Source organism: Mariniphaga anaerophila (assembly GCF_900129025.1).
GTDB classification, from domain to species: domain Bacteria; phylum Bacteroidota; class Bacteroidia; order Bacteroidales; family Prolixibacteraceae; genus Mariniphaga; species Mariniphaga anaerophila.
In genome coordinates this window covers 1-230,686 of sequence record NZ_FQUM01000004.1, presented here as the reverse complement: position 1 = coordinate 230,686, position 230,686 = coordinate 1, and the positions used below count along the sequence as shown (strand labels likewise).

Annotated in this window: 164 protein-coding genes and 1 tRNA gene (1 of these 165 cut by a window edge); 96 read left to right on the top strand and 69 right to left on the bottom strand. The window is 42.7% G+C overall.

What is annotated here, in order from left to right:
* The 3 genes from BUB08_RS09535 to BUB08_RS09525 form a co-directional block, all read left to right on the top strand.
* A protein-coding gene (locus tag BUB08_RS09535; RefSeq protein ID WP_073001663.1) for a sigma-54-dependent transcriptional regulator crosses the window boundary here: on the top strand, window positions 1-327 show its 3' end. Its footprint begins 1,041 nt before the window's first position; the window shows 327 of its 1,368 coding nt (coding positions 1,042-1,368); its start codon lies beyond the left edge, outside the window; its stop codon occupies window positions 325-327.
* Window positions 328-579: 252 nt separating this feature from the next.
* Window positions 580-1,371: a sensor histidine kinase gene (locus BUB08_RS09530; RefSeq protein WP_073001183.1), complete on the top strand. Its 792-nt coding sequence runs from the start codon at window positions 580-582 to the stop codon at window positions 1,369-1,371.
* 4 nt (window positions 1,372-1,375) lie between these two features.
* The gene (locus BUB08_RS09525; RefSeq protein ID WP_073001181.1) at window positions 1,376-2,035 is read left to right on the top strand and encodes a response regulator transcription factor; all 660 of its coding nucleotides are present in this window, start codon (window positions 1,376-1,378) and stop codon (window positions 2,033-2,035) included.
* 368 nt (window positions 2,036-2,403) lie between these two features.
* Here the strand turns inward: BUB08_RS09525 and ppdK are convergent, their stop codons facing one another.
* The gene (ppdK, locus tag BUB08_RS09520) at window positions 2,404-5,106 is read right to left on the bottom strand and encodes a pyruvate, phosphate dikinase (protein WP_073001180.1); all 2,703 of its coding nucleotides are present in this window, start codon (window positions 5,104-5,106) and stop codon (window positions 2,404-2,406) included.
* Between the two features lie 584 nt (window positions 5,107-5,690).
* Here ppdK and BUB08_RS09515 point away from each other — a divergent pair.
* Both BUB08_RS09515 and BUB08_RS09510 read left to right on the top strand, forming a co-directional pair.
* Window positions 5,691-6,134, top strand: a complete 444-nt coding sequence (locus tag BUB08_RS09515; RefSeq protein WP_073001178.1) for a hypothetical protein — start codon at window positions 5,691-5,693, stop codon at window positions 6,132-6,134.
* 149 nt (window positions 6,135-6,283) lie between these two features.
* Window positions 6,284-7,411, top strand: coding sequence for an Sb-PDE family phosphodiesterase (locus BUB08_RS09510; protein ID WP_073001177.1), 1,128 nt, complete (start codon window positions 6,284-6,286; stop codon window positions 7,409-7,411).
* A gap of 91 nt (window positions 7,412-7,502) precedes the next feature.
* Here BUB08_RS09510 and BUB08_RS09505 read toward each other — a convergent pair whose 3' ends face one another.
* Both BUB08_RS09505 and BUB08_RS09500 read right to left on the bottom strand, forming a co-directional pair.
* The gene (locus BUB08_RS09505) at window positions 7,503-10,418 is read right to left on the bottom strand and encodes an FAD-binding and (Fe-S)-binding domain-containing protein (RefSeq protein WP_073001175.1); all 2,916 of its coding nucleotides are present in this window, start codon (window positions 10,416-10,418) and stop codon (window positions 7,503-7,505) included.
* A 151-nt stretch (window positions 10,419-10,569) separates the two neighbouring features.
* The gene (locus BUB08_RS09500) at window positions 10,570-11,295 is read right to left on the bottom strand and encodes a YdcF family protein (protein ID WP_073001173.1); all 726 of its coding nucleotides are present in this window, start codon (window positions 11,293-11,295) and stop codon (window positions 10,570-10,572) included.
* A 49-nt stretch (window positions 11,296-11,344) separates the two neighbouring features.
* On the opposite strand from BUB08_RS09500, the gene BUB08_RS09495 reads away from it, so the two are divergent.
* From BUB08_RS09495 to BUB08_RS09485, 3 genes are all read left to right on the top strand, one after another.
* Window positions 11,345-12,772 carry a RapZ C-terminal domain-containing protein gene (locus tag BUB08_RS09495; protein WP_073001170.1) on the top strand — a complete coding sequence of 476 codons (1,428 nt, stop codon included), beginning with the start codon at window positions 11,345-11,347 and terminating at the stop codon, window positions 12,770-12,772.
* A gap of 222 nt (window positions 12,773-12,994) precedes the next feature.
* Window positions 12,995-13,705: a YebC/PmpR family DNA-binding transcriptional regulator gene (locus BUB08_RS09490; RefSeq protein ID WP_073001168.1), complete on the top strand. Its 711-nt coding sequence runs from the start codon at window positions 12,995-12,997 to the stop codon at window positions 13,703-13,705.
* Window positions 13,706-13,852: 147 nt separating this feature from the next.
* The gene (locus BUB08_RS09485; RefSeq protein ID WP_139249664.1) at window positions 13,853-15,133 is read left to right on the top strand and encodes a hypothetical protein; all 1,281 of its coding nucleotides are present in this window, start codon (window positions 13,853-13,855) and stop codon (window positions 15,131-15,133) included.
* Window positions 15,134-15,178: 45 nt separating this feature from the next.
* Here BUB08_RS09485 and BUB08_RS09480 read toward each other — a convergent pair whose 3' ends face one another.
* From BUB08_RS09480 to nrfH, 6 genes are all read right to left on the bottom strand, one after another.
* Entirely contained in the window at window positions 15,179-15,469 is a 291-nt protein-coding gene (locus tag BUB08_RS09480; protein ID WP_073001164.1) for a type II toxin-antitoxin system RelE/ParE family toxin, read from the bottom strand.
* A complete protein-coding gene (locus tag BUB08_RS09475; RefSeq protein ID WP_073001162.1) occupies window positions 15,462-15,713 on the bottom strand; it encodes a type II toxin-antitoxin system ParD family antitoxin in 252 nt (83 codons plus the stop codon). The genes BUB08_RS09480 and BUB08_RS09475 overlap by 8 nt, the downstream gene beginning before the upstream one ends.
* Window positions 15,714-16,164: 451 nt before the next feature.
* Window positions 16,165-16,947 (bottom strand): hypothetical protein, encoded by a 783-nt coding sequence (locus BUB08_RS09470; protein WP_073001160.1) that lies wholly within the window; start codon window positions 16,945-16,947, stop codon window positions 16,165-16,167.
* Between the two features lie 25 nt (window positions 16,948-16,972).
* The gene (locus BUB08_RS09465; RefSeq protein WP_175549982.1) at window positions 16,973-18,196 is read right to left on the bottom strand and encodes an alginate export family protein; all 1,224 of its coding nucleotides are present in this window, start codon (window positions 18,194-18,196) and stop codon (window positions 16,973-16,975) included.
* A 34-nt stretch (window positions 18,197-18,230) separates the two neighbouring features.
* Complete coding sequence (gene nrfA / locus BUB08_RS09460; RefSeq protein WP_073001158.1) at window positions 18,231-19,736, bottom strand: ammonia-forming cytochrome c nitrite reductase; 1,506 nt, start codon at window positions 19,734-19,736, stop codon at window positions 18,231-18,233.
* A 23-nt stretch (window positions 19,737-19,759) separates the two neighbouring features.
* On the bottom strand, window positions 19,760-20,362 hold the full coding sequence (gene nrfH, locus BUB08_RS09455; protein WP_245820186.1) for a cytochrome c nitrite reductase small subunit: 603 nt from the start codon (window positions 20,360-20,362) through the stop codon (window positions 19,760-19,762).
* Window positions 20,363-20,705: 343 nt separating this feature from the next.
* Between nrfH and BUB08_RS09445 the strand changes: the two genes are divergently transcribed.
* From BUB08_RS09445 to BUB08_RS09395, 11 genes are all read left to right on the top strand, one after another.
* Window positions 20,706-21,137: a hypothetical protein gene (locus tag BUB08_RS09445; protein ID WP_073001154.1), complete on the top strand. Its 432-nt coding sequence runs from the start codon at window positions 20,706-20,708 to the stop codon at window positions 21,135-21,137.
* Window positions 21,138-21,196: 59 nt separating this feature from the next.
* Window positions 21,197-22,495, top strand: coding sequence for a phenylacetate--CoA ligase family protein (locus BUB08_RS09440; protein WP_073001152.1), 1,299 nt, complete (start codon window positions 21,197-21,199; stop codon window positions 22,493-22,495).
* 5 nt (window positions 22,496-22,500) lie between these two features.
* Window positions 22,501-22,914, top strand: a complete 414-nt coding sequence (locus BUB08_RS09435) for an ACT domain-containing protein (RefSeq protein ID WP_073001151.1) — start codon at window positions 22,501-22,503, stop codon at window positions 22,912-22,914.
* A 98-nt stretch (window positions 22,915-23,012) separates the two neighbouring features.
* Window positions 23,013-23,849, top strand: a complete 837-nt coding sequence (locus tag BUB08_RS09430; RefSeq protein WP_073001149.1) for a prephenate dehydratase — start codon at window positions 23,013-23,015, stop codon at window positions 23,847-23,849.
* Window positions 23,850-23,867: 18 nt separating this feature from the next.
* The gene (locus BUB08_RS09425; protein WP_073001148.1) at window positions 23,868-24,392 is read left to right on the top strand and encodes a flavodoxin; all 525 of its coding nucleotides are present in this window, start codon (window positions 23,868-23,870) and stop codon (window positions 24,390-24,392) included.
* A 95-nt stretch (window positions 24,393-24,487) separates the two neighbouring features.
* Window positions 24,488-25,807, top strand: a complete 1,320-nt coding sequence (locus tag BUB08_RS09420; RefSeq protein WP_073001145.1) for an aminotransferase class I/II-fold pyridoxal phosphate-dependent enzyme — start codon at window positions 24,488-24,490, stop codon at window positions 25,805-25,807.
* A gap of 11 nt (window positions 25,808-25,818) precedes the next feature.
* Window positions 25,819-26,385 carry a Crp/Fnr family transcriptional regulator gene (locus tag BUB08_RS09415; protein WP_073001143.1) on the top strand — a complete coding sequence of 189 codons (567 nt, stop codon included), beginning with the start codon at window positions 25,819-25,821 and terminating at the stop codon, window positions 26,383-26,385.
* 219 nt (window positions 26,386-26,604) lie between these two features.
* A complete protein-coding gene (locus BUB08_RS09410; protein WP_073001141.1) occupies window positions 26,605-26,829 on the top strand; it encodes a 4Fe-4S binding protein in 225 nt (74 codons plus the stop codon).
* 70 nt (window positions 26,830-26,899) lie between these two features.
* On the top strand, window positions 26,900-28,000 hold the full coding sequence (locus tag BUB08_RS09405; protein ID WP_073001139.1) for a 3-methyl-2-oxobutanoate dehydrogenase subunit VorB: 1,101 nt from the start codon (window positions 26,900-26,902) through the stop codon (window positions 27,998-28,000).
* Complete coding sequence (locus BUB08_RS09400) at window positions 27,997-28,788, top strand: thiamine pyrophosphate-dependent enzyme (RefSeq protein ID WP_245820185.1); 792 nt, start codon at window positions 27,997-27,999, stop codon at window positions 28,786-28,788. The genes BUB08_RS09405 and BUB08_RS09400 overlap by 4 nt, the downstream gene beginning before the upstream one ends.
* Window positions 28,789-28,800: 12 nt before the next feature.
* Window positions 28,801-29,352 carry a 2-oxoacid:acceptor oxidoreductase family protein gene (locus BUB08_RS09395; RefSeq protein WP_073001658.1) on the top strand — a complete coding sequence of 184 codons (552 nt, stop codon included), beginning with the start codon at window positions 28,801-28,803 and terminating at the stop codon, window positions 29,350-29,352.
* Window positions 29,353-29,424: 72 nt separating this feature from the next.
* Here the strand turns inward: BUB08_RS09395 and BUB08_RS09390 are convergent, their stop codons facing one another.
* From BUB08_RS09390 to BUB08_RS09365, 6 genes are all read right to left on the bottom strand, one after another.
* Window positions 29,425-31,758, bottom strand: coding sequence for a glycoside hydrolase family 95 protein (locus BUB08_RS09390; RefSeq protein WP_083570676.1), 2,334 nt, complete (start codon window positions 31,756-31,758; stop codon window positions 29,425-29,427).
* A gap of 38 nt (window positions 31,759-31,796) precedes the next feature.
* Window positions 31,797-32,480: a TonB-dependent receptor plug domain-containing protein gene (locus BUB08_RS09385; RefSeq protein WP_073001135.1), complete on the bottom strand. Its 684-nt coding sequence runs from the start codon at window positions 32,478-32,480 to the stop codon at window positions 31,797-31,799.
* Between the two features lie 97 nt (window positions 32,481-32,577).
* A complete protein-coding gene (locus BUB08_RS09380; RefSeq protein ID WP_073001654.1) occupies window positions 32,578-33,519 on the bottom strand; it encodes a glycosyltransferase family 2 protein in 942 nt (313 codons plus the stop codon).
* Between the two features lie 75 nt (window positions 33,520-33,594).
* Window positions 33,595-34,503, bottom strand: a complete 909-nt coding sequence (locus BUB08_RS09375) for a hypothetical protein (protein ID WP_073001133.1) — start codon at window positions 34,501-34,503, stop codon at window positions 33,595-33,597.
* Window positions 34,504-34,569: 66 nt separating this feature from the next.
* Window positions 34,570-35,784: a C1 family peptidase gene (locus tag BUB08_RS09370; RefSeq protein ID WP_073001131.1), complete on the bottom strand. Its 1,215-nt coding sequence runs from the start codon at window positions 35,782-35,784 to the stop codon at window positions 34,570-34,572.
* Window positions 35,785-35,885: 101 nt separating this feature from the next.
* Window positions 35,886-36,458 (bottom strand): DNA-3-methyladenine glycosylase I, encoded by a 573-nt coding sequence (locus BUB08_RS09365; protein WP_073001129.1) that lies wholly within the window; start codon window positions 36,456-36,458, stop codon window positions 35,886-35,888.
* A 94-nt stretch (window positions 36,459-36,552) separates the two neighbouring features.
* Here BUB08_RS09365 and BUB08_RS09360 point away from each other — a divergent pair, with 94 nt between their 5' ends.
* From BUB08_RS09360 to BUB08_RS09340, 5 genes are all read left to right on the top strand, one after another.
* Entirely contained in the window at window positions 36,553-38,511 is a 1,959-nt protein-coding gene (locus tag BUB08_RS09360) for a tetratricopeptide repeat protein (protein ID WP_073001127.1), read from the top strand.
* A 452-nt stretch (window positions 38,512-38,963) separates the two neighbouring features.
* The gene (locus BUB08_RS09355; protein ID WP_073001125.1) at window positions 38,964-40,184 is read left to right on the top strand and encodes a hypothetical protein; all 1,221 of its coding nucleotides are present in this window, start codon (window positions 38,964-38,966) and stop codon (window positions 40,182-40,184) included.
* A gap of 11 nt (window positions 40,185-40,195) precedes the next feature.
* On the top strand, window positions 40,196-41,446 hold the full coding sequence (locus BUB08_RS09350; RefSeq protein WP_073001124.1) for a quaternary amine ABC transporter ATP-binding protein: 1,251 nt from the start codon (window positions 40,196-40,198) through the stop codon (window positions 41,444-41,446).
* Between the two features lies 1 nt (window position 41,447).
* The gene (locus tag BUB08_RS09345) at window positions 41,448-42,311 is read left to right on the top strand and encodes an ABC transporter permease (protein WP_073001122.1); all 864 of its coding nucleotides are present in this window, start codon (window positions 41,448-41,450) and stop codon (window positions 42,309-42,311) included.
* A 21-nt stretch (window positions 42,312-42,332) separates the two neighbouring features.
* The gene (locus BUB08_RS09340; RefSeq protein WP_073001121.1) at window positions 42,333-43,193 is read left to right on the top strand and encodes a glycine betaine ABC transporter substrate-binding protein; all 861 of its coding nucleotides are present in this window, start codon (window positions 42,333-42,335) and stop codon (window positions 43,191-43,193) included.
* Window positions 43,194-43,352: 159 nt separating this feature from the next.
* Here the strand turns inward: BUB08_RS09340 and BUB08_RS09330 are convergent, their stop codons facing one another.
* The 3 genes from BUB08_RS09330 to BUB08_RS09320 are packed head-to-tail and all read right to left on the bottom strand — an operon-like array spanning window position 43,353 to window position 48,936.
* Window positions 43,353-45,494: a hypothetical protein gene (locus BUB08_RS09330; RefSeq protein WP_073001117.1), complete on the bottom strand. Its 2,142-nt coding sequence runs from the start codon at window positions 45,492-45,494 to the stop codon at window positions 43,353-43,355.
* A 2-nt stretch (window positions 45,495-45,496) separates the two neighbouring features.
* The gene (locus BUB08_RS09325) at window positions 45,497-47,722 is read right to left on the bottom strand and encodes a GH92 family glycosyl hydrolase (RefSeq protein ID WP_073001116.1); all 2,226 of its coding nucleotides are present in this window, start codon (window positions 47,720-47,722) and stop codon (window positions 45,497-45,499) included.
* Between the two features lie 20 nt (window positions 47,723-47,742).
* Window positions 47,743-48,936: a CPBP family intramembrane glutamic endopeptidase gene (locus tag BUB08_RS09320; protein ID WP_073001114.1), complete on the bottom strand. Its 1,194-nt coding sequence runs from the start codon at window positions 48,934-48,936 to the stop codon at window positions 47,743-47,745.
* A gap of 388 nt (window positions 48,937-49,324) precedes the next feature.
* Here BUB08_RS09320 and BUB08_RS09310 point away from each other — a divergent pair, with 388 nt between their 5' ends.
* From BUB08_RS09310 to BUB08_RS09260, 11 genes are all read left to right on the top strand, one after another.
* Window positions 49,325-50,221 (top strand): metallophosphoesterase family protein, encoded by an 897-nt coding sequence (locus tag BUB08_RS09310; protein ID WP_083570675.1) that lies wholly within the window; start codon window positions 49,325-49,327, stop codon window positions 50,219-50,221.
* A gap of 66 nt (window positions 50,222-50,287) precedes the next feature.
* On the top strand, window positions 50,288-51,310 hold the full coding sequence (locus BUB08_RS09305) for a LacI family DNA-binding transcriptional regulator (protein WP_073001109.1): 1,023 nt from the start codon (window positions 50,288-50,290) through the stop codon (window positions 51,308-51,310).
* 45 nt (window positions 51,311-51,355) lie between these two features.
* On the top strand, window positions 51,356-52,336 hold the full coding sequence (locus BUB08_RS09300; protein ID WP_073001107.1) for an ROK family protein: 981 nt from the start codon (window positions 51,356-51,358) through the stop codon (window positions 52,334-52,336).
* Between the two features lie 13 nt (window positions 52,337-52,349).
* A complete protein-coding gene (locus BUB08_RS09295; protein ID WP_073001106.1) occupies window positions 52,350-52,994 on the top strand; it encodes a D-sedoheptulose-7-phosphate isomerase in 645 nt (214 codons plus the stop codon).
* Between the two features lie 38 nt (window positions 52,995-53,032).
* A complete protein-coding gene (locus tag BUB08_RS09290; protein WP_083570674.1) occupies window positions 53,033-55,600 on the top strand; it encodes an alpha-mannosidase in 2,568 nt (855 codons plus the stop codon).
* Window positions 55,601-55,635: 35 nt separating this feature from the next.
* On the top strand, window positions 55,636-57,975 hold the full coding sequence (locus BUB08_RS09285) for a GH92 family glycosyl hydrolase (protein ID WP_217651583.1): 2,340 nt from the start codon (window positions 55,636-55,638) through the stop codon (window positions 57,973-57,975).
* Between the two features lie 25 nt (window positions 57,976-58,000).
* A complete protein-coding gene (locus BUB08_RS09280; protein ID WP_073001103.1) occupies window positions 58,001-59,905 on the top strand; it encodes a PfkB family carbohydrate kinase in 1,905 nt (634 codons plus the stop codon).
* Between the two features lie 4 nt (window positions 59,906-59,909).
* On the top strand, window positions 59,910-61,022 hold the full coding sequence (locus BUB08_RS09275; protein WP_073001102.1) for a GSU2086 family protein: 1,113 nt from the start codon (window positions 59,910-59,912) through the stop codon (window positions 61,020-61,022).
* 28 nt (window positions 61,023-61,050) lie between these two features.
* A complete protein-coding gene (locus BUB08_RS09270; RefSeq protein WP_073001101.1) occupies window positions 61,051-61,647 on the top strand; it encodes a 3-keto-disaccharide hydrolase in 597 nt (198 codons plus the stop codon).
* Between the two features lie 36 nt (window positions 61,648-61,683).
* Window positions 61,684-62,955, top strand: coding sequence for an AGE family epimerase/isomerase (locus tag BUB08_RS09265; RefSeq protein WP_073001100.1), 1,272 nt, complete (start codon window positions 61,684-61,686; stop codon window positions 62,953-62,955).
* 37 nt (window positions 62,956-62,992) lie between these two features.
* Window positions 62,993-64,606, top strand: coding sequence for an SLC5 family protein (locus BUB08_RS09260; RefSeq protein ID WP_073001099.1), 1,614 nt, complete (start codon window positions 62,993-62,995; stop codon window positions 64,604-64,606).
* Here the strand turns inward: BUB08_RS09260 and BUB08_RS09255 are convergent, their stop codons facing one another.
* Window positions 64,607-65,320 carry an MBL fold metallo-hydrolase gene (locus tag BUB08_RS09255; protein WP_073001097.1) on the bottom strand — a complete coding sequence of 238 codons (714 nt, stop codon included), beginning with the start codon at window positions 65,318-65,320 and terminating at the stop codon, window positions 64,607-64,609. It lies immediately after the preceding gene.
* A gap of 552 nt (window positions 65,321-65,872) precedes the next feature.
* On the opposite strand from BUB08_RS09255, the gene BUB08_RS09250 reads away from it, so the two are divergent.
* From BUB08_RS09250 to BUB08_RS09225, 6 genes are all read left to right on the top strand, one after another.
* On the top strand, window positions 65,873-69,337 hold the full coding sequence (locus tag BUB08_RS09250) for a SusC/RagA family TonB-linked outer membrane protein (RefSeq protein ID WP_073001095.1): 3,465 nt from the start codon (window positions 65,873-65,875) through the stop codon (window positions 69,335-69,337).
* 35 nt (window positions 69,338-69,372) lie between these two features.
* Window positions 69,373-71,103, top strand: a complete 1,731-nt coding sequence (locus BUB08_RS09245; protein ID WP_073001093.1) for a SusD/RagB family nutrient-binding outer membrane lipoprotein — start codon at window positions 69,373-69,375, stop codon at window positions 71,101-71,103.
* 75 nt (window positions 71,104-71,178) lie between these two features.
* The gene (locus BUB08_RS09240; RefSeq protein WP_073001091.1) at window positions 71,179-72,717 is read left to right on the top strand and encodes a calcineurin-like phosphoesterase C-terminal domain-containing protein; all 1,539 of its coding nucleotides are present in this window, start codon (window positions 71,179-71,181) and stop codon (window positions 72,715-72,717) included.
* A gap of 17 nt (window positions 72,718-72,734) precedes the next feature.
* The gene (locus BUB08_RS09235; protein WP_073001089.1) at window positions 72,735-74,951 is read left to right on the top strand and encodes a hypothetical protein; all 2,217 of its coding nucleotides are present in this window, start codon (window positions 72,735-72,737) and stop codon (window positions 74,949-74,951) included.
* A gap of 74 nt (window positions 74,952-75,025) precedes the next feature.
* Window positions 75,026-76,798: a purple acid phosphatase family protein gene (locus tag BUB08_RS09230; RefSeq protein ID WP_073001087.1), complete on the top strand. Its 1,773-nt coding sequence runs from the start codon at window positions 75,026-75,028 to the stop codon at window positions 76,796-76,798.
* Window positions 76,799-76,909: 111 nt separating this feature from the next.
* The gene (locus BUB08_RS09225; protein ID WP_073001085.1) at window positions 76,910-78,004 is read left to right on the top strand and encodes a PHP domain-containing protein; all 1,095 of its coding nucleotides are present in this window, start codon (window positions 76,910-76,912) and stop codon (window positions 78,002-78,004) included.
* Window positions 78,005-78,018: 14 nt separating this feature from the next.
* Here the strand turns inward: BUB08_RS09225 and BUB08_RS09220 are convergent, their stop codons facing one another.
* On the bottom strand, window positions 78,019-78,873 hold the full coding sequence (locus tag BUB08_RS09220) for an AraC family transcriptional regulator (protein ID WP_073001083.1): 855 nt from the start codon (window positions 78,871-78,873) through the stop codon (window positions 78,019-78,021).
* A gap of 179 nt (window positions 78,874-79,052) precedes the next feature.
* Between BUB08_RS09220 and BUB08_RS09215 the strand changes: the two genes are divergently transcribed.
* From BUB08_RS09215 to BUB08_RS09185, 7 genes are all read left to right on the top strand, one after another.
* Entirely contained in the window at window positions 79,053-79,976 is a 924-nt protein-coding gene (locus BUB08_RS09215) for a dihydrodipicolinate synthase family protein (RefSeq protein WP_073001081.1), read from the top strand.
* 18 nt (window positions 79,977-79,994) lie between these two features.
* The gene (locus tag BUB08_RS09210; RefSeq protein WP_073001079.1) at window positions 79,995-81,482 is read left to right on the top strand and encodes a sodium:solute symporter family protein; all 1,488 of its coding nucleotides are present in this window, start codon (window positions 79,995-79,997) and stop codon (window positions 81,480-81,482) included.
* A gap of 127 nt (window positions 81,483-81,609) precedes the next feature.
* Complete coding sequence (locus BUB08_RS09205) at window positions 81,610-82,695, top strand: sialidase family protein (protein WP_073001077.1); 1,086 nt, start codon at window positions 81,610-81,612, stop codon at window positions 82,693-82,695.
* A gap of 25 nt (window positions 82,696-82,720) precedes the next feature.
* Window positions 82,721-84,835 (top strand): exo-alpha-sialidase, encoded by a 2,115-nt coding sequence (locus BUB08_RS09200; RefSeq protein WP_073001074.1) that lies wholly within the window; start codon window positions 82,721-82,723, stop codon window positions 84,833-84,835.
* An 88-nt stretch (window positions 84,836-84,923) separates the two neighbouring features.
* Window positions 84,924-86,480, top strand: coding sequence for a neutral/alkaline non-lysosomal ceramidase N-terminal domain-containing protein (locus tag BUB08_RS09195; RefSeq protein ID WP_073001072.1), 1,557 nt, complete (start codon window positions 84,924-84,926; stop codon window positions 86,478-86,480).
* A 141-nt stretch (window positions 86,481-86,621) separates the two neighbouring features.
* A complete protein-coding gene (locus BUB08_RS09190; RefSeq protein WP_083570673.1) occupies window positions 86,622-87,608 on the top strand; it encodes an alpha/beta hydrolase in 987 nt (328 codons plus the stop codon).
* Between the two features lie 101 nt (window positions 87,609-87,709).
* On the top strand, window positions 87,710-88,063 hold the full coding sequence (locus BUB08_RS09185; protein WP_073001070.1) for a lipocalin-like domain-containing protein: 354 nt from the start codon (window positions 87,710-87,712) through the stop codon (window positions 88,061-88,063).
* Here the strand turns inward: BUB08_RS09185 and BUB08_RS09180 are convergent.
* From BUB08_RS09180 to BUB08_RS09145, 8 genes are all read right to left on the bottom strand, one after another.
* The gene (locus BUB08_RS09180) at window positions 88,060-89,328 is read right to left on the bottom strand and encodes a hypothetical protein (protein WP_073001068.1); all 1,269 of its coding nucleotides are present in this window, start codon (window positions 89,326-89,328) and stop codon (window positions 88,060-88,062) included. The genes BUB08_RS09185 and BUB08_RS09180 overlap by 4 nt on opposite strands.
* A gap of 144 nt (window positions 89,329-89,472) precedes the next feature.
* Window positions 89,473-91,140 (bottom strand): SusD/RagB family nutrient-binding outer membrane lipoprotein, encoded by a 1,668-nt coding sequence (locus BUB08_RS09175; RefSeq protein WP_073001067.1) that lies wholly within the window; start codon window positions 91,138-91,140, stop codon window positions 89,473-89,475.
* 42 nt (window positions 91,141-91,182) lie between these two features.
* Complete coding sequence (locus BUB08_RS09170; RefSeq protein ID WP_073001651.1) at window positions 91,183-94,620, bottom strand: SusC/RagA family TonB-linked outer membrane protein; 3,438 nt, start codon at window positions 94,618-94,620, stop codon at window positions 91,183-91,185.
* A gap of 22 nt (window positions 94,621-94,642) precedes the next feature.
* Window positions 94,643-95,608 (bottom strand): PKD domain-containing protein, encoded by a 966-nt coding sequence (locus BUB08_RS20680; protein WP_073001065.1) that lies wholly within the window; start codon window positions 95,606-95,608, stop codon window positions 94,643-94,645.
* A gap of 98 nt (window positions 95,609-95,706) precedes the next feature.
* On the bottom strand, window positions 95,707-97,059 hold the full coding sequence (locus tag BUB08_RS09160; protein ID WP_073001063.1) for a PhoPQ-activated pathogenicity-related family protein: 1,353 nt from the start codon (window positions 97,057-97,059) through the stop codon (window positions 95,707-95,709).
* Window positions 97,060-97,173: 114 nt separating this feature from the next.
* Window positions 97,174-97,953, bottom strand: a complete 780-nt coding sequence (locus BUB08_RS09155; protein WP_073001062.1) for a glutamine amidotransferase — start codon at window positions 97,951-97,953, stop codon at window positions 97,174-97,176.
* Between the two features lie 251 nt (window positions 97,954-98,204).
* Window positions 98,205-98,807: an aminotransferase class IV family protein gene (locus BUB08_RS09150; protein ID WP_073001060.1), complete on the bottom strand. Its 603-nt coding sequence runs from the start codon at window positions 98,805-98,807 to the stop codon at window positions 98,205-98,207.
* Window positions 98,791-99,762 carry an aminodeoxychorismate synthase component I gene (locus BUB08_RS09145; RefSeq protein ID WP_073001058.1) on the bottom strand — a complete coding sequence of 324 codons (972 nt, stop codon included), beginning with the start codon at window positions 99,760-99,762 and terminating at the stop codon, window positions 98,791-98,793. Before BUB08_RS09145 ends, BUB08_RS09150 begins: the two co-directional genes overlap by 17 nt.
* 146 nt (window positions 99,763-99,908) lie before the next feature.
* Here BUB08_RS09145 and BUB08_RS09140 point away from each other — a divergent pair, with 146 nt between their 5' ends.
* Genes BUB08_RS09140 through BUB08_RS20340 form a run of 4 tightly spaced genes read left to right on the top strand, consistent with a single transcriptional unit; the run spans window position 99,909 to window position 104,622 of the window.
* Window positions 99,909-100,571, top strand: a complete 663-nt coding sequence (locus BUB08_RS09140; protein WP_073001056.1) for a YggS family pyridoxal phosphate-dependent enzyme — start codon at window positions 99,909-99,911, stop codon at window positions 100,569-100,571.
* A gap of 57 nt (window positions 100,572-100,628) precedes the next feature.
* Window positions 100,629-101,621: a dihydroorotate dehydrogenase-like protein gene (locus BUB08_RS09135; RefSeq protein WP_073001055.1), complete on the top strand. Its 993-nt coding sequence runs from the start codon at window positions 100,629-100,631 to the stop codon at window positions 101,619-101,621.
* Between the two features lie 11 nt (window positions 101,622-101,632).
* Window positions 101,633-104,401: a PKD domain-containing protein gene (locus BUB08_RS09130; RefSeq protein WP_073001053.1), complete on the top strand. Its 2,769-nt coding sequence runs from the start codon at window positions 101,633-101,635 to the stop codon at window positions 104,399-104,401.
* A 47-nt stretch (window positions 104,402-104,448) separates the two neighbouring features.
* Window positions 104,449-104,622 carry a hypothetical protein gene (locus BUB08_RS20340; protein WP_175549981.1) on the top strand — a complete coding sequence of 58 codons (174 nt, stop codon included), beginning with the start codon at window positions 104,449-104,451 and terminating at the stop codon, window positions 104,620-104,622.
* Window positions 104,623-104,646: 24 nt separating this feature from the next.
* Here BUB08_RS20340 and BUB08_RS09125 read toward each other — a convergent pair whose 3' ends face one another.
* The 3 genes from BUB08_RS09125 to BUB08_RS09115 are packed head-to-tail and all read right to left on the bottom strand — an operon-like array spanning window position 104,647 to window position 107,171.
* Window positions 104,647-105,627: a PorP/SprF family type IX secretion system membrane protein gene (locus tag BUB08_RS09125; protein ID WP_073001051.1), complete on the bottom strand. Its 981-nt coding sequence runs from the start codon at window positions 105,625-105,627 to the stop codon at window positions 104,647-104,649.
* A 35-nt stretch (window positions 105,628-105,662) separates the two neighbouring features.
* Window positions 105,663-106,643, bottom strand: coding sequence for a PorP/SprF family type IX secretion system membrane protein (locus tag BUB08_RS09120; RefSeq protein WP_073001049.1), 981 nt, complete (start codon window positions 106,641-106,643; stop codon window positions 105,663-105,665).
* Between the two features lie 21 nt (window positions 106,644-106,664).
* Window positions 106,665-107,171 (bottom strand): HEAT repeat domain-containing protein, encoded by a 507-nt coding sequence (locus BUB08_RS09115; protein WP_073001047.1) that lies wholly within the window; start codon window positions 107,169-107,171, stop codon window positions 106,665-106,667.
* 102 nt (window positions 107,172-107,273) lie between these two features.
* On the opposite strand from BUB08_RS09115, the gene BUB08_RS09110 reads away from it, so the two are divergent.
* On the top strand, window positions 107,274-108,620 hold the full coding sequence (locus tag BUB08_RS09110) for an MATE family efflux transporter (RefSeq protein WP_073001045.1): 1,347 nt from the start codon (window positions 107,274-107,276) through the stop codon (window positions 108,618-108,620).
* A 49-nt stretch (window positions 108,621-108,669) separates the two neighbouring features.
* Here the strand turns inward: BUB08_RS09110 and BUB08_RS09105 are convergent, their stop codons facing one another.
* Entirely contained in the window at window positions 108,670-109,269 is a 600-nt protein-coding gene (locus BUB08_RS09105) for a type 1 glutamine amidotransferase (protein ID WP_073001043.1), read from the bottom strand.
* 94 nt (window positions 109,270-109,363) lie between these two features.
* Here BUB08_RS09105 and BUB08_RS09100 point away from each other — a divergent pair, with 94 nt between their 5' ends.
* Both BUB08_RS09100 and BUB08_RS09095 read left to right on the top strand, forming a co-directional pair.
* Window positions 109,364-110,458, top strand: a complete 1,095-nt coding sequence (locus tag BUB08_RS09100; protein ID WP_073001041.1) for a TlpA disulfide reductase family protein — start codon at window positions 109,364-109,366, stop codon at window positions 110,456-110,458.
* A 153-nt stretch (window positions 110,459-110,611) separates the two neighbouring features.
* Entirely contained in the window at window positions 110,612-111,523 is a 912-nt protein-coding gene (locus tag BUB08_RS09095; protein ID WP_073001039.1) for a DMT family transporter, read from the top strand.
* A gap of 81 nt (window positions 111,524-111,604) precedes the next feature.
* On the opposite strand, the gene BUB08_RS09090 is transcribed toward BUB08_RS09095, so the two are convergent.
* Window positions 111,605-112,000 carry a hypothetical protein gene (locus BUB08_RS09090; protein WP_073001038.1) on the bottom strand — a complete coding sequence of 132 codons (396 nt, stop codon included), beginning with the start codon at window positions 111,998-112,000 and terminating at the stop codon, window positions 111,605-111,607.
* Window positions 112,001-112,054: 54 nt separating this feature from the next.
* Between BUB08_RS09090 and BUB08_RS09085 the strand changes: the two genes are divergently transcribed.
* The 12 genes from BUB08_RS09085 to BUB08_RS09025 all read left to right on the top strand — a co-directional run bounded on the left by BUB08_RS09085 (window position 112,055) and on the right by BUB08_RS09025 (window position 121,979).
* Complete coding sequence (locus BUB08_RS09085) at window positions 112,055-112,261, top strand: C1orf53 family protein (RefSeq protein ID WP_073001036.1); 207 nt, start codon at window positions 112,055-112,057, stop codon at window positions 112,259-112,261.
* A gap of 101 nt (window positions 112,262-112,362) precedes the next feature.
* Window positions 112,363-113,334 carry a methionyl-tRNA formyltransferase gene (gene fmt, locus BUB08_RS09080; protein ID WP_073001034.1) on the top strand — a complete coding sequence of 324 codons (972 nt, stop codon included), beginning with the start codon at window positions 112,363-112,365 and terminating at the stop codon, window positions 113,332-113,334.
* A gap of 230 nt (window positions 113,335-113,564) precedes the next feature.
* The gene (locus BUB08_RS09070; RefSeq protein WP_073001030.1) at window positions 113,565-113,843 is read left to right on the top strand and encodes a co-chaperone GroES; all 279 of its coding nucleotides are present in this window, start codon (window positions 113,565-113,567) and stop codon (window positions 113,841-113,843) included.
* Between the two features lie 26 nt (window positions 113,844-113,869).
* Complete coding sequence (groL, locus tag BUB08_RS09065) at window positions 113,870-115,510, top strand: chaperonin GroEL (RefSeq protein WP_073001028.1); 1,641 nt, start codon at window positions 113,870-113,872, stop codon at window positions 115,508-115,510.
* 223 nt (window positions 115,511-115,733) lie between these two features.
* A complete protein-coding gene (gdhA, locus tag BUB08_RS09060) occupies window positions 115,734-117,077 on the top strand; it encodes an NADP-specific glutamate dehydrogenase (RefSeq protein WP_073001026.1) in 1,344 nt (447 codons plus the stop codon).
* A 124-nt stretch (window positions 117,078-117,201) separates the two neighbouring features.
* Entirely contained in the window at window positions 117,202-117,966 is a 765-nt protein-coding gene (locus BUB08_RS09055; RefSeq protein ID WP_073001650.1) for a TatD family hydrolase, read from the top strand.
* Between the two features lie 28 nt (window positions 117,967-117,994).
* Window positions 117,995-119,038 (top strand): asparaginase, encoded by a 1,044-nt coding sequence (locus BUB08_RS09050; RefSeq protein WP_073001024.1) that lies wholly within the window; start codon window positions 117,995-117,997, stop codon window positions 119,036-119,038.
* 62 nt (window positions 119,039-119,100) lie between these two features.
* Window positions 119,101-119,188: transfer RNA gene (locus tag BUB08_RS09045), tRNA-Ser, on the top strand.
* 449 nt (window positions 119,189-119,637) lie between these two features.
* Window positions 119,638-120,438 (top strand): MotA/TolQ/ExbB proton channel family protein, encoded by an 801-nt coding sequence (locus BUB08_RS09040; RefSeq protein WP_073001022.1) that lies wholly within the window; start codon window positions 119,638-119,640, stop codon window positions 120,436-120,438.
* 9 nt (window positions 120,439-120,447) lie between these two features.
* Window positions 120,448-120,906 (top strand): hypothetical protein, encoded by a 459-nt coding sequence (locus tag BUB08_RS09035; protein ID WP_073001020.1) that lies wholly within the window; start codon window positions 120,448-120,450, stop codon window positions 120,904-120,906.
* A gap of 33 nt (window positions 120,907-120,939) precedes the next feature.
* Window positions 120,940-121,515 carry a biopolymer transporter ExbD gene (locus tag BUB08_RS09030; RefSeq protein ID WP_073001018.1) on the top strand — a complete coding sequence of 192 codons (576 nt, stop codon included), beginning with the start codon at window positions 120,940-120,942 and terminating at the stop codon, window positions 121,513-121,515.
* Between the two features lie 2 nt (window positions 121,516-121,517).
* Window positions 121,518-121,979, top strand: a complete 462-nt coding sequence (locus tag BUB08_RS09025) for an ExbD/TolR family protein (RefSeq protein ID WP_073001016.1) — start codon at window positions 121,518-121,520, stop codon at window positions 121,977-121,979.
* Between the two features lie 61 nt (window positions 121,980-122,040).
* On the opposite strand, the gene BUB08_RS09020 is transcribed toward BUB08_RS09025, so the two are convergent.
* The 17 genes from BUB08_RS09020 to BUB08_RS08935 all read right to left on the bottom strand — a co-directional run bounded on the left by BUB08_RS09020 (window position 122,041) and on the right by BUB08_RS08935 (window position 165,022).
* Window positions 122,041-123,498 carry a sulfatase family protein gene (locus BUB08_RS09020; protein ID WP_073001014.1) on the bottom strand — a complete coding sequence of 486 codons (1,458 nt, stop codon included), beginning with the start codon at window positions 123,496-123,498 and terminating at the stop codon, window positions 122,041-122,043.
* Window positions 123,499-123,650: 152 nt separating this feature from the next.
* On the bottom strand, window positions 123,651-125,237 hold the full coding sequence (locus BUB08_RS09015) for a sulfatase family protein (protein ID WP_073001012.1): 1,587 nt from the start codon (window positions 125,235-125,237) through the stop codon (window positions 123,651-123,653).
* A gap of 477 nt (window positions 125,238-125,714) precedes the next feature.
* Window positions 125,715-127,256, bottom strand: coding sequence for a sulfatase family protein (locus BUB08_RS09010; protein WP_139249663.1), 1,542 nt, complete (start codon window positions 127,254-127,256; stop codon window positions 125,715-125,717).
* 223 nt (window positions 127,257-127,479) lie between these two features.
* Window positions 127,480-129,324 (bottom strand): DUF5060 domain-containing protein, encoded by a 1,845-nt coding sequence (locus tag BUB08_RS09005; protein ID WP_073001008.1) that lies wholly within the window; start codon window positions 129,322-129,324, stop codon window positions 127,480-127,482.
* Between the two features lie 52 nt (window positions 129,325-129,376).
* Complete coding sequence (locus BUB08_RS09000; RefSeq protein WP_073001006.1) at window positions 129,377-130,357, bottom strand: aldo/keto reductase; 981 nt, start codon at window positions 130,355-130,357, stop codon at window positions 129,377-129,379.
* 10 nt (window positions 130,358-130,367) lie between these two features.
* Entirely contained in the window at window positions 130,368-131,255 is an 888-nt protein-coding gene (locus tag BUB08_RS08995) for a VOC family protein (protein WP_073001004.1), read from the bottom strand.
* A 2-nt stretch (window positions 131,256-131,257) separates the two neighbouring features.
* Window positions 131,258-131,938: a DUF6250 domain-containing protein gene (locus tag BUB08_RS08990; RefSeq protein WP_073001002.1), complete on the bottom strand. Its 681-nt coding sequence runs from the start codon at window positions 131,936-131,938 to the stop codon at window positions 131,258-131,260.
* Between the two features lie 130 nt (window positions 131,939-132,068).
* Window positions 132,069-133,073 (bottom strand): hypothetical protein, encoded by a 1,005-nt coding sequence (locus BUB08_RS08985; RefSeq protein WP_139249662.1) that lies wholly within the window; start codon window positions 133,071-133,073, stop codon window positions 132,069-132,071.
* Window positions 133,074-133,278: 205 nt separating this feature from the next.
* Complete coding sequence (locus tag BUB08_RS08980) at window positions 133,279-134,835, bottom strand: RagB/SusD family nutrient uptake outer membrane protein (RefSeq protein WP_073000998.1); 1,557 nt, start codon at window positions 134,833-134,835, stop codon at window positions 133,279-133,281.
* Between the two features lie 20 nt (window positions 134,836-134,855).
* Complete coding sequence (locus tag BUB08_RS08975; protein WP_073000997.1) at window positions 134,856-138,101, bottom strand: SusC/RagA family TonB-linked outer membrane protein; 3,246 nt, start codon at window positions 138,099-138,101, stop codon at window positions 134,856-134,858.
* 473 nt (window positions 138,102-138,574) lie between these two features.
* Window positions 138,575-142,591: a hybrid sensor histidine kinase/response regulator transcription factor gene (locus tag BUB08_RS08970; RefSeq protein ID WP_073000995.1), complete on the bottom strand. Its 4,017-nt coding sequence runs from the start codon at window positions 142,589-142,591 to the stop codon at window positions 138,575-138,577.
* A gap of 435 nt (window positions 142,592-143,026) precedes the next feature.
* A complete protein-coding gene (locus tag BUB08_RS08965; protein WP_073000993.1) occupies window positions 143,027-144,190 on the bottom strand; it encodes an IS4 family transposase in 1,164 nt (387 codons plus the stop codon).
* A 234-nt stretch (window positions 144,191-144,424) separates the two neighbouring features.
* Entirely contained in the window at window positions 144,425-145,723 is a 1,299-nt protein-coding gene (locus BUB08_RS08960; RefSeq protein ID WP_073000991.1) for a TolB family protein, read from the bottom strand.
* A 250-nt stretch (window positions 145,724-145,973) separates the two neighbouring features.
* Window positions 145,974-148,028, bottom strand: a complete 2,055-nt coding sequence (locus tag BUB08_RS08955; RefSeq protein WP_073000990.1) for an OmpA family protein — start codon at window positions 148,026-148,028, stop codon at window positions 145,974-145,976.
* A gap of 36 nt (window positions 148,029-148,064) precedes the next feature.
* Window positions 148,065-149,141: a PorP/SprF family type IX secretion system membrane protein gene (locus tag BUB08_RS08950; RefSeq protein ID WP_139249660.1), complete on the bottom strand. Its 1,077-nt coding sequence runs from the start codon at window positions 149,139-149,141 to the stop codon at window positions 148,065-148,067.
* Between the two features lie 21 nt (window positions 149,142-149,162).
* Window positions 149,163-162,899: an HYR domain-containing protein gene (locus BUB08_RS08945; protein ID WP_073000987.1), complete on the bottom strand. Its 13,737-nt coding sequence runs from the start codon at window positions 162,897-162,899 to the stop codon at window positions 149,163-149,165.
* Between the two features lie 566 nt (window positions 162,900-163,465).
* Window positions 163,466-165,022: a tetratricopeptide repeat protein gene (locus BUB08_RS08935; protein WP_073000983.1), complete on the bottom strand. Its 1,557-nt coding sequence runs from the start codon at window positions 165,020-165,022 to the stop codon at window positions 163,466-163,468.
* 468 nt (window positions 165,023-165,490) lie between these two features.
* Between BUB08_RS08935 and BUB08_RS08930 the strand changes: the two genes are divergently transcribed.
* The 3 genes from BUB08_RS08930 to clpB all read left to right on the top strand — a co-directional run bounded on the left by BUB08_RS08930 (window position 165,491) and on the right by clpB (window position 171,215).
* Entirely contained in the window at window positions 165,491-167,929 is a 2,439-nt protein-coding gene (locus BUB08_RS08930) for a T9SS type A sorting domain-containing protein (protein WP_073000982.1), read from the top strand.
* A gap of 53 nt (window positions 167,930-167,982) precedes the next feature.
* Window positions 167,983-168,423: a carboxypeptidase-like regulatory domain-containing protein gene (locus BUB08_RS08925; protein ID WP_073000981.1), complete on the top strand. Its 441-nt coding sequence runs from the start codon at window positions 167,983-167,985 to the stop codon at window positions 168,421-168,423.
* A 203-nt stretch (window positions 168,424-168,626) separates the two neighbouring features.
* Entirely contained in the window at window positions 168,627-171,215 is a 2,589-nt protein-coding gene (clpB, locus tag BUB08_RS08920; protein WP_073000980.1) for an ATP-dependent chaperone ClpB, read from the top strand.
* Window positions 171,216-171,254: 39 nt separating this feature from the next.
* On the opposite strand, the gene BUB08_RS08915 is transcribed toward clpB, so the two are convergent.
* Window positions 171,255-172,664, bottom strand: a complete 1,410-nt coding sequence (locus BUB08_RS08915) for a type III PLP-dependent enzyme domain-containing protein (protein ID WP_073000979.1) — start codon at window positions 172,662-172,664, stop codon at window positions 171,255-171,257.
* Between the two features lie 386 nt (window positions 172,665-173,050).
* On the opposite strand from BUB08_RS08915, the gene BUB08_RS08910 reads away from it, so the two are divergent.
* From BUB08_RS08910 to BUB08_RS08820, 19 genes are all read left to right on the top strand, one after another.
* Window positions 173,051-173,638, top strand: coding sequence for an RNA polymerase sigma factor (locus tag BUB08_RS08910; RefSeq protein WP_073000977.1), 588 nt, complete (start codon window positions 173,051-173,053; stop codon window positions 173,636-173,638).
* A gap of 106 nt (window positions 173,639-173,744) precedes the next feature.
* Window positions 173,745-174,800 (top strand): FecR family protein, encoded by a 1,056-nt coding sequence (locus BUB08_RS08905; RefSeq protein ID WP_073000975.1) that lies wholly within the window; start codon window positions 173,745-173,747, stop codon window positions 174,798-174,800.
* Between the two features lie 91 nt (window positions 174,801-174,891).
* The gene (locus tag BUB08_RS08900) at window positions 174,892-178,359 is read left to right on the top strand and encodes a TonB-dependent receptor (RefSeq protein ID WP_139249659.1); all 3,468 of its coding nucleotides are present in this window, start codon (window positions 174,892-174,894) and stop codon (window positions 178,357-178,359) included.
* 17 nt (window positions 178,360-178,376) lie between these two features.
* Window positions 178,377-180,158 carry a RagB/SusD family nutrient uptake outer membrane protein gene (locus BUB08_RS08895; RefSeq protein ID WP_073000973.1) on the top strand — a complete coding sequence of 594 codons (1,782 nt, stop codon included), beginning with the start codon at window positions 178,377-178,379 and terminating at the stop codon, window positions 180,156-180,158.
* Between the two features lie 117 nt (window positions 180,159-180,275).
* The gene (locus BUB08_RS08890) at window positions 180,276-181,511 is read left to right on the top strand and encodes an alginate lyase family protein (protein ID WP_083570670.1); all 1,236 of its coding nucleotides are present in this window, start codon (window positions 180,276-180,278) and stop codon (window positions 181,509-181,511) included.
* A gap of 26 nt (window positions 181,512-181,537) precedes the next feature.
* Window positions 181,538-182,602: an MBL fold metallo-hydrolase gene (locus BUB08_RS08885; RefSeq protein ID WP_073000969.1), complete on the top strand. Its 1,065-nt coding sequence runs from the start codon at window positions 181,538-181,540 to the stop codon at window positions 182,600-182,602.
* Window positions 182,603-182,675: 73 nt separating this feature from the next.
* On the top strand, window positions 182,676-185,177 hold the full coding sequence (locus BUB08_RS08880; RefSeq protein WP_139249658.1) for a DUF4962 domain-containing protein: 2,502 nt from the start codon (window positions 182,676-182,678) through the stop codon (window positions 185,175-185,177).
* 89 nt (window positions 185,178-185,266) lie between these two features.
* Complete coding sequence (locus BUB08_RS08875) at window positions 185,267-187,000, top strand: DUF5060 domain-containing protein (RefSeq protein ID WP_217651582.1); 1,734 nt, start codon at window positions 185,267-185,269, stop codon at window positions 186,998-187,000.
* Between the two features lie 319 nt (window positions 187,001-187,319).
* Complete coding sequence (locus BUB08_RS08870) at window positions 187,320-188,555, top strand: alginate lyase family protein (RefSeq protein WP_073000965.1); 1,236 nt, start codon at window positions 187,320-187,322, stop codon at window positions 188,553-188,555.
* Window positions 188,556-188,625: 70 nt separating this feature from the next.
* On the top strand, window positions 188,626-190,023 hold the full coding sequence (locus BUB08_RS08865; RefSeq protein WP_073001648.1) for a Gfo/Idh/MocA family protein: 1,398 nt from the start codon (window positions 188,626-188,628) through the stop codon (window positions 190,021-190,023).
* A 5-nt stretch (window positions 190,024-190,028) separates the two neighbouring features.
* On the top strand, window positions 190,029-190,982 hold the full coding sequence (locus BUB08_RS08860; protein WP_073001647.1) for a sugar phosphate isomerase/epimerase family protein: 954 nt from the start codon (window positions 190,029-190,031) through the stop codon (window positions 190,980-190,982).
* 97 nt (window positions 190,983-191,079) lie between these two features.
* Entirely contained in the window at window positions 191,080-192,483 is a 1,404-nt protein-coding gene (locus BUB08_RS08855; RefSeq protein WP_073000963.1) for an enolase C-terminal domain-like protein, read from the top strand.
* 546 nt (window positions 192,484-193,029) lie between these two features.
* Complete coding sequence (gene ilvD, locus BUB08_RS08850; RefSeq protein ID WP_073000962.1) at window positions 193,030-194,862, top strand: dihydroxy-acid dehydratase; 1,833 nt, start codon at window positions 193,030-193,032, stop codon at window positions 194,860-194,862.
* A 29-nt stretch (window positions 194,863-194,891) separates the two neighbouring features.
* Entirely contained in the window at window positions 194,892-196,589 is a 1,698-nt protein-coding gene (gene ilvB / locus BUB08_RS08845) for a biosynthetic-type acetolactate synthase large subunit (protein WP_073000960.1), read from the top strand.
* Between the two features lie 147 nt (window positions 196,590-196,736).
* Window positions 196,737-197,279 (top strand): acetolactate synthase small subunit, encoded by a 543-nt coding sequence (gene ilvN, locus BUB08_RS08840; RefSeq protein WP_083570708.1) that lies wholly within the window; start codon window positions 196,737-196,739, stop codon window positions 197,277-197,279.
* 87 nt (window positions 197,280-197,366) lie between these two features.
* Window positions 197,367-198,413 (top strand): ketol-acid reductoisomerase, encoded by a 1,047-nt coding sequence (gene ilvC, locus BUB08_RS08835; RefSeq protein ID WP_073000956.1) that lies wholly within the window; start codon window positions 197,367-197,369, stop codon window positions 198,411-198,413.
* Between the two features lie 248 nt (window positions 198,414-198,661).
* Window positions 198,662-199,948, top strand: coding sequence for a glucosidase family protein (locus tag BUB08_RS08830; protein ID WP_073001646.1), 1,287 nt, complete (start codon window positions 198,662-198,664; stop codon window positions 199,946-199,948).
* A gap of 65 nt (window positions 199,949-200,013) precedes the next feature.
* On the top strand, window positions 200,014-200,625 hold the full coding sequence (locus BUB08_RS08825) for a NanQ anomerase/TabA/YiaL family protein (RefSeq protein ID WP_073000955.1): 612 nt from the start codon (window positions 200,014-200,016) through the stop codon (window positions 200,623-200,625).
* Between the two features lie 9 nt (window positions 200,626-200,634).
* The gene (locus BUB08_RS08820) at window positions 200,635-201,210 is read left to right on the top strand and encodes a DUF1349 domain-containing protein (protein ID WP_073000953.1); all 576 of its coding nucleotides are present in this window, start codon (window positions 200,635-200,637) and stop codon (window positions 201,208-201,210) included.
* A gap of 91 nt (window positions 201,211-201,301) precedes the next feature.
* On the opposite strand, the gene BUB08_RS08815 is transcribed toward BUB08_RS08820, so the two are convergent.
* From BUB08_RS08815 to BUB08_RS08805, 3 genes are all read right to left on the bottom strand, one after another.
* Window positions 201,302-201,733 (bottom strand): hypothetical protein, encoded by a 432-nt coding sequence (locus BUB08_RS08815; RefSeq protein ID WP_073000952.1) that lies wholly within the window; start codon window positions 201,731-201,733, stop codon window positions 201,302-201,304.
* Window positions 201,734-202,004: 271 nt separating this feature from the next.
* Window positions 202,005-203,372 (bottom strand): citrate synthase, encoded by a 1,368-nt coding sequence (locus tag BUB08_RS08810; RefSeq protein ID WP_073000950.1) that lies wholly within the window; start codon window positions 203,370-203,372, stop codon window positions 202,005-202,007.
* A gap of 297 nt (window positions 203,373-203,669) precedes the next feature.
* Window positions 203,670-204,260: a hypothetical protein gene (locus BUB08_RS08805; protein WP_139249657.1), complete on the bottom strand. Its 591-nt coding sequence runs from the start codon at window positions 204,258-204,260 to the stop codon at window positions 203,670-203,672.
* A 446-nt stretch (window positions 204,261-204,706) separates the two neighbouring features.
* Between BUB08_RS08805 and BUB08_RS08800 the strand changes: the two genes are divergently transcribed.
* Together BUB08_RS08800 and BUB08_RS08795 are read left to right on the top strand one after the other, a co-directional pair.
* A complete protein-coding gene (locus tag BUB08_RS08800) occupies window positions 204,707-205,327 on the top strand; it encodes a lactate utilization protein (RefSeq protein ID WP_175549979.1) in 621 nt (206 codons plus the stop codon).
* A gap of 218 nt (window positions 205,328-205,545) precedes the next feature.
* The gene (locus BUB08_RS08795; protein ID WP_073000944.1) at window positions 205,546-207,549 is read left to right on the top strand and encodes a DUF3078 domain-containing protein; all 2,004 of its coding nucleotides are present in this window, start codon (window positions 205,546-205,548) and stop codon (window positions 207,547-207,549) included.
* Window positions 207,550-207,708: 159 nt separating this feature from the next.
* Here BUB08_RS08795 and BUB08_RS08790 read toward each other — a convergent pair whose 3' ends face one another.
* From BUB08_RS08790 to BUB08_RS08780, 3 genes are all read right to left on the bottom strand, one after another.
* Window positions 207,709-208,461, bottom strand: a complete 753-nt coding sequence (locus BUB08_RS08790; RefSeq protein ID WP_073000942.1) for a hypothetical protein — start codon at window positions 208,459-208,461, stop codon at window positions 207,709-207,711.
* Between the two features lie 121 nt (window positions 208,462-208,582).
* Window positions 208,583-209,740, bottom strand: a complete 1,158-nt coding sequence (locus BUB08_RS08785) for an adenylyltransferase/cytidyltransferase family protein (protein ID WP_073000940.1) — start codon at window positions 209,738-209,740, stop codon at window positions 208,583-208,585.
* A gap of 122 nt (window positions 209,741-209,862) precedes the next feature.
* Window positions 209,863-210,474, bottom strand: a complete 612-nt coding sequence (locus tag BUB08_RS08780; protein ID WP_073000938.1) for a CatB-related O-acetyltransferase — start codon at window positions 210,472-210,474, stop codon at window positions 209,863-209,865.
* 143 nt (window positions 210,475-210,617) lie between these two features.
* On the opposite strand from BUB08_RS08780, the gene BUB08_RS08775 reads away from it, so the two are divergent.
* Window positions 210,618-212,030, top strand: coding sequence for a sodium:solute symporter family protein (locus BUB08_RS08775; RefSeq protein ID WP_073000937.1), 1,413 nt, complete (start codon window positions 210,618-210,620; stop codon window positions 212,028-212,030).
* Window positions 212,031-212,217: 187 nt separating this feature from the next.
* Here the strand turns inward: BUB08_RS08775 and BUB08_RS08770 are convergent, their stop codons facing one another.
* The 3 genes from BUB08_RS08770 to BUB08_RS08760 all read right to left on the bottom strand — a co-directional run bounded on the left by BUB08_RS08770 (window position 212,218) and on the right by BUB08_RS08760 (window position 214,515).
* On the bottom strand, window positions 212,218-212,919 hold the full coding sequence (locus BUB08_RS08770; protein ID WP_073000935.1) for a DUF4386 domain-containing protein: 702 nt from the start codon (window positions 212,917-212,919) through the stop codon (window positions 212,218-212,220).
* 407 nt (window positions 212,920-213,326) lie between these two features.
* Window positions 213,327-214,292 (bottom strand): alpha/beta hydrolase, encoded by a 966-nt coding sequence (locus tag BUB08_RS08765; protein WP_073000934.1) that lies wholly within the window; start codon window positions 214,290-214,292, stop codon window positions 213,327-213,329.
* Window positions 214,293-214,302: 10 nt separating this feature from the next.
* Window positions 214,303-214,515, bottom strand: a complete 213-nt coding sequence (locus tag BUB08_RS08760; RefSeq protein WP_083570668.1) for a DUF5808 domain-containing protein — start codon at window positions 214,513-214,515, stop codon at window positions 214,303-214,305.
* Window positions 214,516-214,958: 443 nt separating this feature from the next.
* Between BUB08_RS08760 and BUB08_RS08755 the strand changes: the two genes are divergently transcribed.
* Complete coding sequence (locus BUB08_RS08755; protein WP_073000932.1) at window positions 214,959-216,173, top strand: erythromycin esterase family protein; 1,215 nt, start codon at window positions 214,959-214,961, stop codon at window positions 216,171-216,173.
* A gap of 174 nt (window positions 216,174-216,347) precedes the next feature.
* On the opposite strand, the gene BUB08_RS08750 is transcribed toward BUB08_RS08755, so the two are convergent.
* From BUB08_RS08750 to BUB08_RS08725, 6 genes are all read right to left on the bottom strand, one after another.
* On the bottom strand, window positions 216,348-216,914 hold the full coding sequence (locus tag BUB08_RS08750; protein WP_073000930.1) for a YdeI/OmpD-associated family protein: 567 nt from the start codon (window positions 216,912-216,914) through the stop codon (window positions 216,348-216,350).
* A 140-nt stretch (window positions 216,915-217,054) separates the two neighbouring features.
* Window positions 217,055-217,507: a GNAT family N-acetyltransferase gene (locus BUB08_RS08745; protein ID WP_073000925.1), complete on the bottom strand. Its 453-nt coding sequence runs from the start codon at window positions 217,505-217,507 to the stop codon at window positions 217,055-217,057.
* Between the two features lie 91 nt (window positions 217,508-217,598).
* Window positions 217,599-217,952, bottom strand: a complete 354-nt coding sequence (locus BUB08_RS08740) for an MmcQ/YjbR family DNA-binding protein (protein ID WP_073000923.1) — start codon at window positions 217,950-217,952, stop codon at window positions 217,599-217,601.
* Between the two features lie 11 nt (window positions 217,953-217,963).
* Window positions 217,964-218,386 (bottom strand): VOC family protein, encoded by a 423-nt coding sequence (locus BUB08_RS08735; RefSeq protein WP_073000921.1) that lies wholly within the window; start codon window positions 218,384-218,386, stop codon window positions 217,964-217,966.
* 34 nt (window positions 218,387-218,420) lie between these two features.
* Window positions 218,421-219,167: a helix-turn-helix domain-containing protein gene (locus BUB08_RS08730; protein ID WP_073001643.1), complete on the bottom strand. Its 747-nt coding sequence runs from the start codon at window positions 219,165-219,167 to the stop codon at window positions 218,421-218,423.
* Window positions 219,168-219,202: 35 nt separating this feature from the next.
* Window positions 219,203-219,526: a MerR family transcriptional regulator gene (locus BUB08_RS08725; RefSeq protein WP_073000918.1), complete on the bottom strand. Its 324-nt coding sequence runs from the start codon at window positions 219,524-219,526 to the stop codon at window positions 219,203-219,205.
* Between the two features lie 102 nt (window positions 219,527-219,628).
* Between BUB08_RS08725 and BUB08_RS08720 the strand changes: the two genes are divergently transcribed.
* The 3 genes from BUB08_RS08720 to BUB08_RS08710 are packed head-to-tail and all read left to right on the top strand — an operon-like array spanning window position 219,629 to window position 221,133.
* Window positions 219,629-220,252, top strand: coding sequence for a hypothetical protein (locus BUB08_RS08720; protein WP_217651581.1), 624 nt, complete (start codon window positions 219,629-219,631; stop codon window positions 220,250-220,252).
* 25 nt (window positions 220,253-220,277) lie between these two features.
* Complete coding sequence (locus tag BUB08_RS08715) at window positions 220,278-220,931, top strand: cysteine hydrolase family protein (protein ID WP_073000917.1); 654 nt, start codon at window positions 220,278-220,280, stop codon at window positions 220,929-220,931.
* Window positions 220,924-221,133, top strand: coding sequence for a hypothetical protein (locus tag BUB08_RS08710; RefSeq protein WP_073000915.1), 210 nt, complete (start codon window positions 220,924-220,926; stop codon window positions 221,131-221,133). Before BUB08_RS08715 ends, BUB08_RS08710 begins: the two co-directional genes overlap by 8 nt.
* Window positions 221,134-221,651: 518 nt before the next feature.
* Here BUB08_RS08710 and BUB08_RS08705 read toward each other — a convergent pair.
* The 3 genes from BUB08_RS08705 to BUB08_RS20240 form a co-directional block, all read right to left on the bottom strand.
* Window positions 221,652-223,238, bottom strand: a complete 1,587-nt coding sequence (locus tag BUB08_RS08705) for an OmpA family protein (RefSeq protein ID WP_175549978.1) — start codon at window positions 223,236-223,238, stop codon at window positions 221,652-221,654.
* A gap of 23 nt (window positions 223,239-223,261) precedes the next feature.
* Complete coding sequence (locus BUB08_RS08700; RefSeq protein ID WP_073000912.1) at window positions 223,262-224,200, bottom strand: PorP/SprF family type IX secretion system membrane protein; 939 nt, start codon at window positions 224,198-224,200, stop codon at window positions 223,262-223,264.
* 31 nt (window positions 224,201-224,231) lie between these two features.
* Window positions 224,232-230,686, bottom strand: a 6,455-nt coding sequence (locus BUB08_RS20240) for an Ig-like domain-containing protein (protein ID WP_139249656.1), incomplete at its 5' end; no start/stop codon positions are given.

Here is a 230,686-nt window from a genome sequence, read left to right as displayed (position 1 = left end):
CCAAAGAATATTACCGACGAAACAAAGCAAATGTTGCGGACATATCATTATCCCGGAAATATTCGTGAGTTGAAGGCTGTTATGGAGTTGGCATGTGTAATGACAAACAGCGATTCCATTAAACCCTCGCATCTGAACATGAGTGTGGATGAGAATGTGCACAATTTATTGTCAAGCGAAAAATCGTTGGAAGAGTATAATTATGATATTGTCAAACACTTTTTGAACAAGTACAATCAGAATGTAAGGTTGGTTGCAAAGAAGCTTGGAATCGGCAAATCAACAATTTACAGGATGCTGCAAAAGAAGGAATTCGCAATGAATTAGGTTTTTTATCCTTTTTTTCTTTTTTCTATTGATTTTTTTTATCCTTTTTTTTGCGAACGCAATTAAATTTTTATTTTTGTAGCGCAATACGTTCTGTATTGCTTGTGTGTTTGGGGGTTAACTTTAAGGGCGGCTGTTGAGCTGCCCTTTCTTTTTGGTCTATTTAAATCATTATTGTAGAAAATTCATTTTTGTTGATTAATTTCGTAATTGCTTAAGTGTGTGTTTTAAGTTAAAAATAAAAATGGATTGATGGCAGCACAGGGAACCGCAGAGATTGTGCTTATATATTTTGCCGGCACCTTTGGAATGATTGTTCTGGCCGGTGCGATTTTTTTCTTTTTTATAACATACCAAAAAAGGATGTTAAGAAAGGAATTGGAAATCAATAGGATTAAGGCTGAACAACAGGAAGAAATTTTGAGGAATGCAATACTTGCTCAGGAAAAAGAAAGAAAGCGAATATCACAGGATTTGCATGATGAAGTTGGCGCCATGTTGTCAGTGGTAAAGCTAAATATATCCAGATTTGAGCGAAAAGCAGAAAATGCCTCATCAAAAGAGCTCGCAGTAGAAACAAAAGCTTATCTTGACGACGTTATTACCCAGGTGAGACGGATTTCAAGGGCGCTGATGCCGCCTTCGTTGGAGAAATTGGGGCTTGATTTTGCCATTAGCGAACTGGTAAATTGGGTGAACAAAACGGGACAGTTAAAAATTGACTATTGGAAAAATGGCACCCCTGTGCGGTTTAATCCCAAAAAGGAACTGGCTGTATTTCGAATTGTTCAGGAATTATTGAATAATGCTATAAAACACGCTCGGGCTTCTGTAATAACAATTAAAACACGTTACAGCTCAGGCGGAATAGCAGTTTCGGTATGTGACAACGGAGTGGGATTCGATTTGGAGCAGATGACCAGAACAGGGTTGGGCTTAAGAAATTTGGAGAGTCGAACACAAATTTTGGGCGCTCGTATAAAAATGAAGTCAAAGCCGGGGAAAGGAACTTCGGCTGTAATGTTTATTTATTCATTATCTTGAATGTATGGAAGATAAAAGTGTTGTAATTGTAGTTACCGATGATCATAAGTTATTTAGAAAAGGAATTCGTTCGTTGCTTGAAGAATTTCGTTTTGTGAAGAAAATTTATGAGGCAGGGAATGGATTAGAATTGCTCGAGCTTTTAAAATTACTGGATAATCCGCCACATGTTATTTTGCTTGATATTCAAATGCCTCTGATGGATGGCATTGAAGCACACAATAGAATCAGAAAACTTTATCCTTCTCAGAAAGTAATAATACTTACGATGGAAGATGAAGAGCAATTTATTATGCACATGATTTCTGAAGGGGTAAATGGTTATCTGCTGAAAAATGCAGAGCCTGAAGAACTGGAGGAGGCGATCGAAAAGGTAATGATCAACGATTTTTATTTCCCTCCGGAGATGTCAAAGCTGGTGATTCAAAGTGCCAGTAAAAAGAAAAGCGCTAAGCCGAGCCTTCCTGAGTTTTCAGAAAGAGAATTGGAAGTTCTGGGACTGATTTGTCGGGAATACACAGCAGCTCAGATTGCAGATAAGCTGGAAATTAGCCAGAGAACGGTGGAAGGGCATTGGAAAAAATTGCTTGAAAAATCTAAAGCAAAGAATGTTGCCGGATTGGTTGTTTTTGCAATGAAGAATAATCTGGTTTTTATAAAATAAAAAAGGGGTTCTGGCCAGAACCCCTTCTACGGACAAACCGTATAACCTACAATGCCATTGCTATTTCAGGAATAGTAAGAAAGTGTTGATAGGAGAATGAAACGCGGATGGCTTTCTTGAGGTTGTCAATCCATGTGTGTTCAAGTTAAAAGGATTGAGGTATGGGGTAGTATCGTTATTTCTTTCGAATAAAATCATCTGTCTTGTTTATTATATCCGTGGCAAATTTCAGAAAAGAATAAATTAAAAAAAAGAGTATTTATACCTGCGGTCAACACGTATAAATACGTGTGTGTTTTTGCGTATTAATGGGCAAAAAAAAACCATCCCGGAAAGGATGGCTTTTCTATATGTCAGAATATCAATCTTTATTCTATGTTTGCCTGGGCTGCAGCAACTCGTGCAATTGGCACGCGGTAGGGAGAACAACTTACGTAGTCCATTCCGACGCTGTCGCAGAACATAACGGATGATGGCTCGCCACCGTGTTCACCGCATATTCCTACTTTTAGTCCCGGTTTTGTTTTTCGTCCTTTTTCGGTTCCCATTTGTACCAATTGACCAACGCCTTCCTGGTCGAGTACCTGGAAGGGATCTTGTTTAAGGATACCGTTGTTCAGGTATATTGGTAAAAATTTGCCCGCATCGTCACGAGAATAACCAAGTGTCATTTGCGTAAGGTCGTTTGTGCCGAATGAGAAAAAGTCTGCTTCTGCAGCAATGAGGTCGGCAGTAAGAGCAGCACGTGGAATTTCAATCATCGTTCCTACCAAATACTCAACGCGGTCATTTCTTTCCGCAAAAACTTTTTCTGCTGTTGAGCGTATTACGTTTGCCTGATTTTTAAATTCGGCCACAGTACCTACGAGCGGAACCATAATTTCAGGTTGGGTTTCAATCCCTTTGGCTTTCAGATTAAGCGCTGCCTCAATAATCGCACGCGACTGCATTGCTGTAATTTCTGGATAAGTAATTCCAAGTCGGCATCCACGGTGTCCTAGCATTGGGTTGAATTCTTCGAGGTCGGCAATTTTAGATTTGACTTCATCAATGGTAATTCCCATTTTTTCTGCCAGTTCTTTTTGTGTTGCCTGCTGATGAGGAACAAATTCATGCAACGGAGGATCGAGCAACCGTACGGTCACTCCATATCCGGCCATGGCTTCAAAAATTCCTTCAAAGTCTTCGCGCTGGTACGGTAACAATTTAGCCAGTGCTTTTTCACGTCCTTCAACTGTTGATGCCAGAATCATTTCGCGCATAGCTCTGATTCGCTCTCCGTCGAAAAACATGTGCTCTGTACGGCAAAGGCCAATTCCCTGAGCTCCGAAGTTGCGTGCAGTTTTTGCATCATTCGGGGTGTCTGCATTGGTTCTCACGCTCATGCGGGAGAATTTGCTTGCCAGGTCCATTATTTTGCCGAAGTCGCCGCTCATATCCGGAGTTTTGGTGTTAACCTTTCCTTCGTACACTTTTCCGGTAGAGCCATTAAGAGAAATCCAGTCTCCTTCGGCGAATTCTTTTCCGTCGATGGTCATTATGCGGGTTTTGTAATTGATTTTTACAGAACCTGCTCCCGAAACACAACATTTTCCCATTCCGCGGGCAACAACCGCTGCGTGTGAAGTCATTCCTCCGCGTGCAGTTAAAATACCTTTTGCAACGTGCATCCCTTCAAGGTCTTCTGGTGAAGTTTCCACACGTACCAAAATCGAAGCATCGAATTTGTTTGCTTCGTCGGCAAAGAAAACAATCTGGCCGGTTGCTGCTCCCGGTGAAGCCGGTAGCCCTTTTGCAATTTCTGTGGCCGATTTCAATGCTGCTGCATCAAATACAGGGTGGAGAAGTTCGTCCAGCTTGTTGGCATCGATGCGTTTTAGTGCAGTTTTTTCGTCAATTACGCCCTGTTCCAGCAAATCAACGGCAATTTTTACCATTGCAGCACCTGTGCGTTTTCCGTTACGGGTTTGCAGTAACCACAATTTACCTTCCTGAATGGTAAATTCGAGGTCTTGCATATCTTTATAATGGTCTTCCAGTTTTTGCTGGGTTTCTTCGAGTTGCTTGTAGATTTCTGGCATTGCTTCTTCCAGCGACGGATATTTTGAAGCTCTTTCTTCTTCGCTTACCCCTTGCAATTCGGCCCATTTTTTTGAACCGGAAAGCGTAATTACCTGCGGTGTGCGAATACCGGCAACTACATCTTCGCCTTGTGCGTTAATAAGGTATTCACCGTTGAATACATCCTCGCCTGTGGCAGCATCGCGGGTAAATGCAACACCGGTTCCAGAAGTTTCGCCCATGTTTCCAAATACCATGGCCTGAACATTTACTGCTGTTCCCCATTCGTCAGGAATATGTTCCAGTCGGCGGTAAAGATTAGCACGTGGGTTATTCCAGCTGTTAAAAACCGCAGCAACAGATCCCCAAAGCTGTTCCCATGGATCTGCCGGGAAGTCTTTGCCGGTAACTTTTTTAACGGCTGCCTTGAATCGTTTTACCAATTCCTGAAGGTCTTCGGTTGAGAATTCTGTATCCAACTGAATGCCTTTTTCTTCTTTTAGCTTGTCGATAATTTCTTCAAACGGGTCGTGTTCTTCTTTGCTGGCGGGTTTCATTTCCATTACTACATCGCCATACATTTGAACGAAACGGCGGTATGAGTCCCAGGCAAATCGTGGATTGCCCGATTTTTTCGAAATTGCTTCCACTGCATCGTCGTTCATTCCCAGGTTAAGTACGGTGTCCATCATTCCCGGCATAGATGCGCGGGCACCTGAACGAACAGACAGCAGACACGGATTGTCTTTGTCTCCGAATTTGGTTTCGGTGAGTGTTTCAACCATAGAAACGGCAGCTTCAACTTCCTGCTTAATCGCCTCAAAAGTTTTTTCCTGCCCTTCTTCGTTGTACTTGGTGCAAACTTCTGTGGTAATGGTGAATCCCGGAGGAACAGGAACCCCAATCAGGTTCATTTCTGCCAGGTTAGCACCTTTGCCACCTAAAAGGTTCTTCATGTCAGCTTTACCTTCGGCTTTTCCAGCTCCAAAAGTATATACATGTTTTGCCATAAATAGTGTTTTATAATTATTAGTAAAAAGAAATCTTTAATTCTGGTTAGCAAAAATAACTCTATTTTTTAAGATTTGAAATAAATAAGACTTTTTAGGATTTTTATCGGGAAATGCATATGTGACTGAGGTTATGAGTGGTTAAAAAAGGAATGTTAATACAATATAAATTGCTCGTTGCCGAATATTTGAATTTTCTTTTTCTATATTCCATATTTTAATAATTCCGGTTTTTTTAGGATATGTAAATATATAAAAATGTAGTTAACTTCCTGTTTTTCTGATGTTGTTTATCTTTTTGATTATTAGAAGTTAACATTCTTTAACTTTGCTTGAATTTAGTTAACTGTTTTTGTGCTTACTTTTGTATTGAACAAAAAAGTAAAAGTGTTTTTTCATAGAGAATAGATTTGGTTAGTTAGGAGGAACAGGAGCGAAATGTCGTTCCTGTTTTTTTTGTACTATGAATTGCAGCTATGGCTTTTGGACAACCTGTTTTGAAAAATTGTAAGTTTTTGGAAAACAAAGTGTAGCTTTAAACTTTCTGCAGTTGTTGCTGTCAAATAAAAATTGCGACAAATGATATGCACATCAAAAATCAGTTTAGAAAGATAATTCAGTGGCTACAAACAACTGAAATGTTTGCCCGGCCATCGCAACATATTCCGGGCAAATGGCAGCTTTTTGAATATTATGCTGAAGTTGGGGGTGAATTGATGAATTTTAAGGAAGACCAATTGCAGGCAACTAGTAAGTTTTTGGAAATTGAATTCCATGCAAATGGAAATTTTATTCAGCATTCAGATTTAGAGTTGTTGCCTTTTTCTGAATTGAACGATTATAAATGGAGTTTGTCGCGGAACTTTGTTGTTTTAATTCATCCTGCCGATTTCAGGCAAAATATAGAATTACAATTTGCAATTGATAAAGGAACACTGAAAATACTGAAAAAGAATTCTTCCGGGAAAATTGAGTTTTTCGGTTTTTTCAAGAAGAAAAATAATGGGTATAATCAGGAAAGGAAATAGTACTTATTTTAGTTTGAAGTGCATGTTCTTGCTTCTTTTTCGTAATGTTTTAAGAAGCGAATTATTCCTTTTTTCATTAAATTGTAACTGAAATAAAAATCCAAAATGACTAATTTGGCGATTAATTATTAACTGTTAAAAAGAAACAAATGTCGAAACTAAAATTGTTCCTGCTGTTTTTCTTAGGGACAGCATTGCTGCTTCAGGCTCAGACCGATAACGGCGTTATGCGGATGGATGAATTCCGTAATCCTAAAAAACGTCAAATGATTTCAATTCCCAACATCGAAGGGTTCCAAACTTTAAAGTGCGATTTTCATATGCACACTGTGTTTTCTGACGGGCACGTTTGGCCAAATGTTCGGGTGCAGGAGGCCTGGCAGGAAGGGCTGGATGCAATGGCCATTACCGATCATATTGAATACACTCCGCACAAAGCCGATGTGTTAGTAAATCATAATCGTGCATGGGAATTGGCGAAAAATGCTGCGGCAGAAAATAACCTGGTATTTATAAAAGGGACTGAAATTACTAGGAATACACCTCCCGGACATTTTAACGCGCTGTTTATTGGCGATGCTTCCGGGTATATTGAAGATCGGTCCGGAGATTTGGACAGCCAGGCAGTTGCAAAGGCCGAAGAACAAGATGCATTTATTTTTTGGAATCATCCCGGGTGGAAAGCCACATCGGTGGAAGGTTCGTACGAATGGATTGATTTTGTTGGTGAGCTGAAAAAAGAAAACAAACTGGACGGAATTGAAGTTTTCAATGGTTTCGGGTTTCATAAAAAAGCATTGGACTGGGCTGTGGATAACGATTTAACGGTAATGGGAACATCTGATATTCACAATTTAGTGGCTCACGATTATAATTTGGGTGGTTGCGTGCATCGGTCAATGACTTTGGTTTTTGCGAAAGAACGCACTGCCGAATCAATTAGGGAAGCACTCGATGCAGGACGCACAGTTGCCTGGGCAAGTAAATACATTGCAGGGAAAGAGGAAAATGTAAGACCCCTCGTGGAAGCATGTGTAAAGCTGGGGGCGCAGTTTCATAACAAAGGCGACCGAAACTATTATGAAATTAGCAACAATAGCGATTTGTATTTCGAACTTGAACTGGAGTCTGGTAACGGAACAAAAAGCATTAAGTTGTTTCCGCGTTCTTCGCAGGTTATTACTGCCGAAGCCGGACAGAAAAGCCTAAAATATAAAGTACTTACTGCATTTATCAGAAGCAACCAGAACCTGGTTGTCGACTTTGTTTTAGATTAGCATTGAACAATTGGTTTTTGTAATCTAAACCCGAATGAAGAAGCCTGGCTTTTTCTTCAAACAAACCGGAAGTAATTTTTTTGCTTCCGGTTTATTTTAGTGCTTCGTACATTATTTCTACCGGATGTTTTGCCGTTTTTCCGGTACCGTCTTTTATCTGGTGGCGGCACGATGTTCCGGGAGCCGAAATAATAACTTTTTCATCGGCTTCGCGAACTGCCGGGAACAACACCATTTCCCCAATTTTCATGGATAAATCGTAATGTTCTTTTTCGTACCCGAAAGAGCCTGCCATGCCGCAGCACCCCGAAGGAATTTCTTTTACCGAATAATTTTTGGGCAATGCCAGCATTTTTTTTGTGGGGGCAGTGCTGGCTACCGATTTTTGCTGGCAATGGCCGTGCAGTAATATTTGCTTCTCTTCAGTGTCAAATTGGTCTTCCGTAATATTCCCTTTTTCAATTTCTTCGGAAAAGAACTCTTCAAACAGAAGTGCGTGTTTCCCTAATTCTGTTGCTGCTGGCTGTAACTCTTTTTCTACCAGCTCAGGATATTCGTCGCGAAACGCAAGAATTGCCGAAGGTTCAATTCCGATTAACGGCGTTTTTTCTGAAACAATCTCTTTTAATAGATTAACATTTTCTGTCGCAATTTTTTTCGATGTGCGCACCAATCCTTTCGACAGAAATGTGCGGCCGCTCTCTTTATGTGCCGGAATTCGTACTTCGTAGCCCAATTTTGTAAGCAACAGAATCGCTTTGATCCCGATGTCGCTTTCGTTGTAATTGGTAAATTCGTCGTTAAAAAGGTAAACCATCCCTTTGGGCGCGGTTTCCGGTGCCGGTATTGCTTTGTTTGTCCAGCGGTTAAGCGTAATTTTTGATAGTCTTGGAAGAGTTCTTTTTGATTCGAACCCAATTGCTTTTTTGAAAACTGAAGTTCCCATCATAAAATTGGAAATTGGCCGTACCAGTATGGCAAGCGGATTCAGCCGGGGCAGGTAGGCAATCAGTCGCGAGCGCAGCGGAATTCCATGGATATCATAATAATGCTGCATGAATTCGGCTTTCAGCTTGGCCATGTCCACATTCGAAGGGCACTCTGATTTACATGCCTTGCACGAAATACACAAGTCCAGAATATCATAAATTTCCCGGTGGTCAAACGGATTTTGTTTGTCGTCGGAGTAAAGAAATTCACGAAGAATATTTGCCCGTCCTCTGGTTGTTTTATCTTCATCGCGAGTTGCCATAAATGTGGGGCACATGGTTCCGCCAATCACTTCGCTTTTACGGCAGTCGCCTGTTCCATTACACTTTTCTATACTTCTGAAATATCCTCTGTATCTCGAGAAATCGAAAAAAGTATCGAATTCCGGCGTTGGTTTTCCCGGAATAACACGTAAACTTTCGGTAATGGGCGGGGTGTCTACAATTTTCCCGGGATTCAGAATATTTTCGGGATCCCATGCTTTTTTCAGACTTTTAAGTAGTCTGTAGTTGTGTTCGCCCAGCATAAAGGGAATAAACTTGCCGCGCACACGTCCGTCGCCATGCTCGCCGCTCATCGAACCGCGGTGCTTTTTTACAAGCGCTGCTACCTCGCTCATGAGGGAGTCAAAAAGTTTTACATCGTTGGGGTCTTTAAAATTGATGAGCGGCCGGAAATGGATTTCGCCGGTTGCAATGTGTGCGTAATACACACTGGTAAGCCCCAGTTTTTTCAAAACTTTTTTTAAATCTGCAATGTACGCAGGCAGGTATTCGGGCGCCACAGCAGTGTCTTCTATTCCGGGAACCCCTTTTCGGTCGCCGGGAATGTTGGCCAATAACCCGAGCCCGGAAGTACGCAAAGCCCACACGCGCTTTATTTTGTCGGCCCCGGTTACCAGCGGATAATGATATCCCAGCCCGGCTGCCCGTAAATCTTTTTCCAGGGCGACGGCTCTGGTATTTAGTTCTTCTTCGGTGGCACAGGCAAACTCAATCATCAGCAGAGCGCCCGGCTCACCTTTTACAAAAAAGCGATTTTTATTTTGTTCAATATTTTCTTTGGTGCATTGCAAAATAATGTCATCCATCAGCTCAATGGCCTGCGGATGATGCTTTAACGCAACGAGATTTCCTTCCAACGATTCTTCCAGCGTTTCAAAATGAGCACACACCAGCCCTTTGTGTTTTGGCGGGAGCGGTATTACATTTAATTTGATGCGGTACGAAAAAGCAAGAGTTCCTTCTGACCCGGCAAGAAGCTTACTGAAATTGAATGGCTCTCCTCCTTCTGAAAACATTTCTGAATTCAGCAAAGAATCGATAGCATATCCCATATTTCGACGGGTAAGTTTCGGGTCGGGAAATTTTGTGCGAATCTCTTTTTGGTTTTCCGGGTTGGAAAGAATATCGAAAACATTTTTGTAAATGGACTTTTCCAACTGGTTGGCGTTTCCATTTAATTTTTGTGCAAATTCCTCTTTCGACAGCGATTTAAAAGTGGTTGCAGAACCGTCGGAAAGAACGGCATCTACTTCTAAAATATGCTCGCGAACACTGCCGTAAACCAGTGAATGTAATCCGCAGGAATTGTTTCCCAGCATGCCCCCGATTACACAGCGGTTGGCCGTGGACGTTTCCGGTCCAAACTGCAATCCGTATTTCGACAGGAACAGATTCAATTCTGCCAGAACAACCCCCGGTTCAACAATTACATACTTTTCTGCTTCGTTCAGCTCAAGTATTCGGTTCATGTATTTCGACATGTCCACCACAATTCCGGGGCCCACAACCTGCCCGGCCAGCGAGGTTCCGGCTCCGCGTGGAATTACCGAAGTGCCGTTTTCACGGGCAAAAGCAATTATTTTCTGAATGTCTTCTTTGTTTTTCGGACGGGTTACCGCCAGCGGGAGCTCTTTGTATTGCGATGCATCAGTAGAATAGAGTACTCGCTGAACGTTGTCTGTGAATAAATCGCCCTCTAACTGGGATTTAAGCTGGTTAAAAGCGGATTGCATAAGGTTCGTTTTTAGTTCCGTAAAAATAGGAGTTTCGCTCAATTGGTGCAACTCAATTAATTGTTTCTTAATAATCTGATTACGTTGGTGCAGGCCTGTTTGTGTGAACAGAGATTTCAGGCTTTTGTTGCCAAGCAGAATTTGTTGGTGCTTAAATCCAGCCGCGTATTTTGTAGTACGCCAGCGCAGCTATTTCACGGGCAAACGTAATTTCATATTTTAAATGATTCCAGACCTGGTAGCGCACCTGGATGCTTTCTCCCACATCGGGGGCAACTGTTTTTTTCCCGCCGAGCGCATCGTCAGAAAAAGTGAGGTCGGCCTCTGTTGCATTTTCGAATGCCGGCAGGGCATTTACTTTTTCGAACCCGGCTTTACTGAAACTAAGCACAGCCCTGCGCATGTGGTCGGGCGATGTTACCAGCAGAATCGGTTGGGAGGTGCCGAGCAGTTTTTGGCAGTTCAACGCCTGGGAGCGCGTATTTGTGCCTTCGTTTTCAAAACGAATATTTTGTGTGGAAACACCGCGTAAAATCAGCTCTTTTTTCATGAGCTGCGGAGTGCTCGTACTGTCCGAAAGATTTCCGGGCATGGCAATAACAACGCTTGCATCCGGAAAACTTTTTGCAGCATTTCCTGTGTACCACGCCCTAATCAGGTTGCTTTCGCTGGGCATTCCGGCGCCACCCATTAAAATAATGGTTTGTGGTTCTGCTTTTATTTTCGATTTGCTGGTGCCCAGCCAGTGGATGCCCCAATAAGGCAGGGTGGTGAATGCAATTATTACAACCGTTAGCAAGAATATGCCCGACAACACGAAAAAAATTCGGAGTATCCTTAAAAAATAAATATTTTTGATTTTTGTTTTATTCATCATGCTTTGAATAGAGCATAAAAATACGTTTAATCTTTCAACAATCATAGCTTTGAAAAACGAAGAAAAGAATGAAATAATTCAGCTGTTTGAGCACCAGTTTCAGGAGAAAGTAGAAACCTTTTCAATGTTGCCTCCTTCGGGATCGTACCGCGAATATTGCCGCCTCGGAAACAGCAACCGTTCAGTATTGGGGGCATTTAATGCCGATGTGAAGGAGAACACAGCTTTCCTGTCGTTCTCAAACCATTTCAGGCTAAAAGGGCTGCCGGTTCCCGAAGTTTTTGCAGTAAGTTCTGACCTGAAAAAGTATTTGCTCGAAGACTTCGGAAATGTAACATTGTTCGACTACCTGTCGGAAGTCCGCGAATCGGAAGGATTTTCGGAGAATGTAGTGGCTGAGTACAGAAAAGTGCTGAAAGTATTGCCGAAAATTCAGATTGTTGCCGGAAAAGACGTGGACTATTCTGTTTGTTATCCGCGCGAAGCGTTTGATAAACAGTCGATGATGTGGGATTTGAATTATTTTAAATACTACTTTTTAAAACTGGCCAAAGTTTCGTTTGACGAACAGGCGCTGGAAGATGATTTTCTGACATTCAGTAATTACCTTCTTTCTGCACCTTCAGGTTATTTCCTTTACCGCGATTTCCAGTCACGCAACGTGATGCTGAAAGATGGCGGTGTGTATTTTATCGATTACCAGGGAGGACGGCGCGGCGCGCTACAATACGATTTGGCGTCGCTGTTGTACGATGGAAAAGCGGATATTCCGCAGGATGTCAGAGTACACTTGTACAATTATTACATTAACGAGCTGAAAGGATACATTCGGGTTAACGAACCTGAATTCGCTTCGTATTTCAATGGTTTTGTGCTTATCCGGATTATGCAGGCGATGGGCGCCTACGGGTTTCGCGGATTTTACGAAAAGAAGGAACACTTTCTGAAAAGCATTCCTTATGCAATTAATAACCTGCAAAACTTGCTGCCGGAGCTGAATTTCCCAGTTGCGCTTCCCGAGCTGGTAAATGTGCTGAATCAGTTAACTCATTCAGAAACATTAAAAGAAATAGGGCAGGTGAGTAGTAACCTGACGGTCAGAATTACCAGTTTTTCATATAAAAAAGGAATTCCTTCGGATCCTTCGGGAAATGGAGGCGGATTTGTTTTCGACTGCCGGGCGCTGAATAATCCGGGCAGGTATCCAGAGTACAAAACACTTACCGGACGAGATTTGAAGGTTCAGCAATTTATTGAACAAAATTCCGAAATGAAATTGTTTTTGAAACCTGTAAAAACGCTGGTAGAGCAATCAGTGAAAAAATATCTGGAGCGCGGCTTTTCCCATCTGTCTGTAGGTTTTGGCTGTACGGGAGGGCAACACCGCTCGGTTTATGCAGCTGAAAAATTGGCCGCCCATTTGCGAAACAATTTTCCTGTTCATGTTGTTCTTGTTCACCGTGAACAACAATTTTAAACAAAGAATGTCAAAAACAGCTTGTAAAAAGAAGGATTTTAAAAATAAAGAAAACCCAAAATTCGAATGTAAAAAGTGTGGCGCTAAAGTTACTAAGGAAGAAAAAGTGTGCAAACCCAAAAAAATTAAAAACTGAATAAATTTCCTGGGACATATCATCCGTATTTTCGGATACAAATTTATATTTTCGCGGAGTTTTTTTTAATTATATATTTTTAAGTCATGGGAAGAGCATTTGAATACCGCAGAGCGGCCAAAGAAAAGCGTTGGGATAAAATGTCGCGGACATTTCCGAAGCTGGCAAAGAAAATTACAATAGCAGCAAAAGCCGCCGGACCCGACCCTGACTTGAATGCAGCTCTTCGGACTGCTATTCTGAATGCCAAATCGCAGAACATGCCTAAAGCCAACATCGATGCAGCCATTAAACGCGCCAGCGGAAAAGATGCTGCCGATTTTGCCGAGGTGAACTACGAAGGAAAAGGACCTCACGGCGTGTTGGTATTTGTAGAATGTGCCACTGATAACAGCACGCGCACTGTTGCCAACGTAAAAAGCTATTTCAATAAAGCAGGGGGCGGATTGGTGCCAACCGGTTCGCTGGAATTCATGTTCTCCAGAAAAGCTGTTTTTGAATTCGAAATGAAGGAAGGAACGGATTTGGAGGAGCTGGAACTGGAACTTATTGATGCCGGTCTCGACGAAATTGAAGAGCACGATGGCATTGTGTATGCGCATTCAGATTACACCAGTTTTGGTGATTTGGCTCATGCTTTGGAAAACCTGGGTATTGATGTACAAAAAGCTACGTTAAAACGTTTCTCAAACGACCCGGTTGAATATTCCGATGAGCAGCAGGAAGAAATCGAAAAATTGCTCGACAAACTGGAAGACGACGACGATGTTCAGGCCGTTTACACGAATATTGCCTGAGTGTATTTGTTGGAAAAAGTAACGTTTTTTTTTGCTTCTGATTGAGCGAAAGGTTTCTCCGAACTCCATTTCGGTGTTTGGAATTTCCGATTGTTATCATTCATTTGTCGTGAAAATTCTGCCGGTTATCTAAAAAACTGCGCGGGAATGCGATTCTTGTTTAATTTTACTCATGTAAAAAAGAACAGGATTATGCTGGCCGTAGATTCGTATATTGAACATTTTGTCAGAATTTGGGAAGAGAGTCCGGAGACGTTGCCGGAACTGAAAATACGTTATTCAGAAGAGGGACAGGTAACAAGGGAACGTAAATTCAGCGAGTTTCAGGAAAAAGTAAAACGCTTTCAGTCGAAGAAAGAGAAGGTACGAGTTTTGAAAGATCGCGACCCCGGTCATGCCTTTTTTCCTGTATTCAGGGATTTTTTGGAGAACGTTTTCGATTTTGAAGCCGATCATCTTGAAATCATTCTTTCGGATGATTTCAAGAGTGTTTCCAAAGATTTCTTTTTTAAAGCCAGAACTTTTGGCCCGGAGCTTTCTCCGGAGAATATTTACCAGGGAATACGAAACGTTTGGATAATGAACGGGTTGCAACTGATGATGGGGCTTCCCGTTGAAATAACGCCTTCGGTTTTTTCGTACAGCATGATTTATCCGTACAGCGATAATCTGCTTGACGAGCCGTCTGTCTCCGGTAAAGAGAAACAGGAGTTCAGCAAAAGATTTAACCGGCGGTTGCACGGGGAAAATCCGCAGCCTGCCGGGCATACCGAATCGCAGTTGTTTCGTTTGGTCGGAATGTTTGAAACTCAGTTTCCTCGGAATGAATTTCCCGGAGTTTACAAAAGTCTTTATGCAATTCAGCAGGGGCAAACCAATAGCCTGAGCCTGATAAACTGCAACGGCCTCGAAAAATCTGCAATTCGAAAAATTTGTTTTGAAAAAGGAGGCGCTTCGGTGCTTGCAGATGGTTACCTGGTGGCCGGGCGCCTCACGCAGGAGCAGGAGCGTGCGCTGTTTGGTTACGGTGTTTATCTGCAATTGCTCGACGACATTCAGGATGTAAAGGAAGATACGGAGGCTAATACAAAAACAATGTTTTCGTGCGTCGAGGGAACTCCCGACTTGGGCGCGTTTGTTAACCGTACTATCCACTTTGGAAGAAAAGCGATGGAAGAGTTGCGGTGTTTCGAAGGCGCAAAAACTGAAACCATGCTGGCGCTGATGAACCGCAGCATTGAAACCATGATTGTTGAATCGGCCGGGTTGAATCCGGACGCATACTCAAGTGAGTATCTGGAGAAACTCGAAAAATATTCGCCGTTAAGGTTTGGGTTTATTCGGCAAAAACGTACCGAGTCCAAATCGCAAAGGTTTTCTCTTTTTAAAAAATATTTTGATCAGGTGCCGGTTAAAGCAACCCGGTGAGAATTGATACTTATTTTTAAATCAGCAATTTTTAGTTTTATTCAGCTATTCGGTTTTTAAATCAATTTGGTCGTGCAGAATCCTGGTGATTTCAACAAAATCGGGATCTATTCTTCTGAAAAAAATAATGTGCCGATTTATAGGCAGTCCAAACAGGTCTGGATATATTTTAACGTGTTTTTTCCCTAATTCAGAATTTGTTACTATTTTTTTACAGGCACGTAATAGTTCTTTGTAATATTTGTCAGCCTGCCTTTCCGGCCATTTTTGATAAGTGTAATCCCAGATTTGAGTTAAATCATCAACCGCTTTGTTGGTAAGATAATAGTTAGCCATTTGATCTTCTCTTTTCTTTTATTGATTTCAGATGTTTTTTTGGGGTAAAGTCATATGCAATTCCACTATCAATTCCTTCTTGAATTGCATTCTTCAAAGCAATCATTTTGCTCTCTTCTTCTTCTAAGAGCCGTAATCCAGCGTGAACAACCTCACTTGCACTTTTATATCGTCCGTTAGCAACACTCTCTTGAATAAACGTGTCAAAATAATTTTCGAGTGATATTGATGTGTTTCGGTCCATTTGCTTTATTTTTTCTCAAACATACCAATAATTAGCACGATTATAAAAATTCAACTTTCTGAACTTCGAAATCATTGTGTGTTAAGTGGCTTGTTTTTAGTCGTTTTTCGGTGTGTGTCTGGGGCTTAGACGCTACTTGTTGCTTTTCTTGATTCTGTATTTTACAGATGTGATAATTTTTTATGCCCGTGTGGTTGCAATGGCAAAAATTCCCTTTTCAAAATTGGATTTTTTACGCAATTTTTCACGTCAGTTTTTTGTCTGACAAACTCCAGAATAGCATATATTTTTCGAAGTAACGTGATGCTATCAACAAGCCGGGTGAATGCTGCGAAACGAATTTCGGGGAGTGTTCATATCCGGCAGGACTGAACTGCGATACGGGAATTTGTAGTTGGCGGACAACTATGTATGTATTATGCAATCTGTACTGTGTTGGCGGTAGTAATTTCTATTTTCTAACATTTTTATGGTTTGTCCATTCATCCTCGATTTGACTAAATTTTACGCCGTAGATTTTTTCGAATATTATTTTATTCTTGGCACTATTTGCGTTTGACAATGATTTAAATAACTCCAGAAATTTTTGCTTGCCAAATTCCTGAATTAAGAATTCGACAAAAGATGCTGATGTACAATATGCTAAAATGTTACCAACTTCATTATAAGAAAGTAGATCTGAGATATTTATGAATCCTTCTCTTTTGCTAAGCAATAAAAGAATTTCATTAATGCTTTTTGTTGGGTAGCCAATCATTTTTGAAAAGGCTTTGTTGCCGTATAGCTGAGATAGATAAACTGCTGTTCCCTCATCAATCAATGCTGGAGGTTTATTAAGTGTATAGCCAACTACATGCACCAACTCATGGTAGGGATCCATACGAAATGAATCATTAAATACTTCTACAATATTATTATCAAACCCCCATCCAATACCTTTGTGACCAGTTAGTGTATATTTTGTATGTTCATTCTTAAAAAGGAAAATATTGATTACTAATTTTTTTTCAATCTCAAAAAAATCCGAAATCTCCCGATAAGCTGATTCCCTTTTTTGTAGTATATCTAACTTTATTTTCTTGGTAAGATGACCATCTAAGGAATATAGATTAAAATGTTCAGAAGATATTGATGTAAAAATAGAATCTTTGTTCAGTAACCATTTCTCCTCTTGTCCATTACTGCTAAAAGGAATATAGATTAGAATGATTAATGTTGATATCCAAATTTTCATTGATTAGTTTATTATTGTCTTGCAACTACTTCAAAAACACAGGAGTAACAGAAAGCATGATATATCCCCAGTGTTGCCCTGTTTCGTGGTTGCCTTCTTTGAGCAGTTCCATGCTTTCTCCTGCAAACATTACCGACCAACCGGCACTGATAACCGCACCGGGATGAACTGCATAAGAAACGCCCAAATCCAGTTCGGTCCCCAGGTATTTTTTTGCGCTGTCCGATATTTTCCCCGCCGACGAAAAATAGTGTAAATGCCCTTCAAATCCAAGCTTGTCTTTTTTGTACTTGTACCTGATGTAAATGTCGTTCAATCCCACAGAATTAATGTGGTTTCCCACATAAAAATAGTCCATAAATCCGTTGAATTTGTGGTTGGTTCCGTAAAGTGGATTGAATGCGTACACTTTGTCGTATTTGTCGTGACTGTTTCCCGAAAGGTATTCGTACCCGCCCGAAATGCCATTTTTTAACGATGCCTCCAGTAGAAAATTTAAAGCGCTAATATCTGCCCCTGATGTGTGTTTCCCGGTTTGGTAGTACAGGTTTGCAGCAAAAGTTGCATTGCTGAGCATGTGGGTTACTCTTCCGCCAAGGGTTTGACTGTAGCGGGTTTCCTGTTTTTCGTCCGATATGTTTAACGGAACGCCGTTGTTCAGCAACAATAAACTCAGTCCTGTTTTCTCCCAGGTTTTATTGAACCACAAAAACTGCATGTTTTTGTATGCATCCGGCCCGTAGTAAAAGTTGTTGGTGATGTCCGGGCTTTCGTGGTGCGCTATTCCCAGGTGCAGTTTAATTTCGTTTTCAATTTTGAACAGGGCCAAATCGTGCGAACGCGCCTGGTGTGCCCAGCCCACATTGCCAAACATTCGGGAGTCGTCGTAAACCAGTTCCTGCCTGCCTGCTTTTACTGAAAAGTTTTTGGCAAGTTGAACCTCTGCCCATGCTTCGTGTATCGAAGTGGCAAAATCTTCGTTGGTAACCAGTTGTGGTTGCCCGCCCCAGTAGCGAACATCCTGCAGAACCAGCTTTGCTTTAATTGTTTCTGTATTGAAAATGGCGTTTAGCCGGGTTCGCTGCGCTGTTGTAACCGACATTTTCTGGTCTTCGGCTGCCAGTGATTTGTATCCCCGGCTAAATTCAGTCCGGGGCCTGAACTCGCCCGACAATACAAACTGCGCCCGGGCTTCAGAAAACATAAAAAGGGCAGCAGCGGCAAGAGGTAGAAAAATATTTCTGTTCATTCGTTTTTGGTTGTTTTTTAAGCGTTCAAAAAAATCAGTTTGTTGATGAAACATCCCACGAAGCTTCCCTTTTTTCGGCTTCTTCAAGCCATTGTGGGAGTAAGGTTTTTATGAACTCTTCTTTTTCCTCATTCAGTTTTTCTATGTCCAGCCCGATAAATTTCTGTGCTTTCTCTTTTGTTGAGATGTCGGGGTAGGGGAGTTCTTCATTCAGCCCGTATCTGAAAAGCAACCGTGCCAGTTTTATGCGGGCTTCCTGCGCAATGGTAATTCCGTTTGCAACTGTGCGGCTGATTTCCACCGGAGAATGGAACGAGCCGCCATGACTCGCCGCTGCGTAATCCCAACGCCACTGGGCATGCCGTATTCCCTGCAGAATTTCTTTCATTTGTTCTTCTGTCGCTCCCAGTTCCCATGCTTTTTGGGCTTCAACATGCGCCCTTACCAACAATCTCTCCAGCTCGTCCCGGTTTTCAATAATCCGATCCTGACGCTCGTAAACATCCTGAACCAGTTTTGCTGCTTCTTCGCGGTGGCAAACCTGGCATGAGTTTGCAATGTTGTTTAGTGGCGACTGCATTTTGTGGTCTGTGAATTTCTGTCCGCCTTCGCTCATGTAAGGCATGTGGCAGTCGGCGCACGATACGCCGCGTTTTGCATGAATGCCGGTCATGTAAACTTCGTACCCCGGGTGCTGTGCTTTTAGCATCGGCGCTTTGCTCATGGCATGTGTCCAGTCGCTGAATTCAATATTGTCGTAATATTCTTCCATCGCTTCGGCAGTAAATCCGTTGTCCCACGGAAAAGTCAGGTACTGTGCGCCTTCCACTACTTTTTTATTGAAATAGTATTCTACGTGGCACTGTGCGCAAACCAGGCTGCGCATCTCCTGGTAACTGGATTTGGTAATGTCTCTTCCCATCCGGTCGAAAGCTTCAATCAGCGCCGGCCTCGAAATCTGGAGGTTCATGGTTTTTTCGTCGTGGCAATCGGCACACCCAATGGGATTTACGATTTCGGATCCCAGTCGTGCCCACGAGCCGGAGTAAAATGCTGCCACACCGTCGCGGTTCATAATTCTCGGTACGTCGGGGCTTTTACATGTCCAGCAGGTTGCTGGCATCGGACCGTCGTTGGCATTTTTCGGGCCACCGGTTCTTAGGGTGTTGTGTATGTCGGTAACAGCATAATAGTGTCCGCGTCCCTGGTTGTAATTTTTTGCAAAACCGTATCCGGCCCAAAGTACAACAAGGCGAGGGTCTTCTTTCAGCATGTCAATCATGGTGTTGCCGTTGTATTTGCTTCGGAAAGTAGTGTCCGCTGTTCCGTAATACGACTGGAACTGGCGCGGGTAGTTTTCTCCCCACACCTCGTTTCGCGGCTCAAACGGCTGAATCTCCGTTTGCGGGGTGCTTACATAAACGGCTTCCATGCGTCGTTCTATAATAGACGAAGCTAAAAGTCCCAAAAGAAATACTGCTACAATGGTTGCAAAAAAGAGCATCCATGCCAGCCATGGGCGTTTTTCTGTTATTTTCATTTTGCTATTTGTTTTGTGTGATTTTAATTTTTCGAGTTCGTTTTTAACCAGTTGGGAACCGGGTTTTGTGGCAGTGGCACACGGGCGTCGGGCACGCTGGAAAGACTATTTACCCTTCCATGCGGAACTTCGCGGTGGCAGTCCCAGCACCTGCGGTTTGTTCGGGTAAAATGATGGTTTTCTACTGTGGCTTCAAGTTTGGGATCAACCAGAAGTTTCGAATGGCACCTGATGCAGTTTTTTTGTACAGCATCTGCGCCTTCTTCTTTAATAAATATTACCTGTGGCTCATCTCTGAGTGTGAAAACAGTAGCATGGCGCAACCCGTCTTTCGCCTTAAAATAGTACTTGTTTAGCACGTTGTTGTGCGGCACATGACAGTCGTTGCAATTGGTCCACTCTCGGTGCGAGCTGTGTCCCCATGTTGCGTATTGTGGCGCCATAATGTGGCAGTTGGTACATGTCTCCGGGTTGTCTGAAAGATAGGAATGAGCTTTGGACAGATAAATCGTCAGGAGACCCAGTCCGGTGAAAACAGCTAAAACTATTGTAACCGGGAGCTTCCATTTTGGTGGTGGCAGGTAGTTTTTTAGCATGGTTTGGAATAACTTAGTTGTGGTTTGCAATTTCAGTTTAATTTTACTCTAAACCTGTAACAGATGTTACAAGTAGATGAGAATATTGCCGTGAAAATGCGTTATTTAAAAAGAGAATAAATAGGGAGACGATTTTGGAAGTTATTCCCTCTGTTTTAAGCGTTTTTTTTGCTTCCACTGAATTTAGCAGCAACGTATTGGGAAAAGTCATTTTTACAAAACATAATTTTCGGGAGAATTGACAAATTTTATAAATATGGTGTTTGCTGCTTACAATTTTTAAATTTCCTTTTATTTTTGTTTGAAAATTGAAAAGTTTGCAGGGCTGTTTTATTATTAACAGTTTTGCATTAAAAACCAAAAATCAACTGTTATGGCATTTGAAATTGCTGTTTTTCTTAAAAACAAGATAGCTCATTTTGAGGGTGTCACTAATATTCTGAAGGCGGAAGAAATCAATATCCGGTCGCTGACTCTGAATAATATATTAAACGGATGGGGAGTATTAAACCTGTTGGTAGACCAGCCCGAGAAGGCTTACCGGGTGCTTGCCGAGAAGGGAAATTCAGTTGCGTTGCGCGAGGTGATTGCTTTGGAAATGAAAGATGAAGCAGGCGGACTGGATCATCTGCTAATGAGGATTTCCGGCGCGGGAATCCATATTGAGAATGCATACACCCGGCTTATTTCCCAAACCAACATGGCCATTCTTATACTCGATGTGCCGGACGTGCTGGAGGCCAAAAAATTGCTCTCGGATAACAATATCCCGGTTCTTGACGATAAAACGGTTTACGGAAAATAGAGAATAAAATTTCCATCAGCAAAGGAATTGCGGGTGTAAACAATTTGAAAAATATACGAATGATTTGGAACGAAAAAATAGAATGTGCGTCACGCGATGAAATGACTGCCATTCAGAGTGAAAGGTTGGTTCAGGCGGTACAGCGTATCTACCACAACATTCCCAGCTACCGGGCAAAAATGCAGGAAAAAGGGTTGCTTCCCGGAGACATTAAATCGGTTGAAGATTTAAGCAAACTTCCTTTTTCAATAAAAACTGATTTGCGCGATAATTACCCGTTTGGCATGTTTGCCGTGCCCATGAGCGAAATTGTTCGGGTTCACGCCAGCTCCGGAACCACCGGAAAACCAACGGTAGTAGGCTACACGCGAAACGATTTAAACATGTGGGCAGAGGTGGTAACCCGGGCACTTTGCATGGCCGGAGTCCACAAAAACGATATTGTACAGGTGGCTTACGGTTACGGTTTGTTTACCGGCGGTCTCGGATTGCATTACGGAACCGAAAACCTTGGAGCAACTGTAATTCCTATTTCCGGAGGGAACACAAAAAAGCAGATTCAGTTGATGCAGGATTTTGGAACATCCGTAGTTGCCTGCACGCCTTCGTATGCACTTTTTCTGGCAGAAGTTATGCAGGAAATGGGAATCGACCCCGCGGATTTAAAACTTCGGGTAGGTATATTCGGAGCCGAGCCGTGGAGTGAAAATATGAGGCGCGAAGTGGAATCGAAACTGAAGTTGCGGGCCATTGATATTTACGGGCTTAGTGAAGTAATTGGGCCTGGAGTTTCCTGCGAATGCGAGTGCCAGGCCGGAATGCACATTAACGAGGACCATTTTATTCCCGAAATAATTGACCCGGTAACATTGGAGCCGCTGCCTCCGGGCGAACTGGGCGAACTGGTTTTTTCCACCGTAACCAAAGAAGGAATCCCGATTTTGCGCTACCGTACGCGTGATCTGACGCGACTTGTTTACGAAAAATGCGAGTGCGGAAGAACACTGGTTCGTATGGAAAAATGCACCGGAAGGTCAGACGACATGCTTATTATCCGCGGCGTAAATGTATTCCCGTCGCAAATTGAAAGCGTGCTGCTCGAAATGAGCGAAACCGAACCACATTATTTGTTGATTGTGGAACGCGAAGGATCGCTGGACGTATTGAAACTGCTGGTGGAAGTTCAGGAACAGTTTTTCTCCGACGAAATTCGTGCACTGGAAGCATTGCGTAAGAAAATCACGGCTAACATTCAGGGCACGCTGGGCATTTCGGTAGATGTAAAACTGGTGGAACCAAAAACCATTGAGCGCACTGCAGGAAAATCTAAACGGGTAATCGACAATAGAAAAATCTGAAAATTATGAAAGCAAAACAAGTTTCTGTATTTCTTGAAAATAAATCGGGCAGGCTCAACGAAGTTGCCCAGATCCTTGGTGAGTCAGACATCAATATTTCTGCTTTTACCGTAGCCGATACTTCTGATTTCGGGGTGTTGCGACTCATCGTTTCAGATCCCGAAAAAGCTTGTGAAGTGTTAAAGGCGAAGCATTTTTCGGTACGTACAACCGACGTGGTTTTGGTAAAAAGCAACAACCGCCCGGGGGCTTTGTCACAAATGCTCAAAATTCTTAATGCGGAAGGTGTGTTTATCGAATACCTCTACGCTTTCTCCATGAATGAAGATGCAGCGGTTATTGTAATTCGGCCAACCAACATCGAAAGGTGCGTGGAAAAACTTCATAAACATAAAAACGAATTGCTGGATAACGACTAAATTTTTGGTGGTTAGGTTAAAATTGAAAAGAACCAAAAAGCCTGTGACCTGTTCTAAACTCAGAATGTGTATATTTGAAATCAATTTAAAAAGATTAGATGAAGCGTATAGCAGTACAGGGAATTGTGGGGTCTTTTCATGAGGATGCCGCGCAGAGATATTTTGCTGAAGATATTGAGGTGGTTGAGTGCAAATCTTTTACCAGTGTGTGTAAGCTGGTTGACACCGACCAGGTTGATTATGCGGTTTTGGCAATTGAGAACTCCATTGCAGGAAGTTTGCTGAAAAATTACCAGTTAATTCGCGATTATCATTTGCGGATTATCGGAGAAATTTACCTCCATATTCAGATGAACCTCATGGCAGTTCCGGGCGTAAAACCGGAGGATATTACAGACATTTATTCGCACCCTGTTGCGTTGCAGCAATGTGTGGAGTACCTCGAAGAATATTTTCCGAAGGCTGAACTGCACGAAGGAATGGATACTGCAAGTTCAGCCCGGTTTATTTCAGAAGAGCGGCCGACAAACGCCGCTGCTATCGGAAATCTCAGGTCTGCAGAATTGTACCAGCTCAACATACTTGATAAAGGAATTGAAACCAACAAGAAAAATTATACCCGTTTCCTGATTCTTGCCAAACATGGAAACCATTCAAAAGATGCAAATAAAGCTTCGTTGTGTTTCGAAGTGGGGCATTTTTACGGCGCGCTTGCAGGGGTGTTGAATGTTTTTACGGAGAAAGAAATTAACCTCGCAAAAATTCAGTCGGTGCCTGTTGTGGGGCGGCCAAATGAATACACCATTCATGTGGACGTGGAATGGGAGAATATGGAAAATTATGAAAAAGCAATTCATCAGGTGTTGAAAAGTGTTTCGAGTCTTGCTATTTTAGGCGAGTATAAACGCGGAGATATTAGTGTTCACGATCAATAAACAGATAAACATAACGATATGGACAAAATTGCGATTTTCTTTGGCCCGGAAGATGGAGCAGTCGACCGGGTAGCCCAAAAAGTAAAAAATGCCATCGGCGAAGAAAAAGTGGTGATGATACCCGTAAAAGGTGCCACCGTTGCCGACCTCGAAAAATACGATAAAATTATTTTTGGCATTTCAACCGTTGGAAAAGAAACCTGGCACACCACGTACAATAATGTGGACTGGGCCAATTTTTTGCCCGAAATCGCTAAAACCCGTTACGAAGGCAAAACAGTTGCTGTTTTCGGATTGGGCGATCATGTAACCTACGGAGCTACATTTGTCGATCACATCGGGCTGCTGGGGCGCGAGCTGATGAAAAACGGAGCAACTCTGGTGGGGCAGGTGCCAACTGACGGTTATGAGTTTGACGACTCGGAAGCAGTTGTTGACGGCAATTTTATCGGGTTGCCGGTTGACGAGGATTTTGAACCGGAATTAACCGATGAGCGGGTTAAAAACTGGGTGGAACAAATTCGTCCTGAATTCGAATTTTAAAATTTTATTATATAAAGAAAACTGAATTTGCACCGGAGTTTTATTGCGGTGCAAATTTCGTTTTAGTTTAACAGTTACGCTTTAACAATGTAGCAATGAATAATTCGCCTTTCAATAAAGAAATAATCGATAAAAAAATTAAAGAGCTTCGTATTGCCGACCCCGGCAAAGCTTCGATAAGGGTAATTGTGGCGTTGGTAAACCTCGTTGAAGAGGAAACCGGAGCTAAATATGTACGTATGGAAATGGGGGTTCCGGGATTGCCGCCGGCCCGCGTTGGCGTAGAAGCCGAAATAGAAGCGCTGAAAAAGGGAGTTGCTGCCATTTATCCGATGGTTGACGGCATTAAACCCCTTAAAGAAGAGGCTTCGCGCTTTGCAAAAAATTTTTTGAATATTGATGTCTCTGCCAAAGGCTGCATTCCAACGGTGGGTTCCATGCAGGGGACTTATGCTGCATTTATGGCTGCGGCCAATGTAAAAGAAGGAAAAGATACCACTTTGTTTATCGACCCCGGGTTTCCGGTGCAGAAACAACAAATGATGGTACTCGGGCAGAAATACGAAACATTTGATGTGTTTCATTTCAGGGGAGAAAAGCTGCGTCCAAAACTGGAAGAATATCTCTCAAAAGGGAACATTTGCTCCATTGTTTATTCCAGCCCCAACAATCCTTCCTGGATTTGTTTTAACGAAGAAGAGCTGCAGGTTATCGGAGAACTGGCCGATAAATACGATTTGATTATAATGGAAGATTTGGCCTATTTCGGGATGGATTTTCGGCAGGATTTTTCAAAACCCGGAGAACCGCCTTATCAGCCAACTGTGGCAAAGTACACTGATAATTATATTTTGTTTATTTCCAGCTCAAAAATATTTTCATACGCCGGCCAGCGTTGTGCTTTAATGATAATTTCCGATTCGCTGTATAAACGCGATTATCCCGCTTTGCAAAAACGGTTTGGCGGAACCGATTTCGGAAGCACTATCACATTGAGGCTGCTTTATGCGCTGTCGTCAGGCACTAGCCACTCTGGCCAGTATGCCATGGCTGCCATGCTGAAAGCCGCTAACGAAGGGCATTTCAATTTTATTGAAGACATAAAAGAATACGGCGAAAAAGCCCGCGAGATGAAACGGCTTTTCCTTGAAAACGGATTTGATATTGTTTATAAAAACGATTTGGGAAAACCCATTGCCGATGGTTTTTATTTCACCATTTTGTATCCGGGAATGACCGGAAACCAGTTGGTCGCAAATCTGCTGTACTACGGAGTCAGTGCTATTGCGCTCGACAATACCGGCAGTAACGAAGAAGGGATTCGGGCATGCGTTTCATTTGTACAACGGGAACAGTTTGGTGATTTGGAACACCGCCTGAAGCTGTTCAATGCTCATTTTTCCGGCAAAGACTGACACACAACCGGATGGATCCCAAAAAAGTAATTTCCCGTTACAACCTCACGCTTGAGTTACTTCAGAATCTGGAACTTAAAAATAAACCTGTTGTTCTGAAAAAAGGGGAATCTTTTATTGCATACGGCGAAAAAATACAGAAAATCGGCATTCTTATTAGCGGGTTGCTCTATTCAACTTACATTGCCGAGGGCGGAACAGAATGGGTTTCCCGTTTTTTCTTTCCGCCCAATAATTTTATTGTAAGCAACCACCGCGGGTTTTATCAGGGAAAGAGTTCCAGCGAATCCATCAGTGCGTACGAAGACTCAGAATTGATTTGCATTGAAAAGGAAGAGTTTAAACATTTGCTGGATAATCATCCCAAATTTGAACGAACCGTGCGTATTTTAGCAGAAGAAAGCTATGTTCAGGCGTTGGAGCGCATTCACTCCTTTCAATCGTTAAACGCAGAGCAGCGCATCCGAAAATTTTTTGAGGAGTATCCCGAGCTGGGGAAAAAACTTCAGCGGCAGCATATTGCTTCATATCTGGGTATTCATCGCAACATACTTACACGTTTCCTTTATAAAATTTGATATACGCAACATTAGTTGCATAATTTTTATTTTTTTTGAAATAGTTTTGTCAAACAGAACCGGATTTAAATCAGAATTACAGAAATAATAATAATTTGTTAGTAGTATATTCTATTGATTTACAAATCTTAACCCTCCTTCAAAATAGTAGAATAACCTGATTTTTATGGTGTTTTCAGGTAAAAAAGGTTTTTAAATTTAGCAGAAAATTGAATTAATATGGCAAAAGTAAGAGGAGCTGTCGTAGTCGACACAGAAGTTTGCAAAGGCTGTGAGTTATGTGTTGAATCCTGCCCTGAAGGTGTTTTAGCTTTGCACCTGGAGGTGAATAGCCGGGGGTACCACTATTCGTACATGAAAAACCCGGAAGCATGTATTGGCTGTGCCAATTGCGGTGTTGTTTGTCCCGACACCTGCATTACCGTTTACCGGGTGAAACTTTAGTGTTGAAATTCAACCGGCATTGTTTTGGTATAATTTTAAAAATGTGTTGAAATAAATAAAACGATATACAATGGGAGAACTTAGGTTAATGAAAGGAAATGAGGTGCTGGCCGAAGCTGTAATCCGCTGTGGTTGCGATGGCTATTTCGGCTATCCCATTACACCTCAGTCTGAAATAATGGAAAAGCTGATGGAACGCCAGCCCTGGACCGAAACCGGCATGGTTGTTTTGCAGGCTGAAAGTGAAGTGGCTGCAATTAATATGGTGTACGGCGCTGCGGGCACCGGTAAAAAAGTGATGACATCCTCGTCGAGCCCGGGGGTTAGCCTGATGGCAGAAGGAATATCCTACATTGCAGGAGCCGAGCTGCCCTGCCTGATAGTTAATGTACAGCGCGGAGGCCCGGGGCTTGGTACAATACAGCCCTCGCAGGCCGATTATTTTCAGTCTGTAAAAGGCGGAGGCCACGGCGATTATAAAATGCTTGTGCTGGCTCCTTCTTCCGTTCAGGAGATGAACGATTTTGTAGACCTTGCTTTCGAACTTGCTTTTAAATATCGTAATCCGGCAATGATTCTGACCGACGGAGCCATTGGCCAGATGATGGAAAAGGTAGAACTGTCGGACTACAAAAAACGCTGGACAGAAGAGGAAGTGGTAGAGAAAAACGGCAGTTGGGCAACAACCGGAAAACCTGCTTCCCGCCAGCGCAATGTAATTACTTCGCTGGAGCTCGATTCAGACAAAATGGAGCAAAATAACCTGAGGTTTCAGGCAAAATATCGCAGGATGGAAGCCGAAGAACAGCGTTACGAAGCCATTCAGTGCGACGATGCCGAATACATTTTTGTGGCTTACGGAACATCGGCACGCGTTTGCCAGAAAGCCATGGAAATTGCACGGGATAAAGGATTAAAAGTAGGACTGCTTCGTCCGATAACTCTTTTCCCGTTCCCCAAAAATATTGTTAAAGAACTTGCTCCAAAAGTAAAAGGTTTCTTATCGGTTGAAATGAATGCCGGCCAAATGGTGGAAGACATTAAACAAGCGGTTTATGAAACTCAGATATACCGGAAGGTTGAATTTTTCGGCAGAATGGGCGGAATTATTCCTTCTCCGGGTGAAGTGGTAGATGCGTTGGAACAAAAATTAATTGGGGAGGAAAAATGATGGACATCAAAGAAATAGTAAAACCTGAAAACCTGGTTTACGGAAAATCAGAATTGTTGATTGATACCATAATGCACTACTGCCCGGGGTGTACCCACGGCGTTGTTCATAAACTAATGGCAGAGCTGATTGACGAAATGGGGCTGCAGGAAAAATCTGTGGGTGTGGCGCCGGTTGGCTGCGCGGTTTTCGCGTACAACTACATTGATATCGACTGGCAGGAAGCGGCCCACGGAAGGGCTCCGGCAATTGCAACAGGCATTTCGCGGCTGAATCCCGAAAAGTTCGTGTTCACCTATCAGGGCGACGGCGACCTGGCGTCTATCGGGGCAGGAGAAATTATTCATGCCTGCAACCGAGGCGAAAATATACTGGTCGTTTTTATTAATAACGGAATTTACGGAATGACCGGTGGACAAATGGCGCCTACTACGCTCGAAGACATGGTAACTTCAACCACTCCCTGCGGAAGAGACGTTGATTTGAACGGATACCCGTTGAAAATGACAGAGCTGGTTGCCCAGCTTCCCGGAACATCGTATGTTACCCGGCAGTCGGCTCAAACTGCTCCTGCCGTGCGCAAATGTAAACGGGCGCTGAAAAAAGGTATCCGGAATGTTCTCGACCGGAAAGGAACTTCTTTTGTTGAAGTCGTTTCTACCTGCAACTCGGGGTGGAAAATGTCTCCGGCAAAAGCAAATAAATGGATGGAAGAAAATATGTTCCCGTATTATCCGCTGGGAGATTTGAAAGACGGCGAAAAAGGAAATCCTGTTTCAAACAATTAAATGCCAGAAATTATGACAGAAGAAATGATAATTGCCGGTTTTGGAGGACAAGGTGTACTTTCCATGGGGAAAATTATCGCCTACTCCGGAATTATGGAAGATAAAGAAGTTACCTGGTTTCCTTCGTACGGACCCGAAATGCGTGGAGGAACTGCCAATGTTACTGTTATCGTAAGTGATAAACGAATCAGCTCTCCGGTTTTGCATGAATACGATACTGCGATTATTCTGAACCAGCAGAGCCTCGATAAATTTGAAAAAGCAGTGAAACCGGGCGGAACCCTGTTGTACGATCCCAACGGAATTGTTAATCCTCCCACACGAACTGATATTCGGATTTTTAAGGTGGAAGGAACCCGGGAATCTGTAGAAATGGGAAATCCCAAGGTATTTAATATGATAATTTTGGGAGGTTTCTTGAAAGTAAAACCTATTTTGAAACTGGATAACGTAGAAAAAGGGCTGGAAAAATCGTTGCCCGAACGTTATCACAAACTAATTCCGCTTAACCTTGAAGCCATTAAAAGAGGGCAGGAGATAGTGGAAACAGTAAAAGAAGTTTAGCTTACATTTTTGAGGGAAATGAAATATTGTAAAAGCTATCTGGTTTTGGCCGGATAGCTTTTTTATTTTCTGTTAGTTTGCGGCTTTGGTAACTTCCAGCTTTTCGTTGAATGTGAAAATTTGCCCTGATTTTGTTTTTGTCTCGGCAGTTAGTTCTCCGTAAATTACTTTGCACGGATTGCCAAGCAGTGATTTTACGGTTGCTTCCGTGAGATTTCCGTTCTCCCATCTCAAATTCACTTCAAAACCTTCACGCGCCCTAAGCCCTTTAATTTGTCCGCTTTTCCAGGATGGAGGAAGAGCCGGTAAAAACTGGAGTACTCCGTTGTGGCTTTGCAGCAGCATTTCGGCAATGCCCGCAGTAGCGCCAAAGTTTCCGTCGATTTGAAATGGCGGGTGGTTGTCGAATAGATTCGGGTGGGTAGATTTGGCAAATAGAGCCTGAATATTTTCCTGCGCCGCCTGGCCGTCTTTTAACCGTGCAAAAAAGTTGATGATCCAGGCGCGGCTCCAGCCGGTGTGCCCGCCGCCGTGTTTTAGTCGTCCCTCAATCGATTTTCGCGAGGCTTCCATCCATTTGGGATCGTTGGGGTCAGTAAATTCTTCGCCCGGATACAACGCGTATAAATGTGACATGTGACGGTGCCCGGGTTCTGCCTCCGGCAGTTCTTCCGACCATTCCAGAATGCGCCCGTCAGATCCGATTTGCGAAGGGGTGAGTTTGGCAAGCAGCGTGCGCAGCGTGTCTGCAAACTGTTTGTCGGTGTTTAATATTTCTGTTGTTTTTATGCAGTTGGTAAAAAGCTCGCGAATAATTTGGTGATCCATAGCCGGCCCCATGCAAACAGCTGCTTTTTCTCCGTTAGGCGCAATAAACTTGTTCTCGGGCGACATGCTCGGTCCGGAAACAAGGAGGCCTGTTTTGGGATTTTCTACCAAAAAATCTACAAAGAAAAGAGCTGCATTTTTCAGCACCGGATATGCTTTCTCTTTAAGAAATTTCATGTCACCGGTGTAATCGTAGTGTTCCCAAAAATGGTCGGAACACCAGGCAGCACCCATTGGCCACATGCCGTAACCGGTCATTCCGATGGGATCGGTAAATTTCCAGATGTCGGTAGTGTGGTGTGCAACAAACCCGCGGCAACCGTATGTTTCCTTAGCTGTTTTTGCGCCTCGTTCCCGCAGTGCATCCACAAATTCAAAAAACGGCTGCTGCGTTTCGGCCAGGTTGGTGACCAATGCCGGCCAATAGTTCATCTGAATATTAATGTTGATGTGGTAGTCGGCATTCCAGGGTGGAGTCAGCGATCCGTCCCAAATTCCCTGGAGGTTGGCGGGCAACCCGCCCGGCCGCGACGAACTGATGAGCAGGTACCTTCCAAACTGAAAATAGAGTTCGGTGAGGTGAACGTCCTCGGCACCATTTTTTACTCGTTCCAGCCGTTTGTCGGTGGAAATGTTCAACGTGTCAGGGGCGTTTAGTTTTAAATCTACCCGGTTAAAAAGCGTCTGGTAGTCGGTAATATGATTTTTTTTGAGCTGCTCAAAATCGGTGGATGCTGTTTTCTGAATATCTTGTGCCGATTTCTCTTTTTCGTTTTCTCCATGGAAATCAGTCCTCCCGGAAATCAGCAGAACAACTTCGTCGGCGTTTGTTACTTTAATTTTTTTGCCATCAGAAATTACTTCTCCTCCGGTATTTTCGATGTTTACAACCGAGGCAAAATGTGTTCCGATGCCGTCGTTTTGGGCGAAACCATCCATCAGCAACTGGTTGTTGTTTGCTGTCACCAGTTCAGCGTCGCCGGGGCGTTCCATCCATGTTTCAAAATTTAATTTAGCTTTTTCCGAAGCCGAAAGTTTTACAACGATTACCTGATCGGGAGCCGACGCAAAAATTTCGCGGGTGAAAATTGTTCCGTTCGATTCAAAGTTTGTTCTGGTTATTGCGGTGCGCAGGTCCAGTTCTCTTTTGTAATTCGAAATTTCGTCCATTCCTTCAAAATGAAAAAACAGATCTCCCAGTGTTTGGTATGTGTGTTTGCCAGCATCAATGCGGGTTCCCATAATTTTTTCTTGTGCCAGTCGGTCGCCTTCTGCATATTTTCCCTCGAACAAAAGCTGGCGAACTTTATCCAGGTTTTCCAGCGCTTCGGGGTTTGCCCGTGTTATGGGGCCACCAGTCCACACCGATTCTTCGTTAAGTTGAATGCGTTCGGTTTGCGTTCCTCCAAAAACCATGGCCCCCAGCCTTCCGTTCCCGACAGGAAGAGCCTCTGTCCATTCGTCTGCCGGTTCGGTGTACCAAAGTTTTAGTTCTCTTTCCGGTGCTTGTTTTTGTTGGTTGCATCCCTGAAAAAATAATGCAATAAACAGGAAGGACAGAAAAAATTTTTGTGTCATTTTTTGTTGGTTTGATTTGTTAGAAAAATTGAATGGAGTTATTGGTCGTTTCCGCGTTTGGTTTCAATCAGAACTACTCCGTTGGCTCCACGGGAGCCGTATATGGCAGAGCTTCCGTCTTTTATTACGTTAATGCTTTTTACCTGCACCGGAGGAATGGAGCTGAGTGCGCTGCCGTCAACCGGAACTCCGTCGACAATAATTAGTGCGGCGCTGCTGCTGTTTATTGAATTTATTCCCCGAATGATGATTTCTCCGTTGGTGATTTGAACTCCGGCAAAGCGGCCTTTTATCAGGTCGTAAATATTACTGTACTGGCTAAAGTCCATGTCTTTGCTGTTCAACGATGCCAGTGCATTGAGTTTGTCCCTGTCGGAAACATGCCCGTACCCAATGGCATATTCTCTGTTCTTTTCGCCGGGTTTTAGTTTTAGGTTGATGGCGGCGATTTTGGTTTTTTCTTCAAGTTTAACCTTCTGTGTATAAAAACCGGAGGCACTTACTTTCAGCCTGTCGCCGGGATTTATGGCAACCGAAAATCTGCCAAGCGAATCTGTCAACACAACGTGTTTTGTGCTTCTCACCTGTACTTCTGCATCAATAAGCGGAATGCTGTCGAAAGTGGTTACAATTCCGTGAATGATTTTTTCCTGTGCTTCTGTTGCCAGAGCAAGGCAGAGTGCAGCAAGCAGAAGGAATGATTTAAAAAAAATGGTATTCATGGCTTGTTTTTTAGTTTGATGTATATCACAAATTTAGTTTAAAAATCAAACTTTTAACAGGCCGGCCACCAAAAAACATTTTCAGGGAAATGCTATTCTACTTTTTTGCTTTGACGATTCGTTTTATCCGGTACGGTGTTTTTTTCTGCGATTCGAAATAAGTTCGCATTTGCAGCTCGGCAATAATCCCGATAGTTACAAACTGGATTCCTCCCATCACCAAAAGAATGCCCAGTAAAAGCAGCGGTTTTCCCCAAATGTCGTAACCAATAATTTTCAGAATTAGCATATAAACATTGATGAGCGCTCCTACCAGAAAAGTTACAATTCCTATTCCTCCAAAGAGGTGCATTGGGCGTTGTAAGTATTTTTTTAGGAAGATCATCAGCAAAAGGTCGCTCATTACTTTTGTGGTTCGGCTGAGGTTGTATTTTGATGTGCCGAACGTGCGCGGACGGTGGTTTACATCAATTTGTGTAATCCGCGTTGCTCCTTCGAGGGTAGCCAGCACCGGGATAAAACGGTGAAGTTCTCCGTAAATATGAATGCTTTTTATGGTTTCTTTTGTGAAAATTTTGAGGGTGCAGCCCAGGTCTTTCATTTTTGTTCCGGTTGACCGGCGAATCATGTAGTTGGCAATTTTTGACGGTATTTTCCGCAGGAACATGCCGTCTTTGCGGTTGGCGCGAACACCGGCAACCATATCCCAGCCTTCGTTTTCAATCATGTTGAGCATTCCCGGAATATCTGCCGGGTCGTTTTGCAGGTCGCCGTCAATAAGTGCCACGTACTCTCCTTCGGCCTGGTCGATGCCGGCCTGCAGGGCAGAACTTTGTCCGTAGTTTCTTCTCAGCTCGACCAAAATAAAGCGGTCGTCATTTATGTTAAGAATCTCTGAACGGGTGCCGTCGGTTGAACCATCATCCACAAAAATGGCTTCAAAATCGATATCTTTTAAGGCTTGCTGAATTTGTTCCGAAAGGGGTTTTATGTTGGGCTCTTCGTTAAAAACGCAGATTACCAGTGAGAGTTTCTTCATTTTATGAAAGTATTTTGTTCCTGAACTTTTTGAAATTTTCGCAAAGGTAAACAAATCCGTTGCAAAAACGGCTTCTTATTTGTCTTGATTCAATTTCCAAATATATGATACCCTGATTGTTTTATATTCCCAGTGTTGCAGCCCGTGCTGGTACTGAAAACGAAGCGCTTTTTTATGAAAGTCTTTTCTTAGATCGAAGTTTAGCTGAACCGGCCTGTCGCGCTCGTTTTTGTACCCCGAGTAGCCCGAGCAGGACGCCGAAATCAACCAGTTGTTTTTGATGAAATCGGTGCCGATTCCGTAAAGCAGGGCATCGTTCTGGAGATTCAACTCGTCGTTGGTCTGCCAGGAGTAAAAGCCGATCATGGCAAACGGTTTTAACGCACCGGTTTCTGAATTTCCGAATTTCTTCGAAAAGCTGAGATCCAGAAAATAGGCCGGGCTGTCGATGTAGCGCGCTCCTTCCAGCATATTTCCCGAAGCCGTTTTAGTACCAAAGCGAAACAATGTATTGGGAAATTTTCTGCCTTTAATTATCTGAACCAGGGTACTGAAGTAGAAATCGCCAATGGCTGTTCCCTTGCCGTCTTTTATACGTGAATAGCGTTCGTTTCTTATTTCTTCTGAAAAAGCAAAGCGTTCGAAAGCAACGCCGTACATTTCTATTGCAACCGTATTTTTTGCAAAAGGAATGTAAATGTATCCCGAAATATCCTGGGTGGGATCGCCCTTGTGAAAATGGTTCGATGCTGTGAGTTCAATCTCGGCTGATTTAAACAATTCGCCTTTCTGAACGTGAGGGACCGGCAGTGCATTGGGACCAAAATACCCGGGGCTTATTATCATCCAGTTGCGCCAGCCCGGGTCGCCCACTTCCCAGCCATGCAGAATATTCCACCATGAAACATCGCCTTCTGCTGTTTGTGCCGTTCCCCGAAACGCACCCAGCCACACAATAAGAATAACTATAAATCGGAATTTCATTGCATTAAAAATACCGGGTAAAAATAAATAAAAAAGGACTGCAAAATATTACAGTCCTTGTTATGATTATAAATTCAGTTTTTCTCTGATTCCCGGTGGAATGGCATCTTTGTGTACCATAATACACATTGTCTTATATTTTACATAAGGTTTCGATGCGTAAAAATAACCATCGAATTTGTTGTATTCGCCCCACGAATTTTTCACTTTGTAAAAAGTGTTTCCGTCGCGGTCAACGGCAGTGCCGATAATATGCATCCCGTGGTCGTCGGTGGTCTGGAAATTATCAAAAGCAATTTGCCTCATTTCCTGATCCACTTTCAGTTCCGGAACCGGTTTGTCCAGTTTGTATAATTCGTTTTCGCGTTCTCTTTCCGGCAATGCTTCCCAACGTGAGATTTCAGCGTCTGACATATCGGTTTGCGGTGCTGCAGGCAAAACGGCAACTCCTTTGTTTCCCGAAACAAATCCTTTTTCACTAACGTCGGCTGCCCATGCAATGGTAAATCCGTTGTTCAGCGAATAATCGATGATTTCTTCAAATTCATCCAGCGGAACGTTGTACATTTCGTCCCACGACCAGTTGTCGGGGATTTCCAAAATAAATTTGGAATAAAACGGATGATGGGTGTACGATGTAATTTCCACGTAATCGTCCATGTTCAGCCCCATGTAGTTGTCGGCAAAGCTCATCGGCGTGTACGACTTTCCTTCGTATTCGAATTTTTGAGGCAGTTCACCTAAATAAGTATCCAGGATTTGAGTAAATGCATCGTGCCATGCGGTACTGAGTTTGCGGTTTTTGTTTTCGATTACTGCATCAACATATTCGCGCAATACCCGGTCCATCTCTCCATGTACGTGTTTATCCTCGCCATATTTTAGCCCGTCGTAAACCGATTCGGGAACTGCTCCGTACTTTGCAATCATGTTGGTAACATCGTGAAATGCACCGCCGGCTGAAAAATTCAGGTTGCCGTGAAGACGTACGTGTTTGGTTGCTTTTTCTGCATAAGTGTGCCAAACGGTGTACATTTCAGAAAGATTTACTTCGGGTTTACCCAACCGTATCATTTCAGACTCTAAAAATGAAAGCCCTGAAAATGACCAGCAGGTACCCGAACGGTGCTGATCTTCAACCGGTGTGGCAGGCAAAGAAATAACATCTTCAAATTTCCAAGCCTCCTTTTTCTCCTTTTTAACTTCATCTCCGGCAATTGCAGGGAGTGAAAAACTAACAACAAAGAACGCTGCCAGTATATTTATTGAACTAATCCTCATTAAAAAAAATCTTTATTACTTCTTATTTTTATTGATGCCAAAAGTAACAACAAAAAATTTCTTAACGAAAATTTTAACATTTAGAAACATTCTGAATACATTCAGTAGCTGTTGATGATTTTTTTAAATCTGAAACAGCTGGTCAAATGGTCGTTTATCATGCCGGTTGCCTGCATGTGCGCATATGCAACCGTTGATCCGATAAATTTAAATCCCCTGGATTTTAAGTCGGCTGAAATTTTATCCGACAGCAGTGTTTTTGCCGGAAGCTCGTCTAAGCAGGTGAAATTGTTTACAATTGGGGTGTTCCCGACAAATTTCCAGACGTACTTATCAAAACTCCCGAATTCCTGCTGAACCTTTAAAAAGCATTTCGCATTGTTTACGCAGGCATCAATTTTCTGCCTGTTCCGAATAATGGATTTATCCGTCATCAGTTGCGCTTTCTTTTTCTCATCGTAAGTTGCAACTTTTTCGGGGTCGAATTCATCAAATGCTTTTCTGAATGCTTCGCGTTTGTGGAGCACTGTCCTCCAGCTTAATCCGGCCTGAAAACTTTCGAGTGTCAGAAATTCGAACAACCGTTGGTCATCGTGTAAGGGAACTCCCCATTCCGTGTCGTGGTATTTAATCATCAGGTCGTCGGCAGTTGCCCAGTTGCATCGTTCACACATAATTCAGATAAATTTGCTGAAAAAGTTAAATAAAATTAATGAATCAGGCCCCTGTTTCCTTTTAATATTATTTTTGCTAATCATTAAAACAAGAATGAAAAAACTTACGACCATACTGTTCTTACTGCTTTCTACGTCGTTTATTGCCGAGGCGCAGTTAAATATTAATCATTACATCAGAGTTGGGCGCACACGTATTTCCATCGGCAACTATACCGGTGCAATAGAATATTTCAATATTGTAATAAAATTCAAACCATATCTTCCCGAAGCCTATTTCTACAGGGGAGTGGCCAAACATCAACTTGAAGATTTCAGGGGAGCCATTCTTGATTATGACAAAGCCATAGAAATAAAACCTTTTTATCCGCAGGCATTCATGAATCGCGGAATGGCGTATCATAATCTGGGGGATTACAAAAAGGCCATCGAAGATTATAACCGCGGGCTGGAGTTTGATCCTGAAAATGAATCGATATATAATAACCGCGGAATTGCAAAACTGGCGTTAAAGGATGTGGAAGGCGCTATTGGTGATTACAATAAGGCGTTGGAAATTAATCCGAAATCGACCAATGCGCTGATGAACCGGAGCAATGCGCATATTGTGGAAGGCGATGTAAAAGAGGCGATTCGTGATTTGAACCAGGTAATAATAATCAGGCCGCACTTTGGCGGGGCGTACCTCAATCGGGGACTGGCCCGTTTTGAAATGGACGATTTTGCTTCTGCCCTGCGCGATTATGATCAGTCAATCAGGCTGGAACCAGACAATGCACTGGCGTTTAACAACCGCGGAATTGTGAAACATAAACTGGGAGATTACGAGGGAGCTATAATGGATTACGATATGGCACTGAAACTGAATCCTGAAATGGCGAGTGCATATTTTAACAGAGCAATGGCACGCGAAATTTTGGGGCGTCCGGGATTCAGGAGCGATTACCAGATTGCAGCCCAGCTTAATCCGCAATTCGATTTGGAAAGCCGCCGAATTGACGCTGAGCAGCTCGCGCAGAACCAACAACAACAGCAACAACAGAGCCAGCAACAGCAATCTTCGTCTGCACAACAGGCGCAGCAAAGTTCGGCTTCGCAAAACAGCACGCAGCAAAATACTAACTCTGCAACCACCAAAACCGATTCCGATAAAGATAAAAAGGAAGACGATAAAAAGGAGGAGGACACAAAAAAACGGAGGCAGCGAATTAATCTTGTTGTGGAAGATTCGCGCGATTTGCCCACCGACGATGAGGAGGAAGTTGATGACGGTAGAATTCAGAACCGAAATATTGTAATCGACCTGCAGCCGATTTTTATTGTTTCAGCATTTGAGAAAAATGCCGTGGATTATGAGCGCTCGCAGTATTACAACCTGGCCATCGACGAATTAAACCAGGCCAATAATTATAATCCGCTGCTGACCATAACCAACAAACCGGTTTCTGAATACCAGGATGTTTTTGAAAATTTCATTCTATATTTTAATGCCCGGCTGAAAATTGATGAAAGCGCACACAATTACCTTAATCGTGGAATATTTTACAGCTTAACGGGAGATTTTAATGCCGGACTGGAAGATTTAGACCGGGCCGTTAACATGGACAAACGGCAGGCTATTGCTTTTTTCCTGCGGGGAAATACCCGGTATAAAATGCTGGAACAGATCGAGCTTTTAAACACTACTCCCGAAGAAAGAACAGTTTCGATAGGAAGTAATAATTTGCAACCCGGTGAAGAGACTTTGGTTGATTTGCCAGAGTACCAGAAAGTTTTAGACGACTACCAGACGTTGTTGTACCTCAAGCCCAAATTCTTTTTTGGCTACTATAATCGAGCATACATAAAATTACGACTGAAAGAATATAAAAGTGCCATTGAAGATCTAAATATGGCCATTGAACTGGAACCCGAATTTGCCGAAGCTTATTTTAATCGCGGTCTTACCAAAATTTTCCTCGACGATGTTGAAGGGGGAGCACTTGACCTGAGTAGGGCAGGTGAGCTTGGAATCCAAGGCGCGTACAACATTATAAAAAGGTATTGCAACTAGCCGTAAAAGCCGGTTCTTTTTGTACTAATTCATTTATTCTCATATGATAATATTTGATTGTTAAGATGTTGTTATCTTCTGTTAAACAATAAATTTTGAAAATAACTAAATGCTTTATTAGTAGTGTTTTAGTTGCTATTGTTTGTCGGGTTTTTTGACGGCCATTTTCTTAACCCATCCTTTTTTTGTTTCTTTGCAGTGCTTTATGCTAATTTTTCCAAAAGAAGCAAACGCAAATACCGCCAGTTTCATTAGTGAGTCAAAACATAATTCAGACTTAACTGGTATTGTAGACTTAAAATTCCGAATAAATATTCTGTTTAATCTTTCAGGCAAAAATGTTTGCTTGAAAAACTATTCTGGTGCATTTGCTCTCTGATTTTTGAGGGAGGGATTCACTGTCCTTTAAACAGCTCTGATTAAGGAAAATAATTGTTTTATATATATAGCTTATGGTTTTAAAAAGGAACTTTTTAATTATTTTTTTACTGCTTTTTTCATTTTCGACAATTGCTCAAACCGAAGAAAAAAAGGATGGCTTTAAGATCGGTGGCGCAGTTCGATATAATGTGTTATCAACCAATTACGAAAATAGTGTAGGCAAACTCAGTCCGCAAATTACCTGGGATACCTGGCGATTGAACGTGGACGGTTCCATGTCTGGAATTGATCTGAGTTTTGAATACCGTTTTTATCCTACTTACGGCACCCACTTCATCCATCACGGATACCTGGGGTACGCGTTCTCCGATAATGTTTATATGAAGTTAGGCGTTTCGCAGGTGCCTTTCGGAATAACAAAGTATGCCTCACACTCCTGGTGGTTTCAGGGGGCATACTATGTTGGCCTGGAAGACGATTACGACATGGGAATAAAATTCGATCTTACACCGGCTGAGAATATTGAATTGTCTCTGGCTTATTATCGTCAGGCAGAGCCGGAAGGGCCTAAGTTCGGTGGAGATGTGACTTTTGGAAATGCCGGTCCGGGAAGGTATTCTTACGACATTGTTCCCGGAAACGGAGCCTTTGTTAACAGCAACGGCGAAGCTGAAATGGCAGCCGCAAGTTTGCGCGAACTCAACCAGGTGAACGCACGGTTGGCCTGGCACTTCCACAAAAACTGGGAAATGGGTGTGTCAGCCCAGGTTGGCGGCATCTACAACTCAGTACTCGATGATTCGGAAACATCTACCGCTTTTGCCGGCCATCTGGTTGGCGACTTTGGGCGGTTTAATCTGAAAACGGAAATCATTCATTACAACTACCGGGCAAAATCAGACGATGGTCGGGATTTAGACGTGGTTCAGATGGGGGCTTATGGTTATGAGTACTTCAGTGGCGACGGATACACCGGTGGTGTTGCAGCAAAGGCAAATATTTATGTAGCCGGAATTGCATATACCATTCCCGTGGAATGGGGCCCGGTTTCCAGTATTCAGCCCTATGTAGATTACACGTTAATCGACAAAGCCGTTGATTCTTTTGCAGACACCCAGCATCTTGTCCCGGGGTTCTTAATCTCTGCCGGACCGGTTTACACTTACGTGGATTATGCAATGGGGAAAAACCAACCCTGGCTAACCAGCTCTTTCGGAAAAGGATTGGGCTCGGGGGTAGAAGATGCTGATTGGAATACCCGTTTTAACATTAACGTGGGGTACTATTTTTAATAAATGAATGTATGACAGAAAAATCAAAAAAGAATATAAAACTGAAAGTTGAGGATTTGACCCTCATTTTCGGAAAAAGAAAAAAAGAAGCTCTGGCCTTGCTCAATAAGGGAGTTTCCAAAGAAGAAATTCTGCGGAAAACAAAGTGCACCGTGGGTGTAAACAAAGCCAGTTTTGAAGTTCGTGAAGGAGAAATATTTGTGATAATGGGGCTTTCCGGAAGCGGAAAATCAACACTCATCAGATGTTTGAACAGGCTGAACGAACCCACCGCCGGAAAAGTGTTTTTTGACGGACACGACATTACACGCGAAGGGAATAAAGAATTGCTGGAAACTCGCCGGCACGAAATGAGTATGGTTTTTCAGAAGTTTGGACTGCTTCCACACAAAACCATTCTGGAAAATGCAGCGTTTGGTTTGGAACTGAGAGGAGAACCAAAGGCCGAACGCGAAAAAAAAGCACTGGATGCACTTGAAACAGTTGGCCTGAAAGGTTATGAAGACCAGTATCCGGCAGCAATGTCGGGAGGGATGCAGCAGCGCGTAGGACTGGCCCGGGCTTTGGCAAACGACCCCGCTGTGCTGTTAATGGATGAAGCATTTTCTGCACTCGACCCGCTAATTAAATCCGATATGCAGGATGAGCTTTTGCAAATTCAGGATAAGTTGCGCAAAACCATTGTGTTTATTACCCACGATTTGGACGAGGCCATTAAAATTGGCGACCGGATTGTAATTATGAAAGACGGGATAATTGAGCAAATTGGAACTGCCGAAGAGATTCTGACAAACCCGGCAAGTGAATATGTAGAGGCGTTTGTGGAGAAAGTGGATCGCAAAACCATTATCACCGCCGAAACTTTAATGTTTAATAAGCCAACGCTGATTCAACTTGCAAAAGATGGTCCCAAAGGGGCAATTCGTAAAATGCGCACCGCCGGGATGGACGCGCTGCCGGTTGAAGACGAAAACAGGAAATTTTTAGGATACGTTTGGCTGAAAGACACACTGAAACTTGCTGAAGCCAAAGAAACATCGGTAAGTAAAGCGCTGAGAACTGATGTTCCGAGTGTGTATAAAGATTATACGGTGGAAGAGATGCTTCCCCTGATTTCTAACCATAGATATCCACTTGCAGTGGTCGATGAAAAATCAGGCAAACTGCTCGGCCTGGTTGCCCAGACTTCTCTCATTATTGAAGCTACCCGCTACGGCGACGAGGAAGTGAATGAATTAATTGAAAAAGCTAACGATATTTAATATGGATAGAGTTATAGATTTAGGAAAATATATTGAAAAAGGGATTAATGCGCTGGAAGAAAATTTTTCTGTTATCTGGCGGGCAATCGACGACGGAATCTCGTGGACTGTGGAGGTGATGAACGACACGTTGTTGTCTGTTCCCTTTATTCTGTTTGTGCTGGTAATTGCAGGTTTGGCCTACTATGCCAAAACCGGCCGTAAAGTTTTCAAAAAAGAGGGATTGAAAAAAGGTCTGGGGCTGGCACTTTTTGTTATTCTTGGGTTCCTGCTAATATACGGAATGGGCTATTGGAAGGAAGCCATGCAGACGACAACTCTGGTGCTCGTGTCTACATTAATTGCCCTGATTTTGGGAATTCCCTTTGGAATTCTTTCGGCAAAAAACAAAACAGCAGATGCTATTATCCGGCCTATTCTGGATTTTATGCAAACCATGCCGGCTTTTGTTTACCTGATTCCGGCCATTTTCTTTTTTAGTGTGGGAAACACGCCCGGTGTTATTGCAACGGTTATTTTTTCGTTGCCGCCGGCAGTGCGGCTTACCAGCCTCGGAATAAAAAATGTACAGAAAGATGTAATCGAAGCGGGCCGTGCTTTTGGCGCAACCGAAAACCAGATTCTGTTTAAAATTCAGTTGCCGCTGGCGATGCCCACAATTCTGGCCGGAGTAAACCAGGTTATTTTGCTGGCATTGTCAATGGTGGTAATTGCGTCAATGGTTGGTGCAAAAGGACTGGGAAGTATCGTTTACCAGGGGATTCAGCAGAATAATATTGCCAAAGGGTTTGAATCGGGACTGGGAATTGTAATTCTGGCCATTGTGCTCGACCGCATTACGCAGTCATTTGCAAATAAAAAATAAGTAAAATTAAAAACAATAATTATGATGAAATTAAGAAATTTATTAAGTCTGTTTCTGGTAGTGGGGCTCGCTATTGCGTTTAGCTCATGCAGCAACAGCAAAAAAGGCGAACAAAAAGAAAAGGTGAATATTTTGTATCCGAACTGGGCCGAAGGTGTTGCTTACACACACTTGGCAAAAGTAGCCCTCGAAAACCACGGTTACGAAGTGGAGTTAACCAATCTGGAACCGGGTTTGATTTATGGCGAGTTGTCGAAGCCAAATTCAAAAGGCGATGTTTTTCTGGATGCATGGTTGCCTAACACCCACCGGCATTATTGGGACGATTACGGCGATAAACTGGTAAAACTGGGAGAATCGTTCAGTGGTGGAACAACCGGACTGGTGGTGCCTTCGTATGTTACCATAAATTCTATTGAAGAGCTGAATGCGAACAAAGATAAATTTGGCGGCGAAATTGTAGGGATTGGAAGTGGCGCCGGAATTCATACAAATACGGTGAAAGCAATTGAAGCGTACAACCTCGATTTTGAGCAGATTACTTCCAGCGGCCCGGCCATGGTTGCCAGCCTCGAAAAAGCAATAAAGAATAAAGAATGGATTGTGGTAACTGGTTGGAAGCCTCATTTCAAATGGGCCAACTTCGATTTGAAATTTCTCGAAGATCCAAAAGGTGTTTATCCTGAAGACGTGTGCGCAATTCTTTCAAGAAGAGGGTTTGAAGAGGACATGCCAAAAGTTGCCTCGTTCTTCAAAAAGTTTAACCTTAGTGAAGAACAACTGTATGGTTTACTGGCAACAATAAAAGCCGAAGGAGAAGAAGCCGGTGCCACAAAATGGTATGAAGAAAATAAAGCAACCGTTGATGGTTGGTTTGAATAGTCACTCCAAAGATTTTTTGATTATTAGTTTCCCGGGAAAAGTTTTTCCGGGATTTTTTTGGCTGAAAAGAAAAAAGCAGCCTTTTGAGCTGCTGAATTTCTGTCGGCGATTTCCCGTTTTTTTGCATTTGTCGTCGGCAGTTCGTATCCGAATGATTGATTATTTTATCAACTTATAGTATCGTGCCATGTAATACGGCAGCAAAAAGAAAGTTCCTTCCTGCTCTGCATTTACGCCGCCAACTTCCTTGAAATGAAGTGCAAATCCATCGCGATCCTGCCTTACATGACCACGCTCATCAACCGGAAGCGCAAACCCGTCTTTCCGCCAGCCAACGGTTGGATCTTGTCCGGGAGCCGGGTCTTGCACCACGTCCAATCGGTGCGTGTTGTCCATTTCGTAACCAATTAAATCGAGAGGAATTTGTTGCAACATCTCCTTAATGTGGTTTCCAAGGTCGGGGTATTCCGCCAGTGTCGAAACGGCTTTGTTGGTAAAACTTCCGGCTTCCGGAAAAACATTTTCGTTATTGAAATATCCTTCTGCAACCTGTTGCGCAAACTTTTGGGCCATAGCAGAGTAGAGTGCGTCCCAAAAAGCGTTTTTTTGCTTGCTGATGTGCAGCCACGAATTTTCGAGCGACATGCGGTACATGATTAACAGTTCCGGATCAGTTTCGTAGTTCATCAGTCCCAGCATGCTCATCAGGCAAAGGTTATTGTCCCAAGGAACTACATTGTCCGGCGGAAAAAATTCTTTCCCGTGCATGGCGTTGATGTGGTAGTTGTGTTCGTTCCGCAGCATTTGAGCTACTTTGTCGTACTTCGCATTGCCGGTTACGTGTTTGGCAACATTTAAAAACGAAAGCATCATCATTGAATTTAGTCCGCGTTGATCCCAGCCCCAGATGGAATTGCAAAATTCAGGAGAAAAATTTCCCCAGCGGGTGGCTTTTCCGTCGTGGTCGCGCAGGAAAAAACCGTTGCGGATGAGGTGGTCGGTTATGTCGGCAACAACCTCGCGTACCGGAGCTTTTTCTTCCTCTGTTTCAGCAACCAGGTCGTAATAAATTCCATAAAAGAAATAGTGCCCGGCCAGTTCGTCGGAACTGGTGTCGCATTTCCAAAGGTATTTGCCGTCTTTGCTTTTTACAAACCGGGGATTAATGTCTTTCCAAAACGGATCGTTCTGCTGGGTTCTGATGTTCATCTGATGGCTGTATTCGGGGTCAGCCAGCGGCTCCGGCCAGTCGTGAGGTACAATTACCCGTGCCGGAAATCTCGGTTCGTGGGTAATATCCACCAGCCATTTGCATGCTTCGAAACTTCTTCTGGCCAGCTTTTTTGCTTCCTGGCTGCCGGTTACTGCATACCTGAAAGCCTGTGCCGAGCCGTACATGGAAGTATATTTCCCGTCGTTGTCAGAAATGCCGTGCTTAAACGACGCCGTGTCGTAAGGAACTTCCAGTTCGTTTGGCGCAATAAAACCCATTCGCTGGTGGCGGGTTTCTGTTTGCCGGGTGAAATAATGCGCTTTCTGCTCAAATGTCATGGAGCGGGGTGCAATTTGCCCAACGCCTTTGTTTGTGGCAAACCATGCGGTTCCGTTTTTTTGAACAACCACGTCGTTCACAAAATCATCGGGGAGCCAGCGGAGGCTAAACCGATAATGAAACTGGCCGTTTTTGAAACGTATAGCACCTTTTTCTGTGCCAAACCAAACAATCCCGTCGGGACCGGCGGCAGCACAGGTAAAACGATTGTACGGCAATCCTTCGTCGCCCGCGTATAGTTTCCATGTGTTTTTTTGAAGGCAGCCCACTCCCTGCTCTGCGCCAAACCAAAGCCGGCCTTCACTATCTTCTGTTAAAACACTTACATCGGATGGTGCCCATCGGTATTTATCGTCGCCCGGCAGAACCGTTTCCCATTTATTTTTTCCGGATTCAGAACAATACAAACCATTTTCAGTCCCGGCAAAATTTTTTCCGTTGTAAGTGATAGAACACAAAACGGCACCCACTTTTTCGGGCAATCCGGAAAACAATGTGTTTCTTTTGCGATGTTGAACCGGAGCCGGAAGCCAGTTTTTTCCGTCCCACTTGTAGACCGAATTTTCAATAATGGCAACCGGCATGTTGTTTTCCAGAAATATGGCCTTTACTTTTTCGTCAGTAAATCCCTCCCGTTTGGTGTGGCGAATGGCAACATCCTGCTTTATTGTTTGATTTTCAATCGGCTGTCCTAAAATTGTAAAAGGAAGAATTAGCCCGATAAATAGAAAAAACTTTACTTGTTTCATCTTTAGTTGGTTATTTCAAGTTTAGATGGCGGAGCAGCGGATATTTCCGTGCCCCAGTTTTTGTTTGGTTTAGAGCCCATTTCCAGTTCAATGGTTGCTCCGTTCATTAAATCTTCGTGGGTAAACCAGGTTCGTTTTAGAGGTTTGCCGTTCAGTTTTGCCGATTGAATGTATTTGTTTCTTTCGGAGCAGTTGTATGCTTTGAGTGTGAAAACATTTCCGTTTTCGAGGTTAATTTTTATTTCTTCAAACTGAGGACTGCCAAGCGTATAAACCGGAATGCCCGGAGTTGCCGGGTAAAAACCCATTGCCGAGAAAACCACAAATGCAGTCATGGCTCCGCCGTCTTCATCGCCCGGAATGCCAAAAATGTTGTCTTTGAACCACACATCCAGCAAAAATCTGATTCGCTTTTGAGTTTTCCACGGCTCTCCGGCAAAATTGTACAAGTAGGGAATATGAAAACTGGGTTCGTTGCCCATTGAATACTGCCCGACAAGGCCGGTGGCATCGGGAAATTTTGCCCAGAACTGGTACTTTGTCCGCCCAAGGTTTTCCCGGAAAAGCTGGTCGAGAGTTTGTGAAAACGCTTTGCGGCCTCCCATGAGGTCAATCAGTCCGTGAATGTCGTGCTGAACATTCCACTGGTAGGTGTATCCGTTGTTTTCGTCGTAGTAATCGCGGCCACCGGAGCCTCCGTCAAATTTTGGGTCAATTTCAATCCAGTTCCCGTCAGCATCTTTGGGCATCATGAGCCTGGTTTCCGGCTGATACAAATTCCGGTAGTTGGCTGCTTCTTTGTTGAAGTAGTTGTAATCGATTTCCTTCCCAAGTTCTTTGGCCATTTGTCCCAGCGCCCAGTCGTCGTAACTATGCGCCAGTGTGATGGCCACGCTTTGTCGCTTTTCAAAACTATGCACTTCCGGTACTGTTTCCGCTTCGCTGGGTTTTAGCGCAGGGAAGAAACCATGCTCCCGGTAAAAGTCATCGAGTATGGTTTTCGGGCCATTTCTCCATGGCAACATAGTGGCTTCGGTGGCATTTTTTCTCATTCCCTCGTACGCTTTGTCAACATCAAAATTTCGAATGCTTTTTCGCCACGCATCCAAAAAAACAATGGAGGAATGAAATCCGTGCATGGCCGGATTATCTTTGAAGAGAAGCGGAAATTGCGGCATCCATCCACTTTGTTCGTACATTTTTACGTAGGAACTGAGCATGTCGGCTTCTTTTTTTGAGTCGATAATCATACGCAACGGGTGGTGAGTCAGATAAGAATCCCAGACCCAGTCATCTACATAAAAGTCGCGATCCGATTCATGAACTTTGTGGTCGTAAGCGCTGTAATACTTTCCATCCTCGTTAATGTTAATCATCCGTTCGTAGGTGCGGTAAAGCGATGTGTAGAACGTCCGTTTTTGTGCTTCAGTTCCGCCTGTTATCTGAATTTTTGAAAGCGCGTCCTCCCATATTTTTTTTCCGTTCTCCACCATTTTTTCAAAATCCCAACCGGCAATTTCATTGTCGAGGTTTTGTTTTGCCTGTTCAATACTTATAAACGATATGCCGTATTTGAAGAAGACTTCAGGATTTTCGTTCGGAAATTCAGCCCATAAAATTGCTTTTTGTCCCTCTTCTGTTAATTCTGTTTTTGCATCGAAATTGAATTCCCCAAAAACATAAGCTGTCATTCCCTCAAATTCTTCAATGCCCGAAATGGTTGTTTTTGAAAGAAGATTCCATTTACCTGTGTGGTTTGTATGAATTCTTAAACGCTTTTCTTCACCGGCAGGAAAAAAGAACCTGAACATTCCGGTTTTGTTTCCGGGAACAAATTCTGTTGTGATTTCCTCGTCGATTAAATATGTCGAGTAGAAAAAAGGCTTGACAATTTCCAGATCGTGGTCGTAAGTCTGGCGAGCGTTCCATGTTCCGGAACCCGGATTTCCGGTGCCGGGCAGTATCCCGAAAAGCGGGGGATGCCGGTGCGACGACATGGTTAGCGGGAAAAAATCAATCTGGTCATCCAGGTAATCGGTCCGGATTGGGTGCATCCTGATCATCTGGTTGGGCAGTTGTACATTGGGGCGTGTTGGCTGCAACAAATGACCGACTGTCCCAATGTGCGGGTCAACATAATCAACAATAGAAACCTGCTGTTTATCAGAGCTGCATCCGAAAAACAGGAAAATTATGGCAGTGGTTAAAAGAGAGAGAGTATTTTTCATTCTGTTCAACTTTTTAGATTTTATTTAAGCAGTTCCAGCCCGAAAACCAGTGCTGAAATTCCAACCAGTGCATGTACCAATGCAGCGTAAAATACATTTTTCGTTTTTATCCAGGTATAGCCATACGCCCAGCCGGCAATGCTGGCAAACCCAATATAAATAATAGAACCGGCATGGTAGTGTACCAGCCCGAAAAGTACTCCGGTTATGGCCAGGGAGGTATAATTTCCCGGGTTGATTTTCCCTGATTTTTCGATGAACCAGGCCGCCAGGAACATTGCGAGGGTGACTGCCGCGGGAAACCATTGCATGTTTCCTTTAATTGTATAACCCGCTAAAACAGATAGCGGAAGCAGAATAATGAGTCCCCATTTCCAAAAGGCAGACCAGGCGTTTGACTGGCGAATTCGTTTTTCAAGCATATTCTGCAACAATCCGCGGAAGAACAGCTCTTCGAACAGGGCTGTGTGCAGATATGCTTTTATAAAAGTGAGGCAGATTTTTTGGATAAGGTCAAAAGAATAGCTGTCGTGTCCTTTAATTTGAATGAATCCGGCAAAATATCCGATGATAAAAACGGAAACGTAGAAAACGGCCCAAACCCAAATTGCAAGCCACAGATGCCTGAGTTTGAATACGGGAAAAATGCCGGCGTCTTTCAATCCTCGCACGTGGATAAAAGCATAAACTGCCGTTAGCATAATTACAATGCGGTAAGCCGAGTCGAAACTGTTTCCGGCGACGGGCATGTGCCCGGCAGGTTTTGCGTTTATTAGTGTAACAGGGAGCAGAAACAGCGTATAAGTTGCAAAATCGAGCCAGTCCAGTTTTTTTTCATTTTTCCGGCGGGAGGCGAAAACCAAAACCGGGAAGAAAACCAGGAAAGGAACCATTGAAACAACTCCTTTTAACGGATTGTCGCCGCTTAAAAAGCAATATGCAAAGTAGAGCACAATCAGGAATGCCGGAAAAAGCACAATTTTTTTGATGTCAGCATTTATCCACGATTGTATCTTTTCCGAAACTTTTTCCCTACCGATAGAAAACAGCAGAAAATATAAAACCACAAAAAATGGTAAAGCTGTAAGCATGTTTGTTACAACACCTTTTTCATAGTTAGAGAAGATAAAAAAAACAGTTAGCAGCAGTGTCCAAGCGGCACTCTCCTTTAGCTCATGTTTCAGGCTGATTAATTTGTTTTGTTTATGTTCCATCGGTTTGCGGTATTTTTTTTATAGCGGATACTTTGTTTGAAGCACGAAATAATTTTTCTGTTTATTCCTGTTTGTAAAAATATGGTTTTGAACGATGATTTTCTGTTAGAATCTTGTCCTGTATTTCTGATTAATTGTCTTGTAAAAGAGATAATAGTAAATTTTATTGCACGAAACCCGGTTGAATTTGGGCAATAAATCAACAAATCAAAATAACATTAAAACAGGCGAACATAGTAGTGGAATTTATCAGTATTAAATGGTTTCTTGAATAAAATTTCAAATGTGCCCTTTTTTCAAAAATAAAATATGATGTGCTGCAGTTTGCGGCTTATTGAGGGTAGAATTTGGAGCGTAATACAGAATCGTCGTTAAAAAGGACTAAAATATGACCTGTAGGATTTTAGGAGTATTGTTGTTGGTTTTGTTTTTTGGGGAGACCGTTGTCGGGCAAGGGGAGTTCGAACAAATGGAAAACTCCTTCGAATTCGCTTTTCTTACCGATATTCATATCCGGCCTGATATGAACGCTCCAGAAGGTTTTCAAATGGCTATAGACAAAGTGAATCAGTTGAACCCTGATTTTGTGCTTACCGGAGGCGATTTGGTTTTTGATGCCCTGCGGGGAAATCAGTCGCGTAGCGATTCCCTGTTTTTGCTGAATAAAAAGATGTGCACCGGTTTTGAAATGCCGGTGTACAATTGTTTGGGAAATCACGATTTGTTTGCTGTTTACGAAGAAAGCCCCGAAGACGAAACTCATCCGGACTATAAATACGGCATGTTCGAACGACATTTTGGCGACACTTACTATTCTTTTAACCACAAAGGCTGGCATTTTATTGTGCTGAATTCGCTTGAAACTACCGAGAACAAGCGGTACAAAGGATACATTCATCAGGAACAACTGGAGTGGCTGAAATCTGATTTGAAAATGGTGGATCAGTCAACTCCGATAGTTGTGGTGTCGCATATCCCGTTAATTTCAACCTGGCAGTTTGTAAATGGAGGTGTCCGTACGGTGGAAAATTCTGCGGCAGTATTTGAATTGTTTAAAAACCGAAATTTGAAATTGCTTTTACAAGGGCACATTCACTGGAAAGAATATGGTTTTGTAAACGATCGTTTTCATTACATCACCGGTGGTTCCATTGCCGGGAACGGATGGAAAGGGAGGCGGCACAATACCAAAGAAGGTTTTGTTTATGTAAAAATAAACGATGAAGATATTTCCTGGGAATATGTCGATCATGGATGGGAGCAGGAGCGGTTGAAAAAGGAGTAACGGATTGAAAAGTTTATTTATTTGCAATAAGTCGTTAATTTTGACAAAAAAACAAAGTACAGCCGAATGAAGAAAACCTCATTGAATGATATTGCGGTGGAACTTGGTGTTTCGAAAACACTGGTGTCGTTGGTGCTGAATGGCAAAGGCCGGGAGCATCGAATCAGCGAGAAAGTGTGCAAGAAGGTGATTGCAAAGGCAAAAGAATTGAATTACCAGCCTAATCAGATTGCCAAAGGTTTGCGAACCGGAAAAACAAATACCATCGGGTTAATTATCGCTGATATTGCCAACCCGTTTTTTGGTAAGCTTGGCCGCGAAATTGAAAACGAAGCGTCTAAACACGGCTATCGCGTTATGTTTTGTAGCTCCGATGAAAAAGCAGAAAAGTCGAAACAGCAAATAGAAGTGTTGCAGCAGGGACTTGTGGACGGCTTTATTATTTCGCCTCCAACGGGCAGCGAAGAGCAAATACTGAAATTGGAAGAGGCCAAAATTCCTTATGTTTTGGTCGATAGGTTTTTCCCGGAAATCGATTCCAATTATATCGTAGTTGATAATTTCCTGGCCGCGTACGATGCTACCCAACATCTGATAAAAGAGGGGTACAAAAAAATTGCATGTGTTACCATTAACGATAAACTGGTAAATATGTCACAGCGGCTCGAAGGGTATAAAAAAGCGCTGGCAGATGCAAATATTGAGGTGGCGGAAAGCCGGATTAAAACACTGCCGTTTTCACACGAAAAAGATGATGTGCTGTTGGCTGTTACAGAACTGGCTGGCGGAGCTGAAAAAGCGGATGCCGTTTTGTTTACTACCAGCAAAGTAGGGGTGATGGGGCTGGAGTGTATTCATTCTCTCGGTTTGCAAGTGCCCGGCAATTTGGCCGTTGTTAGTTTTGATGATCCGGATGCTTATCGAATCAGCAATCCTCCAGTTACTGCCATTGCCCAGCCGTTGAAAGAAATTGGAAGCCGGTCGGTTAAAATTTTGATGGATTTAATGAATAAACGAAAAGGCAAAAAGAACCCTCAACAAGTAATGCTGAAAACAAATTTTGTAGAAAGAAGCTCAAGTAAAAAATAATTTGTTAGCTTTGCTAAACCGATTTAACAAAGTCATCCTGAAACTATGAAGAACGATGAAGAAGCCTATTTTTTAGGTATTGATATTGGCGGAACCAAATGCGCGGTAGTTGTTGGCGATGGAAATTTCAATGTTTTCCGGCGCATTCAGTTCGAAACTCGCGTAGAGCGGGGCTACAAAGAAATTCTTGAAGAGTTTGATCTGCACATCAACGAGCTGTTCAGCGAGTTTCCTCAGCAAAGGCTTGCCGGTATCGGCATCAGTTGTGGAGGTCCGCTCGATTCCCAAAAAGGTGTTATCTATTCTCCACCCAATCTTCCCGGCTGGGATAACGTGCATATTGTAGAAAATTTCACTGAGAAATACGGAGTTCCGGTAGCTATTCAAAACGATGCCAATGCTTGTGCGCTGGCTGAGTGGCTTATGGGTGCGGGAAAAGGGACTCAGAATATGATTTTTCTGACTTTTGGCACGGGCATGGGAGCAGGATTGATTTTGAATGGAAAGCTCTACTCCGGAACCAATGATCTTGGTGGCGAGGTTGGTCACCTTCGGCTTGCTGAAAGTGGGCCGGTTGGCTTCGGGAAAGCAGGTTCGTTTGAAGGTTTTTGCAGTGGGGGAGGAATTGCACAGCTGGCTGCATCGGTTGTTACAGCAAAGCTGGAAAAAGGGGAGAAGGTGGAGTTTTGTCCTGATATTAAAAAGGCTACCGAATTAACTGCAAAAGATGTGGCTTTGGCTGCTCATAAAAATGATACCGTCGCCCGGGAAATTATTCGTATTTCAGGTGAGTATTTAGGGCGCGGATTGGCAATTCTTATCGATATTATTAACCCGCAGTGTATTGTTATTGGAAGTATTTATGCCCGAAATGAAGAGTTGTTCAAGCCACATGTTGAGCGTATTCTGAGAAAAGAAGCAATCCCTTCCGCTTTCAATGTATGCGAAATTAAGCCTGCATTGCTGGGGGATTCTATTGGCGATTATGCTGCTTTGTGCGTGGCATATTATAACAGCAAAAACTGAAAATAAGAAATAAATGAGCAGTAGTAAAATTTTGCAACAATTGCTAAATCGTTACAGCACTCTAAGTCCTCTGGAAGGAAAAATAGAAGAGTCCGCAGAAATTATAATCAATTCGTTTAGAAACGGAGGAAAAGTATTGGCTTGTGGAAACGGGGGAAGCAGTTCTGACGCCGATCATATTGTTGGCGAATTAATGAAAAGTTTTGAAGGTCACCGTCCGTTAAATCCTGATTTGCAGAAAAAAATAAAAGAGATTTCGCCGGAACGAGGAGACATGTTATCTGAAAAACTGCAACAGGGATTACCTGCCGTTTCGTTATCTGCCCATACCGCTTTGACAACAGCAATTGCAAACGATATAAATAGTGACGTGGTATTTGCCCAGCAAGTCACAGGCTTGGGAAACAAGGGAGATGTTCTCATTGGTTTGAGTACGTCTGGAAACTCAAAAAATGTGGTTGATGCTTTAATTGTAGCCAAAGCCAAAGGACTGATTACTATCGGACTGACCGGAGAAACGGGGGGTAAAATGAAAGATTTTTGCGATGTGCTGATTAATGTTCCCGAAAAGCGAACAGCATATGTGCAGGAATTGCATCTGCCGGTGTACCATGCAATCTGTATGATTGTCGAATGTGAGATGTTTGGCAGAAAATAATACTGAATACACGAGTAAACAATAAAACTATCAATATTATGGAAAAGACATCATCAATAAATGAATCTTCACTTTCACGGCGAGATTTTATAAATAAAACGGTAGCCGGAACCTCTGCGGTGGTATTTGCTCCGGTGAAAACTTTTTTTCCCAGAATTACTGATAGGCATTGCATGTGGCCCATCAATGCTTCGAATTTTCGTTTTCACATGATTGGTCATGGGCATATAGACCCGGTGTGGTTGTGGCCATGGCATGAAGGTATGTCCATAGTGCATAGTACTTTTCGTTCCAATCTGGAAAGAATGAAAGAAACTCAGGATTTTACGTTTGTTGCAAGTTCTGCTTTATTTTATGAGTGGGTTGCAGAGAATGATCCAGAGATGATAAAAGAAATAAAAAGGCGAGTAGATGAAGGACGTTGGAATATTGTTGGGGGATGGTGGGTCGAACCTGATGTAAATATTCCTGGAGGAGAAGCCATGGTGAGACAGGGACTTTACGGACAAAAAACGTTTGAACGGTTATTCGGAAGAAAAGCTAATATTGGATTTAACCCTGATTCATTCGGTCATGCTGGCACTCTGCCTCAAATATTGAATCAGCAGGGGATGAAACGTTATGTTTTTATGCGTCCTGGCCCCAACGAAAAAGATATTCCAGCTAACTTGTTTTGGTGGAAAAGCCCCGATGGCTCAAAGGTTCTGACTTATAGAATTCCCATTAGTTATAATGAAACACAACCTGTAAATCGGCGTGTTGAACAAATATTGGAGCGTGTTCAAAATGAACCGGTGAAAAGTTTTATGGCGTTTTACGGTGCAGGAGATCATGGCGGTGGAGCAACAAAAGAAAATATTAAGTCAATTGAAAATTTGAAAGCAGAGGAGGGGTCTCCCAAAGTATTTTTTAGTACGATGGATCGTTATTTCGATGAAATAGAAAAGAAGAATTCTGATTTGCCAACAGTTACAGAAGATTTGCAGCATCATGCACAGGGTTGTTACACTGCTGAAATCGAAATTAAGAAGGGCAATCGCCAAACGGAAGCAGCGCTGATTACTGCTGAAAAACTGACTGCATTAGGCAACGTCGTGTGGGGAGCAAAATATCCAAAGAATGAGTTTTCTTCAGCCTGGCAGAGAGTTCTGTTCCTCCAGTTTCACGATAGTTTGGCAGGTACGTCGCTCCCCGAACATTCTGCCAGTGCAAAAGAAGGGTATGGTTTTGCAATGGATATAGCGCATCAAGCAACATACAAAGCTATTCAAAAATTGGAATGGCAAATTGCATCAGAAGATCCCGATTCTGAATATCTGGTAGTTTTTAATCCACATGCGTGGGAAATAAAAAAGACTGTTGAGTATGATTTTAACTGGAACGACAGGCATAAATCTTCAAGAGTTGAAGACGAAAATGGAAAAGCTTTGCCGCATCAATGGGCAGCAGGGACTACTGAAACGGGAAGCCGTAAAAAACTGATTACAGAAGTTTCCCTTCCTGCATTTGGCTATCGTCAAATAAGGCTTTTTGATGCCGAATCTCCTACCGTAAAAAATGGGGTGATTGCCGTTAATAATACGCTTGAAAATGAGTTCTACAAGATAAGCTTCTCTGAAAATGGTGAAATTGGCATTATCGATAAGCAAGCCGGGAATGAAGTTTTTGCTGGAAGTAAAAGTGGATGTAAAGCTGTAGTTATAGACGATCCGAGCGACACGTGGAGCCACGATGTAAAAGCTTTTTCTGATGAAATTGGTGCTTTTGGAAATGCAAATGTTAGAGTTATTCTGAACGGGCCAGTAAAGAGTGTAGTCAGGGTTGTTTCCACGTATGGAAATTCTACTCTAACAATCGACTGGTCTCTTACCAAGGGATCAAAAAATATTGAAGCTGATGTTTCACTCGATTGGCATGAACAATTGAAAATGCTGAAATTTTCGTTCCCGGTAAATGTTGAATCACCGGAAGCGACGTATGAAGTGCCATACGGATTTACAGCACGCGATAACAATGGCGATGAAAATCCTGGGCAACGCTGGATTGATGTCACCGGAATACAAAATGGAAAAACGTACGGATTAACTGTAATTAATGACGCAAAGTATGGATATAATGTAATCGGAAACGACATGCGTATTTCGGTGGCACGTTCTGCTGTTTTTGCGCATCATCGGCCAAAAGAACTGCATTTGGAAAATGCTTACCAATGGATGGATCAGGGAATCCATACTTTTCGAATGTTGCTTGTTCCGCATAGCAATTCGTGGAAGGAGAATAGAATTACCAGGATTGCTGAGGATTTTATAGCACAACCCGTTTGTATTTATCAGGGAATTCATGGTGGTAAACTTCCTAAAACCAAATCATTGCTGTCGATCGATAAACCGAATGTAATTGTTTCATCCATCAAACAGGCAGAAGATAATAACGATGTTATTATTCGTTGCGTGGAAACTTCCGGAGAACAAACAAATGCCTCATTAGACTTACTGTTTGCAAACACAACTTGGCAAGGTAGTTTCAGACCATGCGAAATTAAAACGTTGAGGATGGATACCAGTTCAGGAAAGATCGTGGAAACGAATGTGCTGGAAGAAGTCTGATTTTGTATAGAAGAAAAAATACTAAATCAATTAAAATGAATCAAAATATTAGAATAATAGTTGTTTGGGCATTTACAATGTTTTTCGGAATTGCTTGTGTGCCGGGGAAAGAAGAAGCTGCTGTCAGTTATGTTGATTACGTGAGTCCGATGATTGGAACGGATTATCACGGGCACACTTTTCCGGGGGCTGCGCTTCCCGGGGGGATGGTTCAGTTGAGCCTCGATACGGGAACCGAAGGCTGGGACTGGTGCTCTGGTTACCATTACAGCGATAATTCTGTGATGGGATTTAGCCATTTGCACCGAAGCGGAATGGGCGCTGGCGACTGGGGCGATGTTTTGCTAATGCCAATAACCGGCGATGTAAAAGTCGTTCCCGGGAGCAAGGAAAATCCTGATGAAGGTTATCGTTCCCGTTTCTCTCACAATGAAGAAACGGCTTCTCCCGGGTATTATTCCGTAATATTAAAAGACTATTCGGTGAAAGCTGAATTAACCGTTTCGGAACGTGCCGGTTTTCATCGATATAGATTCCCCGAATCGGACAATACGCATATATTGGTTGATGGAGGACATGGAATCCGAAATAATTATAGGGTAGGAAGTGAGATTGAAATTGTTAGTGACACCGAAATTGTGGGGCATCGGGCATCGCACGGTTTTGTAAAGCATAAAAATGTTTATTTCTGTGCCAGGTTCAGCAAACCCTTTAAGGCCAGCGGAACATGGAACGAAGAAAACATCAAAAAAGGTTCAAAAGAGGACGCGGGAAAATATATTGGTGCGTATGTTGATTATGAAACTTCTGAAAATGAAATAATTGAAGTTAAAGTGGGCATCTCTTATACAAGTATTGAACAGGCCCGTCTGAATCTTGACACTGAAATACCCGGATGGAATTTTGACGAAATTAAAGAACAGGCAAAACAAAAATGGAATACGGCTCTAAGTAAAATTGAAATCGAAACTCCAGAAGCGAATGATGAGGTTTACAATCGGAATAAAAAGGTTACGTTTTATTCTGCACTTTATCATTCGTTGTTGTTTCCGGCAATTTTTAGCGATGTTGATGGAAAATATGTGGGATTGGATGGACAGGTTCACACGGCGGAAGATTTTACTTACTTAAGCGATTTTTCTTTGTGGGATACTCACCGTGCAGAAATGCCATTACTCACACTTGTTGAACCGCAAAGAAATATAAATGCCATTCGTACTATGCTGGCCCAGTTTGAACAGGGAGGCTGGCTGCCAACACCGCAGCAATTTGGAAACAGTTACACCAATGATATGATTGGGGATCATCCGGTGGCTGCCATTGCAGATGCTTATCAAAAAGGAATTGCCGATTTTGATGTTGAAAAAGCATACGAAGCAGTTCGGAAAAACGCCATGGAAACTCCTCCGGCTGAGCACCGTTCCAAAGGAAGAATCGGGTTGAGTTATTATATGGATTTGGGTTATTTACCGTATGACAAAGTAAGGGAGTCGGTGTCGAGAACACTGGAGTATGCTTACAACGACTGGTGTGTGGCACTGCTTGCAAAGGCGCTGGGTAAAGAAGACGATTACAAATTGTTTATGCAACGGGCAGCTAATTATAAAAATGTAATGGATGCAGAAACCGGTTTGGCTCGCCCGAAAGACAGCGATGGCAAGTGGCTTTCACCTTTTAATCCCACTTTCGTGGGGCATGGAGATGAAAGGCATTATACCGAAGCAAATGCCTGGCAATACACTTGGTTTGTTCCTCACGATGTTCAGGGGCTGATAGATTTCGAAGGCGGAAGATCGAACTTAATTAATAAGCTGGACACGCTTTTCACCATGAGTTCCGAAGTTCAGGAAAGCGTTTCAGATGTGACAGGGTTAATAGGGCAATATGCACATGGGAATGAGCCCAGCCATCATACTTTGTACCTGTATGATTATGCCGGCGCTCCGTGGAAAACACAGGAATTGGCCAGGAAAGTGATGGATGATCTTTATCACTCCGGCCCTGATGGCTTGTGTGGAAACGAAGATATGGGGCAAATGTCGGCGTGGTACGTATTGAGTTCCATGGGATTTTATCCGGTTGCACCCGGGCAAAACGTGTATGCAATTGGTAGCCCCGAATTCAGTAAAGTTGTTATTCATTTGAATGATAAATATTACAATGCATCTGAATTCATAATCGAAGCAAACAATAATTCAAAGGATAATAAATACATTCAATCGGCAACGATCGGAGGAAACCAGTTGAGTAAGACATGGTTTAGTCATGATGAAATTAGAAATGGAAGTTCCCTCGTATTCGAAATGGGGACTGAACCCAATAAAAGCTGGGGAATAAAATTGAAAGATTCACCTCCGTCAATGACAACTAATTAAAATTAGAAATTGAAATATTTTTGACATGAATAAAGAGCAACTACAAAAAGTATTAAGTGACATAAATAAGGTAAAAATAGCCGTGGTGGGTGATTTTTGTTTGGATGCCTACTGGTTTATTGACGAGTCAAAAAGTGAGATTTCCATTGAAACCGGGCAGAAAACCCGCCCTGTTCGCGAACAGCGTTATTCATTGGGCGGAGCAGGAAATGTAACCAACAATCTGACTGCAATGGGAGTGCAGGATGTGCGCGCATTTGGCGTAATTGGCAGTGACCCGTACGGTACAGAGATGGTGAAAATTATGCAGAAGAACGGAATTAACCCGGATAATTTGCTGGTTCAGGAAGAGGATTGGTCAACACATGTTTACACTAAACCTTATGTGGGCGACTTTGAAGAGGGACGCATCGACTTTGGAAACTACAACCATCTTTCTGTTGAAACGGCTGATCTACTGATTCAGAAATTAAAGAATATAGTTCCTGAAGTAGATGTAATTATTATAAACCAACAGGTTTTGTCTGGCATTCACACCGAATATTTTAAACAGGAACTGGTAAAAGTAATCCAAAGTTTTCCAGAAAAAATATTTATCGTGGACAGCCGTAACTACAACGATTTTTACGACGGAGCTTATCGTAAAATGAATGATACAGAAGCCGCCCGTTTGTTTGGATTGGAAAAAGATGCCACCGATGTGGTGTTGTATTCTGAAGTAAAAGAAGCTGCGCTTTTTCTTTATGAAAAGTTTGGGAAACCAATGTTTATCACACGTGGCTCGCGAGGGTCTGTTGTGGTTGATGAGAACGGTGTTACCGATATTTACGGTTTAATGATAATATCGAAAGTGGACACGGTTGGTGCCGGAGACAGTTACCTGGCCGGTGCTGCATCGGCTCTGGCTGCCGGTTATACAATGAAAGATGCCGCCGAAATTGGTTCTTATGTTGCAGGTGTTACTGTTCAGAAACTTTTCCAAACCGGAACTGCATCGCCGGAAGAAATTATGAGTATCGGGACCGACCCGGATTATGTGTATAGCCCGGAACTGGCTGAAGATACACGCCACGCCATTTATTTTGAGGATACTGAAATTGAAATAGTAAATGAATGGCCGGATAAACTGAATATCAGCCATGCAATTTTCGACCACGACGGCACGATTTCAACTCTGCGCGAAGGCTGGGAACACATCATGCAACCAATGATGATGAAAGCAATTCTCGGGGAGCATTTTCAGGATGCGGATGAAGCGCTGTATCATAAAGTTCAGAACCGTGTTGTTGATTTTATTGACAAAACAACCGGCATACAAACTCTGGTTCAAATGAAAGGACTGGTTGATTTGGTGAAGGAATTTGATTTGGTTCCCGAAAGCGAGATTTTGGATGAGTTTGGCTACAAGAAAATTTATAACGACGACTTGCTGAAAATGGTTCGTGTACGCGAAGCAAAACTTTCAAGAAACGAACTTTCTCTGGAAGATGTTACTCTTAAGAATGCAGTGAAACTGCTCGAAACATTACATAAAGCCGGTGTAACATTGTACCTGGCAAGCGGAACCGACGAAGAAGACGTAAAAAACGAAGCTCGTATTCTGGGGTATGCTCATCTGTTTACAGGTGGTATATACGGTGCGGTTGGCGATGTAACAAAGGAGGCTAAAAAGATGGTGCTCGACCGAATTCTGAATGATATTGGCGATGCAGGAAACAGCCAGGTCGCTGCGTTTGGCGACGGGCCGGTGGAAATTCGTGAGACACGCAAGAGGGGAGGAGTTACAATCGGAATTGCAAGCAACGAAGTAAAACGCCACAGTCTGAACGAAAGCAAACGGTCCCGGTTGATTAAGGCAGGGGCGGATATTGTTATTCCCGATTTTTCGCAGTTGCCCAAATTGTTACAAGTGTTAAATATTCAAGCGTAAACTCATGGCGCATTTAAAATTCGACAGAACAAAGTTAGATGTCAAGCGACTGGCCGATCGTAAAAACAAGGTTTATATCGAACGCGATCATATTCCTGTAAATCAGGCTCCACAAAATTTAACGGAGAAAGGCAAACAGCTTATCAAAAAAACGGCCGACAGAATCAGGAAAGCGAAAGAACTGGGCAAATCGCGGATGCTTACTTTTGGGGCTCACACCATTAAAAATGGAATGGCGCCAACGTTGATAGCTTTAATGAAAGAAGGCTGGATTACCCATTTAGCAACAAATGGCGCCGGAATTATTCACGATTGGGAGTTTGCTTACCAGGGAAAATCAAGTGAAGACGTACGCGAAAATGTCAACCTGGGACAATTCGGAATTTGGGACGATACCGGTTTTTATATCAATTTGGCTTTAATTGTTGGTGGTTTTGAGGGGCTTGGCTATGGAGAGTCCGTTGGTAAAATGATTCATAACGAAGGACTTGAAATTCCTGAGCCTTCGTTTTTATATGAATATGCAAAACAAAAAATGGAAAGCGACCCTGCAACTGCAGCCGGCGCCATCGATTTTGCCGGCGCCATCCGGCAGTTTAATCTGACCCCCGGCTGGATGGAAATTCCCCACCCGTATAAAAAGTATGCGGTACAGGCCAATGCTTTTGCACTGGGCATTCCTTTTACCGGCCACCCAATGTTTGGGCACGATATTATTTACAATCACCCGATGAACCACGGTGCTGCCATTGGCCGCACTGCGTTAAACGATTTTCTGTACTTCGCAAAAAGCGTAAGTAACCTTGAAGATGGCGTATATCTTTCTGTTGGATCGGCAGTTATGTCGCCCATGATTTTCGAAAAGTCGCTGTCTATGTCACAGAATGTTGAAATTCAGTACGGGACGCATATTGATAATCATTACATGTTGATTGTGGATTTGGCGGAATCGGACTGGGACTGGGCAAAAGATGGAGAACCACCTATGGACAATCCGGCATACTACCTGCGCTACTGCAAAACTTTTAACCGGATGGGCGGCGAAATGCATTATCTTACAGCAGATAATCGCGATTTTTTGCTGGAGTTGCATCATCAGTTAAAATCAAACTCATAATTTTTTCAGTAACATAAAACTAAATCAAATGAAAAAAACAGCCTTAATATTTGTCCTTGGTTGTATCCTTGGAAGCTCAAATCCTTTATTTGCTAAATCGAAGTGGATCTCGCTATTTAACGGAAGCGACTTAACCGGTTGGTTTGTCCGCGGCAATGCCACATGGGAAGTTCATGACGGAATTTTAACCGGAGAAGGTGGAATGGGGCATATTTATACAGACGCAACTGCCTCCAATTTCGAGTTTAAGGGGATGTTTCGACTCACCGGCGAAAAAACAAACAGCGGTTTTTATTTCAGAGCTGTGCCCCCTGCAGATAATCCCGACGGGTTTCCTCGCGGGTACGAAGCACAAATTTGCCACAATCAGGATGCTCACACGGGTTGGCTTTGGAAACCCGGAACTCCTACCGGAAAAGCAACCAACCTTCTCACAAAAGATGGTGAATGGTTCACATACAAAATAAAAGCAGTAGGAGGAAAAATTACGTTTTGGATTAACAATAAGAAGGTGATGACCTACGAGGACGATGAATACAAGGCCGGGCATTTTGCGATTCAGGGACACAATCCCGGAATGAAAATCGAAGCGAAAGACTTGTTCTACCGTGATTTGTATGAATGAAATTGATTTTTGTCAGAAATTAAACGACTACTTCTAATGGATAAAAAAGAACTTATTCAACTTAAAAATGAAGCCGAAAACCATTTGGTAAATGAGCTTTTGCCCTTTTGGACCTCCCGGATGATTGATAAGGAAAATGGCGGGTATCTTACTCATTTTGATGAAAAAGGAAATGATACGGGAGAAGATGAAAAATCGTTGATTGCACAGGCCCGATGTCTTTATACGCTTTCTTCGGCTCACCGGGCCGGGTATGGGAACGGAAATCTGGCTGATATGGCGCGCCACGGTGTGGATTTTCTGCTCGACAGAATGTGGGATGGCGAAAACGGTGGTTTTTTTTGGATGTTAGACCGGAAAGGGAATGTGAAAATTGATCAGAAAATTATTTACGGGCACAGCTTTGCTGTTTATTCATTAAGTGAATACACGCTGGCTACCGGCGACAAACGGGGCGTTGAGTATGCCGAAAAAGTTTTTGACCTGATCCAGAAATATTGCGTCGATTCCATGTATGGTGGTTACTGGGAAATGTTCCATCGAGATTGGACGCTTTGTGGCTCCGGAAGCCAGGGCGGCGACCGAAAAACACTGGATGTTCACATGCACCTGATGGAAGCATTTACAACGCTTTACGAATGCACAGGAATGGATGTGCACCGCAGGAAACTACTGGAAGTTATTGACCTTTTGCTGAACCGAATTATTCATCCTGAATATAAAACCGGGATTCCTCAGTTTTTCAAAGACTGGTCGGTTGCTCCGCAAATTAAATTCGATATTATTTGGGGATGGGACAGGTTTTCTGAAGAAGGGCAAAAAGGAAATGCCACAGACAATACCTGCTATGGTCACAATGCTGAATTTGCGTGGCTGTTGAATCATGCTCTTGAAATTTTGGGCGCAGACGTTAATAATTACAAAGAGCTTTTCAGAATCATTTATAATCATACCATCGAGAATGGAGTTGATTATGAATTCGGCGGCGTTTTTGTTGAAGGGCCCCATTCAGGAGGAGTTTATGATCGCGAAAAAGAGTTCTGGCAACAGGCTGAGGTGCTCATCGGGTTGCTCGATGCCGTGATTCTTTTGGAAGATGAAAAGTATGGAGAGGCATATAAGAATGTGCATCGGTTTGTTTTTGAGAAAGTAGTAAACAAAGGTGTTGGAGAATGGTATCCGCTGTTAACACGTCGCGGCGAACCCATCTGGACGCACATGGGGCACTCCTGGAAAATCAATTATCATACAGTCAGAGCAATGGTTCAAAGCGTAAACCGAATGGAGAGAATTATATCCGGGCTATAATATCTGTACAGTATCTTGTTGAAATAAATTTTATAACATGAATCTTAATCTTTCTTCATGGGATTGGCTGGTTTTGATTATTGTAATCGCAGGTAGTCTTTCTTTTGGAATGTACATGGCTTTCGTAAAGAAGGCCGGAAAAAATAGTTCTAATTTTTTCTTGGGCGGAAGAAATGTGAAATGGCCTATTATTGGCGCTTCTATTTTCGCAACTAATATAGGAGCAGAACACATTGTCGGATTAACAGGAGATTCATATCGGTATGGTCTTTCTGCCGGGACTGTCGAGTTAACAACTGCCATTAATCTTGGTATTGCCTGCGCCATCCTGTTTCCTTACTACATGAAAAACAGAGTTTTTACCATTCCTGAGTTTTTGGAACTACGCTATAATCGTTCTTTGCGTACTTTTTTTTCCGGACTTATGTTGGTTATCAGTGTAATGACAAAATTGGCTTTTACTCTTTTTGCTGGAGCTCTAGTTCTGAATAGTATTCTGGGGTGGAATATTATGACGACAATTTTTTATGTGGGAATGGTTGTTGCTGTTTTTACGATAATCGGAGGTTTTACAGCAGTTGTCTATACGGATGCTATACAAACGATTATTATTATCGGAGGGGCAGCTTTTATGTTGGCCATTGGTCTCGATAAAGTTGGCGGATGGAATAGTCTGCTGGAAAAAGCACCAGATATGATGTCAATATATAAACCATATGACGATCCTGTTTATCCCTTTTGGGGAATTATTGCAACAGCCTTCTATGCAGGGATTTTTTATTGGGGGATGGATCAGGTGAATGTGCAAAGAGCGCTCGCCGCACCAGACTTAAACAATGCAAGGTGGGGGGCTATGTTCGCAACTCTTCTCAAACTTTTACCTGTGTTTTTATTTTCTGTTACCGGCGTAATTGCTTTTGCCTTGTTTCCAGGAGAATTGGAGGGCGATGCCACCAGACAGACTTTTGTACTGATGCTTAATAAACTGCTCCCAACAGGGTTGAGGGGATTGCTTCTAGCTTCATTAATAGCAGCACTTGTTACATCACTTATAGCAGTATTAAATTCTGTTTCAACATTAATAGTACGTGATTTTATAATTGAATTCCGCCCTTCTACTTCTGAAAAGAAGCAGGTGTTACTTGGTCGGGTTTCCATCATAATAATGACTTTGTTAGGAATAAGTGCAGCATATCTGGTTTATAAAAATGAAGAAGGGCTTTATAAATATCTTCAAACTATTTCAGCCTACTTGGTAATTCCTATATTTCCCGCTATATTTTTTGGAATTATCAGTAAAAAAGTTACTCTGAAAGGAGCGGTGGTGTCTGTTATTTTTGGTGCTTTGCTATCCACAGTTTTTGTGGTCGATCAATTAATCGGCCCAGACGTTGGCAAAGAATTGTTCCCAGTGTTACATCATAAATTAACTTTAAACTTTGCATACAGAGGTTTGTGGGCAGAGTTACTTATAACCGGAGTCCTTTTTCTAGTATCTTTTTTTACCGAAAAAACAGTGCCGGAAAAGTTAGAAAAAACCACAATAAATTGGTCTGCTAAAATTGAAAAATTCAAAGGGTTAAGTGACTGGCGGCTTCAGCTTGGTGTTTTATCTGTAATTACACTTCTGTTGTATATTTGGCTGAGTTAGTCAGCGCCACTGAATCAGGGCGCTGTTCAATGCATCTTCAATGCGCCATTGCGGTTTATGGAAATAGATTAGTCCGTGCCCCGGAAGCATAATGTCCGGATCCAGTTTCGCAAACCGGCGAAGTGATTCTGTATATGTTTTCTTATCGAAATCAAAAGAGCCGTCCCATCCAAAATCTCCGGCAAGCAGTGTCCCTATAATATCGCCACTGACTACAATGTTTTTATTTTCATGCCGGAAAGAGTATGCCGTGCATCCCATGGAGTGCCCAGGGTAGTGTCCGACCGTTATTTCCGTATCTAAAATGTTTAGCTGTTGTCCATCCACAACAGTGTAATCAACTTGCACGGTGTTAAATTTCTTGTGGTAAAGATACCCGGCACAACGTTCATCTCCGGCTGCCACAGCGTCTGCCGTTTCTTTTATTGCAATAATTTTCACCCCTTTTCTTTTTAGCAGGAGTGCTCCCCCGGCATGATCCAAATGCGGATGTGTGAGCAGGCAATATTTAATGTCATCCGGATTTAATCCCCAGTATTTCATATTTGTGAAAATCTGGTCGAGCGTGTCTCCACACCCGCAGTCAAACATGAGTAGCCCAATTCTGGTTTTCAATACGTACGAATTGCCGTCATTCCAAAGTGCGTTGGGTTGGTCAAACGTTAGCCCGTTAAGATCGCCGCCGGTTTGAAATAGGTTTTTAAGTATCTGCATCAGAAACTGATTTTAGGTGTTAAATAGGTGAATATACAAACTTTTTGATAGAATAATAACCCTGTTTAAAGCGTGTTTCGGATATTTGTCTTTAAAATAGCGAATTTTCTTTATAGTTTTTAAAATGGGATAATTTTCTTGTAATGTAGTCGGAACAGGTAAATACACTACTGGCGAAGTATACACAGAATTTTCAAATATGAACATATGTGGATTAGTTTCTGCGTTTACGTAAAGTATACATAATGAAAGGATAAGTTTATGTGTTTTGCGCAGGAATATGAAAAATACTTTTCTGTATGTTACGCTGGCAGAGGAAAAACCTGTGCGCGACAGGTGCTAAAACTCTAATTTATTCATTGTATTTTGATTTTGCTGTAATAAAATATTAACAATTTATGTTAATCTGCATTCGATAAGCTTTGTGTGTGGGTTAAAATTCTATGTGAAATGAATAAGATAGTAGTGGTTTATCGGTTTAGCGTTTCGGAAATTTGTAATGAATGGTTTAAGAGATTTAATTTATGTTGTTAAACTTAATAGCTAATCTTTATGAAAAACAAATTATCTAAGGTTTTGTTTATGATGGCGTTTCTCCTTTTATCCGTCTATGTTTACGCGCAGGTGCAGGTAAGCGGAACGGTAAAGGACGCCGCAGGTGAATTATTGCCAGGTGTGTCAATCCAGGTAAAAGGAACGGCACAGGGCACAATTACTGATATGGATGGCCGCTATAGTCTTAATGTTCCGGATGCTCAGTCTGTCCTGGTCTTCTCATTTGTAGGCATGCAAACTCGGGAAATGCCTGTTGATGGAAAATCTATTGTTGATATTACATTGTCAACATCTACAATCGGTGTTGATGAGATTGTTGTAACTGCCTTGGGGATGAAAAAAGAAAAGAAAGCCCTTGGGTATAATATATCTTCGGTTAACAGTGAAAACTTGGAAACGGGAGGTGTGTCAAATGCGCTTAAATCATTGGAGGGAAAAATAACCGGAGTTCAGATGAATAGTCTTACTTCTTCGCCTACTTCATCTGTTATGTTTAATATTCGTGGTGCTACTTCATTAGCCGGAATTATGAAAGGTAAAAGCGGTAATATTAATAATGAAACTCAGCCTTTAATTGTTGTTGATGGTGTTCCTGTTGCTACAAATACTGTTGGCACGACGGGGGGAATTGACGTCGGGAATTACATGTCCTCAATAAATCCTAACGATATTGAAAGTGTTTCTGTTTTAAAGGGTGCAAGTGCCGCTGCACTTTATGGTTCTCAAGCCGGAAATGGTGTAATATTAATTACGACTAAAAGCGGGAGTGGAGCGAAAAAGGGCATAGGAGTTTCTGTGAGCAGTTCAATATCATTCGACCAAGCATATAGTGCTCCTCCTGTACAACGTCAATTCTTTCAAGGAGATGAAGATGGTTCTCCACTGACTGAAGATAAGAAGGGATTAGGATGGGCTATCGATGATAATGTAAATAATTCAGAACCAGTTTGGCGTTGGAATATTTTGACGCAGGAATGGGAGCAATCTGTTCTTCAGATTCGAGGAGACGACAATCCTTTGCTCGCCTTTCTTGAAACAGGAATAATGTATGATAACAACGTCGCAATTACAGGAAATTACGACAAAGGAAATTACAGGTTGAATTTGGGTAATTTAACATCAAATTCTGTTGTCCCTTCTAATAAAACAATTCGTAATAATGTGTCTTTTAGCTCTGAATATAATTTGACAGATAAAGTTGTAATAACTTCTCAGGCTTCGTATTCTCATACATTTGTTCCTAATCAATCTCATGTATACGGAAAAAGAGAGGATAATCCGTTGGCGCATGCAATGTCAATGCCAATAAACATGCCTTCTATGGATGAATGGAAGCAAGCGAATAATTGGTTGTTTGACTGGGATGGAACTTATCAAAATACACCTTACTTAAAGAATCCTGGGGAAGACCGATTAAGCAGGGTTAATGATGCAGGCTTTGATAAAGCAATTGGTAAGAATGGCCCTTATTTCGCGGCAGAAGAAGTAATTCGTACTTATGCAAAAGATGTAGTCTTTGGAAAAGTACAAATGGATTGGGAACTTGCTAATAACCTGTCTTTTACAATCCGTTCAGGTCTGAGCCATCAAAGTTTTGCTTTTGAACGCAAAACTCCGTGGGGGGCAGAACGTTCAGAAAAGGGAGGTTATGAACAACGGCATTCAAATAGTCTCGGTATAAAAAATGATGCGATGTTTGCTTATAGTAATTATTTTAAAGATGATAAACTTTCTGTTGATGCGTTAGTGGGTGTATCATATAATTATAGTGAAGGAAATAGTTCGGGCTTTGATGGTAAAGAGTTAGCAACGCCCAACTCTTTTAGCTACAGTTCTCTCCCTGCTTCTGTGCGACAAGCTGCATCATTTAATAGAGGATATCCATCTCGAAATTATGGAGCTTATGGAACTGTATCTTTAGGTTGGTTGAATATGGTATACCTGGAATTGACAGGGAGAAATGATTGGGTTGGTATTTTAGATCACGAAAAAGATAATCATTTTTATCCGGGTGCTTCTTTAAGCTGGATTGCTACTGAAACATTTAAGGAAATGGGAGATTGGGTAACCCTTTTAAAACTAAGAGGAGGTTATGCAGAGACTGGTTACGGAATTGGCAATCCTGTTAATTTAGATAGTTATGGAATCTCAGGGAGTACATGGGGAGGAATAGCAATGGGAACTGTTGGTGGAAGCCTCGTTGATTCTAGTATTGAACCGGAACTGAACGTCACAAAAGAAATTGGAGTTGATTTTGGTTTCTTTGATAATCGAATTTTTGGTGAATTTACTGCATACTCAAAAAACCATATTAATCAGATCCAGAATCTTCCGGTTGTTGGATCTTCGGGATTTAATTCTGTGCTAACTAATATGGGGTCGGTAAAATCAGATGGTATTGAAGCTTCATTAACTGTTGTTCCTGTGAGAAACAAAGACTGGACGTGGAGTGTGACAGGTAATGTTACCTCATTTAAATCAGTAATTGATGAGCTGGATGATCGTTTCGCTGAAAAATTCTACGATTACGAAGGTTCTTCTAAACTATCGTTATTTAAAGGATCAAGGGTTGGAGACTTGTATGCCTCTGATCCAATAGCACGTATACAATCAGGGAAATATAAAGGTATGATGTTGATGGGTATAGAGGGTATAATTGAGGAGTCAATAGGTACTACCGAATACATAAAGGCGAATGGTTATCTTGGCAATATGAATCCGGACGCGATTATAGGGATTAATACTGATTTAAGATATAAAAATTGGAGCTTGGGCATTGTTTCCAGCTTAAGGTTGGGCGGTGTGTTCATTTCTGAAACTCAGAAAATTATGATTGATGACGGAATGGCAGATATTGGAGCTATATACAAAGATAAATATCATGAATACTGGACGGGAGGCCGTTTTGCTGGTGGATTGGAAAGCATGCCAAGCCCTGGCGCTATATTTCCCGGAGCAGGTTGGGAAGAGTACAGGGATGCCTATTCTGGTTATATGGAATATTACAATGGCGACCCACGTTATTTTGGGTATTGGAATGCAGTATTCATCGATCCTAATAGAGACTTGTCCGGTATGAGTCCGGAGGAAAAATTGAATCTGCCTGATGATTATTACATTTTGAACGGAGAAGATCCTTTGTACACTATGTATGCACATCCATACTATATGGAAGGACAAGAACTATGGTCTGGAGCTCAGTTTAGAACATGGGATGCAACTAATTTTAAGGTTAAGGAAGTTAATATTAGCTATAGATTTCAAAAAGCTGCTGTTGAAAGGTTGCATTGCCAAGACATAACCATTACTGCGTTTGCGAAAAATGTAATGTTTTGGGCTAAAAACAGGATGAATGAAGATCCTGAAACTGCCTTTAGAGATGGTATTTCAGGTATGGGTGTCTCACAGTTTGGATTGCCACCAATTCGTACTATGGGATTAAGAGTTGCAGTGAATTTTTAAAAGATTATTTTATTGGAATTCAAAATTATAAGATTATGAAGAAGTTATTAATATATTTTGTCGCTTGCTTAATAGTTGTTCTAAGTTTTTCGTGTCAAGACGAACTGCGAATCGATGAAAGGCAAACATCGTTTGATGTTAATTATTTTACATATTCACGTTATCAATTGACCACGGCCATTGTTAATATATCTAAGAGTTATGGGCAGGCGTTGTTAAATGAAAGAAATGGGCAGGCCGCTCTTTATTTTATGGACTGCTATGGCGGAGATCAGATTACCGGATATTACTCAGGCTATCAGAGTAGTTGGGGTATGGAGAATTCAAATCCTTACACAAATGAATTTCGTACACTTGCTGCTATGAGAGAGCTGGCAGAAAACGAGGGGAATACGGCTACGGTTGCAGCAGCTGACATTTTGAAGTGTTTTGTTAGTGCCTACCTTACTGAAAAATATGGAGATGTTCCTTTTTCTCAAGCAGTGCAGGGACGTGAAGGTGAATTGTTCCCGGAATTCGATTCGCAAAAAGAAATTTATGAATCGATGTTTGCAATGTTGGATAATGCGATTGACATCTTATCTAATCCAGAAAGTAAAGGACTTCCTTCAGATCACGATGTTCTTTATAATGGAGATAAATCTAAATGGGTGAAATTTGCTAATTCTCTGAAATTTCGTTTAATGGTTCATTCCTTTAAAGCATTTGAAAGTGAAGGCGTAAATCTTTCTTCTAAAATGCAGGCTATTGCAGATGGACATGACTATATGTCTGCTATAGAGGATAATGCATCCATTGTTTTTCAAGGTACAGAGTCAAAAGATTCGTGGTATCTGCAAACAAAGTGGGGAACAGGCAATGACTTTACGGAGCAGAAACCAACTAAGTATTTAATTGACAATATGGTATCTCTAGACGATCCGCGTATGTATGTGATTTTTGCACCGGCCCTTTCTCCTTTGTCAAACCAAACGGATACTGTGTCAGAAGATGTTCTAATTAATGGCTTCTCTTATGGAATTACTTATTATCCTGTGAGTGACCCACGAGTTGAGCCTAGTTGGTTAGTAGCCTCTGGTAAGGATTTAAACGGGAATACAGTTGATATTCCCTACGAATTGGATGCAAAGTGGTTCGGAACACCAACTCCAATTACAGTTCAGAATATTTATGGAGGAGCTGCTTTGCCAGGTACGAATGGCTTTTATGACAACCGCCGGATCACAGGTTTTTCGCGATTAATTGCTCAGACAAATGATGATCGATTAAGGGCTGTCCTGATGGAGGCAAGTGAAATGATGTTTCTTTTAGCGGAATCAAGGCATAATGGGTGGATCTCTTCTGGTAATGTAGAAGATTATTATCAGCAGGGAATAAAGCTGTCTTTTGAAAGATGGCATATTACAAATGGCGTTAAACCCGAAACTCATGAAGGTACAGAAGAGATTGTGGAAGATTTTGACGCTTATTATGCAAAACCAGAGGTTGCTCTCAATGGTTCGGATGCTGACCTTGATAAAATTGCATTGCAGAAATGGTTGTCATTATTAATGACAAATCACGCTGAGGCTTTTACCGAAGTAAGAAGAACTCAAAAACCTAATTTCGTTTTCGCTTTAGCTCCGTCTTATTCTCCGTATACTTATCCATTTCGTTATACTTATCCGTTAGACGAGGAAAGCAATAACAGGGAAAATTACAATGCAGCTGTCTCCTTATTGGGAGGGAAAGATCTTCCTTCATCAAAAATGTGGATTTTTGATTAAGTACCAGTTGAAAGAATTTTTTTGAAGAGGACATGGGCAATCCGTGTCCTCTTTTTTCAAAAAGGAAAACCAGATATGGCCTTCAGAAAATTTTTTATTTTGCTCATTTTTCTTTTCCCGGCAGCTTTGTTTTCTCAAGAAAGGGAAGTTATTCGGGGAACTGTTTTTTTTGATGTCAACAAAAACGGGATTCTGGATGACGATGAATCAGGGATTGCCGGCATTTGTGTTTCCAACGGAAAGGACGTCGTGAAAACGGATGCCGGTGGACACTGGAATCTTCCTGCCGGGAGTCCCCGGTCAGTTTTTGTTATAAAACCTGCCGGTTATACCGTCCCGTTAAACGAAGACAATATTCCACAGCATTATTTCTCTGAAAAGCAAATTCAGAATCTGGAGATTAATTTTCCGCTTTATCCGTCAGATGAAAATAACCGCTTTTCTGTATTGTTTTTTGGCGACACGCAGGCTCGCGGACAGAAGGAAGTAAATTATATCTTTCATGATGTTGTGGAGGAATTAATTGGTACAACTGATGCAACTTTTGGTGTTTCGCTGGGCGATATTGTTGCCGATGAACCGGAGTTGATGGACGAAGTAAGCAAAGGAATTGCACAGATTGGTATTCCTTGGTATAATATTTTTGGCAACCACGACCACGACCGTGATGAAAAGCTAAATGAATACAAGGATAAAACTTTTCGGAAATTTTTTGGGCCAAGCACGTATGCATTTGAGCACGGACAAGTGGCATTTATCGGGCTGAACAATATATTTTTTAACCCGGACGGAAAATACCATGCACACCTTACCGCGGAGCAACTTGAGTTCATCGCAAATTACCTCTCTTTCGTTCCCGAAAATAAACTGATAGTGCTGATGATGCACGCGCCATTGGTGCGTACCGCGAACAACGATAAACTTTTTGAAATTCTTCGTAACCGGGAACATACGTTTTCCATTTCAGGCCACGTTCACGAGCAAATAAATGTTTTTATTGATGAAGAACTGGGGTGGAAGAGGGCAGTGCCGCATCATCATTTAATTAATGCAACAGTTTGCGGAAGCTGGTGGTGTGGCTTAAATGATGAAACCGGAATTCCCCATGCAACAATGAACGACGGCGCGCCAAATGGTTATTCCGTTGTTACGTTTGACGGAAACAATTACAGCGTTCGGTTTAAAGCTGCGCGGCGCCCCGCCGATTATCAGATGAATATTTACCTGCCGGATGAACTAAAACAGACCCAACTGGATACAACTGTTGTGTTGGTGAATGTTTTTGCAGCTTCCGGCCAATCAACAGTCGAAATGCGTGTCGGAAACGAAGGCCAATGGGTCCCCATGCAGCAGGTAGAAACCATCGATCCCGAGTGTTTGCGGATGCATCGGCTTAATCCGATTTTGGATTACGAAACCGACGGAAACACCATTGACGATATTTTGGGGTATAAAATGGATTTTCCGAGCGTGTCAACCCATATGTGGGAGGGCAGGCTTCCGCAGAATCTGTCGGGCGGAACACATACCGTTACTGTTCGTACAACAGATATGTTTAACCAGACGTGGACGAGCCACCGGATATTTCGGGTGCGCCCAGTGAATAGAAACTAATATTCAATAAAATAATCATGAAAAAATACTTTTTTATAACTACTGCCTTTTTGCTTTTTTCTTTGGTTTTTAATATGAATGCAATGGCCGGAGACAAGGGGAAACCTGTTTATAACGATGCTCCTTTCCTGCAGGATTATAGCATTAAATACTATTTTACCCAACCGGGTGTTTCCCTGGAAAAAGTTGCTGCCGACCGCAACGGAAAAATCCAGGTGCTTTCTTCTAAAGGGTTGTTGCATCCACACAGCGGCGCTTTTCTTTACCCGGGAACCTTGGAGAAAGACGGAACTTACCGTCCGCTGGCTGACAAAAATATTGTTGATTTGGCATCGTATAAACAGCAACTGGTTTACCTCGATGAGGAGGCCGTGCTGAGCAATGCCTGGGCCGGAATTCCTTTTTTGAAACACGGACTTTCTAATGCAAAGTTATTTGCAGGAGGCGAAGATTTTACCTTTTTGGTGGCAGCGGGCAGAGATTTGAAACTGTTGAAAGGAGACGAACAGATTTGGAAAGGTAAAGCAGCCGGGCCAGTTCTCGAGCTGAAATATGCTGCGTCAACCGGAAAGTTCTGGGTTCTCACAGCAAATTCACTGCAAACTTTTTCTTCCAAAGAAATGAAATTGCAAACTGTTTTCGAAGGCAGCGACTTTACTTCGTTTGATGTTGTGGCTTTTGGCACAAAATCCATTATTGGAACTTCTGCCGGATATATCGAGTTGAGCAACCTCGCAGGAACGCAGATTGGTGAGATGCGCAGCAATTTGCCGGTGCCCGATATTTCCATAGTAAAAGAGGTGAACGGAAATGTTTGGTTTGGATCGCCTGAAGGAGTTTTCATGCAGCGGGTTGATGGCAAATTTAATTACTATTACGGCCAGCGCTGGCTTCCCGGCAATCAGGTGATTGATATTGCATGTGGTCCTGATAATTCGGTTTTGGTGCTAACCCAAAAGGGGCTGGGGCAAATCTGTTTTAAAGAAGTTACGCTCCTAAATAAAGCAATGTATTTTGAAGAGCAGGTGCGTCTTCGTCATATTCGCAATGGTTTTAACGCGACGTTAAACGGGATGAAAAGTGGAGATCTTTCAACCGGGTTTCTGGCCGATTCAGATAACGACGGATTGTGGACTTCAATGTACCTCGGCAGCCAGGTGTTCAGGTACGCGGTTACAAAATCGGAGGAGGCGCTTCAAAACTGCATCGAATCGCTGGATGCCATGGAGCGGCTTTACACGATTAATCCGGTGCCGGGATTTCCTTCCCGTTCGTTTGAGCGCAGTGGGTATATTGAAATTCTTTCCGACCCGGATCGCTGGCAGCACTCAGATGATCCTGAATGGGACTGGAAAGCCACCACCAGCAGCGACGAAGCCATTGGTCATGTGTTTGTGTTTGGGGCAATTGCAGAGTTAATTGATGTGGAGCCGGTTCGGACAAAAGCTGTTCGACTGCTCGACGAACTGATGCAACATATTGTGGACAATGATTTTTACATGATTGATTACGATGGCAAACCGACTACCTGGGGGCGCTGGAATCCGGAGTATGTAAATGGTTTTCCTGTTTCGGTGGGCGACCGAAAACTGAACAGTTCCAATATTGTGGCCATGTTGCAAACGGCATATCATTTTACGCGAAAAGAGGTTTACAAAGAAAAAGCGTATGAGCTGATGTACAAACACGGTTACCTCGAGAACCTGATGCGCCCCATGGAGATTGTGGGAACAGCGCCCGAAGGAGCCGATGACTGGGCGAAGATGCTTTCTTCCGCATGGAATCATTCCGATGATGAAATGTATTTTCTCGGTTATTGGGGATTGTACCGGTATGCGCTTAACGATTCGCTGAAAGCGATGTTCAAAGAGAGTATTATCGACCACTGGGAATATGAAAGGCCGGAAAAAGACGGGTTGTGGAATCTGTTTACAGGAATGGTAACTGATGATTTCGATTTGGACGAAGCTGTTTGGTATTTGCAGGAATATCCCATGGATCTTATTAACTGGACTGTGAAAAACAGTCATCGGAAGGACGTTCAGTTAATCCCGGAAAATTTCAGAAAACAGAGTGTAGAAGAAGTTTTACCTCCGGATGAATTGCCAATCAGAAGGCACAATGCAAATCGCTTTGGATTGGATGGCGGAAGCGACGGCCGTTCGGAAAACAGCGCCGGAGATATCTGGCTGCTTCCATATTGGCTGGGTCGTTATCTGGAAGTAATTGAATAGAAAAAAATAGATTGCCGATTACGCAGACAGAATCATCGAGAAAAGTTTGCGTAATCGGCACAAAAAAAATACACATGAATAACAGGGTCTTGAACTTCTTTTTACTTTTCTTTTTGTTGGGTGCATGTTCGCCAAAACAGGAGAGCACCAAAACAAAAACTGTTGCGCAGGTTATGGATGGCGTGATTACTTCTTTGTACGCTACAATGAGCGAAGCAGAGCTTGAGTTTATCGACCGGCAAAAAGCGCTGTCGTTTTTCAATGAGTCAGATTTGAACGTGCTTGCTACCCGCCACTGGGTGTTCGACGTAAACGTGCCGGCAGTGGTTTCGATAATGCGAAGCGAAGGACAGAAAACAATGCCATTTTGGCTCGAATCCAGTGGTTTCGAGAAAACAAAAATGACCATGCAAAACGAATTTCATACCTACGAAGTGTGGCAGAAAAAGTTTGATAAAGGTACTGTTGAGCTGGGAATAAACGGGCTCGAGAATTTTGCATACCATTACTTTGTATCAGTAGCACCGCAAAACAAAAGCGACAATTTAGTGCTTTCCAATTTTATTCCGGAAAACCAACCTGTGAGTGTTTTGGATGACGGCGCGTTTACCTACCGCGACTGGACCGAACTGGTTCTGTTTAATGTCCCGGAAGAGATGAAAGGGCAAAAACTGTTGAATACGATTCGTGGGCGCGGAAAGGAATCGCATCTGGTTGGTGCTTTTCGGAAAACTATTTTTCCTTCTTCTGCTCAGCCCGACCAGGTGATGCTGACCTGGAGTTCGGATCCTGCTTCCGGCGTTGATGTTCAGTGGCGAACAAATACAACTGTAGAATCCGGAGAAGTGAAATTCAGGCTTGTGGGGAGTAACGATGTTCAGCAGGTAAAGGCAGAAAAGTTTGTGATGGAAGATCGGGAACTGATGAATGACCGGTTTGTGCATCGGTTTACAGCCAAACTGCGAAACCTGTCCCCCGGCAGTAATTACGAATATTTGATTGCTCCGGAAAATGACTGGGCTCAGGCCTGCACGTTTTCAACGCCTGAAAATGATGATGCGTTTTCTTTTGTTTGGTTTGGCGATGTGCATAATAGAAAGGAGTTTGGCGATTTGCACCAAAAAGCCGAAGTGGCTCATCCCGAAGCTGCATTTTATATGATTGCCGGAGATTTGGTTAACGACGGGCTTTATCGCAATCAGTGGGACGAACTGTTTGGGTTTTCTAAAGATGTAATTTGCCGGAAACCGTTGATGAACGTACCCGGAAATCACGATAACCGTTTGGGGCTTGGCTCAAAAATGTACCGCGATATGTTTAGTTATCCAACCAACGGGCCGGAGGGTGTTCCGCAGGAGCAGACCTACTCGTTTGTTTATAAAAACACGCTGTTTTTAATGCTCGATGCCACCTCTTCGTTAGATGCACAAACCGGGTGGATTGAAAGTCAATTGGCACAAACTTCGGCTACGTGGAAAATTGCGGTGTTCCATTTTCCTCCATACAATTGGGAAGAGCCTTATCTTGATATTCAGGAAGCGTGGTTGCCGGTTTTCGATAAATACCACGTGGATATGGTTTTCAACGGGCACATTCATTATTACATGCGTTCTAAACCGTTGAAAGGCGGCCGTGTTGTGGATTCATACAACGACGGGACAGCCTACATCGTTTCGCTGGGAATTCCGGGGCGTAATCAGGAAATAACTGACGAACCTTATGCTGCGATGCGGGAGCAAAATAGCTGGTTGTATCAGCATATAAATATTGATGGGGAAAAGCTTTTTTACCAGTCGGTAAACATGGATGGCGAAGTAATTGACCAGTTCACCATTCATAAAGAATAGCTGTTTAAAAGTATTCTCAAAAGATTGAATTATATTGAATTGTGCCTGGTTTGAATTTGTGGTAATGTTAAAATATTGATAGTTTTGAATAAAAACTAAATATCAAAAAATATGAAATTGAAATTAACTGCTTTGAAAAAAATTACTTCCGGTCTTCAGTGGTTTTCGTTAGTGGCAATAATGTCTTTTTTTGTTTTTTCCTGCCAGCCAAAATGGGACATTCAAAATCCCTATGCCAATGTAGACTGGAATAACCACCAACGCTTTGAAGCCAATTTTCATACACACACTACCCGCAGCGACGGTCGCATGAATCCGCAAACCGTTGTGGATAAATATCACGATTTGGGATATGAAATTCTTGCCGTTACCGATCACAACGAGGTGACTTATCCGTGGACCGGCTTTTCTGAATTGGAAGCCAGTTCGGGAGCATACGAGCGTCTGGAAGAAGGCCGCCTTGAGGAAGACCAAATCGTTTACGAAAATCGCGACCCCAAAGAGCTGGGAATGCTGGCTATTCAGGGTAACGAACTTTCGCGTCATCATCACATGGGCAGTTACTTTTCAGACCACAACGGAACAGAAACTGAAGAAGAATCGCTGGATGCCACTGCGGCAAAAAACGGACTGGTAATGTTTAACCATCCGGGGCGGTACACCGCGCGTGACCCCGATCATTACTCGGTAGATTGGTATGTGAACCTGTTGAAAAAGTACGACCACCTTATTGGCGTGGAAATTTATAATCAGGGCGATCGTTATCCCAACGACCGCGAGTTGTACGATGCCATTCTTTCGCGCACCATGCCCGACAGGCAGGTGTGGGCCTATTCAAACGACGACATGCACCACAGCAGTACACTGGGCCGAAACTGGAATGTTTTTCTGCTTCCTGAACTTAACGAAACCTGGGTGCGTAAAGGAATGCAGGAGGGGGTGAGTTATTATGTGTATTCACCCTCGGGGCACAATGGCGCAAAACTGCCGGAGATTGCAGCGATTACAGTAAATAACCGAAAAGGATTGATTGATATAAATGTTACCGGACAAGATTCTGTCCGTTGGATTTCGGGAGGAGAAGTGGTTCATCGCGGAAATCAGTTTTCGCTAAAAGAAAATCCCGAAATTGAAAAATATGTCCGTGCCGAAATTTTTGGCCCGGGTGAAGTTATTATGGGAACTCAGCCGTTTGGAATTCGGTAGAAAAAATAGTCCACTTATTGTTGAAACGCCTTTCGATATTCGGAGGGCGTTTTTTTCATCACTACTTTAAAATAATGGTTGAAATTGGCCAGGTTGTTATATCCGCATTCGTAGCAAATCTGGGTAATCTGTTTATCGGTTTCGGCCAGCAGGCGGGCGGCAATTCCAATTCGCACACTTTTTACGTAATCCATAAAAGTTTGGCTGGTTTTCTTTTTAAAGTAACGGCAAAACGAGCTGGGCTCCATGCAAACGAGTTTTGCAGCGTTGTTCAGGTTTATGCCGTTTTGAACGTTCTGAAAAACATATTCGTAAATTTTGTCGATTTGCTCGCGGTCTTTTGCATAAGTGTTGGGCAGCGACGATGGCAACGCCAGGTATTCGCGGTTTTCAATCTGAAGCAGCAGGCTGAAAACTTTCAACAATTCAATGTACCGTTCAAGCCCAGTCATGGTAACCATCTTTTTTAATGATTCGGCCACTCTTTTTGTTTTTGAACCTTTAAACAGGATTCCGCTTCCGGCTTCCTTTAAAAGATTGACCACTTCGGCGAGTTCGGGAATATTGAAAAAGTCGGAGGCGATAATGTTTTCGTAGAAGTGCGTTACTACACATTCTCCGTGCGTGTCCTGCCCGGGTTCTAAAACTTCCCAGCAGTGCGAAACATTTGGGGCAAGCAAAACAAGGTCGCCTTTTGTGTAGCTCGAAATATGGTTGCCAACAATTCTGCGCCCGGCACCGGATGTAATGTAATTCAGCTCAAAATTTTTGTGCGAATGAATTTTGTCTGAGTTTGGATCCATCTTTAACCGGCGGGTAATAAATGAATGCTTGTGCGATACATCTATCTTTTCGTAAACAAACCTCATGTTGTTTTATTTTAACCTTAAAGTGTAAATATAATTGATTTTGCTTAAAAACTGGTCAAAATTTAATGTGAAAAACACAATTTTCAACAAGCATTTTATCCCTTATTGCTGTTTTTTTGTATGTAGTAAATTCAATGTAAAACTGTGTAGTAATTAAAAAACTTCAATATTTAAGTAATATGGAACTTCCTATTAGGGGGATAATACCACCAGTAGTAACCCCGCTGGTAAACGACGATGAGTTGGATGAACAGGGCTTAAATAACCTGCTCAACCATATAGTAGACGGAGGTGTGCACGGGATTTTTTTACTGGGCACAACCGGAGAAGCAACCAGTTTGCGTTATAGAGTACGCCGCCAATTGGTAGAGAAAGCGTGTTTGATAGTGAATAAAAGGGTGCCGGTTATGGTAGGAATTACCGATACTTCTTTTGAGCGATCAGTGGAGATGGCGGAGTTTTGTAAAGAGGTTGGCGCTGACATGGTTGTTATTGCTGCTCCTTATTATTTTCCAATTGCGCAAGTTGAAATGCAGCGCTATCTGGAGGACCTTGTTCCAAGGCTGCCTTTGCCGTTTATGCTTTACAATATGCCTTCGCACACCAAAATTCATTTTACAAAAGAAACCGTGGATTGTGCAAAAGAACTGGGTGCGCTGGGAATAAAAGACAGCTCGGGCGATATGTTATACCTGTTGTCGTTAATTGATGCGTACAAAGATTCGCCTGAATTTTCGGTACTTACCGGTACTGAAATTTTTCTGCCCGAAACAATTTTGCAGGGAGGACACGGTGCTGTGGCAGGGGGCGCTAATATTTTTCCGCGTCTTTTTGTGGATTTTTACCAGGCGTCATTGGATAAAGACTACGCAAAAATTGAATTTCTGCGCCGGATTGTAATGAAAATATACAATACCATTTATAATGTTGGTACATTTACCTCCCGGTATACTGTTGGCACCAAATGCGCGTTGGGCGCCCTCGGAATATGCAACGATTACGTAGCACATCCGTTGAGGCAGTTTGAAGGTGCCGACCACCAAGCCATGGCAAATTATGTGGAGGAGATAAAAGAGATGATGGGGAAAGCCGCTTTTTTCTGAATCAAATAATCTATTAATATGCAGCTACCTACTTTAGACCTTATTGTTTTTATCCTGATTACTTTCGGGAATGTTCTTTTTGGTGCCAGTTTCTTTTTTAAAAATAAAACTGCCGGACAGTTTACTTCAGGCGGCGGAAACCTGCCTGCCTGGGTAGTGGGGATGTCTATTTTCGCCACTTTTGTCAGCAGTATCAGCTTTTTGGCACTTCCCGGAAATGCGTACTCCACCAACTGGAATGCGCTGGTTTTCAGTTTTTCCATTCCTGTTGCTGCCATACTGGCTGTGAAGTTTTTCGTGCCGCTGTACCGCGGGATAGGAAGTATTTCGGCCTATAATTATCTGGAAATGCGTTTTGGTACCTGGGCCCGGGTGTACGCCTCTGCCTGTTACCTTTTAACCCAGCTTATGCGCACAGGAGCCATTTTGCTTTTACTGGCTCTGCCCATAAATGCGCTGTTCGGTTTTAATATCAAAACCATTATTATTGTTACCGGAATTGCGGTTACTCTATATTCGATGCTGGGCGGCATTCAGGCCGTGGTTTGGACCGATGCCATTCAGGGAATTGTGCTTATTGCGGGTGCCATTGTTTCGGCACTTGTTATCACTTTTTCGATGCCAGAAGGGCCTTCGCAGGTTTTTGAGATTGCAGCTGCCAATAATAAATTCAGTCTGGGGAGTTTCGGCTCCAGCCTTTCCGAATCTACATTCTGGGTAATTCTTATTTACGGGCTGTTTATCAATCTGCAAAATTACGGCATCGACCAGAACTTTGTGCAGAGGTACATGGCCACCAGTTCCGACAAACAGGCAAAATCGTCGGCGTTATTTGGCTCACTGCTGTATGTCCCGGTTTCAGTAATCTTTTTCTACATCGGCACCGCGCTTTATTCGTATTACACAGCCCGGCCCGAGTTGTTGCCTGCTGAGCTGACACAGCCCGGAATGGGTGATAAAGTTTTTCCGTATTTCATTGTAAATGGACTGCCCACCGGAATTACCGGTTTGCTGATTGCCGCTATTTTTGCAGCGGGCATGAGTACTGTTTCTACCAGCCTGAATAGTACGGCAACCATCATTTTAACCGATTATTACCAGCGTTACATAAACAAAAATGCCAGCGAAAAATCGTCAATGTCTGTATTGTACATTTCGTCGATGGTTATTGGTTTTCTGGGAGTACTGATTGCACTTTCGCTTGTTGGAGTAGAAAGCGTTCTGGATGCCTGGTGGTCGCTGGCTTCCATATTTAGCGGAGGAATGCTGGGGCTGTTTTTGCTGGCTTTCCTTTCGCGAAAAGTTCGTCGCATCGACGCCATTGTTGGGGTTATTGTCGGTGCACTGGTAATTATTTGGATGAGCCTCAGCCCGCTTTATTTTAACAGCGAAAACCTGCTGGCTTTCCGTAGCCCTTTCCACAGTAACCTTACTATTGTAATAGGTACCTTGGTTATTTTCCTTTTGGGATTTGTAAGTATGAAATTCTTTTTCAGGAAAAAATAATTTTCATTAAGGCGTTTGCCTTGTGCTTGTAATTTGCTTAAAATCTATTTGTTCACATAGAAGATGACAATTGCTGTAAAAACATAAAAATCTTAATTTTGAAATATTCACCAATAAAAAGAATGCTATGAAAACTATACTGACTGTACTATTTTTTATCTCTTCTGTTTATTTGTTTGCCGACACCCCTTTTAAAGGGCAGAAGGCTGTGGTTAAAGAAGAATTGATTTACAAACCGGAGAATGTTTCGTTCCCGAGTTGTCATGCATCTACTATTGCTGAAACCAAAGACGGGTTGGTTGCTGCCTGGTTTGGCGGGACACATGAAAAGAACCCTGACGTAGGAATTTGGGTTAGCCGTTTTGTGAATGGAAACTGGACAGCACCGGTTGAAGTGGCCGACGGCGTGCAGCATTCAAAATTGCGGTATCCGACCTGGAATCCCGTGTTGTTTGATTACGGAGATGAATTGTTCCTTTTTTATAAAGATGGCCCGAATCCCAGGGACTGGTGGGGCCAGCTGCTTATTTCTCCTGACAATGGAAAAACATGGTCGCGGAGGATGAGGTTGCCCGAAGAAATTTACGGCCCCATAAAAAATAAGCCGGAATTATTATCCAACGGCGAGTTGATTTGCCCAACCAGTACCGAACACAACGGCTGGCAGGTGCATATGGAGTTTACGTCAGACCGCGGGAAAACATGGGAACGTACCGAACCAATAAACGATGGGAAAGAATTATCTGCCATTCAGCCCAGTATTCTGAAACATCCGGGTGGAAAATTGCAGATACTTTGTCGCAGCCGCAATAAGAAAATATTGTCTGCCTGGTCAGACGATAACGGACGTACGTGGAGCAAGCTGGAGCCCATTGATTTGCCGAATCCCAACTCCGGAACGGATGCCGTTACCTTAAAAGACGGACGTCATGTTCTGGTTTATAATCATATTGACCCGTCGAGCGACTGGGGCGATCGCAATATTTTGAACGTGGCTGTTTCAAACGACGGAATAAACTGGGAGGCTGCTGTGCTGTTGGAAAATGATCCAGACCCGGACGGTGAGTATTCTTATCCGGCAGTAATGCAGGCCAAAGACGGAAAAATTCATATTACGTACACCTGGAACAGAAAAACAATTAAGCATGTGGTGCTTGATCCTTCAAAATTTGAATTGAGACCCATAAAGGATGAAAAATGGCCGGGAGCTTAAAATGTTTCATTAAAATAGTTTTGTTATGATTGATAGAGCTGGAGGAAACAGAGTTGTGGAATATCGATTGGTAATAGGGCTTTTACTTGTGTTTTTTGTAGCGCCCTTTTTATCCAAAGCACAGAAGAGCACTGACTTTGAAGCGGAATACATTTTTCCGTTGCAGGAGAAACATGTACACAGCAGTTCAGTTGTGGAATTGCCTAACGGCGATTTGCTTGCATGCTGGTTCGAAGGCTCGGGAGAGCGCACTGCCAACGATGTATTGATTAAAGGCGCCCGGTTAAAAAAAGGAACTGCTGACTGGAGCAACCCTTTTGTAATGGCCGATACTCCCGACAATCCTGATTGCAATCCGGTTCTTTTTTTAGATGCCCAAAACCGGTTGCATCTTACGTGGATTGTAGTAGTGGCAAACCGTTGGGAAACTTCGCTTTTGAAAACACGAATTTCAACAGATTATCTGAACGACGGGGCTCCTAAATGGGATTTGCAGGATATCATCCTGTTAAAACCGGGGAACGAATTTCCGGAAGCTTTGGAAAAAGGGTTTCGTGAAATGGGCTCCCGCGGCCTGACCTGGGCAGAGTATGCACCTCAGTACGAACGAATGATTGTGGAGGCAGGGAAGGATCCTGTAAAAAGGGAAGTTGGTTGGATGGGCCGCATTCAGCCCATTATTTTGCAAAATGGACGCATACTGATGCCACTTTATTCCGACGGATATAACGTTTCGCTGGTTGCCATTTCAGACGACGACGGGAACACATGGAAACCCAGCCTGCCAATTGTAGGCCGTGGAAATATTCAGCCTGCGCTTATTCAGAAAAAAGACGGTACAGTTGTCGCTTATATGCGCGATAACGGAGATGCTCCGCAGCGTGTTGTTTTCAGCAGCTCGGCCGACAATGGTTATACGTGGACTGCTTCAGTAAAAACAGACATTCCCAACCCCGGAGCCAGCGTGGAAGCAATTGCGCTGGAAAGTGGCGAGTGGCTGATGGTTAACAACGATTTGCATAACGGAAGGCACCGGTTAGCAGTTTCGCTGTCGGATGACGAAGGCGCTACCTGGAAGTGGAGCCGTTACCTGGAATATATTCCGAAAGGGAAAGGCGGTTTTTCATATCCTACTGCCATTCAGCCTGAAAACGGGCAGGTGCATGTAACATACTCCTGGCACACGCCCGAAGGAAATTCTATAAAACATGTGTCTTTTGCTCCAGAGTGGGTAAAGAGAGGCAACACTGCCGCAAACAATGCTGAAAAGCTGGGCTTTCCAAAGGGGAAAAAGGTTTTGCTGCTCCATATGGATGACCTGGGAATGTGCCGGGAAGCCAACGAGGCTGGCAAGTATTACATCGAAAACGATTATATTTTGTCCGGGGCCGTAATGATGCCGTGCGCAAATGCCAATGAGTTTGTGGAGTGGGCTAAAAAAACGCCCAAAGGAGATATCGGGGTTCACCTTACGCTTACCAGCGAATGGAAAAACTGGCGTTGGGCGCCACTTGCCGATGCCGAAAAAGTTCCGGGGTTGATGGATTCGGAAGGGAAAATGTGGCGCAGTGTTCAGGAAGTTGTTTTGAATGCTTCGCCGGAAGAGGTGGAACTTGAGGTGAGGGCGCAGATTGAAAAAATGCTTTCGCTTGGGTATAATCCTACTCACATCGACACGCACATGGGGACGCTTTACGGGTCGCCACAATTTCTGAAAGCGTTTTTAAAAGTTGCTGAAGAATATAAAATTCCGGCCAACGCCATTGATTTGTCCAATCCCAAAGTTGCTGCTTTTTATAGCGCGGCAGGTTATCCTGTAAACGAGGAGGTTATCAGTATTTTGGGGAATTATACTCTTCCCCGGCTCGATAATTTTGGAAGCGTACCAAAAGGAAAAACCTACGACGAGGTGAAAGCGAATTTTTTCCAATTGGTAAATAGCCTGGACAACGGGCTTACCGAAATTATTTTTCACCCGTCGGTAGAAACCGAAAATATGAAAACCATTACAGGTTCGTGGCAACAACGGGCTTGGGAAGCACAAATGTTTGCCGATGAAGAGGTTATTCGGTTTTTTAAAGACAATGGCATAATTATTACAACCTGGCGCGAAATAATGGAGCGTTTCAATAAAAAGTAAAAAGGCTTTTGTAAGTTTGAAATGCAAAGTTGCATGTTCTTAAGGATTTTTTTAGTTCTCCCGAATTGTAACCAAAAACGAATATTTCATGAAAAAGGGTCTGAAAATATTTGGCGGAATTTTGATTTTAGCACTTGTGGGCATTTCGTTCTGGTGTTCTTCAAATATGAAAGACAGGCATCCGGGATATAATGCCGACCTGAAAATCCTCAATAATTCTTCTTCGGAATTGAACGCGGGTTTTGCGGCGGTTGCAATAACTCCGGAAGTACCCGACCGCTGGGAGGACAAAAATAACGATGGCAAATACAAACCGAAAGATGGCGATTCGTTTACCGATGGCAACAACAACGGAAAGTTTGACCCGGTATGGATTGCCGGGTTTAGCAATAACAAACCTGCAAACGGTGTACACGACGATACCTGGGCACGGACAATGGTTATGGATGATGGAAAAACACGTGTTGCCATTGTTGTTCTCGATGTGATTGGTTTTATGCACGATGATGTGGTAGATGTAAGAAAAATGCTGCCCGCTGATTTGGGCCTGACCTATACTATTGTTGCCTCAACCCATACTCACGAAGGCCCAGATTTGATGGGAATGTGGGGGAAAAGCCCGCTTCGGAGCGGTGTTGCTCCCGAATACATGCAGTTTGTAAAAGAGCAGACCGTGAAATCTGTTGTAACGGCCGTTGAAAATCTTCGGCCCGCGCAACTGGAAATTTCGCAGGATTTAACCGGCGCTGCTTCACAGGTAAAAGATACCCGTAAACCGGAAGTGTTTGATTCCGGGCTGCGGTTTATCAAAGCAGTGGATAAAGAGAGCGGTGCAACACTTGGCAGTTTATTGTCGTGGGGAAACCATCCTGAAACGCTGTGGAGCGGGAACCTGTTGGTTTCTTCCGATTTCCCCCATTTTTTTAGGGAAGGTGTGGAGAAGGGAGTGTCTAACGGAGACAGCCTGGTTAAACAGGGTATTGGCGGAGTGGCTGTTTTTGCCAACGGTGCCGTGGGCGGTTTGATGTGTACGCACCGAAGCCACCCGATAACCGATCCGTTTACCGGAGAGGAGTTGTTGGAACCTTCTTTTGAAAAAGCTGCGGCACAGGGAAATCAGCTTTCGCTGCTGGCGCTGGATGCCATGGAAAAACCGGCTGAGGTTATCGAAACTGCGGGAATATCGCTGGTTGTGCGTACCCTGCAACTTCCCATAAAAAATAAGCTTTTTAAATTGGCCACTGCTATTGGAATTTTAAACCGTGGCACGTGGGGATGGATGAAAATGAGGACAGAACTGGCTGTTTTGAAAATTGGGCCGATCTCCCTGGTGACTATTCCCGGTGAAATTTATCCTGAAATTGTAAATGGAGGAGTAGAAGCGCCCGAGGGAAATGATTTCGGCATTGAACCGGTTGAAGTTCCTCCGGTAAGAGAAATGATGCCCGGTAAATACAAATTTGTAATTGGTTTGGCCAACGACGAAATTGGCTACATCGTTCCCAAAAGCCAGTGGGATGTAAAAGCGCCATTTACATACGGCAGAGACAGCTCTCCGTATGGCGAAGAAAATTCTCCGGGGCCGGAAACCGCACCGGTTTTACATTCGAATCTGATGGAGATGCTGAAAGAATTGGGCGAATAATTCAGGGGTGCTTTTGGAAAGAGCGTGTCCCAGGCTCCTTCGTCTTGATAATTGTGAATTTCGTGTCAGGGAGCCAGTTTGTTGCAGCAATAAAATGAGTTGACGAAAAAGGCGAATTTGTACAACAATAAATACTTACAAATGAGGTCTAAAATTTTCAAACGCATACTGAAAGGCCTGCTTCTGGTTTTTCTGCTTTTTTGTTTGGCGATGATTACTCCCCGTATTATCGGATTTCTTTTCCCGGAAAAACCTCCGGTAGGTTACCACTCTGAAATTTTATCTTACATGGCAGTTGGTGTCGGGCTTGAAAAACTGGCCGATCTCGAGCCTGAAATTCCGGAAAACGTCGAAGAGATAAAAGACGTTGAATACAAAAATGTAAACGGGAAAACGTTGCAGATGGATTTTTATCGCCCGAAAAATGTACACGAGCCATTGCCTTTGTTGGTATTTATTCATGGAGGCGGATGGAAAAGCGGCAAACGCTCAGACTATCTTGTGTATTTGGCGAGCTTTGCCCAAAAGGGATACATAACGGCAACTGTTTCGTATCGGTTGAAAAAAGACAGTATTTATCCGGCAGCAGTTGAGGATGTGACGGATGCTGTTGACTGGCTGTTTCGCAACGGTGAAAAATATGGTTATGATTCTGACCGGATTGCGTTGATTGGCGGTTCGGCCGGAGCACATTTGGCCATGTTGGCAGGTTACGGCTGGGGAGATGCTACCGGCTATAAAACGACCAACAGCGCCGGGCATCGGGTAAAAGCCGTGGTTGATATTTACGGGCCGGTTGATTTAACCACAGAGTATGGCAGAAATCAGTCGTTGGTTACCGGATTTATCGGGCACTCTTTTGAAGAAAAGCCGGAGTTGTACCGGGAAGCTTCGCCTGCTGTCTATCTGAAGAATTCAATCCCTCCAACCCTGATTTTACATGGAACTTCTGATAAGTTGGTTCCGATTAGCCAGTCGGACTCGTTAAAAAATCGTTTGGATAAACTGGGTGTCCCCTGCAAATACTATAGGGTGCCTTTGTGGCCACATTCCATGGATATTGCTCAACGCGTAAATGAGTTTGCGCAAGAAAAAATGGAAACTTTTTTTGAAGAATACCTGAAGTAATAGCAGTGTTATTTTAGGTTGAATTGTGAAGGTTTGCGACAAAATTGTCGCCGGAATATTCAACGGTTACCTAATTTTGACCGACAAATAAAATTGAATTTATGAATCGGATTGTAACCACTGCAATTCTCCTTTTGTTTTTGGGAGGTTGCGCAAAAAGCGATAAAGATATATTGGGAAGTTGGGTGGAACCAGTCCCCGGCCAGCCGGGTAATGTGCAGGGAATTCATTTCGAAGCCGACGGAACAGCATCTTCCATAAACATGAGGACGCTGCAATACAACAGCTGGAAAATGGATGAAGGGAAAATTATTCTGGACGGGCTGAGCATCGGAAATGGGCAGACCATTTCTTTTTCGGATACACTTTTCATTGCGAAAATGCAAAAGGATACCCTCGTTCTGCAAAGGGGAAATCATGCCTTTGTTTATACCCGGCCGGAAGAGGAAAATTAATCGGACTGATTTTTAATCATCTGCATCGCTTCCCGCACTAGTATTTCTCCGGTCATTTCGCCCAACGATGTTCTGCTGATGTAGCGGTATCGTTCAAAGCTGTTAAAATCTTCTTTGGTCAGAATGTATCCGAGCGCATCGTTGGTGAGGCCGAAAAGAAAAGGCTGTTCGGTGGCCATTTTCCGTTTCAGGAAGAACCCAATATTGGGAAGCGCTTCACCCGGAATAGTCAGCGCTTGAGCCGTTCCAATCGTTAACAGGTTCAGTTGTGCCGAAACCACATTGAATTCAGCATCGCGGGCGGATACTTTCAAGAGAGGTGAATTTTTAAATGCTGTTTTCATCTCATTTGATTCGATGGGAAACTCAACGGTTTTTGACAAGCATTTGAGTTCAGGATTATTTTGAACGGGAGCCGGTTCGATAATCCGCAGGGCTTCGTCGGCCAGCAGGTGCGCAATGCGGATACATTCGTCCCAGTTGTTGGCTTCCCTGCCGCCTTCCAAACGGTTATCTGCGGTTACCATTCCTCCTTGTGCGCTGTTCAGAAACAGGGCAATTCCACCTGCTTTCGATTCAATTCTGTCGTACAACGGGCCACATAAATCCGGGCTGATGAGTTTTTGTTTCGTTCCCAAAATTTCGGGATGAATGGCATAGTTTACCAGCGTTGCTATAACTTTTCCTTTCTCTTCTCCCGAAGTTGCTATGGCCTGAATTACGCCACACCGCGGGTCGTATAATTGAGGCGCGTAATAGTTGTAGGCAATTTTCCCGTTGGCTTTTCCTACAGCAGTTTTTATAGCCGCCGGTTCCAGTTTGCTGAATGCCTCGTTTATGGCGTCGGCAATCTGAATAACACACCAGTCGAGATAATCCAGGTCGGCTCCGGTATTCCCGTTTTCATCTGAAAAAGCGTAGGCATCTGGCGCGCTGTGGGTATGTGTAACACCAATAAGAATATTTTCAGGCGGAATGTGCGGAACAAGCTTTCGCGAACGCTCCCCTAAAACTGCCGGCCAGCCAAGGTTGTCGATACTAACTATGGCTGTGCGGGTTTCTTCGTTTTCAAGAACCAGTGCGCGCACAAACAAGTCGCCCTGTTTTCCGGTGGGGAGTTCCGGCGCTCCCATTCCTCCTGATATGGGAAGTAGTTCTTTGGGAGTAATTACCCGCATTGCTGCCCCCACTTTAAACGTTTGTGCATGCACTACCGAAAAGGGGAGAACGCAAAAGAGAAAAATCAAAATAGCTGTTGATTTCATTTTGTCGGATTCGTTTCGAGTATTTTTAATTCAAAATTGAAGAATAAACTGGTGTTTATTTGTTGGTATTGGTGATGTTATTCCCTGTGTTATTGAATCAAAAAAAGCAGGCAATTTTGCCTGCTTTTTCGATGTTGCTGTTTATTAATAAGGCTTGTTTGTACCCTGGAGTAACCATGTTTTTGACCATGCACTGTTGTTGGTCTGGTCGGTTCCTTTGTATGGTGTCGGTTCCAGTTTTGCAACAGCAGCTTCGGCATTTTCCCTGTTGGTGGAAAGGTCCTCATCAATTTTGTAGTAAAAGCGAAGTGGCAGTTTTTCTCTCCGTGCAGAAACTCCGGCTTTCAGGTCGGGTAGGCCTGTTCTGCGCCAGTCGAACCACGATTCGGCTGCTGCCGTCCAACTGGCAATCCATTTTTGCTGCATAATGCTTTCGAGTCCGTTGTAAGCAGCACCCTGGATATAACTGTCAAACTGGTTGCCTACTTCCCATGCATTAAGCGATTCTTTAATCCCATTGGCATAATAAGTTTCGGGGTTTCCCGAGACCCAGCTGTAAAGGGCTGCTTCGGCTAAAATGAAGTTTACTTCTGCTGCTGACAAAAGTCGCATCAGCAGCAACGAACCACTTGCCTCTTTGTACATTTCGCTGAGTTGTGATATGTGTGGATTATAAGCGGCTTGCTGAGTATAGTTTGGCGTTAAATTGTAGGCCTGAGCAGAAAATGTGGAGGGAGGAATTCCAACGTATTCCTGGTCATAATCCACATAAAGATCATCTTCTCCTTCCCATTTTTCCAAAAACTCCTCTTCTACATCTTTCGATATTTCGCGTTTGCCATCTACTATTCTGTCAACGCCGGTGCCGGGAACCAAAACCAGCGGAATTTCAACCTTTTCGGCCCAAACACCCAGGCGTGGATCTCCCAGTGCCTGCAATGCCTCCACTAATGTGGCACAGGGTTTTCTGCGCATATATTCTCCTTGCGGATTAATATCGTACACCATATTTATCGGCCACGACGTACCCGGTGAAGTTCCTAAATAAGCAATATTGGCTTCGTCTTCAGTTACGGTAATGAGCGGGTATTTTCCCGGGTCTCCGGCGATTTTGCTGATTCCTTCCTGAGCTACCGATGGCTCTTTCGCTTGCAACCTCATGTAATAGCGAAGCGCCAGCGAGTTCGCAAATTTTCTCCACTTGGCAGCGTCGCCTGCATACAACACATCCTGCGAGGTGATAACATTTGTGTACTCGCTATTGTCTTTCGACAGGAGTGTGTTGGCTTCTTCGAGGTAAGCAAGAATTCCGTGGTAAATATCCTGTTGCGAATTAAAAACCGGTTTGTAAAAATCCGGGCCACTTTCTGCTTTCAGCGCTTCAGTAAACGGAGCATCTCCCCAAAGGTCGGCAATCAGGCCAAAAGCATAAGCTTTCAATGTTAGTCCAACACCCTGATGAAATTCTAATTCTCCTTCTACTGCCTTATTATAGAACTCATCTGCATTTCGTAAAATGCCATAATAGCCGCTCCAGCTTTGTCCCGGATCATTCCAGTCGTAATCGTTGTGACCGCTCGACCATCCTGTTTTTTGAGTGTGTTGCATTACGCCGGCAATATCTCCAATGCCAAGGCTGACAATGGTTTGCCCTAAGTCGATAATGAGAGTAGGCATAAGCAGGTTAAGATCTGTTACCTCCGGATCCGGAGCGTTCGGATTGATATTCAGCTCATCCAGATCATGGCAGGCTCCAAACACCAGTAGCATACTTAGTGTAACCGCGATGAATTTTATATTAAACTTTTTCATTTGTTTAAATTTTATTCTTTTGATAATAACGGAATGATTGACTTAAAATGTAAAGTTGAGTTTGAACCCGATTGGAATTACCCATGGATTTACGTTAAATCGTTCAAGTCCTTGTAATAGTTTGCCGCTGTCAGGCTGGTAGGCCCGTTCCGGATCAATCCCGAAACCGGAATCTTTTGTCCAAAGAATGATGTTGCGACTATAGACGGAAACATTGATATCTTCTGAATACAGTTTTTGTACGATGCGGCGGGGAATTTTGTAGCTTAACGAGATTTCCCTGAGTTTAATGTAATCAGCATCGAACACATTGGCTTGCCCGATTGACCACGGATAACTTACCGAATAAGGCAGGAATACAGTTCCCGGGTTTCCGAGATTTTCGCGTTCCAGTATAAAGTTTCCGTTTTCATCGTAACTGCCTATAACACCCGGAACAAATGTTCCGTCGTATACTTTTGTGCCACTCCATTGTTCGGGGAATCCACCATACTCCGGGCTGGGGCCACCCACAGGATACAACCGCTCAGGATAGATCAATTTGTCGGCATTTGCCACTACCCAGTCCCGAAGCTCATCACTTGGTCCTGGATTATTAGGATCGTATACTCCCGGATAAACGAGATTCTCGAACCAGTGGTTTGTTGCCATGTCTTCTGTTAAGTAACGGTAGGTTTGCGAAACATATTGTCCGCCATTTCTCCAGTCGAATGTCATATTAAGCGAAAAGTTTTTCCACGAAAGTGTCGACTGCAGGCCCATAATGAAATTGGGGTTAACGTTCCCGATTTTGGAGTACGTAGGTGCAGCGTCCCACTCCGTATCGGTCGCTTCATCAGGAATTAACGGATACATGTAGTATTCGGAGTTTTTGTCGGTTACCCGATTTACTTTGCGCGAATAGAGGTTGCCAACAATACCGTCCGCTATTTCATCGTTGCCAAACTGGTCGGTGGCAACAAGCTGCCCTTTTGCGTACCCGATACTTCTGACACGTGCCTGATCCCAAAGAGTAACAAAGGGAATCCCATCAGCAAGTTCAATAATCCGGGTTACATTTTTGGTGAAGTTCAGGTTTAAGTCCAGCGACCAGTCGCGGTTTTTGACGGGTGTTCCTCCCAACATCAGCTCAACTCCCTTGCTTTGCACCAGTCCGGCGTTAATAATGGTTCCGCTAAATCCTGTTGATGTAGGCAGTGAAACATTAAAGATCATGTCTTTATTGTCTAACGTATAATAGGTTGCGTCTAATCTCAGACGGTTTCCAAAAAGCCTGGCTTCAATACCGTATTCCTGCGAAACCTGCATTTCAGGTTTCAGGTTTTTGTTGAGTAGCGAGCCGGGTTTGTTCAGGCGAATGGCATCGCCCCATTGCTCCGAGGTTCCATACGTTTGAAGTAAATTGTACGGCGACGTGTCGTTACCGGTTTGCGCAATACCTCCGCGAATTTTGAGTAAATTTACAGTGCTGCCCAAATCCATCAGTTCGTTAAGTAAAATACTCAGCGAAGCAGATGGGTAGAAATAAGACCGGTGGGCTGCGCGTAATGTACTCGACCAGTCGTTACGGGCTGTTATATCTAAATAGATGGTTTCCCGCCAACTGAGGTTGGCCATGCCGTATAAGCTGTTAACACCCAATTCATACCTGTAAGAACTGTAATCTAAATTTGCGGTAGGAATATTTTTGAGGGTGAAAAGGTTGGGAACAGTTAATCCCGAGCTATTTTTTGACGAGTTGCTCACGCTGGAGCCTTTGGCGTAGCGCGTGTTGCCTCCTACCGAAAAACTCCATGCGAAATTTTCTGAGTTGTCTTTGTATGTGAAAAGCCCGTCGATATTGCGCTCCAGACTGTTGCTGTTGCTTATACCGTAAGCTCCGTTGAAAGACTCGTCCGAATATCCCAGTCCGATTTTTGTTTCGCGAACCTGGTCTGTTTTATCCAGTGTCATTCTTCCCATCAGGCTGAATTTGGGAGATATTTCCCAGGTAGCCATTACGTTTCCAAACACCTGATAACGGTTAAAGCTGTTGTTTACGTCATTGGCAAGCATCCATGGGTTTTCACTGTCCGGAATTACTTTTTTAATGGTATTTCCCTGCCCGATGTCGTAATCGCGCAATTCATTAATATCGATGTAAGGCGGAGTGAAATAAGCCCATTGTAACGGGTTTGTACCACGGTTACCGGCCGGCCGGTTATTTGCAAAACTGTTTACAAAATTAATGGTGGTACTTACCGTGAGGTTCTTTTTTACTTTTGAAGAAGCCGATAACGACAAATTATTTCTGTTAAGGTCGGAGTTCGGAATCAAGCCCTGGTGGGTCATGTTGGTGTATCCCAGCCTGTAGTTAATTGCTTCTGAGGTGTTGGAAATTGCAACTCCGTTGGTTGTTGTGTACGCGTAATCGTTAAGAAAGTTTTTTACGTTATTCGGGTAAGAAACCAGTTCGGTTGGAACCTGAACTCCGTTGGCGTCCCGTGGAGAATTCCACTGCACGGCCCAATAACCTTTGTCTAGTTCGGGGCCGATTCCCGTTTGGTCAAGAATCGGGGGCAGGTATCCTCCTCCAACATCTTCCGGGCGGTAAGAAAAGTAACCGGTTGCAAATTGTTTTTGAACATTCAGAAACTGAGACGGAATGTCAAAAGTGGTATTTGATGTTACCGATACTTTCATCCCTGTGCCACTTGCCCTTTTTGTGGTAATAATGATAACGCCGTTTCCGGCACGCGAACCATAAAGTGCGGTAGCGCTGGGCCCTTTCAACACAGATACGCTTTCAATACTTTCCGGATCGAGGTCGGAGATGGAGTTCCCGTAATCTACCGGGTTGCCGGAGCCGAAACCGCCCACATTGTTTAGCCCGCTGGCCAGTGGCACGCCGTCAACTACGTACAAAGGCTGATTGTCGTTACTCAACGATTTTGCGCCGCGGATAATGATGCTTGTGGTGGATCCCGTTCCGCCTGTTTGGTTGATGGTTACCCCGGCGACTTTCCCCGACATGGAGTTCAAAAAGTTTTCCTGCGCCACGCGGGTAAATTCAGGTCCATCTACCTTTGCAACAGAGTAACCGAGTGATTTCTCTTCTCGTTTTATTCCCAGGGCAGTAACGACCACTTCTTCCAGTGCTTCAATGCTTTCCTGCATTGATACATTTATTACGCTTCTTCCCTGGATAGCCACTTCCTGTGTCTGGAACCCAACGAACGAGTAGGTCAGGGTTCCGTCTGCGGGTGCGTTAATGGTGTAGCTTCCGTCTGAATTGGTAATTGTTCCAAGAGAAGTTCCCTTTACGATAATGCTCAGGCCGGGCAAAGGAGTTTCGTCTGCCGCCGATGTAACAGTTCCTGATACTTTTATGGTTTGCTGGGCGTTAACATTTGCCGTAAACAAACCGGTAAGAATGATCGATAGCAATATAAAAGCGAAAATCCGCCCTATTGAATTTTTTAGCATAAGTTTCATATTCATGTCTATTAATTTAAACAGGTTGTTAATTAATTGCATCAAAACTAAGTACAAGGGCGTGGGTGTTTATGCCAACAGGCGCAGTTTCACCATCGCCGGCAGCCATGAACATAACCAATTGCATCTGGGTGTTGGTAATTTTGTTGACGATCACTTTTCGTTGAAAATCCCTGAACCCGACAAACTCAGTTGAATTAGGAAAATCGATGGTCATTACGTTGTTAAATGTCAACTGGCCACCAGCGCCGTAGACAGAGGATACTGTTAAGTTTTCATCTTCTGCAAAGGTGAAAGTGGCATTGCTTTCCGGAGTGTACTTTGCAATACACAAGCCGTAGTCTTTCCCGTTCATGTTTACAATTCCGGCTCCCCCTGTGCTTGCAATTTCAAATACAAGCCCGCCAAAAGAAGCGCCATCTTCTTTTACATCGTGCTGGTAACTGCCATCGTAATAAAATGTGAATTCATCTTCGTAAATATCGCCCATTTTGAACTGGGTACTAAATATTCCGTCGGGAAGCGGTTTGGGTGTCCCGCTCACTACAGACAGATTTGCATCGGCGTTGGCCAGGTAATCTCCGGCGCCGTTATGACTCGACGTGAGTTTCCACGTTTTTCCGGTGTATCCATCGGCGGTATGGTTGCCGGTTAGTAGCGCGTATGGAGGGAGCGAAATAGCCAAGTTTACTTCGCTGGAAGCAGTGTTTCCTGCGTTGTCTTTTGCTGTTAATGTGGCGATGTAATAGCCGCCTTCTTCATAAACATGTACCGGGTTTTGTTCGGTACTGGTATTTCCGTCGCCAAAATTCCATTCCCAGCTCACTGCGCTATGGGTGAGTGCGGTAAAAGCTACCTGTTTCCCCACAACGCTGTTGAATATTTCAGCCGAAAGCGGAAAGACAGGTCTTGTTTCGTCTTCTGAACAAGATGGAAAAAGAATGACCATGATGAACAGAAATCCGGATACGAGATAAAACAAACTTTTTTTCATAAAACAATAGATTAGAGTTACTTAAAATAATTCCAAATACATTTTGAAAAAAGGTAATTAAACGTTGTCGCTGTCAATAGCATTTGTTTTTTTGATTTTCAGAGTACTTCGGTATCATTGGCAACAAACATTCTGGTGCTTTCAGAGTACATGTCGCCGTTTGGGTCAGGGTAAAGAAGGTCGATGTAGAAAGCCCTGAATCCCGATTCGGGATAGTTTACGTGAACGATTATTTCATCAGACGGCTCTGTGTTTTGCGGGGCGCTCACAAATTCGTTGTCGCGGAAATCGCGGTCGTCAGAGTCTGCTGTCCACAAAACTATGCCGGAGAGCTTGTCTCCCGAGGCCTTTATTTTCAATACAATCTGCTCGCCGTCTTTTTCCATTGTCCATGAGCATGCCGGGTATTTCTTTTTTTGCAATGTTGTGGCAAAAAACGAACTGAGCGCTTGAATTGCCTGTTTTTTGTCACCAAGTCCATGGCCCGCATTTGGCACATAGTGGAGGTAGTTTTCTCCCGGAATTTCGTCGAGGTAGTGCTTAATTGCATCGGCAGGCCAGTATTCATCATTGGTTCCGTTGAAAATGAGTTTCGGCATAGTCAACTTTTTTCGGTACGAATACGGGTCGACCATGGTTGCGAGCTCTTGCCCGTCGGGTGTGTTTACATCCTGGGCAATGCCAAGGTTTACGTAATCCTGAATCTGGATGCTGTAACTTCCCCAGGCGTCCAGATGATAAGTAATACTTTTAGGCATGTTTAGCATATCAATAACCATTGGTGCAATTGCTTCAACGCGGGAGTCACTCGCTCCTGTCAGCCAGGTAGTCCAGCCCCGTTTTGATGCTCCTGAAACAACAAACCGGTTGATGTTATGGTTCAGTGTTTCCTTCGAAAAAGCCTGAACTGCATCCATTGATCGCACTGCGCTTTTTACCATCGGGAACAGCAGTGGCCAGGTGAAATCTTTGTCTTTTCTGTAATTGTGAAAAGTGTAAGAAATCAGTTCGTCTTCGGTCATATCTCCGTAAAGGGGCTGGTTGGGCACCTGAAAAACAATGGCGACCACTGCATTATTTCTTTCTGCAACCAATTTCAGCGCGCTGATGTTTCGGTCGTCCGGTTTTTTCCAGTTGGGCATTTCATCTTTATTGCTGCCTCCGGTAATAAAAAGCAGAGCCCCGTCGTATTTTACTTCGTTCGGAACAATAACAGCAACCTGGTGCCGCCAGGTGTATTCTCTCCATTGCTGTGAGGTAACCAGCAGGTTGTAGATTTTTACACCATCGGCCTCGTGGGAGTCTTTTTGTTCCCACGTAAAAGATTTGTCACTGTTTTCAATATACGATTCAAGGGCTGTTTCGGGTGTTACTTCTTTGGGCTGGGCGCACGAAAATAGCAGTGTGCCGATTAGTAATCCGAAAAAGGTGAGTTTTAGAGCTGTTTTCATCTGTTTAAAAAATTTAAGTTATCAAAGGCATTTAATGAAAGTTGCTTTGGTATTAATTATTAGGCTTTTATTTACCACGCTCGTTTCATTGATTTTTAAATTATGATTTGTTTTCTACAGAATTAAATCGAGACATTTTAGCCAGAATGCATTGTAGTGTTCCCAGTAGACAAAATTGCATCCCCAATGCGGCGCGGGGTCAGACATGTAGGCCAGAACTTTGCCTTTTTCGATTTCGCCGTAAACAAGTAGCGGATCGCCTGTTTCTTTTATCCTGAGAATGGTGTCAAATCCTTCCCGCTCTTTTGTTTGATTGTACCCCAAAATAGGAGGCATTTCATTCAGATTAATACTGCCGAAAGTTTGTTCCCGGTTTTTGTCGGCCACCGGGAAAAATCCTTCGGTACTCTCAACCAGGTCATCTGTCTCCAGGCACTCAACCGGAATGATTTCTTTTAACCTGGTGCGGCCCCATCCGCCTTTACCTATTTCTCCGGAGAAGGAGAGCCAGCCTCCCATAAACATTATGCTTTTGCCGCTTTTTACCCAGTCGTTGGTGAGCCGGCACCTGTCGGGCATGGTTAAAATACCTTTGCCCATTTTGTCGCGGTCGAAAAAATTGGGGGCCAGTTGAAAATTTTTCGCTTCGATGTCGCTAAAAACAACCACATCAAATTCTTCCAAAACCTTTTCGTATTCTCCCGGTCCCATTTTGTAAAAATCCCATGCAGGAACCGATTTTACGTAGTGCTCGTTCGACGACTGAAATGCTTTCATCAGCCATTCGCCGTAGTTAAAAATGTCAATCCCTTTGTATTCGTAATTAAAAGGAGATTCAGCAAACACAGGCCCCATTAACACTGCCCAATCGCCAACATAATAGATTTTTGCCATAACTTTTAAATATAAATTTAGGACGAATTTCTGATTGTTTTTATGTTTTTGGATTCAATAAATGTGCTTCCTTTTGGTTTTGGGAACCGGATATAAAGTGCATAAAAATATGGGTAGAATACTTTCATAGCCTTTTAGTTAGTATTCAAATTTAGCCATAAAGGGAAAGCCTGTCTTAAAGAAAATTGGTAAATATTTATGGAATTTTGACTTTGTTCCGAGGGGTCTGTTTCTTTTCTCTCTGTTTTAGGTTAAAAAGTGACAATTTTGTCAATGTCAATTTCAGGCATGTGTTCTAAATCCTGCATGGCATTAATGAGCCCGGCTTTTTTGTATTTGTGCAAATCGGCGACTGCAACCGGGCATTCGAAAATTTTTTGTTCGCAGAGCAGCCTTTCCCGCTGGGTTCCCCGAAGTAACGGGGTGTTGGGAGTCCACCAGCGCAGCCCGTCAAAGAAAATTACGTTGGCAATTGAACTGTCGGTAATGTAACCGTTTTTAACAATGAGTATGTCGTCGCAGTTTTCCCGTTGTTCAAAGAGCGCGGTTAACCGGGAGCGGTCGGTATTTTTAAACCGATAGTCAATTTGGTTGTCGGTAACCAGTTTCAGGCTTTTTACCTTCCGGTATTGATGAGGGATAAATTCTACTTTTTCCAGCGTTTCGCCATACACAACGCGGCATCGGAACAGGCCGGTTTTATTTTCCCCGGAAATTTTAATTGACGCTTCGAGGTTGATTTCATTGTTAGAATGGAACAGTGTTTTTCGGGCCAGGTTTAAACGTGCCTGATGGTAGGAGATGTTCGCTAATCTGCCGTTGTTGCAATTTATGGTTTCAACCAATTGGTACATAAACTTTTTCTTTTATCTCTTCATATTCACTTTCGGCCTGGCTCAAAAATGTAATCCCGCCTCCGCTTTTGTAAACCAGCTGTCCGTTTTGGTTTTCAATAAAACGAATGAGCACGCAACTGTCCATGTTTTTTCCGTCGAAAACCCCAAATACACCGGTGTAAAATCCTCTGTTGTAGTTTTCTGTTTCCCGAATAATTTCGATGGTCTTTTTCTTGGGCGCTCCCGAAATTGATCCTGCAGGCAGCAACGCAAAAAGGATGTCGCCTATTTTCTGCTGGTAGTTTTTTGGTAAATCGCCGGTGATTTGTGAACTCACCTGCCACAAATCTTTGTTGTTGGTGTGAATGCGATCGAAGTACCTGAATTTTTTCACCTCCACGTTTTCTGCAACAATGCTCAAGTCGTTTCTGATTAAGTCCACAATTGTATTGTGTTCTGCCAGTTCCTTCGAGTCGGCAAGAATGAGCTCTTTAGCATTTGCGTCGTCTGCATCAATGGTTCCTTTCATGGGAAACGAACTGATTTGTCCGTTTTCAATTTTTACGAAAGTTTCCGGCGAAAAACAAACAAAACGGTTTTTTAGTAATATTTTATAAGGAGCATTGCTCATTTTAAAGATTTCGTCCAACGAGAGGTTGGTTTCCACCGGAGTTGGTTGTGTGTAGTTCAGCAAATATGTGTCGCCGTTATAAATGTGTCGTTCTACCACATCAAATCCTTTTTTGTATTTGCTGAAAGAAACCGGAAAAGTTTTCCAGTGTTTCAATTGGGGGTTTGTTGTCGTCACTTGAACGTGACTGCTTTTGGGAATCTCCCATTGCAGCTCTTCTTTGGGGCAATCGATTGGAAACAGCATGGGGTTTTCCATCAGGAAATCAACCAGAAAAACAAATGGCTCGCCTTTGCTGCCAAGGCGGTTCATTTCCCGTTTTATATTTTCTATTTTGTTCATGATGCCGCGCAAAATTAAGAAAAATTGAATGCCGGTGTTTCATGTACGCTTGTTTCTCCTGCAAGTTTGGGCATCCGCTATTGGTGAAAAAAAACAATTTCATATCCCGGACAATATTTCTATTTTTGACTTAAAATTGAACTCAAATGGACATAGGGAAGAACATTGCCGATATTAAAGATAATTTACCCGCTGAAGTGAAACTGGTTGCTGTATCCAAAACAAAATCTCCGGAGATAATTATGGAAGCATACAACGCCGGACAACGGGTTTTTGGCGAGAATAAAGCTCAGGAGCTTAGCCGTAAATACGAAACGCTTCCGAAAGATATTGAGTGGCATTTTATCGGGCACCTTCAAACCAATAAAGTCAAATACATTGCTCCTTTTGTGAGCATGATCCATGGAATTGATTCGTTTAAAATACTAAAGGCCGTGAACAAAGAGGCGCAAAAAAATAACCGTATCATCCCTTGTTTACTGCAATTTCATATTGCGCAGGAATCGACAAAATTCGGGCTTTCGGAGGAAGAGGCTCACGAGATACTGGATTCTGAAGAATTTAAATCTTTGAAGAATATTTCCATTGCAGGAGTTATGGGAATGGCTACTTTTACCGAGGATGAAAATCAGGTGCGAAATGAGTTCCGTTTCCTGAAAAAAATCTTTGAAAAACTGAAAAAAGAGTGTTTCCCGAGGAGAAAAGGATTTAAAGAAATTTCAATGGGAATGTCTGACGATTACCTGATTGCCGTGGAAGAGGGGAGTACCATGGTGCGTGTTGGCAGTAAAATTTTTGGCGCGCGCTAATGCTTTCATTTATAGAGAAACAAAAAACAATTTCGAATAACTTTTAAACTGATTTAGATGGCAAATTTAGAAACAACATATTTGGGGTTGAAGCTTAAAAATCCCCTAGTGGCAGCGAGTTCCGGAATTACCAGTTCGGTAGAAAAAATTAAGAAACTGGAGCAGGCCGGAATTGGCGCTGTGGTTTTAAAATCTGTTTTTGAAGAACAGATTAACAACGAAGTTACCAGCATGCTTTTGCAGGACTCGCATAATGCCGGGTACCCCGAAGCGGAAGATTACATTCGGCACTACCTGCGCGACAATACCGTGGTTAAACACATTAAGCTGATTGAGGAAGTTAAAAAGTCAGTGAATATTCCGGTAATTGCAAGTGTGAATTGCGTTTCGGCCAGCGAGTGGACTACTTTTGCAAAAGATTTTGAAGAAGCTGGTGCTGACGCGTTGGAACTGAATATTTTTTACCTGCCGGTTGACAAACACGAAGAGGCGGGTGCCGTTGAACAACTTTATCTTAATGTGCTTGAAAAAGTGAGAAAAGAAGTTTCAATTCCGGTGTCGGTAAAAATCGGATTGTACCACAGCAATATCGTCGGAATGGTTGACAAACTTAAAGCCGGCGGAGCCAAAGGCGTAGTTATGTTTAACCGGTTTTACGAACCCGACATTGATTTGGAAAAGCTGGAACTCACATCTTCCGAAGTTTTCAGTTCTCCGGAGGAAATTAGGCACACCTTGCGCTGGGTGGGATTGGTTGCTTCCGAAGTGCCGGACATCGATATTGCTGCATCAACCGGTATTCACGACGGGCAGTCTGTGATAAAACAAATTCTTGCCGGCGCAAAAGTTGCCCAGCTCTGCTCTACTTTGTACAAAAACGGAAACGAAGTGCTTCCTTCCATGATTGCTGAAATGGAAACTTTTATGAAAAAGTGGAATTTCAAACGCCTCGAAGATTTTAGAGGCAGACTGTCGTATAAAAGTATTCCTGATCCGATGGTTTATGAGCGTTCGCAGTTTATGAAATATTTCTCCAGCAGGGGAAAATAGAATGCCAAATCATGCTGAAGAAGCAGTTTCTTCTTCTTTTTTGTAGTTTGTTCCTGCTTTCTTCCGTTGCAGTATCTCAGGGAAGTTCAACCGTTTATCGTATCGATAATTCGGCCGCAGATACTGTGTTTTATTGCAACGGGCCCGTTTTAGTTTCGCCTCACATTATTATCGAAAATATTCAGGTGAAGAATGCGTCAGACGGAATAAAAATATCAATAGCAAACTACAAAAAGGGAGAAGATTCTCTTTTTTGCCAGGGAAGCAGCCTTGGTTCGCATTGGGATAATAATTACGGAAATCTGGAAATTAAAGGTGTCGGCGATGCAGCGGTTTACGAACAGGTAATCAGGCAGGTTTATTACCAGAACCTGTCGGAAGAATCCGACCGCGAACCCCGCTCTTTTTCGTTTACGCTTCTCGATGCCGATTATCTTCCACATACGCAGCATTTTTACAGATACATCAAAAAAAGAGGCATCTCCTGGACAGCGGCAAGAGACTCTGCGGCAAAAATGGATTATTACGGGCTTCAGGGATATCTGGCCACAATAACTTCTTCTGTTGAAAATGATTTTATCTGGAGTAAAATTGATGGAGTAGGCTGGATTGGCGCAAATGATGCCGAAAAGGAAGGTACCTGGAAATGGGTGACCGGCCCTGAAACCGGCACTATTTTTTGGCAGGGAAATCAAAATGGCTCTCCGGTAAACGGGAATTACTCGTTCTGGAATACCGGCGAGCCGAATAATGTTCAGAAAGCGTGGGGCGAGGACGAAGATTACGCCCATATAAATGCCAATCCCGAGAGTATTCCGAAGTCGTGGAACGATTTGCCCAACGAGGGCGACAAGAACAATCCTGGCGGATACTACTACCCGGAAGGTTTTATTGTAGAATTTGGCGGCATGCAGGGAGATCCCGTAGTGCAGCTTTCGGCCACGGCAACGGTTGCCTGGAAACAACAACCGCAAATGCAGCTGATAAATTTTGACTCGCTGGTTTGCGGAGACCTGAAACAGAAACTGAACCTGAAATTCGATCAAGACGTTTCGCTGTTTGTGCGGCCGCTGCAAAATAATTCTTCGGTGGAAAATGAAACGTCGCTTACACCTGTTATTAAAGCAAACGATTTTGGAGAATATGCTTTTGAACTTGCTTATACTAATTTGTACAACTGCACCTGGTTCGACACAATTACAACAAGATTTCAGCACCAGCCAACTGCCGATTTTTTTAGCGATGAAGATAAATGCAAAGGGTACAACCTCAGGTTGAATTTTACCGGTGCCAAATCCGGTGCCGCTGAGTTTTACTGGTATTCTAACGACACCGTTTTTGCAAGCGGCACTGATTTAACGTCAGTCGAAATTCCTTTGGGATATGGCCAGCGGAACCGGATCGTCGGTCTGAAGATTAACGAAAATGGTTGTGTGGCTGAACATTTTGAGCCGGTCTCTGTAACTCCGAAAATGGATTTCAAGGTGGCGCAAAATGCCGAAGGATGCACGCCGTTGAATGTGCTGTTCGAGAATGTGGATAAAGAAATTATAAAAAGCTACATGTGGGACTTTGGCGACGGTAACCAGTCCACAGAGAAAGATCCCGCGCATGAGTATGTAAACCCGGGAACTACAGATATGTATTTTGATGTGAGTCTGACGGTGGTTTCAGAAGAGGGATGTGAAAATTTTGGTACGCTGTACGACACCGTTCGTGTCCACCCGATTCCTTCCATCGATTTGGATTTCGATGCAGCTATTTGTTATGCTGAAAATGCGGAGATCAACTACGTTGGTTCAGCGTCGCAAAGCGATACTTTTGTTTGGGATTTAACCGATTTTGGGAATAATGAAATTACAGAACATCCCGGAAATACATCAGGGCCATTGAAAATACAGCTTTTAACGCGACCGGTTGCCGAGGTCGGGTTGCAGGTGGTTTCTGAGTTCGGGTGCGAAACCGATACGCTTTTCAGAACATTCAAACGGAAGCCGTATTTTAATGTTGAGCCCGATACAATTGGAGGATGCCCGCCGTTGAATGCTGAAATTCAGTTAACAACAACAGATTTTACTGACGCGGTGGATTATTACTGGGATTTGGGTGACGGGCAAACAGAAACCGGGAATTCCGTTTCGCGAACTTATACCGAACCGGCACAAAACATAGATGTTTCGGTGGTGGCAGTTTCGTCATTTACCAGTTGCCGAGATACACTGCTATTGCCGGGTAAAGTTTTTGTATATCCTGTTCCTGAAGCAGCTTTTGCGGCCAATCCTCCCGGTGTGTTAATCAGCAATCCGGTTATTCAGTTCGAAAATCAAAGCGGGGGCGCAACAATTTACGACTGGGATTTTGGTGATGACAGTTACAGCACTGCAACGCAGCCACTGCATAAATTTGAAAACATGGGTGTTTTCAATGTCCGGCTTTTGGCGGTTAATGATTTTGGTTGTGAGGACTCTACTGTATCAACGGTTTCAGTGGCTTTCGACCATGTTTTTCCGCCAACTGCATTTTCGCCCAATGCAGGTAACGAAGAAGATCGGGAGTTTCGTATTTACTCCGAAGGAATGGTTAACGATGGTTATAAGTTGTTAATTTTTAACCGCTGGGGCGAAACAATTTTTGAGTCTAACAGTCAGGAAACAGGCTGGGACGGCAAAATGAAAAATGGTCGGAATGCGCCGGCAGGAGTGTATTCCTGGGTGATTCAGTACTTCGATTTTTTGGGAAGTAAACATAATCAGCAGGGAACAGTAACCTTATTTTTCTGATATATCAACCCAAACAAAAAAACGTTGAATACGTATTAAAGGGTGTTATGAATACTGGGTTAAGATATAGGAATGAATATGAAAACTACCCGCCCTACAAAGTCTATTTCCAAAAGCGTGTTAGTTGCCATGTAATTCAGGATAATTTTGTGGTTCCGTGGCAATTGGAAGACGATAAAAAAGGAAAAGAAAAAAGCAGGTGGTTTTTTGAAAGAGACTGAAGCAAATATCAGGCTTCAGCAAAATTAGATCATCGGAATAAGCAATTTATCGCGAGGTGGAATTTCTTGCTTCTGTCCCAGATATAAAACCAGCGATATTTCGTGTGACCCGTAACTGTAATTCGACATTTTAGACAGCGTAAGATCGAAACTGTAACCAATCTGAAATTTTTCTTTGGCAAATCCTGCCAACGCAATTATTGCATCGGGCCTGATGTCGATGTTATTTCGATACCATCCTCCGAAAAGGAACGATTTTTCAATCATATAAATTCCCAGGTTTAGCTGCTTAAAATTCCCCTGTTGCTGGTAAAGAATGTTTGGCGACAATGTGAACACCCGCGAAAGCAATCCGTGGTGCAACCTGCGTAACCGCGCACCTGCATGAACCGTTGCTTTAATGGGAATTTCACCTTTTTGGTCTCCTCTGATGATTGATTCGTTTGGCCGGGTAAGATGATGAGCCGCTGCTCCCCAGAAAAATTCACCGTGCTGGCCCATAGCGCCAACCGCAAAATCGGGGTACAGTTTATTCCCGTCGGAGTAGCCGGCCGCAACATATTCCGAGATTTCCCCGCTTAGCTGGTCAATGCCTGACGGAAAAACAAGGTTGTGGATGTTAAACTGTTTTAACGTAAATCCGCCCTGGAGTCCGAGTGTCATAAAACTTTCAAACCCCAGTTTTAAATGATGAGAGTATAGAACTGAAGCCGACTGGCTGTTTATCACGTTGTTCAACTCCTGGTCGCGCATGGCCTGAAACCCCAACCCGGCATTGGAATTTTTTATTCCTTTATCATAAGAAACGGAATAAGTGATGAATGTGGCTCCCTTTTGTGGCCATTGGTTACGGTAGTTCAGTCCCAGGCGTGGAAGCTCTGTGGTGCCGGCAAATGCAGGATTCAGGTACAGAGGATTGGCGTAAAATTGCGAAAAGCCGGGATCCTGAGCCCAAATAGTTCCGGAAAGAAAAACAAGCAGAAGAAAGTATAACCCAAAACGCATTCAACCCAGTTTAAATGAAGTATAAAGAAAGCAAATTAAAATGACCTGGGAGGTGGTGCCCACGGGTTTTTATCGTTGATTTGTATATAAGGGATGATAAGTCCCAGAGCGGCTTCTCCAAAAAAAGCGGCTTTCTTGTGCGGCACAGAGTATGTGGTTCCCGCAGAAAGGTGCAGCCTCAGATTATTGAGCTTCCAGCTATACGCACCGCCAATGCCATGGCTGTTCCACATAAAGTCGTTCTGAGCAAAAATGCCCAACTGATGATCGACCCTTTCGAGACGAAGGCCTACCCGCGACATGAAAACATTTTCAGAAAAAATTACTACTGCTTCAGGGCTGGCTTTTACCGGCTGCGAAATAAGGCCATTGCGTTTGCCCCTCTTTTTTTTTGCAGCATGAAAAACCACAGACAACGGAAACCGGCTCAGTTCGTCGGGTTCTTCTCCCAACTCCTGATAAAAAGAATATGTTGCAGCAGCTCCGATTTCAACTGCCGGTGAGTTCCACAGCAGTCCCACCCCGGGCTGTACCGCAGCAAATCTCAAAAACTCTTCGCCTGGAGGGCTTTGGTGCTCAAAGCTTTTGTCGATGGTGCGGTCGATGAGGTGTACAAACCATTGCTTGGTGGCTGTGTGCAGATTGAGACTAAACGAGGGAATAAACTGCCTGCGTTTTGCCAGATCGAACGGTTTAGTGAATGCAAAGCCTGCACCTGTAATGTTGGTGTTTTGTTTGCCGATTAGCCCCTGGTGAAATCGGAGTGAAACACCTCCCTGCATTTTTTCAGACCACGTATCGTAGGTTAAGGAAAAGTTATTGTTCAGGTTTTTTTCGGGCCGGGCGTTAAATAATAGGGAACTCGAAATGTGTGTGTCTCGGTTAAATCCTGCGTACGATGGGTTTATTAGGAGTTTGTTGGAGAACGAGATCAACCCGTGTTCGACCTGAGATTTGGCAGTTAAGCCAATCCAAAGGAAAAATACGATCCCTGCTATTTTTAGTCCGTGGTTCAAAATTGATATTCAATGAGAATATTAACGAACGAAGGTCAGAATTTCGTGCAGCAGGTATCTTTTTTGTTCGTCGGCATCGTTTAGTGCGCCGTGTATTTTATTTGTCGCAACGTCAATAATTTCCTGCTCTGGGTAGCTTTTCATGTTTTCAATTACAGTAAAAGCTTCAAAGCTGGTTTCCCACTCTTCGGTAATCACAAGGTCAACAAAAACAGGAAGATAATCCATGAAGTTGAGGCCGTTTTCCCAGCAGGCAGTTGTCAGCTTTTTCCGGATTGGAAGGTACTTGGGATTCTGCAACGCCTCTGCAATAACCGGCACAGCGTTTTTCATTTTCAGGTTGTAAAGAATAAAAATAATTTCGTCCTCAACGGCTGCCTCTGGATTCGAGTTCAGCAGGTCGAAAAGCAGCGGTAGATATGCGCTGTTGCCTTTGTCTTTTAACGCGTTCAGCGCCGAAAGCACAGTTGACGTATTTGTCGAAAATAAATCGGTCTGAAGTTTTTTATTCGGCTTTTTGTTTTCCATATTGTCGTATCTTTTATGCTGCAAAATTAATCATTTTTCAGGGGGATTTTAAAATAGTGGTATAAAACCCATTTTGGTCTTATTTGGTTACCTTTGCGACCCATGAGAAATATTGAAGAACTGAGAGATGCGAATATCGGTCGGCTAATGTTTAAGTACTTTGTGCCGGCGTTTGTGGGTGTGTTTGTAAACGCACTTTACAATATCGTGGATCGCATTTTCATCGGGCAGGGAGTGGGGGCCGAAGCATTGTCGGGTATTTCCGTGGTTTTTCCGGTAATGCTAATTATGATGGGATTTGGAATGCTTATCGGAATCGGCTCGGGAGTTTATGTATCCATAAACATGGGGCGAAAGGATATGAAACGTGCCGAAGAAACCCTGGGCACCGGCTTTGCCCTGATGCTGGTGGTTTCAGTAATAATAATGGTGGTTACTTTTGTGCTGAAGAAGCCCATTTTGAGGTCGTTCGGATCAACCCAGGAAACATTTCAGTACGCAAACGATTATCTGGATATTATTATCGCCGGGGTAATTTTTCAGGTGGTAGGATTTTCAATGAATAATATCATCAGGTCTGAAGGCAATGCGCACGTTGCCATGATGTCGATGATTCTGAGTGCAGGTACCAACATTGTTCTTGACCCCATTTTTATTTTTTGGCTCGACATGGGCGTTAAAGGAGCCGCCTATGCAACAGTAATTAGCATGTTTGTGCTGATGGTTTGGGTAGTAGCCCACTTTTTGGGAAAACGTTCGGTGATTAAACTCAAAAAAGAAAACATCCGTATAAACCGTGGAATTCTGTTTGAAATTGTAGCCATTGGCATGGCGCCTTTTTCTATGCAGATTGCCAACAGTTTTGTGCAGGGGTTACTCAATAAAAAGTTGATTGTATTTGGCGGCGACCTCGCCGTTGGTGCAATGGGAATAATTAATTCTGTGGTGTCGCTGGTAATTATGGCCATTGTGGCTTTAAATATGGCATCGCAACCCATTATTGGGTTTAACTATGGCGCAAAATCAACTCCTCGGGTAAAAGAGGCTTTGCGAATTTCTCTGATTGTTGCGACGTTAATTGCCGTGGGGGCATATGCTTTAATTGAAGCTATTCCGGGGGCACTGGTTCGGTTGTTCAACAGCGACAGCCAGGAGTTGTACGACATTTCGGTACACGGGCTTCGGCTGGTTATTCTGGCGCTTCCCATTGTGGGGTTTCAGGTTGTTGCATCTCACTTTTTTCAGGCAATTGGAAAAGCAAAAATTTCCATGTTTGCAACGCTTTTTCGTCAGGTAATCGGACTTATTCCACTACTGATAATCCTTCCGAATTTTTGGGGAATTACCGGAATTTGGATTGCCTATCCCATTGCTGATACAATGGCTGCAATTGCAGTATCGTTTTTTCTTGTGCGTGAATGGAGAAAACTTCCCGAGCTGGCCGGATAAGAATCCGACAAAACGTGTTTGTTTTTTTTTCGACTTCTGAAAAAGTTTATTAGTCCAGTTGCAAAGATTCCATAATCACTATCCGAAGGAAATTCTGAATTAGCCTGTGGTTGTAATACTCGGGATGAAACTGACAGGAATAAAGTGGTTTGGTTCCGTGTTTCATCAATTGGTTGTGGCAGGTTTTTGATGTGGCCAGCAACTCGAAATTCGGCGGCAGCGAAATCGAATCGTGGTGCATTTGTTTTACCGTGAATTTTTGCGGAAGCCCTAAAAACAACGGATCGTCTTGAAGAACTTCAACCACAAAATCACCTGACTCCGGCTCTTCGCTTCGAAGTAGTTTTGCGCCAAATAGGTAACCTGTAATATGGTGGCCTGCACAAATGCCGAGTACCGGTTTTTCAACTGTTCTCAGCCACTGAAACCAAGGCAGGTGGTGCTGTACAATGTCGTTTCCCTGTGGCGAACCAGATAAAATTATTCCGTCAAAGCCATCAAAATAAAAACCGGAGCAATCGGAGTATTCAATGGTTTCAAAAGTAAAACCTGCATTAGAGACAATGTTTTCTATCGGCCGGGTAAATTCATTAATGCCTTTTTCTGCGCTGTTTACTATTAATATATGAATGCTTTTCTCTGATTTCATACCGTAAAACTAACCTTTTTTTGTTGAGCTGTATTTCGTTGTAAATGATTTTCTATCTTTCGGGCAAATTCACAAACAGTTTAAATTAAATAAGATGAAGAAATTTTTTGTTTTTATTATAGCCATCGTATTTTTTGCGTGCGGTCAGCAGAAAAAGGGGTTTGAAATTACGGTGAAACTCGATGGGGGAGAAGGCCAGGTTTTATTGGAAAAAAGAGGTGCTTCTCAGTGGATTCCGGTAGATACCGCTGACATTGTGGACGGCACTGCTGTTTTGAAAGGAGAAGTAACGATGCCCGAAGATTTTTATTTGTCGGTTGTGGGGCAGCGGGGCAAAACAATTGTTTTTGTAGAAAATGCTGAAATAACAGTTTCCGGAGACGCTACAGACCTGGAACAGGTAGAAGTGGTTGGTTCAAAAACACACGACGAATACAATCAGGTAACCAGCAAGATAAAAAAGATTGGCGAAGAGTATATGAAATTGTACGAGCAGGCTCGTGAAGCTGCGGGCGCTGGAGACTCTGCCAAAGCAAATCAGTTGATGACACAGGTGCGCGAGATGTATGACAGCGCCAATTCTATTCAGTCTGATTTTGTGAAAAATAACCCCGCATCTTTTGCCACTCCGTATTTCCTTTCGCGGGTTCAGTACGAAATGGACGTAGAGGAACTGGATGAACTGGTAAATGGGCTTGATCCGAAGTTAATGGAAGTTCCGTCGGTTAAAACACTGAAAGAACGTATAGCGAAACTGAAAACCGTTGCCGTTGGCCAGATTGCTCCCGATTTTACAATGAATGATGCCGATGGAAATCCGATTAAATTTTCGGATGTATATAAACAAAATGAATATACATTGCTCGACTTCTGGGCATCGTGGTGTGGGCCGTGCCGGTCAGAAAATCCGAATATTGTAGCTGTTTTTAACGATTATAAAGACAAAGGATTTAGCGTGTTTGGCGTTTCTCTCGATCGCGACAAAGACGCCTGGTTAAAAGCAATTGAAGATGACCAGCTAACCTGGCAGCATGTGTCTGACCTGGCATACTGGAGCAATGCCGCCGCACAAATGTATGCAGTAAACTCAATCCCGTCAAGCTTAATTGTTGACAAAAACGGAAAGATTATTGCAAAAAATAAACGCGACGAAGAATTGCGGAAAACCGTTTCAGAATTGCTCGATTAAACGCAATTTTGTGAAAAATGATTAGTTCGGGATAGATGATTGATTATTCTATCTGATAAAAGAAATGAGGGCCTTGCAACATTAGTGCGAAGCCCTCATTTTTTGTTCCGGATGTTTCTTCTGCATTGGATTTTTTATTTTTATACCTGAAAAATGCAAAATTATTTTGGCGAAATAGCGGGTTTGCTTACTGCGGTTTTCTGGACCGTAACCAGCATGGCTTTTGAGTCTGCCGGTAAAAAGGTAGGGTCGCTGGCCGTAAATCTTATCCGGCTGGTTATGGCTTTCTTTTTTATCGGAATTTACAGTTGGATTGCCAGAGGGTTTTTCTTCCCTTCTGATGCCACTGCATTTCAATGGCAATGGCTGGTGCTTTCCGGTATTGTGGGGTTTGTAATCGGAGATTTGTTGCTGTTTCAGGCATTTGTGGTAATTGGCGCCCGCATTTCAATGCTGGTAATGTCTTTGGCTCCTCCTTTTGCCGCGTTTGTCGGGTGGCTTGTTTTGGGCGAAGTACTCACCTTAAAAAATTGGCTGGGCATGGCAGTCACCCTTGCCGGTATTGTGATTGTAATTTTGAAACGGGAAAAAACTGAACATAACGGCTCGGTTGTCCGGAAAATAAAATCCGGCTACTCGGCTACCGGAATTTTGCTTGCCGTTGGAGGCGCAATGGGGCAGGCTGCCGGGCTGGTTTTAAGTAAAAAAGGAATGGGAAGCTACGATGCTTTTTCTGCTTCGCAAATTAGAGTGCTGGCAGGCATCGCCGGTTTTTCTGTACTTTTCTTTTTTATGAAACGCTGGCCCCGTGTTTGGAGTGCATTAAAAAATCGTCCGGCCATGAACCGCATTACTTTAGGCGCATTTTTCGGACCGTTCCTGGGGGTGTCTTTTTCGTTATTGGCTGTGCAACATACCGAAACCGGAGTTGCCGCAACGCTGATGGCAATTGTTCCGGTGCTCATTATTTTGCCTTCGGTTGTAATTTTTAAAGAAAAGGTAAACTGGAAAGAAGTTTTTGGCGCTGTGATTACCGTAACAGGAGTGGCGTTGTTCTTTTTGTGAAAATCAAATTGTTTGTTTTCAGGTTGTTAAAAGGAGTGCTTTTGCCGGAAATTCACCTTTGTTCAGTTTGTTTTTGTGCTGTTAGTTTAAATATTGACGAAGCTCCGATAATTTCATTTGTCGGTCCATGGAAAAGCTGGGGCTTTCGCGGTCTACTTTCTCAAGCAGAAAGTAAGCCTTCCTGAAAAAATCAAGTTTTCGTTCTGCTTCTTCGGCTAGTTCGCCCTGTTCTTTCAGAACAAAAGCAATCATCTCCAGGTGGTTGGTTGAAAACTTTCTTTCGGTCGTCAGGTAGTTTAGTAAAGATTCAATGTCTTTTTTCTGAAAATCATTTTGAAGATTGAGGCAACTGAAAAAGTAGCTGATTTGTTCTTCGGCCTCTTTTTTCTTCCCTTTTCTTCTGAAATTGATTGCCTTTTCAATCACTTCAAAGAGCATCATCAGTTGTCGCATCAGGTAATCCCGTTCTATCCCCATCTTTTTATTAAGTTTTGTGTTTAAATTTAACGTTTAATTTGAAGTAAGAAAAAGATGAGTACCAGCAATATTTTTTTTGATGATTTTTACAGTTTTAGCGACGACCTGGAAGAGGGAAAGGATTTTTACATGGAAAATGGCTACCGGGTAATGACAGCCGGCTTTTTAACACGGCGTGGATACTGTTGTGCCAACGGATGCAGGCATTGTCCGTACTGGCCGAAAGCACAGAAAGGAAATACCAGGCTGAGACAGGAGTAATCCCTGTTTTTGGGCATAATTTGCTTCGAAAAAGCAATGTTTAGCCACGAAAGTCTCCGTTTATCAGCCCGAATGCTTATTTTTGTTGAAAACTATTATCAATGGCAGGAAAAGATCTTCGGATAGTATTTATGGGAACCCCGGGTTTTGCCGTGGCCAGTTTAAAGGCTCTGGTTGAAAACGGTTATAACGTGGTTGGCGTAATTACGGCTCCTGACAAACCTGCCGGAAGAGGGAAAAAACTAACCGAGTCGGACGTAAAAAAATATGCCGTAGAAAAGGGGCTGACGGTTCTTCAGCCGGAGAAACTGAAAAATCCGGATTTTCTGGAAGAATTGAAATCGCTTAAAGCCGACTTGCAGGTAGTAGTTGCTTTTCGCATGCTCCCTGAGGCGGTGTGGAATATGCCGCGGCTGGGTACATTTAATTTGCATGCATCGTTGCTTCCGCAATATCGGGGGGCTGCGCCGCTAAATTGGGCTATTATTAATGGCGAATCAAAAACGGGCGTTACCACTTTTCTGCTCGACCATGAAATTGATACCGGTAAAATAATTTTCAGGCGCGAAACCGAAATTGGAGAGAACGACAATGTGGGCGACATTCATGATCGGCTAATGGAAACAGGTGCTGCCCTGGTTTTGGAAACGGTTGATGTTTTGGCATCGGGTACTATTAAGCCCATCCCACAGAAAGAACTTATTTCGGGCGGGGAAGTAAAACATGCGCCAAAAATATTTAAAGAAGATTGCAAAATTGATTGGTTGAAAGATGCAGAAACTGTCCGAAACCTGATTCGGGGTTTGTCACCTTATCCGGCAGCGTGGGCAAATCTTGTGCACAGCGAAACCGGTCGTACTATTTCGTGCAAAATATTTTCTGCCCAGTCTGTTATTGCTGATGAAACTGCGGCTCCGGGAACCATCGATTCCGATGATGAGACTTACCTGAATGTTGCCTGCGGAAGTGGCTGGCTGGAAATTACCGATCTGCAGTTGTCCGGGAAAAAGCGTATGGATGCTGCTGCCTTTTTACGCGGATTCCGACAGGTTTACGATTTTCGGTTCGAATAAAAATCATTTTAAATTACACTTCTGTCAGCCTGTCAGAATGTTTGTCATTTTGTTTTTCTTGTTGTAATTCAGTGTTTTGTGTTTTGTTGGGCGTCTGTTTTGAGACTTCCGGGTGAAATTTTGTCCTTTTCTGTCGGGGAAAAGACCTCCATTTCTATTTGGTACAAAATGTGATTGAGCACTGTGTCGATTTTTGAAAAAAATGTTTAATAATAAAACGAGTAAAAACAATGGCAGAACTAAAAGGTAAAATTCTGGCAGGAAAAATCCTGGTTCAACCCCAGGAAGCCGAAGAAAAAACGCAAAGCGGGATTATTATTCCCGATTCAGCAAAAGAAAAACCACAGCAAGGAACAGTAGTTTTAGTCGGAGCAGACAAAAAAGATGAGCCCATGGAAATTAAAGTGGGCGACGTAGTGGTTTACGGCAAATATTCAGGTACCGAGTTGCACATCGACGGGGTAGACTATTTGCTGATGTCGCAAACCGACGTATTGTACATTGCTTAATTTAAAATCAAAAAAAGTAAATAGAAATGGCAAAAGAGATTAAATTCAACATTGATGCCCGGGATAAACTGAAATCAGGTGTAGATCAATTAGCTGATGCAGTAAAAGTTACGTTGGGACCTAAAGGGCGTAATGTAGTTATTGAAAAGAAATTTGGTGCACCTCAAATTACAAAAGACGGTGTTACAGTTGCAAAAGAAATTGAACTTCCTTGCGCATACGAAAACCTGGGCGCACAAATGGTTAAAGAAGTGGCTTCGAAAACCGGCGACGATGCAGGTGACGGAACAACTACCGCAACCGTTTTGGCTCAGTCAATTATTGCTGTTGGATTGAAAAACGTTACTGCCGGTGCAAACCCAATGGATTTGAAACGCGGTATCGATAAAGCAGTTGCAGCAGTTGTAAAAAGCCTTTCAGAACAAGCTCACACTATTGGTGACGACTACAAAAAAATTGAGTCGGTAGCAAAAGTTTCTGCTAACAACGACGAAACTATTGGTGCTTTAATTGCTGAAGCAATGCAGAAAGTACAAAAAGAAGGTGTTATTACCATTGAAGAATCAAAAGGTACCGATACTTACGTTGACGTAGTAGAAGGTATGCAGTTCGACCGTGGTTATATTTCTCCTTACTTTGTAACCGACGCTGAAAAAATGGCTGCTGAGCTCGAAAATCCTTACATTCTTATTTACGATAAGAAAATCAGCACCATGAAAGATCTGCTTCCTGTTCTGGAACAAACTGCACAGGCAGGTCGTCCGTTGATGATTATTTCTGAAGATGTTGATGGTGAAGCTTTGGCCACTTTGGTAGTTAACCGTTTGCGTGGTTCACTGAAAGTATGCGCTGTTAAAGCTCCTGGTTTTGGCGATCGCCGGAAAGAAATGTTGGAAGACATTGCAATTCTGACTGGCGGCACAGTAATTACCGAAGAAAAAGGAATGAAACTGGAACAAGCTACTCTTGATATGCTTGGACAGGCTGAAAAAATTACTGTTGACAAAGAAAATACTACTGTTGTTAACGGTTCTGGAGAACAAGATTCCATTAAAGCACGTGTTGCTCAGATTAAAAAACAGATCGAAACAACAACTTCTGATTACGACCGCGAAAAATTGCAGGAACGTTTGGCTAAACTGGCCGGTGGTGTTGCTGTTATTTATGTTGGCGCAGTTTCAGAAGTAGAAATGAAAGAAAAGAAAGACCGTGTTGACGATGCATTGAGCGCAACAAGGGCTGCTGTTGAAGAAGGAATTGTTCCTGGTGGTGGTGTTGCTTACCTGCGTACAATCCCTGTTCTTGACGAACTGAAAGGCGAAAACGAAGACGAACAAACTGGTATCGAAATCGTAAAACGCGCAATCGAAGAACCACTTCGTCAGATTGTTGCCAATGCTGGTAAAGAAGGTGCTGTTGTTGTACAGAAAGTTCGCGAAGCTAAAGGCGATTTCGGATACAATGCTCGTACCGATAAGTACGAAGACCTTTACGAAACAGGTGTTATCGACCCGGCTAAAGTAACTCGTGTTGCTTTGGAAAACGCAGCTTCTATTGCTGGAATGTTGCTTACAACTGAAACAGTAATCGTTGAAGAAAAAGAAGATAATCCTCCAATGCCTGCTGGCGGTGCTCCCGGAATGGGTGGCATGGGCGGCATGATGTAAGAGATTGTCGATAGAATATTAAGAAGCCTTTCCTTTTTGGGAGAGGCTTTTTTTTGTCATCCTAAATCCTGACGATTGTCAGACCCTGTTATTTAACATCTTTCTTTGTTTTTCAATTGGTTGTTTGTCAGTATTTTGTGGAGGTGATTGTTCTGGCTGCCCTTTCTGTTTTATATGATTAAGTTGGCTAACTTTACTACACATTTTTAAAACCATTAAGGAAATGAAAACAAGCATAAATGAGTTTATTGCAGGTCTGGAGCAAAGGACTCCCGGCGAGAACGAATTCCATCAGGCGGTAGAAGAAGTAATAGGCTCTGTTTGGGATTTTTACATGCAAAACCCCAGATATCAAAAAGCCAATATTCTGGGACGGATGGTTGAACCTGAGCGGATAATTATGTTTCGTGTACCCTGGGTTGACGACCGTGGCGAAGTGCAGGTGAACCGCGGATACCGGGTTGAATTTAATTCTGCCCTCGGACCATACAAAGGCGGTTTGCGTTTTCATGCAAGTGTTACATTAAGTATCCTTAAGTTTTTAGGATTTGAGCAAACGTTTAAAAACAGCCTTACCACACTGCCCATGGGCGGGGGAAAAGGTGGTTCTGATTTTAGTCCGAAAGGAAAATCTGACGGCGAGATTATGAGGTTTTGCCAGTCGTTTATGACCGAGCTTTACCGACACATTGGCCCGAATGTAGATGTTCCGGCAGGTGATATTGGCGTTGGCGGTCGCGAAATCGGGTACCTGTTTGGTCAGTACAAACGCCTGAAAAATGAATTTACCGGAGTGCTTACCGGGAAAGGTCTTGCCTGGGGAGGAAGTCTTATTCGCCCGGAAGCAACAGGTTTTGGTGCTGTTTATTTTGTTCAGCACATGCTGAAACAGTTAAAAATGGATATTGACGGATTAACAGTTGGTGTGTCCGGTTTCGGCAATGTGGCCTGGGGGGCAATCACCAAATTAAACGAACTCGGTGGTAAAGTAGTTACCATCTCAGGCCCCGACGGCTACGTTTACGATGCCAATGGAATAAAAGGAGAAAAGGTTGATTATCTGCTGGAACTGAGGGCTTCAAATAACGACATTGTAGAACCTTACGCGCGCGAATTCGGAGCTGAGTTTGTTGCAGGGAAACGTCCCTGGGAAGTTCCGGTAAATGTTGCCATGCCGTGTGCTACCGAAAACGAAGTTGGTTTGGATGATGCTAAAAACCTGGCAAAGAATGGAGCCTATCTGCTGGCCGAAGTATCGAATATGGGATGCACAACCGAAGCAGCCGAGTATCTGTCAGAAAATATAGTTTACGCTCCCGGAAAAGCAGTTAACGCCGGGGGAGTTGCTGTATCAGGACTGGAAATGTCCCAAAACAGCATGCGAATCAGTTGGCCTCGCGAAGAAGTTGATGCACGGTTGAAAGTCATTATGGAAAACATACATGAAACTTGTGTTAATTATGGAAAAAGGTCAGGTAACGTTAACAAAACAGATTACATAAAAGGAGCTAATGTTGGCGGTTTTGTTAAAGTTGCCGACGCCATGCTGGCACAGGGAGTCGTCTGATTTGTTGTTTGTCAGCAATTTATAAATAAGTGTTTTGTCCCGAAAATTTAATCTATTGATAAAATAGAAAATTATAATAGGACAAAACACTTTTCTACATTTGTCAAATTTTTGGATTTTTGACATGCTGATTGATACACACGCACATATCTATTCGGAAGATTTCTTGCACGATATTGACGATGTTCTGCAAAGGGCTTACGATAATGATGTGAAAAAAGTAATTCTTCCGAATATCGATTCAGGTTCGGTAAAAAGGTTGTTGGATCTGACCGATGCTTATCCTCACCTGTGTTTTCCATTGATGGGATTACATCCTACTTCTGTTGCTTCTGATTATAAAGAGGAATTGGAAGCGGTGGAATATTGGCTCGAAAAACGAAAATTTTACGGAATAGGGGAAATCGGGATCGATTTACACTGGGATCGTACCTATTTAAAAGAGCAACAGGATGTTTTTCGTTATCAGATAAAACTGGCAAAGTCAAAAAAACTGCCAATAATTGTTCATGTAAGGGAATCTTTTGACGAAGTATTACCTATTGTAAAAGAAGAGCAGGATGGCAGCCTCAGAGGGATATTTCACTGCTTTTCAGGAACCGAAGAGGAAGCAAAACAGGTAATAGATTTGGGCTTTCTACTGGGAATTGGAGGTGTTGTAACTTTTAAAAACAGCGAGTTGCCCGAAACGTTGAAAGGTGTCGCCCTAAATAATCTGGTTATTGAAACGGATTCTCCATATCTCACTCCTGTGCCTAAAAGAGGCAAACGTAACGAAAGTTCGTATCTTGTTTATGTTGCGCAGGCGTTGGCCAGAATTTACGATGTTTCGGTAAACGATGTTGCTGAAATTACTACAGAAAATGCACGAAAACTGTTTGGGATTTAATAATTTGCATTGTTAATTTCCTTAACCCATGACAAAAACAGAACAACGAAAACCTTCCATATTAATAATTTACACCGGTGGAACAATCGGAATGGTTCAGCATTCCCTTAACGGAACGCTGGCTCCTGTAAAGTTTGATCAGATTAAGGAAGAGGTACCCGAGCTGAATAAGTTTAACTACAATATAAAAACAATCACATTCAGGCCGGCTCTGGATTCGTCAAACATCACCCCGGCGATTTGGACGAAAATTGCAAAAACCATCGAAAAAAATTACAACCAGTTTGATGGTTTTGTGGTTTTGCACGGAACCGACACAATGGCGTACACGGCATCGGCGCTCAGTTATATGTTTGAGAACCTGGATAAGCCAATTATTCTCACCGGTTCGCAGCTTCCTATCGGAACATTACGAACAGACGGAAAAGAGAATCTGATCACTTCAGTGGAAATTGCAGCGGCACAGGAGAATGGCCGCAGTTTAGTGCCCGAAGTATGTGTCTATTTCGATTTTAAACTCTATCGCGGAAATCGTACCGTAAAACGCGATGCCGATCAGTTTAGTGCTTTTCAATCGGTAAATTACCCTGAGCTGGCAGTTGCCGGAGTCGATATCCGGTTTAGAAAAGAGTTTATTCACTATCCCGAAAACAAGGGAATTCTTAAAATAAATACACGGTTTGATGACCATGTGGTTATTTTACGAATTTTTCCGGGAATCAATCAAAAGGTTTTCAATGCGATTTTTTCAATCCCCGGGTTAAAAGGCATTGTTCTGGAAACATTTGGAACAGGAAATGTCCCCACATCGCGCTGGTTAATCAATTGCATCCGAAAGGCAATTAAGAATGGGGTTGTTGTATTAAATGTAACTCAATGCGAAGGTGGGCGTGTTTCTATGGGGCAATACGAAACAAGTCTTGAGTTGTTAAAAGCGGGTGTGGTTTCCGGGAAAGACATGACAACGGAAGCTGCAATTACCAAACTTATGTTTTTATTGGGGCAGGAGCTTTCTGCCGAACAGGTAGAACTATACCTGAACAAAAATCTGTGTGGCGAAATAAGCGATTAGCTGTATTGTTTTCGTAAATTTTTATTACTTTCGGCACTTCATTCTGGCATGCCAGAAGACATGGAGAGGTGCAGGAGTGGCTTATCTGGCACGCCTGGAAAGCGTGTGTACTGCAAAACGGTACCGGGGGTTCGAATCCCCCCCTCTCCGCACGGTAGAACGGGTTGAGTTGTTCTGATATATTCTGAAGGAGAAAACACTATTTTTATTGGTTCTTTGGTTCTGTTTCTGTCAGAAGGAATTGATTATTCGCAATTCAGGAGAAATTGAAAATTGTATAGTCGTTGATGGGTATTCTGTACGCAAAAAAAGAAAGAGTTCTTTTATTTGTATTGACAATTATCTTTTCTGTCAGATGTAAAATTCATACTGAAATGCCGGGGGAATTGGAGAAAATTTTTAATTTGTGAATTTTCTGCTTCCTTATTTTTAAGAGAAAAAAGTTCATGAAAAATGTATATGCTGATAATTTTTTCAGTTATTATATTTGATTATTTCGTGGGAAAACGTGTTATTTGTTGTGGAAATTTAAGAATTTTATAAAAATTCAAATAAATCAAAAAATCTAGGAGATTATTAATTAAAAATTCAAATTAATTATGAAAAAACTATTCGCGTTAATGGCATTATCTGGAATGCTGTTTTTTACGGCACCAAATGCTGTAGTTGCCCAGGATGAAGCAGCTGCACCGGCTGCTCAGCAAGAGCAGGTAGATTTGACAGCCGATCCGGTAGAAGAAGCGGCAGCTGCTGCAGAACAAGGACAATCGTTGCACAGCCAGTTGAAACAAAAGTTTATTGAAGGTGGTCCAATGTTCATGTCATTCGTATTAATCGCTTTAATATTGGGTTTGGCATTTGCAATTGAAAGAGTACTTTACCTGAACCTCGCTACCAGCAATACAAAAAAATTACTGGCTAATGTTGAACAGGCACTGGAAAGTGGCGGTGTTGAAGCAGCAAAAGATGTTTGCCGTAAAACCCGTGGCCCTGTTGCAAGTATTTTTTACCAGGGGCTCGACCGTTTTGATCACGGAATTGAAGTTGTTGAAAAATCAATCATCTCTTACGGTGGTGTTCAGGCTGGGTTGCTTGAAAAAGGCTTAAGCTGGATTGCACTGTTTATTGCACTTGCACCTATGCTTGGTTTCATGGGAACTGTAATTGGTATGATTGGCGCATTCGACGCTATCGAAGTTGCAGGTGACATTTCTCCGACCTTGGTTGCCGGTGGTATTAAAGTGGCTTTGATTACTACTGTATCAGGTCTTTTGGTTGCAATTATTCTTCAGATTTTTTACAACTATTGTATCGCTAAAATTGACGGTATCGTTAACAATATGGAAGATGCTTCCATCTCATTGTTGGATATGCTGGTTAAATACGAATTGAAAAAATAAGAAAGCCCCATGGAAAAAGTAGGAAAAATAGTTACCATATTGTTATGGGTCCTGCTCATTGTTTCGGCGGTTCTTATTGTTTCTATGATGGTAAACATCAGCGAGAATGAAGCTGACCCGACAATGGGAAGTTGGATAAACTCCAACTTGGTTTGGTCCTATATACTTTTATTGATTGGTGGGGGAATTGCTGTTATTGCAGCGATATTTAACATGGCTTCCGATATTAAGGCAGCCAAAAAAGGGTTGATGTCAATTCTGTTTTTAGGAATTGTTGCCCTTGTGTCATATCTTCTCGCATCAGACGCAATACCCCAGTTTGTAGGAGTACAAAAGTTTATTAACGACGGAACATTGACTACGCAAGTAGCGAAATTGGTCGATGCAGGTTTATATGCTACATACATATTGCTTGGCTTGGCTGTTTTGTCAATCTTGCTTTCGTCTGTAACCCGTTTATTTAAGTAATTTAATTCGTGGTAAAAAACAGGAAAGATTATTATGGCTAGAAAAGTACCTGAAATACCGGCAGCGTCTTTAGCAGATATTGCATTTATGCTGCTTATCTTTTTCCTGGTAACAACCACGATGGACGTTGACAGCGGTTTGGAAAGAAGACTTCCGCAATGGGTTGATCCGGAAACATTGCAAGATGACCAGCAGATTAAAGAACGTAACGTTTTTGTTGTGTTGGTAAACCGGAATAACGACTTATTGGTGGAAGGCGAATATGCCAATATTGATAATTTGCGTGAAAGGGCTAAAGAGTTTATGGCAAATCCATATAACGATGAAGCTCTTCCGGAAAAAGAACCAAAGGAAGTTCCGTATTTTGGTGAAGTGATGGTTACAAAAGGAGTTATTTCTTTGCGTAACGACTTAGACACCCAATATGGTACTTATATCGCTGTTCAAAACGAACTGGTTGCTGCCATTAACGAGTTGAGAGATGAGTTATCGCGTCAGGAATTTGGAAAGGATTATAAAGATTTAGATTCTGACCAGCAAAATGCCGTACGTGATATTTATCCGTCGAGAATCTCTGAAGCTGAACCTAAAAAGGTAGGAGGAAAATAGTTATGAGTAAATTTAGAAAAAAAGGAGAAAAAGAGCTTCCTCCAATTTCTACAGCTTCGTTGCCTGATATCGTTTTTATGTTGTTGTTCTTCTTTATGGTTAGTACAACAATGCGTGAAGTTACCTATATGGTTCATATCGGACTTCCGAAGGCGACAGAACTTAGCAAACTTGAGAAGAAGTCTCTGGTAAGTTATATTTATGTTGGAGAACCTTTGCTCCAATATCAAAAAACTTTCGGGGTTGCTCCCCGTATCCAGTTGAACGATCAGTTTGCAAATGTTGCTGATATACAGGATTACGTTATCGCTGAAAGAGAAGCAAGAAACGAAGCCGAAAGGCCGATGATGATTACTTCTTTGAAAGTGGATGAAAATACCAAGATGGGTATTGTTAGTGATATAAAACAGGAATTGCGTAAATCTGCAGCATTGCATATTAATTATTCTTCTAGGAAGAAGTAGATTGTAATTCTAATAGATATAAAAAAAAGCTGTTTCGTTTCGAAGCAGCTTTTTTTTTGTCTCATTTCTCCAGTTGATTTTCAACTTGTTCAACTCCGGACAGATGATCTTTTAGTGTTTTTTGTATGTCGGCAATTATCTCCGGATGGTTTTCTGCAATGTTGTATTTTTCGGAAGGATCGATATTTACATTGTAGAGTAGTGGTATTTCATGTATTGTTGGTGTTTTTGTCGGCGCTGTTGGCGGATTGGTAATCGGATGGGCAGTTTGACTTCCGTATTCATTTTGGGTGATAAAGTGCGCTTTGTAATTTCCCTTGCGGATGGCATAAACTTTTTGGCCGCGATAGTAAAATACAACGTCTCGTTCGCCTTCTCCGGTTCCAAATAGCAGAGGCGAAATATCGTATCCGTCATAAATTCTATCGGTCGGAAGTTTTGTCCCCGAGAGTTTGCAGAATGTCGGAAGCAAATCCATAGTAGTGCCCATTTCCATCACTACGCCTGATTGCAGTTTTCCCGGCCAGCTGAAAATAGTCGGCTCACGCATGCCGCCTTCAAAAGTTCCGCCTTTTGCTCCGCGTAGTAAACCCGCTGTTCCGCCGTGGGTTTTGTACGTGTGCCATGGGCCGTTGTCTGATGTAAATACCACCAGTGTGTTTTCGTCCAGTCCTTCTTCTTTAAGAGCGGCCAGAATTTGGCCTACCGACCAGTCAATTTCTTCGATTACGTCGCCATAAATTCCAGCCAGCGAAGTGTCTTTAAACTCTTCCGCACGAAAAAGCGGGATGTGTGGCAAGTTATGAGCAAGATAGATGAAGAAAGGGGCACCTTTCATTTTTTTTATTGCAGTAACTGTTTCTTCTGTGTAGCGTTTGGTCAGGGTTCTCTGGTCTGTCGGACGTTCAATAATTTCCTCGTCTCGCATGAGTGGCACATTGTAAGCCTGGTATCGTTCTGTTTCAGCAAGTGTAAAATAGTCGGTGCGTTCTACTCTGTCCATGTCGTTGGAGTAGGGGATGCCAAAGTAGCTGTCAAAACCATGGTCGGTTGGCAGATACGGCGACTGGTGTCCCAAATGCCATTTTCCGATGGCAGCGGTCTGGTATCCGTTATTTTTGAGGAGTCTGGCAATTGTTAGCTCACTTTGGGGTAATCCGCCGTTGGAGTCAGGAAACAGAACCCTTCTTTTGTCGCTGCACATACCGGAACGTACAGGAAGCCTTCCCGTGAGCAGACCTGCGCGGCTTGGTGTACAAACCGATGCTGCCACGTAAAAGTTTGTCCACTTTTGACCCTCGACTGCCATTTTATCGAGGTTAGGCGTTTTTATGGTAGGATGACCAAAAATACCCAAATCACCATAACCGAGGTCATCAGCAAAAATGATGATAAAATTTGGGCGGGGTGAAGTTTTTTCTTCTGAATTTAGAGTGCCGGCTTTTAGCCCGGGAACAAATAAAAACGAAAAGAAAGCTATCAGAACAAGGGAGCTAATAGACTGATTTGCAAATTGCATAAGTACTGTTTTTTAGTGAAAGCAGCTGTTTGTAAATATTGGAAGACGCTCTGGTGATGAACTGCGTTGGTTGGAAATATTGTGTTTTTTGTCTTCAAAACGAGTGGATTCCATTTCTAATGAATAGAAGATGGAATCCACATAAAAAAGGTTTATCTACGGTTTCGATGCGCCAAATAGGCATCGAGGTATTTTTTGTTCAGCTCGTCGCTGTCGCCATAATATTCCCTGAGTTCTTCCAGCTTTTTGTGCAGCATCTCTTGCACGTCAGCATAGGCCGGATCATCGTATATGCTTTTCATTTCCATCGGGTCGGTTTGCAAATCGTACATCTCCCATTCGTCAATATCATAATAAAAATGCATGAGTTTGTACCGCTCGGTAGCAACACCGTAGTGGCGTTTTACCATATGTACCGACGGGTATTCGTAGTACGTGTAATAAACGGCATCGCGCCATTGATCTGTTTCTCCGGATACCAGTTTTCGGAACGATTCTCCCTGCATTTCTTCCGGAATTTCAACCTCGGCATAGTCAAGAAAAGTGGGCGCAAAATCAAGGTTCTGAACCAGTTTGTCGATTTTTGTTCCCGGTTTTATTTCCTTCGGATAACGCATTAACAAAGGTGTACGGAATGATTCTTCGTACATGAAACGTTTGTCGAACCAGCCGTGCTCGCCCAGGTAAAATCCCTGGTCCGAAGTGTAAACAACAATTGTGTTTTCGGCAAGGCCGGCCTGTTCTAAATAGTCGAGTACTTCACCAACTCCGTCGTCAACCGACTTTATGGTGCGCAGGTAATCTTTTATGTAGCGGTTGTATTTCCAGAGGGCAATTTCTTTGTGCGACAGGCTTTTGTATTTAGCTTTAAACGCTTCGTTTTTAGGAGTGTAAGCAGCCAGCCACTCTTCGCGTTGTTTCGGGGTAAAACGTTTGAGGTCGTTAATAAACCCGGTGCTGTCGCCGTTTGGGTCTACAATCATTTTGAAATCGTGTCCCCACCGCGCATGGCCGTCAATCTGCATTTCCTGCTCTTTGGCAGCCGTTCCGCGCCCCTCGTAATCGTCGAAAAAGTTGGCAGGCGGCTCAAATGTAACATCATCGTAGAGTGTTAAATATTTGGGCGCTGGTTTCCAATTCCGGTGAGGCGCTTTCTGATGGTAAAGTAAGCAGAACGGTTTGTTGGGATCGCGTTCGTTCTTCAGCCAGTTGAGGGCTGTTTCTGTGATTATTTCCGTGCAGTAGCCTTCTTTTCTTACCGTTTTCCCGTCAATCAGAAAATCGGGGTTGTAGTAATGTCCCTGCCCGGGAAGTACCATCGAAAAATCAAATCCCTGAGGAATGCCATCGAGGTGTATTTTGCCAATCATTGCCGTTTGGTAACCGTTGGCCTGCATGAGCTTGGGAAAGTTTGGCTGATCCCAGTTAAACGGCTGCGCATTGTCCACTTTCCCGTTAACAAAACTGTGCTTTCCGGTGAGCAAAACTGCCCGGCTGGGGGCACAAATGGAGTTGGTGACTGTAGCCCTGGTAAAGATGGCGCCTTCGTCGGCCAGCCTGTCGATATTAGGCGTTTCGTTTAATCCGTGCCCATACGCACTGATGGCCTGGTAGGCGTGGTCGTCGCTCATAATGTACAAGATGTTGGGCCTCTGAGCTTCCTGTTTCTGTGGCGCACAGCCCAAAATGCCGGCAGCTGCAATAATGAGGACAATGGAATTGAAAAAAAATCGGTTCATGTTATTGATATTATATAAGTTGATAACTTTTCTGAAATTACAAGTTTACAAAAAAACAACAGAACGGCTAAAATTGAAAAGCAAATTATTCCATTAAATAGATTGTTTTTTACTGCTTCTCCTTCCGAATGGTCGTCTGTTTGTTAATCATATTAGGATCGATTTCAGTGGGTGAATGCAAACTGCCGCTTTTTGTGTTTCCTCTCAGTCTCAAATTGTGGGTAGGCGAGTTGATGGAGAAAACATAGCCTCTACCTTTCGTTCCGTTGTTTTCTATTGTGTTGTTAACAACGTATTTCGGTGCGGTGCGTTGGATTCTCTCTCATTTCGCAGGTGAAGCCCGTCGCTGCTATTTGCCATTTGCGTCCTATGCACTTTTTGCATTTTTCATATGGGGGGAGGAAAGTTGAGAAATGTAAAACGTAGAAGATGTTCAATTAATTATAGATATTTTTGTTTTTTCTATTGTGAGTCGGATCAAAATGACAGACGCTCTCCTGTCCATCTGTCAAATTTATCTGGCGTTGGATTTTCTGGAATTTTATCACCAAATTTTAAGCTCCAGTTGTCAAGTAATTTTCGCATCCCATTCAATTCTTTTTCATATTTCGGGTTGCCTGCCAAATTATAAAATTGATACGGGTCATTTTTAACATCGTATAACTCCTCAGCATTTCGTGGTTCAATAAAGCAGTCTAAATGATGTTCTGCCAGCTCACCGGCTTCATATAATCTAATCATTTCCCGATAGGTCATACTATTCACAGCGTCGGCAGGAGGAGAAGCATTGAATTGGGGAAAAGCATTCCTAATATATAAATAGTTTTTATTTCGAATAGCACGTTCATGAGCCTGATAATCGTGCCAATTGTGTTCAGCCGCAATGTAGTTTCGAACGCTTTCAGAATAGTTTTTTAAAATTGGCAAAAAGGAAATCCCCTGATAGGTTTCTGAAATGCCTGCACCCGCCAATTCACACAAAGTGGGGGCAATATCGATGGAACTTATTAGTGCGTCTGAAGTTCCATTTTTTAGTTTTTTAGGCCAGCGAACGATGAATGGAGTTTTTATACCACTATCATATAATCGGGTTTTAGCCCGCGGAAACGGACTGCCATTATCACTCATGAAAAGTATCAGCGTATTTTCGTCAATACCTTGTTTCTTTAATTCACCCATTACCTGTCCAATATAACTATCCATACGTGCAATTTCATCATAATATAGTGCCAAATCTTTACGAGTTGAGTCGTTGTCCGGCAAATATGGAGGCACAATTACATCTTCCGGCTGATGGGGTTCCGAGATTGTGCCGAAAGCATATTCACGGTGAGGATCGAGTGCTGCAAGCCATAAGAAAAAAGGCTTGTTTTTAGGTCGGTTTTGAAGCGATTCAATCCAGTATTCGCAGCCACTGGGCGAGCCACCATAAATGGTGTCAAATTCTTTTCTTTTGGGGCCAATGTGATATTTCCCAGCTACTGCAGTATAATAACCTGCTTTTTGTAATTCTCCGGGAAACAAAAGCTGATCTTCAGGTAACGGCATATGCAGTTCCGATGCTCCGGTGCAATGCGGATAACGTCCGGTTAATATACTACTCCGGCTGGGGCTGCATGAGCTGGTTGTAAGGAAAGCATTAAAAAATACTACCCCTTCTTCGGCTAGATTATTAATGTTTGGAGTTTTAATATTGTGGTTACCATAAGGTCCACAATCATTCCAAGCGGCATCATCAGCAATAAACACAATGAAATTTGGAGGTTCATGCTGTTCCTTATTCGTTTCATTTTTACAACCCGACAAAAACAGGAATGAAAACAAAAATACAGACAAAATAAAGTATGACATTTTTATTGGTCTATTTGATTCTTTCCAGTTCTTTAAAGTCCAAAAATCAAAACAAAGCTTAACTGCACATAGCTTTGGGAGGCTTGCTTTTGTTTGAAGAAAAGTGAAGCCTCTGGCTTCATCAGTACTAGTATTCATGACTATTTTTCTTTTATAATCCATGTTCATGCATCTACATTTTTTTTTATTGCACCACGCATGTCTAATTTACCAAACATATAATTATTTTTAAAATTCATAAACAGAGGTAATTATAATTCTCTATAGACGATTGGATCAAGTTACTACTGTTTACATCTGGGAAATACGATCTTTCCCCAAAAAGAGTTAAGATAACTATGAAAGGCTTCTGTTTTTTTATTTAACCACCCTGCAAGTTAGGTCTAACTCTTTATTGTTTCACTCTAACCAGAGCGACCCAATCTTTCTCTTTTTCAATGGGAGGAAATCCTATGTTCATTTTTCCTGGAGATCTGAACGAGGAAACCGTCCCGGTCTGCAATTTGCCTCCGTGACGAGGGTCATACCAGTGAATTGAGTAGTCCTTTCCGGAACTATCCAGCTCAATCCGGGTCGGTATATTTCCTTTGGGCAAATAGACAACATACACTTCATCTTGTTTTGCCAGACAGTATGCTTCTTTGTTGTCAATTATTTCATCTGCCGATTCCATCTCACTGAAATGCAGGTAACGAGAGAAAAACTCTGTGGCAATTCGAGTCTGGTTCCACCAAAGATCACGACTGCGCAGGTCCTCGCACTCTAAATCATTATGTGGGTATTTGTAACCAAAATACCATTCTGCACCACCTGCTCCTGCCATTAAACTTCCCCACAACGCATAATGGCGAACCGTATCATGATTTGCATCAAATTCATCAGGCATAATTCCTTTATATGCCGGACCTAATTCGTCCAGATTGACAACCCATTGTTTTTCTGAATTAGAAGACAATTGAATAAAATGTCTAATTCTGCGATGAATTTTTCCCACTTCTCCTATTTGCATAGAGGGACCATCAAGTGCTTCAAAACCAACTAGTGGCAGCAAATATTTATCCTGAATAGAATCGTTCCAATGCGTATGCAAAACGATAAAACTTGAATATGGATTTATATGTTTCAAATAAGCTGCCATGCTTTTTCGTTGCTGGTCGGTTTGACCAATAGGTGTCCAATGGGCCGGTCCATTCTCCTCTCCTAAGTTCCAGGTAATAGCAAGGTGATGAGCAAAGCGGGCAACCATTTCTCTATAATAAAGCTTACGCTGGACTCCGGTTTGCCCGATATCAAGCAAACACTCATTCTCGGTTTCCTGTAAAACCAAATGAAGCATGATGCCTTGCTTTTCCATATGATCAAAAACAATTTCCCACTGATCGAGTTTGCTACAGTCAAAACGATAACGTTCGTTGTAATCTATCCATGGCCAGACGTCATTTCCATCTCCCTGAACATTTAACAAAAGCATGTATATAGAATTAACATCTTTAGAAGCAAGATAGTTAACAACCCCAATGATTCCTTTTCCATTGCTTTCTTTCCAAATTGGGTCTCCCTTTTTCCAGTCCTTAACGTGCGATGAATAGTAATGGCACTCCTCTTTAGGGTTTGCTTCACCTTCTCTCCACATTTCATTGGTTCCATACCTATAAGTTTGATCAAAATCAACAAAAGCCAAAAAATTTTCAGGACTATCAGCTCCATTCTTTATAAAAAACGAATCACGTCCTGCAAATTTTAAATAACGTTTACCTACATATTCGAGCCGACCGGTTCCTCTGAAATCAGGAGCCTTTTTGTCTGAGTCAACAATAACAAAGGAGCCTTTAAAACCATCAGGACCAACAGGTTTGCCGATGTGTAAATGGCTGCTCACAGCAATATCTTTTCCCTTTCGGAAAGAAATTGAATAATCCCATATTCCTACCTCATCAGGCCGGAAACGTACCATCCATTTGTTTCCTTCTTCAGCACTGGTTTCAGCTGCATCTCCATCGGCACAATAAAAACCGGGTACCTTATACCGTTTATTACCATTGCTGAAAGTCACTACCAATCTATAATTCAAAAAAGGATTGTCTTTAGCGAATTCTGCTGTTTCAGGACCGTCAATCAAAAGTGTAATTTTGTGCCATACTTTTTGCTCACCATGGATTTTAACCGATTGCATAGTTTGCCCTCTTCCTGAGCACAGCACCAACAATAAGGTAAAAAGAATCAAGATTTGTCTCATCAGAATATTGATTTTACTGAAATTCAATTTATATTCACTTTTTTAAACTATTCTATGCCCAATTACCGTCACAATATCCAGGGGTCATCCAAGGCATATTGTTATGATGAAAAAAAGGATCCAAGCAAACCGTCATAGTTTTCATTTCCTCAGAAGTCATTGGTTCAAAACTTTTTAACAGCTTAATATTTTCTTGCAGTACCTTCATGCTGTCTATGCCTACCACAGCACCATGAGCTGCTTTTAGCGAAAGACCGTACCTGATTAGTTCTTTGGGGCTGATAGACGGATCGCTATCTCGGGGACGAAGAACCTTCATTACCATCACTCCCAAACCTTTACTACGAACCATTGGCAGAGACTTTTCTTCCCTCGGAAATCGTACTTTTCCCCAATGGTTCAATGCAATAAGCATTGTATCCAGATCAAACCTCTCTGCCATCGCAATCATCGCTTCTGCATCCATATGCCCCGAAAAACCAATAAAACGACAAATTCCTTCCTCTTTCATTCTCTGAATAATATCGACCAAATTTCCTTTCTCGCTTACCTTGTCTACATCATTCATATCTCTAATATTGTGTATCTTCAAAATATCCAGGTGATCCGTTTGCAGTCGTCTCAGACTTTTTTCGATCTGCATCATTGCCTCATTTGGATCACGACTGGTTACTTTTGTAGAAAGAAAAATTTCTTTTCTCCTATATTTAACGATCCTGCCTATACGCTCCTCACTGATCACGCCATTTTTATTATTTTCATAAATATGAGCAGTATCCCAGTAATACAATCCGTTATCAAGCGCATAATTTAGTATTTGATCGGATTCTTCCGGATCATCTATTTCACAGAAGCGACTTCCAAGACCCAATGCCATCAAGGGAACTCTCACTCCGGTTTTTCCTAGTACTGTTGTAGGAAGCCCCCTGGCATCTTTCTCGTTACAAGCAGTAAGCGCTCCAACTCCGCTTATCGCGAATCCCGCACCAATAGTTTCTACAATAAAATCCCGCCTGGTTATTTCTTTTTTCATTGTTTTAGTTTTATCGCACAGTGAATGATTCTGTAAATTCAACTTTAGTGTTGTCCTCGTTTTTCATATTTAATAACCATCTGTTTCCTTTGCCAATAATCGGGCGGGGAATTTTTCGTCCACCGCTCCTCTCCTTCAGCACATAAATCATCTCTTGCATATCTTCGACTTTGAAACAGGGGTGTGATGTGTTGCTGTCATCTGTTACAAGGTATTCGATATTTTCGATGCAATCAGGTATTCCCATGTAAATGAAGTTAGGCCGTATATCATTGGCTGTTTTGAACCGCCACATTTCCCAAAAGCCCAATATATCACGAAACAAATAGTCTGCTTTTGCTACATCTGAAACGTATAAACCTGCGTGATGTAATCGATTAGCAACGCGCTCTTTCCCCAAGAAACGGGTTGCTGTCCTTTTATGTAATCCACTCTTTGTGAAATTAATAAACTCTATCTGATAGAACTCAGTGCTTTGAATAGACAGAACTTCATTTCCGGCATTGTCTAAACCATGTTCTTTCAGGATGTTAATCTCTCTTGATTTTAGATAAGCTTCCATTCCCGAGATATCATCGCAATGAAATGAAACACTAACAAAACTGTTTTTTCTCTTTATCTGAGAATCTTCGACAAACTCGAGAAATTGTCGGTCGTTCACCTTAAATGAAATGACTTTACCTAGATCTGTATGATAAGAGAAAGCTTCTTCGTAGCCCAAAAAATCACCATAAAATGAACGAGCAATATTAAAATCACTTACTAAGAAGGTCATTTTTGCTACTCCCCAAACCGGAGGACGTTTAATATCTTGTGCCAACATCTCTGTAATACTCAAAAGCATCACCCCCAAAAAAATAGTCAGGGCTTTCTTTATGGTTATTATCAATTTTTGCATTATTAATCTAATTGAGTAATTACTAAATTATCCCACCAAATAGCTGTATGCCAAGTTCGGAATCCAAAAAGCCCTTTGTTATAGAGTGGGTTATAAGATTTATCCTCCATATCTATAATTTTTTCACCATTAATCCAGTACTGAAAACGGCTATTTGTCTTTTCAATTTTAATATGATAAGTTTTCCCTGCTTTGGTTTCGCCTCTGTAGTTTTCATTCAACAGATAAAAACCGGGGTTGTCCCTAACTCTAAACCGGACATTCGACTCTTCGCCATTGGCGACATTGGTAAAAATGTATCCGTTTAACTCATGATACAGCCCATAAGAGCCACATTCCCGTTCTTGTGCTGTTTCACGAAGAGGTCGTCCTTCAGGATCAGAATACAATAAAAAGCAGTTAATATTATTAGCGTTGTCGCTGGAAGCTACAATATGCGCATCGAATTCTATCTTTAAGCTTCCCGACAATTCATGATCAAGCCAAATCGTGGATGCTCTGTAAGAAGTAGTGTCAGCATCAACAAACAGTCGTCCGTCCTTCAATTCCGCTTCACACCCTTCGCTCCACCAAATTGAAGGTAGTTTTCCATCTGGATAATCAAAAGATTCCTTAATAATGATCCTTTCTTTCTTGCCAGACACAACAGACATCATCATCATTATTATTATTACAATTTTCATCAATCAACTACTCTAATTATTCAACATTTTATGTTTACGAGAGAAATTACTCTGCAATTACAGTTTATCCACTCATTAGAAGACAGACCGCTTTTTAGAGCAGTTATTTTGCTAATATTTTTATGTTTTTTCATTCCTGTTTTTTTGTCAACAAGGCCGGATGTCCGGGAGGAAAACTACTCCACATTTCAAAATCATCGTACAGATGAATAATTTCTCCTTTTGCATTCCACTCCATATTATGATAGTTTTTCAATGGGGACCAGAAATGTAGTGGTAGGGGATTGTCAGGATGCACTGTTCTTCCTTCAAATCCTACCGGGCGGACAATATCTGTATCCAAAACTACTTCCCCGTCAACAGCAAAATATAAGCGTCCATCAATTACATCCTTCTTCATGTAAGCTTCTACCAAAAACCATTCTCCCAATGAAACTTTGACATTTTTGCTAGCATAAGTCCATTCCTCCACCCGGCAGGGTTGAGGGTGTTCAGCACGGATATCCCAGTGTAGCTTATCTGAATTTTTATCTTTTCTTAGGTTGATATTTATCCGGTAATTATTGGTTCCTCCCTGGCTTGCATTGCAACAATCCCTGCATTCTTCTTTGGAAAGTCGATTGCCTGAGTTAGGTTCCTTCCACTCCATAATAACATACCATGATGATTCTTTTTCAAAAGGAATCCGCTTATCCAAATCATCCGGAAGTTTCATCCAGTATCGAACGTAGCCTTCTTTGTAATCGTCAGGTGGACTTTTACAAAAAAAACTGTATTCATTTCGACTGGTAGCTTGGTGCATCGGGTCGTCTGCTTTGTTGGCCATGCAGAGCACATTGGTTTTTTTGCCGTTTGGACCTGGGGCACTAATAATTGCCGATTCCATAAAATCACGAAGATGCTCTGTGTCATTGACCAAATAGACAAAATTAGAAGCCCTGATCCATGAAGGTGTAGCCTCCCATTTATAATGTTCATCTGCTCCATGGATATAATTCATATCAGAAGAGATGGTTACACCATTTTCGAATCCGGACTTAAACAACAAAACACCCCCATGTCCAGAATCCCCTTTGTCAGGTTCGTTAGCACTACATGATAACGAAAGTATTATTAACAGCCAGACAAGTTTCACATGAGCAGTTTTAACAATCTGTTTTGTAAAAAGCCAGCAACTACTTTTCTGGCAACGATTCTTTACTTTTGATAATTCTATTAAATTCGAAAGTTTTTTCATAATTACTTTGTCAGAAGAAATTACACAACTAAATACAATTTTAAATATTAGGAGGGGTACCCCTCCTAATATTTTTCACCTACTTTTATCCAAAATCTATGAATTAATAACCCGGGTTCTGATCTTCAATACTGATATTAGGATTAGCAATAATCTCAGACTGAGAAATTGGCATGAGCATAATCCTGGAATTATCCGGATATAAAATATCCCTGCTTTTTGAAAAATCATACCCCGGATGGCTATTATGTATTTCAATAACATTTTTTTTGAAATGTTCATACCCCCTTCTCCTAACTTTAAAATAATCCTGTCCTTCGCCCAATAACTCATACCTGTATTCAAACATAATGGCATCCCGAAATTCTTCCTGATTCATCCCTGACCAATCTGCGGGTTCTGCTGTCGGTGTCTGAGCAGAGTTGCGCGCACGGGCCAATACTTCATTGACATATTGGTAGGCATCATTTGGTCCGCTCAATTCATTCTTTATTTCAGCCAGCATCAGTAAAAGTTCTGCATATCGAAAAGCGATCCAGTTTTGTCCGGTATCACAATTTGGTGCTGTTGTATTTTTAATATAGTATTTAAATAACCAAGGATAACTTCTAGGTTTATCATTACGGTTTTTAAAAAATGGATATGTTTGCCTAAAAGTAGTGGTTCCATTTGAATTGTATTGCGTGTATTCAGTAACAAAAGTCGACTCGAAACGAGGATCTCCCGGATATCGTTCTTCGTGCATATCATAACATTCCAAGTTTGGTTTCAGCCTTCCCCAGGAGTTTCTTCCAGCCAAGCCGTTTGAAGCGGTACCAATCTGTACTAAACGAAGGCGATTTTCTACATTGGCCTGAATCTCAAAAATTGATTCACTAGTATTGTTTCCTGTTTCTTCATACCAAAGCGAGCGGTAGTTTTCAACCAGACTATATTTGCCATATACTTCCATTGCTTCGTTATAGGCTTTCTGCCAATTATCGGTCTCCCCGGCGGTCTGATTCCCTGCCAGTTGCATGTAGACTTTGGCTAGTAACATGCTGGCGGCCTCACTCGCAGGCCTTCCCGGTGTATTTGAGCCATTTTTGGGGAGTAATTGTTTCGCCATCTCTGCATCGCTAATAATCTGATCGTAGATTGCTTCTTCTGTAGCCCTGGGATAATTCATTTCGGATGTTGTAACAACCTTGGTGATGAGTGGAACCCCTCCGTAGATACGAACCAAATTAAAATAGCAGAAGGCTCTCAGAAAATAAGCCTGTCCAAGAATATTGTCTTTTTCTTTCTCGTCTTCTATAACTTGCGAAGAAAGACCATCAATCAAATCATTCGTTCTCCCGATTGACATATAAGAGCCTCTCCAAAAAACTTCAATTACCTCTTCTGAAGATAATGGCTTAAACCCCGCAATAGTAGTTAAAACATCATCTTTATTTGTATTAAAAAGACCGGATCCATAGCCTGTCAATAAATAATAAATAGCACCATAAGACCTATAATCTTTCATGTCAGAAAACACTCCGTTTAGAACAGTGTTAGCCCCTGCGGATGTACTAAAAAGGCTTTCTGCTGAAGGGAAGGTTGGATGCTCTTCCAAATTGCATGAAATAAGCAATGAACAAATTGCCAAAAAGCTCACTATATATTTTTTCAAGTTCATTTTTTTTAATTTAATAGTTTTTAAAATGTAACGTTGATACCAAACAACACAGACTTTACATTAGGTGTACCAACCCAGTCAACACCCATAATAGTGCCATCGCGAAGAAAGCTGGTAACCTGGGGTTCATACCCACTATAATTAGTAATATAAAACAGGTTACGCCCCGATACATAAACATTAACATTTTGAAAGAGCTTTCCTGATTTTAAAGGCAAGTCATATCCCAAGGTTACAATATTTAACCTCAAATACGATCCATCTTCTACAATTCGGTCGGAAAAAACGGCTGATGAATACCGATAACCAATTCTTGGGTATTTATCTGAAGGAGCTTCTGTTCTCCATGCATTTTCATAAGCATCTTTTAGAATGTTGTTAGCTTGCGCTTCTGGAAAAGCCAATTGCGTATTATATCCGTTAATTATTTCATTACCGTAAACACCATCAAATAATACTTTCAGACTAAATTGCTTGTAATTCAGATTAAAGTCAAATCCAAAACTAAAATCAGGATTTGGATCTCCAACAATGGTTAAATCTGCGTCACTAATATTCCCGTCACCATTATGGTCAACATAAATTACATCACCGGCTTGATTAGGGGTTCCCTGAAATGTTGGCCCAGCTATTGCTGCTTCTTCATCTAGATATATTCCATTTGTTTCGTATCCCCAAAATAACCCGAGAGCCTCTCCTTCCATAAATGCGTTCACCGGGAAATGCAAATATTGACCTGACGAAATGCCATTGCCTTGGTAATAAACCACATGTGTTTCAACTCCATTTCTCCATACAGGCGTAGGGTCTAGTCCGAGCTCCAATACTTTTCCTCGATTGAAAGCCACACGCCCACCCATATCAAAAGAGAAGTCTTTTTTATTAATGAGCGTCCCGTCAATACCCAGTTCAAGCCCTTTATTTTCAATAGTCCCGCGATTAATGGTCATTTTGTCAAAACCATTAGATGGCCCGAGTTCTATCTCCTGAAGCAAATCAATCGTTCTTTTATAGTAAACATCAAAGGTAGCATTTAACCGTCCTTTAAAAACAGATACATCCACTCCGGCATTATATTGATCGGTTGTTTCCCATGTCAATTCTTTATTTGGAATGCGTGCAGGAGAATTACCTATAATAGTATTTCCTGCGGCATTAGTATAATAGTTAGTAGCGTATGAAGCTAATGTCTGGTAAGGAGAAATTCCCTGATTTCCGGTCTGCCCCCACCCCAGCCTGAATTTCAAATTGTAAAAAATATCTAAGTCTTTAAGAAACTGTTCTTCATTAGCCCGCCATGCAAAAGCAGCTGAGGGAAAATACCCCCATTGATTTTCTTTTGTAAATTTAGATGATTGATCTGCCCTAAAAGTAGCAGTGAAGATGTAACGATCTTTCAAAGAGTAATTAATCCTACCCAAAGCAGAAAAAATCGCTTCATCTGCATTTAACAGAGCCAGAGGTTGCTGAATCAACTGACCTAATTGAGGAGAGCTCCCACGAAGGCTTTTGTCCGGAAAATCAGAAACTTCATAAACTTTATTCTCCACTTCGCTTCCATCATAAGTAACACCAAGTGTGGCATTAATTCTGTCTCCGCCATCCAGTTTTTTATTGTACATTAATAGATTATCAATAGTATAAGAATAACGTTTTAAATAAGAATAGTTGGCAAGCCCATTGTTCATATTGCCTACATAAACTTCACTTCCATACCATCGGCTTCTTTCTTTATTTCTGTAATCCAATCCACCTCTTAATGTGTATTTCAGCCCTTTTAGTATTTCATACTCAAAAGAAGAAGATAAAGTTACTCTTGTTTCTTTGGTAAGATCGTCAAAATCGGAAAGCCAGGCATAAGGATTGGATATTCCAAGATCAAGTTCTTCTGAATTATTCGGATCGAAACCAATTATAGGTTTGCTTAATAGTACCTGTTTTGTGAAACTCCGAGCTCCTCCTGATTTACTTCCCGCTTGGGCAAAAGTTCCATCCTGATACATAAATGCAATACGGTTGTCCATTTTCAACTTAGGCGACAGTTGTTGACTAAGGTTTAAACGTAAATCTCCTTTCTTTATATTGGTCGTTTCTACTATTCCATTAATGTCATTATAACCAGCGGAAAAGTAATAATTTGTTTTATTATTGCTCCCCGAAATAGAAACACCTTCATTATGGCTTACGCTCAATTTATAAATTTCATCCTGCCAATTAACTAGCTGTAAAGGAGTCGTTCCGACTAAAGGTACATCTCCTTCGTAGGTAATTGAAAATACCTGGTCATTACTGATTTGATAATTCAAATTCGAGCCTTCAAATTCATTCCTCTCGTTCTGATATTTGGCGAAACCAATCGGATCTAAAACGTCAATATTCTTCGCAGTCCAATTAAATTCGACTGAGCTGTACAGATTGATTTTTGTCCTATGCCCCTTATCTCCTTGTTTTGTTGTAATCAAAACAACTCCATTGGCACCGCGTGAACCGTAAATAGCAGTCGCTGAGGCATCTTTCAATATTTCTATACTTTCGATATCACGGGGGTTTAACCCTGTCAACCCATTTTGATCGGTCTGAAGTTCATTTGAATCGGTTGAGGCATTGGTTACATCTTCGGCAGCAGAATTAATAATAATGCCATCAATCACATATAATGGCTCATTGTTCCCGCGCAAACTGTTGGTTCCGCGAATACGGACGCTAATAGCTCCTCCAGGAGAGCCCGCATTAGACGAAACCTGCACACCAGTAGCACGTCCCTGAAGCAAGGCATCAACACTATTGTACTGCCGGGCGACAGCTTCGGATTCAGCAACTTTAGCTACAGAACCGGTTAAGTCACGCTTGCTAATTTCACCATAACCAACAACAACAACCTCGTCAAGATTTATCAGCGCTTCCGATAATTGAACAGAAATTTCCGTCCTTCCACTCACTTGAATAGTTTGTGAATTGAAACCAACAAAAGAAAAAACCAATTCTGCCATTCCTGCATTTGGTACTGTTATCGTATAATTACCGTCAAAGTCTGTAATGGTCCCGGTTGTGGTTTTGTTAATCATAACAGTAACCCCAGGCAGTGGATGATTATCTGAGTCTGTCACTCTTCCCGAAACCTGTAATTGCTGCTGAACGGAATTTCTATTTTTCCTCGCGTCTGCATGACTTGGCAAGGCAGATACGTGTATCATGCTTCCAATCATAAAAAAAATAGTAAGTATCAGGCTCACCCTGATTTTTTTTTCTACTAATTCATTTTTCATAGGTTTTTAACGTTTGATTTTTCATTGATCTAAATTCAATTGATCCTCATTAAATAAAAACAAATTAAAACTCCAGCTGTGAGTTTTCAACTCTCAAAAGTATATTCGCTATTCAATAACTATAGAGTGTTATCGTACAAAAAAGGCAATGCTAATGTACATGTACAGTATTAACAGGGGGTTCAGAAATATAATTGACATCTCTTTTTCAGATAACTTCTCAAAAAACAAACAAAAGCTTCTTATTTCCAGAATTTAAAAATTAATCCAGTGGAAATTACGTTGTAGCTTTGGGAGAACACTTTTAACACAAACAAATTAAGAAATAGGTAAAACTGCTCTATTGGACTTTAATGCCTTTTTTCAACAAACAATACTGTTTTCACAATTCAATGATATATACTCGAATATTTTTCTAGTAATGTTTCCCGTTTTTTTCAAAAAATTTACCCATTCAACTAAAAAAATCAACTTTAAATGGAACTATTTTTAAACTCTCTGGGCGATACTTTATACTGCTTTTTAAATAGTTTTCGAAAATGCCCGATGTTGTTATAACCAACATCATACATCACTTCTGTAATAGTTTTATCACCCATTATTATTAAACGGGCAGCTTCCTTTAATTTAATTGTTTGGATAAATTCATTTACTGCCATACCTGTAATGGATTTAATTTTTGCATATAATAATGTACGGCTCATTCCAATTTCCCGGCAAAGATCATCTGTTTTGAAGTCGCTTTCCGAAAGATGCTCTAGCATAATAGACACAAATTTATCAACAAAAATTCTGTCCTTACTATTTTTTGAGATTTCAGCAGGAAGGACTGTATATTTTTCTTTAAAACGGCGCACAAGGTTATCTCTTGAACGAAAAATATTTTTGATTTTCTCGACCACAATTTCCGAGCTGAACGGTTTAGTAATATAATCATCAGCGCCTGCTTTTAGTCCTTCCAAATGTTGAAATTCCGATTTCCGTGCTGTAAGTAGAATGATCGGAATGTGGCTTGTATTCTCTTCATTTTTGATTTTCTTCGTGAATTGCAGGCCATCCATTTCCGGCATCATTACATCACTAATAATTAAATCTGGTAATTGCGAACTTGCCATATTAAAACCGATTACTCCATTTTCTGCAAGCAAAACCTTAAAACCCTCACCTGATAAAACCTGTCCCAAGTAATTTAATAAATCAGTGTTATCTTCAACAACAAGAACTGTAAGTATACTTTTAACATTTTTGAGAGACAATCTATTTTCCTTTCTGTTCTTTTCTTTTAATGGATCCTCAGAATGTAATCCAACAGGAAGTTCAACCTTAAAAATGGTGCCTTCACCCTGATAGCTTTCAAATGAAATATGACCACCGCAAGTATTTACCAAATCACGGGTAAACGAAAGCCCTATTCCTGTACCTGTTTCAATATTTTGAGAGCCAACTGAAGCTTGAAAATAGCGTTCGAATATTTTTGTCTGATTTTCCTTCGATATACCAATTCCCGTATCACGGATATAAAAAATAATTGTATCAAAACAATCACTTTTTGTTCTTGGTGAAAAATTAATTTGAAAACTAACATTTCCTCCTACTGGAGTGTATTTAATTGCGTTTGAGACGAGGTTGGTCAATATCTTATCCAGTTTATCTACATCAAACCATGTATATATCTCATCTTCTTGCTGATGCATGCTGTAATTAATTTTTTTCTTTTCAGCCTGTAGAAGAAAAGATGAAAACACTTCTTTGGCAGTTTGCATGATATCTCCAAAGACAGGTATGCATTCTGTATTGCCTGTTTCAATTTTTCTAAAGTCTAGTATTTGATTAATCATTCTTTGTAATCGAGAAGCATTTTGTTCAACCATTTGTAACAAAAAAAGATCATATTTTTTTTGACTTATCAGCTTTCTAACCGGATCTAGGATTAATGTCAGCGGAGTCCTGATTTCATGAGAGATATTCGTAAAAAACCGTATCTTCATTTCGTTGATCGTTCTCGCATTCTCTGCTTCGGTTACACTCAAAGCAAGTTCACTTTTTAAACGTTTTTGACGAGAAAGCATCAACCAATATACCTGAATTAAAATCGTAAGGGATAAAAGACTTATTAACAATACAAACCATAGCTGACGGTAAACAGGAGGAACAACTTCAATGGGAAAAGTAAATGGGGTGGGATCCACATTAAAATCACCGTCACATGCACGAACACTAAATTGATGTTTTCCTGGTTTTAACGATGAAAAAAGTTGATTCTTTTGAGTAGAAAAAGGGGACCACTCTCCATTATCCATTTTATAAGAAAACAACAATTCTTCATTTGGCGTATGATTCCATGGATCAATGCCGTCCCAAACAACAAAAATATCATCCCCTGAACTTATTGTCTTTGGGAGTGTCTTAACCACTGTTTCCGGAGGGAGTGTATCGGGAAGATACCGAATTGTATAAAAAAGCTCTTTATGCTTATTATTCGGTATTCTACTGTGAAAAAACTTTTTCCACTCCCTGAAATTTTGATTAATCCAAATTTTGCCGGAAGAACTTTTTTTAAGATTACCCGACTCCCTTTTAATAATTAGTTTTCCTGAAATTGCGTGGGGTATCCAAGTGTCCAATTCTGTATGATAACGACTAATCCCACGATCAGTTCCGAACCAAATATCATTTCTATCCGCAAAAAGAATATCTGTAATAGTGTTGCTGGCCAGCCCATCTTCTACCTGAAACTGTCGCGTTGAATTTTCGTTCATCAGAAAAGCTCCCTGTCCTCTAACTGCAATCCATATTTCGTTTTCGTCTCCTCCTATATAATCAATCTTTGGATACTCTACTCCCAAAACCTCATTGGCATTAATAAATTGTCCTGATACATACTTTGAAAGACCCATATATGAGCCGATATAAACCGACTTATTAGCATCTTTACCAATACCAAAAACAACGCCAGGGCCAGGCATTAGCTCCCATGATTTATTATCATCGGGTTGGCCTTTGGAAGGAAAGTACCTAATTAAGCTTAAACCTTGGCATGGACTCCCTGCCTCGCTTCCCAAAGCTCCAAACCAAAGTGTACCATCACTTTCTTCCATGATCCCTGTTTCACAAATAGACCAACACAGTTTGGGATGCGTTCTTAATAACCATTCTTTTTTGTCATACCACCCAGTCGCAGCGACATTGTCGTGACTACCTATCGTCCAAACCCTTCCACTAATATCTTGAAATAACCGTACCGGAAAATTGATTATCCCGTCTTCTTTACCAAAGGAGATCCACTCTTCTGTTTCTGGAGAGTAGCGTACAATATTCCCCTCGTATGTGATAAACCAGGAATCTCCTTCTGATGATTCAAATTGAAAATTTAATCCATCAAACGACTGAAACCGGGAACCACTGTAGTCTATTGAGAGTACATCATTCTGAAAACCTATAATCCACATTTGTCCTTTTGAATCATTAAAGAAATTTACTCTGCTCGCAGGAATTTTATATTGAGGATGTTGATATTCTCTCCAGTTTTTGCCATCATAAGAAAAAATGCGACCAAAACCTCCCACCCAGATTTTATCATCCGTTGTTACAAAAACAGAAACATTTTCATTGCTATCCCATTCAAAATATTCATCTAATGAATGTGTTTTCCATTTGTTCTTTTTCAAATCAAAACACATCACGGGTGAATGCCTGCTGCTGGTAACTACGAATAATTGATCCTCGAATATTTTAAGTTTCGGATTTGCCCCTGCACTATATCCTAAAGGCGCATTTTTCCATTCCTGAATTGTTTCATCTCTAAATATACATTGGTACAATTTTCCGTCAGCATTTCCAATCCATAAAGTAGAGTCAGAAACTTGGCACATTCCGGTAATGTCAAGTGACTGAATATCTAATGCAGAAGGAATAAGAAGTGTTTCCCATCTATAGATATTTGATTCAAATTTTGGAATATCCTCTCTATTTGAGTATAATCTAGCATAATTACCTTTTATCTGAATGAGTCCAGCCAAAGAGCCAATCCAGACACTACCATCACTGGTCTCAAAAAATTCACAACTATATAATTGTGGATTGAAAAAAATGTCTTTCGACTCAAAAATAGTTCTCCATTTTCCATCCGATAGATTAAATATCCGACGATTATCTACAGCCCACAAGTCTCCCAATTTAGAAGTAAAAACAGCAAGTATCTTTTGACCCTTTAAAATGCTATCCGGCTCCAAATTCCATACCTTCCCATCAAAACATACCATTCCTTTCTCTGTCCCAAACCAGAAGGCACCGTCATGAGCTTCTGTCATACATCTTGCTCCCATACCGTCCAAAGTTTTATAATGAATCCATCTCCATGGTTCAGAAAGAGGATCTTTATATTTTGGAATATACGGTGAAACAGCATAGGTTGTCAAAACTGCACTTGCCAAAAAATATAGAAATATAGTTAGCTTTATAGCAATGGTACTGTAACTAGTTTTATGCATTCTTTCATCCTCCCCAATGATTTGAGCTCATAAATATAGAGAAAATAGCAAAATCCAATCTGCTGTATTAACGTGAGTTTTGATGTGAAAACTCAAAAATGCTAGAAGTGAAACAAAGTTAAGCTGCATTTAATCATATTAGGTTCAATTGTGTCTAGGGTAAATCCTTGTCCTTTATCGACTCTGAAATTACCGGAGTTTTCTCTTTAGTTGATGAATTTTATTTTTTCTGTCCACATAATAGAACGATGGACAGCTGATATAATTTAGCTTTTTTCATCTGTAAATATTTAGTTTGAAAAGGGCTAATTCGCCCTATATTTTGTTTGTAATTCGTTATTTTTTGTCTGAAATTCGAAAGAAAAGAGAGCACTCATCTGTATGACAAATGCGGTTATTGGTGATTAACAGTATAAAAAAATCACTGCTGTCCACTTAAAATAAACTGAGGGACAGCTGGTTATAATTTAGTTCTTTGACATTTTTGTAATCTATATTTGTAAGCAGCTCATTAATAAGTGCTTTGTCCAGTAGGGATATTCCCAAAATCTGTAATATTTCGTAGGTTGAGCGTTCAATTTTTAACTCTTTCCCTATAATGGCAATTAAACAGTAAGCTATTATTGCGGAATAAATTTGGATTCTGACCGCGTTTTCTGACGTGCCCCAGAATGCTTTTATTTTCAGGTGTTGCTTTATCCATTTAAAGAATAATTCAACCTGCCACCTGTTCTTGTATAAAAGCACAATTTCTTCGGCTTTCAAGTCCATGTTGTTTGTCAAGTAAACGAAATATCGGTTACTTTCAGCATCATCGAATTTGATTCTCCGTAGTTTATCAGGATAATCTTTTGAGACATAGAAACCAGACAGTTTCCCAATTTGGTCGCAAATCAGTCCGGATTGTCTGTCGACTTTATTCGAGTACATCCTGTTGAACTTTAGGTTTGCTTTTGCCCTTACTACAAAAAATGCAGAAAGTGCTTGTATCCGGTAGAGACGCTCAAAGTCAACATATCCACGGTCAAAAATGTAATATGCTTCTGTTTCATACGGAATAACATCCATTGCATTTACATCGTGGACAAAAGCTGCCGTGATGTGAATAAATGCTGGTATTTGTGTGGTAATATCGTAAAGCGTGTGGAGTTTTATTCCTCCCTTTGTTTTACGAAAACTTGCCCACCAGAAAACGCTTAAACACAAATCGATGGTTGAAGAATCAAAAGCATAAATTTTTCCTTTGATTTCAAAATCTTCGTTAGTAAGTTTTTTCCTGGCTAAGTCAATCATGTAATAAGAAAAATCTTCAAAGATTTTGTAATTGCGCTTTTCGTTAGCTTTTGCCAGGTTGCTCCTTGTTACTGATTTCCCAAAACCAAGATGATAAGCTTTGTTTTGGTGAGCGTCAATAATAACAATCAAATCGCGCAAACTATCACGGTTGGTCAGTTGACCGAAAATCATATAAAGCAACTGATTCCAACAAGTAAAATGCCTTACATGCTTGTTGCCGCAATACTTGGTGACAAATTTATCGAATACCCGTTGTGGTAAAAAACTTATTAGTTGAGCGAAAACGTACTTCCCTTTATTCATGTGATTTTTTAAAATCCACGAACTTAACCGTTTCAAATCGTCACGCTCAAGAAATCCGCGTAAAGTATAGATTTACAATTGTTTCAAAGAATATTTTTTAATTTTTAGTGGACACTAATGGAAAAAAATAATAGCTAAGAAAATTAAAGTTTCATACTCGTGCTTATTGCACATTCTTGGCTGCTTAGCTGTTGAGGTTCGTTTCATAATCATCATCGCCGTTTTTGCAACAGCTTAATTGTTGTTGCCCAGTTTGATGATATAAACCTGGCGGCTTCCGGTGTGAGTGGAGTTAAACCCAATCATGTCGCCATTGGGGCTCCATCGGCAATGAATATCGCAACGCCAGTAACTGTAAAATTCTTTCGGTTGCACAAATCGGCCAAGAGAGAGGACGGCTTCTGTTTTCATATCCATCAGGTAAATTTTTTGTTCGCGCAATCCACGGCTCGGATAGGTGTCGGTAACCATCCATTTTCCGTCAGGCGAAAAAGTGCCATGCCCGTCGTAATCGAGCAATCCTTTTCCCAGCCGTTTGTAATCCTGCTCGCCAATGGTGAAAAGTACGTGGGCGTATTGTGTGGCGTCGTAATTGGCCGTAATCATCAGTTCGTTGTCGTTCAGCCAGTCGAAGTGCGAACCGCCCCAGTCGTCGGGGAAGCAGCGCCGAAGGTTGCTCCCGTCGCGGTTAACCGTAAACGATGTGGTATTTCGGTTTGGAATGGCGCGGGCAAGCCAGAAAATTTTGCTTCCGCCGCGGCTGAAGAGTGTGTGGTTGAAATATTCAATCCCTTCCTCCGGAATTTCCGGAACGAGTTTTTTTACCTGCGCGATGGAAACTATCAGCCTGGCTTCGCCGGTTTCCAGGTTTAGCAGAAAAAGACCGTCATTTTTCGGGAATTGTATGTTTTCTTTGGCGTCCTGTCCGTCTCCGCCGTAACCGTAGTCAGTGCGTGTTTTGCGCAGCCGCGAAAAATTAATGCTCACCGCCTCTTTCCCGTTTGGCGCAACAGCGCTGACGGGGTAGGGGATTGTTTTGATTTCATTTTTTGTGTGTACGTTCATTATTACAGATACAAACCGGTCGTCCCGAAAATCGTTGTAAATGATGAGCGAGTCAGGAGAAGTGCTTAGCCAGTGCGCCATGCATCCCTGCTGAAAGTTCCATGCCCGCGTTTGGGTAAGCGGAATAAATTTGTTGGTTTCCAAATCGACCAGTCCCAGAGTTGCCGGGTCATTTTCATCGGGCAGCCGGTGCTTAACGTCGGTTTGTAAAATGGTAACGTAACGCTGGTTGGCACTCCACGAATTAATTCCGTAGTAACTGGCAAACAGGTGCTCTTTTCCGTTTTCAGTGATTTGAACCGGCGGTTTCGGTTTCGGAAATTCAACAACTGTTCCCGGACGCTGCTGAGTGCAGGCCGTTTGAACTGAGAAAAAAAGAATGATGAGAAAACCTGGTATAATGTGTTCGTTTGTTTTGAACGGGGTAAAAAATGCGAGGAATTGGTTTACTTCTGCAATTTTTATCATGACAGGTCTCATTGGTTGATAAAGCCAAAGATAGTTTTTTGCCAAATTTTCTCCAACTCAACCCGTTAAGGAAAGATGTTTTTTTACTTCGATTTTTTGGCTTGGTTCTTATTTGCCGATTTCGCAAAATAAAAAGCCGGGAAGCAAAAAAGCTTCCCGGCTGAGCAGAAGGTTGTGGCCTTCTGCAATCCTCAAACCGAAACGGTTTTTAAAACCGATGGTTCTTCTGTTTGTGTGCAGGTTTATAAAGTTATTCCAGACAGGTTTCAAAAAAATCTGCCGGAAGCATATTTACATTAATAACGTCGCCTTCTTTAAAAATGTCGGGGTTGAATTCTCCGTTGCCGATTGCCGGTGTGCGAACCCCCGTAATTTTAAACTCTGTTCTCCGGTTGGCCTGGTGCTGCTCTTCTGTGCACTCCACTCCGTCGGCACAATTGTTAACCAGTTTTGTTTCGCCGTAACCTTTCGCAGTTATTCTTGATGGGGAAACCCCTTGCAGAATCATGTACCTTACGGCAGCTTCGGCACGTTTTTGCGACAGTTCCATGTTGTATTCAAACGATGCCCGCGAGTCGGTATGCGATGACAGTTCTGCCTGAACCGGGTATTGTTTCATGAATTTCACCAATTTGTCGAGTGGCGGTTTCGCATCTTCCCTGATAAACCACTTGTCGAGATCGTAATAAATGTTTTTGATGGTGAAAATCTGATCCACTTCCAGTTTTTCTAACAGCAAGTCGCGGGGAACCTGAGTTGCCGGAGTTTCTCCTTTATTCGGCGTACGGAAATAGGTACAATCGTAAATGTAGCCGTTTTTCATAGCCTTGGCGATGTAAGGTTTTCCGTATTCCGCTTCGGTTTCGTAGTTGCCGTTGTCGTCAGATTTTAATATTCGAACGTCGCCATTTTCTGGGTCGAGGAAAAACACAGTGGCATTGGCGAGTGGAGCCATGGTTTTTTTGTTTCTTACCGAACCGCTGACAATCAGCCTGTCGTCCTCTGCTTTTTTCTTCGGCGCAAATCTCAGGTTGCGGAAAGCGTAAATGTCGTCGGAACCTTTTCCTTCCGGACGGTTAGAGCTGAAGAATCCACTTTCGAGTTTTTCGTTTACCGCAATTCCAAAATCGTCGTACGAAGAGTTAACCGGTTTTTTCAGGTTCTCTGGTTCTGACCACTGGTTGCCGTTTATAATCGAGCGGAAAATATCCAGGCCGCCGTATCCCAGGTGACCTTCAGAAGAGAAAAACAATACCGAGTCGTTGGCCCAAAACGGAAATACTTCGTTTTCGGGAGTGTTTATTTTTTCGCCCAGGTTTTCTGGCGTTGTCCAGTTGCCGTCAACCAACGTGGTGATGTACAAATCAGAACCTCCGAAACCTCCGGGCATATCCGAAGAAAAAATGATTTGTGTGCCGTCTTTTGAAACCGTTGGGTGAGCCACCGAATACTCGTTGCTGTTGAACGGGAATGCGTTGTATTTAGAAATGTTTCCGTTGTTGTCGATGTCTGCCGAATACATCTGCAACAGGTAGGTTTTTATTTTCTTTTTGTCTTTCCGGGCATTTTTGGTTGTGGTCCGGGTTATGCATATCCGTTTAAAATCTGCTGAAAAGCAAACCGGCCCGTCATGGTAAGGCTGGTTGAAATTCCCTTTCATGAACTGTGGTTTTGCCATTGCGCCCCAAAAACTATCTGCGTATTCGGGCGTGGAATGGTACAAGTTTAAAAAGCCGAAGTTTGTCCAGCCGTAGGTGTTGTTGTCCAGCGCATCTTTTCTGCGGTCGGAAGTAAAAACCAGACCGTTTTTGTAAAACGCCGGGCCAAAATCAGAGTAGGCAGAGTTGAGTGCCTGTGCATTTTTAATTTCGGCCATTTCGGGCAAATCGAGCCAATCCTGTATTTCTATACAAAATTGGTAGTACTGCTCTCCGTTTAAACTGTCGGGAAGCAGTTCGTTGAACGTTTGAAAAGCATCGGCAGCTTTTTGGTAGGCGCCTAAACTTCGGAGAGACTGCCCCAGGTAGTAATAGTTAACCGGGTCGGTATTGTTGCACATAACAGCTTTTTCGTACCATTTACGTGCTTCCTCAAAATTACTGGTGAGCCTGTAACAGTCTGCCAGCCGTTGTGTCGATAAACTTTTTTCGGAAGCATCTTCAGACCCGGTTCCCTTTAAATAGTAGGGAATTGCTTCGGCGTACTGAAAAAGTTCGAAATGTTTGTTTGCTTTTTTTATCTGTGAAAATGCCTGCATACTAAAAACAAAGAGCAACAAAGGCAGAATTATATTTATTTTCTTCATGATCAAAATTTCAGTTTGTGTTAAACCTTGTTCTTATTAAAAATAACGCGGTGTTTTCATCCTTTCATTTTTCCTGGGCAGGTCAAAACCAAGCCTGAATTCGTGCGAACCCCGGTTGTGCAACTGCAGTTCGTTCAGGTATAAATCGAATGAATAGCCCAGCCGGATACTTTTAGCAATTTGAAATTCTGTTAAAAATACCACCGCCTTTTCGGTACGGAACGAGGCTCCCAGCCAAAAAACATTGTTAAAGATGAAGCTGGCGTTAAGGTCGACCTGGGCTGGGGCATTTTTTGTGTATTTTGCCAGAGCCGATGGTCTGAAAGTCATCCTGTCGTTTATCGGAATTGCCCATCCTGCCATTCCGTAAAAGTGCCTTGCGAGCCTCGAAAACGTTGTTTTTCCGTCAACCTCTACGACGCCGTACTCGTTTTCCAGTAGCTGCTTTGACGAGATCCCTGCAAAAAAACGGGGGCTCTGGTAGTAAAAGCCAATGTTGGCGTCCGGACTAATCTTCCTGACATCTTCGGGCATAAACATTTGGTCGGGGTATTGCGTGTTAATTGCGTTCCAATCAAAATCGAAATATTTTAATCCGCCCTGAATACCAAAAGAGAACCATCCGTTTTGTGTGCGAATCCGGTAGGAGTAAGTTGCCATAAACCCCTGGTCAATTGTTGGCCCGAGTTCATCGCGGTAAACGTATCCTCCCAATCCTACTTTCTTGTTTTTTAAAATTGTATGGGCCGAAAGCGAAATTGTTCGCGGCGCCCCTTCAATCCCCAGCCACTGGTAACGGTTGAGCAGGTCAACCGAAAATACTTCTCTGCTGCCGGCATATGCCGGGTTTACAAGAAGTTTGTTAAACATGTATTGCGAAAACAGGGCATCCTGCTGTGCAAAGGCTGTTAAATTCATGAGTAAAATAAAAGCCAGAAGTATCTTTTTCATCGTTTTGTTATTGTAATTTCTAAAAGGTATTCGACGCTCCAACGGCATCACGCTATGGAAATTTTCCTGCCGGCGGGCTTCAGGAAGGCCGGAGCCTTCCTGAACCTGAAAATCTTGCCGGATTTGTTTCATCTTGTTCATTATTTCTTTCTTGTAATTCAATTATCTGATTTTTCAGGATGCTTAATTTTCGCTTCGAATATGAACCCAGCCGGTGTACGATTTGGTCTCCTTTATCAGCGTTACGATGTAGTAATAGGTGCCGTCGGGGAGCAGTTCGTCCCTGTTGTTGGTTCCGTCCCACACCACATTTACATTGTCGTAATTTTTCAGTGCCTTCACTTTGTCTCCCCATCGGTTGAATATCAGCACTTCGTTATCCGGGAATTTCTCAATTCCTTCGATTTGCCAATTGTCGTTAGTGCCGTCACCATTTGGTGAGAATCCGTTAAAGATGTTCAGCATATTTTCGGAGCTGTTTTCCACAACAACTGTTTTGCTGCTGTAGGCAACACATCCGGTTACGGCATCTTTCACCGTAACGTTAAATTCCTGCGTTGCAGAAAGTTTTGTTGTTTCTGTGTAGCCCGAGTTACTGCTGAGAACGAGGTTGGCCGGCTGCCAGGAGTAGAGGTATGAACCTGACCCATTTTGTTCAGTAACACTCAGCCTTTCCGATGAGTTGTGGAAAATGGTGTCGTTATCTCCTGCGTCAACAATCAGCTCTTTGTAAATTGTGACAACAATATCATCCGAAGCCGTTTCGCTCACACACGATCCGTTGCCTGTTGCGGTAACAGTTAGTGTAATCTCTCCTGTTTCGCCGGGAGCGGGGATGTATTGCGGAGTTAACGAAGTGGCGCTTTCAATGGTGCCTTTCCCGTTTGTGCTCCATACTACTGAACTAACGTTTAATGCTGTTGCTCCGGTAATTGCAGCCTCTTCTCCGAAACAGATGAAAAGGTCATTGCCTGCTTCAACTTCCGGGTGCCTGGAGAAAGTCAGAACCATTTCGTCAGAAACAGTAGCGCACTGATTATTGGAATTGTGGGTTGCTGTTAACACCACGTTTCCGTTAATGATGTCACTTTCGCTCGGAACGTAAGTTGTATTGATGACATTTCTGTCGGTAAAAGCTCCTGTTCCGCTGGTTGTCCAGATTACTGCCGTTGCGTTTTCAAGTGTAGCATCTGTCAATGTAAACGATGCGCCTCCACAAACAGAAGCATCTTCGCCTGCAAATATTGCCGGTTGACGGTGGATGGTCAGTCGGAGTGAATCCACTGCATCATCGCACGAGCCTGACGAAATTCCCCTGAACACAAGCGTAACAAATCCGGTTTCGACATCTTCTGCGCCCGGGGTATAAACCGGGTTAAAAGCAGTCGGGTTGTTAAATGTTCCTGTTCCCCGAGTTTCCCATTGCGCAGCAAAACTGTTGTTGCTGATGCTTCCGTTAAGCTGGTACGTATCGCTTTCGCAGATTTCGGCGTCGTTACCTGCCGATATGTGCGGCGTTTGAGTAATGGAAAGCACCATGTAATCAGATACGCTTTCGCAGCTTGACGAAGCGGTTATGGTAAGTACCACAAATCCGTCGAGAATATCAGATTCACTCGGAACATAAACAGGGTTTGCCAAAGTTGCATCAACAAATGATCCGGTTCCGTTTGTGGTCCATGTAACTGTTGCATAATCGGGCGCCGAAGCTTCTGTTATTTCAAACGAATCCTGTTCGCAAATAGTAGCATTTGCCCCGGCATCCGGAGTAAGCGATTCTTTGTCGCTGTTAACCCAAATGCTCTGCCAGCAAACCGACGGGTTGCCGGCAGCATCGGTTACTCTCCATTCTACGCGGCTGATGCCTTCCATAAAACGGTAAGTTGTTGTGGCGGTTGTTACTGAAATTTCTTCGCTTGACGAATTATCAGGTGCATAAACAACAAATGTAACGGTTGCCAAATCTTCAGTGCAATTGTCTGAAAAATCGGGAGCTTCAAGTTCGATGTCAGCTTCGCATTGTCCGGGAGGTGCCATTACTGTAATAGCTGCCGGACAATTTATCGCCGGTTTTTCTGTGTCGGTTACGGTAACCTTAAAGCTACAGTCCCAATGCTGATTGCTGGTATTTTCCGTAATGGAATAATGTACCGTACTGGTTCCGGGCTCGAAAGTGTATCCGCTTGCGTCGTCAAAACCGGTGGAGTAGGATCCGTCAGGATTGGTGATACGCCAGCGTACCGAGGCCGGACAGTTGCTGTTTGCCAGTAGTGGTGATAAACTGTTTGCAGGTGATTTCCACGTACAGGTTCCTGCGTCTGCAGTTTTTTCAATGTCGGGCTGACAAACAATTACGGGTTCTTCGGTATCTGTTACAATAACATTGAATCCACAGGTAGTTGAATTTCCTGAGGCATCGGTTGCTTCGTATTCAACAGTGTAAGTTCCGGCGCCAAGTACGCTGCCTTGTTCCGGCCCGTTAATCTGTGTTACTGTTACGTCTGAACATGCATCGTATGCTACCGGGATGCTCCATATTGCACCGCCTTCGCATGCGCCTGTGAACAGTCCTACTGTAAAGGTTTTTCCTTCCGGACAATTGATGAATTCCGGTGTTTCGTTGTCGATAACAGTAACGGTGAAGCTGCAACTTACCGAATTTCCGGAGGCATCGGCAGCTGTCCAGGTAACTTCTGTTGAACCTACCGGGAACACAGCGCCTTCGAGGCTGTTTTGAACGCCCCAGCCGCCGAAATTGTGATTAACACTTAGTAAGTGGCAGTTGTCGGTTGCCGAAACATCCAAGCTGGTGTCCGGAATCCGGTAACCGCAAAGTCCCGGTGTACTGTTAAATATGTATTCGTCCTGATCGGTACATTGCAATACCGGTGCATCAGATTCTGTAATTGTAACTTCCTGCGTGCAGGTGGTTTCGTTTCCTGAATCATCGGTTACAATCCAGAGTACCTGGCTAATTCCAATACCGAATTCAAATGTGTTTTCTGTTCCGTTAAACGGCCCTTTTATGCTGTTGTCGGGACCATAAACCAGGTAGCGGATGGTTGCATCGGCATCGCAATTATCAGTATATTCAGGAAGATCAAGTTCTAACTCAGCTGAACACAATCCCGAAATGTTTGATTCGAGTATTGGCGCAGGACAGGTAACCTGTGGTCTTTCATTATCTGTAATTGTTACGTTAAAGTTGCAATTCCAGGTTTGTCCGCTTGCCGGCTCGGTGATGGTGTAAGCCACTGTGCTGGTTCCGGAGTTGAATTCTGTGCCTGAAGCGTCATCAATTCCGGTTGCAGAAGTTGCCCCGGTAATTTCGTATGTGACGTCGAACGGACAGTTGCTGGCCGCAAGTAGCGGAGTAAGGCTTTGTTCCGGTGCTGTCCATGTGCAAACGCCATCGTCGCTGTTTTCGGTAATATCTGTCGGACAAACAATCACCGGCCCTTCGGAATCAATCACATTCAACGTGAAGCTACAAGTTGCTTCATTTCCGGAAGCGTCTGTTGCAGTATATTCGATGGGATAGTTGCCAACGGCCAGAACAGAACCGCTTACCGGCCCTGCTGTTTGCGTAACAACAACATCGCCGCAATTGTCTGTTGCAATCGGAGTGCTCCAGGTTGTTCCGCCTTCGCATATTCCGCTGAACAAAGCAACTGTAAGTGTGTTCCCTTCCGGACAGTTCACAAACTCGGGGCTGGTTACGTCGTTAACAGTTATTTCTGTTGAACATGAGCTGCTGTTTCCGTTAATGTCGGTTGCAGTCCAGGTAACAGTAGTTGTTCCTGTAGGGAATGTGGCTCCACGCAGGCTTCCGCGGTTGCTGGTTCCGTAGAAATCGTGTTGCAACGAAACAAGGCCGCAGTTGTCGGTTGCCGTTGCATCAAGGCTGGCGTCCGCAACAGTGTACCCACACTCGGTGGCGTTGCTTTCAAAAATGAATGCAGTTCCTTCCGGACACATGATTTGAGGCAGTTCTGTTTCTGAAACAACTACTTCCTGTAAGCATTTAGAAAGGTTGCCGGCCTGGTCGGTCATGTTCCATTCTAGCTGGCTGATTCCTGTCGTGAATGTGTAGCTGGTTGAAGAAGCTGCGTCGAAATAGCGGCTTACCGAGTTGTCGGGATTAAATACCCTGAACCGGATTTCAATGTTAGCTGCATCGCAGTTGTCATTTATTTCCGGAGTTACGAGTTCTACCTCGGCTGTGCAACTTCCTTCGTCAGTGTTTATGCTGATTGCAGGAGAGCATACATAAGCAGGTTCTGTTTCATCTACCACAGTCACTGTTGTCGGGCATTCATCAAAGTTCCCTGAATCGTCGGTTGCTGTAATTGTAACGGTAGTAACCCCGGTTGAGATAACCGTACCGGCAGCCGGACTTTGAGTAACCGTTGCGTTACCGCAGTTGTTAGAGCTTAGTGCAGTGGCGAAGTCAGGTACCAGTGCCTGGCAGTCGGCATCAGCAACTAAAGTCACCGGAGCCGGACAATCAAGTACCGGATTGATGTTGTCTTCGATAGTAACAGTAGCTTCGCAAGTAGCAGTATTCCCGGCATTATCAGTAGCAGTAAGTACCACTGTGTTTTCGCCTAAGTTGTCGCAGGTAAATGTTGCGATGTCAATATTCAGGGAAGCTAATCCGCAATTATCAGACGAACCACTGTCAATATCCTGCGGCGTGATGTTCACCGTGCCGGTCATGTCGAGGTTCAGGGTGATGTCTTTGCAAATAGCTACCGGGGCAGTGTTGTCTTCAACGAGCAGCAGAACATCGCAGGAAGCAGTGTTCCCATTTTCATCAGAAACAGAAATTGTAACTGAAAGGTCGCTGTTGATAACAGTTCCTTGTGGAATGCTTTGAGTAATGGTGATGTTTCCTGTTGAGCAGTTGTCTGCTGCATCGGTAACCAATGCTGTTAAATCAGGAACTGTAGCCTGGCAGTTGTCATCGGCGTAAAGCGTTTGCGTAGCCGGACAAGTGAAGGTGGGTTCTGTTTCATCTACCACAGTCACTGTTGTCGGGCATTCATCAAAGTTTCCTGAATCGTCGGTTGCTGTAATTGTAACGGTAGTAACCCCGGTTGAGATAACAGTACCGGCTGCCGGACTTTGAGTAACCGTTGCGTTACCGCAGTTGTTAGAACTTAGTGCAGTGGCGAAGTCAGGTACCAGTGCCTGGCAGTCGGCATCAGCAACTAAAGTTACCGGAGCCGGACAATCAAGTACCGGGTTGATGTTGTCTTCGATAGTAACAGTAGCTTCGCAAGTAGCACTATTCCCGGCGTTATCAGTAGCAGTAAGTACCACTGTGTTTTCGCCTAAGTTATCGCAGGTAAATGTTGCGATGTCGATATCCAGCGAAGCTAACCCGCAATTGTCAGACGAACCCCCGTCAATATCTTGCGGCGTGATGTTCACCGTGCCGGTCATGTCGAGGTTCAGGGTGATGTCTTTACAAACAGCTACCGGGGCAGTGTTGTCTTTTACAAGAAGCAGAACATCGCAAGTTTCAGTGTTCCCATTTTCATCAGAAACAGAAATTGTAACTGAAAGGTCGCTGTTGATAACAGTTCCCTGAGGAATACTTTGAGTAATGGTAATGTTTCCTGTTGAGCAGTTGTCTGCTGCATCGGTAACCAATGCTGATAAATCAGGAACAGTAGCCTGGCAGTTGTCATCGGCGTAAAGCGTTTGCGTAGCCGGACAAGTGAAGGTGGGTTCTGTTTCATCTACCACAGTCACTGTTGTCGGGCATTCATCAAAGTTTCCTGAATCGTCGGTTGCTGTAATTGTAACGGTAGTAACCCCGATTGAGATAACCGTACCGGCAGCCGGACTTTGAGTAACCGTTGCGTTACCGCAGTTGTTAGAGCTTAGAGCAGTGGCGAAGTCAGGTACCAGTGCCTGGCAGTCGGCATCAGCAACTAAAGTTACCGGAGCCGGACAATCAAGTACCGGGTTGATGTTATCTTCGAGAGTAACAGTAGCTTCGCAGGTAGCGCTATTTCCGGCATTATCAGTAGCAGTAAGTACCACTGTGTTTTCGCCTAAGTTGTCGCAGGTAAATGTTGCGATGTCGATATCCAGCGAAGCTAATCCGCAATTATCAGATGAACCACCGTCAATATCCTGCGGCGTGATGTTCACCGTGCCGGTCATGTCGAGGTTCAGGGTGATGTCTTTGCAAACAGCTACCGGGGCAGTGTTGTCTTCAACGAGCAGCAGAACATCGCAGGAAGCAGTGTTCCCGTTTTCATCAGAAACAGAAATTGTAACTGAAAGGTCGCTGTTGATAACAGTTCCCTGAGGAATACTTTGTGAAATGGTAATGTTTCCTGTTGAGCAGTTGTCTGCTGCATCGGTAACCAATGCTGTTAAATCAGGAACAGTAGCCTGGCAGTTGTCATCGGCGTAAAGCGTTTGAGTAGCCGGACAAGTGAAGGTGGGTTCTGTGGTGTCATCGTTGTGTAATGTGACAGACAGTTCACCTGTGCATCCATTTTTATCTGTAATAGTAATGGTAACTGTTCCTGCAGAAAGATCGCTAATTGTGTTTTCCGAAACAGTTCCTGTTGACGCTGCGAAAGAGTAGGGAGGAGTTCCTCCTGTTCCGTTTACCCGGAGTTGGCCGGAGTTGTCACAATCCGGATTTTCCTGGTCAACCAAAATGATGCTCAGTTCTTCCGGTTCTTCAATTTCGAGCGATTCAATTTCAACGCATCCGTTGGCATCGGTTACGGTAACTACATAGAACCCCGCAGGTAAATTGTTCAGATTTTTCGGGTTGGCATTCGGGGCGTCGGGGGTAATTCCGCCGGTCCATGTGAAAGTGTATGGGGCAGTTCCTCCGGTGGCTTCCAGTATTGCGTTTCCGTTGGTTCCGCCGTAACATGTTACATCGTTTTCAGCGAGTACGGTCAATTCCAATTCATTGGGGTCGTCAATTTCAAACGAACCGTTTACCGCACAACCGTTGGCGTCGGTAACCCGGTAAATGTATCCACCTGCTGCGAGGGTTTCAAAATATCCGGTAGTGTTTGATTCTCCGGTACTTAATTCGTAGTTAAATGGTTCCGCTCCTCCGCTGATTACAGATAGCTGAACTGTTCCGCTTTCCTTACTGTCGCAGTTGGCATCGGTAACAGCAGGTTCTGCCATAACAAAGGAGTGGATAATCAGTTCCATCCCGTTTTCATAAACAGGGCAACTGCCGTAAGAGTTGGCAATTAAAATAAGCTGAACCGAACCAGAGGAAATATCGTTGGCGCCCGGGGTGTACACCGGGTTGATCAGCGATGTGGAGTTGAAAGTTCCATCTCCGGAAGTTGTCCACATGAAATCTTTTTCGTTACTAACTTCAGCTCCTACAATCTGCCAGTTTGAACCGGCGCAAATTTGAGCATCGGGGCCGGCATTGGCGGTGGCATTTGTGCAACTTGTGCTTACCGGCGTTGGATCGTTGTTTGCGGTTGGGTCTCCATCCTGATCAGGGTCGGGGTCGCTACCGTTTTGTGATACGTCCGAAACTGTTGTGCCATCGGGAGAATCTCCTGTTCCGGTAGCAGACAATGAGTAGTTTCCTTCATTAAGTATCGTAACTTTTAGTACAATATCGGTTGAAGTACCCGGCTGCAGGCTGTTCCCTGTCGGGGTTAGCATTTCTGTCCGGGATGTTCCGTCGTATTCTGTATTTACAGCAAAAGAAGTACTTGTGATTTCTTCCACAATATAGTTTCCTGCTCCGAAAGCGTCGTCAAGGTTTTGTGTAACCTGAATGTCGTTTAATTCGGTGCCTCCGTAGTTTTGCACACGTACAGTAAACAGTGCATCCCAGGTGCCGTTGCCGTTGTCGCCAACAGTAACGAGCTGGTTGGAAACTCCGATTATCGGGTCGCATCCGGTAATGGTAATCGGAACACAGTCTGAAATGAGATCGTTGCAATCGGGAGTAGATACCGAAACAATGCACCTGAAGTACCTGGTGCCGGAGACTGGCAAATTGTTGGTTACATAAAATGTATCGGTTGCATCGGCAATGTCAAACCATCCGGAGTTGCAGTCGAAATCACTTGACTGCCACTGGTAATTTAATGTTGCGCTTCCTGCATCGACCGATATGCTGAGCGTGTCTGCTTTTTGTTCGCAAACAAATCCGCCCGTGGGCTGAGTGCTGATTTCGGGAACAGCAACTTCTGCTGCATCAGAATAAATAACGTCACAACCAACTCCTTCCTGTTCGATTACGGCCCTGAAATAGGTTTTTGTGGTAAGGGCATCTGTTGTGTATGCATCTGCTGTTGCTCCAGCAATATCAGTCCAGCTTCCTCCGGAAATACTGTCCTGCCACTGGTAGCTGAAAGCCCCGGTACCGCCTGATGCCGAAACATTCATGCTGTGTGTTTCTCCGCTGCAAATGGTTGTTCCCAAAGGCTGGATGTCAACCTGGGGATCATCAACTACAGTAACGGTTTTACAAGCCGAAACAACTTCGCAGCCCGACTGTGGTTGTGTAATGACGCACTGGTAATGATAGGTGCCGGTAGTAGTAATTGCAGGCGTTGTGTAAGTTGCCGAGTTTGCTCCTGAAATGTCGGTAAAACCTGTGTTGCAGTCGGTGGTAGAAATTTGCCACTGATAGGAATACTGGCCGGTTGTTCCTCCGGCAACAGTAACCGAATGGGTGGCTGTTCCTCCTGAACAAATAGTAGCATCGCCTGATTCATCGGTAACCTGTGGGTCAGTTACAACTTCAACATGAACTTCAGAAGAAGTGAGCGGAGCACAATCAGGAGTTGTGGGAGTAATTATGCATTGATAATAGTAATTGCCGGTTGAAAGATTTCCGGTTGTGTACGAGGCCGAAGTCTCATCGGCAATATCAGTCCAGGGGCCTCCGGTGGTAGTGCTTTGCTGCCACTGGAAGGAGTAAGCCAGTCCGCCACCTTCTTGTGTGGAAACAGTCATGGTATGCGTACCTTCATCACAAATCACAGCACCTTCCGGCTGAATTGTAATCCCCGGAATATTTACTGTGGCAACGGCTGATGTGCGGTTAGCACAGCCATTTCCGTTGTCGTTTATTCTTACGCGGAAATAAGTGGTTGAGCTTAATGCATCAGTTGTATATGTTGAAGCAGTCGCTCCTGAAATGTTTGACCATCCGCTTGTTCCTGTTGAACTTTGTTGCCACTGGTATGTAACGTTTACACCATCATCAGTGCTAACATTCATGGTGTGGCTTGAGCCCTGACAAAGAGTGGCTCCCTGCGGCTGAACAGAAATAGTTACGTCCGGTGTTACAACTACTTCAGCTTCTTCTGAAATGATTGTATTACAGTCGGAAACGACTACTCTGTAATAGTAAGTTCCGGAGGCGAGAGAGCCGGGAGTAGTGTACGTAGCAGACGTTGCACCGGCTATGTCAGCCCAGTTTCCACCGGAAATACTGTCTTGCCACTGATAGCTGTAAGCTCCTGTACCGCCGTTTGCTGTTGCCGAAAGTTCGAAAGTTCCGCCGGCGCAAATTTCGCCTCCAACCGGGGTGGAAATCGTTATGTCAGGATAAACAGTAACCTGCATTTCGTCGTAGGTATTGCAGGCGTTGTTGTTACTGATTGTCCAACGTAAAGTGTAGTCGCCCGCTGTTAACCCGGAAACTTCGGTGTTGTATGAATTTGCATCTGCAAAAGCCGGAGTGCCACCGGTAGATGATTCAACGGTCCACGTTCCTGTGCCAACAACCGGTTCATTCCCATTCAGTGTAGTAACTGTTTGATTGCAGAAAAACTGGTCTGCTCCGGCGTTGGACATGGTTGGCTGGTCGAGCACGGTAACCGTTACATCATCGGTCTTTTCAGCGCAAACTCCGTTGCTGATTGTCCACCGGAACGTGTAATCTGAGTTGGCTTGTATTCCAACAACCTGTGTCGTTTCCGATTGGGGATTCAAAATAGTTGCTGAAGGCCCTGAAATTTGCGACCATTTTCCTGAGCCGGAAGCCGGAGTTGTCTGGGACAAAACCAGGTTTTCGAACTGGCAAACTTCAAAATCAACTAAATCATCAGGGTCGGATGGCTCTTCGTAATTGGTTACTATAACCGAATCAATTGATGAACAAAATTCTGTAGTTGTTTCCCAATAGAATGTATATGTTCCCGGAATTAATCCGCTAACGGTTGTGCTCGCCGAATTAACATCGGCAATTGTCGGGCTGTTGGGACCTTTTACTTCAACCCATTCTCCTGTTCCCACCGTCGGACTGGTTGCATTCAGCGCGTAGTTTTCTGCGTTGCAAAGTTCTGCGTCGTTTCCGGCAAAAGCTTCGGTGGGAGCCTGATAAACGGTTATTGTTACGGTATCTTTTACGATTTCGCAAGAAGCGCCGTTGGTAATGGTCCATTCAAACTCGTAAACCGCGGGGTCTCCATTGCTTTGCGCGCCAAGACCGGTGATTTCGGTGCCGGGCAAAACCGGAGAAATAATTGTGGGTGTCGGGGCATCTCCCGTGGCGGAAATAAAAGTCCAGTTCCCGGTGCCTGCGTTCAGCACGCCATCGAGGAAAACAGATGATTCGCAGCTTAACGTAATGTCTTCGCCTGCATTACCCGATGCCGGTGCGTAATTGTTAATACGCAGCTGGTCTTCGTTTTGGCAATCACCGTTCGAAAGTTTCCAGGTAAAAAGATAAGTGCCGTATATGTTACTTCCGTCAGGTGTAAATACAGCTACTGAATCATTAACGTAATTAAAACTCCCGTTGGAAGGGCCAACCAATATTGTCCATTCTCCATCTGATTCTTCCGGTGAATTTCCGGTGAGAGTAAACGAAGTTGCATCGCAATACTCTGCATCGCCACCTGCATTGGCTATTGGAGGCGGTGCGTAAAGCGTTACGGTCATAACGTCAGTAGAAGTGCAGTCTTCGCCGTTTATTTCGTATTGAAATGTGTATGTGCCGGATACCAGATCGGAGGCGATTGCCGTGTTAGGTGACGAAGGAGAGATTGTCGCAATATTTGGCGTGTCTCCTACCTGTGTCCAGGTGCCGGTGCTGTTAATGTTTCCTGTAAGGCTGACTGAAGTTGTGGCTTCACAGAATTCCTGGTCAGCGCCGGCATAGGCAGCCGGTGTTATGCTAATTTCAACCGTATCGCCAGAGGACTCACAAAAAGTTCCGCCGTAGCTTGTCCAGCTAAGCTTGTAAGTTCCCATTATCATGTTAGTAACTGTCGCGTCTGGAGAGGAGAGGTCTGAGATGGTAGGAGTGTTAGGGCCACTGACCACAGACCACAGTCCTTTTGCAACCGGGTTACCATGCAACGAAAGACTGGTTGAACCACACACCCTCATGTCGGAACCTGCATTCGCCGGAATGGGTGATTCGGATACAAAGAGTTTTACGGTGTCCCTACTATCCTCGCAGGCACCGTTTGAAATGAGCCATTCGAATTCATAAACACCATCGGTTAAATTAGAAAGCTGTGTTGTGGGCGATGTTTTATCAGTTATAATTGCTCCTCCCGGACCGGCAATTTGCAGCCATTCTCCTGTACCTGAAACCGGTGTGTTCGCATTTAAAACAGCAGTGTTTCCGCAGATTTCCTGGTCTGCACCTGCCACTGCCTCTGTAACGTCAGGAGCAATTGTGACTCTTACTGTATCGCGTGTCGGGTTACATCCGTTGGCATAAATAGCCCATTCAAAATAGTAGGTTCCATCGCTTGTTACAGTAACATTTGAAGAGGCTGCTGTCGGGTTTGTTATTGTTGCTCCGGCTCCGTTTAACTGCGTCCATTCACCTGTGAGTGACGGTTCGTTCCCCAATAAAGAAAATGAGGTTGTACCGGAAGGAAGGCAGATGTCAGTTCCGGCATCGGCGATTATAGGACCATTGGTATCGTTGGTGGTAACTGTCATTGTATCAATGGTTTCGCCACAGGCATTGGTAATGGTCCACACCAACTGGTAACTTAAGTTGGGTTGAAATCCTTCAACATAAGTATCGGGAGAAGTTCTATCATTAAAAACAATAGAAGGGTCTTCCGGAATTACCGACCATTCGCCCCATTCGTTTAAAACAGGACTGTCGGCATTGAGATAAACCGGTGTATTTACGCAAACCTCCTGATCTTCGCCCGCCTGAGCCTGAGTCGGGGTATTGTTCGCAACTATAACAATAACATCGTCCTGATTGCTTGAACAGAACGGGCCGCCGGAAACAATCCACCTGAATGTGTATGTCCCGTTTATGAGGTTGGAAAGTTTAGCCCCCGGTTCGTTAATGTTGCTGATAGTTGCCTGCCCTGGCCCGGAAACCTGGCTCCAGGTTCCTTCGCCTGCCAGTGGCGGATTCCCTGCCAATGATGTAGTATCTACGTTACACGCAAGAAGCTGATCTGTTCCTGCATTTGAAAGGGAAGACTCTCTGGAAACCACAACTGCAACGTCGGCAAATGCTGCTTCGCACTGCGTGCCCTGGGCTGCCGCCTTTCGAAGGCGAATGATGTAAGTTCCGGAAGATGTTAATCCCGGAATAGCAACTATACCAGAAGTTTCGATTATTCGCTCATATGATGTTGGTAAAACGGGATAGGCGTCAGTTTCCGGGCCACTAACAATGCTCCAGGATTCAATCCCGTCGCCATTGGAGCTGTAGGGAATGTATGCAACAGCCTCACCACAGGCCAAATCTATTCTCGAAGTACTAATTTCAAGAGAGGGGCCTTCTGCGTATCGGATGTCCACAGTTCCGGAACTGGAACAATTTGTTAGCGCATTGGAAATGGTATAGCGAAACCGGTAGTCGCTGCTACCGTCAAGTCCTTCAACACTTGTTACGTGGTTGTCGGGGGTGGTAATAGTTACCGGATCAGGACCGCTTACTTTTTCCCAAAATACGGTTTCGTTTGTGTACTGCGGGAAAGTTCCATAGAGAACAATAGATGTTGTTCCGTCGCAGTAAATGTTAGTGCGTGAAGTCCCTCCGGCGTTAGTGACATCAGAAGTTGACGGGGGCACAACAATGGTGTCGTTTGCGGTTCCGTTTTGGCAGGTCCCTTCCACATCCCACCTGAAAATATAAGTTCCTTCGATGAGGTTGGATACTGGAGATACATTGTTGTGAATGTTTGATATGACCGGAATGTTTGGTCCGCTGACCAGCGTCCATGTTCCCTGCTGGCCGTTAATTCCGCTGCCTGCATATGAGCCGCTAAGCTGTGTGTTTTGAGTTACAGAGTAACAATTGCTGATTTCCCTTTTGGGACCCGCAAAAACCGCTTCTCCGCCAAGGTTGAAAACCGAAACTGTGTCTTGACTGGAGCAATGGTTTTCGTTGGTAATAACCCAAACCAGTTTGGTTTCTCCTGAACTGGATTCGTCTGCCGTTAGCGAAGATGTGGCAGAAGTTTCGTCGGTAATCGAAATTCCATGGTTCGGTTCGATTATTATCCATCGGCCGGTTTCGTTTTGACCGGGTGCAGCAGCATTCAGAACTGCACCGCCGGAACAAACAACCAGGTCTTCTCCCGCATAACTTTCGGTTATGGGCAAAACCGTATTGGTAACATCCTGGTAAACCAGTGACCCGTCTAAACAGGTTGTGGATAAACGAAAGGTGTAGTCTCCCGGAGTTATGCCGGTTACTTCCGTCCTTATCGATGTAGGAGATTCAATAACTACACTAGGCCCGGCTACCTGGGTCCATTTTACGGCATTCTCTTCTTCGAGCACGCCAGATACTGATCCGTACAGGGTCAGCACTTCATTTTCGCAAATTGTTTGATGCACCCCTGAATTTACGGTGCAGTTTTGAGCCTGCACGCGGGGACTAAACCAAACAGAAAAAGCAAGCAGAAGAAACAACGTTGTTCTGCTGATACAATTGAATTTGATTTTTTTCATTATAGGATTTTATTATGTTTCTATGCAATAAGTTAGCGCGCGCAGTGTTTGCGCGAACTTGCGGTTATAATAAACCGTAGTTAACGATAAAGACGATTTTTATTCGGGGAGAGAAATTTTTTTATCCGCCTCTGTAGTTTGTGCAGATTTTATTTTTGCGTAGTTGTTCTGAAATTCCGGATTCTGTTTCAACGGCTTTAACACTGCTTTTCTTTTTTGACGAAAAGCACCGGGAAAGATGGTTGGTTTTGTTTTGTGTGTTTATTTCGAAAAATGAAAAAGCAAAGTAAAAATTTCTCATGATTTTGCGTAAGGTTTAAATGCTACAAAAGGCATGTACGAAGCTATTCGTACAGGATAATTGTTTTCTGTATTTTTATTTTAATAAAAATCAGATTTTTGTGCAGAACTGCTCGTTATGCAGGTACTACAGATCTACTACATTTGTTTGGTGTTGTTGCTTTCCTTTTATTATTAGCATGTTATGTTTTGTCTGTTTTTTGAATGTTATCTGATTGTTGCATGATGTTTTTTTTATCATTCGTTTTTATAGGCTATGGTTTGCGTTAGGCACTGGATGCAGTTTGGGGGCTGATTTGCATATCGTTGGGCTCGGCAATCGAATTTAAATAAAGGAAAAGGTTTGCCTTAGCATCGATTCCAAGTTTTTTTCGCAGTCTGCTTTTTTTTGTTTGTACCGAACGATGTTCGATGTATGTGTAATGTGCTATGTCTTTAGAAGAAAAATTCAGAAATATCATGGCACATAAAGTAATGTCTGACGATGAAAGATTGGGGTGTTTTGATATGAGGCTTTGAAAAAAAACTGGATAAACAGCCTGAAATTTTGTAACAAAAGTAGGATCGTTTTCTTTTCCCAGCCGTATAACTTCGTCGCTGTACCCGCTTAATTTTTGTTTCAGTTTTTTTGCTTCAGCTTCTTTTTCACGAATAATTTTTTTGCTTTTTCTTTTTCTGGTATAAAGTACCACAACTGCCGCCAATATAAGTATGAAGAAACCTCCAAATATAAATGCAATAGCTTTTTTTGCTTCTACCACTGTGGCATTTGTTTCTTTTTCTATTATGGTATTTACTGCATAATCTAATGCGTCCATATGTTCTTTTGTCAATTCATTTTCTGCCACCAGTGCTTTTCCTCTGTATAATTTGGCGGAATCATTAATTGCTTTTTTTTCATAAATCTTTTCCATCTTTCTGTAAATTGAAGGAAGCTCTGCATCGAGGTGAGTGTCTTTTACATTGTTTAGCGCCTTTGCAGAATAGTATAAAGCAGAATCTAAATTGCCTTTTTTTAGTTCCAGTTCACTTCTGAATTGGTAAGTTCTGGATGTGTATGGAAATTCATACTTTTTGGCCATTGCCAGCGATTGATCAAAGAAATATACGGCAGAGTCGTACTTGTTTTTTTCGCTGTAATATTTTCCCAGGCTACCGTAAAGGTTTATCCAGCTTGTGAAAACGAAAGGTTCGTCCATGCGTTGAAGCAATTTGCTGCTTTTTTTTAAATATGCATATACCGAATCCTGAACTTCCATGTCTTTGTATATGTGAGCCAAATTTTCGTATGCCAGAGTTTTGAGGTAGTCTTTTTTTTCGGGCTCTTTTATTTTTTCAATTTGCTTCAACCCTTTTTTAAATTTTTTTACCGAAGCATCAAATAACCCCATTGCACCATAAGTTCTTCCTCGTACTCTGGATATTTCGGAATCAACAAGCGGATCTTTTGCAGAACAATTTTCAGTTTCTGCCAGAGTGAGATATTCGAGTGCTTTTTTGTAGTTGCCAAGGTTATATAGAGCGTCACCAATTCTGAAATACGCAATTGCCTTCCCCTTTGAATAGCCGGTTTTTTCAATTACGGAAAGTGCTTCTAACGCATATTTAATGCTCCCGCCGGGATCAACCTCCCGCGTTTTTTCGAGCGATATTTGGAGCAAGCTGTCTGCTTCTGCTATTTTCTGCTCAATCGCGTCAGTAGCTTTCAGACAAATCGGCATAAATAGTACCAAGCATGTAAAAATGGTTTTTATCGTCATTTCAGCCAATATAAATTTTTGCTTACCCGATTTCTCAGGAAGCAAAAAAAGAATACCATCCATTTGTGTAAAAATTTAGTTGTTACTGGTTTTTACCCATTGTTCCGACAAAAGTATCACAAAAAGGATGGTTGCAAATGCTTTCTGTTTTAGGACATGTATTTATAACGATAAAATAAGCCGAAGCCTTTGAAAATGGGTCAATTTCAATAGTTTCTATGTGCTGTTTGTTTCAGTTAGATTTTTTAAATTCAATTATGTTAATTCATAAAAGTTGTCTTGTTATTGGGGGTGTATCTTGTTGTAGTTATGTTATTTAGAATATACGTTTTCCCCTGAGTGCGTTTTTGGTACCTTTGAAATCAGTTTTTTTTACCTCCTGAATCATCTTTTTTATCTGCCCTAATCGACTGTTTTTAAGTGTGCTTTCCGTTTTTTCTAAACCCCGTAATCATCTTTTGGTATTCATGTATTTTGTTCATTATCAAGTAATTTAGTTGAGGTTTTAGAACAATTACAAAGTCTGATAAAATGAAGCGTCTGTTCGTAATATTATGGTTGGTTTCAACAGTTCTTCTGGTTAGTTCCAGGGGAACAGAAACCGTGCAGAAAACCGCTGCACCCGAACTTACTACTTTTGCTTCCGACAGAAAAGTGAAAACGTTTGTCCCTGCTTCATTTCAATCAACCTTGAAATCTCAAAGTATTTCAAAAACTGTTTTTAAAGTAACGCCCGTTGATTTGACTTCCGAAGCAGAGCGTGCTTTAAATTACGCCATATCTATCTGGGAAGGGTTTATTTCAAGTCCGGTTCCTATAAATGTTCAGGCGACTATGGAATCGCTGGATTCCGCTATCCTTTGCAAAAGCCGGCCCGCCTCTTTTTACATGAATTTTGACGGTGCGCTCCATGAAAATGTGTACTACCCGGTTGTGTTGGCTGAGAAACTTTCCGGGGAAGAAATTAACCAGGGCGATTTTGATATTATCTGCCGTTTTAATAAAAACCTTCCGTGGTATTTTGGAACAGATGGAAATACCCCGGAAACCCACTACGATTTTGTTACAGCAGTTTTGCATGAAATAGCCCACGGGCTGGGATTTTCCGGTTTTTTTAAAGACGACGGAGCAGAGGGCTTTTTTAATAATGGATATCATTATCCCAGTATTTACGATTTGCACATTTTTAATGATAACAAACAGCAACTGGCAAACTCTGAGTTATTTCCAAGCCCTTCTTCTCAATTGCACAGTCAGCTTGTTTCCGGAAAACTCAGATTTTTGTTGTCTGACGAAAACGAGAAAAATGCTCGTTTTTTGGAGGTGTATTCGCCATCGTCGTGGAACGACGGAACAAGTATTTACCATTTGTTAAATAGTGAGGTGGAATTGATGATGCCTGTTGTTGCGAAGGGATTGGCAGTGCATTACCTGGACGAGCAGGTGCAGGAAATTTTGGGGGAAATTGGCTGGAGTGCGTTAACATTCAATTTTATTCTTTTTAAAGATTTTGAAGAGCCTTGCAGCGAATTGCCGGTTGAAATTGAAGTTGTTTCTGATGAGGTTGTTAAAGATTTGTCGGTTAGTGTTGTTTTTTCTACTGATGATTTTCTGACAACCGTTGAATCTGAACTGGATCAAAAGGGAACTTCAAATGTTTTCAAGGGAAATATTCCTCTGAATTTTTTTGAGGGAAAAGTAGATTACTATTTCGAGGCAAAAACAAAAAGCGGCAAAAGTTACAAGTTTCCAGCTTTTGCACCGGTTAAAGTCTTTTCATTAAAAATAGGCCCGGATTTTACACCGCCTGTGGTTGCTCATAATCCGCTGAAAATTTTGCCCGAAAATCAGGAAAGCTTAATAGTAAAGGCTTCAGCAACCGATAATCTGGGTGTGAAAAAGGTAACGGTAGAATATAAACTGAATGAAATGGATCAGCCAGCCATTGAACTTGGTTTGACTGGCCTGGAAAAATACTCGGGGTCTGTTTCTTTAAACATGGGTGATTACCATGCCGGAAAAGTGGAATACCGAATTGTGGCTGAAGATAAATCGTCAGCCGGCAATAAAAAGTATCTGCCTTCTGAAGGATTTTATCAGGTGGCTGTTTTTAAACCTTCCAAACCTGTTGTGGCGTATTCAAATGATTTTGAGTCGGGAATGTCTGATTTTGTAGGTGCTGATTTTTCTGTTTCTCCGCTGCCCGGGTTTGCCGACAATGTTTTGCATACGGCTAACCCTTATCCGGTGTCGGCATTAAAAGATGAAAAATACGATATTGTTGCTGAGTTAAAGCATCCAATTATTTTACGAGATGGTGGCGAAATGAGTTTTGATGAGGTAGTACTTGTAGAACCTGGAGAAAAAGGGACAGTTTTTTCTGAAGAACTGTTTTGGGATTTTGTAATTGTAGAAGGAAGCAGGGACCAAGGTTTGTCCTGGCTTCCTTTTGTTCCTGGTTACGACTCAGGTTTTTACCAATATTGGGATACCGCCTTTGTAAACTCTACTGTAAATAATTTATCACAAGCCAGTGGCAATCAGAGTATGTTTTTGAAACGTGTAATCCGACTTACTGAAAATACCGGTTTTGCAGACGGAGATACCGTGCTTTTCCGGTTTCGGCTGGCTTCGGATAATTCATTGAACGGCTGGGGATGGGCAATTGATAATCTTCAGATTCAGGCCAATTTTATAGATGATAATCTGAATACTCAGAACTTAATAGATGTGTTTCCTAATCCGTTTGACAGCCGGCTTTATTTGAAGTTCTCTTCGTCTGAAATCGGCGGTTTGGTCGACATTTCGATCACCGATATTACTGGAAGGTTAGTTTATCGAGATGAAGGAGTCGACCCGCAGGAAGGAGTATTGCCGGTAAAGTTGTCATCTGTCAATAAAGGGATTTATCTGGTTATGGTAGCAGAAAACGGAAAGGTTCTTCATGCTCAAAAAATAGTGAAGATGTAAAAATGAATAGGTATAAAATAACTTGAAAACGATTTACAGAAACGATGAAAACGATGTTCAGTTTGATTTTTTTGGGGACTCTTTTTGTATTTCCCCGAGCCATAAAAGCACAGCTTGTATCCGTTTCCGGGTATGTGAAAAATTACATTACCGACAAGCCTGTTGAAAATGCAGCGGTTTACGAGGCTCATTCGGGAATAGGAACAATAACGAACAGCGATGGGTATTATAGGCTTTGGCTAAAAAAAGGGGAGCAGGAATTAAAAATCTCAAATGCCGGATTTGAGGATTCTGCTCCCACTTTTTTGACAGCTTCCGATACCATCGTTTCTGTTAATTTAAAACCCCGGAGTTTTTCCGAAGGAAGTACAATTGCCGGTAACAAGCATCGGGCAAATGTTGCCAGGCGGGAAGCTAAACACATGTTGGCACGAAAGAATAAAAAAAAGAAAGATGATAGTTATAATGGTTTTTTGGTTCATAACATAGATTAGGGCGAGATTCATTCCTTTTTTTGAGAGGCTGGTTCAACAAGTGGAACCGGCCTTTTTTTCGTTTTCTGCCAGAAGTTCATTGGCGTGTTCCTTTTGTGGAAAAAATTTCACCCTTTTTTTTGTGGGTTGTGACATTTTGGCTGTGAGTGGATTATGGATTGTAGTTTGCTTAGCCCTGTCAGAGTTTTTAAAGGAGAAGAAAAATGAATTTAAACAATTTTACCATAAAAGCCCAGGAGGCGATTCAACATGCTTTTCAGGTTGCTCAGGGGAACAACCAGCAAAGCATTGAGCCTGCACATGTTTTAAAGGGATTAACCCATTCAGCCGAAAATGTGCTCGACTTTTTACTGAAAAAACTGGGAGTTAATACTTCCGTTTTTCAGCAGGCTGTAGATAAAATTATTGAATCGTATCCGCGTGTTACCGGAGGCGAACCATACATTTCAACCACCACCAACCGTGTGTTGCAAAAAGCGTTGGCACAGGCTCAGGAAATGGGAGATCAGTATGTTTCTGTAGAACATGTTTTGCTGGCATTGCTCGATGCAGGAGATTCAACAAGCCGTTTGATGAAAGATAACGGGATTACCAAAAAAGACTTGCGTAAAGCCATTGATGAACTGCGTAAAGGCTCAAAAGTTGACAGCCAGACTGCCGAAGACCGATTCAATTCGTTAAACAGGTTTGCTGTAAATCTGAATGAACGGGCACGTTCCGGAAAACTGGATCCGGTTATTGGCCGTGACGAAGAGATAAGGCGTATTCTGCAAATTTTGTCCAGGCGAACAAAAAACAACCCGCTTTTGATTGGCGAACCCGGAACCGGAAAAACTGCTATTGCAGAAGGGCTTGCACAGCGGATTGTGCGGGGAGACGTTCCTGAAAACCTGAAAACAAAACAGGTGTTTTCGTTGGATATGGGAGCTTTAATCGCCGGAGCAAAATACAAAGGTGAGTTTGAAGAACGGCTAAAAGCTGTTGTAAATGAAGTGGTACATTCCAACGAGGAGGTAATTCTGTTTATCGACGAAATTCATACTTTGGTAGGCGCAGGAAAAAGCGAAGGCGCAATGGATGCCGCCAATATCCTGAAACCGGCACTTGCCCGTGGTGAGTTGCGTGCCATTGGTGCAACTACTTTTAGCGAATATCAGAAATATTTTGAAAAAGATAAAGCGCTCGAAAGGCGTTTCCAGGTGGTACATGTGAATGAACCGGATACTTTAAGTGCCATTTCTATTTTAAGAGGTATTAAAGAACGGTACGAAAGCCACCATAAAGTGCGGATAAAAGACGACGCCATTATTTCTGCAGTAGAATTGTCGCAGCGTTATATTTCAGACCGGTTTTTGCCCGATAAAGCAATCGACCTGATGGATGAAGCCGCAGCCAAGTTACGTTTGGAAATGGACTCAGTGCCTGAAGAGCTGGATGAAATTGAACGTCGTATTAAACAGTTGGAGATTGAGCGGGAAGCCATAAAACGAGAAAAAGATGACAAAAAAATGGCATCTCTGAATAAAGAAATTTCCAATCTGAAAGAAGAACAGTCTCACCTTCGAGCCAAATGGCAGAGCGAAAAATCTGTTATTGATTCCATTCAGAAGAAGAAAGCAGAAATTGAAGATTACCGGCATGAAGCTGAAGAGGCTGAACGACAGGGAAGATACGATCGGGTTGCCGAACTTCGTTATGGAAAAATAAAGGAAGCCGAAACCGAAATTGAAAAGCTGAAACAGGAGCTTCATAAAACAAAAGGAGGTGAAAACCTGATCAAAGAAGAAGTCGATTCTGAAGATATTGCTGAAGTTGTGGCAAGGTGGACCGGCATTCCGGTTTCGAAAATGCTGCAAAGCGAACGCGAAAAACTGCTTCATATGGAAGAAGAACTGCACAAACGCGTGGTAGGGCAGGATGAAGCAATAACTGCTGTTTCTGATGCCGTTCGACGCAGCCGTGCCGGGTTGCAGGATGAAAAACGACCGATTGGTTCATTCATTTTTCTGGGGTCAACCGGTGTGGGAAAAACAGAATTGGCAAAAGCTTTGGCCGAGTACCTGTTTAACGACGAAAATATGATGACCCGTATTGACATGTCTGAGTACCAGGAAAAGTTCTCGGTTACCCGGTTAATCGGTAGCCCTCCGGGATATGTAGGATACGACGAAGGTGGCCAGTTGACCGAAGCAGTGCGGCACAAACCTTATTCTGTGGTGCTGTTCGACGAAATTGAAAAAGCGCACCCGGATGTGTTTAACGTACTGCTGCAGGTGTTGGACGATGGCAGGTTAACCGATAACAAGGGGAGAACGGTTAACTTCAAAAACACGATTATTATAATGACTTCAAACCTTGGTTCGCAGTTAATTCAGAAAGGCTTTGAAAATCTGACCGGAGGAAATCAGGATGAAGTGCTGGAAAAAACAAAGAAGGAACTGATGGAGTTATTACGAAAAACCATTCGTCCGGAATTTTTAAACAGGATTGATGAGACAATAGTGTTTACGCCGCTTTCCCGGGCTGATATCAGGAAAGTTGTAAAATTACAGTTCGACCAGGTTGTAAAACGTTTGTCGGGCACCGACGTAAAAATCAGCCTCACCGAAAAAGGTGTCGACTGGTTGGCAGCTGCCAGTTACGATCCTAATTTTGGCGCTCGTCCGGTAAAAAGGGTTTTGCAGAGATTTATCCTAAACGATTTGTCGAAGAAAATTCTTGCCGGGCAGGTAGATAAAAACAAGATGATAACAATTGACGTTGAAGACAACGAACTGATTTTCAGGAATTAAATAAAAAAGGCTTCGCAATTTGCGAAGCCTTTTCTATTTTTATTGGATATTGTATCCGAGTATTTTGAACATGTCTTCTACGGTCTGTTCAGTTCGGTAAACATAATCTACAAAGTTTCCGGTTTCGTCACGGTCTATAATTACGTGCTTCGGTGCGGGAATGAGGCAGTGCTTGATTCCGCCGTAGCCGCTGATCGAATCCTGATATGCTCCGGTATGAAAGAAGCCCAGGTAAAGAGGCTCTTTTTCCCTCGACGAATAACGTGGAAGCATAATTTGTTGATTAAGATCTTCGGAATTGTAATAGTCCGAATGGTCGCAACTAATTCCCCCTATGTTAACCCGCGTATATTCGTTATTCCATTTGTTGATGGGCAATAAAATAAATTTTTCAAAAATCGACCAGGCGTCCGGAATAGTATTCATCAAACTGTTGTCGATGATGTACCACAATTCGGCATCGTTTTGCTGTTTTTGTTCCAGAACCGAGAAAATGGTTGCTCCGCTTTCGCCAACCGTGTATTTGCCAAATTCGGTATAAATGTCAGGTTCTTCAATGCCTTCTGCATTGCAAGCATCTTTAATGTTGTTTACAATTTCCCGAATCATATATTCGTAATCGTATTCAAATCCCAGATGACTGCGGATTGGAAAACCTCCTCCTAAATTTATGGCGCTCAGAGTAGGGCATTCCTTTTTCAGTTCAATGTATAATTTAACCGATTTTTGAAATTCACCCCAGTAGTACAACGTGTCTTTAATTCCGGAGTCAACAAAGAAATGAAGCATTGTAAGTTCCAGGTTCTCCTTGCCCTGAATATTGTTTCTGTAGAAATCGAGAACTTCGGACGCTCTGATTCCTAAACGAGAGGTATAGTATGCGCTTTGGGGTTCTTCGTCAATGGCTTTTCTTATGCCAATTTGTACTTTTTTCCCCTTGGCATAGTTCATTATCTTTTTAAGTTCATTTTTATTGTCGAGAACAATAGTTGAGTTTTTGAACCCAAGGTCTGTAAGCTCGATAATTTTCCGGATGTATTCTTCTGTCTTATATCCGTTATGAACAATTTTTAGTTTCTTTTCGACTTTTCCCTGCTTGTACAGGTTTAAAATCAGATCAATATCAAACGACGAGGATGTCTCCAGGTTGACGTTGTATTGAAGAGCTTTGCTAACTACGTGGTGAAAGTGACTGCATTTGGTACAATAGCAGTAATTATAATCACCCTGATAGTTGGTAGCTTTCATGGCCCTCCTGAAAAGGTTCCGGGCCTTTTTTATCTGGTCCCCGATTCGTGGCAGGTACATCAGCCGGAAGGGGGTGCCATATTTATTGATGAGATACTTTAGCGAAACGCCGTAGAAAGTGAGGTTACCATCCTGCAGGTCAAATCCTTCCTGCGGAAAGTAGTACGATTGCTCGATGAGATCAAGGTATGTATTCTTCATTTCCGAAAACCAACATAAAAATTGACATTCTGTTTAACGAAGCAAATTAAATACCTTTTTTCTAAAAAAAACTCATTGGGTAATTATTTGTGGGCGATTCGATCGAAATATTTTTTTTTGCCTCATTTTGTCTGCAAAAAACGCCTGATTCGGACGGCATATTTAATGCATGAAAGAATGTAGATAACACGCAATAAATGCTTTACTCTTCCAGTGCTTTTAGCGTGTTTGAAGGTTAAGCAATATTAACAAAAAGTCAAGACAATTCAACGAAAGTATCATTTTGAAAAGGAGAGAAGCCGAATGCGAAAAAACGTTCTGAAATATTTCGGAAATTGAGAAAAATTTTATCTTTGAATTACATCAACGATTAATTATTTAAGCAGTTGAATAAGGGGGAGAATGAGATATTACTTATTACGGCATTAAAAAAAGGAGACACAGAAGCATTTAACAAACTGTTTTTTCTTTACGGAAGCCGTATTTACCACTTTACTTTTGGTTATCTAAAATCAAAAGAAGAGTCAGAAGAAGTTGTGCAGGAAGTTTTTTTACGTATCTGGAAGAACCGAAAGAGTCTTAATTCTGATTTGTCGTTTCAGGCATATCTGTTCAAAATTGCCTACCATATTATTTTGGTCCATTTCGAAAGGGCTTCACGGCATCGGGCCTATAAAGATAAGTTAATCGAAGAATCCATTAAGTTTTCTGCGGACAATGAAGAGCGGTTAAACTATCAGCTTCTGTTGGAAAAGGTAGAACGCCTTATTGAAGAGCTTCCTCCCCGCCAAAAAGATGTTTTGGTTAAACGAAGAAAAGAAGGGCTTTCGTTAAAAGAAATCGCAGTGCTCTTGGATATTGCTCCAAAAACGGTGGAAAATCATCTGACTGAAGCGTTAAAAACAATTCGCAGACAATTGGGTGAGGACAATATTTCAGCAATGTTGTTTTTTTTAATGTTTGTAAAGTGTTGATTTCGAATGATATTTTAATAAAATCGATTTTTTATTTGTTCTGACTGGGGGATTTTAAGGAGTAGTCGATATTACTTAATGTGAACTGAAACTAAGAAAGTGTTGAATGGATTTTGATCCGAAAATATTAAACCGATTTTTTGATGGAACCTATTCCAGAAAGGACTACCTGGATGTAAAATCCATTTTTGGAAGTTTAGAACATCGAAAAAACTTAAATAGGTACCTTCTAGAGCATTGGACTCAGTTTTCTTCAACTGAACTTCCCGAAGAAAATGTTGAACATTTGCTGGAGAAAATTCATTACCGGATTAGTCTTGAGGAGAAACGAAAAGGGAATTCAGGTTTTTTGTTCGTTCTCCAAAAAATCGCTGCCATATTTTTTGTTCCCCTTTTGTTGTCTTTCTTGTTGCTGTTTTATTTTCAGGATGAAAAGATTGAACAACTGAACTTTGGAGGCGATGCATACGCAGAAATTCAATGCCCTCTGGGCGTTCGTACAAAATTTCAGCTCCCTGACGGCACCACCGGCTTTTTGAATAGTGGCTCGAAGTTGCAATATCCTGTTCCGTTTATGGATGACAGGGATGTTACGGTTTCAGGAGAAGCGTTTTTTAATGTCGTTTCAGATAAAACAAATCCTTTTATTGTCCATACTCCAAATTTAAATGTCAGAGTTCTGGGAACACAGTTCAACGTAATGGCCTACGAAGATGATTCAAAAGAAGAGGTTATTCTGACCCGGGGAGAAGTAGTTGTGGATACAAAAAACGGGATGCAGCTCGATGTGTTACACCCGGATGAAAAACTGGTGTTGAATAAGAGAACAATGTCCTTCAAAACTATAAAGGTGATAGCATCACAGTATATCGGCTGGACAGAGGGAAAGCTGGTTTTCCGGAATGAGAACATGCAACAGGTTGCCGAGCGCCTGGGGCGTTGGTACAATGCCGATATAAGGGTTGAAGATGAAGAATTACTCGAATATACCTTCCACGCTACATTTGTTGACGAACCTCTGGAAGAAGTGTTGAAAATTATGGCAGTAACAACTCCCTACAAATACGAAATTCTGCCTCGTGTTACCGACCATGAAAATATATGCCAAAAAAAGGTGGTTTTAGTTAAGTTAGATCGGAAAAGGCTTAAAGCCTTTCATTAAAAAAGAACAGGAGGGTGTTTGCGGCATCCTCCTGTAAATCAAGCAGTGAGAGTTTTGTTTTTATTATTTAACTACTTAATGATTCAAATGTATGAAAAAAAAATGGATTCGTGATGCGTTGCTATTTTGCATCAAAACTAAAACGTGGAAAATTATGCGGTTAAGTGCTTTTTTTCTGTTTTTGTGCTTGTCACATGCCTGGGCTACCTCCGGGTATTCCCAGTCAACAAAATTAACCTTGAAAATGAATGGTTCAAAAGTCATTGATGTGCTCAATGAGATAGAGAATCAAAGTGAATTTTACTTCCTTTTCAACCAAAAGTTGTTGGATGTTGAACGACAGGTGGACATTAATGTTCGTGAGAAACCCATCGAGATCATTCTGGAAAAATTGTTTTCCGGGACGAGTGTGAATTATCATGTTTACGATCGTCAGATTGTGCTGACAACATTTAACGAAGAGCGTTTGTCTGATCAGGCAAAAGCGGTTTCCGGAAAGGTAACCGACCCCAGAAATTTGCCGCTACCCGGGGTTACCGTAGTTATAAAAGGTACTACCCAGGGAACAATTACCGACGCTGATGGAGAATATACATTAGCAAATGTGCCCGACGGAGCTACATTGGTATTCTCGTTTGTGGGGATGAAAGCCCAGGAAGTGGTTGTAGGGAACAAAACTTCCATTAACATATCTATGGAAGAAGAAACAATTGGGCTGGACGAAGTGGTTGCAATTGGGTACGGTACTCAGAAAAAGGCCAATTTAACAGGTGCTGTCGGAATTGCTAATGCCGAGAGGTTGGAAAACCGGCCGATTGCTTCTACCGGGCATGGTTTGGTTGGTGTTATTCCTAACCTGAACGTTAGTATCCGTTCGGGTGACCCAACTGCCAGAGCCGAATTTAATATTCGTGGTTTTGAGTCCATCAATGGTGGTAGCCCGCTTGTATTGGTTGATGGTGTTCCGATGGATTTGGATTTGGTAAATCCTAACGATATTGCTACTGTAAACGTACTGAAAGACGCATCGTCTGCAGCAGTTTACGGAGCTCGTGCTGCGTTTGGGGTTGTTCTTGTTGAAACCAAAAAAGGTAAAGAAGGCCTCAAAATCCAGTTGAGTTCCGAGACTTCATTGTCAAAACCCATCTTCCACATGGATTTGATATCGTCGAGTTACGAATACGCTCAGCAGCGCCAGAGTTTGTATGAAGATGTTGGGCGCGTTTGGATAAACGATACAAGAATGGCTATGTTGAAGAATTATTACGATAATCCAACTTCTGAAAATGAGTGGACCGTTTTAAACGGACAAATGTACTACAACGGCAATACCGATTTTTTGAATTATATGCTTGCCGATTTCGCACCGCAACAAAAGTATGATTTGAATATTTCAGGAGCATCGGAAAAAGCTTCCTACTATTTTTCTCTTGGGTACATGAATAAAAAAGGATACCTGAAAAATAAAGAATCGAATTTGGATTACGACAGGTTTAATGTACTGTTAAAAGCTGATTTTAAATTGACAGACTGGTTGAGCTTGGACCCAAAAATTGTTCTGAATGCCGAGTTTAACGACGAGCCGCATTTTTATGCCAACGACAGGGCTTTGAATACCATCGTCCGGCTGACTCCTGATACTCCGGTGAAATTCCCGGATCTTCCGTATTACCTTGAACCTGGCGACCACGATGATTGGGCACAGTATATAGGGATGTATTTTGTCGGTGCACGAAATGCTCCGTTTGCCCACAATGGAGGAAGGGATTTGTACGATGCGTATGATCTGTGGTTAACACAGGGTGCAACTTTAACTCCGTTGAAAGGGCTGCGTATTAGGAGTGATTTCTCTTACCAGATTTACAATAAGATGACAGAAAACCAGCAGACTGAGATTCCTATGGTGGGAACAAACCTGCTGAATTTCTATCTTCAATATGGGCAGAGCCAGCCTACTTATATGCAGAACAGGGCTGACTACAACCGGTATTATGTATTTAATACTTACGGAGAATATGTACTCGATCAGTTCGAAGATCATTATGTCAAGGCAATGGTCGGGTTCAATCAGGAATGGGGAAGAAACCAGTACATTCGGGCGCTTGCTTATGAAATGGCAACTTCTTCTATTCGCGACCTGAATGCTACTTTGGGCGACCAGCAAACTGCCGGAGGAAAATCACAGACCAGCTTGCGCGGAGCATTTTACAGGCTTAACTACATCTTTCGCGATAAATACCTGGTGGAAACCAATGGCCGTTACGACTTAACATCTCGTTTCCCCACAGATAGCCGAATGGGATTCTTCCCTTCCGTGTCTGTCGGTTGGAGACTGTCTAACGAAAACTTCATGGGCGTGGCAAGCAACTGGCTCGACAACCTCATGCTAAGAGCATCTTATGGTTCTCTGGGAAATCAGCTGCTCGGAAGCAACTATTATCCTTACATTTCTACAATGGGAATGGGGCTCAGGCCGCACATTTTCGCCAACGACCAGATTTCTTATGTTAGTCCTCCGGGGCTGGTGAGTTCAAGTTTAACATGGGAAACGGTAACTACCAGAAACGTAGGTGTGGATTTTGCTTTGTTTAACCAAAAGCTGGAAGTTAATACCGACTTCTATATTCGCGATACCAAGGATATGTTAATGAAACAGACATTCCCTGTTATTCTCGGAACCAGTGCGCCTGACGCCAATGCTGCTGATTTGAGGACAAAAGGTTGGGAAGTTTCTGTTACCTGGCGGAACCGCGTAAACCGTGATTTGAGCTACAGCATCAATTTAGCGTTAGCCGACAACCAGGCTGAAATAACCAAGTACGAAAACCCGACCGGTTCGTTGAGTGATTACTACGTAGGACAGAAAATTGGCGAGATTTGGGGGTACAAAACTGTTGGCCTTTTCCAATCTGACGAAGAAGTTGCTGCAGCGCCAAGCCAGGCAAAACTGGGAACAGGATGGCAGGCCGGAGACGTGCAATATGCAGATTTAGATGGTGATAAGGAAATTTCTCCGGGAGCCAACACTTTAAGTGATCCGGGTGACCAGATGATTATCGGCAATAGCTCTGCCCGCTATTCATTTGGTATTAACCCGCAGGTTACCTATAAAGACTGGTCGCTGAATCTGTTTTTCCAGGGGCTGTTCAGGGATTATTTCCCGTCCACCAGCAATCACAGAGATTTTTGGCCATACATAACCGACGGATTTGAAAAATGGTGGGCCGAAGAATCGTGGAGCGAAGACAACAGAGATGCTTTGTTCCCAAGGCCGAGATTTATGAGGGTTTCTACGCCTGCAATGAATTTTATGCCTCAGACAAGGTACTTGCAAAATGCGTCGTATATACGGTTGAAAAACATAACTCTGAATTACGACCTGCCCCAGAACTTAATCGGGCGGATTGGATTGGAGAAAGCTCAGGTTTACCTGTCTGGGTTCAATGTATGGGAATACTCCAAAATACATAAACCGTTGGATCCTGAATACATTTATACTACAGATCAGGAATATTTTATGCAACGTACATATTCTTTGGGTATAAAAGTAATGTTCTAACGTAAAAATATCTGAAAATGAAAAATATAAGAATAGAAATAAAAATATTGATTGCAATCTTATTCCTGACAAGTTGCAACAACGAGTTTCTGGAAAGGTATCCGTTAGACAGAATTAGTATGGAGACTTTCTGGAATACTGAAAACGATTTACAGGCGTACAATAATAATTTGTATTACCTCGTCCACAACGGAGGAAATGTTCCTTTTCTTAAAGGCCATCCTTCAGGACAAAATTACGATATCTGGTATCTGGATTTCTTCTCAGACAATACTGCTGCTGTTACAACCAGGTCGGCTCCCGATTATTTGGTAGTGCGTTCGGGTAAACATTTTGCCACCACAACGCCAAGGCCGTGGGGATACACCGGCTGGGAGTTTTTGCGGGCAGTTAACATCGGTATTGCCAACTACGACAAAGCCGACGCAGCTCAGTCAACAATTGATAAATATAAAGCGGAAGCAAGGCTTTTCAGAGGTTTGTTTTATGCAGACAAAGTATCGAAATTTGGTGATGTGCCTTATGTTGATAAAGAACTGAATGTAGATTCGGAAGAGTTGTACATGGCTCGTACTCCGAGAGAACAAGTGATGGAGAAAGTACTTGCTGACCTGGACTTTGCATGCGAAAAATTGCCTGCCGACTGGGGCGATGGAAATGCTCCCGGAAGGTTGAACAAGTGGGCTGCATTGTTGCTGAAATCAAGAGTTTGCCTTTTTGAAGGAACCTGGAGAAAATACCACGGAGGAACAAATCCTGATATGTGGTTGCAACAGGCGGCAATAGCATCCAAAGCCTTGATCGACGGAAGTCCGTACAGCATTTACAGCACCGGCGACAAATTGCACGATTACAACGCATACCACAGAATGCTTGATCTTACCGGTATCTCGGAAGTTATTTACTGGGAAAAGTTTGTTTACGGAATTAAAATGAACAGTACAATGGGTTACTGGCGCGAATTGCACGGATGCGCAACAAAAAGTTTTGTTGAAGATTATTTGTGCACCGACGGGCTGCCGATCACATTGTCGCCGCTGTATCAGGGCGATGCTCAAATCGAAGATGTTTTTGAGAATAGGGATCCGCGTTTGCGGCAAACTATTTTACATCCTGACGATGGCTTGTACTACCAGATACAATACAACGACGCGATATCAAAAGGTCCGTGGATTGACGGGATGACCGGGAATGTTGGCCCGACTGTGGTAAGCGGTTATCATGTGATAAAAATATTTGAGCGGACAATGGATATTCAGCACAACCAAAACAATACTTCAACAACTCCGGCGGTCATTCTCCGTCTGGCTGAAGGTTTGTTAAACTATGCTGAAGCCAGGGCCGAGCTGGGTGCTCTTACTCAGGGAGACCTTGATATAACTATCAATAAGTTACGCGACAGGGTGGGCATGCCTCACATGAAACTGGACAACATTCCGGTTGACCCGCGCTATGTGAACGACGGAGTATCTCCTCTTCTCGTGGAAATTCGTCGCGAACGCCGCATCGAATTGTTCCTCGAAGGATTTCGTTACGACGACCTGAGACGCTGGAAACAAGGTAAAAAACTGGAAACTCCTTCCATGGGACTTTTTTGGGATGAAGCTGCAGAAGCTCGCTACGCGGGAGCTGCAATCCCAACATCGGTAGATCCTGTTTCAGGAAAAACATACCTCGATGTGTACAAGGGAACCAGTTACGAAAACCCTGTTTTCGATGAAAGCAAACATTACCTGTGGCCTCTTCCTATCAATGTATTGAGCCAGAATCCTGAGTTGGGTCAAAACCCGGGATGGTAAAATATACTGATTTCAGGATTGATTTAAGTTGAGATTTATTGGGCAAAGCCGAAAGTGCTGTTTAGTAAAACATCGCTTTGGTTTTGCCCAAATAGTACACCTGTGAACTAAATAAAAATGAAATTCCATTATTCCTTTTTCGTAATAATGGCCGGGGCGATGCTTTGCAATTGCGGCAACTCGCAGGCTCCAGCCGAGGCTCAAAAAATTGATGGTGTTTTTGTTGACTTTTGCGAAATTGAAAAAGTAAAAGAGCACCTGGCCAAAAACGACGCTTGTTTTGAAGCGGCGTATAACGAGTTGATTGAAAAAGCTCAGATTGCTGTAACCGACAACGAAGAGCTTAGTGTCGTTCATAAAAAGAAAGTTCCGGCAAGCGGCGATAAACACGATTACTATAGCATGGGGCCGTATTGGTGGCCCGACCCGTCGAAAGCAGACGGATTGCCTTACATAAGAAGAGACGGCGAAATTAATCCGGAAACAAGGGGCGACAATGTTGATACAGGGATGAAAAGTAAATTCATGGCAAATGTTGAGTCGCTAACCTGGGCATTTTACTTTACCGGAGATGACAAATATGCAGACAAAGCAGTTGAGCTTTTGGAAACTTGGTTTGTAAATATTGCCACAAAAATGAACCCGAACCTCGACTATGCTCAGGCTATCCCGGGTATTTGCGAGGGGCGTGGAATCGGGATTATCGATTTTCACTATATCGACAAATTAATTTCTCCGATTCAGATTCTGGAGGGCCGGAATAAATTTGATGCTGAAACAAAAATGGCAATTCACGAATGGTTTGAACAGTATCTGGAATGGCTCATTTCCAGTAAAAACGGAATTGATGAAGCCAATACAAAAAATAACCACGCAACCTGGTACGATGTACAGGTGGCAGGAATTGCATTGTTCCTCGATAAAACCGAAATGGCAAAAACAGTGCTTGAAGAGGTGAAGAGCAGGCGCATTGCCAACCAGATTGAACCCGACGGAAGTCAACCGCTGGAAATAGCGCGAACAAGGTCGCTTTCGTACAGTGGTATGAATACGAGGGGTTTTATTTATCTGGCAAATATGGCCCAAAATGTTGGCGTGGACTTGTGGAATTTTGAAACCCCCGACGGACGGGGGATACAAAAAGCCATGGATTATTTACTGCCATATTTTGCTGGAGACGAAAGCTGGACCCATCAGCAAATATCGAATATTGATGATGCAATTGGCGTACTAAAGCTAAATTATCTGATTGGTGCTGTAAAAACCGGCGAAGAAAAGTATGTGAATGCGTTCCGCTCAGTGGCCGAACCGTCAACCGATCTGGAAGTATTATTATACCCGTTGTTTCTGTAAGATGTAGAAAAACAAAAAAATACGTCATGGGAAAAGTAAATATCAAAGTCTGGTACCTGGCCGTTTTATTGTTCATAATTAGTCCGGCGTCTTTCGGACAAGAGTATGTGCAAATTGATTCCACACTTACCCAACCACAGGATATTCTGCGAAACCGGCAGGCTGCTTATATTTTGAAAACTGTTGATGATGTTTTAAACAGCATCCCTCCTCAGTTTCCTGAGCCTCTGGAACGCACCCTGGCAATGAATTTACTGGACCTGATTAGCAACGATGTTTACGCGCCTCAGCGTTTGCCGGTGCAAAATTTTTTGCAAAACAGAATTGAGAAAATGGCTGCTGAAGTGGAAAACACCAGGGTTGAAGAAGGGGTGGTAATCTGGAAACTATACAGCCACAGCTTTGTGGCAAAAACAAAGGACATTACAATCGGGTTCGATTTAATAAGGCCGGCTTTGCGGTTCGATAACTTTGTGAGCGACACAAAACCGGAGTTGCGCAGGATTATCGACTGCTGCGATGTAATGTTTGTTAGTCACGAACATGTTGACCATGCTGACGGCTGGGTAATTCAGCATTTTATAGATCAGGGAAAACCTGTGGTGATTCCGCCCGGTATTTTTGAGGGAAGTTCGTTTTATAACCAATTGAAACATCTTGCGCGTGATTCGCAAAAACTTCAGACATTGCGGTGTGGAGACGGCGAGAAGGTGCTGAAAGTTGTTGTTTACCCGGGGCATCAGGGCGATTTGTTAAACAACGTACCTGTAATTTATACTCCCGACGGGTTGTGCATTTCCCACAACGGAGACCAAAATCTTGGGCGAAATCCTCAGGATACGTTGTGGATAAACAGTATCAAACAAAATCATCAAATAGATGTGTTCATGTATAATTCGTACATGCATCAAAGCGCCATTTACGGTTTCAATCCGAAACTGGTTCTCACCGGGCACGAGAATGAACTGGGGCATGGAATACACAGCAGGCACGGAAGCTGGAAATACCATGAGCGGCTGGATCCGATGCCGTATCCTTATATTATTACGGCCTGGGGCGAGAAGTACCACTATTTCAAAAAAACAGATTGAATTTAATCTGTGTGAATTTTGAAATTCATTGAGAGTTACATCGAATGTGAATAAAACAAACAATTTAAGTGAGATGAAACTAAAACAAATTTTGCAGGCTTTATCACAGGCAGATTTCTGCTTTGTTTTGCGCAGCCTCCCCATACAACGCCGAATTCAAAACACATTCAGAGGCATCGTGATTTTTTTATTGTTGATGTCTTTGTTTAATATTCATGAGCTGTGTGCCCAGGAGCTGGACCGGCAACCGCTGGCAGATGAGGTAAATTATTCTCCGCGCGACGAAGAAGTTCTGGCATCCAATCCGCCGGCTTTTATCTGGCTGCCGCTGGAAGGAGTAGACAGCTACATCTTGCAATATTCCCAGTCTCCCGGTTTTGAGTCGGCTAAAACCACAACCATTCGCGATTTAACAATGACAGTCCATATTCCTACCGAAACAATTAATTCAGGAAAGTGGTATTGGCGCTATGGTTACAGTAACAATTCTGGCGAAAAGTTTGGGCGTACCCGTTTATTCGAAATTCCGGAAAATGCAGTTGCTTTTCCTTTTATTCCGGTAGATGAGGTGATAGCGCAGATTCCCAAAGAACGGCCACGGCTTCATTTTACTCCTGAGTTGGTTGACGATATCAGGAACGATAAAGAGGGCCGCTTCACCGCTATTACAGAAGCAACCGTTACAGAAGCCGAAGCAATTCTGGAAATGGACGAACCGCTTTGGGCTGAACCCGAACCGTGGGCAAAGTCTGAAAATCCGCGTTACGCGTATGTAAACGAGTGGCGCACAATGCGGCCGTACACTCAGCGGATGGTTACCAGTGCGCTGGCATATATTTATACAGGCGAAGAGCGTTTTGCAATGGAAGCCAAACGCCGTTTGTTGCATTTTATGGAATGGGATGTTGAAGGGCCTTCTACCAGCGTTGGCCCCGATGAGTTGGGAATGGATATAATAGAGAACTGTTCTCCTGTTTTCGATTGGGTTTACCCGGTGCTAACAAAAGAGGAAAAGGAGAAATGTACTGAAGTTCTGACCGCCCGCCTGCATCAGATCAGCTATAAGGTTCACCGCGCAAGGCCCATGGAAACACGTCCGTTTGCAAGTCACCAGGGACGAATGATTGGTTTTGTGGTGGAAGGCAGCATTGCGTTGGCGCACGAAGCGCCTGAGGTTTCCGACTGGCTAAATTATACATTGAAACTTTTATGGAGCATGTACCCGGCCTGGGGATACACCGAAGGCGGATGGAGCGAAGGCATTCATTACTGGCGTGGTTATATGGATAAAATTTTTAGGGTAGTTGCGCAGTTGGATAAATTTGGCATCCCTTTAAAAGATAAACCGTTTTTTAGTAACACCGGTTATTATGGATTTTACGCTGCTTTCCCGAACAGGCCAACCCAATCGTTCGGAGATTTACACGAGCTTCCTGTTAACGAGAACGTGGGAAGGATGCTGTATAAACTGGGGTCGCTCTATTCCAATCCTTATTTTCTGTGGCATGCCGGGGCAACCGGAGCCGGCCATCCAACCGGACGCGATGCTTTTTTATACGACCAACCGAAAGTAGAGGCGAAGGTTCCGTCGGATATTCCGCAATCCCGGGTATTTAATGATATTGGGCTCGTGGTAATGCACAGCAACATGGCCGAACCGGAAAACAATGTATCGGTGCTTTTCCAGAGCAATCCTTTCGGAGCGCTTAGTCATAATTTTGCTTGCCAGAATGCCTTTGTTATAGAAGGGTACGGAGAACCTTTGGCAATGAGCACGGGCTCGCGCCAGTTATACGGTTGTCCTCATCATTCAGAATGGATGTGGCACACCAAGGCACATAACAGCATTTTGGTGGATAACGAGGGGCAGGTGATTCGCAATAGCGCATCAAAAGGTAAAATCATAAATTATGAAGACAATGGCGATTTTGTTTATACGGCAGGTGATGCAACGCAGGCTTATGGCGATCGTTTGGAAAGGTTTCATCGGCACATGTTGTATATTCGGCCCGATTATGTTGTGATTGTTGATGACCTGAAAACCAGCGGAGAAAAATCAACGTTTCAATGGTTGCTCCACGGGCCCACCGAAATTCAGGTAGACAAAGAAAACCTGGTGATGGTAAACCGTTCGGGAAATGTTTCTCTTGCTACCCGGTTTCTTGCTCCGCAACAAGTCGATTTTATTCAACATTCCGGATTTACCCCGCAACTGGAAGATTCGACCAAGTGGCGTAACCAGTTTCATTTAACGGCTTCAACAACCAATCCGGAAAAATCGATGCGGTTTGTTACTGTAATGAAAGTGGATCAGTTTTCAGGCGAGCCGGTTAAAATGCCGGATTTCCCAACCACGCCTCGCCATCAGCTCGAAATAAAAAACATTGATAATCTAGCTTCTGTGGATGAGTCTGTTTTGCAGGCAGAAATGATAGATGCAGAAGGCGGTCTGGCCTTGCGGTTGGGCAATAATCTTATTCTGTGGAAAGAAAGCGGCGCTTCGCAGGTTAAAGCTGCCGGCGTAACTTCCGGTAAAAACATGGAGTTTAAAAAGGACTTTTTTCAGGCCGATTAAAGGTTCTGTTTTTGAAAGTTGAGACTGGAGGGCTCTTCGTTTTTCGTGGTTGAGAAAGTTTTGAAAAAATGAATATTGCAGATAAAACAATGGAACTAAAAAAAGAACTTCAGCTTTTTATTGTATTGGGAATACTTACGGTATTCTCCGGAGTGCATTGTGCATCTGCCCGGAATTTTTCGGGAGGCAGTGACGAAACACCGTTTACTGTTTTCGAAATTGCCGATGTTGTTTTAACAGCAGAAAAGAGTTATGAATGGTTCGACTTTCCGGTTGAAGCAACTTTTATTCATTCTGAAACCGGCAATAAAATTAGGCTGAAAGGATTTTGGGACGGGGAAAACAATTGGGTTCTGCGTTTTTCGCCAACGCTGGCCGGCGAGTGGGTTTATTCAACAGAATCAGCAGATTCGGGGCTGGACAAAAAAGAAGGGAAATTTTTTGCCGAAACGCCAACGCCCGATCAACTGGCTTACAATCCGAACTACCACGGGCGAATAGAAATTAGTGAAAACGGGAGATATTTTGTGTATTCAGACGGAACACCGTTTTTTTTGCTGGGAGATACCGACTGGGCAAATAACACCCTCAGGTGCGGGTTAGGCGAAGATGGAGACGGACCCTTTTTTCAATATTTGCAAGACCGAAAATCCAAGGGGTTTACTACTATTCTTATGAAGTTTATGCGCGGAACCGGAGATACTCAGGACATCGATTGCCAGGAAAATGAAGGAGGGTTTCCTTTTAATACGCTGGCCGAAAAAAAATTGAATCCTGAGTTTTTTAAGTACCTCGATTTGCGGATGGATGAAATATGGAATGCCGGTTTGGTTACTGCAATGCCCGCAGCCTGGTTCGGAAAACGCAAATGCTTTATGGAACTCGAATGGGCAAAAAGGCTGGTGGCTTATCTAATGACCCGATATGGCGCCTACAGCGGATTGTTTGCTGCCGGCGGAGAGTATCAATACGCATTCAGAGATTGCGGCTGGGATTTTGATAGTTATAACCAGATAGGAGAAGTGGCGCAGCGTCATAACAGTTACAATAAGCCAATTTCGTTACATCCCAGTTCCAACATAACCCGGTTTCCTGAGAATCACAACACCCAGTCGTCGAGGGCTTATCATAATTCTTCGTGGCTGGATCACAACTGGATTCAGTCCGGGCAGCGGGTAACCGAGTTGTTTAACGCAGCAGGCCGTTCGCTAGAACTCTATGCGCTCACTCCGGTAAAACCGGTTTTCCTTTCCGAAGGATACTACGAAAGATATATGGATACGCTGCATGTTTATCACTCCAGGTGGCAACCGTGGAGCGCTTTACTTAATGGTTCTGCCGGCTACGGATATGGCGCCTGGGGTGTTTGGCAGTTTTCAGATCCTTTTCATCCGGTTGAAAAAATGACTGATTTTTCGCTGCCGTGGTGGGAAGCAATTGCTTACGGTGGAGGCAGTCAGATGGAGTATGTCCGCCGTTTTTTCGACAAATACGAGTGGTGGAAACTGGTGCCCGGGCGGCATTTTTTACGTGTAAACGGAGACGAAAATATTTTGCCGACGGACATAGATATCACACCGCCACATATGGCATTAATTCCCGGAGAATTGTATGTGTGCTACATTCCCCGGGAAAATAGTTCCAATGCCATTGAAATAACTGAAATACAGTACGGTAAATACAAGGGCTGCTGGTATAATCCGCGTTCGGGAGTTTTCATCAATTTAGATACTGAGGAAATAAAAGAACCTGAGTTTGCACTTCCCGACAGGCCGGCGCCAGAAGACGAGGATTGGGTTTTCGTTCTGCAATTGGTGCAGTAGAGTGTAACGTTTGCAGCGATATTTTTTGCAGCATAACAAGGTTTTCATGATTATACGTTCTGTTATTTAATTTAAAAACGAAGGCATTTATGCCTGAAAGGCAGAGTGAAAATGTTTCTGAAGGGAGTTAAGCTAAATTGTCCCCGATGAAATCATTTCTGTCTCAATGCCGGACTGCACACGGCGAGTAAGTCAATTTAGCTTTTTAAAGTATTGCTATTATGAAATGAGCATGAGGATGGAAGTCATACGTAAAGTAATGAAAAAAGACTCATGCGAATTTCATTTTTTGCCAGTTGAAACTTAAAAATTTAAGCAGATGAAGTTAAAAGCATTATTATTCCTGTTGGTTGTAACCATTTGTCTTTCCGGGTGTACCGGTGGTAAAGATAAAGTGCCGCAAGATGTGAAACTTGGTAGTTGGGATTATTCCTGGATGCAGCAGGTGAAAAAAGGTCTGGAAGATGGGAACCCCGATTATTCCGCAGCTTTAGATTTGTTGATTCTGGACGCGGATCAGGCAATGAGAGATGGCGTTTATTCGGTAACTTTTAAAGACCTGGTTCCTCCCGGTGGTTCAAAACACGACTACATGAGTATGGGGCCGTATTGGTGGCCAAACCCGGATACTCCCGACGGATTGCCATACATTCGCAGGGATGGCGAAGTAAATCCTGAGGGTGCAAAACTGGATAGAACACAGTTGGGGAAACTAACGAATGCAATGCGGTCGTTGTCGATTGCGTGGTTTTTTACCGACAAAAAGGAGTATGCCGAAAAAGCTGCTGAATTATTGCGGGTTTGGTTTTTAGATCCTGAAACTCTTATGAATCCTCATTTGAATTACGGGCAATCCATTCCTGGAATTACCGACGGCCGTTTTATTGGAATAATAGACGGATACTCGTTTGTAACGCTAGTTGATGCCATTGCCCTGATTGAAGCTTCGGGGGCGCTTTCTGCTCACGAGAAAACGGGGCTTAAAAACTGGTTCGAAGAATATTTTATCTGGTTGTCGGAAGGCGAGTTTGGAAAGCAGGAAGAGGATTACAAAAATAACCATTCGGTGGCTTTTGACGTGCAGTCATCCGCTATTGCTTATTTCCTGGGAAAGAATGACTATATCCGGAAAAAAGCCGAAGAAATTCCGCATCGTAGAATTGACCCTATGATTGAGGCAGACGGCCGCCAGCCGGAAGAGTTAATTAGAACCCGGGCTTACGGCTATTCTGTGGGGAATTTGCGTAACTTTTTTAATGCCGGCAGGTTTGCACAGACTGTGGGCGTAGACATTTTCGACTATGTCAATCCAAAAGGCGGCTCCCTGCAAAAAGCACTTGATTATTTAGTTGGGTTTATCGGTCATGAAGAAGACTGGCCCTACGAAGAAATTTCGAGCTGGGAAAATTTCGAGAATAATCTGGGATTATTGGTGAGAAGGGCGGTTTGTATTTATAAAGATGAGGCGTATCTGGATTTGTGGAAAAATACATTTCAGAAAAGAATGGAAAGCGACTGGCGATTGCTGGTAGAGCCCGAGTGCGATGTTGATTAAGTGTTTTGCCGCTTGATCAATCGGTGTTGAAATGACAGACAAAAGACTAAAAACAGAAATTTTTATACAGATGAAAAATCATCAAACCAGACGAACATTTATTAAACAGACGGCAATTACTGCTACGGGGGCAGCGCTGGGCAGCCGGGTAATCGCTTCTCCTTTTAGCGGAAGTATTTTGGGGTCGAACGAAAAAATTCGCATGGGATTTATCGGGGTAGGTAACCGCGGCTCACAGCTGCTAAACCTGTTTATGCAAAACAAAGATTGCGAAGTTGCCGCTCTGTGCGACATTTACGAACCGTATCTGACCCGGGATCGGGGAGCAGTCAGCCCTCGTTACCTGGAAACAATGAACAGTCAGATTCCGAAAATGGGCGAAAATTTTCCGCGCCCTCCCAAAATTTATAAAGATTATCGCGAGTTGCTGGACGACAAAGACATCGATGCTGTTTGTATCGCAACTCCCGACCATTGGCATGCGCTTCAAACAGTCCATGCCATTGAAGCCGGCAAAGATATTTACGTGGAAAAACCACTGACACAGACGATTTACGAAGGCCGGAAAATGGTTGAGGCTGAAGCTTCCGGGAAACAGATTGTTGCTGTGGGCTTGAATCGCAGGGGGTCTGCCAGTTATCAGCGACTGGCCGCTGAAATATCCGGCGGAAAACTGGGGAAAGTAACGGTGGCCAGGGCTGCACGTGTCAGTAATATGTTTCCAAACGGTATTGGTAAATTAAACCCGGAAACGCCTCCTAAAGATTTTAACTGGGACATGTGGCTTGGCCCGCGTGCATACCGGGATTATCAATACAATATTGCACCCTACATGTTCCGTTGGTGGCAGGATTATTCTTCGCAAATGGGGAACTGGGGTGTGCATTATATGGACGTTATCCGATGGATGGTTGGCGAAACAGCTCCTGTTTCAATCAGCGCTCATGGCGGAAAATACGTGCTTGACCACGACGGTGACATTCCCGATACCATGCAGGTTACTTTTGAATTTGCATCGGGGATGATTATCTCTTTTGCCATTTACGAAGCCAGCAGTGGCGGTGCCATTCCTCAGGGAGAAATTGAACTGCGGGGAACCAAAGCAACTGTTTATGCCAGTGAAAGAGGCTACTCTATTGTTCCGGCAAGGGCAGGGCAGTTTCAGCGCTGGGATAAACTGACCGAGGCCGAAGAGTATGTGCAAAAAGACAACCTGCTCAGCGACGGAAGCAGTGGCGGAAGCACCGGAGCCTTGATTCGGAATTTTCTGGATTGCGTGAAAAACCGGGAAGCTCCGCTGTGTACACTGGAAGACGGCCATCGCTCCACCAGTTTTGCCCACCTGGCCAACATTGCACTGGCCACCGGCGAACGGCTGCAATGGGATGCAGATGCCGAACGTTTTGTTAACAGCAAAGCGGCCAACGAGATGCTGCATTACGAATACCGGAAACCCTGGAAACTATAATGAGAATGCCATATAATCGCAGAAAATTTATAAAAGGGATGGCTGTTGCAGCAGCGGGCATTCCTTTTTCAGGAGCCTTGGCAGCCGGGGCAGGCAGCATGGAGAAAAGCCGTTATCCCATCTCTTTTTTTACCAAGCCGCTGGATACCTATGAACTGGAATTTATGTCAGAATCATTGGCAATGGCCGGTGTCGACGGTTTCGATTTGACCGTTCGCCCCAGGGGACGGGTAATTCCCGAGAGAGTTCAGGACGATTTGCCCCGGGTGATTGAAACAGGGAGGAAACACGGCCTGTCCACCGAAATGATGGTGACAGCCATCACCGATGCCGAGGATGCTTTCAGTAAGAAAATATTAACTACGGCAGCTCAGTTTGGTGTAAAACATTACAGGCTGGGTTATTACGATTATGATTTTGCGACAGGAATACCGAAGTCTCTGGAGCAGATAAAAAGAAAACTGTCGGCGCTTGCGGCAATTAATGGAGAAGCAGGAATCCAGGGAGGATACCAGAACCATTCGGGCATTCGGGTTGGTGCCGCCATGTGGGATGTATGGGAGTTAATCAACGCGAAGCCGGTTTGCATCATTAGCAGCCAGTTCGACATTCGCCATGCTGTAACCGAAGCAAGCGCTTCCTGGGTAATTGCCCTGCAACTTTTGCATAAGCATATTGGTTCGCTGGCCATAAAAGATTTTGTGTGGAAAGTTGAAAATGGAAAAGCCAGGGTCGTCAGTACCCCGCTGGGTGAGGGAATTGTGGATTTTGACCGTTTTTTCGGGATGGTTAAAGATTTGAAAATAGCAGCCCCGATAACGCTGCATGCCGAGTATCCGTTGCTGACCAGGGATGAGGAAAATTTATCCCTTTTGGAGCAACAAAAAATATTGGTTGCTAAGTTGAAAAAGGATGTGGATTTTATCAGCACGTACCTGGAAAAATACCAACTGGTTTAATTGTGAAATGGGGGTAGGAAGTAAACACATCCAAAAGGACAACAGGATATGTATGAGTTTCATATCATGCCACTGGAAATAATCAATTTTTAATACGATGAAAGATAATTCAAGACGTATATTTATAAAAAATAGTTTGATCGCCACAGGAGGTTCCATGTTGCTTGGCAGCCCTGGCGTATTGGCATCAGTTAAAAAAGATAAACAGATGAAAACTATCCGGATAAGTGAAGTGAGCTCGAATTTTGAACGGGAGCCGTTGATTCGCCCCTTTGGTTTTAAGGGCGGTTACATGAGTGAGATATGGCAAACAGCTGCCTTCCTGAAAAGTGATTCGGGACTTTCAAAAGTAGGGTTGTGTACACAAAATGTACTTTGGTCAGATGCCGATGTTTTTGCCCGGTACTCGGAGAGCGGTGGTAATACTATTATGTATGCCATGACCGAATATGCCCTTCAGATGTTAAAAGGGCAGTCATTTACCAATCCGGTGGAAACACTCAACGGGATGTGGAAAGAAGTACTGGAATACGGGAAAAAGATTACCGGCAATCCTCACCTGAGAGAGACATTTGCATTGAATGCCCTTGTAGGAGTAGACAATGCATTGTGGATGCTTTATGCCAAAGAAAACGGGTTTAGTACTTTCGATGAGATGATTCCGGAAGAGTTGCGTCCTGCCGTTTCTCACAAGAGTAAAACGGTTGCCAGTATTCCGTTGATGGCTTATTCCATCCCGGTTTCAGAGATAAAACAAGCGGTGGAAGATGGTTATTTTTTTATGAAAATAAAAATAGGGCAGCCCGGTACGCAGGAGGAGATGCTGGAAAAAGACAAAGCCCGCCTGACAGAGATACATAATGCTATTGGCCATTACCGCACCACGCACTCCGAGAGTGGAAAATTACCTTATTATTTTGATGCCAACGGGCGTTATGAGAAGAAAGAGACACTGATGCGTTTAATCGACCATGCAAAAAAGATAGGGGCTTTTGACCAGATTGCAGTGATTGAGGAACCGTTTCCGGAAGAGTTGAAAGTTGATGTAAGCGATATTCCGTTGCGGTTGGCAGCAGACGAGAGTGCCCATACCGATGCTTATACCATTGAACGAATTGAAATGGGGTACAAAGCCATTGCGCTCAAAGCTATAGCCAAAACCTTGAGCATGACCCTGAAAATGGCCAATGTAGCAAAGCAGTATAATGTGCCGTGTTTCTGCGCCGATCTTACGGTAAACCCGATATTGATTGACTGGAATAAAAATGTTGTAGCCCGCCTGGATCCGTTCCCTGGTTTGGGAACAGGCCTGATGGAAACCAACGGCCACCAGAATTATAAAAACTGGAAGCAGATGGAAAGCTACCATCCGTATACCGATGCACCATGGCGAAAAACTGTAGACGGTGTGTTTGATTTAGGGGATGATTTTTACAATAAAAGCGGCGGCATCCTGACCGACTCGCCACATTACATGGAGATGTTCAAAAACAAAATGTAAATGAAAGATTTAAAAAACCCTTCCCTCGTGGAAATACTCCAGCAGCATCGACGAGGGCTTTTTTGAGGTCGTTTAATACAAACTGAATTTATATTCCAGGGTTTAGCACCAAAAGGCTAGACCCTTTTTTTGTGTTTTATCTTCAGTTCCTTCTCTCAAAATTCCCTTGCCCAAATTATTCATATTTAAACTAAAAGTTAATGTAAAACTTAAATCTAGAAGAAAAAATGGATTTTTACTTTCAATTCATTTTGATTTTTAAATATTGTTTTTACATTTGCCAACACATGATGAAACAAGCACGGTGATAATCACTACAAAGAAGCATGATTGTATGCTGTGTGGTTTTCGAGAGTTGCCATTAAAGTTTTTAAATAGAAACGGATGAAAATATTTTCTACATACATTCTAGTCATTCTCGTGGTCATTTCTGGAAATACCGGGAAAGGATAGATTTATATGTAGTTGTATAAGATACGGACAAGCCTTTCCCGAAAACGGGGAAGGCTTTTTTAATAAAAAATACGAATTAAAAGACTAAAAAGTATGCAAATTCCATTACGTAGTAACACCACTACACAGGGTCGCCGGATGGCAGGAGCAAGGAGCCTTTGGCGGGCCAACGGCATGAAAGAAGAACATTTTGGACGTCCGGTAATTGCTATTGTTAATTCATTTACGCAGTTTGTACCCGGGCATGCCCACCTTCACCAAATCGGACAATACTTAAAGAGTTTAATCGAAAAACAAGGTTTTTTTGCAGCCGAATTCAATACAATTGCTATCGACGACGGAATTGCCATGGGACACGACGGGATGCTCTATTCGCTTCCCTCGCGCGATGTGATTGCCGATAGCGTAGAATACATGTGTAACGGCCACAAAGTAGATGCCATGGTTTGCATTTCCAATTGCGATAAAATTACTCCTGGAATGATGATGGCTGCTATGCGCTTGAATATTCCTTCGGTATTTGTTTCGGGAGGACCAATGGAAGCCGGAGAAATTGGCGGAAAACATTACGACCTGGTGGATGCCATGGTTATGGCAGCCGACAAGTCTGTTTCAGATCAGGATCTTTCAATAATTGAACAAAATGCCTGTCCAACCTGCGGTTCGTGTTCCGGAATGTTTACTGCTAACTCAATGAACTGCCTTGCAGAGGCCATAGGTCTGGCGCTTCCCGGAAACGGAACAATAGTTGCAACCCATGCCAACCGCAAAAAATTATTCGAAGAAGCTGTTGAAAAAATAATTTCAGCCACCAAAAAATATTATTTCGAAGGTGATGATTCTGTTCTTCCAAGAAGCATTGCTACTCGCGATTCATTTCTGAACGCAATGAAACTCGATATTGCCATGGGCGGATCAACCAATACAGTGTTGCACCTGCTGGCAATTGCTCACGAGGCAGGAGTGGAGTTTACCATGAAAGACATTGACCGGCTCTCGCGTGTTACGCCTAACTTGTGTAAAGTGGCACCAAGCTCGCATTACCATGTTCAGGACGTAAACAGAGCAGGAGGTATTCTGGGAATTTTGGCTGAACTCGACCGTGCAGGACTTATGGAAACATCGGTTAACCGTATCGACGGCAGAACGTTGAAGGAAGCGATTGATGCTTATGATATCATGAATAGCAACGTTTCTGAAGATGCCAAGCAACGGTATCTTTCATCTCCCGGCGATGGCAAGAGAAATCTGACTCTGGCCTCGCAGGAAAATTATTACACTGATTTGGATGCCGATCGTCAGAACGGGTGTATTAGGAATTTGGAGCACGCCTATAACAAAGACGGAGGCCTGGCGGTGCTTTACGGGAATATTGCCGAAAGCGGGTGTATTGTTAAAACTGCCGGCGTAGATTCTTCCATTTTTAAATTTACCGGTACCGTTAAAGTTTTCGATTCGCAGGAAGATGCTGTAAACGGCATTTTGGGCGACGCCGTACAAAAAGGCGACGTGGTTGTTATTCGTTACGAGGGACCAAAAGGAGGCCCGGGAATGCAGGAAATGCTGTATCCCACGTCTTACCTCAAATCCATGCAGTTGGATAAATACTGTGCGCTGATTACCGACGGACGTTTTTCCGGGGGTACTTCCGGATTATCCATCGGGCATGTTTCTCCGGAAGCCGCTGCCGGAGGCGCTATTGGACTGGTTCAGAACAACGATAAAATTGAAATAGACATAACAAATCGATCCATCAATCTGCTTATTTCTGATGAGGAAATGGAAAAACGCAGAAAAGCAGAAGAAGCGAAAGGGAAAGAGGCTTTTCAGCCAACCCAGCGCGACAGGCAAATTTCAAAAGCGTTAAAAGCTTATGCCAGCCTGGTTTCTTCAGCCGACATGGGAGCGGTTCGTTTGATAGACTAATCATTCATGAAATCTAAAAAAGTTGAAATATGACAAAGAGAAAAGTTTCAGGTTCGCAGGCCGTAATCCTTTCTTTGCTGGAGGAAGGCGTTGATACCATTTTTGGGTATCCGGGCGGGGCAATTATGCCCATTTACGATGCGTTGTACGACTACGACAGAAATGTAAAACACATTCTCACCCGTCATGAACAAGGTGCTGTTCACGCAGCCGAAGGCTACGCCCGGATAACCGGGAAAGCCGGAGTTTGCTTTGCTACTTCAGGTCCAGGAGCTACTAATCTTATTACCGGCATTGCCGATGCAATGATAGACTCAACTCCGCTGGTATGCATTACAGGGCAGGTTGCTTCTCCGCTTTTGGGAACAGACGCTTTTCAGGAGTCGGATGTGTTGGGCATTTCTATGCCGATTACCAAGTGGAGTTTTCAGGTTACTTCTCCCGAAGAAATTCCGGGAGCCATTGCACAGGCTTTTTATGTGGCGCAGTCTGGTCGCCCCGGCCCAGTGTTGCTCGATATTACCAAAGATGCACAGTTCGGCGAGCTAGAGTTTGAATACAAAAAATGCCGGAAAATAAGGAGTTATGTTCCCGAGCCTCAAATCGATCCTTTTAAAATAAAGGAAGCTGCTGAAATTATTGACGCTGCTAAAAAACCGTTATTGCTTTTTGGGCAGGGAGTGCTTATTGCAAGAGCTGAGGAAGAGTTGAAAGCTTTTGTTGAAAAAACCGGAATTCCTGCTGCCTGGACTTTATTGGGCCTTTCTGCGCTGCCAACCGATCATCCGTTAAATGTAGGTATGCTTGGTATGCATGGCAATTACGGCCCCAATCTGCTTACCAATGAGGCCGATGTAATTATTGGCGTTGGAATGCGTTTCGACGACAGGGTTACCGGAAAAGTATCGGCTTATGCTCCAAATGCAAAAATTATTCACCTTGAAGTTGATCCGGCAGAAATCAACAAGATAAAAGTGGCCGATGTTCCGGTTCTGGGGAATGCAAAAAAAACGTTGAAAATGCTTACCGACAATGTTGAGCCCAATCGGCACGACGAATGGGTGAACCGTTTTAGGGAGTGTTATCAGATTGAAGACGAAAAAATCATAAAAAAAGATCTTTTCCCCGAGAAACCTGGCCTTACCATGGGCGAAGTAATACGTGTTGCAGGCGATAAAACCAATCACGAAGCCATTTTGGTTACCGATGTTGGCCAGCATCAAATGATTGCTTCCCGGTATTTCAAGTTTCGTCATCCGCGTAGTAACGTCACTTCCGGCGGACTTGGCACAATGGGCTTTGGTTTGCCGGCCAGTATCGGCGCGCAGCTTGGAGCACCGGGCCGTACCGTTGTTGCCGTAATTGGCGACGGTGGATTTCAGATGACTTTGCAGGAACTGGGAACCATAGCGCAGAACAAGCTGCCGGTAAAAATTATCGTGTTGAATAATAATTTCCTTGGGATGGTGCGCCAATGGCAGCAGCTTTTCTTCGAAAAAAGGTATTCGTTTACCGAGCTTCAGAACCCCGATTTTATAACTATCGGAAAAGGGTTCGGAATTGACGGACACAAAGTAGAAGCCCGCGAAGATCTCGAAAAGAGTATCCAACAAATGATCGACCACAATGGTCCTTACCTCTTGGAAGTGGTAATTGAGAAAGAAGACAATGTTTTTCCGATGGTTCCCACCGGGGCTTCGGTTTCTGAAGTAATGCTCGAACCCTAGTAGTTTAACATTCAACGTTTAAATCATATGAAACGAACATGAATTTTCGTTATTCAAAATTCACAAACAGGAATGATTAAAATTTATGTGAGTTCCTGAATGTCTTCAAATTTTTTGAACATTCAGAAATCAAAAAATTTTATACAGATGAAAAAAGAACACATCATAACAGTATACTCGGAGAACCACATTGGTTTACTCACCAGGATAACCATTGTTTTTACCCGACGAAAAGTTAACATTGAAAGTTTAACCGTTTCAGAATCGGCTATTCAGGGGGTTTTTAAATTTACAATCGTGGTAAAATCGACCAAAGAACAGGTAGTGAAAATTGTTCGTCAAATCGAAAAACAGATTGATGTTCTGAAAGCATTCTACCACACCAACGAGGAGATGATTTACCAGGAGATTGCACTGTATAAAGTTCCTACAGAAGCTGTTTATGAGGACGATACCATTGAAAAAGTGGTTAGGAACTCAGGCGCTCGTATTCTGGAGATTACCCGCGATTATATCGTTATTGAGAAAACCGGGCACAAAGAAGAAACCCAGGCGTTGTTCGAAGAGCTGAACAAATTTAAGGTAATGCAGTTTATACGTTCGGGTCGGGTGGCAATTACCCGCGACCCCATAGAACGGCTTTCGGAGTTTTTAAAAGAGAGAGACGCCTTGCTGGAAAGCATGGATTAAAAATCATAACAAAAACTGGCAAAAAAATGATAAATTTGCACGGTTTTAAATCAGAAGTTTAGAATTTATAACAATAATCAAAAAGTTATGGCACAAATTAACTTTGGCGGAGTAACAGAAAAAGTAGTCCTCCGCGAAGAATTTCCTGTAGAAAAAGCACGTGAAGTATTAAAAGATGAAGTAATTGCCATTATCGGCTACGGTGTTCAGGGACCGGCTCAGGCACTGAATATGAAAGACAACGGGTTTAATGTCATTATCGGACAAGCACCTGAGTTTAAAGAAGATTGGGACAAAGCAGTTCGCGATGGTTTTGTTCCCGGCGAAACGCTTTTTCCTGTTGAAGAAGCAGCAAAAAAAGGTACAATTATTCAGTACCTGGTATCAGATGCAGCACAGCGCATCCTTTGGCCTAAGTTAAAACCATGCCTGGATGAAGGAAACGCATTGTACTTCTCTCATGGTTTTTCAGTTACTTATAATGAGCAAACAGGTGTTATTCCTCCGAAAAACATCGACGTAATAATGGTTGCGCCAAAAGGCTCAGGCGCCAGCGTTCGTACTAACTTTTTGGCAGGACACGGTATTAACTCAAGCTACGCCGTATTCCAGAACTTCACCGGAAAAGCAGAGGAACGTACTCTTGCATTGGGAATTGCCATCGGATCAGGTTACCTTTTCCCAACTACTTTCGAAAACGAAGTATTTTCAGATCTTACCGGCGAACGTGGTGTTTTGATGGGAGCGCTGGCAGGAATTATCGAAGCACAGTACAAAGTGCTGCGCGATAACGGACACAGCCCGTCTGAAGCATTTAACGAAACTGTGGAAGAGCTTACACAGAGCCTTATCCGTTTGGTTGACCAGAACGGTATGGACTGGATGTACGCCAACTGTAGCGCCACTGCACAGCGTGGTGCCCTCGACTGGCGCCATAAATTCCGCGAAGCTACACTTCCGGTATTTAACGACCTGTATGAAAGCGTAAAATCAGGAGCAGAAACCAAACGTGTGTTGGATTCTACTTCAGGAGCTGATTATAAAGTCAGCCTGAATGCAGAGCTTACCGAAATGCGCGAATCTGAATTGTGGCAGGCCGGCGCAGCAGTAAGAAAACTTCGTCCGGGTAAGTAATTTTCAGTCCGAAAGGATATTGAAAATATATCTTTACAAAAAAATAATAAAGCCTGTTTTGGGAAACCGAGACAGGCTTTTTTGTTGGCGGACTTCCGGAGTACCAGTGCTTATTTGTGGAGGATGCAAATGAACTGCTTTTATTTTGATGAGGTTTTTGCATACAACCTGTTGAATGGAGAACAATTCAATTTTTGTTTCTGAAGGTTTTAGCTTTTATTTGCATACACCATGTTAAATCCGACAAAATGAAAAACTTGTTTTTGCTGATTTTGATCGCCGGAATTTCGGCGTGTGTTTCCCGTACTGATGAGAATGAAGAACTGAGGAAGCAGATTCTTTCCAATGAGTATTTCCCGTTTGTGAAAGAAAAAGCGCTTGAAATTGTGCAAACGGGATTTAATGCAGGCGACGGGTACGGAGAAGTCTGGATTCGCGATTACAATACTTTTATAGAGCTCTCGGCTGAAGTTTTTAATCTGGAGGTGCTGCGGGAAAACCTGCTGGTGTTTTTCAGAATGCAGGGAAACGATGGCAACATCATAGATGGATTTATTCCGGCAGACAAAGCAGGCAGTGGATACGATTATATTTTTTCAGATTTGGAACCGCGCTATGCCGGACATAAAAATACCGTGGAAACCGATCAGGAATCGTCGCTGATTCAGACGGTTTATAAATATGTGCAGGCCACCGGCGATAATTCTATATTAGAGAAAAGGGTAGGAGATAAAACAGTGGCCGTTCGAATGGAATGGGCAATGGATTTTTTGATGGAACACCGCTTCCAAAAAGAATACGGGTTGCTGTGGGGTGCCACTACCGCCGACTGGGGTGATGTACAGCCTGAGCACGACTGGGGTGTTTACCTGAATGAACACACGCATTATGCGATTGATATCTACGATAATGCTATGTTTTTGGTTGCCCTCGATAACCTGATGGAGCTTCTTCCCGAAAAAAAGGGAAAGTGGCAGCAGGTACACCGGCAGGTTTCAGAAAATTGCAGGAAGCATCTTTGGGATGAAACCCGTCAGAAATTCATTCCGCACATTTACCTCAATGGTTCTCCTTTTCCGGAAGACTTTAATGAGGACGAAATTTTTTATCATGGAGGAACAACCATCGCCATTGAAGCAGGATTGCTTTCGAAAGACGAGATTAAAGCTTCTGTCGAAAAAATGAAGGAAAACGTAAAAGCATCAGGAGCTGCCTCCATCGGACTAACCATGTACCCGCCTTATCCCGAAGGCTTCTTCAAAAATGAAATTATGTACCCGTACGGATATCAAAATGGCGGCGATTGGACCTGGTTTGGCGGCCGCACCATTCAGCAGCTCATTAAAAACGGATTTATCGAAGAAGCATACGAACTAATGCAGCCCATGGTAAAGCGTGTGAAGGAAAATGATGGCTTTTATGAATGGTACACTGTTAATAACGAACCGAAGGGATCGGGTACATTCCGCGGCTCGGCAGGGGTGCTTGCCAAAGCAATTGAAATGTTTAGGGAGTGGGCACAAAATCAAAATTAGAAGGGACGGAGTAAAAATAAATCACGATATTTGATTTCATTTTTAACAATAACAAACTAAAACTAATGAAAACCCAATTAATTTTAATTTTTACGATAGGTATTATGGTGGTAGCATGTAATTCCAAGTCAGGAAAAAATCCGGACGGATGGAGCGATAAAGAACTTGGCGAATGGTTTGGTAAAGGTGAGTGGAAACAGGGATGGAGCGCCAGTCCGGATGAGTCGGTGAACCAGAAAGAGTTTGCCCGTTTGTACTTTGAAAACCAGGAACGCTGGGATAAAGCATTTCGGTTTTTGAGTGAGCAAAACCTGGCAGAGTTGGATAAAGGACGGTATGAACTGGAAGGCGCTGATTTATTTGTAAATGTTGACGAATATGTTTCCAGAAATGAGGAAGATGTTTTGTTTGAGGCGCATAAAAAATACGCAGATATTCAGTACCTCGTTTCCGGGCAGGAAAAAATTGGCGTTTTGCCATTGGATAAAACAACCGTTGTAACACCCTACGACGACGAAAAAGACATTATGTTTTTAACTGCAGATGACGAGAACTACCGGATTGCTAAGCCCGGGGTGTTTTTTCTGTTTTTCCCTGATGATGCACACCGTCCTACGGTAAAAGCCGGCGATAATGAAACCATCAGGAAGATTGTGGTGAAAGTCAGAATTAACTAAACTGTAGCAATGAATCCCGACCATTTTTACTGGATTAATCCACCCCGAAAATATGAGTTAAATGAAGGGATTCTGACCGTTCAGACCGATTCTGAAACAGATTTTTGGCAACGCACATATTACGAATTTAGCAATTCCAATGCTCCGGCGTGGCTGACAAAAATTACAGGCGATTTTACGTTCAGCGTAAAAACTGCGTTTAACACCCGAAATCGTTACGACCAGTGTGGTGTGCTGCTTTATATCGATGACGAAAACTGGGTGAAAGTTTCAATAGAGCACGAGAATGAACAGTTTGCGCGGCTGGGGTCGGTTGTTACCAATCTGGGATTTTCGGATTGGGCGACCACCGACATCCCGTTTCCTGTGCATAAAATGAATTATCGGCTCAGCCTTAGAGGACAGGATATTTTAGTGGAAAATGCCGCACAGAGTGAAGCGTTTAGGCAAATGCGAATTGCGCATCTGCACAAATCGGTTCAGAATGCCGGAGTTGGTATTTATGCCTGCAGCCCTCTGGACTCAAGTTTCGAAGCTGCTTTTTCTAATTTTAAAATGGGGCCGTGCGCCTGGGTGGAGCATTGATAAACACTGGTTTTTTGTGTGCCTAAAAACAGCCTTCTGCAGAAAAGGGTGGAGGAGTGCTATTCGAATGAGAAATTGATGGTGCGAAAGATCAGGCAGAGGCCAGTTCTTTGGAATCAGAAGAAATTTCACAAACTGTGCTTTTCTCCTGGTCATCGATATGTTCCAGCATTTTTTTTGCCTTTTCGTTGAGCAATATAGATGCCTGGCCAAGCGATGTAAAATTTCGATATATTTTCAGAATTTTGATTTTAGGATCCGGCTTGTCTACCATTTCGTTGTATACAGGAGTGTTTTTTCTGCTGCTGTTTAGCGGAATCAACCTGTTTTTTTCGTAATCAAACGAAAACTCTTTATGCTCTGCCAACACATACTCAACGTCGGTTCTGTTGTATTTAACACCGTAAAATCGGGAGAAAATCAGATAGACTTTCCCGTCTGGCAAGCCGTAAAACTGGACCGGAAGTTTGGTTGGAAGAAATGTCATGTTTGCCTGGTGGATTAACTTGACAAAAGTTTCCATAAATTAAAAGCTAAGATTTATCAACACTCCTTTCTGTAATTCGGCTTCAAGGTAGTAAAAATTTTTTTTAGGAAATAAAAAATGAGGATGAAATTCAGGAGATTACCACTTTCTTTTTGATAGCTACAAAAGCCTTTTACCCCTTCAGCGTTTTTAAGTATCAGTGTTATGTTCTGTAAGAAACACAGTCCCGGAAAAATCAGGAGGAACCTGTTTCCCGGGACTGTGTTTCTTTGTCGGAAATTTTCAGAACGATATTAGTTATCAGCAATTAATTCCGGTCATCCAACGAGATGTAGTTTTGCAACGGAAAAACATTTTTGTAGGCCGGACGAATAATTCTTCCTGACCCGAAAGTGAGTTCTTCCAGACGGTGTGCACACCACCCCGAAATTCTTGACATCGCAAATAACGGCGTGTATAATGGTTCTTTTATGCCAATGCAGTTGTAAACAAATCCGGAATAGAAATCGACGTTGGCACATACACGTTTGGCTACTTTGTCACCCTTGTAATCATAAAAAATCTGGGGTGCAAGGTTTTCTATCATTTCGTACAGCTCGTATTCTTCAAGCCGTCCTTTTTCCTTTGCCAGTTCCCGGGCCTGCTTTTTCAACAGTTTTGCTCTCGGGTCTGAAATGGTGTAAACAGCATGCCCGATACCGTAAATTTTTCCGGATAAATCGTTGGCCTGTTTATTCAGTATTTTAATGAGGTAATCGGAAACCTCTTGTTTGTCGTCCCAGTGTTTCACATTCTTTTTTATGTTGTCCATCATGCACAGCACTTTGTGGTTGGCTCCACCGTGCAATGGCCCTTTAAGGGAGCCCAGCGCCGACGCAACTGCCGAATAGGTGTCGGTGTGGGTTGAACTGGTAACCCTGATGGTAAATGTTGAGTTGTTACCGCCACCGTGCTCAGCGTGCAGAATGAGCGCGAGGTCGAGAATGTCGGCTTCCAGACGGGTGTATTTTCCTTCCCCTTTCATCATCATCAGAAAATTTTCTGCCGTGCTTAAGTCAGGGTTGGGATGGCGTATTGATAATGTTTTGTTCTGGTAAAAATGGCGCATGGAATGGTACGAGTACGCAATAATGGTAGGGAATTTTGCGATCAGGTTCAGCGACTGATCAACCAGGTTTCCGGTAGAAATGTCTTCTGCGTTATCGTCAAGGGTGTATAATGCTAGAACAGTTCTGGCCAGAATATTCATGATGTTTTCACCCTTGTTGGCGAGTATCATGCTGTTTGTGAATCCATCCGGAAGTTTACGCAGTGCACCCATGTATTCCATAAAACTGCCCAACTCATTTCCCGAGGGTAATTTCCCGGACAGCAGCAGGTAGGTCACCTCGTCAAATCCGTGGCGCTTCTGTTCTGTTGCCCCATTCACCAGCTCTTCCACGTCAATTCCCCGGTAAAAAAGTTTTCCTTCGGTGGGAACTAATACATCTCCTTCCTTTTTGTACCCCACAACATCGCCGATATTGGTGAGGCCAACCAAAACCCCAGAGTGGTCTGCATTACGTAGGCCGCGTTTTACATTAAACTTTTCAAAAAGGGTAGGGTCTATCTTTGAAGCTTTCTCAACTGATTCGGATAAATTCTTCACAACTGATGGTATTCCTGACTTGCTCATAATAAATTTTTGATGGTTATCCGGTTCAAAATTACTTTTAAAATGGCCGTTCTGATTTAAAATAGAAAGAAATTAACGCACATATGTGAAGATTTAATATATATGACAAAAGTCATGAAGCGAAAAAGCATTTCACACGGAAAACTGCAATGGAGGCGACTGGCTTTGTGTCTGTGTAGAAATACAGCTCCCGGTATTTGGCAATCTGTTGAGGAGTTGGAATCGTAATTTAACAAAAGAAATTTTAGAGTAACTTTTTGCGCAGGCCTGCCTTCTGTTGTTTATTGGCTCTACATTTTATTTTTTGTTTAGGATATAACCAAGCCTGATGCCGGGAATAATGTTGGTGAAATCCACTTTGTCGACATTCTGCATGAGTACCGCATAACGTATGTTAAAGTCGAAAGCAACCCTGCTCCCGAATGTCTTTCTGAATCCCCATCCCGCATAAACTCCCGATAAAACTTCGTTTAGCCCTTCGTTATTAACTGTTTGTACTTTTATTCCGGGAGTCATAATTTCGGCGCCTGCAAAAAAATACCCCGAACTGTTATTGATTGTTTTCTTCCCTTTTTCCTGGCGTTTCAATATTCGATAATACCACCGGTAATAAATTTCTGCTGTCGGGATGAACTCAAAATACCTGGTTTTTGTCTGTGTGTGGTTGTCGTATAGACTATAATACCTGGAGTTGCCATACTCCAAAAAGGTATTTAATCCTGCGCGATATCCCCATGTGGTTTGCGGAGAGACCCGAAACTCCTGCTCGAACGAAGGGTACAGAGCATTTATTTTTGTGATTTTCGTCTCCACTCCGTTCTGGGCACTTTGACTTACTGCCGTATATGAAAAGATGCAGACAGCAACGATTATTAGTAGCGATTTCATAGTTGTCGAATATAATTTTGTTTAAAGAACTTATTTTTTCTTATTAAAGTATACATACTTTGGAATTTAGAACGATTTATTATGAATTTCGTAATTTTTGTCGAAAGAGAACAGACTATCTGTCGTTTCAAAAATCGTCGTTTATCTGTGTCGCATCAACCTTTGTAAATAATTTGTTTTGTTAAACAGATCTGAGTTTCGGTTAATTGGAAGCAATCAGCAATTGAACGTTGAAATAGCGAATAATGCCAAAGAGGAGCATTTTTCTACGTAAAGCAATGATTGGCTATCGTCTTGAATATACTTATTTTTGCAGCACACCGGCTCATGGGGTTTAGAACTGTTGCAGACTCTACTTCTGTAAACGTTTATTGAAACTAGTCGTCTTCCCGGTGTGTTTGCGAAGTGTAAGTCCTGACCAGGCGTTGTACTAAAGAATGTTTGATATGAGTGCAGAGAAAATAGAACAGTTGAAAAAGTCGCTGAAGAAAAACCGTATAGAGTTGATGTGTTTTTGTTCCACCGGGCAGCTGGCAGATTTTATATCTGATGTTCTAAAGCCGGGAGGCACTGTAGGTGTAGGTGATTCAAAAACGCTTGAGCAATTAGGAGTTTATTCACTTCTGAGAAATAGTGATATTCGGTTTCTCGACAAGTACAAAACAGACATTACAAAGGATGAAAAGGAAAAACTTTACCGGGACAATTTTTTTGCAGATATTTTTTTTAGTGGAGTAAATGCGCTTTCCCTCGAAGGAAAAATTTTTAATTTGGATGGTAATGGTAGCAGGGTAGCGCCAATAATATTCGGCCCTAAACGCGTGTTTCTTGTTTGTAGCACCAACAAAATTGTGGAGAATGACGTGGCGGCAATCGAACGCATTAAAAATATTGCAGCACCGATTGATGCGCGGCGGCTAAACAAAAAAACGCCTTGTGTGAAAACCGGTCGTTGCATGGATTGTAAATCGTCGGAGAAAATTTGTAATTATTACACAGTAATTCAGGGGCAGTTCGATGCTCAGCGTATAAAAGTGCTTTTGGTTGAAGGTAACTACGGTTTTTGAAATAATGTTCATCTTGAAATGAGAAAAATCTGAGGCAGCCTGTTTTGAAACAACGGTCTGTTTTTTGGAGGAGCAGAAATGCCCAACAAAAAATATCGGCAAAGCTGCATTAAATAACCGAAAGGTTAAATATGCACTTTTGAATTTGAATTTTTTTTTGTGGATAACATAAATGTTATTTTTGCGTTTAGTCAAAAAGCTGTAAAAAACTTTAAACTATGTTTTCAGGAAAAAGTAAACTTCTTGTTTTGTTCCTTTCCTTTTTGTTCGCCTACGGCAATCCTGCATTGTCTCAGAGCCTGAACAGGGAAGAGGACAATACCCGGTCACTCGAAATGGGAATACAAATACTCGAAAGGTATTTTGGGCAGGATAAAACCTGGCATATTTCACATCCGGAGACAGGAGAAAAGGTGAAGGGATTAATTCATTTTATTGAAAAGGAACCCCTCGATTCCATATTGAGTTCATTGGATGAATCACTCAGAGACAGTTCGCATACGTTTGTCTTCCGGTTGCCGGAGGATGTTCCCGACAGCCTCTCTGTTCCGGGATATTTACCCGAGGGCGAAGTTCAAAAAAGGCTCCAAACAGTAGATGCTCATCTCAAAAATAAATTTTTTAGCGAAGAGATTACCGTGCCTGTTGACCTGATTATGGGTATTGAAGAGAAAGCCGGCGCAATTCCTCCGGGTGAAGGTGCGCGTTTGATGGAACAGGGTGTTTTTCAGTTGCCCGACAGCCTGCAGTTGCCCGATGTAATTCCTGATTCGCTGATGCAGTCGCCAACCGATTTCAGGCGGTTTTTGAAACTCGACAGCCTAAAACAAAGCTTAATTGAACAACAACGGATGGCTTACAACGATTCGGTGGTGAATGTTTACCGCGATTCTATTGTTCAGGATTACCGGAACAGACGCTATCAGGAAGAATTTGCCTGGCAGAAACAGCGCCTTGTCGATTCGGTCAATTTCAATAACTACCAGGTGTTGAGAATTTATAACGATGCAGTAATGGCAGCGGTGAACGATTCCATAGCGATGGTAGTTGGTGAGCTGGCTGAATATGCCGACTTTGTGGATACAACAAGGGTTTCAATGACTAACCTGTTGGGCGAAGAGTCATCAATTCTGCTTCGGAACTCCAGCCCTTATTTCTCGCGGGTGTGGCTGAAAAATGAACAAAACGATTCGTTGAGGCTGATGGTAAAAAGTGTGGATAAGCGTACGATGCAACTGCTTATTGATGATGGTGTGACATTCAGCCGGTTTAAACCGAGGGAAACAAAAGGGTTTGATTTCAGTACGCTGAACCGTGGTGTTTCGGGCCTGACAGGAGTGAAGGAAAAATACCAGGTGCTTACTCCGTGGAGGATTGGGGGCGACGGCTCGGTGGGATTTACGCAAACCTACCTCGAAAATTGGAAAAAAGGCGGACAGAGCGCCCTTTCGCTTCAGATTATTTTGAAGGGGTACGCCAACTATGCGCGGCACGATGGAAAAGTAAAGTGGGAGAACTCGGGTGAGATACGCAACGGTTACATCAGACCCGGTGGAGAAGGAGCCGAAACACAGAAGAATGACGATAAGTTTGAAATAACTTCGCGTTTTGGTGTAAGCGCTTTTAAAAAGTGGTATTACAGTACTGAGTTTAACTTTGAAACACAGTTTTTCAACGGGTACAAATACCCCACGTCGGCTAATCCGGATCCTATTTCTGCTTTTATGGCGCCTGCCCGGACATTTTTTAAGCTGGGGCTCGACTATAAACCCAACAACAACTTTAGTTTGCTGCTTTCGCCACTTACCGCAAAAAATGTGTTTGTGAAAGATACGGTTAAAATTGACCAGACAAAATACGGAATCGACGAAGGCAAACGCAGCTACTGGGAGCCGGGGTTGAATACAGATATCTTCTGGCGAAAGAATATTACGCCCGAAATTACTTATGAAACCAAGTACAAAATGTTTATCAATTATCTCCACCCGTTTGGCAACCTGGATTTTAACTGGGAAAACCAGTTGGTAATGCAGTTGACCGACCACATTAACATGCGCATGCTGGTTCATTTTATATACGATGAAAAGGTGTTGTTTCCGGCGGAAGATGCCAACGGAAATCCTTTGGCTCCAAAGCCAAAGTTGCAAATCAGGGAGTTTATTACGGTTGGTTTTACTTACAAACTAAGTAAGCAGGTTACCCGCACCCGAAGAAAACATTAGAAGTATATTTCCTTTTGATAAAAAAAAAACCGGATAAGTCGAGTTGCGATTTATCCGGTTTTTTTGTGACGAAAAATTAGTCGGTTTACGATGTCTGGAAATGAAACTCAGTTGATTCTTTTTTGGTTGGATAACCTTGTTTCATTTATTCCTGTCTGTTTATTCCAATAATGATTTTTCCCAATTTTCGACACTTTCCGGATTTTCGCCTTTAAGCAATTTGGCAAAAGAGAGCAGAGCCTTTCGGGCATCGCCAATCGGATAGTAAAAAGCGTCCCAGTTGTCGCTGTCTTCGCCATCGTGGTTGGCTATAATGTGCCGGAAGTAATGTGCGTCCTGCAATTCGGAAAAAGCACTCGAAGCCCTTTTTTCAATATTTTCCAGGTCTTTTATTGAAAGCTCTCCTTTTTGTTTGCGCGTCCGGCGAAGCAGTTTTCTGCGCATCACATCGGTTGTAAAGTCCGATAACGAAACTGCCGGAGTTACCGACTTCAAAAAGGCAAGCTCTTCTCCGGAAAGGGGCGACATAAAAATGCTCAGGCGGTTGGTTCCTTCCAACAACGGATGCGTTAACAATGCTTTTCCCACAAACGGATTGCCTTCAAAAAGCACATCGCTCTGCTTTAGGTTCTCTGCAAGTTCCCGGAGGTCGAGTGCCTGTAAATCGCCACGAACATCCATTACTATAAAGTGGTCGAGGTTTCTCATTTGTTCAATTTCTGTCCGGGGACGGAAATGGTAGTCTTTGCCGTTGGTTTCACCCGGACGGGCAGCCCGGCTGTTGTACAGTACTAATGGCCGCATGCCCCGGTGCAGTTCCGGGTAAAATTTTGCCAGTGCTTTTGCCAGCGGGCTTTTCCCGACACACGAAGGCCCTGAAAAAACGACCAGGCGATGTTTTTGAGTATTCATAAATAAAATATTATTGTAGCAGTTGCTGTTTTTTACTAATGCAATTTCACACGGGGCTGGCTTTTCAGAATCGGATAGAAATGCTATTCAACTCTGTCTGATAATTTCGCCAATTGTAGAATTATATCCCCGAGTCTTTCCTTCTTATTTTTATGTGCATGGCACCACGCAACGGTTTTTCCGAAACCAGAATAAGATAGCCGCCGCCACCGGCTCCTGCCAGTTTCCATGCCAGCGCTTCCGGCTTGTAGCTTTCAATTACTTTTTCAATTTCCGGATTTATCATTGCCGGGAAAAGCGTGGTTTGCGCGTTAAACGAATCGAGGTATGCCGAAGCAAACGCTTTTAAATCTTTTTTTAGGATGGCGTCCCATGCCTTTTCGGCAGCATCTGCCAGTTGTTTTACATTTTCGGTGTTGATGTTGGTATTGTCCAGCAAACTGAGGCCCTGCGGGCGAGGCCACAGCAGTACCATGTATATGTGCTGTTCCAGCCAGTCGAGGATATCGTTGTCGTGTACCGATTCAATTTTTTGTGGCCAGAATGCATTGTCGTAATAGTGGCGCACCAGTCCGGGCATGCAAATGCCGATGGAATCCTGTGCTCCTGAAATGATTTGCGACCCGGGATTATTTTCAAACTTAAACAGCATTTCTGCCAGTTTTTCGGGTTTCCCAAGCGGCAGGCTGTGTGGCCATATTTTTTTTGCGGCATTTCGGGTCGAAGTGCTCATGCCACACCTTTCGTTGTATTCGATAACCGGTTCCAGCGACAGAGTAATTGCCCACCCCGGATAATATTTTGAAACGTAAGGCTGGTCAATCCATGTGCCGGCCAAATCGATGCGGTAGGGGAGTGCACAAACTCCCGAGCTTCTGATTGAAGTGGTGGAGCGAGCCGGCAGTCCGGCATCGGGAATGCGTTCCAATACTTTAAGCTCAATGCCCAGCTCCCGGCAAAGTGTTTTTTTTGCCGGAGAATAGCCGTCTTCGTTTACCACGAAAACATCGGGCCGTAGCTGCCGCAGGTCTGCTTCAAAATCCATTATGCCGTGTCCCGAATTGATAAAAGCGTCTGTTACGTAACGTACTGCTTTTACCATGTACAGGCGTTCCTGCTCACTGTTTATTGTCGGGCGCCCTTTCAGTTCTTCAATGGTGTTGTCGGAGCCGATTCCCACATATAAATTGCCGTACTGCGCCGCTTCTTTAAAAAAAGCGACATGGCCGCTGTGTAGCAGGTCGAAACAGCCGGAAACAAATACTCGTTTGCTGTTCATAGTGTTCCTTCTTTATTTCAAAGATTACTCTTCATTTAAATTAAAATCTAAAGTACGAAATGGAATTAAAAACTGCGGATAAAAACTGTTTTTTCGTGTACTGCGTTGTTGTTGCATTTCTGTTACTGATTTTTTTCGTACAATTCCTGAATTTTGTTTGAACACAGTAAACTCATATTGGCTTTTATTTTTTCAATGTCCCAATCCCACCATTTCAATTTTAATAAGAGAGCAATTTCGTGGTCGGCAAACCTCTTTTTTATTGGCCGAGCCGGATTACCGCCAACAATTGTATAAGCGTCAACATTTTTTGTTACAATGGATGAGGTGGCGATAACAGCCCCATTGCCAATGTTTATGCCCGGCATAATTATCGCGTTTGCACCTATCCATACGTCGTTTCCGATAACCGTGTCGCCGGCTTTTTGATAGGCGTCTTCAGCGGAATCAAACCCCTGGTAAAAGAACGGGAAAGAACTTACCCAGTCGTGCCGGTGTCCCTGATTTCCAGCCATCATAAAAATGGCTCCGTCGGCGATGGAACAAAAACGGCCGATGCGCAACTTGTCCACATCATTGCGGTCGGGCATCAGGTACCTGGCGCAATCGTCAAAAGAGTGGCCGCTGTAATATCCTGAATAGTAGCTGTAGTCGCCCACAATAATATTCGGGTTGGTAGTTATCTCTTTCAATTGTTTTCCTTTAAACGGAGATTCAAAGAAGTTTTTGTTCATCAGTAACTTTTTTTATTTTAGCAAATAACAGTTGATAATATACTTAAATGTATAATTAATATTCTGACGCCCCCATAAAAATTTAAAAAATAGAGCAGGTGGTATAGCACGTACAGTTAATAATTAAAAACCTGTTTGATTTTATGAGTTGGATTGATATTGCGATTTTTTGTTCCTATCTTTTTGTGATGCTTGGTGTTGGCTTCTACTTTATGAAGAAGAACAGCAGTACAGACGATTATTATGTTGGCGGAAGAAAGTTAAGTAGTGTACACATAGGCCTGTCTGTTGTGGCAACTGATGTTGGAGGAGGGTTTTCAATAGGCCTGGGAGGTTTAGGTTTTATTATGGGACTTTCGGGAAGTTGGCTGTTATTTACCGGATTAGTAGGGGCGTGGTTAAGCGGAGTTCTTCTTATTCCCAAAGTATATGATTTGGCACGAAGGAAAGGGTTTCTCTCTTTTCCCCAGTTTTTGGAGCATACTTTCAATAAACGTGTTGCAATTGTGGCCGGAATTATATCAGCCATCGGCTATACCGGGTTCACAAGTTCTCAGCTTCTTGCGGGGGCCAAACTGGCATCGTCAACTTTTGCTGCTTTATCGGTAAATCAGGCGCTGCTGATTATGGGAGTAGTGGCAATTGTATATACGGTGTTGGGAGGGTTAAAAGCTGTAATTTATACTGATACGGTTCAGTGGATAGTCTTAATGACAGGATTAATATTTGTGGGACTACCGTTTGCTTATATAAATATTGGCGGATATGAAACCATTAAAACTACGCTCGCACCTTCGTTCTTTAGTCTTACTTCAATATCGTGGCAGCAAATGGTAAACTGGATGTTTACAATTATTCCAATTTGGTTTATCGGGATGACACTGTACCAGCGGATTTATGCTGCAAAAAGTGCGAAAACAGCAAAACGAGGCTGGTTTATTGCCGGCCTGTTTGAATATCCGGTAATGGCATTTGTAGGCGTTATACTTGGGATGTTTGCCAGAGTAGCGGTAGAGAACGGTCAACTCCCCGGATTTTCGATGGCTAATATTGATGCAGAAATGGGATTGCCGTTATTGCTGAAAAATGTTCTCCCGATAGGTTTCTTAGGAATTGTATTGTCTGCCTATTTTTCAGCAATAATGTCAACAGCAGATAGTTGTTTAATGGCAGCATCAGGGAACATGCTTATTGATGTTTTTAAAAAGCGGGGACTTCGTCAGTCGCAGTTGCTTACTTTTGTTATTGGAGTTTTAGCATTGATAATTGCGTTAAAAATGACAAACGTGTTGGAGCTAATGCTCCACTCTTACGCTTTTATGGTGTCGGGTATGTTTATTCCGGTGTTAGTTGCGTTGTTTGCGAGAACCCCGAATTCAAAAGCTGCTTTTGCCTCGATGGTTGCAGGTGGCGTTACTACGCTGACTTTATTAGTTTCGAATGCAAGGTTACCGCTGGAACTTGATGCTAATATATTTGGTATTATGGCCTCGTTAATCGTTTATATGCTGGTTAGCTTTGTGTACAAAGCACCAACAAAAAATGCCGTCCTGTAAGGTTTTTCGTCGCCCTGTTTAATTTTTATGCGTCCCTGTAGGATTTTTACCCGTCCTGTTTGGTTTTTTTGGCCTCCCTGTATCACTTTTTGTTCGTCCTGCTAAAAAAAATCCGTCCCTGTTGAGCAGGAAGAGCTAATTTTCGTACAGGGAGCCATTTTCTGCTGCTGTTCCTGTTTTTCTCCGGTTATTGTGTAACTGTTAGTTTTCTTCCGGCTATTAACAGCCAAAAAATAAGTATTACTTCTCCAATAAACGTGAACATACTAATGCTAAGGTTGTAATCGGGAAGAAGTATTTTTCCCGCCCCGTCAATTATATAGCCCAGCCCGGCCAGCAGTATTAAAATACCCAAAATTTTGCGCATGTACCCGGCTTTTAACAGCAGGTATCCGAGCAGCAAGAGATGAAATCCAAAAATAATAAGGCCGAATTCCCATCCCTGATTGAAAGCCGTTATTGATAACATTGCCTGCGTTTGTAACTGGCTGTTGGTGAATGCAGACAAATAATCGGCTCCGCTTAAGAGTTGCAGAACATTAATAAGATGAGTAGCAGCAACTAAAAAGATTGTTGCATACACTACTCTCAACCATCCAGTGAGCAACGAGAGGCTTTTGTTTTGAGGTTTAAGAAAAATGTACAACGACCATGCTACAACGATGTCAAGAACTGCAACTGCCAGAAATAAAACTATGGCCATACGGAATGCTCCGATATTTGCCGTGATATTGTTTACCGTTTCTGCAGCATTGTCGGGGACAATCAGGATTTGAAGAATAGAGAAGTTTGCAACCGGGGCTAAAACGGCCATTAGCAAAAGCGAAACCCCTGCGATAACAGCAGCACTTTTCATTGAAATATCTGCGGCTTGACTTTGTGTTTTCATCGTATTAGCTTTATTCAACTTTTAAAATTATATGTTTGGCCATGGAATACAGTACGAACGACTCCGAAAATTTATTCCATCGATTGGGTCAACGGCTTTTATTTTTGCCTTACCCTCATGTAAATATATGAAACGAACATGAATTTCCGTCATTCAAAATTCACAAAAAGGAATGACTAACAATTATGTGGGTTACTGAATGTCCTCAAGTTTTTTGAACGTTCAGTAATTGGGTTTACTTATTAGTAGCGGCTGCATATGCAAATATGCACAACAATTAAGACTGCTTCATAATTCAAATTAACCTTATTCAAAGTCCCTGGTCTGAAAATTTGAACAGATAATTTTTAGTAGACTTTTGGGATTGAATTGTCCCCCCTGGCTGACGCCGGTAAGATTTTGCGTATTTACTTTAGCATTTTAATAAAGCTGACAATTTCTTCAGCCAGCCCCGGTTTTAGTGGCAGATCCGGGTTTCGGTATGTTGCCATGTTCTGCTGAATTTCTTCGCCCGCCTCTTTCAGAACATGGTTCATGTTCTCAACTATCAACAGCTCTGCGTCCGGTTTTGATGCCGAAAGTAATTTGGCATCTTCTTCTGAAACCTGTAAATCAGTTGTGCCTTGAATAATCAGAGCCGGAATTTTCAGCTTTCCAATTTCTGTGGTGGGGTCGTATTTTATCCACGAAATCATGTACGGTTGAACGCTGGGACGAAAAAGAGTTGCCAGCGCGGGATTTACGTTCGATACTGTTTTTCCGGCTTTCAGGCTGTCGAGTATTAAATTTGATTGTTGGAGTAACTGAGGTGGTAGTTGCTTTTGGAGTTGCTCCTGCAGAATTTTATCAGCCGGCTTTCCTGCTCCTGAAATTGAAATAAACCCTGCCACGTTTGTTTGTCCTGCAGCTATCATCCCGATTAACGAACCTTCGCTGTGCCCAAGCAGTACAATCGACGAAAAACGTTTATCTGATTTTAAAAGAGAAATCCAACTAACAACGTCGGTTACATAAGTTTCAAATCGTAATTCACTTTCGCCGGTCATTGCCTGCCGGCTTTCACCAATTCCCCGTTTGTCAAATCTTAACGAAGCAATACCGTTTTTTGCAAAATCGCGGGATAACATTTTGTAGGCATCGGTGTGGATGCCCAGCGACGAGTTGCAGTTTCTGTCGGTTGGGCCGGAGCCGGCAACAATAAGAACGACTTTAGAAACTTTTGAATGATTTGGGATTGTTAGCGTTCCATGAATATCTCCGGTTGAAGTTTTTAATACTATTTCAGAGGTCGTAAAAGCTGTGTCGAGCCCACCTTGTGCAGACAGCCCCAATGACAGAACGCTCAGCGCAATTAAGAAAATGAGGGTTTTCATGTTTCTGTTGTCAAAAATATTTGGATGCAATTGCTATCAGAATAATTCCAATAAGGGTTATATATGCGTACGGACTTGCAAAATTGAAAGTCCACCCCATCGCCGGATTCTGTTTCGGAACGATTAATCTGGGGTCTTTGCGATTGACGTAAAATATCCCTTTCCAATTGTTGGGGTTTTTGCCCATGGACTCGAGCATCTCCTTGTTTATTCTGGTTCTCATTTTTAGAGTTTTTGGTTTTTCAACTTAAGGAGAATAAAAGTAATAAATATAAGTTTGATGTTAGTTCTAAAAAGGGTGATGAATTATTTGTTTTTGTTGTTGGTATAAGAAAAACATCTATTTTTACACTTAATATATTTTTAAAATTTTCAAATTATGTACTTCTCCAGACCTTGGTAGACATCTGAATCGACAGGTAGCTCTGAATCATTTTCTGTCCAAATCCTACAAGTTAAAATTGGTAATGTTTTTCTTTATCGGTAATGCCGCGAGTTATTACGTTTGATTAACCTCGTAAGGCGATTTTTATACTGTTTGGCAAAGCCATTTGCTGGATGGGAGGAATAGAGTTTGACTGGAGAAAATAATTGTCTGGTTAGTAGAACTAGATTCGAGCAAAACGAAGTATATCTGATTATTATATTAATTTGAAAATAAAGAATATGACACCTAATAAAGTTAAAACTCGATTAAACAGTAATGAAGATAATTTCTGCGCGTTTAAAAATGTATCTTCAATTGTAAACAACGCACGAATCGTTGGAATTGGAGAAGGGGCTCATTTTGTATCGGAGTTTTCATCGGCCAGATGTGGCTTTGTTCAATATTTAATTGAGAACCACGGTTTCAATGCTGTCGGTTTAGAATGCGGAACTATTCAGGCCGGCAAACTGTCGGAGTGGCTCAACTCAAATTCCGGAGCAAAGGAACTTAAGCTTTTTTCGAATTCTTTAACGTACGCATTGTATGGTTCATTTTTGATTTGGTTGAAATCTTACCTTCACTTAACCGGGAAAAAAGTACAACTAATAGGAATTGATTTGCCCAACACTTTGAGCCCGCGAGAAGATATAGAAGAGCTTGCGTCTTGTATTCAATTAGTGGATCCTCCAATGAAGTCGCATGTTCAGCTGTTGTTTCAAATATTGGAAACTGTTGATGGTGAGTCTGCGGTTATTTCCGCTGAAAAATGGGGAAATCTTTCTGCTAACAGCAGAGATAAAGTTTTTTCTGAAATTGTGAGGTTGAAATTGCGCATTTTGGCTCTTGCTCCGATGCTGAGTAACCAAAGTAACAGCAATATAGTGCAGAAAACTATGGAGCTGATTATAACCGTAGAGCATATATTGGAAACTTTACGGGGAGTGCATGCGCTTTTTAACGGCGTTTGTGCAGAGGGCGATACTTCTGTGCGGGATTCATATATGGCAGGAGCAGTGAGTAGAATTATTCAGGCTAATCCGAAAATTAAAATGGTACTTCTGGCACATAATAATCATTTACAAAAGACTCCTGTTTCCTTTGCAGGAGAATTAACATCTGTCCCGATGGGACAACATCTTGCAAGTAGAGAAGATTATTGTGCAATTGGCTTCACTCATTTAGGCCGTAATACTCCTGAAATGGAGATAGACCCTGTTAGTCCGCTTGGGTTCAAGGTTGTGATTAAACCTGCCGATACAATTCGTCAGAAAAGTGTTGAGCACTATATTATTGAGAATTGCGGAATTGAAGACTCATGTTTGGTATTTACGGATCGGCTTAAGGGGATTAAGTACATGCGTTCGCAAAATGCTTCAATTGTGACCAACCTACACGAAGCGTTTGATGCTGTATTCTGTACTCCGTTTGCCAATAAAGATCGTTTTGTTCCCTGATTTAGTATTTGGGGCTGTTCAGAAAAAATGGGCAGTCCCGCTATACATTTTCCCGCGCGTGCGTTGCCACTTACTATTATTATTTCAAATTCAACGCAAGGGTTAACTTGTGATAACTGAGTGATTGAATACCCGGATTCTCGCTGACATTGGAAAGTCCGACAGAGTACCTTCTCAATAATATTTTTCAATTCCCCCGAATCCTTTTATCTGTTTGTTCTCTTTGGTCTTCTGGAAAAAATTGTGCAGCCGCTTTTCAAATTCGTCAGGCCTTTTTCTGGCACTTTCGATATATGCAATTCTGATTCGTTTATACGGGGCAGACATTTTCTGAAAGTTTTCCCAAGTGCTTTTGTCTGTTTTTAAACGTTGAATAATATCTGTCGGAAATACAAATTTTTCGGTTACTACTTTTTCTATGTCGTCGACTATCGAATCGTGAATCAGCCCATTTTCAAGCAGCCAGTTCAGCCGCTCCTTATTGGCTTGCGAATAGGTTGAGTTGCCCCTTCTTTTACAAAACCGTTGTATTGTAGTTTCGTTGTTCAATGATTTGACCGTTGTGTCAATCCACCCGAAACACAAAGCTTCCTCAACGGCATCGTTATACAAAATTCTTTTTTTTCCAGTTTCTTTTTTGGGATACTCCAACCAGATATTATCCTGTGTCTCAAAATTATTTTCGAGCCACTCTCTCCAATCCTGCCTGTTTGCGAAATATTTGGTTTTTATTTCTGTCATTTTTTTAATTACTCAATGGGTGTGTTTATAAAACAGAGCGGGCTGAGATGGTTCGTAAACGCACTCAACCGGCTGTGTTTCATAAACAGTGTTAGCGATGTGTGCGTTTGTTCAGCGTTTTCGTTTGTAATACACTCCTGCTATTTTTTTAAATTCTTTTTAAGATAAATCATATCAACAAGTTGTACGTTGCCCTCAAAAATAGGGTGGTCGTAATTATCTGTAAAGAAATTTTTCACCAGGTATGCCTGTTCAAATCCACAACTTTTATAAAACGACAGGATTGACGGCGTTTCTCCTGTTCCGACAAGCATTGTTTTGTAGTCGTTTTTGTAGAAGTCAGAAATAAATTTTACCAATGTTCTACCGTATCCTTTGCTTTGATATTTCTTGTAGGTTGCTATGTTTTTCAGCTCGCAGGTTTCGTTATTTATCGGAACCACAACGCAAATGCTTTTCAAATCATCGTCATATAAAGCAAACAAATCTCCATTGGGAAGATACTTGTCAATCATATTTTCCTGCTCGTCTGCCAACAACAAAAGGTCGAGAAACTGTTTCTTATTTTCAACAATTTTTTCAATTTTAACCATGCCTCTGTTGTTTTCTAATTTGTCAAGTTTTATTTCCGTGTGTATCTCTATCGTTCGGTATTTTTTTTATGTGCAATCTTGTTTGCCGTTTTTATTCAATTCCTAATTCTTTCTGCACTTTTTTGGGAAGAGTTGAAACGACAAGTTTGTATGAATTTTCAATCCATTCTTGAATCTGTTGGTCTGAAATGGTATTATCCATTTTTATGCTATTCCAATGTTTTTTGTTCATATAATATCCGGGTATCACAGCCTCAAACTGTTCTCTCAATTCGATAGATTTTTCAGGCTCACATTTCACGTTGATTAGCTCAAATGTTTCAATATTGGTTGAGCTAAACATTTTTCCCTTTATCGAAAACACCAATGTTTTTTCATCAAAAGGTGTTCCTTCGGTTGCCTCTTTCAAAGACAAGCAAAACTGTCTATATTTTTCGATATCCATATTATAACTTATTATTCTGTCTTTTCAGCAAATCCAAGAATATAGCCGTTTGGGTCTTTTGTGTAAAACTCTTTCATGCCATACCAAGCCTGTTTTGGCTCTGTAATTTCTGAAACTTTATCTTTGATTTCATTATAGAAACTGTCCAACCCATCAATTTCCATATAGAAAGAAACCGAGGCACCAAAAGGAATGTCTTTTGCCATCTTTACATCACTTTTAAAACTATCGCTTCGTTGGAACATCATTTCTACTGTATCTTTCGACACTAAGGCATATACATACTCTTTGTTGTCTGCGAGAGCTTGTTCAATCCCGTCTTGGGTTTCAGGAACAGCCATCACAAGAGAAAATCCTAAAACTGTTTGATAGAAGTTTACAGTTTCTTTTATGTCTTTTACTTCAAAATTTGGTGTTAACTTATTTACTTTCATTTTTAATCCTTTTAATTAGTTAATAAGCTCAAAGTTATGAAGTTAAAAGTGTTGATAATTGTAAAAATCGGTCGTTTTTGTTTTTATGCAGTTCTCCGGGCGTTGAACCGGTATATTTTTTTACTTCCTTTATAAAATGTGCCTGGTCGAAATAATATTGTTGTGGAAATAGTTGTCCGCTTGCAATTTCGAAGTAGGAAGAATTACACTTCAAAATATTTGAGAATGTCTTTAATGAAAAACCAAACTTTTGATTGAAATATCTGTTAATCTGACGGCTGCTCCAAAATACTTTTTCTGCCAATTCATTTACTTTTAGATTCCCTTTGTTTTCGTAGAGTAGCTCAAATAATTTGAACTTTCTATTATCAATCTCCTTAAGGTTTTTTAAGCCGTAGTTGATTTTCTCTAAAAGGTAATTTGTTAAAGAGTCAAAGTCGTTAAAAGAAAGATTTTTTACTCCAAAAAAGTTTGTCGGCAAATCTGTTGTTGTATTCAGAATATTTTTAATTGACTGTTTGAAAATGTACTCTACTGCAATTAGTTTAAATCGAATTCCAATCAGTTTTATATCTCTGTCAATATGCACCTTGATTGGCTTTGTCCAGACTCCGGTCAGAGAAACATTCGATAGTTCATTATTCCTAATTTCAAAAATCAAATCAAAATGCCCGTCAGGTAAAATGATATAATTAACATCTTTTGTTAGATTGTCATATTCCCAAAAACATTGAATGAAATTGGACAAAAATCCATCTATTTTATTTTCTCTATATTTCATTGTTTCGAGTTCTGCCACATGGCACATGACCGGTGTTAGCTGCTGCCCTTTTTTAGTTTAGTCAGCGTTTTTTCAATCAATTCGATACGTTTTTTTACTTTTTCAGCCGAAGCGTCCAAAGTGTAACCCTCGTCCAAAAGTTCTTTTACGAGCAACATTTTTTTGATGTTTTTGTAATCGTATCGTCTGTTTTTTCCCTCTTCTTCGGTTAGACTAGTGATAATACCTTTGTCTTCCCAATAGCGGATTTGTCTTGTCGGAATGCCTGTAATCTGCGAAACTTCGCCGATTCCCACAACCAATTTATCTAAAAAATCGAAGTCAAAAGACAAGTCTATTTCTGTTTCCTTTTTATTCATATTGTAATTTATTTACAATTTATGTTGCAAATATAAAATATTTGTCCTTGTTTTGCAAATGTAAATAATTTGCAATAATTGAATATATAAAACAATAGAAGTATGAAAACAGCAATTTTAATTTTAAGTATAATAATAATGACAACAACCAATTTAGTAGCACAACAAGTTTCTATGGAAGAAGCAAAACCGTATCTCACGGCATTTGAAAAGGTTATCAAAATTCCCACGGATTATCAATTTCAATCCGTAAGTAAGGTAAAAGCTGACAATGCATCAGCGTATGTTTTTCGGTTTGAGAAAGACGGGAACAAAGGCTTGGAGGGGGAGCATTTTTCTTTCGTCATTTCAGAAAAAGAAAAACAGATTTTGGGATTTACCAATATGGATAAAAGGTATTCAAACTTAAAAATGCTTTCAAAATCGGAAACCGAAGAAATAGCCAAAGATTTTTTATTGAGTTTGGATAAATTTTTGGCCAATAGCCTGAAAAACCTTTGGATAGAAAGACACGATGAAGAAATTTTGGTCAACGGAGTGAAAACCACGATTGCAGGAATGAAATACAAATGTTATCGTGCTTCGAAAAATGACTATGCGTGGGTAATCGTTGGCTTTGACGGCTCTGTAATCACGTTCGAGCGTAATATAAAATGGAACAACAGCGAACATAAACGCATTACCGAAAAATGGTTGCACGACAGTTGGCTAACCGGAAACAAATAATTCAATTTTTTAGAGCAAAACAAATATGAAAACAACAATTTTAATCCTTCTAACATTTTTAAGTATGGGCCAAATACAGGCACAAACAAAAGAAAAATCAGCTTTAGTCCTTATCGAAACCCAAAACGAGTGGATGCACGAAGACGGAAAACTTTACAAGGCTTTGGTAAAAGACAAAGAAATGATGAAGAATTCTATTGCAAATATTGAAAAAGCGTTGGACTATGCACGAAAAAACAATATTGAAGTCCTTCACGTGGGATTGCGTTTTGAGAAAGGTTATCCCGAATTAGCAAACGGCAAAAGTGGTTTGCGTAAAGCTATTCAGAATGCTGGAACGTTCCCGATTAACGAATTTGGCTCACAGTTTTATGAACCCGTAAAACCAATCGAGGGCGAATTTGTGGTTACCGGACGAGTAGGGGCGAGTGGATTTACAGGTTCCAATTTAGATGCTTATTTGCGAAACAATAAAATCGAAAATCTTTATTTAGTAGGGTATGCTACTCACGTCTGCGTAGAAAGCACCTTGCGTGACGCCCACGACAAAGGTTATAATACCTTTCTGATTTCTGATGGAACATCGGCGTTTAACCGAACTCAACAAGATTATGTGTTAAATGAAATTGTCCACCATTTTGGGAAGCATCTGACAACAAAAGAATTTGTCAATGAGTAAAGATTTTAAAATGACATTGCGGTTTGTGGTTTTAATAGCCACACCGCTTTGTTTGGTCAATAGTTTGATTGTTAGTTTTGGGTCATCTGATTTTTTGTTCGATTTGTTTAGTCGTTTCGGGTTTAATTACGCCGTTACTTTTCCGCAAGCTATTTTTTATGTGTCGGTCGTAAAATGGTTTGATAAAAAGAAGAAGTCGTAACTTTTTGCCTGTTCTTTCATAGAGTTGCAGCCATCGGTAAACTGTATGAGTAGTGGCAGATTGCGTGTTAGTTTCCTGTTAAAACGCTATGCCGTTTGAGCAGTTTATAAACCTTGATATTTAGCACGTTCCTTGCCATTGCTTATACAAAATGTTGACAGAGCCATTAGACCCAAAATCTACCAACACATTCTTTACTTTTGATTGACCAATATTTAAATCTATGAAAATATTATATTGGTAGTCAGTCTTGAATGGGATGGCAATATACTTTTCAAAATCTTTTTTTCAAAAGAATTGAATAAGCTTAAAGTCTTTTGTTTTTGATTAATTGTCCAGTCGCTATGCCTTATTAAGTTGGGTAAGTGGAAGTATAATGCGTTGTGTCGTGTGATGAGGAAGAGGGGAGTTTTAATTCGGATTTCCGTACAATTTCCTTTACAAGGAGATCGCACGAAAATCCGTTTTTGTTTGCACTGTTATGAGAACCTTCTCATGAAAAGCTATTTGTAATATTTTTATTCCAATTCAAGAATAGTAAACTCTGTTCTTCTGTTTTGCCGGTGCTGTTCTTCGGTACACTGAACGCCGTCGGCACATTCGTTTACCAATTGCGTTTCGCCGTAGCCGCGGGCAATTATTCTGGATTCTGAAATGCCCTGCGAGATGATGTAACCAACTGCCGATTCGGAACGTCTCTGGCTCAACTTTTCGTTGTATGTACTTGAGCCCCGGCTGTCGGTATGCGAACCCAGTTCGATTTTCCATTTCGGGTTGTCTTCCAGTACTTTTACCAGTTTGTTTAATTCCACTTCCGATTCGGGCAAAATGTCCGATTTGTCGAAATCGTAATAAATATTTTCCAATACAAATTTTTGTCCCACTTCTACTTTCTCCAGGTAAATTACCGCTTTTAAGCTGCCGAAATGCATATTCTTTGTGGAGAAAGAAACCGAGCCGTTCATGTATTCGGTAACATCGGTTGTGGCCGTGTAATCAGTTGCTTTTTCCAGTTCCCGGTTAATTGTGCCTTCGCTATTGGTGAAAGCCGTTTTCCCGTCGCTAAAATCTACTTTTACGTTGGGAATAGGTTCCTCGGTGTGCTTATCCAAAACAAGCAATTCCAAATCGAACTGGCCTTCAAACAGTACTTTGTAAATATCATCGTCACCCTGGCCACCTTCTCGTTGAGAAACAAAATATCCGGTTTCTTCGTCCTGATGCACAACCAGTCCGAAATCGTCGGCGGCAGAGTTCAACTCTTTCATATTAACGGGTTGGTTAAAACCGTTTGCTGATTGTTCTGCATAGTAAATGTCAAGTCCGCCCGTGCTGTCAGTTTTTCCGTTGGACGCAAAAAACAGGTATTTTCCTTTATGAAAATAGGGGAACATTTCATTACCATCGGTATTTATTTTGTCGCCCAGGTTGATCATCTCGCCCCATTTTCCGTTTTCTCTAACCGACATGTACAAGTCGGTGCCGCCCTTTCCTTTTTCCGGAATGTCGGATACAAAAATAAGCGTGTCTCCCGTAACTGAAATTGCCGGGTGGGCAACCGAATATGTGGAGTTGTTAAACGGAACTTCTCCCGCGTTAATCCAGTTGTTTTCCGATTTTTTCAGAATGATAATTTTCAACGGGATATTTGCTTTTTGGAACACAATATTTTCAATGTCCGGATCCTGGTAGTTATTTACCGTAACAAAAAGTTCGTTGGTGGCTTCGCAGTACGAAACCGGACCTGCGTTGTATCCGGCCCGCTCTTCTTCCAGCGTCAGCTCTTTTTCTGTGGATAGCAGATTACCCTTTGCATCAACAGGCGTTTCGTACAACTCGTAATAAAGCGTGCTCTTGTTTTTCTTCGATTTCTGGTTCTCCTGCAGCGTGTAGGTAGAAAACCACAACCCGCCGTCGACAAAGGCCGGCCCAAAATCGCTCGTGGCAGAGTTGATTTGGGTTTTTTCTACAATAATGGTAGTATTTTCCAGAAAACTGTCGTTTGCCTGTGCCAGCGAAAAAAGCGGCATCAAACTTAATGTGAAGAGTAGCAGTCGTTTCATGTTTCCGGTATTTAAATATTTTGAAATATCAATTTTATTCATTGTTGCATTGATTTTACACATGATTAGAAATATCGTGGCGAGGTTACCAGTTCTTTTAAAGACCGGAGTTCGTATGAAACCATAATCTCGTGGGTTCCGCCGTGGTAGTTTTGCAACTTGGTTGTAGAATAATCATAAGAATATCCCACACGCAGGCTGTTGCCCAGAATAACCTGAACGATTGCACCTACTGCATCGCTGGTTCTGTACATCGCGCCCAGCCAAAGCCTTTCCATGAGGAGGAAATTGGCTGAAAGGTCGAGTTGCGGAGGAGCTCCCTGCGTGGCTTTTGCCATAAAAGTAGGTTTGAATTTCAGGCTTTCGTTTAAGTCGAAAACAAAACCACCCTGCAGAAAGTAGTGGCGGACTTCTGCTTCCAGCGTATAATTGTTCGGATTGTCTTCCTGAATTTCGCTGTGTAGCATTTTCGGTATAGAAAAGCCAATGTAATACCTCGGGTTGTGCAGAAAGAACCCGACACCAAAGTTGGGAATAAACTTGTTGTCTAAGTCGCCCTGAAATGCCGGGTCGGTATTATCAATGATGTCGTATTTCGTTAAATCATTGGAGTAATTTGTAAACCCGGCTTTCAAACCCATCCTCAGATTTGTGGTGGCATTCATTTTAAGTTTGTATGAGTAGTCTCCCCAAATCCCAAATTGTTTGGTTTTGAAAATTTTATCGTTAATTACATTCAGCCCCAGGGCCACTTTTTCGTTTTTCATGGGTGCCTGCATGGAAAAGGTGTAGGTTTTTGGGGCACCGTTCCAGCCAGTCCACTGCTGGCGGGTAAGTGCCATAAAACCTAACGAGTTCCATGTTCCTGCGTAGGCAGGGTTTATTGTCTGCGTTGTAAAAAAGTATTGTGTGTACATTGGATCTTGTTGTCCAAAGGATACATTGGTTACAATTAACAGAACCAGAATCCCCAACCCTTTTTTGATATTTAATTTGAATTTCATTGTCTTGCTTTTTTCAGAATTAAACAACTATTTATCTGTTAAGGAAAACTGAGCCCGTAATTGGTTCGCTTCCATCATTTAAGTAGAGAATGTAGAAGTATGTACCCATTGGCAGTTTTTCTTTGCCAACAGTCCATTTCCTGTTCGATGTTCCGTCCCACCATGCATCAACTGACCCCCAGTCGTCGGAGTTTCCGTAGTTTTCCTGTTCGTAGAGCAGAACTCCCCAGCGGTTGTAAACCTCCAGTTTTGCATTCGGATAGTCGTCGAAACAAAGGATGTTAAAGTAGTCGTTAATACCATCGTTGTTCGGTGAGAACCCTTCCGGTATAAACATTTCACATTCGGGCTCCTGTTCACCGCCACCTCCTTCTTCTTCATCTGTTGCCGGTTCTTCAACAATAATGTATGCTGTAGCCCGGTCACATGCCGTTGGGTCTCCATCGTCGCAAACTTCGTATATAAAGAAGTCGTTGCCGGTGAATCCCGAATAAGGCTCGAAAGAGAAAGTCCCATTGGGGAACAATGCCATGGTTCCGTTTGATGGCGGAACAAGCAGGGTGAAATTAACCTGGTTGTCGCCTTCCGGATCATAGTCGTTTTGCGAAACGTCGCTTTCAAATACAGAACCTTCCTCAACATAGAAAGCATCGTCAACTCCAACAGTGGTGTTGGCATTTTCGCCACCTATGCCGTTTATGTCGGTTCTGATTTTAATAGTAACTGTTGCTTCATCGCACAACGAAGGTGTTCCGTCGTCGCAGATTCTGTAGGTGAATGTTACATCACCGGTAAAATCATTTTCAGGATAGAAACTGAACGTTCCATCGGTATTGATTTCCAGTATTCCCGAGTTTGGTGATGTTACAGGAGTAACCGTTATTTCAATATTGTCTTTGTCCGGGTCGTAATCGTTTGCCAGTAAGTTGCCGGTAACAGGAACATTTATCATTCCTTTATAATTGTCTTCGATGGCAACCGGTGGACGATTTTCTTCAGCCCGTTCTTCAATTACAGATATTGTAACCACAGCTTCGTCACACAACCCGTCGGGATCGCAAACCTGGTATTCAAAACTGTCTTTCCCGGTAAATCCTGAATTCGGAGTGTAGGTGTACGAACCGTCAGCTCGCAGCTCAACTGTTCCGTTTTCCGGATTTGAAATGAGTTCTGTGGAAACAGTGAGGTCGTCTCCGTCCGGGTCGTAATCGTTGGTCATTACCCAACCATTTACCTGCAAGTTAGCAAAGGTGTGGTTGATGTCGTTAATGGCAACCGGCGGATAATTGCCCGGAGCCCCAATATTAATGGTAACAACCGCGTCGTCACACAATCCGTCTTCGTTACATACCGAATAGGTAAATGTGTCGGTTCCGGTAAATCCGGTAGCCGGAGTATAAGTAGCCATTCCTGTTTCGCTGTCGAATGTTACTGTTCCGTTCGCAGGGTCTTCTGTTACGGTAACAGAATTCGGGTCAAGGCTGTTTTTACAATCCATATCATTTTCGAGAATTGCGATATCAACCGGTGAATTGTAGCTTGTTGATGTTTCATCGTCAACCGCAACCGGTGCAGCAATAACAGTTACCGTTACAGAACAAGTAGCCGTGTTGCCCGATCCGTCAGTAACAGTCCACGTAACAACTGTGGTACCTACCGGGTAAGTACCGCTGGCATCGGTGCCTCCGTTAAAGTCGTTGGTATAAGTGAAATTGCAGTTGTCGCCAACTTCAGCGAGAGCAGGAACCAAAACGTCTGCTTCGCATTCTCCAGCCTCGGCAGTAACTTCAATGTCTTCCGTGCAAGAGATGAACGGGTCTTCTTCGTCTGTTACTGTTACCGTCATAGAACAAGTAGCAGAATTGCCCGACTCATCAGTAACCGTCCAGGTAACAACCGTTGTTCCGATTGGGTAAGTGCCGCTGGCATCAATTCCTTCGTTAAAGTCGTTTGCGTAACTGTAATTGCAGTTGTCGCCCACTTCAACCAAGGCAGGAATTTGAACCGTCGCTTCGCACATGCCTGCGTCGGCAGCAACTTCAATGTCTTCCGTGCAGGAAATGAACGGAGCTTCGTCATCGGTTACTGTGATATCGAATGAGCAGGTAACTGTGTTGTTGTCGTCATCTGCAGCTGTAATAGTAACAGTTGTTGTACCAACAGGGAACAAGCTTCCCGGCTCGTGGCTGTATGTGACGGTAACATTTGATGTGTTATCGCTTGCTTGAGCTTCGAAGAAAACAATTGCTCCGCATTCTCCTTCGTCGTTTGAAACTGTAATATCATCAGGACAAATCAGTTCCGGAGATTCTCCATCGGTAACTGTTATGTTGAATGTACAGTTTGAAGTATTACCAGACGGGTCGGTTGCAGTTGCTGTAACCAGCGTAGTTCCGATTGGGAATTCGCTTCCGGGTTGGTGACTGTATGTAACGGTAGCTGAGCAGTTGTCGGTTGCAGTTGCTTCGAAGTTTACAACAGCTCCGTTGCTGCCTTCGTCGTTAGATACAACTATGTCTCCCGGACATAAAATTTCCGGCGGACGGTTGTCTCTTACCGCGACAGTCGTTTCACATTCGCTAACGTTTCCACAAAGGTCTGTTGCCGTAATAGTCACCACTACGTCTTTGCCAACATCTTCACACGAGAACCTGCGCGGATTTACATCTATTGTGATGTCTTCTTCTGAAGTGCAGTTGTCGGTTACTTCTCCGGTCAGCCTGCTGATGTCTGTATTGGAAAGAATGTATATTCCGTTAGTTCTGATATTTATACTGATGCTGTTGCAGGTAAATACCGGCGCATCGGTGTCTCCTCCCTGGTAAGTAACTGAAACAGGCTCTGCTTCGTTACCGCAGTCGTCTGTAATTGTATAATTGTAGGTTACCGTCCAGTTGCAATTTTCACCTTCGGGAGTACCTGTTTTGCTAACATTTACTCCATCGTAGTTGTCAGTGAAAAGTGAGGCGATTTGCTCTTCAGTCGGTCCTTCCGGGATTTCAGTAAAGCAAAGGTTCATTGCTGTTTCTCCCTGTGGAATCTGTCCGACCAGAATCGGCGCTTCGGTGTCTAACACATTAATGGTAACAGTTTCTGTGGAAGAACATTCGTTTCCGTCGGTAACTGTAACTGTGTAAACTCCGGAAGACAAGTCCGTAAGATCTTCTGTTGAAGCATAGCTTTCACCGTCTTTGGTCCATTCGAAAGAGTAGGGGAGTGTGCCTCCTGAAACGGTAATGTCAATTGCTCCGTCAGCATCACTGCTACATATCACATCTGTTTTATTTGTGATTTCGATTGAGAGTAATGCAGGCTGAGTCACATCAATAGAACCGGAATCTTCGCAGCTGTTTTCGTCAGTTACGCTCCAGGCGTAATCAGTTCCAGCAGCTATATTCTCAAATACTCCTGTAGAGTTTGTTGTTCCGTTGAAAGTGTAAGCGTAAACACCAGTTCCGCCCTGAGCAGAAAGAGTAACAGTAGCCGTTCCATCGAAACATTTGATTGCCGCAGTAACATTTGCTTCTGCTTCGAGAAGAGTAGGCTGAGTTACATCAATAGAGCCAGAATCTTCGCAGCTGTTTTCGTCAGTCACGCTCCAGGCGTAATCAGTTCCAGCAGCTATATTTTCAAATACTCCTGTAGAGTTTGTCGTTCCGTTGAAAGTGTAAGAGTAAGCACCAGTTCCGCCCTGAGCAGAAAGAGTAACAGTAGCCGTTTCTCCGAAGCAAAGGATTTCAGCAGTAACTTCCGCGCTGGCTTCAAGAACTTCCGGCTGAGTGATAATCACATTGCAGGTAGTTTTGGCTCCGTTGGCATCTGTTACAGTAACTTCGTGTGTTCCTGCATTAAGTTGAGATGCAGTAGCAGTTGTTTCACCGTTGTCCCAGAGGTATGAGTAAGGCTGAACCCCACCAGTAACCGAAACGGTTGCTTGTCCGTTATCCTCGCCAAAGCAAACAACCTGGCTGTCCATTACTACAGAACAGGAAAGTTGTCCGGGTTCAGTAATAGTAACTTCGCATGACGTTTTGCAACCGTTGCCGTCAGTGATTGTAACTGAATGTGTTCCGGCGTTGAGTTGAGATGCAGTAGCAGTTGTTTCGTTATTGTCCCAGAGGTATGAGTAAGGTTCAACACCACCGGAGACAGTAACTGTTGCAGCTCCGTCGCTTGCACCAAAAATAGTAACAGGACTATCCTGCTCTGTTGAGCAGAGTAGATCTTCGGGCTGAGTTACATCAATAGAACCGGAATCTTCGCAGCTGTTTTTGTCAGTTACGCTCCAAGCGTAATTAGTTCCAGCAGCTATGTTTTCAAATACTCCTGTAGTGTTTGTCGTTCCGTTGAAAGTGTAAGCGTAAGCACCAGTTCCGCCTTGAGCAGAAAGAGTAACAGTAGCCGTTCCATCGAAACATTTGATTTCTGCAGTAACATTTGCTTCTGCTTCAAGAAGAGTAGGCTGAGTTACATCAATAGAACCAGAATCTTCGCAGCTGTTTTCGTCAGTCACGCTCCAGGCGTAACCGTTTCCAGCAGCTATGTTTTCAAATACTCCTGTAGAGTTTGTAGTTCCGTTGAAAGTGTAAGCGTAAGCACCAGTTCCGCCCTGAGCAGAAAGAGTAACAGTAGCCGTTTCTCCGAAGCAAAGGATTTCAGCAGTAACTTCCGCGCTGGCTTCAAGAACTTCCGGCTGAGTGATAATCACATTGCAGGTAGTTTTGGCTCTGTTGTTATCTGTTACAGTAACCTCGTGTATTCCTGCATTAAGTTGAGTAGCAGTAGCAGTTGTTTCCCCGTTGTCCCATTCGTATGAGTAAGGCTGAACCCCACCAGTAACCGAAACGGTTGCTTGTCCATTCGATTCGTCAAAGCAAACAACCTGGCTGTCCATTACTACAGAACAGGAAAGTTGTCCCGGTTCAGTAATAGTAACTTCGCATGACGTTTCGCAACCGTTGTTGTCAGTAACAGTAACAGAGTGTAGTCCAGCGTTGAGTTGAGATGCAGTAGCAGTTGTTTCGTTATTGTCCCAGAGGTATGAGTAAGGTTCAACACCGCCGGAAACAGTAACTGTTGCAACTCCGTCGCTTGCACCAAAAATAGTAACCGGACTATCCTGCTCTGTTGAGCAGAGTAAATCTTCGGGCTGAGTTACATCGATAGAACCGGAATCTTCGCAGCTGTTTTCGTCAGTCACGCTCCAGGCGTAATCAGTTCCAGCGGCTATATTCTCAAATACTCCTGTAGAGTTTGTAGTTCCGTTGAAAGTGTAAGCGTAAGCACCAGTTCCGCCCTGAGCAGAAAGAGTAACAGTAGCCGTTCCATCGAAACATTTGATTGCCGCAGTAACATTTGCTTCTGCTTCGAGAAGAGTAGGCTGAGTCACATCAATAGAACCAGAATCTTCGCAGCTGTTTTCGTCAGTTACGCTCCAGGCGTAATCAGTTCCAGCGGCTATGTTTTCAAATACTCCTGTAGAGTTTGTCGTTTCGTTGAAAGTGTAAGAGTAGACACCAGTTCCGCCCTGAGCAGAAAGAGTAACAGTAGCCGTTCCATCGAAACATTTGATTGCCGCAGTAACATTTGCTTCTGCTTCGAGAAGAGCAGGCTGGGTCACGTCTATAGAACCAGAATCTTCGCAGCTGTTTGCGTCTTTCACGCTCCAGGCGTAATCAGTTCCAGCAGCTATATTCTCAAATACTCCTGTAGAGTTTGTCGTTCCGTTGAAAGTGAAAGAGTAAGCACCAGTTCCGCCCTGAGCAGAAAGAGTGACAGTAGCCGTTCCATCGAAACATTTAATTTCAGCAGTAACTTCCGCGCTGGCTTCAAGAACTTCCGGCTGAGTGATAATCACATTGCAGGTAGTTTCGGCTCCGTTGGTATCTGTTACAGTAACCTCGTGTGTTCCTGCATTAAGTTGAGTAGCAGTAGCAGTTGTTTCACCGTTGTCCCAGAGGTATGAGTAGGGCTGAACCCCGCCAGTAACCGAAACGGTTGCTTGTCCGTTCGCCTCGTCAAAGCAAACAACCTGGCTGTCCATTACTACAGAACAGGAAAGTTGTCCGGGTTCAGTAATAGTAACCTCACATGAAGTCTCGCAACCGTTGCCATCAGTAATTGTAACTGAATGTGTTCCGGCGTTGAGTTGAGATGCAGTAGCAGTTGTTTCGTTGTTGTCCCAGAGGTATGAGTAAGGTTCAACACCACCGGAGACAGTAACTGTTGCAACTCCGTTGCTTTCTCCAAAAATAGTAACCGGACTATCCTGCTCTGTTGAGCAGAGTAAATCTTCGGGCTGAGTTACATCGATAGAACCGGAATCTTCGCAGCTGTTTTCGTCAGTCACGCTCCAGGCGTAATCAGTTCCAGCGGCTATATTCTCAAATACTCCTGTAGAGTTTGTAGTTCCGTTGAAAGTGTAAGCGTAAGCACCAGTTCCGCCCTGAGCAGAAAGAGTAACAGTAGCCGTTTCTCCGAAGCAAA

Excerpts from the sequence above, each read along its gene's own strand:
- BUB08_RS08925 (WP_073000981.1), top strand. The coding sequence starts at position 167,983 with ATGTTCAGTTTGATTTTTTTGGGGACTCTTTTTGTATTTCCCCGAGCC.
- BUB08_RS09270 (WP_073001101.1), top strand. The coding sequence starts at position 61,051 with ATGAAAAAAACAGCCTTAATATTTGTCCTTGGTTGTATCCTTGGAAGC.
- BUB08_RS08885 (WP_073000969.1), top strand. The coding sequence starts at position 181,538 with ATGGGAAAAGTAAATATCAAAGTCTGGTACCTGGCCGTTTTATTGTTC.
- BUB08_RS08830 (WP_073001646.1), top strand. The coding sequence starts at position 198,662 with ATGAAAAACTTGTTTTTGCTGATTTTGATCGCCGGAATTTCGGCGTGT.
- fmt (WP_073001034.1), top strand. The coding sequence starts at position 112,363 with ATGGCAGGAAAAGATCTTCGGATAGTATTTATGGGAACCCCGGGTTTT.
- BUB08_RS09050 (WP_073001024.1), top strand. The coding sequence starts at position 117,995 with ATGACAAAAACAGAACAACGAAAACCTTCCATATTAATAATTTACACC.
- BUB08_RS08970 (WP_073000995.1), bottom strand. The coding sequence starts at position 142,591 with ATGCATAAAACTAGTTACAGTACCATTGCTATAAAGCTAACTATATTT.
- BUB08_RS08765 (WP_073000934.1), bottom strand. The coding sequence starts at position 214,292 with ATGAAAACCCTCATTTTCTTAATTGCGCTGAGCGTTCTGTCATTGGGG.
- BUB08_RS08755 (WP_073000932.1), top strand. The coding sequence starts at position 214,959 with ATGACACCTAATAAAGTTAAAACTCGATTAAACAGTAATGAAGATAAT.
- BUB08_RS20340 (WP_175549981.1), top strand. The coding sequence starts at position 104,449 with ATGAATACTGGGTTAAGATATAGGAATGAATATGAAAACTACCCGCCC.
- BUB08_RS09260 (WP_073001099.1), top strand. The coding sequence starts at position 62,993 with ATGAATCTTAATCTTTCTTCATGGGATTGGCTGGTTTTGATTATTGTA.
- BUB08_RS09130 (WP_073001053.1), top strand. The coding sequence starts at position 101,633 with ATGCTGAAGAAGCAGTTTCTTCTTCTTTTTTGTAGTTTGTTCCTGCTT.
- BUB08_RS09210 (WP_073001079.1), top strand. The coding sequence starts at position 79,995 with ATGCAGCTACCTACTTTAGACCTTATTGTTTTTATCCTGATTACTTTC.
- BUB08_RS08865 (WP_073001648.1), top strand. The coding sequence starts at position 188,626 with ATGAAAAATCATCAAACCAGACGAACATTTATTAAACAGACGGCAATT.
- BUB08_RS09055 (WP_073001650.1), top strand. The coding sequence starts at position 117,202 with ATGCTGATTGATACACACGCACATATCTATTCGGAAGATTTCTTGCAC.
- BUB08_RS09350 (WP_073001124.1), top strand. The coding sequence starts at position 40,196 with ATGACAGAAAAATCAAAAAAGAATATAAAACTGAAAGTTGAGGATTTG.
- BUB08_RS08955 (WP_073000990.1), bottom strand. The coding sequence starts at position 148,028 with ATGAAGAAAATAAATATAATTCTGCCTTTGTTGCTCTTTGTTTTTAGT.
- BUB08_RS09275 (WP_073001102.1), top strand. The coding sequence starts at position 59,910 with ATGGCGCATTTAAAATTCGACAGAACAAAGTTAGATGTCAAGCGACTG.
- BUB08_RS08775 (WP_073000937.1), top strand. The coding sequence starts at position 210,618 with ATGAGTTGGATTGATATTGCGATTTTTTGTTCCTATCTTTTTGTGATG.
- BUB08_RS08810 (WP_073000950.1), bottom strand. The coding sequence starts at position 203,372 with ATGAGCAAGTCAGGAATACCATCAGTTGTGAAGAATTTATCCGAATCA.
- BUB08_RS09395 (WP_073001658.1), top strand. The coding sequence starts at position 28,801 with ATGACAGAAGAAATGATAATTGCCGGTTTTGGAGGACAAGGTGTACTT.
- BUB08_RS20680 (WP_073001065.1), bottom strand. The coding sequence starts at position 95,608 with ATGAAAAAAAGTTTGTTTTATCTCGTATCCGGATTTCTGTTCATCATG.
- BUB08_RS09100 (WP_073001041.1), top strand. The coding sequence starts at position 109,364 with ATGAAGAAATTTTTTGTTTTTATTATAGCCATCGTATTTTTTGCGTGC.
- BUB08_RS09205 (WP_073001077.1), top strand. The coding sequence starts at position 81,610 with ATGAAAACTATACTGACTGTACTATTTTTTATCTCTTCTGTTTATTTG.
- BUB08_RS09410 (WP_073001141.1), top strand. The coding sequence starts at position 26,605 with ATGGCAAAAGTAAGAGGAGCTGTCGTAGTCGACACAGAAGTTTGCAAA.
- BUB08_RS08965 (WP_073000993.1), bottom strand. The coding sequence starts at position 144,190 with ATGAATAAAGGGAAGTACGTTTTCGCTCAACTAATAAGTTTTTTACCA.
- BUB08_RS08700 (WP_073000912.1), bottom strand. The coding sequence starts at position 224,200 with ATGAAATTCAAATTAAATATCAAAAAAGGGTTGGGGATTCTGGTTCTG.
- ppdK (WP_073001180.1), bottom strand. The coding sequence starts at position 5,106 with ATGGCAAAACATGTATATACTTTTGGAGCTGGAAAAGCCGAAGGTAAA.
- BUB08_RS09245 (WP_073001093.1), top strand. The coding sequence starts at position 69,373 with ATGAAGAAGTTATTAATATATTTTGTCGCTTGCTTAATAGTTGTTCTA.
- BUB08_RS09125 (WP_073001051.1), bottom strand. The coding sequence starts at position 105,627 with ATGCGTTTTGGGTTATACTTTCTTCTGCTTGTTTTTCTTTCCGGAACT.
- BUB08_RS09380 (WP_073001654.1), bottom strand. The coding sequence starts at position 33,519 with ATGAAGAAACTCTCACTGGTAATCTGCGTTTTTAACGAAGAGCCCAAC.
- BUB08_RS08905 (WP_073000975.1), top strand. The coding sequence starts at position 173,745 with ATGGATTTTGATCCGAAAATATTAAACCGATTTTTTGATGGAACCTAT.
- BUB08_RS09040 (WP_073001022.1), top strand. The coding sequence starts at position 119,638 with ATGAAAAAACTATTCGCGTTAATGGCATTATCTGGAATGCTGTTTTTT.
- BUB08_RS09090 (WP_073001038.1), bottom strand. The coding sequence starts at position 112,000 with ATGGGGATAGAACGGGATTACCTGATGCGACAACTGATGATGCTCTTT.
- BUB08_RS09175 (WP_073001067.1), bottom strand. The coding sequence starts at position 91,140 with ATGAAAAAGTTTAATATAAAATTCATCGCGGTTACACTAAGTATGCTA.
- BUB08_RS09095 (WP_073001039.1), top strand. The coding sequence starts at position 110,612 with ATGCAAAATTATTTTGGCGAAATAGCGGGTTTGCTTACTGCGGTTTTC.
- ilvD (WP_073000962.1), top strand. The coding sequence starts at position 193,030 with ATGCAAATTCCATTACGTAGTAACACCACTACACAGGGTCGCCGGATG.
- BUB08_RS09290 (WP_083570674.1), top strand. The coding sequence starts at position 53,033 with ATGGAAAAGACATCATCAATAAATGAATCTTCACTTTCACGGCGAGAT.
- gdhA (WP_073001026.1), top strand. The coding sequence starts at position 115,734 with ATGAAAACAAGCATAAATGAGTTTATTGCAGGTCTGGAGCAAAGGACT.
- BUB08_RS08825 (WP_073000955.1), top strand. The coding sequence starts at position 200,014 with ATGAAAACCCAATTAATTTTAATTTTTACGATAGGTATTATGGTGGTA.
- BUB08_RS09390 (WP_083570676.1), bottom strand. The coding sequence starts at position 31,758 with ATGACACAAAAATTTTTTCTGTCCTTCCTGTTTATTGCATTATTTTTT.
- BUB08_RS09280 (WP_073001103.1), top strand. The coding sequence starts at position 58,001 with ATGAATAAAGAGCAACTACAAAAAGTATTAAGTGACATAAATAAGGTA.
- BUB08_RS09295 (WP_073001106.1), top strand. The coding sequence starts at position 52,350 with ATGAGCAGTAGTAAAATTTTGCAACAATTGCTAAATCGTTACAGCACT.
- BUB08_RS08750 (WP_073000930.1), bottom strand. The coding sequence starts at position 216,914 with ATGACAGAAATAAAAACCAAATATTTCGCAAACAGGCAGGATTGGAGA.
- BUB08_RS09250 (WP_073001095.1), top strand. The coding sequence starts at position 65,873 with ATGAAAAACAAATTATCTAAGGTTTTGTTTATGATGGCGTTTCTCCTT.
- ilvC (WP_073000956.1), top strand. The coding sequence starts at position 197,367 with ATGGCACAAATTAACTTTGGCGGAGTAACAGAAAAAGTAGTCCTCCGC.
- BUB08_RS09510 (WP_073001177.1), top strand. The coding sequence starts at position 6,284 with ATGTCGAAACTAAAATTGTTCCTGCTGTTTTTCTTAGGGACAGCATTG.
- BUB08_RS08785 (WP_073000940.1), bottom strand. The coding sequence starts at position 209,740 with ATGAACAGCAAACGAGTATTTGTTTCCGGCTGTTTCGACCTGCTACAC.
- BUB08_RS09220 (WP_073001083.1), bottom strand. The coding sequence starts at position 78,873 with ATGAGGTTTGTTTACGAAAAGATAGATGTATCGCACAAGCATTCATTT.
- BUB08_RS08710 (WP_073000915.1), top strand. The coding sequence starts at position 220,924 with ATGAGTAAAGATTTTAAAATGACATTGCGGTTTGTGGTTTTAATAGCC.
- BUB08_RS09400 (WP_245820185.1), top strand. The coding sequence starts at position 27,997 with ATGATGGACATCAAAGAAATAGTAAAACCTGAAAACCTGGTTTACGGA.
- clpB (WP_073000980.1), top strand. The coding sequence starts at position 168,627 with ATGAATTTAAACAATTTTACCATAAAAGCCCAGGAGGCGATTCAACAT.
- BUB08_RS09485 (WP_139249664.1), top strand. The coding sequence starts at position 13,853 with ATGCGATTCTTGTTTAATTTTACTCATGTAAAAAAGAACAGGATTATG.
- BUB08_RS08735 (WP_073000921.1), bottom strand. The coding sequence starts at position 218,386 with ATGAAAGTAAATAAGTTAACACCAAATTTTGAAGTAAAAGACATAAAA.
- BUB08_RS09505 (WP_073001175.1), bottom strand. The coding sequence starts at position 10,418 with ATGCAATCCGCTTTTAACCAGCTTAAATCCCAGTTAGAGGGCGATTTA.
- BUB08_RS09135 (WP_073001055.1), top strand. The coding sequence starts at position 100,629 with ATGGCAAATTTAGAAACAACATATTTGGGGTTGAAGCTTAAAAATCCC.
- BUB08_RS09115 (WP_073001047.1), bottom strand. The coding sequence starts at position 107,171 with ATGGAAAACAAAAAGCCGAATAAAAAACTTCAGACCGATTTATTTTCG.
- BUB08_RS09265 (WP_073001100.1), top strand. The coding sequence starts at position 61,684 with ATGGATAAAAAAGAACTTATTCAACTTAAAAATGAAGCCGAAAACCAT.
- BUB08_RS08880 (WP_139249658.1), top strand. The coding sequence starts at position 182,676 with ATGAAACTAAAACAAATTTTGCAGGCTTTATCACAGGCAGATTTCTGC.
- BUB08_RS09185 (WP_073001070.1), top strand. The coding sequence starts at position 87,710 with ATGAATCGGATTGTAACCACTGCAATTCTCCTTTTGTTTTTGGGAGGT.
- BUB08_RS09385 (WP_073001135.1), bottom strand. The coding sequence starts at position 32,480 with ATGAATACCATTTTTTTTAAATCATTCCTTCTGCTTGCTGCACTCTGC.
- BUB08_RS09330 (WP_073001117.1), bottom strand. The coding sequence starts at position 45,494 with ATGAAACAAGTAAAGTTTTTTCTATTTATCGGGCTAATTCTTCCTTTT.
- BUB08_RS08895 (WP_073000973.1), top strand. The coding sequence starts at position 178,377 with ATGAAAAATATAAGAATAGAAATAAAAATATTGATTGCAATCTTATTC.
- BUB08_RS09475 (WP_073001162.1), bottom strand. The coding sequence starts at position 15,713 with ATGGACCGAAACACATCAATATCACTCGAAAATTATTTTGACACGTTT.
- nrfA (WP_073001158.1), bottom strand. The coding sequence starts at position 19,736 with ATGAAAATAACAGAAAAACGCCCATGGCTGGCATGGATGCTCTTTTTT.
- BUB08_RS09425 (WP_073001148.1), top strand. The coding sequence starts at position 23,868 with ATGGACAAAATTGCGATTTTCTTTGGCCCGGAAGATGGAGCAGTCGAC.
- BUB08_RS09310 (WP_083570675.1), top strand. The coding sequence starts at position 49,325 with ATGACCTGTAGGATTTTAGGAGTATTGTTGTTGGTTTTGTTTTTTGGG.
- BUB08_RS09530 (WP_073001183.1), top strand. The coding sequence starts at position 580 with ATGGCAGCACAGGGAACCGCAGAGATTGTGCTTATATATTTTGCCGGC.
- BUB08_RS09405 (WP_073001139.1), top strand. The coding sequence starts at position 26,900 with ATGGGAGAACTTAGGTTAATGAAAGGAAATGAGGTGCTGGCCGAAGCT.
- BUB08_RS08995 (WP_073001004.1), bottom strand. The coding sequence starts at position 131,255 with ATGCAAAAATTGATAATAACCATAAAGAAAGCCCTGACTATTTTTTTG.
- BUB08_RS09515 (WP_073001178.1), top strand. The coding sequence starts at position 5,691 with ATGCACATCAAAAATCAGTTTAGAAAGATAATTCAGTGGCTACAAACA.
- BUB08_RS09160 (WP_073001063.1), bottom strand. The coding sequence starts at position 97,059 with ATGAAAACAGCTCTAAAACTCACCTTTTTCGGATTACTAATCGGCACA.
- BUB08_RS09340 (WP_073001121.1), top strand. The coding sequence starts at position 42,333 with ATGATGAAATTAAGAAATTTATTAAGTCTGTTTCTGGTAGTGGGGCTC.
- BUB08_RS09235 (WP_073001089.1), top strand. The coding sequence starts at position 72,735 with ATGAAAAAATACTTTTTTATAACTACTGCCTTTTTGCTTTTTTCTTTG.
- ilvB (WP_073000960.1), top strand. The coding sequence starts at position 194,892 with ATGACAAAGAGAAAAGTTTCAGGTTCGCAGGCCGTAATCCTTTCTTTG.
- BUB08_RS09470 (WP_073001160.1), bottom strand. The coding sequence starts at position 16,947 with ATGAAAATTTGGATATCAACATTAATCATTCTAATCTATATTCCTTTT.
- BUB08_RS08795 (WP_073000944.1), top strand. The coding sequence starts at position 205,546 with ATGTTTTCAGGAAAAAGTAAACTTCTTGTTTTGTTCCTTTCCTTTTTG.
- BUB08_RS08770 (WP_073000935.1), bottom strand. The coding sequence starts at position 212,919 with ATGAAAACACAAAGTCAAGCCGCAGATATTTCAATGAAAAGTGCTGCT.
- BUB08_RS09025 (WP_073001016.1), top strand. The coding sequence starts at position 121,518 with ATGAGTAAATTTAGAAAAAAAGGAGAAAAAGAGCTTCCTCCAATTTCT.
- BUB08_RS09190 (WP_083570673.1), top strand. The coding sequence starts at position 86,622 with ATGAGGTCTAAAATTTTCAAACGCATACTGAAAGGCCTGCTTCTGGTT.
- BUB08_RS09240 (WP_073001091.1), top strand. The coding sequence starts at position 71,179 with ATGGCCTTCAGAAAATTTTTTATTTTGCTCATTTTTCTTTTCCCGGCA.
- BUB08_RS08820 (WP_073000953.1), top strand. The coding sequence starts at position 200,635 with ATGAATCCCGACCATTTTTACTGGATTAATCCACCCCGAAAATATGAG.
- BUB08_RS09500 (WP_073001173.1), bottom strand. The coding sequence starts at position 11,295 with ATGATGAATAAAACAAAAATCAAAAATATTTATTTTTTAAGGATACTC.
- BUB08_RS09105 (WP_073001043.1), bottom strand. The coding sequence starts at position 109,269 with ATGAAATCAGAGAAAAGCATTCATATATTAATAGTAAACAGCGCAGAA.
- BUB08_RS09140 (WP_073001056.1), top strand. The coding sequence starts at position 99,909 with ATGGACATAGGGAAGAACATTGCCGATATTAAAGATAATTTACCCGCT.
- BUB08_RS09020 (WP_073001014.1), bottom strand. The coding sequence starts at position 123,498 with ATGCAATTTGCAAATCAGTCTATTAGCTCCCTTGTTCTGATAGCTTTC.
- BUB08_RS09195 (WP_073001072.1), top strand. The coding sequence starts at position 84,924 with ATGAAAAAGGGTCTGAAAATATTTGGCGGAATTTTGATTTTAGCACTT.
- BUB08_RS09200 (WP_073001074.1), top strand. The coding sequence starts at position 82,721 with ATGATTGATAGAGCTGGAGGAAACAGAGTTGTGGAATATCGATTGGTA.
- BUB08_RS09110 (WP_073001045.1), top strand. The coding sequence starts at position 107,274 with ATGAGAAATATTGAAGAACTGAGAGATGCGAATATCGGTCGGCTAATG.
- BUB08_RS08715 (WP_073000917.1), top strand. The coding sequence starts at position 220,278 with ATGAAAACAACAATTTTAATCCTTCTAACATTTTTAAGTATGGGCCAA.
- BUB08_RS09490 (WP_073001168.1), top strand. The coding sequence starts at position 12,995 with ATGGGAAGAGCATTTGAATACCGCAGAGCGGCCAAAGAAAAGCGTTGG.
- BUB08_RS09085 (WP_073001036.1), top strand. The coding sequence starts at position 112,055 with ATGAGTACCAGCAATATTTTTTTTGATGATTTTTACAGTTTTAGCGAC.
- BUB08_RS09285 (WP_217651583.1), top strand. The coding sequence starts at position 55,636 with ATGAATCAAAATATTAGAATAATAGTTGTTTGGGCATTTACAATGTTT.
- BUB08_RS08725 (WP_073000918.1), bottom strand. The coding sequence starts at position 219,526 with ATGAATAAAAAGGAAACAGAAATAGACTTGTCTTTTGACTTCGATTTT.
- BUB08_RS08875 (WP_217651582.1), top strand. The coding sequence starts at position 185,267 with ATGGAACTAAAAAAAGAACTTCAGCTTTTTATTGTATTGGGAATACTT.
- BUB08_RS09305 (WP_073001109.1), top strand. The coding sequence starts at position 50,288 with ATGAAGAAAACCTCATTGAATGATATTGCGGTGGAACTTGGTGTTTCG.
- BUB08_RS08720 (WP_217651581.1), top strand. The coding sequence starts at position 219,629 with ATGAAAACAGCAATTTTAATTTTAAGTATAATAATAATGACAACAACC.
- BUB08_RS08870 (WP_073000965.1), top strand. The coding sequence starts at position 187,320 with ATGAAGTTAAAAGCATTATTATTCCTGTTGGTTGTAACCATTTGTCTT.
- BUB08_RS08980 (WP_073000998.1), bottom strand. The coding sequence starts at position 134,835 with ATGAACTTGAAAAAATATATAGTGAGCTTTTTGGCAATTTGTTCATTG.
- BUB08_RS08800 (WP_175549979.1), top strand. The coding sequence starts at position 204,707 with ATGAGTGCAGAGAAAATAGAACAGTTGAAAAAGTCGCTGAAGAAAAAC.
- BUB08_RS09010 (WP_139249663.1), bottom strand. The coding sequence starts at position 127,256 with ATGAACATGGATTATAAAAGAAAAATAGTCATGAATACTAGTACTGAT.
- BUB08_RS08975 (WP_073000997.1), bottom strand. The coding sequence starts at position 138,101 with ATGAAAAATGAATTAGTAGAAAAAAAAATCAGGGTGAGCCTGATACTT.
- BUB08_RS08900 (WP_139249659.1), top strand. The coding sequence starts at position 174,892 with ATGAAAAAAAAATGGATTCGTGATGCGTTGCTATTTTGCATCAAAACT.
- BUB08_RS09070 (WP_073001030.1), top strand. The coding sequence starts at position 113,565 with ATGGCAGAACTAAAAGGTAAAATTCTGGCAGGAAAAATCCTGGTTCAA.
- BUB08_RS08805 (WP_139249657.1), bottom strand. The coding sequence starts at position 204,260 with ATGAAATCGCTACTAATAATCGTTGCTGTCTGCATCTTTTCATATACG.
- BUB08_RS09300 (WP_073001107.1), top strand. The coding sequence starts at position 51,356 with ATGAAGAACGATGAAGAAGCCTATTTTTTAGGTATTGATATTGGCGGA.
- BUB08_RS09325 (WP_073001116.1), bottom strand. The coding sequence starts at position 47,722 with ATGAAAAATACTCTCTCTCTTTTAACCACTGCCATAATTTTCCTGTTT.
- BUB08_RS08915 (WP_073000979.1), bottom strand. The coding sequence starts at position 172,664 with ATGAAGAATACATACCTTGATCTCATCGAGCAATCGTACTACTTTCCG.
- BUB08_RS09150 (WP_073001060.1), bottom strand. The coding sequence starts at position 98,807 with ATGTACCAATTGGTTGAAACCATAAATTGCAACAACGGCAGATTAGCG.
- BUB08_RS08945 (WP_073000987.1), bottom strand. The coding sequence starts at position 162,899 with ATGAAAAAAATCAAATTCAATTGTATCAGCAGAACAACGTTGTTTCTT.
- BUB08_RS09415 (WP_073001143.1), top strand. The coding sequence starts at position 25,819 with ATGGATCCCAAAAAAGTAATTTCCCGTTACAACCTCACGCTTGAGTTA.
- BUB08_RS09420 (WP_073001145.1), top strand. The coding sequence starts at position 24,488 with ATGAATAATTCGCCTTTCAATAAAGAAATAATCGATAAAAAAATTAAA.
- BUB08_RS08760 (WP_083570668.1), bottom strand. The coding sequence starts at position 214,515 with ATGAGAACCAGAATAAACAAGGAGATGCTCGAGTCCATGGGCAAAAAC.
- BUB08_RS08740 (WP_073000923.1), bottom strand. The coding sequence starts at position 217,952 with ATGGATATCGAAAAATATAGACAGTTTTGCTTGTCTTTGAAAGAGGCA.
- BUB08_RS09440 (WP_073001152.1), top strand. The coding sequence starts at position 21,197 with ATGATTTGGAACGAAAAAATAGAATGTGCGTCACGCGATGAAATGACT.
- BUB08_RS08930 (WP_073000982.1), top strand. The coding sequence starts at position 165,491 with ATGAAGCGTCTGTTCGTAATATTATGGTTGGTTTCAACAGTTCTTCTG.
- BUB08_RS09525 (WP_073001181.1), top strand. The coding sequence starts at position 1,376 with ATGGAAGATAAAAGTGTTGTAATTGTAGTTACCGATGATCATAAGTTA.
- BUB08_RS08860 (WP_073001647.1), top strand. The coding sequence starts at position 190,029 with ATGCCATATAATCGCAGAAAATTTATAAAAGGGATGGCTGTTGCAGCA.
- BUB08_RS08960 (WP_073000991.1), bottom strand. The coding sequence starts at position 145,723 with ATGATAAAAATTGCAGAAGTAAACCAATTCCTCGCATTTTTTACCCCG.
- BUB08_RS08790 (WP_073000942.1), bottom strand. The coding sequence starts at position 208,461 with ATGAATACTCAAAAACATCGCCTGGTCGTTTTTTCAGGGCCTTCGTGT.
- BUB08_RS09005 (WP_073001008.1), bottom strand. The coding sequence starts at position 129,324 with ATGAGACAAATCTTGATTCTTTTTACCTTATTGTTGGTGCTGTGCTCA.
- BUB08_RS09360 (WP_073001127.1), top strand. The coding sequence starts at position 36,553 with ATGAAAAAACTTACGACCATACTGTTCTTACTGCTTTCTACGTCGTTT.
- BUB08_RS09155 (WP_073001062.1), bottom strand. The coding sequence starts at position 97,953 with ATGGCAAAAATCTATTATGTTGGCGATTGGGCAGTGTTAATGGGGCCT.
- BUB08_RS09000 (WP_073001006.1), bottom strand. The coding sequence starts at position 130,357 with ATGAAAAAAGAAATAACCAGGCGGGATTTTATTGTAGAAACTATTGGT.
- BUB08_RS09255 (WP_073001097.1), bottom strand. The coding sequence starts at position 65,320 with ATGCAGATACTTAAAAACCTATTTCAAACCGGCGGCGATCTTAACGGG.
- BUB08_RS09180 (WP_073001068.1), bottom strand. The coding sequence starts at position 89,328 with ATGAAATCAACAGCTATTTTGATTTTTCTCTTTTGCGTTCTCCCCTTT.
- groL (WP_073001028.1), top strand. The coding sequence starts at position 113,870 with ATGGCAAAAGAGATTAAATTCAACATTGATGCCCGGGATAAACTGAAA.
- BUB08_RS08705 (WP_175549978.1), bottom strand. The coding sequence starts at position 223,238 with ATGAATAAAATTGATATTTCAAAATATTTAAATACCGGAAACATGAAA.
- BUB08_RS09465 (WP_175549982.1), bottom strand. The coding sequence starts at position 18,196 with ATGAACAGAAATATTTTTCTACCTCTTGCCGCTGCTGCCCTTTTTATG.
- BUB08_RS09435 (WP_073001151.1), top strand. The coding sequence starts at position 22,501 with ATGAAAGCAAAACAAGTTTCTGTATTTCTTGAAAATAAATCGGGCAGG.
- BUB08_RS08815 (WP_073000952.1), bottom strand. The coding sequence starts at position 201,733 with ATGGAAACTTTTGTCAAGTTAATCCACCAGGCAAACATGACATTTCTT.
- BUB08_RS09030 (WP_073001018.1), top strand. The coding sequence starts at position 120,940 with ATGGCTAGAAAAGTACCTGAAATACCGGCAGCGTCTTTAGCAGATATT.
- BUB08_RS09225 (WP_073001085.1), top strand. The coding sequence starts at position 76,910 with ATGAAATTGAAATTAACTGCTTTGAAAAAAATTACTTCCGGTCTTCAG.
- BUB08_RS09015 (WP_073001012.1), bottom strand. The coding sequence starts at position 125,237 with ATGAACCGATTTTTTTTCAATTCCATTGTCCTCATTATTGCAGCTGCC.
- BUB08_RS08890 (WP_083570670.1), top strand. The coding sequence starts at position 180,276 with ATGAAATTCCATTATTCCTTTTTCGTAATAATGGCCGGGGCGATGCTT.
- BUB08_RS08935 (WP_073000983.1), bottom strand. The coding sequence starts at position 165,022 with ATGGATGGTATTCTTTTTTTGCTTCCTGAGAAATCGGGTAAGCAAAAA.
- BUB08_RS09215 (WP_073001081.1), top strand. The coding sequence starts at position 79,053 with ATGGAACTTCCTATTAGGGGGATAATACCACCAGTAGTAACCCCGCTG.
- BUB08_RS09480 (WP_073001164.1), bottom strand. The coding sequence starts at position 15,469 with ATGGCTAACTATTATCTTACCAACAAAGCGGTTGATGATTTAACTCAA.
- ilvN (WP_083570708.1), top strand. The coding sequence starts at position 196,737 with ATGAAAAAAGAACACATCATAACAGTATACTCGGAGAACCACATTGGT.
- BUB08_RS09375 (WP_073001133.1), bottom strand. The coding sequence starts at position 34,503 with ATGAAATTCCGATTTATAGTTATTCTTATTGTGTGGCTGGGTGCGTTT.
- BUB08_RS09430 (WP_073001149.1), top strand. The coding sequence starts at position 23,013 with ATGAAGCGTATAGCAGTACAGGGAATTGTGGGGTCTTTTCATGAGGAT.
- BUB08_RS08855 (WP_073000963.1), top strand. The coding sequence starts at position 191,080 with ATGAAAGATAATTCAAGACGTATATTTATAAAAAATAGTTTGATCGCC.
- BUB08_RS09355 (WP_073001125.1), top strand. The coding sequence starts at position 38,964 with ATGGTTTTAAAAAGGAACTTTTTAATTATTTTTTTACTGCTTTTTTCA.
- BUB08_RS09145 (WP_073001058.1), bottom strand. The coding sequence starts at position 99,762 with ATGAACAAAATAGAAAATATAAAACGGGAAATGAACCGCCTTGGCAGC.
- BUB08_RS09345 (WP_073001122.1), top strand. The coding sequence starts at position 41,448 with ATGGATAGAGTTATAGATTTAGGAAAATATATTGAAAAAGGGATTAAT.
- BUB08_RS09035 (WP_073001020.1), top strand. The coding sequence starts at position 120,448 with ATGGAAAAAGTAGGAAAAATAGTTACCATATTGTTATGGGTCCTGCTC.
- BUB08_RS08780 (WP_073000938.1), bottom strand. The coding sequence starts at position 210,474 with ATGAACAAAAACTTCTTTGAATCTCCGTTTAAAGGAAAACAATTGAAA.
- BUB08_RS08730 (WP_073001643.1), bottom strand. The coding sequence starts at position 219,167 with ATGAAATATAGAGAAAATAAAATAGATGGATTTTTGTCCAATTTCATT.
- BUB08_RS09370 (WP_073001131.1), bottom strand. The coding sequence starts at position 35,784 with ATGAGGATTAGTTCAATAAATATACTGGCAGCGTTCTTTGTTGTTAGT.
- BUB08_RS09365 (WP_073001129.1), bottom strand. The coding sequence starts at position 36,458 with ATGTGTGAACGATGCAACTGGGCAACTGCCGACGACCTGATGATTAAA.
- BUB08_RS09320 (WP_073001114.1), bottom strand. The coding sequence starts at position 48,936 with ATGGAACATAAACAAAACAAATTAATCAGCCTGAAACATGAGCTAAAG.
- BUB08_RS09170 (WP_073001651.1), bottom strand. The coding sequence starts at position 94,620 with ATGAATATGAAACTTATGCTAAAAAATTCAATAGGGCGGATTTTCGCT.
- BUB08_RS08990 (WP_073001002.1), bottom strand. The coding sequence starts at position 131,938 with ATGAAAATTGTAATAATAATAATGATGATGATGTCTGTTGTGTCTGGC.
- BUB08_RS09445 (WP_073001154.1), top strand. The coding sequence starts at position 20,706 with ATGGCATTTGAAATTGCTGTTTTTCTTAAAAACAAGATAGCTCATTTT.
- BUB08_RS09230 (WP_073001087.1), top strand. The coding sequence starts at position 75,026 with ATGAATAACAGGGTCTTGAACTTCTTTTTACTTTTCTTTTTGTTGGGT.
- BUB08_RS08745 (WP_073000925.1), bottom strand. The coding sequence starts at position 217,507 with ATGGTTAAAATTGAAAAAATTGTTGAAAATAAGAAACAGTTTCTCGAC.